Source organism: Saccharopolyspora sp. NFXS83 (assembly GCF_026241095.1).
In the GTDB taxonomy this organism is placed as follows: domain Bacteria; phylum Actinomycetota; class Actinomycetes; order Mycobacteriales; family Pseudonocardiaceae; genus Saccharopolyspora_C.
This window is the reverse complement of sequence record NZ_JAPFGB010000016.1, coordinates 1-177,515: the sequence shown is the minus strand read 5'-3', so window position 1 is coordinate 177,515 and position 177,515 is coordinate 1. Positions and strand designations below refer to the sequence as shown.

Sequence of the window (177,515 nt, the reverse complement as noted above, 5' to 3'; positions counted from 1 at the left end):
AACCCGCGGGTGGTCGGCTTGTGGACGTGGGCTAAAGCGCTTCGCGCTTTACAGGCACGGCCTTCGGCCGCAAGGCAAGCATCGCTTCGCTCGCCCACCGCACGGCTTCGCCGCAAAGGCACGGCCTACGGCCGCAAGGCAAGCATCGCTTCGCTCGCCTACCGCACGGCTTCGCCGCAAAGGCACGGCCTTCGGCCGCAAGGCAAGCATCGCTTCGCTCGCCTACCGCACGGCTACGCCGCTAGGCACGGCCTTCGGCCGCTTGGCGGGTTTTGCTTCGCTTGCTTGGGGCGGGGTTCGGCGCCTGGCTTGGCCGCTCGGCACCGCCTCGTCACGCCAGGACGATCCGGCCCAGTTCCGCCGCGCCGGACAGCAGCGGGTGCTTGGGCAGCACCCGGACCGTGTAGCCGGTCGGGCCCGCGTGCGGCAGCGTGACCGTCGCCTCGTAGTGGCCGTCGTCGGCCGGGCGCATGGACTCCGTCGTGAACTCGTGCAGCTTGTCGGCGTCGTCGACGCGGCCCACCACGACCTCCACGTCCACATCGGACTGTTCCAGGCCCGCCAGGTCCACCTCGGCCCGCACCGTGATGCGCCCGCCCAGCAGCGGGGTCGCCCCGTCGTCCACGGACATCCGGGTGGAGCCGATCCGCACCCACGACCACGCCGCGCTCAGCCGCGCCCCGTACTCCGCGATCTCCTTCGCGCCGTGGAAGTCCTGGTCGGTCATGGCCTGCACCGACCGCGACGCCGGACCGTAGTAGCGGTCCACGTATTCGCGGACCATGCGGGAGGACTGCACCCGCGGGCCCAACGTGGCCAGCGTGTGCCGCACCATCGACATCCACTTGCCGGGCACCCCGTCGGTGCTGCGCTCGTAGAAGGTGGGCGCGACGCTGGTGGAGATGAGCTCGTAGAGCGCGGCGGCCTCCAGGTCGTCGCGGCGGTTCTGGTCGGTGACTCCGTCGGCGTTCGGGATCGCCCAGCCGTTCTCGCCGTCGAACAGCTCGTCCCACCAGCCGTCGCGCACCGACAGGTTCAGCGCGCCGTTGAGCGCGGCCTTCATCCCCGAGGTGCCGCACGCCTCCAGCGGGCGGACCGGGGTGTTGAGCCACACGTCGCAGCCGGACACGAGGTACCGCGCCAGCGACATGTCGTAGTCCGGCAGGAAGACGATGCGGTGGCGCACCTCGGGATCGTCGGCGAACCGCGCGATCTGCTGGATCATCGCCTTGCCGCCCTCGTCGGCCGGATGCGACTTGCCCGCCACCACCAGCTGCACCGGGCGCTGCGGGTCCAGCAGCAGCCGCCGCAGCCGCTCGGTGTCGCGCAGCATCAGCGTGAGGCGCTTGTAGGTCGGCACCCGGCGGGCGAAGCCGATGGTGAGCACGTCCGGGTCGAAGACCGAGTCGCACCAGCCCAGTTCCAGGTCGGAGGCACCGCGTTGCAACCACGCCTGCCGGAGCCGGCGGCGCACCTCGTCGACCAGCCGCTGGCGCAGCGAACTGCGCAGCTCCCACAGCAACGGGTCGCTCACCGGTTCCATGCCGCGCAAACCCGCGCCGCTGTCCATTTCGGACTCGCCGAGCAGCTTGCCGAGCTCCCGCGCCGACCACGTCGGCCCGTGCACCCCGTTGGTGACCGAGCCGATCGGCACCTCCTCCACGCCGAAACCGGGCCACAGCCCGCGGAACATGGTGCGCAGCACGCCGCCGTGCAGCGCGGACACCCCGTTCGCCCGCTGCGCCAGCCGCAACCCCATGTGCGCCATGTTGAACATGCCCGCGTTGTTCTCCGCGCCCAGCGCCAGCACCCGCTCCGTCGGCACCCCCGGCAGCAGCGCTTGCGAGGAACCGTCGCCGAAGTAGTGGCGCACCAGGTCCACCGGGAACCGGTCGATGCCCGCCGGAACGGGGGTGTGCGTGGTGAACACGGTGCCCGCGCGGACCGCGGCGACGGCCTCGTCGAAGTTCAAGCCGGGCGCGCCGTGCAGCTCCCGGACGCGTTCCAGCCCGAGGAAACCGGCGTGGCCCTCGTTGGTGTGGAAGACCTCCGGCTCGGGGTGGCCGGTGAGCTCGCAGTAGGCGCGCACCGCCCGCACCCCGCCCACGCCGGCGAGGATCTCCTGCCGGATCCGGTGGTCCGAGTCCCCGCCGTAGAGCCGGTCGGTGGTGCCGCGCAAGTCGTCGTCGTTGTCCGGCAAGTCCGTGTCCAGCAGCAGCAGCGGAACCCGGCCCACCTGGGCCTTCCAGATCCGCGCGCGCAGCACGCGCCCACCGGGCATCGCCACCCGCACCAGGATCGGCTCGCCCGAAGGTTCGGTCAGCGTCTCCAACGGCAGGCCCTTCGGGTCCTGCACCGGGTAGTGCTCCTGCTGCCAGCCCTGCTCGGACAACGCCTGCCGGAAGTAGCCGGAGCGGTAGAACAGGCCCACCCCGATCAGCGGCACCCCCAGGTCCGACGCCGACTTCAGGTGATCGCCCGCCAGCACGCCCAGCCCGCCGGAGTAGTTCGGCAGCGCCTCGCTGACCCCGAACTCCATCGAGAAGTACGCCACCGAGGACGGCAGCACGGCGCCTTCGGCCTGCCGCTGCTGGTACCAGCGGGGCACCGACAGGTAGTGCCGCAGGTCGTCGTCGACGGCGCGGGTGCGGGCCAGGAATTCGTCGTCCTGGGCGAGCCCGCGCAGCCGCTCCGCCGGGACCTCCTCCAACAGCCGCAGCGGGTCGCCGCCCACCCGCGACCACACCGCCGGGTCCACCGCCGCGAACAGGTCTTGCGTCGGCGGGTGCCACGTCCAGCGCAGGTTCGTGGCCAGGGTTCCCAGCGCCGCCAACGGCTCCGGCAGATGTGCTCGAACGGTGAATCGGTGGACGGCTCTCACGGCGGCTGACCCTATCTCGCGGTCGATGTCGATGTCTGATTCTGAACGTCCGGCCGCGCACGCGTACCCGTGCGGCGCCGCCCGTTCCGGCGATCGGCCGACGAGGCGCGCGACCGGTTCCGCGACTCGTGGTCGACGCACCCGGCTCCAGGCGTGTCCGACAGTCTCGCAGCCCGATGACGACGCCGTGGCCGGGTGATCAACTCGATGATGCGAAGCTGACGGGGTGCGCACTCGGCGGATCCGGATCCTCTCCGCTGCCCTGCTGACCCTCGTCCTCGGGGTCGCGGGGTGCTCGCAACCTGCGCCGACACCACCCGGCCGGGCCGGATCGGCGACGGTCGACCCCGGGTTCGTGCACGGCACCGACGGCGGCGACGTCGACCGGCTCGCCGCCACCGTCATCAGCGACGTGCAGGCGTACTGGGCGGCGACGCTGCCCGCCGTGGCCGGGCGGCCGTGGCACGACCTCGACGGCGGCTACTTCTCCGTCGACACCACCGCGAGCACCGGGCGGCCCCCGCCGTGCTCGGGCACGGTCTCGAACCTGGAGGGCAACGCCTACTACTGCGCGTCCGTGGACGCCATCGCCTGGGACCGCGCGGCGCTGCTGCCGGTGCTGCGCGAGCACTACGGCGACGCGGCGGTCGCCGTGGTCCTCGCCCACGAGATCGGCCACGCCGTGCAGCAGCGGTCCGGAGTGGACGTCGGAGCCGGCACCGACGCGGCCCGCGTCGAAGCGGGCGCCGACTGCTACGCGGGCGCGTTCCTGCGCGCCGCCGCCGACGGGCGCACCGAACACCTGCGCGTCTCCCCGCAGCAGCTCGACCAGGCGCTGCACGCGCTGATCGTGTTCCGCGACCCCATCGGCACCGACGCGTCCTCCGGCGACGCGCACGGCACCTCCTTCGACCGGATCACCGCGTTCCAGGACGGCCACCGGGACGGGCCGGGCCGCTGCGCCGACGTCCCCGTCGATCGAGCCCCCACCAGCGGCGTTCCCGACGACGGCAACGAACCGCTGGAGGCGGTGATCGACCGGACCGGCGCCGCCGCGGCGGAGTTCTTCGGCGAGCAGGTCGCCGCCGCGGGCCGACCCTGGACGCCGCCCGCGGTGCGCGCCGCCCGCGACTGCCCGGCCGACCCGGTCGGGTACTGCGCCGAGCGCGGCCTGATCGGCTACGACCCGGCCGGGCTCGACGAGCTGCACCGCGACATCGGCGATCAGGCGACGGCCACCCTGCTCGCGGCCCGGCAGGCGCTCGCCGCGCTCACCGCGCTCGGGCGGCCGACGACCGGCGCCGCCGCGGGCACGGCGATCAGCTGCCTCACCGGGGCCTACACGGCCACCGAACCCGAGCTCTCCGCGGGCGACCTGGACGAAGCGATCGAATCCCTGCTGGTCAGCGACAGCGCGTCCCGCGATGCTGTCGGCGGCCAGGCCCTCACCGGCGGCGAGCGGGTCGCCGCGTTCCGCACCGGACTGCTGCACGGTCCCGTCCACTGCGGATGATCACGGTCCGTGGCGGGATCCGCTAGCGAATAGCGGAACATCGCTCACCGTTCGGAGCCTGGGATCGACCCGATGTCACCGCGCACCATGATCGAGGAACGCTCCACGGGGGTTGCGGTCCGATCTTGCACAGTGGTCCGGCGAAGGGGAACCTCCCCGCCGCCGGGTCCGGCCTGACGCCGCGAACACCTCCCACCACCGATCCGCACTGGTCGACAGCCACGAGACGCCTTCGGCGACGAAGGCGCGAACAAGGGAACCTTCCTGTCACACGAGCCCCACCGACGCCCACATCGCGGGACGCGACCGGCCCACGCTGGCCGCGACCCGCTCGGACATGCCAGGATCCGGTCCGTGCCGGATTCGTTGCTTACTCGTGATCGCGTGATCGACCTGTTCCTGGTCGTCACTTCGGCTTGTCACTGACCGCAACTTCCCGTGACCCCACCGGGTCGACGACGCGGCATCGCGATTCCTCACCTCCCCGCCTGCCCTGCGGCACGCCGCGCGCTCCAGCGCTGGGGCGCCGTCGATCGGCCCGGTTCCGATTCAGCTCACGAACCAAGGAACGGAAACGCCCATGTCCGCACCCACGCACGTCTCCCAGTACACGCCGACCGAAGAGATCCCGGAGCTCGGCGCGGTCGAGCTGCACCCCGCCCTGGACCTGCCGCTGCTGCGCGACTCGATCCGCCCGGACCACGAGCTGTGGACGCCGAAGGAACTGCGCGACCTCACCACGCTGGCCATCACCGAACTCACCGGATCCCTGCTGGACCTCGTCGAGGTCCACGACGAGGAGCGCTGGTGGGCGCGGCTCGGCCTCACCTCGGGCGTCGAGCTGTGGCTGCTGTCCTGGGCGCCCGGCCAGGGGACGAAACCGCACGACCACGGCGGGGCCTCCGGATCGTTCGCGGTGCTGTTCGGCGAGGTCCGGGAGGACTACCGCTACCCGGCGGGCCCCATCCGCGAGGCGCACCACGGCACCGGCTCGTCGATCGGATTCGGCGCCGGGCGCGCGCACCAGGTCCGCAACACCAGCGCGGTGAACGCGGCCACCGTGCACGCCTACTCGCCGCCGCTGCTGCCGGTGCGCCACTACGCGGACCTCTCCGACGTGCCGCCCGTGGCGCCGCAGCCGGCAGGCCCGATCCGGAAGAACATCTGATGAGCGAGGTCACCGTGCCGACGCAACGACCCCACGCCGACGAGGCCCCTGGTTTCGGCCCGTACGGCATCGACCACCTGCTCACCGACGCCCGCGGCGACCTGGACCGGGTCGATCCGCGCGGCGCCGCGGAGCTGCAGCGCAACGGGGCCCTCCTGATCGACATCCGGCCGGAGTCGAACCGGCTCGCCGAAGGCGAGATCCCGGGCGCGCTGAACGTGGAGCGCATCGTCCTGGAGTGGCGGCTGGACCCGTCCAGCCCGCACCGGCTCGACGGCCTGCGCGTCGACCAGCCCGTGGTGCTGGTCTGCAACGAGGGCTACGCGTCGAGCCTCGCCGCCGCGCAGGCCCGCGAACTCGGCCTGGGCCGGGCCACGGACCTGATCGGCGGGTTCCGGGCGTGGCGCGCGGCCGGGCTCCCCGTCGTCGACGGCGGCCACGCCCCCGTCGGCTGAGACGTCCGCCGCGGCGAGGGCGTCGTCCACCGGACGGCGCCCTCGTTCGCGCGCGGGACCGGCCTCCGCGCTCCGCCCGCCGGGCACCGGGACGGCGGTGCCCGGCGCCCCCGGTCGAGCCCGGCCGCAAGCACCTGGTGCGGGACCGGAAGAATGAGTCCCGGAGGGGACCGGCGGGTGATCGCCAGGCGGTCCGAACGGCGCCGGAACCGTGCGCAGAGCGGCCGGAAACGGCTGGGAGGTGGACGTGGACGACCTGGTCATCCGGATGGACGGAGTCGGAGTCCGGCGAGGTGGAAACGCGCTGGTGTCCGACGTGAACTGGTCGGTGGAACTCGACGAGCGCTGGGTGGTGCTGGGACCGAACGGCGCGGGCAAGACCACGCTGCTCAAACTCGCCGGCGCCGAACTGCACCCGTCGGACGGCACCGTCGACGTGCTCGGGGAACGCATGGGCCGCACCAACGTGTTCGAGCTGCGCCCGCGGATCGGCCTGTCCTCGGCCGCGCTGGGCTCCCGCGTGCCCGGCGACGAACTGGTGCGGGACGTGGTGGTCAGCGCCGGGTACTCGGTCCTCGGCCGGTGGCGCGAGGAATACGACGAGATGGACACCGACCGGGCGTCCGAACTGCTGGACCTGCTCGGGGTGGCGCACCTCGCCGACCGTTCCTTCGGAACGTTGTCCGAAGGCGAGCGCAAGCGCACCCTGATCTCCCGCGCGCTGATGACGGACCCGGAGCTGCTGCTGCTCGACGAACCCGCCGCCGGGCTGGACCTGGGCGGGCGCGAGGACCTGGTGGCCCGGCTGTCCGCGCTGGCCATGGATCCGGAAGCACCCGCTTCGGTGCTGGTCACCCACCACGTGGAGGAGATCCCGCCGGGGTTCACCCACGCCCTGCTGCTGCGCGAGGGCACCACCGTGGCGCAGGGGCTGCTGGCGGACGTCCTCACCGAGGACAACCTCTCGAAGACCTTCGACCAGGACCTGGAACTGCAGCAGAGCGGCGACCGCTACTTCGCCCGCAGGCGCGCCTGACCGACCGCACCCGCGCGACGGGCCCCCGCTCCCAGCCGAGCGGGGGCCCGTGCCGTTTCCGGCCGCGCAAGGGGCCGTGCGACACCACTACTGAGATCGTCGACACTGACGGTCGGCGGGAACGCGGGATAGCCTCCGGGCAAGCGGCAGTTCGACGAGGAGGTTGCGGCGTGGGTGAGTTCGTCAGGCTCGACGTGGAAGGCGCCATCGGCACGATCAGGTTGGAACGGCCGCCGATGAACGCGCTGAACCGGCAGATCGAGCAGGAGCTGAAAGCCGTGGCGGCGGAGGCGGCCGAACGCCCCGACGTGCGCGCGGTGATCGTCTACGGCGGCGAGAAGGTGTTCGCGGCCGGCGCCGACATCAAGGAGATGGCGGAGATGTCCTACTCGGACATGGCCGTCAAGGAGGAGAACGGCCTCACCGCCGCGATGAGCGCCGTCGCCGCGATCCCGAAGCCGACCGTCGCCGCCATCACCGGCTACGCGCTCGGCGGCGGGTTCGAACTGGCGTTGAGCTGCGACCGCCGCATCATCGGCGACACCACGAAGGTCGGTCAGCCGGAAGTCCTGCTCGGAGTGATCCCCGGTGCCGGCGGCACCCAGCGGCTCGCCCGGCTCGTCGGGCCCAGCAAGGCGAAGGACATCATCTTCTCCGGCCGGTTCGTCAAGGCCCCCGAAGCCCTGGAACTGGGCCTCGTCGACGAGGTCGTGGCGGCCGACGAGGTGTACGCGGCGGCCCGCAAGTGGGCCGAGCAGTTCGCCAACGGCCCGGCGCGCGCGCTCGCGGCGGCGAAGGCCGCGATCGACGGCGGCCTCGACATGGACCTCGACAACGGCCTGCGCCTGGAGACGCAGATCTTCGCCGGGCTGTTCGCCACCGAGGACCAGAAGATCGGCATGCGCTCGTTCATCGAGAACGGTCCTGGCAAGGCTGAGTTCACCGGGCGGTGAGTTCTGGCTCGACGCGCTCGGCCGCGGGAGCGATGAACGCGGCGGGATGGTGTGGCAACGCCGTTTCCACACCGTCCCGCTACGCCCCGCGGTCCCAGGTGTGATCTGGTCCCGTGCCGCAGGCCGGCCACCCGCGATGACGGCTGCGGCGAAATGCACCTCATCGGCGGCGCGCACCACGATCGGCACCCGGCCCCGGTCTGAGCGAGCGCGGGCGTGCAACGAGCGGGTCATGCTCGTGCAGGACGCCGACGACTCACCGGATGGTGTGGAAGTGGCCGACGGCTCGCCCAAGATCATCGATCTGGTGCAGCACGACGGCCGGTTCCGCGTCCCGGTCCAGCTCGTTGGCGCCGGGCTCGTAGGGATAAGGCGCAGCGTTGACGCGATGCCGGGGGCGATCCGGGCCGGGACACCGGCCACCTCGCTCGCCACCGCGATGTGGGCGTGCCCGCACAAGATCACGCTCGGCCCCCGTCGGGCGGTGAGCGGCCCGATCAGCCGTTCCGGCTCGATCAAGCGAATCGGGTCGAGCAGGTCGCTGCCGATCTCGAGGGGAGGGTGGTGCACCGCGACGACCAGCAAGCCCGGTTCCGCCGCAGCCTCGTTCAGCAGTTCCAGGCTCTCCTCGGCCAGGAAGCCGTGATCCTGACCCGGCACCACGGAATCGGCCAGCAGCAGGCGTGCCGAGCCGTGGCTCGGCACGCTGGTGATCGGCTCGTCCGACTCGGCGAGGCCGAGCAAGGCCCGCATCGGGCGACGGCGGTCGTGATTGCCCGGGACCATCAGGGCGTCTACCCCGGCGAACAGCTCGTACTCCTCGACCGCCCCGTGCTCGGCGATGTCGCCGGTGACCAGGACCAGGTCGGGCTGCGGGTTCAGCGCCCGGATGTGCTCCAGAGCCCGCTGGACCCGGGCACGGGCCCGCGACGAACAGTCGAGGTGCAGGTCTGACAGGTGGGCGATCAGCATGTCCACGCTCCCCAAGCACAGGCCGATGGCCCCATGTCCACGCCGACGGTGTCACCGCTCGCCGCCAGTGCAGATCCGTCCGGTGGTCCCGCCGAAGACCAGACTTCTGCTCCCCGCCTTCGAGCGGGTGGCAGCCGGTCCGCGGACGGGGCGTCGCGCGGCGGAGGACCTGCCACCGGCCAAAACTGAGGGCTGCCGTGCGGTCGACGCGACCAACGCCCTCGTCGACGACGACACCCCGGCTCGGACCGGACCTGCTGGGGCACGTGTCCGGAACGGGATCCGGGCTTCGTTTCCGGGCAACGTGTTTCACCGGCTCTCGGCGGTGGCGGCTAAAGTGCGGCGGTCCAGGCAGAACACGTGTGCGGTGGTGAAGATCAGGTGGCGTACGCCTTCGACCTCGATGATGTGGCCTTCCTGCGCTCCGCCGCCGGGTCCGAGGCCGTCGCGGTGGTGGCGCAACGGCCGCTGACCGCGGAATCGCGGCTCGCCGACGTCGCCGCCGCTCGAGCCGCCGCCGGACCGCGCTTCGCCGCGGCCGTGCTGGAAACCGCCGTGCTGCGCGGCAAAGCCGAGTCCAAATTGGACAGTGCTGGGCAGTGGCTGTTCACCGCGGACTCGTTGCAGCAGGCGACCACCGCCGCCGTCGCCCGGCACCGCGCCCGGCGCCTCACCGGCCGCGCCGTGCACGACGTGACCTGTTCGATCGGCGCGGACCTCCGGGAAGTGGCGCTGGTCGCCGAGCGCTGCGTCGGCTCCGATCTCGACGAGGTGCGGCTCGCCATGGCCCGGCACAACCTCACCGCGGACGGCCGCCCCGTCGGGCTCGCGCGCGCGGACGCGCTGCGCCCCGCCACCACCGGGACCACGATCGTCGCCGACCCCGCGCGCCGCGACGGCACCGGCCGCCGCCGTTGGAACCCGGCCGACCTGGTGCCACCGCTGGACGCGCTGCTCGACGTCTACGCCGGCCGCGACATGGTCGTGAAATGCGCGCCCGGCCTCGACTTCGACGCCATCCCCGGCCACGCCGAAGTGGAGATCGTTTCGCTCGCCGGGCAGGTCCGGGAAGCCGCCGTGTGGCTCGGCGACCTCGCCGAGGACGGGGTGCGGCGGCGCGCCACCGTGCTGCGCGCCGACGGGCCTCCCGACGAACTCACCGATCGAGCCCCCGACGAGTGCCCCGTGCTCGACGTCGGGCAGTGGATCGTCGACCCCGACGGCGCGGTGGTGCGCGCGGGACTGGTGCGCCACTACGCCGCGCGGCACGGGCTCGGCCAGCTCGACCCGCGCATCGCCTACCTCACCGGCGACGCGCCACCACCCGGGATCCGGGCGTTCCGGGTGATCGACCACGGGAAGTACGCGGAGAAAGCGCTGCGGGCACTGCTGCGCGAACACGACGTGGGACGGCTGGAGATCATGACCCGCGGCGTCGACGTCGACCCCGACGCGCTGCGCCGCAGGCTCAAACCGCGCGGCGGCACCGAGGCGACGGTCATCCTCACCCGCATCGGCAGCACTCCCCGCGCCTACCTCTGCCGGGCGGAACGCACCTGACCCCGCCGCGCCTCTCCCCTGGATCCGCTTCTGCCGCCGATCCGCGAGAACCTGCGGCACACCAGGGGAAACGAGTTCACGGTCGTGGAGCCGACGCGGAGCGCAGGCAGGGCTCACCACATCGGGGGCCACTCGCCCCAGGTGCGCGAGCTCTCGAAGTCCGCAGTGCCGCACTCGCCGGGAACGCCGAGGTCCGCGCTCACTGGCCGACGATGGTGACCTGACGCGTCTCGGACGGGCCGTCCCACGTGCGCGGCAACGGCGTGGCGACGTCGGGAGCGACGATGTCCACGATGGCGTCCAGCGCCGCCTCCGCCTTCCCGACCCACAGGTGCTTGGTGTCGTCGAACCCGGTGACCCGCGCCTGCGGGATCGTCGCGAACCGGCGGAGCGCCTCGTCCGGGCGGAGGTAGTCGTCGAACTCCGGCACCAGCGCGTGCACCGGTTTGCCCGACTCGCCCCACGCCCGCAGGTGCTCCTCCGTGCTCCAGCGCAGCGGCGGCGAGATCAGGATCGCGCCCCGCACCAGCGGATCCAGCCCGTGCACGAGCGTCAGGTCCGTGCCGAACGACCAGCCCACCAGCCACACGTTCGGCAGGTCGTGGAACTCGGCGTACTCCAGCGCCGCGGCCACGTCGAACCGCTCGGAGTCGCCGTTGTCGAACGAGCCCTCGCTGCGCCCCGCCTCGCTGGCGGTGCCGCGGGTGTTGAACCGCAGCACGGCGAGGTCGGCGAGCGCGGGCAACCGGAACGCGGCCTTGCGGTAGAGGTGCGAGTCCATCATCCCGCCGTGCGTGGGCAGCGGGTGCAGGCACACCAGCGTGGCTCGCGGAGCACCGTTCGCGGGCAACGACAACTCACCGATCAACTGCAGCTCATCCGCGGTGTGCAGGGTGATCTGCTCCCGCTCGGCAGGCAGCACGGTGTTGGCGCGGATCTCGGTGCTCATCGGCTCGATCCTCCCACGCCCACCTGATCGCACCGGTGTGAGATGCCCGTCAGGACCAGCGCCGAGTGGGGCCGCGGCGACCGCGGGCCCGCCAGCACCCGCTGTGCCAGTGCCGCCGGTCGGCGACGTCGCCCTGCTCATCGGCGGGCCACGCCACGACGTGGCCGACCCCGGGCCGCACCTCGTGATCGCAGCCGGGACAGCGGTAGGTCTTCGTGGCCTGCGCGGCCGGAACGGTCCGCACCACCCACTCGCCGTCCGGTCCTTCCTCCACCCTGGACCAGCCGAAACCGGAACCCATCGGCCGAGGACCCGGCCCCGGCGAGTCACCGGGTGGGCGCTGAGGACGGTTGCGGCGCGGCACGCCCCCACCGTAACGGCACCGGCTCGTGCCCGTATCCAGCCCTCGCGGGCGGCCTACGGCCGAGGAAGTCCCGGCCACGCGCGTTCCGCGAGGCCCCTGGCGAACTCGCAGGCGTCCAACCCGGTGCCGTCGGGGTACGCCACGACGATCATCGCCACCTCGACCTGGCCGCCACCCGGTTCGCCGAACGGGATGTGCCCGGTCTCCGCCGAGCACAACGGGGTGCTCGGGTCGCCGCCGACGACGCTGGTCACCGTGCGGCGGCCCGCGATCGACTCCTCCACCGCCGACCCGTGCAGCACGGCCGGCGGATCACCTGCGGTGTGCACCAACCGCACCCGCGGTGACGCGGCGTCCTCCTGCCCCCACTGGCACTGGTGGCCCGCCGGGGACGCCACCGGTTCGGCCTCCTCCAGGCCCGGCACCTCGCGCACCACCTCGGTGCCGAGCGCCCGGCACGGGTCGCTCAACGCCAGCGAATTCGGCGGGTACGGGCGGTGGCGCACCTGGTGCCGCCCGATCGCGGCGACGACGTCACCCGCCCCCGCCTCGGCCAGCCCGCACAGCGCGGCACCCGTCCCGCCGTCGAGCTGATCGGCGCTGACCAGCAACGAAGTGCCGTCGCCGAACAAGACCCGCCGCGTGCAGTGCCCCGGCAACGGCGCCTCCCGCGCGATCCGGAACGCACCCGCGCCGACCACCGGATCGGCCTGCTCCAGAGCTTCCCGCGCGAGTTCGCCGACCTTCAACTGCGCCAGCGCGCCCTCGGCCAGCCGCACCCGGAACAGGCAGTAGTCCAACGAGACGGTGCCCGCGTCGCGCGCCTCGCCGAACTTCGCCAGCGACGCGGGATCGATCAGCGAACAAGGGTCGACCGTGCGCGGATCACCGAGAGCCCCGGCCACCGTCGCGGACTCGCGGTCCGACGCGGGTTCCGGACGCTGCTGCGCGACACCGCTGCAGCCGACGGCCCACAGCAGCAACGACACCAGCACCACCGGCAGGCCGAGAGAACGGGGGCGCAGCGGCATCGCTCCAGCCTAACGTTGTTCGGGGTGAGGCTCGTTTTGCCGGGGTGTCCGGGTGGCGGGTGACCGGCTTTTCGACGTGGGCTATGCGCTGACGCGCATACAGGCACGGCCTTCGGCCGCGAGGCAGGCTTCGCTTCGCTCGCCCACTGCACGGCTTCGCCGCAAGGCACGGCTTCGCCGCCCAGTGCGCCGAGCGCCCGGTCCACTTCGGACCGCGCTGGTGGGGCGGGCGCTGTCGCGGCCCGCCCCGCCGGGCTCATTCGCCGAAGTTCTGGTCCACCAGGTCGAGGATGCGCTGCACCGCAGCGCTCGCGTCAGCGCCCGTCGCCACCAGGGTGATCCGGTCGCCCTTGCGAGCACCGAGGCCCATCAGGCCGAGCACGCTCGCAGCGTCCGCCTCCGAGTCGCCCGCCCGCACCCGGACGTCCGCCTGCAGGCCGGTGAGGCTGCGAGCCAGCAACGCCGCCGGACGAGCGTGCAAGCCGACCTCGTTGCGCAGCTCGATCTCCTCGGTGATCGACTCCCCGGCCTCGGAGACCGGCGCCTGCTCCGCCTCCGAACCGACCCCGGCGCCGGTCGCCGCCCGCGCCACCGCATCCCGGTCCTTGCCGCCCTGCGCCTCCACTGCGGCGGCCACCGCGCCCTCGACCAGCGGCGCGTCCGCCACGATCGCCGTCGTCGGATCGCCCAGCGACTCCACGGCGAGCTCCGCCGTCATCTGCGCGCTGCCCAAGTCGTAGAGCAGCACGACACCGGAACCGGAGTCGGCATCCGACAGCGCGGCCGAGACCTTCTCGAAGTCGGTGCCGACGGCACCGCCCGCCAGACCACCCGCGGGCACGACACGCACGTCCGGGGCCATCTGCGCGGCGAGCTCCGCCACACCGGCGGCGAGCTGTTCGCTGTGCGAGACGATGACCAGGCCGACACTCATCACACGGACCTCGATTCGACGAACGCGGACAGCAGCAACGCGGTCGACCGGGCGCCCGGATCGACATGCCCCGCGCTGCGTTCTCCCAAGTAAGAAGCACGCCCCTTGCGGGCGACGAGCGGTTCGGTGGCCTCCGCCCCGGACTTCGCCGCCTCCGCGGCCACCGCCAGCACCCGGGCCGGACCGGCACCGTCGGCGGCAGCCGCCTTCGCCGCGTCCACCGCCGGGATCAGGGCGTCCACCATCGTCTTGTCCCCCGCCACGGCCTTGCCGCGGGCGACGACCCCGTCCAACCCGGCCTGCAGCGCCGCGGCCACCGCCGGACCGTCCAGCTCCAGCGCATCGCCCACCGCCGCGGCGGCGCGCAGGAAGGCCGTGCCGTAGAGCGGGCCGGACGCGCCACCGACCGTCGAGATCAACGTGGTCGCGACCTGCTTGAGCACCGCACCCGGCGTCTCCGGCACCGCCGTGTCCAACTTCGACACGACCGCGCGGAAACCGCGGTCCATGTTCTCGCCGTGGTCGGCGTCGCCGATCACCCTGTCCAGCTGGATCAGCTCATCCCGATGCGCGGAGACCGCCGCCGCGCCCGCGCGCAGCGCGCCGATCACGTCCGTTGCCGTGCAACCCATCTAGTCCACCCGTCCTAGTCACCAGTGCAGTGCGGCGGTGCGCACCGGGTCGTCCCACAGTTCGGTGAGCTCCTCGTCGAGCTTCAGCAGCGTCAGGCTCATGCCCTGCATGTCCAAGCTCGTCGTGTACGGGCCGACCAGCCGCCTGCGCACCCGGACGCCGCGCTCGGCCAGCAGCCGCTCGGCGATGCCGTGCGCCCCGTACAGCTCGATCATCGGCGTCGCGCCCATCGAGTTCGTGAACAGCAGGACGTCGTCGCCCTCCGCGAAGGGCAGGTCCTCCAGGATCGGCTCCAGCAGCTTCGCGACGATGCCGTCGGCGCTCTCCATCGGCAGGCGCCTCCTACCCGGCTCGCCGTGGATGCCGATGCCGATCTCCATCTCGTCCTCGCTGAGCGTGAAGCTCGGCTCCCCCGCGTGCGGGACCGTCGGCCCGGTCAGCGCCACGCCCATCGACCGCACCTGGCCCACCACTCGCCGGGCGATCGCCTCGCACCGCTCCAAGCTCTCGCCGCGCTCGGCGGCGGCGCCGACGATCTTCTCCACGAGCACGGTCCCACCGACCCCGCGCCGCCCAGCGGTGTGCGTCGAGTCCTTCACCGCCACGTCGTCGTCGACGATGACCGCGCGCACATCGGCGCCTTCCAGCCCGGCCAGCTCCGCGGCCGTCTCGAAGTTCAGCACGTCACCGGTGTAGTTCTTCACCACCAGCAGCGCGCCGGCGCCCGACTCGGTCTCGCTGATCGCCGCCTGCACCGCGTCCGGTGTCGGCGAGGTGAACACGGCGCCCGGCACGGCCGCGGTGAGCATGCCCGCGCCGACGAACCCGCCGTGCAACGGCTCGTGCCCCGACCCGCCACCGGAGATCAACGCGACCTTCCCGGCCACCGGCGCGTCCGCGCGCACGATCAACGCGGGGTCGGTGCGGACCCGCAGCAGCTCCGGGTGCGCGGCGGCCATACCTCGCAACGCGTCGCCGACCACCGTCGCCGGATCGTTGATGATCTTCTTCACCGTTGGCCTCCTTGCCGCCGGTTCGCGACCGCGGCGCCACCTGTTCGACGACCGGGTTCGCGGGAACGTACGGACTCCCGGACCGAATGTGCCCGGGAGAACCGCCTCATCGCATCCTCACGCCGATCCGAACCGGGCGGAAGCTCCCGCTCCGGAGCGCACATTCGATCACTCCGAGCGGGCAGGTTACGCGGGGTCGGCCACATTCCGGTCACGCCCCGCGCGGCGCGTGACCTACTCGTGGCAGCCCTCCACCCATCGGTCACGACGCCGGCCGTCGCCCCACCGGTGAGGAAGGGAACCTTCCTGTCACCGAGCCGAGGAAGGGAACCTTCCTGTCATCCGCAAGCAGGCCGAAGCCCCGGCGCGGGGAGGACATCGCCCAGCACCGGCGCGGCTCCAGCGGACACGGCCATCGCGGCGAGGAAGGGAACCTTTCTGTCACGGAACAGCGCGACCGGGCGGTTCCGCGGGGCGGCCTGGTTCGGAAAGCTCCCCTCCTCGGGGACGGTTCAGCGGCTTCGGGTGAGGCGGATCAGCCGCACGACGGCGCCGACCGTGCCCTTCGAACGGGCGAAGGTCATCGGGTTCAGCGGGTTGCGGAACTTGGTGCGGGTCATCGACTGCGGGCGCGCGAACTCGCGCAGCCCGTCCTCACCGTGGATGCGGCCGAACCCGGAGTCGCCGACACCGCCGAACGGCAGCGCCGGAACGGCAGCGAACGAGATCACCGAGTTGACGGCGACCATCCCGGAGCGCAGCTTCCGCGCGAGCTCGACGCCTCGGGAGCGCGAGAACACGGTGCCGCCGAGGCCGTAGCGGCCCTGGTTGGCGCGCGCCACGCCCTCCTCCGCGTCGTGGACGCGTTCGACGACGATCGTCGGGCCGAACGTCTCCTCCACGGCGGCCTCCGAGTCGGCGGGGACGTCGACCAGCACCACCGGTTCCACGAACGGCGGGCGCACCGAGTCCTTGCCGCCGATCACCGCGCGGGCTCCCGCGTCCAAGGCCGAGTCGACGTGCCTCCGGATCACCTCGACCTGCGAGGGCATCGTGATCGGCCCCAGGTCGGCGCCGGGCTCGCCGCCGGGGCGGAGCTTCTTGGCGCGTTCGGCGACTAGTTCGAGGAACCTGTCCGCGACGGCTTCGACGACGAACACCCGCTCCACGCCGATGCAGGTCTGACCGGCGTTGGACATGCCGCCCCACACCGCCGCCTCCGCCGCGGCCCGCAGGTCCGCGTCGGCATCGACGATCAACGCGTCCTTGCCGCCGCACTCCACGAGGACCGGGGTCAGCGTTAGCGCGCACGCCGTCATCACGCGCTTGCCGGTCTCGGTGGACCCGGTGAACGCCACCTTGTCCACGCCCGAAGCGCACAGCGCGGCACCTGTCTCACCGAAACCGGTGGTCAGCGCCAGCACCGGGTGCTCGGGCACGATCTCGGCGAAGCTGTCCACCAGCCAGCGGCCGACACCGGGTGTGAGCTCGCTCGGCTTGAACACCACGGAGTTCCCCGCGGCGAGCGCGTAGGCGATCGAGCCCATCGGTGTGAACGCCGGGTAGTTCCACGGGCCGATCACACCGACCACGCCGAACGGCAGGTACTCGACGGTGGCGGCCTGGTTCGACATCAACACCCCGGAACCGACCTTGCGGCGGCGCAGCACCTTCTCCGCCTTGTTCGCGGCCCAGTGCAGGTGGTCGATGACCAGGACCAGCTCCAGCCGGGCGTCGTCGAGCGGTTTGCCGGTCTCCGAACAGATCACCCCGGCGAGTTCGTCGATCCCGCGCACCAGCCGGGCGCGCCACTGGTCGAGGCGCTTCTTCCGTTCCGCGAAACCGAGTTCCGCCCACCACCGACCGGCCACGCGGGCCGATTCCACGATCTCGTTGACCTCGGTGGCGTCGTGCAGCGGATACCGTCCCACGACCTCACCGGTCCGCGGATCGAGCGAGTCGAACGACTGCGCTGAGGCCGCTCCGGCAATCGTGTCGGCGTCGCCGTTGGCGGTCCGGGTCATGAGCTGCCTCCCACCGTTTCAATGGTCGTTGTAATTCGGCAGCCTACGGAATTACCGCGCGCGGCGGCAGGGACTCGGGGCGAAAGCGGGCAATCACATGTGAACGGCGCGAAGTTCGTCATCCGCGTCGCAGGTTTCCGACGGCCGACGCTCACGACCCGTCGCGGACCGTGCCGGTCCGGGTGCGCCGGGTCGCGCGCCCGGACGGCGAACGCCACCCGCGGCGATCGATCGCACGGCGCCGGGCGCCCTAACCCCGGGGGAGTTTCGCCCGCGCCGCGCGGGCGGCCCCGATCGCGTTCGCGCACGGGTCCAGCGGGATCGGCCCGGCGTTGCTCACCGACACCTCGACGAACTCGTCGTCCCCGGAGGCGTTGGTGCCCTGGTTCTCCCACTGCACCCGGCACGTTCCCGGCGTGGTTCCCGGCAGCACCGAGGCGAGCTTGCCGCCCAGGTCGACGGGCGGAACCGTCCCCGTCTCCACCCGGCCCGCCTCGAAGCGCACGTTCGCGGACACCCCGTTCTCCGGCGTCCAACCGCACCGGAACAGACCGCGGGCCACGGCAGGCGCGGTGGCGCCGGCCAGCGCGTCGCGGGCCTCGACGGGGTTGAGCATCGCGCACGGGTCGTAGGAGGCGAGCGATCCCGCGGCGTCGCCGATCGGCGGATCGGTGCGGATGGTGTCGACGATCCTGGTCATGATCTGCACCGCGGCCGAGCACGGGTCGGCCGCACCGTCGCTGAGCAGTTGGACCTGCATGCCGTGGCGGGCGCCCAGGACGTCAGCACCGGATCCCTGGTAGGCGGTGCGGACGAAGCACGTCTCGTCCTCGGGCAGCACCTCGCCCGGCAAACCGCCGATGCGGTGGGTGTCGACGTTGTAGACGTCGTTGTCCAGGTACAGCGTGGCGTTGAACTGCTCGCCGTCGTGGTCCTTCATGAAGTTCGAGCAGGACCCCAGCTCGCCCCGGGTGTCGGAGGCGGGTGCGCCGTACTGCTCCAGCCCGGCGGAACGCAGTGCCGCGCACGGATCGACCGAGCGGAGCCGGTTCGGCGCGAACGCGTCGTCGAAGACCGCGTCCGCGTCCACGTCGAACTCGACGACCGGCACGGTCTCCCGCTGCGACGTCGCCCTCCCCATTCCGGTGGCGCAGCCGGCGGCGGTGAGCAGGACGAGCAAGGTCGCGGTCAAGGTCACGAGTCTGGACACGCGATCACAGTAGCCAGCGAACTCGCCCGGCCGACCCGAAACCGGTCATTCTCGACCTGCGAACGGCGAATTCGTCCCGGGCACCCGAACGCGGCGCCGCCGATCGGGCCGAAGCCACGATCAACGACGCCGCGCGCGGTGCCGGTCGGTTCCGGACCGCTGGGGCCGGAACGGGAGAGGTCAGTGCTCGGCGGCACTCTCCTCGGTCGAGCCGTCGGGAACGATCAGGGGCCGCAACCTGACCCACAGGGCGAACCCGACGGCGAACACGAGCATGCCGAGCCCGCTCCACAGGTTGATGTTCATCCCGGCGGCCTTCGCCACGTCCTCGGCGCTCGCGGTGGCGCCGAGCACGGTGAGCACCAGGCCGTACAGGAAGAACAGCACAGCGATGATCAACCGGATGTCGAAGGCGCCCGCAGTGCGCTTGGGTGTCTCAGTAGCCATGAGGTTCCTCCGGTCAGCCGAAGACGATGTTGAGCACGATGGTGATCACCAGGACGATGCCCGCCATCAAGCCGGGCTTGCGGTACCAGCCCGCGTCCTCGCCGGAGGCCGATGCCTTCAGCTTCGTCCGCGGCGTCAGCGAGTACACCAGACCGACCAGTTCCTCGTCCGGCTTCGGCCGGGTCACGATGCTGACCAGCACGCTGACCACGATGTCCACCACGAACGCCGCACCGGCACCGACGAAGCTCGCGCCCTGACCCGGCAGGTCCAGCACCCCGGTCTCGGCGAGGGCGAACACGGCGACCGCGGACGCGGTACCGAGCACCAGGCCGAGCCAGCCCGCGGTCGGGGTCATCCGCTTCCAGAACATGCCGAGGATGAACGTGGCGAACAGCGGCGCGTTGAAGAACGAGAACAGCTGCTGCAGGTAGTCCATCAGGTTCTCGTAGCCGGACGCGATGAACGCCGTGCCGATCGCGATCACGGTGGCGCCGACGGTCACCCAGCGACCCATGCTCAGGTAGTACTGGTCCGACCCGTCCTTCTTGATGTAGGACTGCCAGATGTCGTAGGTGAACACCGTGTTGAACGAGCTCAGGTTCGCCGCCATGCCGGCCATGAACGAGGCGAGCAGACCGGCCAGCGCCACGCCGAGGATGCCGTTGGGCAGCAAGTCCCGCATCAGCAGCAGGATCGCGTCGTTGTAGTCGACGTTGCCCGTCGAGGTCGCCTTGAACACGACCAGTTCCTGCACCGCCACACCGGCGATCATGCCGGGGACGATGACGATGAACGGGATCAGCAGCTTCGGGAACGCGCCGATGATCGGGGTGCGCTGGGCCGCGGACATGCTCTTGGAGGCCATGGCTCGCTGGACCTCGACGAAGTTCGTCGTCCAGTAGCCGAAGGCCAGCACGAAGCCGAGGCCGAACACGATGCCCAGCACGCTCAGGAAGCTGTTGGTGAACCCGGTGAGCTCGGTGCCCGGCCACGCCGAGAGCTGCTCGGCTCCGCCCGGGCTGGCGCTCACCTTGTCGACCAGGCCTTCCCAGCCGCCGACCTTGTGCAGCCCGACCAGGGTCAGCGGCAGCAGCGCGGCGACGATCACGAAGAACTGCAGCACCTCGTTGTAGATCGCCGCGGACAACCCGCCGAGCGCGGTGTAGGTGAGCACGATCGCGGCGGCGACCAGCACCGACACCCACAACGGCCAACCGAGCAGCACGTTCACGATGCTGGCCAGCAGGTACAGGTTGACACCGGCGATGAGCACCTGCGCGAGCGCGAAGCTGATGCCGTTGACCAGGTGCGCCGGTTTGCCGAAGCGCCGCAGCATGAACTCGGGAACGCTGCGGACCTTCGAGCCGTAGTAGAACGGCATCATCACGATGCCGAGGAACAGCATCGCCGGGACCGCGCCGACCCAAAAGTAATGCATGGTCGGCATGCCGTACTCGGCACCGTTGGCCGACATGCCGATGATCTCGATCGCGCCCAGGTTGGCCGCGATGAAGGCCAACCCCGTCACCCACGCCGGCAGCGCGCGCCCGGACAAGAAGAAGTCCAGGCTCGTGGAGACCGAGCGCCGTGCGAGATAGCCGATGCCGAGCACGAACACGAAGTACAGCGCGAGCAGCACGTAGTCGACCGCGCCGGCATCGAGCCGCAACTCTTCTTGGGCTAGCACGTCCACGGCTACCCCACCTCCAGACCCAACAAAGTCCAACGATAATCACCACCCGATCGGCGGCAGACGGACACTACCGCACAGTGGGACCGCTCACACTGGACCGATACCAATTCGTTGGGTGTCAACTTTCGGCGCAATCGACACTCCTCCGAGCAGCGGAAACGTCACGGACAGTCAGACGCCGTCCCTGCCGAACAGCAAACGACGCGGCGCCTCGCGGACCGAATCAGGACACGGAATCCACCACGCGACCACGGCGCAGTCCACAGGAGAAAACGAAAATCAACCCGAGTCGAGGCAAGAGCGCTCGCGATCGACGGGCGCCCGCGCGAGACCACCGGACGCCCTGGCGATCCACCGAGATGAGCGGCGAAGTCGACCGGCCGGACCGGCGGCACCAGGATGAACGCGAGCGGCGACTGCGCACGGGGGACGCCTCCGACCTGCAAGAAGCACGGGCGCGGACACGTCGAGGAACACCGATGAACTGATCATGTCTCCAGTGTTCCTCGCGCTGCCGCGGAAATCATCACTCAGCAGGGTGAACACGTGTTCGACACGCGCGCGGGCGCGGCGGGCCGCCCCGGAATCGACGACGTCACGGCCGCAAGGCGACAGCAGCGGGCCGGGACTCTCCACCGACCCGCGTGCCGCGGGGACTCAGAACAGCCGGAACTCGTCGGGCTCGATCCCGCGCAGCTGGTCGTAGTCCAACGTCACGCACCGGATGCCGCGGTCCTCCGCCAGCGTCCGGGCCTGCGGCTTGATCTGCTGAGCCGCGAACACCCCGCTCACCGGCGACAGCAGCGGGTCCCGGTTCAACAGCTCCAGGTAGCGGGTCAACTGCTCCACGCCGTCGATCTCGCCGCGGCGCTTGATCTCGACCGCGACGCTGGCACCGCCCGAATCCCGGCACATCAGGTCCACCGGGCCGATCGCCGTCGGGAACTCGCGGCGCACCAGCGACCACCCGTCGCCCAGCGTCGTGACGTGCTCGGCGAGCAGCTGCTGCAGGTGCGACTCGACGCCGTCCTTGACCAGGCCCGGCTCCGGGCCCAGCTCGTGCTTGGAGTCGTGCAGCACCTCTTCGATGCTGATCACCAGCTTCTCGCCGGCCTTGTTCTGCACCGTCCACACGCCGGGGTCCTCGATCAGCCAGCACGGCGGGCTCATCCAGTTCAACGGCTTGTAGGCGCGGTCGTCGGAGTGCACCGAGACCGACCCGTCGGACTTCACCAGCAGCAGGCGCTGGGCGACGGGCAGGTGCGCGGTGAGGCGGCCGACGTAGTCGACCTTGCAGCGAGCGATGACAAGACGCACCCGGCACAGGGTACGGGCGCCGATCACGATGTCGAGCACCCATGCCGGTATCGCCCCGGCAAACCTCACGAAGATCACTAGGACCGGCAGGTCTACCGTGCGTTCTCGTGTCGTACGCCCAGCTGTTCTCCCGCGTCAAACCGGTCGAGCGCCTCACCGACGAAAGCTCGCACACCGCGCTGAGCCGCACTCTGGGGCTACTACCGCTGGTCGCGCTGTCGGTCGGCGCGACCCTGGGTACCGGGATCTTCGTCGTGCTGGCCGAAGCCGCGCCCGCCGCCGGACCCGCGGTGATCGTGTCGTTCGTGCTCGCCGGCCTGGCCGCGTTGTGCTCGGCGCTGTCCTACGCCGAACTCGCGGGCAGCGTCCCGGTGTCCGGCTCGGCGTACTCCTACGCCTACGCGACCCTCGGCGAACTGGTCGCCTGGGTCTGCGGCTGGTGCCTGCTGCTGGAGTACGGCGTGTCGGTCGCCGCGGTCGCCGTCGGCTGGGGCGGGTACCTCAACGAGTTCCTGCGCGGCACCCTCGGCATGACCATTCCCGACGCGCTGTCGGCGCCACCGGGCGAAGGCGGCATCGTGAACGTGCCCGCCGTCGTCGTGGTGCTGCTGGCCACGGCCGTGTTGATGATGGGCGTGCGGGAGAGCGCCGCCGTCACCACCTTCACCACCCTGCTCAAGCTCGCCGTGCTGGTGTTCTTCGTCTGCGTGGCGCTCACCGCGTTCCGCTCGGAGAACCTGACGCCGTTCGCGCCGCTCGGCATCGCGGGCGTCTCGGCGGGCGCGTCCGCGGTGTTCTTCTCGTTCATCGGGTTCGACGCCGCCTCCACCGCCGGTGAAGAGGCGCGGAACCCGAAGCGGGACCTGCCGAGGGCGATCATGCTCTCGCTGGCCATCGTCACGCTCGTCTACGTGGTCGTCGCCTTCGCCGCCGTGGGCGCCGTCGGCACGGAGGTGCTCGGCGGTTCCGAGGCCTCGCTCGCGACCGCACTGGAGATCGTCACCGGCCAGGGCTGGCCCGCGGTGCTGCTCGCGTTCGGCGCCGTCGTCGCGATCGCCTCCGTGGTGCTGACCGTCCTGTACGGGCAGACCCGGATCCTGGTGTCGATGTCCCGGGACGGGCTGATGCCCGCGAAGCTGTCCGCGGTCAACCGCCGCGCCGTGCCCGCGCACAACACCATGATCGTCGGCGTGCTGGTGGCGATCCTCGCGTCCGTGGTCCCGCTGAGCAGCCTCGCCGACGCGACGAGCATCGGGACCCTGGTGGCGTTCGGGATCGTCAACGTCGGCGTGATCGTGCTGCGGCGGCGCAAACCCGACCTGGACCGGTCCTTCCGCACGCCGCTGATGCCGTGGGTCCCGCTGCTGGGCGTGGCGCTGTGCGCGTACCTCATCCTCGGTCTCGACTGGATCACCTGGCTGGTCTTCGGGATCTGGACGGCCGTCGGTCTCGCCGTGTACCTCGGCTACGGCCTGCGCCGTTCGAAGCTCAACCGGGCGGAGAGCGCCTGACGGGTGCGCGACTGCAACGGCAGGAAGGTTCCTCCCTCGCATCGATGGCAGGAAGGTTCCCTTCCTCGGCTGCCGCGTGATCGGTCCGGGACGCGGCGTAGGACCATGGGCCGATGCGCACGACGAGCAGCCGCGAGATCTACGCCAATCCGTGGATGACGGTCCGGGAGGACGGCATCCGGCGCGCGGACGGATCCGACGGGATCTACGGCGTGGTGGACAAACCGGACTACGCGCTGATCATCCCGATGGACGGGGATCGGCTGCACCTGGTCGAGCAGTTCCGCTACCCGCTGGGAATGCGCCGCTGGGAGTTCCCGCAGGGCACCGCGCCGGATCGGGCGGAGGTGGAGACCGCCGAGCTCGCCGCTCGCGAACTCCGCGAGGAGACCGGGTTGCGCGCGGCGCGGCTGACCGACCTGGGGCGGCTCGACGTGGCGCCGGGCATGTCCAGCCAGCGCGGCAGGGTGTTCCTGGCGACCGGCCTCACCGCCGGGGAGCATGAGCGGGAGCTCGAGGAGCAGGACATGCGGGCGGCGTGGTTCGACCGCGCGGAGTTCGAACGCATGATCCGGGACGGCGAGGTGACCGATGCCCAGTCCATCGCCGGCTACCTGCTGTTGTGCTTGCACGAACGAACAACGTGAAGTTCGCGGGTTTCCACTTGGCAAAAGTTGATCATTGGTCCACGATCGGACCAATGCCGACTCGGCCATGATCAGCGAGGTGCCACCGGGTGAGCAACAAACCTAGCTGGAAACCGGTCCGGGCAGACCTGACCAGGCCCAGCGCCGCCCGCATCTACAACTACTTCCTGGGCGGCTCCGCCAACTTCGCGGTGGACCGCGAGTTCGCGCACCGCGCCCTGGAGATCTTCCCCGGAGCCCGGGAGTACGCCCGGCTCAACCGGCTGTTCCTGCAGCGCGTCGTGCGCTTCTACCTGGATCAGGGCGTGCGGCAGTTCCTCGACATCGGCTCCGGCATCCCGACCGCGGGCTCCGTGCACGAGATCGCGCAGCGGCTCAATCCCGAGTCCACCGTGGTCTACGTGGACAACGAAGCCGTCGCCATCGCGCACAGCCAGCTCGTGCTGGAGCGCACCCCCCGCGCCGAGATCGTGCAGGGCGACGTGCGCGACCCGGAGCAGCTGCTGGGCGTCCCGGAACTGACCCGGCTGCTCGACCTGGACCGGCCGGTCGGGGTGACGATGCTCGCGATGCTGCACTTCATCCCGGACAGCGAGGATCCTGTGGCGCTGCTGGGCCGCTACCGCGAACTGCTGGCACCGGGGAGCTACTTGGCGCTGTCGCACTGCACCGCCGACCAGCTGCCGGAGCTCGACGCCGCGGGCGAGCTGTACCGGTGCACGTCCACGCCGGCGACGCTGCGGACCGCGGAGCAGATCACCGGGATGCTGAGCGGCTTCGACGTCCTGGAGCCGGGAGTGGTCTTCACCCCGCAGTGGCGACCGGACTCCGAAGAGGACGTCGGGCCGGACCCCGAGCGCGCCGCGAGCTACGCGGCCGTGTGCCGCAAGCCCTGACCCACCTCGACGTTGCGCACCGCTCGGGCCGCGGACTGTGGCGGGCGTCGCTGTGCCCGGAAATCACGTGACGTCACCGGGGCCGCGTCCTTATTCTGCGCGAGTGCCCGCTCAACTCGTTCCCTTCGTGCTGTTCGTGATCGTGGTGACCCTCGCCCCCGGTCCCGATACCGCGCTGGGCCTGCGCAACAGCATCCGCGGGGGAACGGCCGGGATGTGGTGGACGGGCCTCGGCTGCTGCGCCGGGCTGCTGGTGCACGCGGCGATCTCGGTGGCCGGGCTGTCGGCGCTGCTGGCGGCCTCCGCCGTCGCCTACACGGCGCTCAAGATCGCGGGCGCGGCGTACCTGGTGTGGCTCGGCGTGACGACGCTGTGGAAGAGCATCCGGGACCGCGGCGAACCGGCCGCCACCCTGCCGGAGACCACCGGGGGCACCGGTGTCCTGACCCGGCGCGCAGCGTTCCGGCAGGGCCTGGTGAGCAACGTGCTCAACCCGAAGATCATCCTGCTGTTCCTGACGCTGCTGCCGCAGTTCATCTCACCGGGCGAACCGCGCACGGCGACCTCGATGATCCTCACCCTGGCGTTCCTGGGCGTCGCGCTCGTGTACTGGCGCGTGGCGTCGTGGCTGGTCGGCGGCCTGCGGGGGCTGCTCAGCCGCAGGCGCGTCCGGCTCGCCATGGAACGGATCACCGGCACCGTGATGGTCGGGCTCGGAATCCGGGTGGCGTTCGAGAGCGGCTGAGCTCCCGCGGACCACTTCAGTCCGTGACGCGCTCGATGTAGGCGCCCAGGCCCCGCAGGTTCTCCACGAAGTTCGGGTAGCCCCGGTCGATGTGGAACACGTCCCACACCTCGGTGATCCCGTCGGCGCACAACCCGGCCAGCACCAGGCCGACACCCGCGCGGATGTCGGAAGCCCACACCGGCGCGCTGGAGAGCCGCTCCAGCCCGCGCACCACGGCGTGGTGCCCATCGGTGCGCGCGTCCGCGCCCATCCGCACGAGCTCCTCGATGAACCTGAACCGGGACTCGAACAAGTTCTCCGTGATCATCGACGTGCCGTCGGCCACCGCGGACAGCGCCAGCGCCATCGGCTGCAAGTCCGTCGCGAAACCCGGGTAGGGCAACGTCACGTAGTCCACCGCCAGCGGGCGCCGGTCCGCGACCACGCGGAACTCCTCGTCGCCCACGACGACCTCGGCACCCGCGCTGCGCAGCTTCTCCAGCACCAGGTTCACGTGGTGCGGGTCCACGCCGCGCACCTTGATGTCGCCCTGCGTGGCCACCGCGGCGAACGCCCACGTCGCGCCCACGATGCGGTCACCGATGACCCGGTGCTCAACGGCCTTGAGCGAGGACACGCCGTGCACCGTGAGCGTGGAGGTGCCCGCGCCCTCGATCTTCGCGCCCATCTGCTGCAGCATCACGCACAGATCGACGATCTCCGGCTCCCGCGCGGCGTTGTCGATCATCGTGGTGCCCTCGGCGAGCACCGAGGCCATCAGGATGTTCTCCGTGGCCCCCACGCTCGGGAAGTCCAGCCAGATCTGCGCGCCGTGCAGGTTCTCCGCCTGGGCCACGACCGCGCCGTGCTCGATGTGGCTCGTCGCGCCGAGCTGCCGCAGCCCGCTCTGGTGCATGTCCAGCGGACGCGAACCGATCGCGTCGCCACCCGGCAGCGTCACCACCGCCTTGCGGCACCGCGCCACCAGCGGACCGAGCACGCACACCGAGGCCCGGAGCTTGCCCATCGACGGCGAGACCGCCTCGTGGCTGATCTCCGCGGGCGTCGTGATGTACGCGGTGCGGCCCTCGATCACGACCTCGCAGCCCAGACTGCGCAGCACGTCCCCCATCAGCGGGACGTCCAGGATCTCCGGGCAGTTCGTGATCGTCGTCGTGCCTTCGGCCAGCAACGCGGCCGCCATCAGCTTCAGCACGCTGTTCTTCGCGCCGACCACGTCGACTTCGCCGACGAGCCGCGCTCCGCCGTGCACGCGGAAGTGCTCACTCACGAACAGCAGGTTACGGCCCTGGCACGGCCCCGTCCGTGGCGGGTGCGCTACGCCGAGCGGCGCGAGGAAGGGAACCATCCTGTCACCGGTGACCGAAAGGCGGCCTTCCTCGCACGGATCACGACGCGGCGCAGCACCTAGGCTGGGGGCATGGCCGTACACCTGACGAAGATCTACACGCGGACCGGCGACGGGGGCACGACGCGGCTCTCCGACAACTCGGAGGTCAGCAAGACCGACCCGCGCCTGGTCGCCTACGCCGAGGTGGACGAGACGAACTCGGTGCTCGGCGTGGCGCTGGCCACCGCGACCTTCGATCCGGCGATCGTCGAGGTGCTGCGCGCGGTGCAGAACGACCTGTTCGACGTGGGCGCCGACCTGTCCACCCCCGTCGTCGAGAACCCCGAGTTCCCGCCGCTGCGGGTCACCCAGGCGTACATCGATCGGCTGGAGACCTGGTGCGACGAGTACAACGCGCGGGTGCCGAAGCTGAACTCGTTCATCCTTCCCGGTGGCACTCCTGGTGGCGCGCTGCTGCACCAGGCGCGTTGCGTGGCGAGGCGGGCGGAACGCGCCGCGTGGGGCCTGATGGAAGCCGACGCCGACCGCAGCAACGCGCTCGCCGCCAAGTACCTCAACCGGCTGTCCGACCTGCTGTTCATCCTCGCCCGCGTCGCCAACCCCGACGGCGACGTGCTGTGGCGGCCGGGCGGCAACGCCTGACGGGTCACAAGGTCTTCGCGAAGCACACCGAGGCCGGGTCGTCGCGGTAGGGCCCGAACGCGGGGATGTCGGTGTAACCGGCAGCCCGGTAGAGGCCGATGGCCTCCGGCTGCCGGTCTCCGGTCTCCAGCAGCACCCGCTTGTGACCGGCCGCCACGGCACGCTCTTCCAGCTCGGTCAGCATCCGGCGGGCGAGGCCGCGTCCGCGTGCCCGCGGCGCCACGTACATCCGCTTCAGCTCGACGTCGCCGTCCTCGAACTCCGGTTCCGCCGGGTCGTACACCCGCCACCCGCCGATGGCCACGGGTTCCCCCGCGACGCGGCCGAGCAGGAACATCCCGTGCGGGGTTCTGAACTGCTCGGAACCGATCGGGGTCTCGTCCTGGCGTCCGTAGCGGGCCACGTACTCCTGCTGGACCTCCGCGATCAGCCGCTGCACGGCGGGATGGTCGAACTCGGCGATCTCGATGTGCATGGGCCCAGCTTACGAGTGGTCAGACCAGCGACTTCTCGAACCAGTGGCGGGCGTACTCGTTGTCGTTGTACGCCGGGATCTCCGCGTAACCGGCCGAGGCGTACAGGGATCGGGCGGCCCGGAGTTCGGCGGCGGTGTCCAACCGGACCACCTCGCAACCCAGCTTGCTCGCGTGCAGTTCGAGATCGGCCAGCAGCGCCCGCCCCGCGCCCTGCCCCCGCAGCGCCGGCGAGATCCACATGCGGCGGATCTCCGCGAACCCGCCTTCGGCGACCCGCACCGCACCGCAGCCGCGGACCTCGCCGCGCGCATCGCGCACCAGCAGGAAGTAGCCCCGAGGCGGCGTGAAGTCACCGGGCTCGGGCGGCGCCGCACGGCCGGGGTCGAAACCAGCGGGGAACAGCCGAGCCAGCTCGCCGACGTACTGCTCCAGCGCGGCGCGCGAGTCCGGACCGTCGATCGGTTCCGGGGTGATCGTGAACTGCACGTGTTCGGACGACGTCATGCGACCAGTCTTTCCGGACGAAAGTCCCCACCGCCAGTGGCCCGCCCCCGCACCGCCGCGCGGAGGCGAGGAAGGGAACCTTCCTGTCACCCGTGGCAGAAAGGTTCCCTTCCTCGCACGCGGGCACAAAAAACGCGCCCCCTCTGGAGGGGGCGCGTGCTGCTGGAGCGGTCAGGACGCCCAGGGGACGGAACGGCCCGGCGGGGCCGACTCCAACCAGGACAGGAATCCGGTCAACGCGTCCGCGCCCATGGCGACCTCGAGGTGCTCGTCGCGCCCCGTCAGGTGCAGCACGGTCGCTGCCTGCGGTAAGGCGTACACCTCGGACATCGAGGGTTCCCGCCGGGTCGCGATCTCCACGTCGCGGCGGTTCACCACCCAGTTCGGGCCGGAGCGCAGGCTCAGCACCCGGTACCAGGTGAACTCCTCGCCGCGGTAGTGCGCGACCCCGAGGTGCCAGCCGCGACCACGATCATCGGTCCGCAGGCGCAACGCCACATCGATACCGCCGGCGCGCAGCTGCCGCAACCGCCGGCGGGCGGCCAGCACCACGCTCAGGGCGATGCCGGCCAGGACCAGCACCAGCCCTGCACCGATGATCGACCACACGCCCGCGGAGCCCATGTGCGCGGCCCGTCAGACGGACTGCCCGGCCGCCCGAAGTCGACTCAGGGCCCTCGTGCGGGCTTCCTCGTCGTCGCTCTTGGCATCCGCACGGGCCTGCGCGACGTCGATCTCCTGGGCGAGTTCGGCCGACTCGGCGAGCACGCTGACGCCGTCGGCGGTGACGGACAGGAATCCGCCCTGCACGGCCGCGGTCACGGTGTCGCCGTCGACGGTCGTGATCTTCACGACGCCACCCTCGACGAGCTGGCCGAGCAGCGGCTCGTGCCCCGGCAGGATGCCGATCTCGCCTTCGGTCGTCTGGGCCACGACGGTGGTCGCCTCACCGGACCACAGGCGGCGCTCGACAGCGACCAGCTGGACGGACATGTTGGCCACGCGCGTCTCCTTTGTCGGGTGTACGGCCCGCAGTCTAGCCAACGCCAGGCGGGCTCTGATGACGGGCCGAACAGGGCCTCGTCACATCCGGAGGGGGGCGCGAGGACGGGAACCTTCAGGTCACGGGTGACAGGAAGGTTCCCTTCCTCGCGGAAAGGCGAAAAAAGAGGCCGGGGCCCGTGACGGACCCCGACCCGCTGCCGGTAGGTCTTCGCCGCGGCGGACAGCACCGCGGCGAAGACCGAGGCTCACTTCTCAGTGAGCTTCTTGTAGGCCTGCTCCAGGTCCTCCAGACCACCGATGGACAGGAAGGCCTGCTCCGGGTAGTGGTCGAAGTCGCCCTTGCAGAGCTTGTCGAACGCCTCGATGGTCTCCTTCACCGGCACGAAGGAGCCGTCCTGGCCGGTGAACTGCTTGGCCACGAAGAAGTTCTGCGACAGGTAGCGCTGGATGCGCCGCGCCCGCTGCACCGTCACCTTGTCCTCTTCGGACAGTTCGTCCATACCGAGAATGGCGATGATGTCCTGCAGTTCCTTGTACTTCTGGAGGATCCGCTTGACCTCCTGGGCGACGCGGTAGTGCTCGTCGCCCACGATGGCCGGGTCCAGAATGGTGGAGCTGGAGGTCAGCGGGTCGACCGCCGGGTAGATGCCCATCTGCGAGATCGGCCGGGACAGCTCCGTCGTCGCGTCCAGGTGGGCGAACGTGGTCGCCGGCGCCGGGTCGGTGTAGTCGTCCGCGGGCACGTAGATCGCCTGCATCGAGGTGATCGAGTTGCCTCGGGTCGAGGTGATCCGCTCCTGCAGCTCACCCATCTCGTCGGCCAGCGTCGGCTGGTAACCCACCGCGGAAGGCATCCGGCCCAGCAGGGTCGACACCTCCTGGCCCGCCTGGGTGAACCGGAAGATGTTGTCGATGAACAGCAGCACGTCCTGGTTCTGGACGTCGCGGAAGTACTCCGCCATGGTCAGCGCCGACAGGGCGACCCGCATACGGGTACCCGGCGGCTCGTCCATCTGCCCGAACACGAGGGCGGTGTCGGCGAGCACGCCGGACTCCGCCATCTCCACCCACAGGTCGTTGCCCTCACGGGTGCGCTCGCCGACACCGGCGAACACGGAGGTACCACCGAAGTTCTTGGCGACACGGCGGATCATCTCCTGGATGAGCACCGTCTTGCCGACACCGGCACCGCCGAACAGGCCGATCTTGCCACCCTGGACGTACGGGGTGAGCAGGTCGATCACCTTGATGCCGGTCTCCAGCACCTCGGTGCGGCCTTCGAGCTGGTCGAACGCCGGGGCCTTGCGGTGGATGGACCAGCGCTCGGCGTCCGAGGCGTAGCCCGGCTCGTCGAGGCAGTGCCCGAGGGCGTTGAACACGTGGCCCTTGACCACGTCGCCCACCGGCACCGAGATGCCCTCGCCGGAGTCGCGCACCGCGACACCCCGCACCAGGCCCTGGGTCGGCTGCATCGAGACGCAGCGCACGACGCTGTCACCGAGGTGCTGGGCGACCTCGAGCGTCAGCGTCTTGGCCATGGCCTCAGCGGTGATGTCCACGGTGAGGGAGTTGTTGAGGTCGGGCACCTGGTCGCGCGGGAACTCGACGTCCACGACCGGGCCGAGAACCCGGACGACGCGGCCGGTGCCAGTAGCCGTGCTAGTGGCAGTCGCAGTCATGTCACTCACTTCCTGCTGACGAGAGCGCCTCGACACCACCGACGATCTCGCTGATTTCCTGGGTGATCTGGGCCTGACGGGCCTGGTTGGCCTCACGGCTGAGGTTGCGGATCAGTTCATCCGCGTTGTCCGTCGCCGCCTTCATCGCGGTACGACGCGCCGCGAAGACGGACGCCGCCGAGTCCAGCAACCCGGCGAAGATCCGGGTGTTGATGTACTTCGGCAGCAACGCCTTGAACAACGTGTCCGCGTCCGGCTCGAAGTCGTACACCGACCGCGGCTTGCGCGGCTCGTCGGAGTACTCCACCTCCAGCGGAGCGATCCGCGTGACGGTGGGCCGCTGCGTCAGCATGGACACGAACTCGGTGTGCACCATGTGCAACTCGTCCACACCCAGCGTACCGTCCTCGCCGCCGTCGTCGAGGTAGTCGTCGGCGCCCGCGAGGAACGCCTTGACCAGGGTCTCCCCCACTTCGGCGGCATCCGAGTAGCCGGGCTTCTCGGCGAAACCGGTCCAGCTGGCCGCGACGGGCCGCTGCCGGAACCGGTAGTACGCGTCGCCCTTGCGGCCGATCACGTACAGCACCGGGGTCTTGCCTTGCTCGCGCAGCAGGCTCTGCAGTTCCTCCGCCGCGCGCAGCACGTTGGAGTTGTAGCCGCCGCACTGGCCGCCGTCACTGGTCACCACGAGCACCGCGGCCCGCTTCGGGTTGTCCCGTTCCACCAGCAGCGGGTGGTCCAGCGAGCTCGCACCGGCCAGCTCGGACAGGGACTTGGTGATCTCGGCCGCGTACGGCCGGGACGCCTCCACCCTGGTCCGAGCCCGCATGATGCGGGACGTGGCGATCAGTTCCTGCGCCTTGGTGATCTTCCGGATCGACTTGACCGACCGGATGCGGTCTCGCAGTTCTCGAAGATTGGCCATGGCTTACCCGGTCACTTCTTCGGGGCGGGCTTGTTGACCTGAACGGTTTCCTGGCCCACCGCGTCCGCGTTCATGGCCTCGGCGTCGGCTTCCTGCGTGAGCGAGGAGCCGTCGGAGGTCGTGAACTGCTTCTTGAACTCCTCGACCGAGTCCACGATCAGCTTCTGGCCGTCGTCGGAGAGCTTCTTGCTCTCGACGATGTCCTTGAGCAGCGACTCGTGGGTGCGGCGCAGGTAGGAGAGGAACTCCGACTCGAAGCGCCGGACGTCGCCGACCGGAACGGTGTCGACGTGGCCCTTCGTGCCGAGGAACAGCGACACGACCTCTTCCTCGACCGGAAGCGGGTCGCCGGAGCCCTGCTTGAGCAGCTCCATGAGGCGGGCACCGCGGTCCAGCTGCGCCTTCGACGCGGCGTCGAGGTCCGAGGCGAAGGCGGAGAACGCCTCCAGCTCGCGGAACTGCGCCAGGTCGATCTTCAGCGAACCGGTGACCGACTTCATCGCCTTGATCTGCGCGGAACCGCCGACGCGGGACACCGAGATGCCGACGTCGATGGCGGGGCGCTGACCGGCGTTGAACAGGTCCGACTGCAGGAAGCACTGGCCGTCGGTGATGGAGATGACGTTCGTCGGGATGTAGGCCGACACGTCGTTGGCCTTCGTCTCGATGATCGGCAGACCCGTCATCGAACCGGCGCCCATCTCGTCGGAGAGCTTCGCGCAACGCTCCAGCAGACGGGAGTGCAGGTAGAAGACGTCACCGGGGTAGGCCTCGCGGCCCGGCGGACGACGCAGCAGCAGCGAGATCGCGCGGTAGGCCTCGGCCTGCTTCGTGAGGTCGTCGAACACGATCAGGACGTGCTTGCCCTGGTACATCCAGTGCTGGCCCAGCGCGGAACCCGCGTAGGGGGCCAGCCACTTCAGACCCGGCGAGTCCGAAGCGGGGGCGGCGACGATGGTCGTGTACTCCATCGCGCCGGCGTCCTCGAGGGACTTCTTCACGCCGGCGATCGTGGAGCCCTTCTGGCCGATCGCGACGTAGATGCAGTGCACCTGCTTGGCAGGGTCACCGCTGTCCCAGTTGCCCTTCTGGTTGATGATCGTGTCGACCGCGACCGTGGTCTTGCCGGTCTTGCGGTCGCCGATCAGCAACTGGCGCTGGCCACGGCCGATGGGGGTCATCGAGTCGATGGCCTTGATGCCGGTCTGCATCGGCTCGGCGACGCCCTGGCGCTGCACGACCGTGGCGGCCTGCAGCTCGAGCGCGCGCTGCGCCTCGGCCTTGATCTCGCCGAGGCCGTCGATGGCCTCGCCCAGCGGGTCCACCACGCGACCGAGGAAGCCGTCGCCGACCGGCATGGACAGCACCTTGCCGGTCCGCTTGACCTCCTGGCCCTCTTCGATGCCCGCCGACTCGCCCAGGATGACCGCGCCGATCTCCTGAGCCTCCAGGTTCATCGCCACGCCGTAGACGCCGCCGGGGAACTCCAGCAGCTCTTCGGTCATCACCGAAGGCAGGCCCTCGACATGGGCGATGCCGTCACCGGTATCGGTGACGACGCCGACCTCCTCGCGGCTGACCTCCGGGGAGTAGCTGGAGACGTACTTCTCGATCGCACTGCGGATCTCGTCCGACGAGATCGTCAGCTCCGCCATGTCTCGTTCCTGCTCTCGGTTCGTTCTGGAAGGAAGTTCGTGTCCGGGCCGCGGCCCTCGCCGTCAGTCGGCGAGATCGCGCCGGAGGGACTGCAGGCGCCCCGTGGTCGTCCCGTCGATGATCTCGTCACCGACCTTGATCAGCAGGCCGCCGCCGACCGCAGGATCCACTTCCAGGTGGACCGCGATGGGCCGCGAGTAGATCCGCTGCAACGTGGCTGCGAGCCGCTGCTGCTGCTGCGCGGAGAGCTCGATGGCGGACCGCACGTGCGCGACCGAACGCTCCCGGCGCTTGGCCGAGAGCTCCGCGAGCTCCTCCAGACCCTCGCTGACGTGTCCGCCACGCGGGTGCGCCACCAACTGGCGCACCAGGGCCTGGGTGACGGGTTCGACCTTGCCGCCGAGCAGTTCGTCGACCAGCGCGGTCTTGCCGTCGGTGGCAGCGGCCGGGTCGGCCAGCAGCCGCTCCAGCTCCAGTTCGGCGCCGATGATGCGGCCGAGGCGGAACAGCTCGTCCTCGACCGCGTCCAGCCGGCCCGCCCGTTCCGCCTGCACCAGCAGGGCGATCCGTGCCAGCCGCTCCAGACCTCCGACCAGGTCCTTCGCGCTCGACCAGCGGGAGCGGACGGCTTCGACGACCACGGGCAGCGCCCGGGCGCCGAGCTTGCCGGCGAGCAGCTGCTTGGCCAGCTCCTCCCGCGAACGGGGTTCGGTGGAGGCGTCCGCCAGCGCCCGGCGCAGGGTCGACTCACGACCCAGCAGGGCGGCCACGCCGAACAGTTCGTCGGCGAGGCCGGTGATCTCCGCGGCCCCGGCCCCGTCGGTGGCCTGCAACAGCTGCAGCTCGGTGGCTGCCAGCGCATCGCGGCTCGCGGCGTTCACGAGGGTGCTCAACTCTCCAGGGCCTTTCGTTCTGGGGGAACCTTCGGGGACCACATCATGTGCGTGTCCATCGCACCGGCGCCGTCAGGACCTGCTGGACCCGGACGGTGCCGACGTGGAGTCCAGTTCCTCCAGGAACCGGTCCACGGTGCCGCGACGACGGGTCTCGTCCTCAAGGGACTCCCCGACGATGCGACCGGCCAGATCCACGGCCTGCCGGCCGAGGTCGGCGCGCAGCTCCGCAACGATCTGCGAACGCTGTGCGGCGAGCTGGTTCTGGCCTTGCGTGACGATCCGCTCCGACTCGGTCTGAGCCTGGGTGCGCATCTCCTCGACGATCTGCTGGCCCTCGGCCCGCGCGTCGTCCCGGATCCGCGCAGCCTCGGCGCGCGCCTCGGCCAGCTGCGACTTGTACTGCTCCAGCGTCCGCTGTGCCTCGGCCTGAGCCTGCTCGGCGCGGGCGATACCGCCCTCGATCCGCTCGCTGCGCTCCGCGTAGATCTTCTCGAAGCGCGGCACCGCGTACTTCCACAGCACGAACAGCAGGATCAGGAAGGCGATCAGGCCGACGACGATCTCGGCCGGCTCGGGGATGACGGGGTTGTGCCCGCCTTCCGCGGCCAACAGCATCTGTGTCTTCACCACGACGTCTCCCAACGCATTCCAGGCATGAAAAAGATCAGGCCCCGGAGGCGATGAAGTACACGACCAGGCCGATCAGGGCCAGCACCTCGACCAGCACGAAGGAGATCCAGGCGATGCCCTGCAGCTGGCCCTGGGCCTCCGGCTGGCGTGCGGTCCCGTTGATCACGGCGGCCCAGATCAGACCGACACCGATACCCGGGCCGATGGCGCCAAGGCCGTAGCCGATCGCGGCCAGACCGGGGTTGAGGGCGCCTGCGGACTCAGCGGCCTGCGCAAGAACGATGTTGCTCACTTTCACTACCTTTCAACTCGGTCCGCGCCGTCGGCGCGGATCGGAGGTCTTGGTCTTGCTCTCAGTGCTCCTGGGACAGCGCGCTGCCGATGAAGTTGGCGGTCAGCAACGCGAAGATGTAAGCCTGGAGCACCTGGATCAGGGCTTCGACGAACGTCAAGGCAATGGAGAAGGCGAAAGCGACGATGGAGACCGGCTTCAACCCCGCGCTCGCCTCCACGAGCAGGAACTCCCCGCCCAGGGTGAACACCAGCAGAATGAGGTGACCGGCGAACATCGCGGCGAACACCCGGATCGCCAGCGCGACCGGCTGGGCGATGAACTTCTGGAAGAACTCGATCGGCGCGAGCAGCACGTAGATCGGCTTCGGCACGCCCGGTGGGAACATGACGTGCTTGAAGTAGCCGAGGAATCCGTGCTTGGCGAAACCGACCGTGTGGATCACGACGTACACGACGATGAACAGCGCGATCGGGAAACCGATCCGCGACATCGTGGGGAACTGGATCAGCGGGATGATCCCGAAGATGTTGTTCACCAGCACGAACGTGAACAGCGCGAAGATCAGCGGGACGAACTTGCGAAAGTCCTTCGCCCCGATCTGGTCCCGCGCGATGTTGTTCCGGCTGAACTCGTAGAGGAACTCCGCGACGAACTGGGACTTGCCCGGTACCAGCTTCAGGTTGCGGGTCGCCATCACGAAGTACGCGCCGACGATCACCACCGAGAGTGCGATCAGCACCATCGGCTTGGTTACGCCGCCGAAGATCGGCGGGAGGTCAAAAGCATCGGCACCCGGCGGTACGAACTGTCCGCCTTGGGCCAGCACCAGCGCGCCCAACTGGGCTCCTTCCGGTTCTCCCGAGGTTCACACCGCCGGGGGAATCGTCATGATTTGCACGTAACGTACCCGATACGCGATCTGGCACGTTCGCCGACCCCACCCTAGTGAGCGCAGATACGTTCAGTAAGAGGTGGACGGCCGCCACACGGATGGGCGACCAGGCCGAAGCGGACAATACCAGCGGGTAACAAGTTTCGGGCAGCTACCCGGTCTCGGTCAACAACACCCTCATTGACCAGGGACGATGGTCGGGATCTTGGTCTTCCGGAACGCGACGACCTCCGCGCCGGCCCACACCATGATGGTGGCCAGCATGGTCAGCGCCAGCGCCATCGGATGGATCGCTTCCACGCCGCCCAGCAAGGTCATCACGATGAGTAACACCAGCATCTTGCCGACGTAACCACCGAGCGCGACCGCCATGACGAACATCGGGTGCAACCCACCCGTCCAGCGCATCAGGAAGATCGTGAGCAGTGACGATCCGAACGCCACCGCGCCACCAACGACCGCGCCGAACGCGCCGGTCGCCCCGGCGAAGACCGCGGACACCACGATGCCGAGCAGCACCGTCGCGACACCCGGCCACAGCGCGGTGCGCAGCATGGCATCGGCCAGCTTACGCACCGTCGCGGCGTGCGGGTTCTCCGCTGCCTGCTCGGCGGGCTGTTCGGTCGTCTCGCTCATTCAGTCAGGCCCCTCGATCGGATCGCCATCGTCCGGCCATTCTCGGAATGAGCGAAATGATAGCTGCCGCCACCACGCCGATCCCGGCCACCCAGCCGACCACGGCCGCGCTGAACAGCGTCAACGACACCGCGCCGAACGCCAGCACCCCGGCCCACAAGTAGATGAGCAGCACCGCGCGGCGTTGCGAGTGGCCGATTTCCAGCAGCCGGTGGTGCAGGTGCATCTTGTCCGCGTGGAACGGGCTCTTGCCCGCACGCGTCCGGCGCACCACCGCCATGATCAAGTCCAGCAGCGGTACGAACAGCACGGCCGCCAGCACCAGCAGCGGGGACAGCAGGGCCAGCAGGTCCTTGCCGCCGAAGCCCGCGTAGTCGGCCTTCCCGGACGCCGAGGTGCTCGCCGTCGCCAGCATCAGCCCGATCAGCATCGACCCCGAATCGCCCATGAAGATCCGCGCCGGCTGGAAGTTGTACGGCAGGAAACCCAGGCACGCGCCCGCGATCGACGCCGCGATCAACGCCGGCGGGTACGCGGTCACGTCACCGCCGTGCTGCTGCAGCAGGCTCAGGCAGAACGCGCAGGTCGCGCTCGCCGCGATCAGCCCGATCCCGGAGGCCAGCCCGTCCAGGCCGTCCACGAAGTTCATCGCGTTGATCATCGTGACGACCAGCAGCACCGTCAGCAGCTGACCCTGGTTGCTGTTGAGGACCATGAGCTGCCCCATGTGCCCCTCGTCGCCGCCCCACGGCACCCAGAACCCGAACCACTGCACACCGAGCAGCACCAGGATCCCGGCCGCGGTCACCTGACCGGCCAGCTTCGTCAGCGAATCCAGCTCGAAGCGGTCATCGAGCGCGCCGACCAGCACGATCAGCCCACCGGCCACCAGCGCGGCCACCGCATCGTTGGAGAACTCGAAACCCCGCGACAGCGCGGGCAGGTTGCTCGCCAGGAACATCGCCGCGAGCACCCCGCCGAACATCGCCACCCCGCCCATCCGGGGGATCGGCGTCAGGTGCACGTCGCGCTTGCGGGGATAGGCGACCGCGCCCACGCGGATCGCCAACAACCGGACCAAGCCGGTCAACAGGAATGTCACCGCCGCCGCGGTGAGCAGAACAAGCAGGTACTCGCGGGCGGGGAGACCCGCGGGAGCCCAGAGGGGTGCGTTGTCCATGGCGGCGGCTCTACCCTCGCGGGCCGACGGCCCGCGGAAGGTCGATGTTCAGCCCCCAGAACGGCGTCTTCAAGCTCGGCGCTCCTCATCGCTGTCCACGTTGCGCATCTGGGCCTAACGCTATCGGCCAACAGCCGCACCACGACCACCGGTCCGGAACAGCGAAGATCGTCCAGGGCTCGGCGAACGGTCTTGCGGGTGGTGAGGAGGGGAACCTCCCTGTCACGCCGGGAACACGAGCGGGCACGCGTCGCGTTCATGGCCTGCGCGAACCGGGGAATTCCAGCCCCGCGAGGAAGGGAACCTTCCGGTCACCGCTCGGCGTGCGCAGGCCGAGCAGTGGGCGCACGTCGTGCGGTGCGCCCACTGGTAGGAGGAAGGGTTCGCGCCGTCACCGGGAACCGGACGACGGCGCTCGGCTCACGCCGCGGGCTCGACCTCGACGCCGAGCACCTCGGACAGCTCCGCCAAGGTCACGGCCCCCTCGCGCAGCACCCGCGGCTGCGGCTGGGTGAGGTCCACGATCGTCGAGGCGACCGGCTCACCGGCGGGCCCGCCGTCCAGGTACACCCCGACCGATTCGCCGAGCTGCTCCCGCGCCTGCTCGACCGCGGACGCCGGCGGGTGCCCGGTCCGGTTCGCGCTCGACACGGCCATCGGTCCGACCTCGCGCAGCAGGTCGAGGGCGACCGGGTGCAGCGGCATCCGCAGGTTCACGGTCCCGCGGGTCTCGCCCAGGTCCCACGCCAGCGACGGCGCTTGCGGCAGCACGAGCGACAACCCGCCCGGCCAGAACGCCTCCACCAGCGATCGGGCCTGCCGCGACACGGACTGGACTAGGCCGTCGATGGTGGACCACGAGCCGACCAGCACCGGAACCGGCATGTCGCGTCCTCGGCCCTTGGCCGACAGCAGCGATCCCACGGCGTCGGAGTCGAAGGCGTCCGCGCCGATCCCGTACACGGTGTCGGTGGGCAGGACGACGAGCCCTCCGGCGCGGACGGTGTTCGCGGCTGCGGCGAGACCGGCTTCCCGGTCGTCCGGGCGGTTGCAGTCATACACGGTGCTCACGCTCCGATCCTGGCACGCCACGCACACGCCCCGGCGGGTGGTGCCCGTCCGCTGCGCTGCGGGCCTATCCTCCCCAGTAACACCAGCGCCCCGTCGCAAGATCGAAGAGGTGCGCTCGTCCTCGGCGGAGTCGTTGCCCTCGTCACCTCTCAGGTACGGCAACGTGACGGTCCCGCCGCACGTCTGATCGTACGAACGGCAGGTCCGCGATCCGGACCGCTTGTCTCAAGCCAGTTCCGAACAAGGAGTACAGATGACCGCCCCGCCCCAGGGTGTCGAGGTCGACCACGTCGAGTTCCCTGCCGGCAAGATCCGCTACTACCGCGCGGGGTCCTCGGGACCCGCGATCGTGCTGCTGCACGGCGGCGGTCTGGACAACGCGATGCTGAGCTGGCGGCACACCATTCCCGTGCTCGCCGAAGACCACCGCGTCTACGTGCCCGACCTGCCCGGTCAAGGCGGGAGCAGGCCGTGGCACGGCCGCGCCAACCAGCGCACCTTCGAAGAGGTGCTGCGGTGGCTGCTCGACGCCTGGCAGGTGCGGGACACCATGATCGTCGGGCTGTCGATGGGCGGCAGCATCGCCACCGGGTTCACGTTGCGCCACCCCCGGCGCGTTCGGGGGCTAGTGCTCGTCGGCTCCGGCGGGCTGGTCCCCCGGCTCGACCACCACCTGCTGAGCTACCTGGCGACCCGAGTCGACTTCGTGGGATCGGCGAGCGCGAAGCTGCTGGCGAAGCATCGCGGACTGGTCCGGCGGCAGCTGGCGAAGCGGCTGTTCACCGGCGACCGGCCCGTGCCCGACCTGGAGAGCATCGTCGACGAGGTCAGCGCCGAAGCCGGGCAGCGCGAGTCGGTGTTCTCCGACTGGCAGCGCGACTCGCTCGGACGGCGCGCCATGCGGGTCAACCACGGCCCCCACCTGGACCAGATCAACTGCCCCGTGATGTTCATCCACGGCGAGCAGGACACCGCGGTGCCGATCTCCTCTTCCCGGCAGGCCGCGACCGCCATCTCCGGTGCTCAGCTGCACGTGATCCCCGGCGCCGGACACTGGCCGAACCGGGAGAAGGCCAACGAGTTCAACGCCCTGCTGCGCGAGTTCGTCAACTCCCGAGCCTGACCGGACGAGGCGCGCACCGGCCGCCCCGCACACCTCTCGGCCGCGAGGACGACACCTTCCCGCGCCCGGCAACGCCGTCACCCGACAGCGGCCCGCCACCCCGGCCGAGCACCACCCCCACTCCGCACCGTGACGCCCCGGCGCGCGCCCGGGCGCGAGGAAGGGAACCTTCCTGTCACCGGTGACAGGAAGGTTCCCTTCCTCGCGGAGTCGCGCTCAGCAGGTGGCGCGGTAGAAGTACTGGGCTTGTGACTGCATGGAGTCGCGGGTGAGGGCGATCATGTCCGTTCTGGTCTCGCGTTCGACGGGTTCGCCCTTGATGGCGGCGATGGCTCGGGCGACACCTTCGCGGCCGATCTCCGCGGGGTTCTGCGCGATCAGGGCCTGCACGCGTCCGTTGCGCAGGTCGTCGACCTGCTTGGGGCTGGCGTCGAAGCCGACCAGCTGCACCTGGCCGGACTTCCCGGCGTTGGCCAGCGCGGTGCCCGCGCCCTCACCGGTGTTGAGGTTGGTGCCGAACACCCCGACGAGGTCGGGGTTGGCGGCCAGCGTCGCGGAGACGATCTGCGCGGCGGTGGCGGGCTCGTTCTCGGTGTACTGCGTCGGCAGCAACCGCAGGTTGGGGTGCTTGGCGATCTCCTCTTCGAAGCCGCGGGCCCGCTCGTCGGTGGTGGAGGTCCCGGCCTTCGTGTTCAGCGCGAGCACCGCGCCGGGCCGGTCCCCGACGAGGTCGGCGAGGGTCTGCGCGGCGAGCACCCCGCCCGCGTGGTTGTCGGAGGACAGCGAGGTCACCGCGACCGACTTGTCCTCCAGGGCGGTGTCGACCTCGACGACCTGGACGCCGTTGTCCTTGGCCTGCTGCAGCGGGGTGGCGAGCGCCTTGTCATCGGTCGGCGCGATGATCACGGCGCCGGGCCGGGAGCTGACGACGCCGGCCAGCAATTGCGCCTGCTCGGCTTGTTCGAACTTTTCCGGGGCTTGCGCGTTGAGCTCGTACCCGGCGGCGGCTGCCGCTTCTTTCGCCGCGCATTCGATGGAGACGTAGAACGGTTCCCCGCGCATTCCGGTGAGCAATGCCAGGTTCTTGTTGTTCGGGTCGGTGGCCGCTCCGCCGTTGTCCCCGATCTGCCCGGATCCGCAACCGGCGAGCAGAGTTCCCGCCGCCAGCACGACCATGAATTGATGCCTGATTCTCACTTTTTCCTCCACACACCGTTGTGCTGAAAAGCGGGTCAGCGGCTGTTGCGATTCCTCCGGCGCCGCTGGTCGAGCCAGACGGCGGCGACGAGCACGGCGCCGACCGCGATCGGTTGCCAGAACGGCCGGACTCCGGCCATGACGAAACCGGCGTCGAGCACGGCGGGGATGAACACGCCGATGACGCTGCCGAGGATGGTGCCCACCCCGCCGAACAGGCTGGTGCCGCCGAGCACGACCGCGGCGATCGCGTTGAGGTTGTCGTTGCTGTGCCCGCTGATCGTGGTGGTGCCGAAGTAGGCCAGCGACAGGAACCCGGCGAATCCCGCGAGCACCCCGGTCAGCGCGTACACAGCGACGAGGTGCCTGCTCACGTTGATGCCGGCGCGGCGCGCGGCTTCGGAGTTGGAGCCGATGGCGTAGGTGTGCCTGCCGAACGCCGTGGTGTGCAGCGCCCAGCCCGCGAGCAGGGTGACGATCGCGGCGAGGATCACCAGGTTCGGCACCACGCCGAACGAGGTCCCGGTGCCGAGCGTCTCCCGCAGCGCGGCGGGCACGGTGCGCACGTCGATGCCGTTGGTGAGCAGCTGGGCCGCGCCGAGCGCAGCACCGAACGAACCGAGCGTGACGATCAGCGCGGGCACCCGCGCCACCGCGACCAGCAGTCCGTTCAGCACACCCCAGGCGGCGCCACCGAGCAGCGCCACGACCAGCCCGACGAGGATCACCCCCCACCCGGCACCGGTGGCGTCACCACCGCTGAGGGCCTCCATCGTCTGCGCGGACACGACACCGGCGAACACCAGCACGGATCCGACGGACAGGTCGATCCCGGAGGTGATGATCACGAAGGTCATCCCGACCGCGAGCATCAGCAGCGGCGCCGCCTGCACCAGCAGGGTCTGGAAGTTGAACAGCGTGGGGAAGGCGTCCGGCCGCACCGCACTGAACAGCGCGCACAGCACGATCAGCACCAGGCCCGTCCACAGCGTCGGCGACGCGGCCAGCCTGGCGCGGAAGGTCTTGCCGGAGGCGGGTTCCGCGGTGGGGGCGGAGACGTCCTCGGGGGATCTTTGTGGTGCGGACATCAGTTCTCGTCCTCCTGGGTCAGCGCCCCGGTCATGGCTCCCACGAGCTCTTCGAGGCTCACGTCGGCAGCGCGGAAGCGGGCGACGCGGCGGCCGAGCCGCAGCACCTCGACGCGGTCGGCGACCGAGCGCACTTCGGGCATGTTGTGGCTGATCAGCACCACCGAGATGCCGGTGTCGCGGACCCGGCGCACCACGTCGAGAACCCGCTCCCGCTGCACCACGCCGAGCGCCGCGGTCGGTTCGTCGAGGAACACCAGGCGATCCGCCCAGGCGACCGACCGGGCCACCGCGACGCTCTGGCGCTGCCCGCCGGACAGCGCCCCGATCGACACGTCCAGGTCGGGCAGCGAGACGCCGAACGTCGCGAACTGCTCGGCGGCGCGGGCGCGCATGGCCGCCTTGTCGAGCATCCCGAGCTTGCCGAGCAGCCCGCCGCGGCGGATTTCCCGCCCCAGGTACAGGTTCGCCGCCGGGTCCAGGTCCGGGGCGACGGCCAAGTCCTGGTAGGCCGTCTCGATGCCGTGCGAGCGCGCCGCACCCGGCGAGTCTAGCGTCACGGGCGTTCCGGACACGCTGATCCGCCCGGAATCCGGTTGCTCCACACCGGAGAGGCATTTGACCAAAGTGGACTTCCCGGCTCCGTTGTCGCCGATGAGGGCGACCACTTCGCCGGGGTGCACGGTGAAGGAGGCACCCCGCAACGCCTCCACCCCGCCGTATCTCTTGGTGAGTTCGCGGGCTTCCAACAGCGGTTCGGACATCAGACCTTCCAGGTGGCTCGGGTGCTGCGGTCGAGGCGGTGCGTGGCACCGGGGCGGGGCAGGCGCACGGCGGTCCGGCACCGCGCGCGGGGGTTCACGCCGGCACCTCCCCGGACCCCCTCGGCAACAACCGGGTGGGCAGCACCAGTCGTCGCGGCGGGGTGGTGTCGCCTGCGAGCCGCGCGTACACCGTCCGCGCCGCGGAGGCGCCCAACTCCCGGACGTCGTAAGTGATCACCGTGATCGGCGGGTCCAGCAGGTCGGCCAGTTCGAAGTCGTCGAAGCCCACCAGCGCGGGCCGGCGGACGCACCCCGCCAACGCGCGGACGGCGTGGACGGTGATCCGGTTGTTGCCGGTGACCAGGGCCGTCGCGGTGCTCAACGGTCCCGCCAGCACCGCGGCCACCGAGTCCGCGGTGTGCGGGCCCATCCGCACCAGCGCGGCGTCGAACGGAACACCGGCCTGCGCGCAGCCCTCGCGGAAACCGCGCAGCCGCTCGGCGGCCGTGTTGATGCCCGGCGAGTCGCCGAGGAAGGCGATGCGCCGGTGACCGTGCTCGGCGAGGTGGCGGACCGCCAGGGCCGTGCCGTCCACGTTGTCCACCAGCACGGTGTCGGCTTCGACGCCGCCCGCCGGTCGGTCGACGAACACGACCGGGGTGCCGGTGATGATCTCCCGCGCGAGGTAGCCGTGCCGGTCCCCGGCGGGCACGACCAGGAGCCCGTCGACTCGCCGGGACAGGAATTCGGTGACCAGTTCCCGTTCCCTGGCGGGGTCTTCCCCCGACGATCCGGTCAGCACCTGGCCGCCCTGCGCGCGGGCGACTTCCTCCACCGCGCGCGTCAGCATCGAGTAGAACGGGTTCGCGACGTCCTCCAGGACGAGCCCGACGATCCCGGTTTCGGCGCCGCGGCGCAGGTTGCTCGCGTCGAGGTTGCGGCGGAATCCGAGTTGGTCGATCGCGGTGAGCACGCGGTCCGCGGTGCCCGGATGCACCCCGGTCTCACCGTTGACGACGCGGGAGACCGTTTTGATGCTCACCCCGGCGAGACGGGCCACATCGTTCATGGTGGCCCGTCGAACATTCCCGGAATCCGACAACGTTGTCATGATCTGGCGGATTTCACCGCTCTGGACCAGCGGTGTCAATGCTCGATCCGATTCCTGCGTACCGACGGCCGCAGAAATGCGGCCGAACGGCGGAATCGGCCATCTAGCATCGTTCGCGAGCGATCGTGTTCGCCGGTTTCCCGATCATGATCCAGAACTGCGCGCCGAACCGGGAAGACAAGGTTGTCACGAATTGATTTCGGACCGTTCGTTTCCGTTCCGACGGCAATTCTGGTCGCACCCGGAGCCTCCACCGCCACGGGCGCCCCCTCCCCCGCGGTGTCACCGGTCGCGGTGTGACCACGAGCACCCGGCACACTCGGAGGAGTCAGGTGCCGGTGAGCGGCACCGCGTCCGAAAGGCGGTTTGAGGGTGTTCCGTACCTACGCGGGATGGTTCCGTCTCGTCGCGGTCGCCGAAGCGTGCTCCTGGGCGGCGCTGCTGATCGCGATGGTCTTCAAGTACGGCTTCGGGATGCCCGAAGGCGTCACCGTCGCAGGCTGGATCCACGGTCTCGTGTTCACCGCCTACGTCGTGACCTGCCTCGTGGTGTTCAGCCCGCTGCGCTGGTCGTTCGGCGTGCTCGTGCTCGCGCTGGCGGCCTCAGTGCCGCCGCTGGCCTCCGTCGGCTTCGAACGCTGGGCGACCGGGCGCGGCCTGCTCACCTGGCAGGACTCCGCAAACCCCACGTTCTGGGGCCGGGTCCGCTACGTCCTGCGCACCCTGAACTGACCCCGGCGCTCCCCCGCGCGGAAGGGAACCTTCCTGTCACCGGTGGCAGGAAGGTTCCCTTCCTCGCACCAGGGCGCGCGCATGTGGCGGCGGAGCGGGTGGTCGAACGCGCCTCGACCCGAGCGGGGAGGCGTGCGGGGAGATCCCCCGTGTGCGGTGGAGCCGGCTTCAGCTCAGAAATCGCCCGCCGCGTGGCGGACCTTGCCGAGCAGTTCGGTGAGCTGCTGCGTCTGCCGCTCGGTCACCCCGCCCAGCCCGAACTCGATCTCGTTGACCGACTCGGTGGCGCGCTTCATCAGGTCCCGCCCTTCGTCGGTGATCTCGACGAGGGTGGTGCGCCGATCCGTGGGGTGCGGCACCCGGCGCACCAGCTCATCGTGTTCGAGCCGGTCGACGATGTTGGTGACGCTGGTCGGGTGCAGCTGGAGCCGATCACCCATGACGCGCATCGGCAGGCTTCCGCGGCTGGAGAAGGTCAGCAGGACGAGCGCCTCGTAGCGGGCGAACGTGAGGTTGTGCGGGCGCAGCGCCGTGTCGACCGCGGACTGCAGGATCTGCTGGACCCGCATGACGCTGGTCACCGCGGCCATCGTGGTCGATGGCCCGATCCGCTCCGACCACAGCTCGGCCGCACGTGCGATGGGGTCGAATGGCAGCGGGCTACGGGCGCTCATGATGCCGACGCTAGCAGCGGGCACCGAACGGACGAATGACCATTCGGCATCACGACCTGCCGACGAGCACGACGCCGATGAAATCCAGCATGATCGTAAGTCTTTCCCGAGCAGCTCGCAGGAGGAAGATCGAATGTTGGTTGCGTTCAGCGTGGCACCGTCCGGCTCCGGTGATGGCGACAGCGTCAGCGCGGCCGTCGCGGAAGCGGTGCGGATCGTGCGCGAATCAGGCCTGCCGCACGAGACGACGTCGATGTTCACGACCGTCGAAGGCGACTGGGACGAGGTCATGGACGTGGTGAAGCGCGCGACGGAAGCGGTGTCGTCGCATTCGCCCCGCACCAGCCTGGTGCTCAAAGCCGACATCCGCCCCGGCCACACCGGGCAGTTGCACGAGAAGGTCCGGCGGGTCGAAGAACACCTGTCGACCGACCAGTGAGCGACGCGGCCGGCCGGAGGTCCCGAGGGACGTCTCCGGCCGGCCGTCGTCGTACGCGATCGATCAGCCCTTGGAAGAGGGGTGGTCGATGACCGGCGCGTTGGTGCAGTCGTTCGTCTGCGGCGACAGGACCGGCACGACGACGCCGATGACGGCACCGACGTTGTTGCCGCACAGCTGGACCGGCACCGCGCTGATGTTGTTGTCGTCAACCAGGTTGACGCCTTCGTTGCCCGCCGTGTCGGCGAAAGCGGTCGAACCGAGGGACACCATGCCGAGGGCGGCGATACCGGCGGCGCCGGCAACGCGGGTAGCAATACGCACTTTCTGAACCTCTCCTAGAACTTCGGGCAGGGGGCTCGATCCCGGATCTTTCCCGGGGCTCCCCGTCTGGCCCGCCCGAGAACAGGCCCTCGAGCAGACACAGTGGCTCCTTCGGCGATCACCCCGGCAAAACATGAGGGGTACGCACGTAACGTCAAGCAATCGAGTGATCATCGACACTCGATCAGGTAGACGTCGGTGGCTCAGCCAGCGCACCGTGACCAGTACTGCGCCGGTTCCCGTCGCCCTCCGGAGAACCCCCGCCCACGCACGGTGCGCATCGCGCGCCGTGTCAGGATGGAGAGGTGACGAGGCCCGATCCACGCCAGAACGCAGCCATGTCCGCCGCGATGGCGGGCGCAGTCGACCTGTCCGCGCTGAAGAACAAGGCGGACAACGCTTCCCGGCCACCGGCCTCCAACGGCCCCGCCGACGACGCGGCGACCACCGGCACGCCGGCGGTCATCGACGTCACCGAAGCGACCTTCCAGGCCGAAGTGGTGGACCGCTCCATGCAGGTCCCCGTCGTCGTCGACCTGTGGGCCGAGTGGTGCGGCCCCTGCAAGCAGCTCTCCCCCGTGCTGGAGCGGCTCGCGCAGGAGAGCGGCGGCACCTGGGTGCTCGCGAAGGTCGACGTGGACGCCAACCCGCGGATCGCCCAGCTCTTCCAGGTGCAGTCCATCCCGACCGTGATCGCGATCGCCGGTGGGCAGCCCGTCGAGGCCTTCGCCGGGGCGCAGCCCGAGCCGCAGATCCGGCAGTGGATCACCGCGCTGCTCGACGCCCTGCGCGAACAGCTCCCCGGCATCCAGGCCGCCGAGCAGGCAGCGGCGGGCGCGGCTGAGGTCGAAGAGGAACCCGAAGATCCCCGCTTCACCGCCGCGGAAGAAGCCCTGGACAACGGTGACTTCGCCGCGGCCGAGGCCGCCTACCGGCAGATCCTCGAAGCCGAACCGAACAACGAGCAGGCGCAGGCCGCCCTCGCCCAGGTCCGGTTCAGCGCCCGTGCCGAGAACGCCGACCCGGCCGCGATCGAGCGCGCCGACGCCGCACCCGACGACCTCGACGCGCAGCTCGCCGCCGCCGACGCCGAACTCGCCGCCCAGCAGGTGGAGGCCGCGTTCGACCGGCTCGTGCGCACCGTCAAGCGCACCGCCGGCGACGATCGCAACCGCGTGCGGCAGCACCTGATCGACATGTTCGAGCTGTTCCCCGACGGGGATCCGCGGGTCACCAACGCCCGCAGGGCACTGGCCAGCGCCCTGTTCTGAGTTCGTACCGCCGCCCGGCCGTCACCGTTGTCCGGTGGCGGCCGGTTTCGTTTGCCGCCTGGCCTGGCGCTGATCCGGTCGGGTGCCGCGTGCCGGGCGCTCGCCGGTGATCGAACCGGCTCCGCCCCTCTCCCGTCCGGCCGTCCGCAGAAGCCGCACTGCTCGCGAACTCCCCTACTCCCGTGAGCACGACCCGAGCCGACGAAAACCGGCACCGCGTCCCCGCGCCGCGGGTCCGATGTCCCTCCGCGTCCGCACGACGCCGTCGATGACAGAAAGGTTCCCTTCTTCACACCGGTGACAGGAAGGTTCCCTTCCCCGCACCCGTGACAGGGGGAAGGTTCCCTTCCTCGCACGGTTGGTCCTCCTGGTCCGGGCGATGACGGTGACGGGCGGCCTACGCTGGGGACATGGCTTCCTACGGTGAACTGTTCCCGGGGCGCAAGCTCCGGCACGAGGGCGATCAGGGCACACCTGGGCGTGAGCACGATCCGGGTGGTCCGCTCGACCTCGACCGCGGTGTGGTGTTCCTCGCGCCTCCGGCGAAGCAGGAACCGGCCGACGCCCCGGCCGAGCACGAGACCGACGAGGACTAGCCGGATCTCCCGCGGGTCCGCGCTCGCCACGCGCCGCGCTGAACCTGCTCCGAGGCGCGACCTCCCCCGGGGCCTGTGGTGGTTGTCGGGGGTATCTCGTTGAATGTGCGCATGCGGAGATGGGTGCTGCACATGGACATGGACGCGTTCTTCGCGTCCGTCGAGCAGCTCACCCGCCCCACCGTCTCCGACCGGGCCGTCCTGGTGGGCGGCTTGGGTCCGCGCGGCACCGTCGCCGGCGCCAGCTACCAGGCCCGCGCTTACGGCGCCCGGTCGGCGATGCCGATGGCCGAGGCGCGCCGCCGATGCCCGGTGGCGGTGGTGCTGCCTCCCCGCGGTGGCGTCTACCAGGCTGTCAGCCGCAAGGTCTTCGACATCGTCCGCGAGATCTCCGACGTGGTCGGTCAGGTCTCGATCGACGAGGCGTTCCTGGAACCGGTCGAGCTGATCGGCGGCTCGACCGACGACGTGGAGCGGTTCGCGGCACGGCTGCGGGAACGGGTCCGCACCGAGGTCGGGGTGCCTGCGTCGGTGGGAGCGGGGTCCGGGAAGCAGATCGCGAAGATCGCCTCCGGGCTCGCGAAGCCGGACGGCGCCCTCGTGGTGCCGCCCGATCAGGAGCACGAACTGCTCACGGGCCTGCCGGTGCGCAAGTTGTGGGGCGTCGGGCCCGTCACCGAGTCGAAGCTGCACCGCATCGGGGTCTACAGCATCGGAGAGCTCGCGGCGTTGCACCCAGGCGACGTCACGTCGCTGCTAGGTCAGGCGCACGGCGCGGAGCTGCACCGGTTGGCGCACGGCATCGACGATCACCCAGTCGCGGAACGCGCGGAGGCCAAGCAGGTCAGCGCCGAGACCACGTTCGACGTGGACATCACCGAGCCGGTGCGGCTGTCCACCGAGGTGGGCGGCATGGCCGAGCACGCGCACCGCAGGCTCGTCTCGTCCGGCAGGGCCGCGCGCACCGTGACGGTGAAGGTCCGAGACGCGGACTTCACGACGATCAGCCGCGCGGAGACCTTCGCCACGGCCACCTCGGACCTGGGTTCGCTCAGCGCGGCGGCCCGGCGGTTGATCGCGGTGGCGGTGCCGCCAGGCACCCCGATCCGGCTGGTCGGGGTCTCCTATTCGGGGCTCGCGACCTCCGAGCAGGAGGCGTTGTTCGACAGTCCCGCGCACGAGTCCGAACCTGCGCCCGTTCCGGAGGGTGAGCCGGCACCGGAACCGACTCCGCTGCCCGGGCGTCGGCCGTGGCGCGCCGGGGACGACGTGTTCCACCCGGAGAACGGGCACGGCTGGGTGCAGGGCGCCGGACTCGGCCGGGTCACGGTGCGCTTCGAGACCGCGGCGACCGGCCGCGGTCGCGCACGCACCTTCCAGGACGACGATCCGGCGCTCAAGCCCGCCGAGCCGCTGAACAGCCTCGGCTGGTGACGCTTCGCCGCGGCCGATCCGGATCAGAGCTTGGTGGAATCCGGCATGCTCACCGGGGGAAGGTGCCTGCGGTAGTGACCGACCCACTTGCGCGGGGCGACGGTCTGCACCGCGCGTTCCACCGCTCGCGGCAGCCGCGTGAACGGCGGCAGGTGGAAGCGGTAGCGCACCGACGACGTTCCCGGCAGCGAGGGCTGCTCCTCGACCCGCCAGCGGTCCAGCTCCGGGTGGCGACCGCCGAAACCGGGGTCGGCCGGGTAGAACTCCAGCGCGACCCGCCGCTCCGGGTGCACCGGCCGCTTCTGCTCGATCCACGGCAGGCTGCCGATGCCGATGGCGGAGATCTCGTTCCAGGACACCCCGTACACCTCTCCGAGGGTGCGCGCGTAGAAACCGCTGCGGTCCAGCAGGAATCCGCGGCTGTTGAGCATCCCGCGCGAGGACAGCACGAATCCGAGGAAGATGATGCCGAGCACCAACTGCCAGATCCACACACCGACGCTGCTGCCGTTGTTGGCCAGCGTCGCGGCGCACAGCACGGTGCCGAAGCCGCTGAGCCCGCCGCCGATCAGCAGCAGCCGGAAGCTGCCGGCGGACACGTCCACGTCCTGCGCTTCCGGGCCGAGCCCGATCGGTGCCGCCGTCTCCGCGGGCCGGTCGTGCTTGTCGTAGACCCGGGTGCCGGGACCGCCGCGTTCCGCCCCGAACCGCGCGGTGGCGTCGCTCTTACCGGTGACGCGGCCGGGCACGGTGGCCCATTCCCGTTCCGACCGATCCGCACGTTGCCATCCACCTGGAAGCCACTTCATACCGACCAGGGTAGCGGCGAGCACTCACAGTGATCACGGTCGGTCGTGGAAAACCAGGGCGGCATCAGGGTGATTTCCGGGTACCCCGACACCGCCCCGGTTCACCGGGTTGCGCAGGTCAGCTCTGCGGAACGCGCAGGATCAGCGCGTCGCCCTGCCCGCCGCCGCCGCACAGCGCGGCCACGCCGGTTCCGCCGCCACGGCGCCGCAGCTCCAACGCCAGGTGCAGCGCCAGCCGCGCGCCGGACATGCCGAGCGGGTGGCCGAGCGCGATGGCTCCGCCGTTGACGTTGACGATCTCGTCGGAGACCCCCAGGGCCCTGCTGGAGACGATGCCGACCGCGGCGAACGCCTCGTTGATCTCCACGAGGTCGAGCTCGGCGGCGTCCACCTGCTCCTTCGCGCAAGCGGCTTTGATCGCGTTCGACGGCTGCTCGTGCAGGCTCGCGTCCGGCCCGGACACGACGCCGTGCGCGCCGATCTCGGCCAGCCAGGTCAGGCCGAGCTCCTCGGCCTTCGACTTGCTCATCACCACGACCGCGGCGGCACCATCAGAGATCTGCGACGCGGAGCCCGGCGTGATCGTGCCGTCGGGGGCGAACGCCGGGCGCAGCTTGCCGAGGCCTTCGGCCGTCGTGTCCGGCCGGACGCCCTCGTCGGTGTCGACGGTGATCGGGTCGCCCTTGCGCTGCGGCACCGTCACCGGGGCGATTTCCTCGGCGAACACGCCGCGCGCCGCCGCGGCACCGGCGCGCTGGTGCGACCGGGCGGCGAACTCGTCCTGCTCCTGCCTGGTCAGCCCGTGCCTGCCGTTGTGCTTCTCCGTCGAAGCACCCATCGCGATCTCGTCGAAAGCACAGGTCAAGCCGTCGAGAGCCATGTGGTCTACCAGCTGCGCGTCGCCGAACTTGACGCCCTCGCGGGAGCTCGTCAGCAGGTGCGGGGCTTGCGTCATCGACTCCTGGCCGCCCGCGACGACCACGTCGAACTCGCCGGCGCGGATGAGCTGGTCGGCGAGCGCGATCGCGTCGAGGCCGGACAGGCACACCTTGTTGATCGTCAGCGCCGGGACGTCCATCGGGATGCCCGCGTTGACCGCCGCCTGCCGGGCGGGGATCTGCCCCGCTCCGGCGGTCAGCACCTGGCCCATGATCGTGTACTGCACCTGTTCAGGGGCGACGCCGCCTCGCTCCAGCGCGGCCTTGATGGCCACGCCGCCGAGCTGCGCACCTGAAAAATCCTTCAACGAGCCCAGCAGGCGCCCCATCGGAGTGCGTGCCCCCGAAACGATCACAGAAGTGCTCACAGTCGCCTCCCGGCCATCCTCATCGACTACCGCTGCGCGCCGTCGGAACGGCGCCGTGCACCGCCCTCATGATGCGCCCACTCGGCTCGACCGGACCACACCCATCGTGGCACGCAGTGCCATCCGCGCACCTTCGCACAGGTCCGCCCTCGGCCGGAAGGGAACGTTCCCGACACCACCCCCGCGCCACCGGAACGCGAGGAAGGGAACCTTCCCGTCACCGGTCTGACAGGAAGGTTCCCTTCCTCGCAGCGGTTCAGCAGTCGCCGCGGGTGGCCGTGGTGTCGCAGAGGCCGGAGTCGGCTTCCCAGTGCAGCGCGGTGCGCGCGTCGACGCCCAGCTCCCGCGACGCGGACACGTCGCTTTCCGCGCCGGAGTCGGCATCGAGCCAGTAGCGGACCTCGTAATCGGCGCCGCCGCTGGTGTAGGTGAAGACGTAGAACGGATCGGGAACCGGTGCGGGCCCGAAGTCCGGCGATGTCCAGGCATCTTCGCCTTCGACGGCACCGGGGTCGACGTAGAGGCAGTCGTAGGACGCGCCCTCGTAGGTGCACTTGCGTGGTTCCGCGCCGCCGTACCGGGACACGGTGGAGTCCTTGGCGACCCCTTCTTTCGCGAGCCGCTGGTAGACGTCCTCGCAGGCGCCTTCGTCACAGGCGTGCCAGGCCTTCCAAGCCGTGGCGCGCGCGGCGGCGCTGGAAGCACCGGAGCCCACCGAGTCGCAGTACTTCCCCACCAGGTACGGCGCGACCTTCGACGCCGCGGCGGCCGAGTCGATGGCGGTGGCCGCCGTCTCGTCCGCCCCGAGACCGGCGGAGTCGAGCTGCCAGATCCCGACCCCCGGGTTGAAGAAGAGCCCGTCGCCGCGCTGCTCGGGGTCGGCAAGCGCGGTCTGGTCGTCGTAGCGGGACAGGGTCATGGGCGACGGCGCCTCCCCGGATCCCGCGACTTCAGGCCAGGTCGTCGACAGGGTCAGGTAGGTGGCGGCGTCCGTGCTCACCGAGCAGTCGGCGGTTCCCGCGGCGTCCGCCGCCGCGGATCGCACGGATTCGTAGGATTCGGCCCCGAACTTCAGCGGGGCCGCGGCGACTCGAGCGCGTTCGTGCTTGAGCCGGATCTCCTCGGGGTTGGGGCCACCGCCACCGGAGACGGTCCCGCCGCCCCCTGCCGCGACGGCGAACGAGGGCACGCCCATGGTGACGACCGCGGCGACCGCCGCGATCAGGAGCGGCCGAGGTCTCAGCCGGTTTGGTTTCTTCGCAACCATCACTTACCTTTCGACGTGAACTAGCAACATGTTCACGTCGGTCACTGCACCCCCGACTCCGCCGATCAGTGCAATCCCAGCAGCGCACAACACCTTTTCTTGCCACATTTCGCACACTCACGCCGGGTTCACGGCGCGTTAGGCTGCCCACCATGCACAGCGAACTGAGCGGACTGATCACCGCCGTCGATCACGTCGGCATCGCGGTGGCCGACCTCGACGCCGCGATCGAGTTCCAGCGCTCGACCTTCGGCCTCGAAGTCACCCACAGCGAGGTCAACGAGGAGCAAGGGGTCCACGAGGCGATGCTGCGGGCGCCGGGCGACACCGCGGGGGCCACCCAGATCCAGTTGCTCGCTCCCCTGCGACCGGATTCCGCGATCGCGAAGTTCCTCGAGCGCAACAACCCAGGGCTGCAGCAACTCGCGTTCCGGGTCACCGACGTCGAGGCCGCCAGCGCGGCACTGCGTGCCAAAGGACTGCGGTTGCTCTACGACGCCCCGCGTCGCGGCACCGCCGACAGCCGCATCAACTTCGTGCATCCGAAGGACGCCGGCGGCGTGCTGGTGGAGCTCGTCGAACCCGCGGCCTGACCGGCCCGTCAGCCGAGATCGGCTCCTCCGGCGGTGCGCACCCGAGCCCCGCGCCGAACGTGCGGTTGCAGCGCGCGGGCGATGAAGTCGATCTCAAGGTCGGCCGCGGCATCGCGTTCGACGCGTCCGGTCACCGCATGCCGGTGGTCGACCGCCCTGGCCAGCAGGACCGCGGCCGTGTCGAGCTCACCGTCGTCGGCGCGCTCCGGCAGGGCGCGCGCCACGACCTGGCGGATCTGCTCCACCGCACCCCGGAACCGCTCCCGCAGCGCCCGCCGCACCGCGCTGTGCGTGTCGGCCTCCCGCCACAGCAAGTGGCTGAGCGGCGACGCGGACGCGCACGCGCGGTCCAGTTCATCGACCAGCCTGCCGAGGCTGCCCACCAGGTCCCCGACGACCACGACCCGGTCGGCGTCGATCCGCTCGGCGGGCAACCTCTCCACGAGCGCGACGAGCAGGTCGGGTTTCCGGCGGAAGTAGTAGTGGATCAGCCCCTTGGGCACCTGGGCCCGCTCCGCGATCCGCGAGGTGGGGGTGGCCGCGAACCCCGACTCGGCGAACAACTCCCCCGCCGCCGAGAGGATCCGGTCCCGCGCCGAAGCCGGACCGCCGCCGAGCACTTCGCGCGGCCCCGTCCGACCGGCGGCGCCCGTCCGGCCCGGGGACCGGGCGCGACGGCCCGCCCCGGACTCCCCGGCGGACGGGGGCGTCCACCTACCCGATGATCCATCCATCGGCACGCCTCTCCACCTCGGGGGAGCAGCACCGCGCGGAGCGCACGCCGACGCCCGACGCCGAATGCGAGGAAGGGAACCTTCCTGTCACGGATCGGCAGGCTGAGCCGAACCGGAATCCCGGACGGTCCGGCCTAGTGCTGGCCGGCGGCCATGCCCCTGCCGTGCGCCACGTTCGCCTCGGGGAGCGCGGCGGCACCGACAACGACGGCCAGCACCCCCACCACCCAGGACGTCCACGCCGCGCCGGTGAGCGCCGCGTAGCCGAGCACCCACGGCGAGAGGAACAGCAGCACTCCCAGCAACATGTGGGCGTACTCACTGGTCATCGAGCCGGGCATGGCGAGCGACCACACCGCGGCGAGCACCAGCAACGCCCCGAGGACGATCATCGCCGAGATCGCGCCGCTGCTGGTCCGCGTCCACATCGTCGCGAGGATCACGTACACCCCGAGCACCAGCGCGGCCCAGTCCTGCCACCGGGTCCACGGCTTGATCTTCGACGGTTCGTTCGCCATGGTGGCCATGTCGATCACCTCCAGCGCTGCCGACTCCCTCACCGTTCGCCTTGACTGACCGGCCGGTCAAGGGACTTTCGACCCGGTACCGGACGCCGCACCACCGAGCAGGTGGTCCACGTCGGCGAATTCTCCCGTCATCCCGCCCACACCTCCCACAACGCTGTTGCCTTCCAGGTAGCGTGGCACCATGGGCCTCGCCGACGACCGTGATCTTCTCCCGCTGGGATCGGGCTTCGACCTCGTTCGCAAGAACGGATACGACCGCGCCCAGGTCGACGAGCATCTCGAACGGGTCGACGCAGATCTGCGCATCATCACCTCCGACCGCGACGCGGCCGTTTCGCAGGCACGAGACGTGTCGAAGCAGCTCGAGTCCTCCCGCTCGGAGATCGAGAACCTGCGCGGACAGGTGGAACGGCTGTCGAAGCCGCCGACGACGCTGGAAGGGCTCAGCGAGCGGTTGCAGCGGATGCTGCGGCTGGCGCAGGACGAGGCCAACGACATCCGCTCGCGCGCGGAGAAGGACGCCGCCGAGACGCGCTCCCGCTCCGAAGCGGAAGCCGGGGCGCTGCGCACCCGCTACGAGAAGCTCATCGCCGAGGTCGACACCCGCCGCTCCGAGATGGAGCAGGAGCACCGCTCGGTGCTCGACAAGGCCAAGGCCGAGGCGGAGCGGATCACCAGCGAGGCCGAGGAGAACCGCAAGCGCGCCGATGAGGAGTCCGAGGCCCGCCGCGTGCAGGTCGAAGAGGACTTCGAGATCGCGATGGCCGCGCGGCGGACCGAGTCGATGAAGACCCTCACCGAGCAGGAGACCACCAGCAAGGCCGACGCCCAGCGCCGCGTCCGCGAAGCCACCGAGGAAGCCAACCGCAGGCTGCGGGAAGGCACCAACGAGGCGCACCGGCGGGTCCGCGAAGCCACCGACGAGGCCACCAGGCTCACCACCGAGTCCACCCAAGCCGCCGAGAAGCTGGAGCGGGAGAGCACCGAAGCCGCCCAGCGCCTCGAACGGGAGAGCACCGAGGCCGCGCAGCGCCGCGAGCAGGAGAGCACCGCGGCGGCGCAGCAGCGGGAGAAGGACAGCGTCGAAGCCGCGCAGAAGCGCGAGCGGGAGAGCACCCAGGAAGCCGAGCGGCTGGTCAGCGAGGCCACCGAGCGTTCCGAGCGGATGATCCGGGAGACCACGGACGAAGCGACCCGGCTCGTCGAGGAAGGCACCCGCGAAAGCGAACGCCTCATCCGCGAGGCGCGCCTCGACGCGGAGAAGCGGCTGGGCGTCACCACCGAGGAGTGCCAGCGCAGGCTCACCAAGGCCGACCAGCAGGTGCATTCGCTGACCGAGCTGCGCGACACCGTCGCCGGGAAGTTGCGGGACGCCGCCGAACTGCTCGGGCAGACGACTCCGCTGCTGTCCCGCCTCGCGCAGGAGGACGAAGAGGAAGCCGCGCTGCGGGAAGCCGCCGCGGAGGCGCGCGAGCAGGCGCGCAAGTCCGCGGAGACCGCTGTCGCCGAGGAGCGACCGCCGCAGCCGCGGGAACAGCGCAAGTCGCAACCCGCCGCGGGTGACGGGCCGACGGAGAAGATCCAGCGCCAGAACCTGCCCGGCAACGCGCCGGCGCAGCAGCAGAACCCGCACGATCCGCCGACGCGGCGGATCCAGCTGCCCATCCCCGGCACCACCGCCGAGCAGCAGCAGCGTCCGGCCAACCAAGGTGGAGCTCCCAAGGCCGAACCGGCCGAGCAGGGTTCCCGCCCGCGTCGCTGACCCGGAGCGCGAACACACCTACGCGGACCGGTTCCACCGCCGGGCGCACCGGCACATCTGGACGGATCCAATCCGGCCAGGGGCACAGCCCCTGGCCGGATTTTTCGTGCGCCCGCCCCCGCCCCCTGCGCCCCGCGCCGTTCCGCGGGCTCATGCGAGGAGGGGAACCTTTCTGCCACATGTGGCAGAAAGGTTCCCCTCCTCGCGGCCATCACGACGTGCGGAGAGAGGAGTGCACCGACGGGGGCGACGGCCGCAATCGGGCAGCCGACGGCAGGAGTGCAGGTCCTCACGACCTGGACTCCGGCGGGTTTACGCGGGGGATCAGCCGGGGCTCGGCCGGCGGGTCAGAGCTCGGGGGCGGCCCGGTGGGCGGTGGCGAACCTGGGGCGCCCCGCCAGATCGGCGTGGTCCTCGACGTCGCTGAGCACGCGCCGCGCCTTGAGCAGCGCGGGCACGGAGCCGCCGTGGGTGTCGTCGTGCTCGATCGCCAGGCCACCGCCCTGCCGGAGCAGTCGAGCCGCGCACCCGACGACCTGCCGGACCACGTCGAGCCCGTCGCGCCCGCCGAAGACCGCACCGTGCGGATCGTGATCGCGCACCTCGGGCGGAACCGGCGTGCCCTCCGGCACGTACGGCGGGTTGCACAGCACCAGGTCGACCAGGCCCTCCAGTTCCATCAGCAGCGTCTGGTCGAACACGTCGCCCGCGTAGAGCCGCACCGGGGTGTCCCCGGCCACCGCCTGCTGATCGATGTTGTGCCGTGCCCAGGCCAGCGCGTGCGGGTCGACTTCCACGGCGTGCACCTGCGCGTCCGGGCGCGCGTTGGCCATGGCCAGTGCCAGCGCACCGGTTCCCGTGCACAGATCGACCACGATGGGGCGTTCGACGCCTTCGAGGGTCGCGAGCCCCCACGCCAGCAGCAGTTCGGTCTCCGGGCGGGGGACGAACACGCCGGGCCCGACGCTGAGCGTCACGTTGCCGAGGCTCGCGGTTCCCACCAGGTGCTGCAGCGGAATCCGGTCCGCGCGTTGCCGGACCAGCGCCTGCAGCGCCTCCACCACCGGCGGGTCGACCAGCGGCACCATCATCAGTTTCGTCCGCTCCACGCCGAGCAAGTGCGCGGCCAGCAGTTCGGCGTCGGTGCGGGGGCTCGCCACGCCTGCCGCGGACAACATGCGTTCCGCTTCGAGGATGGCCAGGCGCAGTGGCTGTCGAGTCACGGGGCAAGCTTAGAGCGCGTGATCCGCCGCCTCGTTCAGGCGACACCCCGGACGGAGGGGAACCTTCCTGTCACGACGGACACACCGGTCGGTTCGGAGGCCCCTCACGAGCTGGAAGCGAGCCGCTCTTCCCGGTCCGCAGCGACCAGCGCACCGAGCACCCCGTCGAGTTCGCCGTCGAGCACGTGGTCCAGGTTGTAGGCCTTGTAGTTCACCCGGTGATCGGAGATGCGGTTCTCCGCGAAGTTGTAGGTGCGGACGCGTTCGGACCGGTCCACTGTGCGCACTTGGCTGCGCCGCGTCTCGGCGGCCTCCTTCTGCGCCTCCTCCTCGGCGAGCGCCTGCAACCGGGCGCGCAGCACCTGGATGGCGCGCAGCTTGTTCTGCAGCTGCGATTTCTCGTTCTGGCAGGACACGACGGTGCCCGTGGGCAGGTGCGTGATGCGCACCGCGGAGTCGGTGGTGTTGACGCTCTGCCCGCCGGGACCTGAGGACCGGTACACGTCGATGCGGAGGTCCTTCTCGTCGACCTCGACTTCGACCTCTTCGGTCTCCGGGTACACCAGCACCCCGGCGGCGGAGGTGTGCACCCGGCCTTGGGACTCGGTCACCGGCACCCGCTGCACGCGGTGCACGCCGCCTTCGAACTTCAGCTTCGCCCAGACGCCGTCGGGTCCGGTGTCCCCGGCCTTGGTCTTCACCGCGACCGTGACGTCCTTGTAGCCGCCCAGGTCGGATTCGGTGGCGTCGAGCACGTCGGCCCGCCAGCCTTGCCGCTCGGCGTAGCGCAGGTACATCCGCAGCAGGTCGCCCGCGAACAACGCCGATTCCTCACCGCCTTCACCGGATTTGACCTCCAGCACGACGTCGGAGGAATCGTGCGGGTCCCGCGGCAGCAGCAGTTCGGTGAGCTTCGTCTCCAGCGCGGGAAGTTCTTCGGCGAGCGCATCGGCCTCCGCGGCGAACCCGTCGTCCTCGGCGGCCAGTTCCCGCGCCGTGGCCAGGTCGGACCGGGTCTGCTCCCATTCGGCGGCTGCTTTGGCCAGCGGGGTCAGTTCCGCGTAGCGGCGCCCGAGCTTGCGCGCGGTGGCCTGGTCGGCGTGCACGTCCGGCTCGGCCAGCCGCCGCTCCAGTTCCGCGTGCTCGGCGAGCAACTCTTCGAGCTTCGACGTTTCCACGGGAACCCTCTTCACTCCTGGACCGGCAACGGGACCGGCTGAACGGAACGGTGCGGGCCGAACCCGGCCGGGGTTCGACACGAAAACGGCGCCCGCCCCGCGCAGTGCGCGAGAGCGGGCGCCGTCGGCTCAGCTACTTCTGGGCGCCGTCCTTCTGACGACGGCCGTAGCGGGCCTCGAAACGAGCCACCCGGCCGCCGGTGTCCAGGATCTTCTGCTTGCCCGTGTAGAACGGGTGGCAGTTCGAGCAGACCTCGACCGTGATGCTGCCGGCCTTGGTGGTGCTCCGGGTGGTGAAGCTGTTCCCGCAGCCGCAGTTCACCTGGGTGGTGACGTACTCGGGGTGAATGTCCGCCTTCAAAGCGTGTCCTCCTGTTCGGGGCCGCCGGGTCCTCGTCGACCGTCATCGCGAGGTGAACCGGAGCCGACTCGGCCTGTCATTCTGCCAGACCGAATGCGTTGACCTGGAACGCAGGCGGGCCGAACGTTATTCCTCGTGGCGGCGCCGCACGACCGCCCAGCGCGACGGGACGACCGTCCGCCGAGTGGTCGCCGCTGAGCAGTGCGGGCGGAGCAGCGCACGATCATCCTTTACCCGTGCTGCCCTGCTCTGTCCTGTGCAACCTCACGGTCCGGTTGTGGATCTCGCTGCCGTTGCTGTTCCTCGGTGCCGCCACCGGGGTCGCAGCACTGCTGACCTGGTCGTTCGACCACGGCGAGCCGGGCTTCGAACTGTCGGTCCCGGTGCTGCTCGGGTTCGCCGCGGGCCTCGCGCTGCTCACCGGCGGCCGGGTGCGGTGGTCGAACGGGTGGCAGCGCTTCGGCCTCCGGTTCGCGTACCCGGTGATGATGTTCGGGGTTGCGCTCACGGTCGACCGGATCCAGGTGCCGCTGATGCCCATGCTCGCGCTCGGCGGTGCGGCCCTCGCGCTGCTGGCGGTCTTCCTCATCCGCAACGCCACGACCAGCGCGCACTGCGGCTGACGCCCCGCGAGGAGGGGAACCTTCCTGTCACGGGTGACAGGAAGGTTCCCCTCCTCGCACCGCTGCGCGCGGGGTCCACGCGTCGTGCCAGGGGTGGAACGGGCCGGTGTCAGCCCGCGGGCAGCGGCGGCACGCGGCGATCGGCCAGCATGCCGCGCATGAGTTCGCTCTCGCTGCCCTGCGAACCGAGCATGTTCGCGGCGAGCCCGCGCACCGGCGCGAGCCCGGCGTGCTCGGCGCCGTAGCGGGCCATCGGTGCCCCGCCTTCGTGGTGGCGCAGCATGAGCTGCAGGAAGTACGTGTCGAACGCGGGCCCGTTGAGCGAGCGCAGCCGATCCAGCTCGGCGGTGTCGGCCATGCCGGGCATGGTGGCTCCGCCTGCCATGGCGTGGTGATCCGTGCCGTGCTCGTGCCCGCCGCCCTGCATCCACTGCATCGGCGCCCCGGCGGCGCTCACCGGTTCGCCCCACAGGTTCAGCCAGCCCTGCATGCGCCCGATCTGGTCGCGCTGGTTCGTCTCGATGTCGAACGCCAGCTGGCGCACCGCCACGTCCGCCCCGTGCTCCCGGGCGAGCGTGGCCATGGTGACGGCCTGCTGGTGGTGCGTGGACATGTCCTGCGCGAACCCGATGTCGACGTTGCTGGCAGCGGGTTCGGAGTCCTTCGCCGGGGTGGCGAGCAGCAGGCCGAGCGCGCCGCCGAGCAGCAGCAGCGCCACGGCGGCGCCGACGGCGACGGCGATGCGCGCGGGCAGCGGCGGACCCGCTGCCCCGTCCGGACCGCTCACCGTCCGCCCATCTCGCCCTGCCCGGGCTGGGTGCCTTCCCCGCTCATGGGGATGGCGTCCGCGGGCGGCGGGGTCGGGTCGAACGGCGGCGGGTTCTGGGTGTCGAACGCGCCAGGGTAGGCCTGGCAGGAGCCGCCGACCTCGGGGTAGACGTTGTTCGGGTTCTGCTTGAGCGCCGCGATGAACTGGTCGATGCGCGGGTCGTCGGGGCTGTCGAGCTTGAGCTGGTGGCCCCAGGACTGCACCGAGATCGGGCTGTCGAGCTCCGGGTACGGCGACATCATCGTGTAGGGCTTGTTCTCCACCCGCTGGCTGAGCTTCGCCTTGCCCGCCTCGTCGACCTTCGCCGGGTCGTAGGCGATCCACACGGCGCCGTGCTCCAGGGAGTGCACCATGTTCTCGGTCCGCACCGCCTGCGGGTAGACGACGCCGGTGCAGTCGGCCCAGATGCCGTCGTGCGGACCGCCGAACGGCGGGGTCTTGTCGTAGGCGACGCGCTGGGTGCTGGTGACGTGCTGCTGGCCCGCGTAGTCGGCGGTCTCGACGTCCGGGATGTTCTTCGACGGGTCCGGGTTCTGCGGGGTGGGCTTGAACGGCGCCGCCGCGGCCTCGGCCTTCGCCTGCGCCTCCCGCGACTCGGCCTGGTCGGCGTAGCGCACGTAGGCGTACCCGAACACGACGACGGCGACGAGGAGGACGACCCCGACTCCGGACAACGTCATCCACGGGATCGAGCGCTGCTGCACCACGGAACCGCGTGCTTTGCGCATCGCTTTGTTCTTCTTACCGCTCGCCATGCTGTTCGGACCTCGTCTCGCCATCGGTCGCCAGGTGACCCGGCTCGCCAGTCTAGAGATCCCGCGGCCACCGGTGGGCGTACGTCGAACACGTCGTGCGTCACGCTCTCACATTCGGGTCACCGCGCGATTACCCGCAGTGCAGCGGACTCGGCTGCTGCTCGCACCCGTTCGCTGAACAGCGACGACTCATCCTTAGACTTTGTCGGGTGACTCCTGCCGCGCTCGCTGATCTCGTCCGCAACACCGCCGTCGACGTGCTGTCCGCACGCGAACTGGATGTGTCCGTGCTGCCTGAGACGGTCACCGTGGAGCGCCCCCGCAACCCGGAGCACGGCGACTACGCGACGAACGTGGCCATGCAGGTCGCGAAGAAGGTCGGCGTGTCGCCGCGCGACCTGGCGACGTGGCTGGCCGAGTCGTTGACCGGTCAGGACGGCATCACCGAGGTGACGGTCGCCGGTCCGGGTTTCCTCAACCTCCGGCTCGCCACCGACGCGCAGGCGGGCATCGTGCGCGACGTCGTGTCCGCGGGCGCCGAGTTCGGGCGTGGCGACCGCTACCAGGGCCTTCGGGTGAACCTGGAGTTCGTGTCGGCGAACCCCACCGGTCCGATCCACCTGGGCGGCACCCGCTGGGCCGCGGTCGGCGACGCGCTGGGCCGCGCGCTGTCCGCGCAGGGCGCCGAGGTGGTCCGCGAGTACTACTTCAACGACGCGGGCGCGCAGATCGACCGCTTCGTGCTGTCGCTGCTCGCCGCGGCGAAGGGCGAGCCCGCGCCGGAGGACGGCTACGGCGGCGACTACATCGCCGACATCGCGCGGCAGGTGCTGGAAGCCGAGCCGGGTGCGTTGGAGCAGCCGGAGGACCAGCGGCACGAGACGTTCCGCCGGGTCGGCGTGGGCCTGATGTTCGACGAGATCAAGCGCAGCCTGCACGAGTTCGGCACCGACTTCGACGTGTTCTTCCACGAGGACTCGCTGCACGCTTCCGGCGCCGTGAGCGAGTCGGTGGAGCAGCTCAAGGCCTCCGGGCACCTGTACTTCGCCGACGGCGCCTGGTGGCTGCGCTCCACCGAGTTCGGCGACGACAAGGACCGCGTCGTGATCAAGAGCGACGGCGCCACGGCCTACATCGCCGGTGACGTCGCCTACCTGCGGGACAAGCGGGGCCGCGGCTTCGACCTGTGCCTGTACATGCTGGGCGCCGACCACCACGGCTACGTGAGCAGGCTCAAGGCCGCCGCCGCCGCGTTCGACGACGACCCGGACGCCGTCGAGGTGCTCATCGGGCAGATGGTGAACCTGGTGCGCGAGGGCAAACCGGTCCGGATGAGCAAGCGCGCCGGCACCGTGGTCACCTTGGAGGACCTGGTCGAGGCGGTCGGCGTGGACGCCGCCCGCTACTCGCTGACCCGCTCCTCGGTGGACTCCGCGGTGGACATCGACCTGGACCTGATCAGCAAGCGCAGCAACGAGAACCCGGTCTTCTACGTGCAGTACGCGCACGCGCGGCTGGCGTCGTTGCAGCGCAACGCCGAGTCCCTGGGCATCGACCGGGGACCGGTCGAGGAAGCGGACCTGTCGCTGCTCGCCCACGAACGCGAGGGCGACCTGATCCGCACCCTGGGCGAGTACCCGCGAGTGGTGCTCTCGGCCGCCGAATTGCGGGAACCGCACCGCATCGCGCGGTACCTGGAGGAAGTGGCCAGCGCCTACCACAAGTTCTACGACGCGTGCCGCGTGTTGCAGCCGGGCGACGACCAGGCGAATCCGCTGACGGTCGCGCGGTTGCAGTTGTGCGAGGCGACCCGCCAGGTACTGGCCAACGGCCTGGGCCTGCTCGGGGTCACCGCGCCCGACCAGATGTGATCCACAACGTCCACGCCCGGCTTCGGGCGGCTGCGCCGGGGGGCCGGGTACGGCTCCCCCGGTTCGGCACGATTTCGCAGAGGAGCCGCGATCATGCGCGCCCACCCCGCCGGACCTCGGCACGCCGAGGTCCTGTTGCCGGGCAGCACCGCCGGGCCGGTCCCGGCAGACGAGGCCGAGCTCGATGAGTTGCACGCGGCGGTGTGGCCACGTGGCGCGCACCGCGACGCCGACGGCTCGGTCAGCTTCGCCGGAACCGACGTGCGCGAGCTCGCCCGCGAGTACGGCACCCCGCTGTTCGTCCTGGACGAAGCCGACTTCCGCGCCCGGTGCGCCGAGTACGCGACGGCGTTCGGCGACCCGACCTCGGTGCACTACGCGTCGAAGGCGTTCCTGTGCACCGAGGTGGCCCGCTGGGTCGCCGACGAGGGCCTGAGCCTGGACGTGTGCAGCGGCGGTGAGCTGCGCGTCGCGCTGCGCGCCGAGTTCCCGCCGGAGCGCATCACGTTCCACGGCAACAACAAGTCCGTCGACGAGCTGGCCACCGCGGTCGACGCCGGTGTCGGTTCCATCGTGCTGGACTCGTTCCACGAGATCGCCCGGCTGGACCACCTCGCCCGCGAACGCGGCGTGACTCAGCCGGTGATGATCCGGGTGACCGTCGGGGTCGAGGCCCACACGCACGAGTTCATCGCGACCGCGCACGAGGACCAGAAGTTCGGCTTCTCGCTGGCTTCCGGGCAGGCGGCCGAAGCCGCCCGCCGCGTGATCAAGGCCGAGGCGCTCGACCTGGTGGGCCTGCACAGCCACATCGGTTCGCAGATCTTCGACGACGACGGCTTCGGCCTGTCCGCGCACCGCGTGGTGGCGCTGCTGGCCGACCTGCGCGCCGAGCACGGCGCGGAGGCGCTGGAGAAGCTGACGACGGTCGACCTCGGTGGCGGTCTCGGCATCGCCTACACCGCGGACGACGATCCGCTGCCGGTCAACGAGCTGGCCACCCGGCTGCACGACGTGGTCCGCAAGGAATGCGACCTCGCCGGTTTCGAACCGCCGAAGGTCGCCGTCGAACCGGGTCGCGCCATCGCCGGGCCGGGCACGGTAACCGTCTACGAAGTGGGCACGATCAAGGACGTCGAGCTCGACGGCGGTGTGTCGCGGCGCTACGTCAGCGTCGACGGCGGCATGAGCGACAACATCCGCACCTCGCTCTACGACGCGGTGTACGACTGCAGGCTCGTCTCCCGATCCGCTGAAGCGGACCCGGTGCTGTCCCGCATCGTGGGCAAGCATTGTGAGTCCGGTGACGTTGTGGTGCGAGACTGCTGGTTGCCGGAGGACATTGCTCCGGGCGACCTGCTGGCCGTCGCCGCGACCGGTGCCTACTGCTACGTGATGGCGAGCAACTACAACCGTCTGCCCAAACCGCCGGTGGTCGCCGTGCGGGACGGGCGGACGCGACTGCTGCTGCGCAGGGAGACCGAGGACGACCTGCTCCGGCTGGAGGTGTGAGTGATCGAGGACCGTGAGCCGATCCGCGTCGCGCTGCTGGGCTGCGGCACGGTCGGCACCGAGGTACTGCGCCTGCTACAGGGCCGCCCCGAGGAGTTCGCGGCGCGGACCGGGGCTCCCGTGCAGGTCACCGGGGTCGCCGTGCGGCGCCCCCACAAGCATCCGAACGTTCCCGAGCACCTGCTGACCACGGACGCCGCGGCGCTGGTCGACGGCGACGTGGACGTGGTCGTGGAGCTCATCGGCGGCATCGAGCCCGCGCGGTCGCTGCTGCTGCGCGCGTTGCGCGGCGGCAAGTCCGTGGTGACCGGCAACAAGGCGCTGCTGGCCGAGCACGGCTCCGAGCTGTACTCGGCGGCCGACGAGGCCGGGGTGGACATCTACTTCGAGGCCGCCGTCGCCGGTGCCATCCCGCTGCTGCGCCCGCTGCGCGAGTCGCTCGCCGGGGACCGCATCAACCGGGTGATGGGCATCGTCAACGGCACGACGAACTACATCCTCTCCGCGATGGACTCGACCGGCGCCAGCTATTCGGAGACGCTCGACGAGGCCGGCCGGCTCGGCTACGCGGAAGCGGACCCGACCGCCGACGTGGACGGGTTCGACGCGGCGGCGAAGGCCACCATCCTGGCCGCGCTCGCGTTCCACACCCGGGTCGCGGCCACCGACGTCTACCGCGAGGGCATTTCGGCGGTGCGCCCCGGCGACATCGCGGCGGCGAAGTCGCTGGACCGCACGGTGAAGCTGCTCGCGATCTGCGAGCGCGTCGTCGCCGAGGACGGCACCGAGTCGGTCTCGGCGCGGGTGCACCCCGCGATGATCCCCCGCGACCACCCGCTGGCCAGCGTGGGCGGCGCGTTCAACGCGGTGTTCGTGGAGGCCGAGGCCGCGGGAAGCCTGATGTTCTACGGCCAGGGCGCGGGCGGTGCGCCGAGCGCGAGCGCCGTGCTGGGCGATCTGGTGGCGGTCGCGCGGAACCTGGTCGTGGCGGGCAAGGGCCCCCGCGAGTCCGCGCACGCGAAGCTGCCGGTGCAACCGATGGGGGCCACCCCGACCCGCTACCACATCAGCCTCGATGTGGACGACAAACCGGGCGTGCTCTCCCAAGTGGCGGCCACGTTCAACGACAACGATGTGAGCATTTCGGTGGTGCGCCAGGCGGGTCGCGGCGAAGAGGCCAGCCTGGTCGTGGTCACCCACACCGCGACAGACGCCGCGCTCAAGTCCACCGTGGACAAGATCGCGCAGCTGGCGTCGGTGCGGGAGGTCGTCAGCGTGATGCGCGTGGAAGGTGAATCGTCGTGACTTCGAACATCCAGAGCGCGCCCACCGGGGCGAGGGCGGGCTGGCCCGGCCTCATCGAGGCGTACCGGGACCGCGTGGAGATCCCCGAGGGCGCCCGCGTGGTGACCCTGCAGGAGGGCAACACGCCGCTGGTCGCCGCGCAGCACCTGTCCGAGCTCACCGGCTGCGAGGTGTACCTGAAGGTCGAGGGCGCGAACCCGACCGGCTCGTTCAAGGACCGCGGCATGACGGTCGCCATGACGCACGCGCTCGCCGCGGGCAGCAAGGCCGTCATCTGCGCCTCCACCGGCAACACCTCGGCCTCCGCGGCGGCCTACGCCTCGCGCGCCGGGCTCACCTCGGCCGTGCTGGTGCCGCAGGGCAAGATCGCCATGGGCAAGCTGGCGCAGGCCGTCGCGCACGGCGCGAAGATCCTGCAGGTGCAGGGCAACTTCGACGACTGCCTGGAGCTGGCCCGCAAGACCTCCGCCGAACACCCGGTTACCTTGGTCAACTCGGTGAACCCGGTTCGGCTGGAAGGCCAGAAGACCGCGGCCTTCGAGATCTGCGACGTGCTCGGCTCCGCGCCGGACGTGCACTGCCTGCCGGTGGGCAACGCGGGCAACATCACCGCCTACTGGAAGGGCTACGCGGAGTACTCCGCGGACGACGTCATCGCGGCCACCCCGCGCATGTTCGGCTTCCAGGCGGCCGGTGCCGCGCCGCTCGTGCACGGCGCGCCCGTCACGAACCCGGAGACGATCGCCACCGCGATCCGGGTCGGCAGCCCCGCCTCCTGGCAGCACGCGGAGGCCGCGAAGAGCGCCTCGAACGGGCTGTTCTCCGCGGTCACCGACGAGGAGATCCTGCACGCCTACCGGCTGCTGTCGTCCCGGGAGGGCGTGTTCGTCGAACCCGCCTCCGCTTCCAGCGTGGCCGGTCTGCTGGCGACCGCCGAGGACGGACGGCTGCCGCGCGGTTCGAAGGTCGTCTGCACGGTGACCGGGCACGGGCTCAAGGACCCCGACACGGCCCTGTCCGGCATGGTCGAGGTCGAGCCGCTGCCGGTGGACCCGCGTGCCGTGGCCACCGCGCTGGAACTGGTGTGAGCCTGCGAGCGGGCGGTGGAGTGCGGGTCACGGTGCCCGCCTCCACCGCCAACCTCGGTTCCGGTTTCGACGCGCTCGGCATGGCGCTCGCGCTGTACGACACGGTGCACGTCGCGGTGACCGACGGGCCGGCGCGCAGCGCGCAGGTGGCGGCCGAAGGTGAGGGCGCGGGCTCCGTGCCCACCGACCACGAGCACCTCATCGTGCGCATCCTGCACCGCACGTGGGCGGAGCTCGGCGTGCCCGCACCGGCCGTCCGGTTGCGCTGCCACAACACCATTCCGCATTCGCGCGGTCTGGGCTCCTCCGCGGCGGCCATCGTCGCGGGCATCGCCGCGGCCTACGAGCTCGCCGGTTTCCCGCTGCGGGAGAACAAGAACCTCGAGCAGGCGCTGCACCTGGCCGCCGAGTGCGAGGGTCACGGCGACAACGTCGCGGCGAGCCTGCTGGGCGGCGTGGTGATCGCCTGGCGCGACACCGACCGGTTCCGGGCCGCGGCCTTGCCCGCGCACCCCGACTTGCACCCGATCGCGCTCGTCACCGCCTCCGAGTCCACCACGCACACCACGCGCGGCCTGCTCCCCGAGCAGGTCCCGCACGCCGACGCGGCGTTCGCCGCGGGCCGCGCCGCGCTCGCCGTGCACGCCCTGACCAGCGACCCCTCGCTGCTGCTGGCCGCCACGGCGGACCGGCTGCACCAGGACTACCGGGAATCGGCCTGGCCGGGAACGATCGAGCTGGTGCGGCGGCTGCGCGCGGCCGGCGTACCCGCGGCGGTCTCCGGCGCCGGGCCGACGGTGCTCGCACTGCCCTCGGGCGGCGAGCTCCCCGACACCGTCGACATCACCGGATTCACCGCGCTGCGCCTTCCGGTGGATCGGCATGGCGTTCAGGTGATATCGGATCCCACATCGCCGGAATGACCGCCCGGCCCGACCATTCCCACCGGTGTGGTGGTACAAAGGACATGTCGGCAGAACGTCAGTGCTGTTCGACAGGTGTTTCGACTCGGTGAGTGCTGTGGCGCGACCGGCGTTTGAAGACACTGTGATCAAATGAGAGCATGCCGCGCCTCTGGAGGTTGTTGCACCTCGGTGGTGGGGCGTCTACCCTCAAGGTCAATCAGTCACCGCGCGCAGGGCGCCGGTGCCGTAACCGGGGCATCGTTCTCCGGGGCACATCTCTCGCTAGTGAATTGGGCTCCGCTCCACGTGGGTGAAGATCAGGATCGGCGAGTATCCGGTCGCGGTGACAGAGGCAGGAGTTGTCAACTCAATGGGGTTCGCGCGGGGCTGCCGACCTGTGAGTCCCGGCCGACGCAGCGTGGGGGCCTGACCGTGACGGTCACGTTCCTGAAGCGATCGACGCCGGTTCGGCGCACCCCGGTGCCTGTCGTCCCGATTCTGCGCAGCGGTATATCGGGCCGGACCGGAAATCACAGCGCTCCCCAAGAACGACAACACCTGAGTGAGGCGGCAGCAAGGCGTGCATCGGCGAGTGTGGATCGGAGTGGATGCTTCGCACGTGCACCGTGGTTCTGACGCGCAGAAGCGTGAAAACCGCACCGCGTAACGGCATTCGGACGAGCACATGACCCGGGTACCTCCCACCGCCCGGTGCTGCTGGTTCCGCCTGGTCGCCGACGTCGATCGAGCCGCGCGTGCGTGTTGAACTCGACCGGCATCAGGCTGGTAGCACAAAAAGGCCGTCCGTTGACAAGAGCGGGCGGGCAATCCGCTGGGTCGCGTAGGAGGCGCGGTCCGGTCAGGAAGGACATTCGTGAGCAACACCGAACTGTTGAGCAGCGAGACGACCAACGGCGTCTCCCAGGCTGGCCAGCAGGAGTCTGAGCAGCCGGCCGCGGGCGCCGAGACCAATGGCGCCCCGCGTCGCCGCGGAGGACTGTCCGGCATGGTTCTCGCCGAACTGCGACAACTTGCCGGGGAACTGGGGATCGACACCAGCGGTCTGCGCAAAGGCGACCTGATCGCGGCCATCAAGGAACGGCAAGGCGGCGCGCCGGCCCGTTCCCGCCCGGCCAAGCAGCCCGCGCAGGAAAGCGGTGCGGCGCAGGAAAGCGCGCCGAGCCGCGGCAAGGCCCACCAGCCCTCGCTCGACGAGTCCGATTCCGCGCCCCAGCAGCAGGAGGCGGCCGCGACCCCGGATTCCGGCGCCAACGGCTCCGCGCCGACCCGCGGACGTTCCCGCAGGCAGCAAGGCGCCGAGCAGGGCGGCGAGGACGAAGGACGTCGCGGCAACAACCGGCGCCGTCGCTCCAACAACCGTTCCGGCGGCGGCAACCAGGACCAGGACGGCGAGCGCGGCCAGGACCGGGGCGACCGACAGGACAACCGGGGCGACCGGCAGGACCGCAACGACCGCGGTGGCCAGGACAACCGGGACCGCCAGGACAACCGGGGCGGCGGCCAAGACCGCAACGACCGGCAGAACTCCCGGCAGCAGCAGGACAAGCAGGACAACCGCCCGCAGGACGACTCCGATGAGGACGGTGGCCGCAGGCGCGGACGCCGGTTCCGGGACCGTCGGCGCAACCGGGGCCGCGCCGAAGGCGGCGGCAACGAGCCGGAGGTGCGCGAGGACGACGTCCTGCTGCCCGTCGCCGGCATCCTCGACGTGCTGGAGAACTACGCGTTCGTCCGCACGTCCGGCTACCTCGCCGGGCCGAACGACGTGTACGTGTCGCTGTCGCTGGTCCGCAAGTACGGCCTGCGCCGAGGTGACGCGATCAAGGGCGTCATCCGCCAGCCCCGCGACAACGAGCAGCAGCGGCAGAAGTTCAACCCGCTGGTCCGCGTCGACGCCATCAACGGCCTCGAGCCGGACGCCGCGAAGGGGCGGTCGGAGTTCCACAAGATGACTCCGCTGTACCCGAACGAGCGGCTGCGGCTGGAGACCGAACCGCAGAACCTCACCGGGCGGATCATCGACCTCGTCATGCCCGTCGGCAAGGGTCAGCGCGCGCTGATCGTCTCGCCGCCGAAGGCCGGTAAGACGATGGTGCTGCAGGCGATCGCCAACGCGATCACCACGAACAACCCGGAATGCCACCTCATGGTGGTGCTCGCCGACGAGCGCCCCGAAGAGGTCACCGACATGCAGCGCTCGGTCAAGGGCGAGGTCATCGCCTCCACCTTCGACCGCCCGCCGTCGGACCACACCACGGTGGCCGAGCTGTCCATCGAGCGGGCCAAGCGCCTCGTCGAGATGGGTCACGACGTGGTCGTGCTGCTCGACTCGATCACCCGCCTCGGCCGCGCCTACAACCTGGCGGCCCCGGCGTCCGGCCGGATCCTCTCCGGTGGTGTCGACTCGACGGCGCTGTACCCGCCGAAGCGCTTCCTCGGCGCGGCCCGCAACATCGAGAACGGCGGCTCGCTGACCATCTTCGCCACGGCGCTGGTGGAAACCGGGTCCACGATGGACACGGTGATCTTCGAGGAGTTCAAGGGCACCGGCAACGCCGAGCTCAAGCTGGACCGCAAGCTCGCCGACAAGCGGTTGTTCCCCGCCGTCGACGTCGACGCTTCCAGCACCCGCAAGGACGAGATCCTGCTCTCGCCCGACGAGCTCGCCGTGACCCACAAGCTGCGCCGGGTGCTCGCCGCGCTCGACGCCCAGCAGTCGCTGGAACTCCTGCAGGACCGGTTGCGCAAGTCGCGCACCAACATCGAGTTCCTGATGCAGGTCGCCAAGAACGCCCCGGGCGGCAAGGACGACGACTGACCGTCGCCCCACCCCACGAAACCGGCCCGCACCCCACAGGTGCGGGCCGGTTTTTTCGCGCCCCGGCGCGAGCAAGGGAACCTTCCTGTCACCGGCGCGAGCAAGGGAACCTTTCTGTCACCAGGTCAGCCCCTGGCATCGGCGGGCGCACTCGGCGGGCTCGACCTGCAAGGTGGCGTGCTCGATGCGGTAGCGCTCGGCCAGCAAGCGCTGCGCGGACACGAGCACGTCGCCGTGATCGGCTTCGGCCGGCGTGGTGAGGTGCGCCGACGCGACTTCCATGCCGGAGGTCAACGTCCACACGTGCAGGTCGTGCACTTCGTTCACGGCGGGCAGTGCGGCGAGGTCGTCGCGCATGGCGTGCACGTCGACGCCTTCCGGCGCCTGCTGCACCAGGATCCGCAAGGCCTGCCGCGCCAACTTCCAGGTGCGCGGCAGCACGAACAGGCCCACGGCGACGGCGACGATCGGGTCGACCAGGTACCACCCGAAGGCCCAGGCCAGCGCTCCCCCGATCAGCACCCCGACCGATCCGATGGTGTCGGCCAGCACCTCCAGGTACGCACCACGCAGGTTGAGGCTCTCCTCCGCACCTTCCCGCAGCAGCAGGAACGCCACCACGTTCGCTGCGAGCCCGGCCGCTGCGGTGAGCATCATCGGCAGCCCGGCCACTTCGGGCGGCTGCTGGAAGCGGCCGATGGCTTCGATGAGGATGTAGCCGGCGACGCCGAACAACAGCACGGCGTTGGCGAGCGCGGCGAGCACTTCGATGCGGTACCAGCCGAAAGTCCGCTTGGCCGAAGCGGGACGCCGCGCCGCGGTGATCGCGGCGAGCGCCATCCCGACGCCCAGGACGTCGGTCAGCATGTGCCCCGCGTCCGACAGCAGCGCCAGCGATGAGGTGAGATATCCGACCGCCGCTTCCAGGACGAAGAACGCCAACAACACGCCGAACGCCATCGCCAGGCGCCGCGAGTAGCGCCCGGAGGCGCTAGCGGATCCCGCTGCCGCCCCGTGGCCGTGGCCATGCCCCATCACGAACCTCCCATCCGCACGGCTCCATGATATATAGCGAGATGCGCATGAATGCAACCAAGTGTCCAGCTGCTGGACGCACCGCCCACCGCGCGAACCGTCACCCCCTTTCGGCGCACACCGACGCGTGCGCTAGGCTTACGCACGTCAACAACAGCAAGCCCTCGTAGCTCAGCGGATAGAGCACTGCCCTCCGGAGGCAGGTGTCGCAGGTTCGAGTCCTGCCGAGGGCACCCGGAATAGCGAAAATGGACAAGGCGCTGATCAGCGTTCTTGTCCATTTTGTTTTTCGGGCAGGTCGATTCGTTCTCGTCCCGAAGACCACCCGAGGCGAGCTACGGTTCTTCCTCGGCCGAGCAGTGCGTTGACCCCCTCCGGTCACGGTCGCCCCGATGAAGGCCCTGCGCACCTGGCGCATCAGCGCTCCGCGGGAGTCACTCCCCTTCCGAAGCGGCACGGAGGACGTTGCGCGCCATTCCACCGAAAATCAATCCGTGGAACGGAACGAGAACCCACCAGTAGACGTGCCCGGCCAATCCGCGCGGCACGAACACCGCGCGCTGGCGGTAGTGCGATCCGCCCTCCTCGCCGGGCGCGATGACGAACTCGAGCCACGCTCGCCCCGGCAGACGCATTTCTGCTCGCAGCCGAAGAATCCTCCCCTCGGCGAGCTCCTCCACGCGCCACCAGTCGAGCGCCTCCCCCACGCGCAGGCGCTGCGCATGGCGACGCCCCCGTCGCAGTCCCACCCCGCCGGAGATCTTGTCGACAGCTCCCCGCACCGCCCACAGCAGCCACGGGGAATACCACCCGTGCTCACCGCCGACACCCTCGACGACGCACCACAATCGTTCCGGGGCCACCGGACTCCACTTCTCGCGCACGTCCGAGAAGACGGTGCCGCCGGACCAGGTCGGGTCCGACGGCAGCGGCTCGGAGGGAGCGTCCGCCGGGGCCGCGTCCGACCAGCGCGTCTCGGTCTCCGCATTCCGGATCTTGTTCAAGGCAAGCTCAACGGACCTGTCGTAGCCGGTCAAACCTCCCGTCGGCCGAGGCACCACCTCGTCGATGTCGCTCTCCGAGCAGACCGCCTCGTGGATGAGGGACTCGATCAGCGGCGCCCCCACCTTCTTCGGCACGGGAGTCACGACGTTGATCCACTGTGCGCTCAACCAAGGCGTGAGCACGCCGACCGGCAGCATTCGCCTCGGCGGCAGACCGGCCACGACCGCGTAGCGGCGCATCATCTCGCCGTAGGTCAGGACGTCCGGGCCGCCCAAGTCGAAGGAGCGGTTGATCGATCGCGGTACGCGCGACGCCGAAACCAGGTAGTGCACCACGTCCCGCACCGCGATCGGCTGGACCCGGTTGTGCACCCAGCGCGGGGTCACCATCACGGGCAGCCGCTCGGTCAAATGCCGCAGCATCTCGAAGCTCGCCGACCCGGAACCGATGATCACTGCGGCCTGCAGCACCACCGTCGGAACCCCGCTGCGCAACAGGATCTCGCCGACTTCCGCCCGCGACGCCATGTGCTCCGAGAGATCCTCCACCGGCGGATGCACCCCTCCGAGGTACACGATGCGCTGAACCGAGGCCTCCCGGGCCGCCTGCCCCATGATCAGCGCGGCCTTCCGGTCCCGAACGGCGAAACCGGACTCGGCCATCGAGTGGACCAGGTAATAGACGGCCTCGACCCCCTCGCACGCCGCGGCCACGTCCTCATCCCGCAGCAGGTCCCCGCGAACCACGTCCACCGAATCCCGCCAAGGAACGTCCCGCAGCTTCTCCGGGTTCCGCACCAGGCACCTGACCTGCCGACCGTCCGCCAGCAACTGCGGCACCAACCGCCCACCGACGTAGCCGCTCGCTCCGGTAACCAGACACACCATTCCTGCAGCCTGCGCCCGCTCCCGAGCCCGCGCAGCCCAGCCGTGGACCGCGAGGAAGGGAACCTTCATGTCACTGGTGACATGAAGGTTCCCTTCCTCGCTCCAGCGCATCGCTGTCCTCGACCACCGACTTATTGAAAACGAGAGTCATTGTATTGTGGGATCGGCGCACCAGAAGTCGCGTTCCTCGGCGACTCAGGCGCGAGAACCCGATGGAGAGCACATGGATCACCAGGAAGAGCACCGGATCGGCGAGTACGTCGTGCGCCGAGCCCGCCGCGAAGACGTCGAGGGCGCCCGGCGGGTCATGCTCGACACCTTCTACAAGGAGTTCGGGCACGGCTACCACGCCCGCTGGCACTCGGATGTCGTGGACATCGAAGGCGCGTACCTGAACAACCCGCGCCACGCGCTGTTCGTGGCGGTGCGGGACGAACAAGTCGCGGCAACGACGGCGATCCGTTCGGGCGGCCCGCGATGCCCACCGCATCCGGAGTGGCTGGCGGCCCGGTACGGCGATGGCCGGACGGCCCAGTTGTTCCGCGTCTACGTGGACCGCGAGCACCGCCGCCACGGCCTGGCGAGCGCACTGGTGTCGATGGCCTGCGATTTCGTGTCGGCCACGCCGGAGTACTCAACGATCTACCTGCACACGAACCCCGCGATCGAGGGCGCCGCGCCGTTCTGGCAGAGCGCGGCGACGGAGATCTACGACGCCCGCCAGGACCCTCGGTACAGCCCCAGCGTCCACTTCGAGATCTCGATCCCGGGCCGGGCGGGAGCGCTGCACTCGAATGCAACCGCCCTGTCCGAGGTCGACTACGCCGGGTGACCTAGCGAGCAAGATCGGGCGACGCGAGCTCCACCCGCTTCAGCGATGACGAACGCACGTTCGACGGCGAACCATGGAGGCATGCTCCCCTCCTCGCACCGCACGCCGCCGCGTCGTCCCGAAATCTCCGTCGCACGCTCAGGCCCGAGCGATTCGGCTCGTCGCCGCCTCGATCAGCGCACACGTCATCGAATGCTGTGGAGCACGCAGCACTTCCGCGGCCGGCCCCTGTTCGACGATGTGACCTTCATCGACGATCACGACCTGCTCGGCCAGGTCGGCCACCACTCCCAGGTCGTGCGTGATCACCACCAACGCGCACTGCGCTGCGCTCTGGAGTTCCTTCAGCACGCCGAGAAGTTCGGCTTGGGTGACCGTGTCCAGCCCGGACGTGATCTCATCGCAGATCAGGACCCGCGGATCCGCGAGCAGCGCCCGAACGAGCGCGGCTCGTTGCAACTCGCCACCGGACAACGACTCGGGCAGCCGTGCCGTGATCTCCGGGCCGAGTCCGATTCGCTGGAACCACCCGCCGGCCTGGCGGCGAGCCTCTCGTCGATCAACGCCTCGAAGCCGTTCCGCGGTCCTGGCGACCTGGTCGACGACAGGTGCGAACTCGTTGAACGATGCGCGGGCGTCCTGGAAGACGTACTGGATGTCCGCCAGTTGTTCGCGGGTGCGCCCGCGCAATCGAGCGGCGAGCGGCGTTCCGTCGAGCAGCACCGCTCCGTGCCGGGGCGGGTGCAGACCGGCGAGGCATCGGGCCAGCGTCGTCTTCCCGCTGCCGGAACGACCCACGACCGCGATGCGCTCGCCCGCTCGGATCTCGAGCGACACCGCGTGCAAGGTCTCGGTGAACCTCCCCCGCGCACGGTGTCCGGCGACCAGTTCACGTGCGGAGACCACCGCGGCTGGGGAATCGGCATCGCCGGTACCGAGCGGCGCACGGCCGTCGGGCTGCGACTCGACCAGCAGCCTCGTGTAGGCGTGCGCAGGCGAACTCAGAACCTCGGCAGCGGGGCCGGATTCGACGACCGACCCGGCCCGCATCACCAACACGTGGTGCGCCAGCTGTCGCACCACGTCGAGGTCGTGGGTCAGCAGCAGCACGGCGATTCCCAGCTCGGAGAGGCCTCGCAGTTCCTCCACGATCTGTCCGCGCGTGAGCGCGTCCTGCCCGGTCGTGGGCTCGTCCGCGATCACCACGACCGGGTCGCACACCAGCGCTTGGGCAAGCAGGATGCGCTGCTGCTGCCCACCGGAGAGCTGGTGCGGGTAGCGGTTGAGCAGGGTGTCCCCTTCGGGAAGCTGAGCTCGGCGCAACGCGGTCGCGACCTTGGTGCGCACCAGTTCCTTGCGTTGCGCGCGCGGAACCGCGCCGATGTGGCGGCGCGCGATCTCGCGCAGCACCGAGCCGACACGGCGGACCGGGTTGAGCGCAGCCGAGGGGTGCTGCGGGATGTAGCCGATCTGGCCGGGGGCGGGTGGACGTTCGGCTTCCACGCGATGACCGGCCACTACTACTTCGCCGTCGACCTCCGCACCGGGCGGGTGCTCACCGAGCAGCGCGAGTCCGGTGGTGGTCTTGCCACTGCCGGACTCCCCCACCAGCGCGGTCACCTCGCCGGCCGCCATGGCGAACGACACTCCGGCGACGACGGGCCGGGCGCCCAGCGAAACCTTCAGCTCGCCGACATCGACGACGTTCACGTGCGCACCTCTCGCCGCTTCCTGCGCAACAGCTGGTCGAACGCCAGATTGACCCCCACCGACAATGCCACGATCAGCAGTGCGGGCAGCACAACCGCCCAGGGCTGCAGGAACAGGCCGGTGCGGTTGCGATCCACCATCGCCGCCCAATCGCTGGTCTGCGGGGACACCCCGACACCGAGGAAGCTCGCCGACGCGACGAGGTAGACGGCGCCGGTGAACCTGATTCCCAAATCCGCGGCCAATGTTCGCACCATGGCCCGCGCGACATAGCCGAGACCGATGCGGAGCCGGTTCTCCCCTTGGAGGCACATCGCCTCGACTGCCGGTCTCGCTGAGATCGCGAGCGCCGAGGCTCGCGAAATCCTGATGACATCCGGAAGGTTGATCACCGTGACGATCACGACCAGCGCCCACATGACGTTCGGTGCCGTGGAAGCCAGCAACAGCAACAAGAGCATCGACGGTACCGCCAGGACGATGTCCAGGGGCCGCATCACCACTTCGCCGAGGAACCTGGACCGGCTCATCCCCACCGCGACCCCGATCGGGACCGCTACGAGGTACGTGCACAGGGTCGCCGCCACAGCGATCAGCACGACCGAGCGACCGCCCAGAAGCACTTCGTTCCACACGTCTCGGCCGACGAAGTCGGTGCCGAACAGATGCCCGGCGCCGCTGCTGAACGCGATGTCCTTTGCCACGTCGGTGGACGCGAAGATCGGCCCGAACGCCGCCAGCACGATCGGCAGGGCGATCAGCGCGCCCGGGATCACGAAGCGCCTCATCCGTCTACCTCCGCAGCCGGTGCGAGAAGGCGAGCAACGATGTCGGCGGCGAGGTTCACCAGGACGGTCACGCTCGCCAACACCAGGGACAACCCCTGCATCACCGGGAGGTCACGTGCGGAGACCGCCTCGATCAGCGTCGTACCCAGCCCTGGGATCACGAAGATCGCCTCCACGACGATGACGCCGCCGATGAGCCAGTCGGTCGTCCGCGCGAGTTGCTGCACGGCGGGAACGGCGGCGTTGGGCAACGCATGAGCCAGCTGAACCCGCAGGGGTGACAGCCCGCAGCGCCGCGCCTGCTGCACAAATCCCGACTGCAGTGCTTCGATCATTCCTGCTCGGATCAGCCTGCTCAGCGAGCAGATCGGGCGGAGCAACAGCACCAGCACGGGCAGCACCAGCACGTCCGGACGGCTCAGCAGGTTGCTACCGCCGACGGCCGTCGGCGGTAGCCAGCCGAGCTGCACGGCGAACACCGTGACCAGCAGAATTCCCATCGCGAACTCGGGAACCGAGTACAGCCCGAGGGTCGTGGAGGTGATGACGCGATCGGCGAGGCGACCTTCCCTGTTCGCGGCGAGGATCCCGAGCCCCAACGACACCGGTACGACCAGGGCCAGCGTCAACATCGCCAGCAACAAGGTGGGGCCGACGGAAGAACCGATGATGTCCAGGACGGAGTGAGGTCCGACCAACGACCGGCCGAAGTTCCCTTGCACCGCCCCGAACATCCACTCGCCGAGACGTTGCCACCACGGTGCGTTCAGCCCCAGCTGCTCACGCATCAGCTCGATGATCGCCGGGTCCGGATTGTCCCCGGCGGCGGTGACCGCCGCGTCACCCGGCAACGCCTCGGTCAAGAGGAACACCAGCACCATGGCGAGGAGGACTTGAACGACGCCCAGCAGTACTCGCCGGACAACGTAGCGCCGAAGGTTCACCCCATCCACACCTTGTCGAACCGAGCCCAGTCCAAGGTGTTCGCCGGTGCGCGGTCATCGATCCCGCCGACCCGGTTCGCCGACGCCACGATCCAGTCCGACACGCCCCACCACAGGAAGCCGCCTTCTTCGAACAGTTCGCGCTGCATCTCCATGTAGAGCTCGGTGCGGGCGCGTTCGTCCGATGTGGCCTGTGCTTGGTGGTAGAGCTCGTCGAATTCGCGACGCTGCCACTTGGTGTTGTTCGTCGTCGAACCTGACAGCAGCCGCTGCGAGATGTGGGACTCGATCGGCATCGCTCCGGATCGGTAGCTCACCACGGACCCTTGCTCGGCGATGTCCGACCAGTAGGTGTCCTTGTTTCCCAGGGTCACCTTGACCGTCACCCCTGCCTGCTTCGCCTGGTCCGCGATGGCCAGCGCGGCTTCGCGCAAACCTGGCGACGCCTCGGAGGTGAGCAGTTCGACCGTCAGGTTCTCCGCGCCCGCCTGCCGCAACAGCGTTCTGGCCTGGTTCAGATCCTGCCGCCGCTGCGGCAGTGCCCCGTTGTAGTACTGGTAGTTCTTGCCGAAAAGGTCGTTGGCGACCTCACCGGACCCCTGCAGCACCGACCGGACGAGTTCCTCGCGGTCGATCAGGTGGAAGAACGCCTGTCGAACCTCGCGCCGGTCGAACGGCGGACGGTCCACCTTCATCGCCAACGCGTGGAAGTTGCTCAACGGAAGCCGGTGGATCTGGATCTGACCGGCTTCCTCATGGCTGCGGGCGGTGGTGGCGGTCAAGTCGTGCGCGTAGTCCGCCTGATCGCCGAGCAGTGCGTTGACCCGGGCGGATTCGTCATTGCTGACCAGGATTTCCAGCTCGTCCAGGTGCGCCGCGCCCTCCCAGTAGTCCGGGTTCCGCGTAGCGAGGAAACTGCGGCCCGGCTCGAACGAGGTGAACCGGAACGGGCCTGAACCGATGGGGTGGTCGAAGTTCTGCGCGCCCTCCGGGACGATGTAGGCGCCCAGGGTGGCGAGCGCGTTGGGGAACTCCGCATAGGGGCGTTTCAGCCGGAACTCGACGGTGCGGTCGTCGATCGCGCGACTGTTGGCGAGGTCGATCACCGAGAGGCTCGCCTTGGCGCGGCGCGTGCTGTCGGGGCGCAGGATGCGCGCGTAGCTCGATAACACGTCGTCGGCGCGCAGCGGCTTTCCATCGTGGAACACGGCCTGCCGGAGCGGAACTCGCCAGGTGAGCAGGTCCGCGCTCGACTCCCACCGCTCAGCCAGCCGCGGCTGCGGCGACATGTCGGATCCGTAATCCGCGAGCTTGTCGAACAGCGCCTTCGCCCGGGCGACCTCGGCGTACAGATCCGTGGTGTGCGGATCCAGCACCTCATCGGCACCTCCGCCCGGAAACACCGCGCGCAACCGGCCACCTGGCCGCGGCGCCCCGGCACCCTGACCGGAACCCCCCGCGGCACATCCCGACACGCCCGCCGCCAGTGCGACCGCCGCAGTCAGTCCCAAGAAACCCCGCCTCGTCACCGGGTTCCGATCAGACGAGTACACGACCGACCTCTCGGACTCCATGCGCGGCCCTCCATTCCGGTTCCGATGCCTTCACCGCCGGCCACCCGACCAGCCACACCAAAAGAAAACGATAATACTTTTCAACAACCCTCGAAAGGGGATCTACCTCACGCCACGCCCCCGCGAGGAAGGGAACCTTCCTGTCACCGGTGACAGGAAGGTTCCCTTCCTCGCACCACGAGCTCAGGCGGTGCGTTGGGCGATGAGGTGGAGGCGGTCGCCGGAGAGGGCGGCGCTGAGGTCCGCGCCGGGGTGCCAGGCCGGGTCGGTGCGCGGGCCGGGGTGGTCGAACATGGCGAGCACGTCAAAACCCGCTTGGCCGAGGATTCGGCGGAGCTCCTGCGGGAAGAGCAGGCGCCAGGCGGATCGCTGGATGAGTTCTCGCCCGCAATCCGGCCAGTCCCATATCCGTTCTCGCCGCAGCAACTGCTCGGCGTGATCGATCCACAGCCGGGTCCGAGATCGATACGCCACCCCTTTCCACTGCACGGACCGTTCCCGAATACCGTCGAGCAACTCGGAGTTGCCGAGGAAGAACGCCCCGTTGCGCATTTCGGCGATGAGCAGCCCACCGGGACGCAGGTGTGCGCGACACCGTTCGAGAAAATCGTCGAGATCGGAATTCGTGTGGCAGTACAGGAAAGCGCTGTCGAGGCACGTGATGGCATCGAATGCGGCCTCAAGCCGGAACGTGCGCATGTCGGCGAGAGCGAATATGCCGTCGGGACATTGCCGTTGCGCGTGTTCGATCATCCGCGGCGACGTGTCGATTCCGGTCACGCGGTACCCGTTCCGCGACCAGTGCGCGGCATCGCGACCGCTGCCGCAGCCGACGTCGAGCAAGTCCTCCCCGCCTCCGTACCGGCCGATCAGGTCGAGGACGAACCGCGCGGCGAGGTGTTCCGGGTCGGGGAACTGCTCCTCGTAGAGCTCGGGGTTGTCGGTCAGGAAGTTGGCATCGTTGTGCACGCGGAGGCTCCTGGTTTCGAAGTCGGTTCCGGACCTGCGAGTCCGTTGCGGTGCAGCACGAACACCGCGGCGGCCGAGGCGAGTCCGAGGCCGAGGCACAGCGCGGACGGTGCCCACGGGTGCGCGGCGACGTCGCTCACCCGGCCGATCACCGCGTTGCCCGCTGCCGCCGTGACCCCTGCGGCCAGGTAGAAGACCCCGAAGTAGGTGCCGGACAGGGCGTTCGGCCCGAATGAGGGGATGAGGTCGTTGACGAACGGCTGCGCCACCAGCAGTCCCAGGGTGAGCACGAGCGTCGCCACCAGCACCGGGCTGAGCCTGAGCAGCATTTCGGGCAAGTCGAGCGCGGCGGGCGCATCGGGGATGGCGAGCCCGCCGAGCACCGTGGCGAGGAACGCCAGCCCCATCATGCCCATGCCCGCCGCGATGGCGCTGCTCTGGGAGCACTTCCGCTGGCAGAACCTGGTGATGCGGACTTGCAGCAGCAGTCCGGTCACCGTGGACACGATGAACACGGCGGCGACGGTGCCGCTGGATCCGGTGAGCCGGGCCGCTTCCATCGGCAGGACCAGGTAGAGCTGGTTCTGCAGGGCGAACATCCCGGTCAGCGCGAGCGTGAACATGAGGAACCTCTTGTTGCCGAGCACGCCGCGCCAGTCCCGCAGGACCGTGTTGCGCGCCGGCGGCACTGGCCTGGACGGCAACACCGCGATCTGCGCGAGGGTGAGCAGCGCGAAGACCAGCGCGGCGACGAGCGCGGAAGTGGCGAAGCCGATGACGACGAGCGCGCTGCCGAGCAGCGGCCCGATCAGCGCCCCCGTGTTCGCGAACACGGTGAACAACGCGAACGCCTCGGCTCGCCGCTCCCCCGTCTCCTGCGCGAGGTAGGAGCGCACGGCGGGGTTGAACAACGCCCCGGCCAGCCCGCTGAGAATCGAGGCGACCAGCAGGATCGGCAGCGACGTGCCGAGCGCGAACAGGCCGAACCCGACGGTGCGCAGCGCGCATCCCGCGATGATGACCCCGCGCGCACCGAGCCGGTCGGCAGCGGTGCCGCCGAGGAGGAACAGGCCTTGCTGGCTCAGGTTGCGCACTCCGAGCACCACTCCGACCAGGGCGGCGGACATGCCCAGGTCGTGCCCGAGGTAACCGGCGAGGTACGGGATGAGCAGGTAGAACCCGATGTTGACGCCGAGCTGGTTGACCAGCAGTACCTGCACGGCGACCGGGAAGCTCCGGACGAGCCTCCACGTCGTCATGGCGTTGACCTCGGCCGCACGCCCAGCCCTGGGCGTCCGCTGAGCCGCAGGGTTCCGTCGATCCCTCCGATCCCGTCCCAGGGGTCGTCGGCGAGCAGCAGGTGTCCGTCGAGGTCCGTCCAGCGGGCGAATCCGGCGAGGTGCACCGCGGGAGCGATGCCCAGCGAGCTGGCGACCAGGCATCCGAGCATCACGTCGACACCGGCGGACCGAGCCGTTTCGATGATCTCGACGGCGGCCTGGATGCCGCCGCACTTGGCCAGTTTCACGTTCACCCCCTGCACGGAAGATCCGAGTTCGCGGACGTCGTCGATCGTGTGCGCGTCTTCGTCCGCGATCACGGGGATGGGGCTGCGCTGGGCGACCCACCCGAGATCCGCTGGCGTGCCGGGACGGATGGGTTGTTCGACGGCGGAAATCCCGTGCGGTTCCAGGGTTTCGAGGATGCGCACCGCCTGATCCGGGGCCCAGGCTCCGTTGGGGTCGAGCAGCAGCCGGGCGTCGGGAGCGGCCTCGCGGATCGCCGCCACCCTGGCCACGTCCTCGGCGCCGTCCCCGAGTTTGACTTTGAGGACGCCGAATCCTCTGGCGACGAGGTCGGTGGCGGTTCGCACCGCGTGAGCCGTGTCGACGATGCCGATGGTGCAGGCCGTCCGCGCGGTCTCGAATTCCGGTGCGCCGATCAGTTCTCGCACGGTGATGCCGCGGCATTTCGCCGCCAGGTCGTGTACCGCGGCTTCCATGCCACACCGCAGCCCAGGATCGAGCGCGGCCCACCGCCGTGCCTCGGCGATGAGTTCGCCGGGATCGTCGCTGCTGTCGATGACCGGTCGCAGCGCTTCGAGCTGGGTGACGATTCGCGGGACGTCGAGGTCGTAGTACACGCTGGTGACGGCTTCTCCGTGCCCGATGTGCCCGTCGTGCGACACGTCGATCCACACCGCGTCCCGTTCGTGCATGACGGAGCGGGAGATGCGAAACGGCTCCCGCAGCCGCAGCGTGCCGGTGTGCCAGGTGAGCTTCACGCGGGCACCTCCGCGGACCGCGCGGGGTCGTGAACGGCACCGCACCGCGCCCAGCCGTGCACTTCGACGGCCGCGGCGTCGGCGATCTCCACCGGGCGGGTCGCCGGTCGTCCGCCGAGCAGGCCGTGTTCGTGGCAGAAGTCGTCGTCGAAGATCGAGTCGAGGTAGCGGTGCGGCCCGTCGGGGAAGACGGTGACGACTTGGGAACCGGACTCGCGCCGGGCTTCCCAGCCCGCCACCAAGGCGACCGCGCCGGTGCTCCACCCCCCGCTGACGAAGGAGTGCGCGGCGAGCCGGCGGCAGGCGTCGACGGCTTCGGCCGGACCCACCCAGTGCACCTCGTCGAACTCGGCGTAGGCGACGTTGCGCGGGAAGATGCTGCTGCCGAGCCCTCGCATGAGGCGGCGTCGCGCGGGCTGCCCGAAGATCGTCGAGCCCACGGTGTCGACCCCGATCAGGCGCAGCCGGGGCCAGTGCCGCCGCAACGTGCGGATGATGCCCGCGCTGTGCCCGCCCGACCCGACGCTGCAGACCAGGGTGTCGGCCGAACCGAGCTGGGCGACGAGTTCTTCCGCCAGCTTCACGTATCCGGCCGGGTTGTCCGGGTTGTTGTACTGGTCCGGCCAGTAAGCGTCAGGCAGTTCCGCGCACAGCTGGTGCACCCGATCCAGCCGGGCCTGCTGCCAGCCTCCCGCGGGGTGCGGGCGGTCGACGACCTCGGTCCGGACGCCGTGCGCACGCAGCAGCGACCGCATGCTGCGCTCCAATTCCCGGTCGACGACGAGCACGACCGGATGTCCGAGCGCTTGACCGGCGAAGGCGAGCCCGATCCCGAGGGTGCCGCTGGTCGACTCCACGACGGGCGCTCCGGGCCGGAGTTCGCCGCGGGAACGGGCTCCGCGCAGCATCGCGATCGCGGCGCGCGCCTTCATGCCGCCGGCGCCGAGGCATTCGAGCTTCGCCCAGAATCCCGGCTGGTGATCCGGCAGCGGCGTGCTGATCCGGGTGACCGGTGTGTCCCGCATCAGCGACAGCAGGTCCGGGTTTGCCGCTCGGGCCGGGCTCGTGCTGAGGTCGATCAACGAATGTCCTTCCCTGGCTCCGGATTCCGCGGACCGGAGTAGCGGTAGATCGAGCTGGCGCCGCCGTCGAGCCAGAAGAACGGGTAGGGCTCGGCGGAGATCGCGGTGACACCGGAACCGAGGAACCACGGCAACACCGCGCTCGCGGTCTGCGCGAACATGACCAGCGGTGTTCCGGTGGCGCGCACGTGCGCCAGCAACGGTTCGAAGGTCTCGCCGCCCGCGACCATCCCGGAAGCCAGCACGGCATCGCAGCCACCGACCTCGGCCATGGCGTCGTGCACGATCGGTTCGCCCCACTCGGTCACACCGCCTTTGAAGTCGCAGGCGACGTAGTCGACACCGCGACGGCGGAGCTGGTGGAGCAGCGAGTTCACCACTCCGATCACCAAGACCCGGCGAGCGTGTTCCGGCACCATCCCGACCACGACGTCGGCCCGCTGCAACGACTTCTGCAGGGAACTTCCGCGGCGAAGCCGGACTTCCTCCGCGTGCTCGTGGTGCGGGCGCCGCCACATCAAGTACGCGTCCGCCGCCGCGATGCGCACCGCGGGCTCCGGATGCCGCAGCAACCGGCCGACCGGAGCACCGACGCACTCGACGACCAGTTCGTCGGTCAGCACTCCCGGCTCCACGGCGCACGATCCGACGGAGTCCTCGACCCGCAAGCTCAGCACATGGTTGCGGTAGGAGCTCCCGCGCCCGGAATGCCGCACACCCTGCTGGGTGAGGAAACCGACGCTCACCGTCGCTTCGTCGACCTCCTCACCCGCCATCCCCGCTCCGACGGCTGCGGTGAACCGGTCCAATGACAGGAAGGCGTCCTTCATGCGCCGACCAGATCCGCTGCGTAGACGACCTCCAGGGAGCCGATCGCCGCCTCGGCACGAGCTCGCGCCGCACCGGGCTCCGGATCGGTCGTCATGACGTGGCCGAGGTAGTTGTTGTTGCTGGTCGCCGGCCCCGCCACGTGCCCCGCCGCTTTGAAGGCGCTGTCGACGACGCCGCTGATCTCGTGAATTCCCTCTGCACCGTCGATCCGATCGATCGGCCCGGTCCGAGGCGGGAGCAGGAAGGAGATCGCCGCGCTGCCCGCACCTGTCGAGTCGGCCGCCAGCCGCGGTGGTTCTCCCAACGCGAGTTGCGCGTGCACCGCGGGCAGGTCGATCCCCGTCACCCGCCGGACGAGCTCGGTGATCTGGTTGCCCGCCGGGCGCGGGTTGACCTCGACGATGCGAGGTCCCATCGGGGTCAATTTGAGCTCGGTGTGGGTGACGGTGTTGTCCAAACCGAGCGCCTCGATGGCGGCGACGGCGACCGAGGTGACGGCCTGCTCCGTGCCGGCGTCGAGAGCGGCGGGGAACATGTGCCCCGTTTCGACGAAGCAGGACTCGCCCGCGATGCTCTTGTCCGTCACTCCGACGACGGTCGTTCGACCGTGCGCGGTCACCGCTTCCACGCTCACTTCGGGGCCGGTCAACAGCTCTTCGAGCAGCACGGTGCCACTGCGGCGCTGCCCGCGTGCGTTGACCGGGAAGCCCTCCAGCTCACGCACCGCTTCGCTCAGTTCCGCCTCGTTCGACACCTTGCGCACGAACATTCCCGCGCACAGGTCGACCGGCTTGATCACCAGCGGGAACCCGAGGGCCAGGGCCGCTTCGCGCAGCCCGGAGGCGCCGTCGGCGAGCGCGAAAGCCGGCCCGGCGACCCCAGCCTCGCGCAGGGCTAATCGGGTCTGGTCCTTGTTGCAGGCGCGAGCCACCGCTTCCGGTGGCGAGCCCGGCAAACCGAGGTGCTGAGCGAGGTGCGCGGTCGCGCCAAGGTAGTAGTCGCACGAGGTGAGCACACCGTCGAATCCCAGCGCGGGCTGGAGCTTCGCGACGTGTTCGACCAGCGAAGCCACCTCGTTGGTCTCGGCGTGGAGCACGTTCTCCGCGCCGAGCAAGGGATGAGCGCCGGGCCGGTTCCACGCGCGCAGGTAGTGCTGCACGTCCCGGGTGAGGAAGCTGAATCGGTGGCCCCCGTCCCGGATTCCTCGGGGCAGCAACGTGCTCATCGCCCCGACCCAGCTTTCCACCATCAGCAGGTGACCCACTCCGACTCCTCCGCACCGTTGCCCACTAGCGGACGGTAACGATAATCATGTTCAATACAGTTGGCAAACCCCATTCAGGTAACACTGGAGTAACCCAGCGTGTTCAACTTGCGTCGAAGCCGCACCGCCCTCCTGCTCGCACCTCTGCTCGCCACCCTTCTGCCGATTCCCACCGCCACCGCCGAGCCGCCCGGCGAGATCCACTTCGGGTCGTGCCCGATCGACGTGACCGACACCCCTGAAGTCCAATGTGGACACATACGGGTTCCGCTGGACTACGCGAAAGAAGACGGTCCGACGATCGACGTCGCCGTGTCCCGCATCCGCGCCTCCGGGACGTCCGAACAACAACGCGGAGCGCTCCTGGTCAATCCGGGCGGACCCGGCGGCACCGGGCTCGACTACGCCGAGAGCAAACGCGCCAAAATGCCCGCCGAAGTGCGGCAGAGCTACGACATCATCGGATTCGACCCGCGCGGCGTCGGCCGCAGCGCACCGGTCGACTGCGGCCCCGCAGGCGGGCTGTTCGACCACCCGCGACCCGATCCCGTGCCCGCCGGGGCAGGTCAGGAACGCGCCTACCTCGACGGACTGCACCGGCTCGCCGACGACTGCGCCCGTGCCATCGGACCGGCGCTACCGCACATCAACACCACGAACACCGCGCACGACATGGACCGGATCAGGCAGGCACTCGGCGAACCGCGGCTGAACTACGTGGGCGTGTCCTACGGCACCTACCTCGGTGCCGCCTACGCCGCCGAATTTCCCCTGCGCACCGGACGCATGGTGCTCGACAGCGTCGTCAGCCCCGACGCCTGGCACGACTTCGACGTCCGCCAAGGATTCGCCATGCTCGAACAGCGCGACGCCCTGTTCGACTGGATCGCCTCACGCCCCGATATCGGACTCGGCAACGACCGGACCACCGTCCGAGAGCACTACCTCCACGCGCGCAGCGCGCTCCCCACCGGTGAATTCGGACCGGACGAATTCGACCGGGTCGTCTACCGCACGCTGTCGCGCACCGAGCGGTGGGAACCGTTCGCCCGCGCCCTCAGCCGATACGTGCACACCGGCGACAACACCGCGCTGCGCCCCACCGAGCCCGACGATCACAACTACGAAGCGGCGCTGCGCACCGTCAAGTGCGCCGACAGCCCGCGCCCGACCGTCCACGACGTCCTAGGCGCGGTCCGCGCCCTGCGTGCCGCTGACCCGCAGCCCGTGCTCACCGGACTGGAAGCCGACACCTGCGCCTTCTGGCCTGAGCCACGCGAAACCACCCGGCTCGGACATCCCGACATGCCACCCGTCCTGCTCACCCAAGCCGAGCACGACCCCACCACCCCGCTCGACGGCGCCCGCCGGATGCAGGCTCGGCTCCCCGATTCCCGGCTGATCACCCTTGACGGCAGCCGCTCCCACGGGGCCTTCGCCAGCCAACACAGCACCTGCCTGGACACCGCAGCAGCCCGCTACCTCCTAACCGAAGCCCTCCCACCCCCCCACACCCCCTGCAACGACCTCCCGCGGTTTTGAGAGGAAGGGAACCTTCCTGTCATCAGTGACAGAAAGGTTCCCTTCCTCGCTTCTCCACGCGTACGTCAAGGCGCGGCCGACACACCGAGGCATGTTCTCCACTAGCGGAAACCCATCGTGACCGATAGTGACCACATGTCATCGACTGTAATCACTCAAAGCATCGTCCAGACCTCTCCTCGGCGCGTGTTCCACGTCCGCGAACTGGAGAAACTCGGCGTCTCGCAGTCCACCAGCTACCGTCGCGCTCGAGCAGACGGACCATGGACCCGACTCCTCCCAGGCATCGTTCTGGTCGCCCCAGGACCACCCACCACTCATGATCTGATCACGGCCGCACTGCTACGAGCCGGCCCCTCAGCCATGATCACCGGAATGCACGGTGCGCGAATCCACGGCTTGACGACGCCCGATGAGAATGCCCCGGTTCACGTCCTGATTCCACACGGCCAGAAGATTCAAGGTAGCGATCAGATTAAGTTCGAACGCACCACACGGCTACCGGACTCGGTCATCAAGAACGAGATTCCGCTGGCGCCAGCGGCACGGGCCGTGATGGACGCGGCACGCACATGGCAACCTCGAGAAGCGACGGAGTCGTTGCTGATCGAAGCAATCCAGCGAACTCCCGGATGTTCGCCTCGCGCGCTGAAGCAGGAATTGGACAGGGGAACCAGGCGCGGGACCGGACTTCCCAGGGACATCTTGCGCGCCATGACAGCCGACCTCCGCTCGCCCGCCGAGCTCCAGGCCTTCAAGATCATCAAACGGTCCGACCTCCCTCAGCCTTCGTGGAACGTCTCCTTGTTCAACGCACACGGCCACTACATCGGGATTCCGGACGCCTGGTTCGACGATGTAGCACTTGCCATCGAAATCGACTCTTTCGCTTACCACTTCTCCAAAGCCGACTATGCGGCGACCACAAAACGCAACACCCGCTATGCGGCTCACGGCATTGCAGTAGTCCAAATCCTCCCCACCGATCTGACGAACAACCCCGAAGAAGTCGTCGAGAGCATTCGCCGAGCACATCAAGCGGCGGCTCTCAGAACCCGTCCCGAGGTAGAGGTTCGAACCATCCCCACCGCGCGATGAGGTGAAGGCCCACCTGTTCAACTAGCAGGCCCGCCCGCACCGGAGGAACGGCCACCGCCGACCTCCGGGCATTCGCATGCCCAGATTTCACCGCCACACCAGCGCCGCTGGAGCCTCCGAGCAAGGGAACCTTCCTGTCACTGGTGACAGGAAGGTTCCCTTGCTTCGCTGCTTCAGCGGTGGGTGGCGAGGGGTGGGTTGCTGTGCTCGGGGTGGCCGTTGCTGTCGACTGGGCCGGCCTGGAGTGGGCGGGCTCGGGGGTACCAGGCTTCTGCGAGGCGCCAAGCTGCGTCGATCAGGGCAGCCGAGTGTGAGAACGAGTACTGGGACAACCCAGCCGTGGAGGGCGCCGGGAGCACGTAGAGGTCGCAGCGGGTCGAGTTCAGCTGCAAATCGAGCCGTGCCGACGCGAGCATCGCAGCTCCGAGTGCCGCACCGTTGACTCCGCTGACCGATCGAGGAGGCGTTCGGGGCGCCGGCAATGTCGCGACGGAGCCGACGCCGCGCTTGCGGTGCTGCCAGCTGAACGGCTCATCACCTTCACATGGCAGCACGAAAACCCGCTCCGCCCCGAGCTCCACGGCCTTGCTGATCGGCATGAAAGCTGCGGCTCCCCCGTCCACGAGCCAACGTTCGTTCACTTTGAGAGGCGGGAACAGGCCAGGTATGGAGCAGGACGCGACCAGTGCCGGAAGCAGCGGGCCCTGATCGAAGTACACCGCCGCACCCGTATCGACGTCGGTAGCGGTCACGGTGAGAGGGATCTCGGCTTGCTCGAACGTCCGGTATGGAAGCGTGCGGTGAACCCAGCGTGCGAGCCCGCTGCTCGCCATCAGGTGGTTCGTTATGCCGAGCTTCCCGGCGAGGATGCGGGTCGGCTGGATGGGGAAGATGTCGCAACGACGCATCGTGCACCACAGTTCCCGCAGCTCGCCCGCCCCTCGGGGGGACGGGTCGCGGGCGAGCCAAGCGGCGTTCAAGGAGCCCGCTGACGTACCGATCAGCAGATCAGGTTCGACTTCCGCTTCGAACAGTGCGGTGGCTAGTCCGGCTTGGACGGCACCGAACGTTGATCCACCAGGCATCACCCAAGCCGTCCGCATGAGTCCGGTCCTCTCTGGTCATTCTTGCGTTCGAGGCTAACCGGACAGGCGGTGGGGTCGCTTCAGCTGTCTCCCGGATCGCCGCGCCGTCGCCACTGTTTCACCTGGCCACGACGCTTCTTACCGTCCAGGCGACGCCGTCGCGAACCGGCGGTCGGTTTTGTCCGACGCCGAGGTGGCGGTTCAGGGGCGATCGCTTCGGCCAGCAACGCTGCCAACCGTTCCCGTGCCGCGGTCCGGTTGAGCAGCTGGCTGCGGTGTTCAGAAGCGACGACGGTGAGGACGCCGTTGAACAGGCGAGACTCCAAGCGGCTGAGCGCGCGGTCCCGCATCTGTTCGGGAATCTTCGAGTTCGCCAGGTCGAAGACGAGCTCCACCCGGGAGTCCGTTGTGTTGACGTGCTGCCCGCCAGGACCGGAGGAACGCGAGAACCGTTCGAATAATTCAGCTGCCGGGACGGTCAGCTTTGAGTTGATGCGCAGGTCTTCGGGCACGCCTCCCAGCATGAACGTCACGAGCGCGTGACGCTGCAGCTCATGCCAGCTGAAGCCAGTTCGCTGAATCACACGTGCGCCTGGACGCCCGCACCGATGCGGCCAGGTCCCGCAGCACTGTCGCGGTGTCCTCCCAGCCCAGGCAGGCGTCGGTGATGCTCTGCCCGCGAACGGGAATCGTCGTACCGATGTCCTGCCGTCCACCGACGATGAAACTTTCCACCATCACGCCGCGGATCACGTCGACCCCGCTCGCGAGCTGAGCTCCGACCGCGGAGACCACCTTCGGTTGCTTGGTGTGGTCTTTTCCGCTGTTCCCGTGGCTCGCATCGATGACCACGGCGGGCGGTAAACCAGCGGCTCGCGCAGGTGGTTCGCGTAGTGCCTCGTCGCCACCACGTCGTGCACCGAGCACGGCCCCACGACCACGAGGACGCGGTCATCACGGCCGGTGAGAACGCCTCCGATCGACCGGCGCCATGCCGCGACCTTGGTCGCGACCCCGTCGTCGGCGGGGATCTCCGCCAGCAGCCGGGCCGGCGAGGTGACCTCAACGACGGACTTCCCACTCACAGGCACGACTCCGATCGACGGCTGTTCGATCAACCCACCCACTCAATACCAAGGAAAGCCTAACCTAACCCGCACCGTCTGGGCACGAGGAAGGGAACCTTTCTGTCACCGGTGGCAGAAAGGTTCCCTTCCTCGCATCGAACAGCGGGGTCAGGGGGTGGAGCGCCAGGGGGCTGCGCCGCCGGGGATCGGCGCGTTCGGGTCGTACGGGGTTCGGGTGAAGATGAAGGTGTTCAGGTTCAGGTGGGTCACGCTTCCGTCGGAGGAACGGCCCACGTGGAGTCGCTCACCCGAGTAGTAGCCGTCCAAGCCGGTCCACGTTCCGTCTTCGTTCCGGCGGAAACGAGATGCTCGGCCACGTCCCTGCCACGGCACCAGATCCAGCAGGCCGTCGGGAAGAATCCGCAGAACGTAGGGAGACGGCCCCCAGTACCACTGACCGGTGAGCTCGAGCAGATCAGGCTCGACCCGCGTGCTCGGAGCCCACGGCTGCGGTATCCGCGGTTCATGTTCGTCGAGCAGGCCGAGCAAGTCCGTGATGAGCGCCGACGACACTCCTGCGGTCGTGTTGGCCATGAAGATGACACCGGTCCGATCCGCGGCATCGGCCATCACGGTCGCCAGGAATCCGGGCATCGAACCGGTGTGCCCGGCAAGCCGCCGCCCTTGGTGCCTGATCAGCTGGAAGCCGAGTCCGTACCCGGCACGCCAGAAGTCCCCGTCGTCCACCGCCCCCGCGGCCCGCATCTCCGCCACCGTGTCCGGATGCAGCACCTCCGCTGTCTCGCCGGCGACGAACCGCGCCCACCGCAGCATGTCGTCCAAGGTGGACCACAGCTGTCCCGCAGGGGCCATCGCCCCGCCGTCTTCCGCGGGCTCCGGCAACAGCACGTCGGCCCACGGATGGACCGCCCAGCCCTGCGCGTGCGGACTTTCCGGACCGAAGGTGGTCCGATTCATGCCCAGCGGCAGGAGGATCTCTTCTCGGACCGATTCGTACCAAGAGCGCCCCCGTAGCCGGGCAACGAGCTCCCCGAGAACTCCGAAACCGGTGTTCGAGTAGTGGAAGCCGTGCCTGGGGCGCGAACGGACGGCGTCCTCGTCGATGCCGGCGATCAAGTCCTCGACCGGGCCGCCCTCGGTGCGTTCCCACCACTGGCCCGCCGGCTCCGCGCTCATTCCGCTGGTGTGCGTCAGCAGGCGGGTGATGCTGCGATCGCCGATGGCGGTGCCTGGGACGTGCTGATCCAGCTTGTCTTCGAGGTTGAGGAGGCCTTCGTCGCGCAGCCGCATCACCAGGACGGCGATGAACGATTTGGTGATCGACCCGATTCGGTACTGCGTGTTCGAGGTCGGGGCTTCGCCCGACACGAGTCCTCTGCTGCCGGTCCAGAGCGTTTCCCCATCGCGGACCAGCCCGGCTATCAGAGAGGGAACGCGGTTCTGGCTCTGCTCAACGGCCAGCCGTCTGAGCAGCGCTCGATCAGTGGAAGGCAGCAAGGTCGTCATGGGTTCATGCTGTCACGCCGTTCCGGCGAGGAAGGGAACCTTTCTGCCACCGGTGACACGAAGGTTCCCTTCCTCGCCGGGCGGGCGGGAGGTTCGGGGGCGTTGGGAGGATGGGGGTGTGGGTGATCGAGTTGATGTTCGGGGTGTGGTGAGCTTCGTCGGGCTGACCTATCTGGGGACGTGGGTGTTGACCATTCCGTTGTGGCTGACGGGCGCGGGTTTGACGTGGGCGTGGGCACCGCTGCTGCTGGTGGTGATGATGTTCGTGCCCGCGGCGTCCGCGTTCGTGGTCACGAAGTGGATCAGCCCCCGGGACGCACCGCTGCGCGGCCTGGGCATCACCAATGCCGGTGGCGTCCGGGTGTGGTGGGGGCGGGCGCTGATCGCGTGGTTCGGCCCGCCGGTCCTGATGCTGATCGCGCTGGGGCTCGGCGCGCTGTTCGGGGTTTATCACGCGGACTGGACCGGTTTCTCCGGTCTGTCGGAGCAGTTCGGTCTCGCGGAGGGCGGTGCTGGCGCGCCGTCGGTGTCGTCGTTGGCGCTGATGCAGCTCGTGCAGGTGATGTTGCTCGGCTGGTTGAACGTCATCCCCGCTTTCGGGGAGGAAGTCGGCTGGCGCGGCTACCTGACCTCCGCCTTGCTGCCGCTGGGGCAGCCCGCCGCGTTCCTGGTGACGGGCGTCCTGTGGGGGCTGTGGCACGCTCCGCTGCTCATCCTCGGATACAACTATCCGAATGCCCCGATCGTCGTCGCGTTCATCATGATGGTCTGCTTCTGCGGTCTGCTGAGTGCGCTCCTCGGGTGGTTGAGGTTGGCGACCGGCAGCGTGTGGCCCGCCGCGATCGGGCACGGGTTCGTCAACGCCGCCGCCGGTTTCGGCATTCTGTTCAGCGCCGCGGGACATCCGGTGGACAACGTCACGTCGGGCCTGCTCGGCTGGTCCGGCTGGATCGTGCTGGCGTTGGCGATTCTGCTGCTGGTGCTGCTCGGCAAGCTCCCGGTGGCGCTGGTGGTTCAGGAGGTTTCGGGCTTGACGCGCGGAGTTCGCCGCCTCAGCCGCCGCTGAGCGCATGAGAAGAGGGGCCGTCCGCTGCTCAGCGGACGGCCCCTCTTCTCGATCGAGCGCGCTTACGGGGCGGGCGGGCCGCCCGGCAGCGGCGCGGCCGGAAGGCCTTCGTGGATCCTCGTCATGGCGTCGAACCAGGTCCGGGCCGGCACCTTTCCACCGAAGATGTTGCCGTCACCGCAGAGGAACGGCGGGGACTCCCCGCCGCCATCGCAGATGCCGCGGGGACGCGAGCCGTCGGCGTAGGTCAGCACCGCACCGGCCATCTGCGGGGTCGCGGCCAGGAAGGCGGCGGACTTGCTCTCCTGCGTGGTTCCGGTCTTGCCGATCATCGGCCGCGTCCAGCCCGCCGCACTCGCCGCGACCTTGGAGGTGCCTTCGGTGTCGTCCTTGCTCATGCCTTGCGCGAGCTGACCGGCGATCTCCGGCGAGATGACCTGCTCGCACGGTGCTTCCTTGATCGGGACCTCGTTGCCGTTGCGGTCGTGGATCTCCTCCAGCGGCGTCGGCGGGCAGTAGGTGCCGCCGCTCATGATGGTGGCGGCCACGTTCGACAGCTCCAGCACGCTGGTGGGCGTGTAGCCGAGGGTGAAGGCACCGCGCTTGTTCTTCTTGACCGCCTCGGCCTGGGACGGCCCGTTGGAGCCGTCGTCGTCGAGGGTGGAGCCGCTGCTGTTCACGCCGTTCATGCCTTGCCGCAGGCCGAGCTTGGAGGCCATGTCGACGGTGGCGTTGAGACCGACCTTCTCCTGCAGTGCGACGAAGCCGGTGTTGGGCGAGGTCGCGAGCGCCATCTGCAGGGTGCGGTCCCCTGGCTGAACGCCCTCGGCGTTGCCGACCGTGTACGGGTTCGTCCCGTTCTTGTACACCCTGGAGGTGTAGGTCGCGGGCACGGGGACGTTGTCGTGGATCGTCATGCCCTGCTCGAGGGCGGCGGCGGCGGTGAAGACCTTGTAGATCGACCCGGCACCGAAGGGCTGCACCCTGCTGACGATGTCGTAGGCCGTCTGCCCCGCGTTCGGGTCGTTGCCGAAGTCGCGGTTGGCGACCAGCGCGCGGACCTTGTGCTTGTCCGTCCCCGGTTCGACGACGGACATGGCGTTGGCGATGCCATCGGTCTGCGTCGGGACCTGCTTCTTCGCCGCTTCCTTCGCCGCGTCGCTGGACTTGCGGTCCAGCGTGGTGCGGATCGTGTAGCCGCCGGTTTCCAGCTTGTCGTCGTCGATGCCGGAACGTTCCAGGTAGTGGCGCACGTACTCGCAGAAGAACCCGTCGGTGGTGCCGTCGCCGATGCCGACGCAGCCGTTCGGCGGACGCCCCAGTTGCGGCGTCAACCCGAGCGGCTCGTTCTTCGCGATCTGGGCGTCTTCCTCGCTGATCCGGAGGCTGTTGTGCGGATCCGTCATCAGGTCGATCACCAGGTTGCGGCGTTCCAGCGCCTCATCCGGATTGGACCGCGGGTTCAGCGAACCGGGCTGGTTGACGACCGCCGCGAGCAGCGCCGACTGGGAGACCGTCAGCTTGTCCGGGGTGGTGCCGAAGTAGGTCTGCGCGCCTGCGCCCACGCCGAAGGTCTGGTTCCCGACCGGCACCACGTTCAGGTAGCCGGTGAGGATCTCCTCCTTGGTCATGGTGCGTTCGAGCTCAACGGCGATCTTCGCTTCGCGCAGCTTTCGCGCGATCGTCGTCTCCTTGGCCTTCTCCGCGTCGACCTCGTTCTGGGCGACGACGTGCACCAGGTAGTTCTTCACGTACTGCTGCGTGATCGTCGATGCGCCCTGCGCCGTGCCGCCGGTGCTGACGTTCTTCGCGAGCGCACGCATCGTGCCCTGCCAGTCGACGCCGTCGTGGTTCCAGAAGCGCTTGTCCTCCACCGCGGTGATCGCGGCCTTCATGTAGCCGGAGATCTGCTCGGGCTTCGTCTCGACCCGGTAGTCCTTGAAGAAGTGCGCGATCGGCTCGCCGTCCTTGTCGGTCACCACCGACACCTGAGGCATGTCCCGCTTGGCCAGCGAACTGGACATGCTCGACATCGCGTCGGTGGCCTGGTTCACCACCGCTCCGGCGCCTGTCGCCATCGGCATCATCAGGAACGCCACCAGCACGCCGGCCAGTACGCACAGCCCGAACATCTTCAACAGCACGCCGCTGCGCACGCCTGCCCCAATCACCGCATGTCTTTGACGACCTGGTCTCGACCGCTAGCCGCGGGCCCGGCGCGTGCGCCAGGGCGGCGGTTCCGAGCGTTCCGGGAAGGCGCGGCAACTCTGCCGTGAGGTCGCCGAACCTGCTCCGTCGGTCCCTCCGTTGATATCACACCGGTCTGTCAAGGCCGACCTCCGGCCGACCTTCTGAAAACGGCATTCGCCCTGGCACCGCGAGGAAAATCCACCGTGCGGCGCAACCACCGCATTCTTCCGCCCCGAGTCACGGCCGCCCGGCCGACGGTCGCGGCGGATAGACCGAAGTCACGACGAGCTCGGTGATCGAGCGCCTACACTTGGTCACAACGAACCGTGCGGAGGAACCAATGATCGACCCGTTCTTCGATTCCCTCGCCACCGCGCTCGGCGGGCAGATCGCCGTCGCACTGGGCAGCACCGCGCAGAGCGCGCTGGACAAGGTGCGCGGCCTGCTGCGCCGTCGCGACGACCCTGCGACGCTGGCCGCGTTGGAGGCCGCGGAGAGCGAGGCGGGCCGACCGCAGATCGAGGCGTTGGCCGAACGGCTGGACCAGGTCGCTCAGGACGATCCGGAGTTCGGCGCGGAGCTGCGCGACGCGGGCGCGGAGGTGCACCACGAGCTGTCCGCGACGCAGAACCGGGTGGTGAACCAGAATTCCGGCACCGTGCACAACTTGATCCAGAGCGAGCAGATCAACGGCGACATCACCTTCAACTGACGCCGGATCCGGCCCGGTCAGCCCGCCCGCTGGTCGGCGTCGTTGAGTTCCGCGAGGTAGCGGTTGTACTCGGCGAGCTCCGGATCCTCGCTCACCTCCACGGGAGGTGCGGGCGGCGGCACGAGCGGACGCCTGCGGCTCTTGGCGCCGTCGCCCTCGGTTTCCGCCGGATCCGCGGATTCCGAGTTGCCGGACACGGTCTCCGGCGGGCCTTGCTGCTGCAGCTCCATGCGGATCAACCAGACCCACATGCAGAGCGTGAACACCCCGAACAGCGGCCACTGCAGCGCGTAACCCAGGTTCTGGAAGCTGCCGCCGGCTTCATGCGCCCGATCCCACTGCCACCAGGCCAGGAAGGCCGTTGCGATCACCGCGGCCACGAACACCGCGTGCATCAGCAACCAGCGTGGAGTCAGCATCCGAGTCACGCCCTCGATTCTAGGCGTTCTTCCCGTCGACCTTGACCTGCGTGACCGCGCGGTACCGCGACCGACGGGCTGCTGCGGCACCCGGAACTCGACGTCCCGCCGCAGGACGGGCCGACGACTGCGAGGAAGGGAACCTTTCTGCCACCGTTGGGAGGAAGGGAACCTTTCTGCCACGTTCCGCGTGGGCTCGGTGTCAGGACGGGGTCACTCGGTGAGTTCGTGGAGCATGCGCTGGGCGTCGGCGAGCTGCTGCTCGAGCTGCTCGACGCGTTCGCGCTGCTGTTCCCGCGCCGCCTCCAGCAGCGGTTCGACGGCGGCGGCGACCTCTTCGTGCAACGACTTGGCCGCCTGGGCCACGGCCGAGGTCGACACGGGAGTGGGGCGCAGGACCCGCTTCTTCCCGGTGCTGACCTCGACGTTCCACTGGCCGGCCTGGTCGGCCGTCAAGATCACGGTGGCGCCCGCCGGCGGCTTCGGCTTGCGCCGGTTCGCCGCCGCGGCGGGTTTCGGAGCGGAGTCGGCACCGGCGCTCGGCGCGGAACGCGCGGGCTCCGGACGAGCGGGGGCGGCGGCCGGCTTCGGCTCCGGCGCCTTCGCCGCTGCCCGGGGGGCTTCGGCGACGGGGGCGGGGGCGGCCGGTTCTGGCTCCTTGCGCTTGCGCGGTGGCTTGACCGTCGTCACCTCCGCCGCCGAGAAGGACAGGACGTCCTTGGACCCGGCCGGACGGATCTGGATGAAGTCGCCCTCGGCCGGCTCGTCCAGCGCGATGACCTTGCCGGACCGCCCCTCCGGCACACCGACCGCTGCTGAGGTGAACCACAGCGTCGGTGTACCGCCGGAGGACAGTTCTTCGCGGAGTCCCCGGATCTCGTCGGACGACAACGTGCGGGCCTGTGGCATCGGAGCCCCTAGCTCAAGATGCGCCCCGCCCTCCGGCCCAACACCGGTGAACTCAGCCGGGGCTGTTCCAACAACGACACCCGGAACTATATCGAACGCCCGTGCGAAGCATCAATGGCGCCCGGTTGCCGCTTTGATCTCGAAGTCCGCCGGATCGGCCTTGCGGGTCCGCAGCCAGTAGTTCCAGGTGAAACCGGGCCAGATCGTCCGGTTGACGCCATTGACGTCCAGGTACCAGCTCTGGCATCCGCCCGCGGACCACACCGCGCCGGAGAGCTGGTGCTGGATCTTGTCGTTGAACTCGTCCTGCACGGATTGCCGCACGTCGATCTGATCGACCTCGCCGCGGTGAATCGGCCGGAGGCAGCTCAGCACGTAGTTGATCTGCGACTCGATCATGAACACGACGGAGTTGTGCCCGAGACCGGTGTTCGGGCCGAGCAGGAAGAACAGGTTGGGGAAACCGGAAACGGTCACGCCCAGGTGGGCCTGCATCCCGTCCTTCCAGGCGTCTCGCAACTTCCGCCCGCCCCGCCCGATGATGTCGAGGTGGTCGAAGGCGTCGGTCACGTGGAACCCGGTGCCGAAGATGATGGCGTCGACCGGGTGCTCCTCACCATCGCCGGCGACGACCGAGTTCTCCTTGACCTCCGCGACACCGCTCGTGCGGAGGTCGACGTTCGGCCTGTTGAGCGCCGGGTAGTAGTCGCTGGAGAGCAGGATCCGCTTGCACCCCATGGAGTACTGGGGCACGACGGCTTCGCGCGTTTCGGGATCTTTCACGACCCGTCGGATGTAGCGCTTGGCGAAGTGCTCGGAGATCTTGCCGAGCAGCTTGCTGCGCAGCACCGCGACCGAGCGGAACTCGAGGGTCCAGTAGACCGCGGTGCGCGCGGCGCGCTGCAGGAGCGGGACCCGGCGGAACCACTTCCGCACCTTTTCCGGGATCTCCCGGTCCGGCTTGGGCTGCACCCACGGGGGCGTCCGCTGGAACAGGTGCAGCCTGGACGCCTGCGCGGCCACCTTCGGAACGAACTGGATGGCACTGGCACCCGTGCCGACGACGGCGACCCGCTTGCCCTCCAGGTCGTAGTCGTGGTTCCACTGCGCCGAGTGGAAGACCTCTCCCTGGAAGCGCTCCAGCCCGTTCAGCTCCGGGTAGCTGGGGATGTGCAGCGCACCGACGCCGGAGACCAGTGCGCGACCGACGTAGTCGACACCGGACGCGGTGGACACGCGCCAGGTGTGGGTGTCCTCGTCGTAGTCCGCGCCGGTGAACTCGACGCCGTAGTGGATGTGCTCGCGAATGCCGTACTTGTCGGCGCAGCGCTGGAGGTAGTCGGAGATCTCCTGCTGTTCGGCGAACAACCGGGACCAGTCCGGGTTCTGCTCGAACGAGAAGGAGTACATCAGCGACGGCACGTCGCACGCGCATCCCGGATAGGTGTTGTCGCGCCATGTGCCACCGAGGTCGTCGCTCTTCTCCAGCACGATGAAATCGTGGATGCCCGCTTCCTTGAGCTTGATCGCCGTGCCGAGTCCGGCGAATCCGGTGCCCACGATGACGACGGACGTGTCGTGCCGCTGCGGTGGCGCCTGTGCCATTCGAGCCCTCCCTGGTCGACCACACCTTCCTACTTCAAAGTAGCCTACTAGGAGTAAGTTACCTCCGGTAGGGTTCATCGCGGCCATTCTCGGTAGGGTTGGATCGTGAATGTTGAGCAGGCCGCCGGAAACTCCGCGACGAACGGGCGACGCAAGCGTCTCCCCAGGGCAGAGCGGGAACAGCAGATACTGGCCGTCGCCGAGCAGGTGTTCGCAACCAACAGCTACCAGGCCACCTCGATGGACGACATCGCTCACCGCGTCGGTCTGTCCAAGCCGATGCTCTACGAGTACTTCGGGTCGAAGGAAGGACTCCTGGTCGCCTGCGTCGAACGCGCACGGCGGGAGCTGCTCGACGCCACCACCGAGGCGGCTGCCGGCGCGGCCGGGGACTCCGCCCAGCTCCTGCACGACTGCCTGCTCGCGTTCTTCCGCTTCAGCGATGACCACGCCCAGTCCTGGGCGCTGCTGCGCAACGAAGCCGCCATCCCCGTCGCGACCGTCAACACCGAGCTCGAAGCCACCCGGGAGCAGCAGACGGAGCTCACCGCCCGGCTGCTCGAAGCCAGCCGCCCCGAACTGGACCGGATTCGCCTGGAGGCGTTCGCCGAATCGATCATCGGGGCGTGCGAGCGGCTGGCGCTCTGGCGGGAGAAGCGGCCCGAGATCACAGCCGAGCACGCGACCCAGCACCTCATGGCCTTGATCAGCCCCAGCCTCATGCCGCAGGCCTGAACCGGCCCTGCCTCCCCCTCCGCCCGCAGGACGAGTGGCCGAAGACCACTCGATCGAGGGGCATCGCTCCGCAAGGGATCAAGAGCGGTCGCCGGAGTGCCGATGTGGAGCGCGTTGATCGTCTGGAGTGGCACGTGGCTCCGCGCGACCCCTTCGGGTCGTCGACACCCGCACCGGACGGCCTCACCAGGTTCCCGTCCCGGCACCGCACCCCGGCGCCGGGCCGGGAACCGAGCCCCACTCGCGACACCAAGGAGAACTGATCTTGCGCCCCTGGACCACGCGCACGTTGCAAGCAGCCGTCGTGGCCGCGGGATTCGCCGCAGTCGGGGCCGGCACCGCCTCGGCAGCGCCAGGACCCGAACTCGTCAAGCCTGACCTTTCCTCGGTGCCCGACGACATCGGCGTCACCGTGCCGGTGGACGCCTGCCGCATGCAGGACGCTCCTGGTTTCAACAGCACCAAAGCCCCCTGCCTGGACGCGCAACTGCGCGCGGGCGTTCCGAACGTGGTCAAGCAGGTCGGCGCGAACATCGTCACCACCACGCACGGCATCGCCGGCGAGCTGCGCGACGGCGAACCGCTGCTCAGCGAAGGCAAGCCCGCCCGCATCACCAGGCACATCGGTGAAGCACGGCTGGACGTCGAGGACCTCACCAAGACCCGGCCGACCATCGGCGTCGCGGCCAACCCGCGGCACACCGGCATCGTCGACATGCACTCCCCCGACGGGAAGTTCCTCGAGGCCGAGATCGGGCCACGCCAGTCCGACCACCAGGGCGTCTCCGCCGGAGACACCTCCCTCGCCCTCGACGCCGCGCACGGCTACACGGTGGGCCCCGTCGCCCGGCCCGACGAGCTGCTCAAGCACGACCTGAGCGGTGGGAACCTGCCGAGGGTCGGCGATGTCGTGCCCGCCGCCGGCAAGGTGGCCGACATGGCCAAGGCGGACGAGCTCACCGCCGTACCCGGTCAGATCGTGCACAACGTCGCCACCGGACTGCCGCAGATCCCCGGACAGCGGTAATCCGTCCAGCGGTGGCTCGATGAGCGCACCGCTGCGCAGTGCCCAGAAGGGGCGCCGGACCACGTGGTCCGGCGCCCCTTCTTCATGCCCGGGTCGGTGCGAGCAAGGGAACCTTTCTGCCACCGGTGCGAGAAAGGTTCCCTTCCTCGCACCGGGCCGCCGCTGGAACCCTCGGACGCGGCGGCTCGTGCGGATGCGAGGAAGGTCGCTTTCCTGTCACTGGTGACAGGAAAGCGACCTTCCTGTCACGCCGCGGTGGAGTTGACGATCTCGTCGTCGGGCTCGCCGAGTGCGAACGGCTCGCCCGCTTCGGCACGGCGCACCAGGGGTTCCGGCGGCGTGAAGCGCTGCCCGTAGTTGCCGGCGAGCTCCTTCGCCCGCTCGACGAAACCGGCGAGGCCACCTGCGTAGCCGTTCATGTACTGCACCACTCCCCCGCTCCACGCCGGGAAGCCGATGCCGAAGATCGACCCGATGTTGGCGTCCGGAACGGACCGCAGCACGCCCTCGTCCAAGCACCGCACGGTCTCGATGGCCTGGATGAACAGCAACCGCTCGGTGAGGTCGGCGAGTTCGACCTCCGTCGGGTCGACGCTGCCGGCGCCCAGCCGGTCGACCAGTCCGGACCACAGCCCGCCGCGCACACCGTCGGTGTACTCGTAGAACCCGGCACCGCCCGAACGTCCGGGCCGCTCGAACTCCTCGACCATGCGGTCGAGGATCTCGTCGGCGGGGTGCGGGGTCCAGGTGCCGCCGGCCTCCTCGATGGCCCGCTTCGTCTCCTCCCGGATCTTGCGCGGGAGGGTCAGGGTGAGCTCGTCGAACAGCTGCAGGACCGGGGCGGGGAACCCGGCCTGGTTCGACGCCTGCTCGATCGTCGCGGGGTGGATGCCCTCGCCTAGCATCGCCACGCCCTCGTGCAAGAAGGTCCCGATGACGCGGCTGGTGAAGAACCCGCGGCTGTCGTTGACGACGATCGGCGTCTTCTTGATCTGCTGCACCACGTCGAACGCCCTGGCCAGCGCGCGCTCGTTGGTCTGCTCACCGCAGATGATCTCCACGAGCGGCATCTTGTCGACCGGGGAGAAGAAGTGCAGCCCGATGAAGTCCTCGCGACGCCGCACGCCCTCGGCGAGCGAGGTGATCGGCAACGTCGAGGTGTTGGAGGCGATCAGCGCGTCGCCATCGATGACGTCCTCGATCTCGCTGTACACCTGGTGCTTGAGCCTGGTGTCCTCGAAGACGGCCTCGATGACCAGGTCGCAGCCGCTGAGCTGCTCGTTCTGGTCGGTCGCGGTGATGCGGGCGAGCACCTCATCGCGCTCGGCCGCGGTGCTGCGGCCCTTGTCCACGGCCTTGCCGAGGATCTTCTCCGAGTAGGCCTTGCCCTTCTCGGCGGCGGCGAGGGAGATGTCCTTGAGCACCACCTGCATGCCGGCCTTCGCGCAGACGTAGGCGATGCCCGCGCCCATCATGCCGCCACCGAGCACGGCGACCTTGCTCGCCTTCCACCGCTCGATGCCGTCGGGACGACTGCCGCCGGAGTTGATGTGCTGGAGGTCGAAGAAGAAGGCCTTGCTCATGTTCTTCGCCGTCTGACCACTGGCCAGGTCCACGAAGTAGCGGCCTTCGATGTCCAGCGCGGTGTCGAAGTCGACCTGGGCACCTTCGACGGCGGCGGCGAGGATGTTCTTCGGCGCGGGCATCGGCGCGCCCTTGAGCTGCTTGCGCAGGTTCGCCGGGAACGCGGGCAGGTTCGCGGCGAACTTCGGGTTCGACGGGGTGCCGCCGGGGATCTTGTAGCCCTTCTGGTCCCAGGGCTGCACGGCCTCCGGGTTGGCCTTGATCCACTCCTTCGCGCGGCTCAGCAGCGCGTCGGCGTCCTCCACGACCTCGTCGATCAGGCCGAGTTCGCGGGCCTTCTCCGGGCGCAGCCGCTGCCCCTGGGTGAGGACCTTGAGCAGTGCGTCGGCGATGCCGAGCATGCGGACGGTGCGGACGACGCCGCCGGCGCCGGGCAGCAGGCCCAGCGTCACCTCGGGCAGGCCGAAGCGGGTCTTCGGGCCGTTGAGCGCGATGCGGTGGTGGCAGGCCAGCGCGATCTCGAGCCCGCCGCCGAGCGCGGTGCCGTTGAGCGCGGCCACGACCGGCACGCCGAGCGTCTCCAGGGCGCGCAGTTGCCGCTTGGTCGTGGCGCTGACCTCGGCGAACTCTTCGACGTTCTCCGGGCGCACCCGCACCAGGTCACGCAGGTCGCCACCGGCGAAGAAGGTGCTCTTCGCCGAGGTGAGCACCACGCCGGTGATCTTGTCGCGTTCGTCCTGGAGGCGCTGCAGCGTCTCTTCCATCGACCGCACGTAGCGGTCGTTCATCGTGTTCGCCTGCTGCTGGGGGTCGTCGAGGGTCAGCACGACGATGCCGTCGGCGTCCTGGTCCCAGCGAATGGTGCTCTGGTCGCTCATCGCGGAAATGTCCTTCGTGGTTCACGAGCGCCCGGCACGAGCTGCGGCGGTGGTGCGAGCAAGGGAACTTTCCTGCCACCGGTGACAGGATGGTTCCCTTCCTCGCGGCGCAGCGGCCGGTGCGGCTTCGGTCCGGGGTGGGGTCAGCTGAGCCGTTCGATGACGGTGGCGATGCCCATGCCGCCGCCGACGCAGAGGGTGGCGACGCCGTAGCGCTGCTCACGGCGTTCGAGCTCATCGATGAGGGTGCCGAGGATCATGGCGCCCGTCGCGCCGAGCGGATGCCCCATCGCGATGGCGCCGCCGTTGACGTTGACCTTGTCGTGCGGCACGCCGAGTTCCTTCATGAACCGCAGCGGCACCGCGGCGAACGCCTCGTTGATCTCGACCAGGTCCATCTGATCGATGGTCAGCTCCGCCTTCGCCAGCGCCTTGCGCACGGCCGGGCCGGGGCCCGTCAGCATGATCGTCGGGTCGGCACCGCTCAGCGCCGTGGAGACGATGCGGGCGCGCGGGCGCAGGCCGGTGCGTTCACCGAGGCCCTCGCTGCCGATGAGGGTGAGCGCGGCGCCGTCGACGATCCCGGAGGAGTTGCCGGGTGTGTGCACGTGGTCGATCTGCTCGACCCAGTGGTACTTCTGCAGCGCCACGGAGTCGAATCCGCCCATGTCGCCGATGGCCGCGAAGGACGGGTTGAGCCCACCGAGGCTGTCCGCGGTGGTGTTGGCGCGGATGTGCTCGTCCCGGTCCAGGATGGTGCGGCCGTTGCGGTCGACGACGGGCACCACGCTGCGGGAGAAGCGCCCGTCGGCCCACGCCTTGGCGGCTCGGGTCTGGGACTCGGCGGCGTAGGTGTCGACGGTGGCGCGGTCGAAGCCTTCGAGGGTGGCGATCAGGTCGGCCCCGATGCCCTGCGGCACGAAGGACGTCTCGAAGTTCGTCTCCGGGTCCATCGCCCAGGCGCCGCCGTCGGATCCCATCGGCACGCGGGACATGGATTCGACACCGCCGGCGAGGACCGCGTCCTCCCAGCCGGAGCGGACCTTCTGCGCGGCGACGTTCACGGCTTCGAGGCCGGACGCGCAGAACCGGTTGAGCTGGACGCCGCTGACGGTGTCGGGCAGACCGGATGCCAGCGCGGCGGTCTTGGCGATGTCGCCGCCCTGGTCGCCCATCGGCGACACGACGCCGAGCACGAGGTCATCGATCAGGTCGGGGTCGAGTCCCGGATGGCGCCTGCGGAGTTCGTCGACCAGTCCGACGACCAGGCTGATCGGTTTGGTCCCGTGCAGCGATCCGGTTTTCTTGCCGCGACCGCGCGGGGTGCGGATCGCGTCGTAGACGAGCGCCTCGGACATGGGCGACGTGCCTCCTCGTTGCGGCCTAGTACTCCACCCAGAGTGTGACACCATCACTGTCACAGTCAATGCCCGTCGGTGCGAGGAAGGGAACTTTCCTGTCACCGGTGGCAGGAAGGTTCCCTTCCTCGCAGCCGGAAGGGCGTGCAACGTGCGCCTAGTTGACCGGAAGGTTCCCTTCCTCGCTTCGGCGGCAGAAAGGTTCCCTTGCTCACATCGCGGTCATCCAGGACAGGACCGGGGTCGCTTGCAGGGCGATGAGCGCGCACATCAGCAGGAGGAAACCGAGGCTGAACGGGAGGACTCGGCGGAAGAGGTCGCCTTCGCGCCCGGCCATGCCGACGGCTCCGGCGGCGATCGCCAGGTTCTGCGGCGAGATCATCTTGCCGAGCACACCGCCTGATCCGTTGGCGGCGGCGGCCAGCATCGGATCGATCCCCGCCTGTTCGGCCGCGGTGACCTGCAGCGCGCCGAACAGCGAGTTGGACGAGGTGTCCGAGCCGGTGACGGCGACGCCCAGCCAGCCGAGGATCGGTGAGAGGAAGGCGAACAAGCCACCGGTGGCAGCCATCCAGGTGCCGAGCGTCGCGGTCTGCCCCGAGGTGTTCATGACGTAGGCGATGGCGAGCACCGTCATCACCGTCACGATCGCCCAAGCGAGCTGCCGGTAGGTGGCGGCGTAGCGGCCGAGGGCGTCGCGGGCGCTGATGCCGATCACGGGGATGGTGATCAGGCCTGCGATCAGCAGCAGCGAGCCCGCTCCGGACAGCCAGTTGAACTTGAACTCGGTGAGCGAGAGCGCTTCGCCTCCCGCGTCGCGGATGTCGAGGCCGGGCCAGTTGAACTTGAGCGTGACGGCGTCGAGCAGATCGGCGATCGGGCCCAGTTGGGCGACGACGAACACCGCGATGATGATCAGGTAGGGCGCGTAGGCCCGCAGCACCTCCGCTCGACTGCCCGCGGGTTCGGAGGTGGGCGGTTCGGCGCCGCGCGGTGTCCACACCCGCATCAGCAGCACCGTCGCTCCCGCTGCCAGGAGCGCGGCGATGATGTCGGTCAGCGGGACGGAGACGTAGTTGGACGCCGCGAACTGGGCGACGGCGAAGGTGACTCCGCAGGTGAGGGTGGCTGGCAGGGTCTCCCGGACGCCGCGCACACCGTCGATGATGCCGACGAGGACCATCGGCACGAACAGCGCGAGCAGCGGGGTCTGCCTCCCCGTCATGGCGCCGAGGTCGGCCAGCGGCAGCTCGGTGACGCTCGCGAGCGTCACCAGCGGCGAAGCGAGAGCCCCGTAGGCGACGGGAGCGGTGTTGGCGACCAGCGCGACGACGGCCGAGGTCATCGGGCTGATGCCGAGCGCCAGCAGCATCACCGTGGTGATCGCGACCGGCGTGCCGAACCCGGCGAGCGCCTCGAGCAGCGCGCCGAAGCAGAACGCGATGATCATGGCTTGGATCCGGCGGTCGCCGCTGATCCGGGAGAAGCTGCGTTGCAGCACGTCGAAATGGCCGGTCGTGACGGTCATCTGGTAGATCCAGATGGCGTTGATGACGATCCACAGGATCGGGAAGAAGCCGAACGCCGCCCCGAGCGTCGCCGACAGCAGCGCCTGGTCCACGGGCATCGGGTAGACGAACATCGCGATCGCGAGGGCGACGGCCAGCGCGACGAGCGAGGCCTTCCACGCCGTCATGCGCACGACGCCCAGCAGTGCGAACAGCACGAGCAACGGCAGTGCTGCCGCTACCGCGCTCCAGCCGAGCGAACCGAACAACGGGGCCAGGATCTGTTGGTACACGACCACTCCTTTGTGGCGGAGACCCGACGTGTCGAGACGGCGACGATAACCGCGCGTGGGCATGTCCGGTAGCGCTGACCGGACGCGGCGGAGGGGTTCGCCCGGCGCCTTGACCGGATTCGTCCCCACTGGACTCTCGACCGCTACCGGCCCGTCCAGAGGCGACGTCGATCGGCGAGCAGGCCGGGACGCGTCCGGCCTTGGCTGCGAGGAAGGGAACCTTCCTGTCATCTATGCGAGCAAGGGAACCTTTCTGTCACCTCTGCGACGGAGGGGCCTCCGCTCGACCGGCGTCTCGTCGGGTGCGCGGCGAGCAAGGGAACCTTCCTGTCACCTTCGTGAGGAGGGGAACCTTTCTGCCATCCGGGCCGCCGGTCGGCGTGGTGGAAGGGAACCTTCCTGTCACGGACTCAGCTGTGCAGCAGGGTTGCCACTGATTCGCCGCGGATCGAGGCGTCGAGCACTTGCACGGTGTGGGCCATCGGCAGCGCCTCGCCGCGTCGTTCCAGCGCGGCGCGGATCTGCATGGAGCAGCCGGGGTTGGCGGTGACGAGCAGGTCGGCGCGGGTGTCCTGGACGTGGGCGGCTTTGCGGTCGCCGAGTTCTCGGGCGGCTTCGGGTTGCAGGAGGTTGTAGATCCCGGCCGAGCCGCAGCACAGTTCGCCGCGGTTGATCTCGCGGAGTTCGATGCCGGGGATGTCGCGGAGCAGGTCCCGCGGCTGGGAGCGGATGCCTTGGCCGTGGCTGAGGTGGCAGGCGTCGTGGTAGGCGATGGCCGCGGGCAGCGGGTGCCGGGTGGCGGCGGGGCCGAGTTCGGTGAGCAGTTCGGCGATGTCGCGCACCTTGGCGGCGAACCGTTCGGCTTTGGCGGCGTAGTGCGGGTCGTCGCGCAGCAGCTGCGGGTATTCCTTGAGGGTGGATCCGCACCCCGCCGAGTTGATCACGATGTGGTCCACGCGGGACTCGTCGAAGGTGTCGAGCAGTGCCCGCGCGAACGCCACGGCCTCTTCTTCGCGGCCGGAGTGTTCGCTGAGGGCGCCGCAGCATCCTTGCGCGGGCGGGATGACGACGTCGCAGCCTTCGGCGGCGAGCACGCGGGCGGTGGCGGCGTTGACGTCGGGGAAGAAGGCGCTCTGCACGCAGCCGGTGATCATGCCGACGGTGGCGCGGCGGGTTCCCCGGGCGGGCACCCGGTGGCCGAGCCGGGGTTCCCGGTTGATCGGCGGCGCGAGCGATTCCATGGCGCGCAGGTGCGGCGGCAGCGCGGCGGTGATGCCGGTGCGCCGCATCAGCTCGCCGAGGCGGAGGCGCTGGTAGAGGGCGAGCGGCCCGCGCATCGCGCGGAGCCTGCGCGGATAGGGGAACACCGTGAAGATCGCGGTGCGCAGCAGCTTCTCCCACCGGCTCCGGGTGTGGTTGCGCTCGATCTGGGCGCGGGTCTCGTTGATGAGGGTGCCGTAGCGCACGCCGGAGGGGCAGGCGCTGACGCAGGCCATGCAGCCGAGGCAGGCGTCCATGTGACCGACCATGGTGTCGGTCATGGGTTCGCCTTCGAGCCCTTCCTTCATGAGGTAGATCCGCCCGCGCGGCGAGTCCATCTCTTCACCCCACAGGTCGTAGGTGGGGCAGCTGGGCAGGCAGAATCCGCAGTGGACGCAGTCGTCGATGAGTTCGCGCTGCGGCGGGTGCACCGCGTCGAACGCGCCGGTGCGCAGCAGGTCGTGCGGTGGGGTGTCGGTCATCAGATTCCTCCCGCGAAACGGCCGGGGGCGAGTCGGTGTCCGGGGTCGAACCGGTCTTTGATCCGCCGCATCAGGCTGCTGATTCCGGCGGGTTGCGGTCCCCACGGGTCGAGGGCGTCGCGCACGGTGGCGGTTCCGCGTTGCAGCACGGCGTAGTCGAGCCGGCCGCGCAGCGCGGCGACGAGGTCGGCGACGGCGCGGGGGTCGTCGGCGGCGGGCAGTCCGGCGTGGAGCACGCCGAGACCGGCGGCCCCGCGCAGCGCGGGTGACAGCCCGGTGTCGGTGGCGGCGCGGTCGGTGGCGGTCAGCAGCGTGGTCAGCGCGGCGGGTTCGGCGCCGAGCCGCAGCGCGTTGTCCGAGGGCCCGAACGGGTGTTGCCCCCACCAGTCGGGTGCGCGGTCGTGGACGGTGCCGCCGACGTCGCGGGCGAGCGCTTCGGCGCGTTCGTGGGTGGCGGCGGGGCGGCCTTCGAGCTGCGCGCTCACGGTGATGGCGCCGCCGGGTTCGGGGCGGTCGAGTTCGATGGCGGTGGGCATCGCCTGGCAGTGCCGGTAGGTGTCGACGATGGTGGCCGCGTCGGCGGCGGTGTCGACGGTGCTGCTGATCCAGCGGTGTTCGGCGGCGATCGGGTGCAGCCGGAACACCACTTCGGTGATCACGCCGAGGGTGCCGAACGATCCGGTGTAGAGCTTGCCGAGGTCGTAGCCAGCGACGTTCTTGACGACTTTGCCGCCGGAGGTCGTCACGGTGCCGTCGGCGAGCACCACGGTGATGCCGATGAGCAGGTCGCGCACGCCGCCGAAGAAGTACCGGCCGGGGCCGGAGGTCGCGGTGGCCACGACGCCGCCCGCGGTGGCGGCGCGGTCCGGCGGGTCGATGGGCAGTTGCTGGTCCGCTTCGGCGGCGGTGTCGTGCAGGGTGGCCAGCGGGGTTCCGGCTCGGGCGCTGAGCACCAGGTCGCCCGCGGCGTGTTCGACGATCCCGCTGTTGGCGGAGAGGTCCAGCAGCAGGTCCGCGGAGCGCGGCGCGGCGCCCCAGTCGAGTTTGCTGCCGGATCCGCGTGGCACGACGGTGAGTTCGTGTTCGGCGGCGGCGCGCAGGATCGCCGACACCTCGTCGGTGCCGGAGGCCGCGGCGACCCACGTGGGCCGGACGCCCGCTACCTCGTCCGCCGCGGTCGCGTCGCGGATCTCGCCGGTGCCCGCCGCGGACTCCAGCGCGGCGCGCGCGGCGGGGTTGGTGGTGTTCGCGGGCATCAGAACTGGTCCGCCAATCCTGCTTCGGTGAGCGGGTGCACGCCGCGGCGCGGTCCGGGCACTTCGCCGCAGAGCCGCGGCGTCGGGAACACCTTGCCGGGGTTGCAGATCCCGGCCGGGTCGAACGCGCACCGCACGAGTTGCATGGTGTCGAGGTCGTCGTCGGTGAACATCCGGCCCATGTACTTGACCTTGTCGGCGCCGACGCCGTGTTCACCGGTGATGGAGCCGCCGTGTTCGATGCACAGGTCGAGGATCGCTCCGGAGACCGCTTCGGCGCGTTCCGCCGCGCCCTGCTCGGCGTCGTCGAACAGCACCAGGGGGTGCAGGTTGCCGTCTCCGGCGTGGAAGACGTTGGCGACGCGGACCCCGGAGTCGGCGGAGAGCCGCGCGATGCGGCCGAGCACTTCGGGCAGCGCGGTCCGCGGGATCACCCCGTCCTGCACGATGTAGTCGGGGCTGATGCGGCCGACGGCGGCGAACGCGGATTTGCGGCCCTTCCAGATCATGGCGCGTTCGTGGTCGTCGGCGGCGACGCGGATTTCGAAGGCGCCGTGCTCGTCGCAGTGCCGCCGCACTTCGGCGAAGGTGTGCTCGACTTCGGCTGCGGGGCCGTCGAGTTCGACGACGAGGACCGCGCCCGCGCCGTCCGGGTATCCGCAGTGGACGGCTTGCTCCGCGGCTTCGATGGCGAGCGCGTCCATCATCTCGATGGCGGCGGGCGTGACGCCGGCGCTGATGATGGCGGAGACGGCGGCTCCCGCGTCGTCGGTGGAGGCGAATCCGGCGAGCAGGGTCTGCACGACTTCGGGTTTGCGCAGCAACCGCACGGTGATCCGGGTGACGACGCCGAGCGTGCCTTCGCTGCCGATGAACGCGCCGAGCAGGTCGTAGCCGGGTGCTTCTCGCGCGGGGCCGCCGAGTTCGACGAGATCGCCGTCGGGGGTCACGACCTGCAACCCGAGGATGTGGTGGGTGGTGAATCCGTACTTGAGGCAGTGCGCGCCACCGGAGTTCTCGGCGACGTTGCCGCCGACGGAGCACACCTGCTGGCTCGACGGGTCGGGCGCGAAGTAGTAGCCGTGCGGCGCGGCGGCGCCGGTGACGTCGAGGTTGATCACGCCGGGTTCGACGACGGCGCGCTGGTTGGCGACGTCCACCTCCAGGATGCGGCGCATCTTCGAGGTCACGATGAGCACGCCTTCGGAGTGCGGCAGCGCCCCGCCGGACAGGCCGGTGCCGGAGCCGCGCGCGACGAAGGGCACCTGCTGTTCGGCGCAGGCCGCGACGACGTGCTGGACCTGCTCGGTGCTCTCCGGCAGGACGACCAGGGCGGGCACCACCCGGTAGCTGGCCAGCCCGTCGCATTCGTAGGTGCGGCGCCGTTGCGGGTCGGTGATCACCGAGTTCTCCGGGAGCACGTCGCGGATGCGGCGCACCAACCGGTCGAGGTCGGCGCCGGGGACCGCGGTGATGCCGGTCGGGGACATGGGCACGCCTCCTCAGTACCGAGGATTTCGCTATGCGGAATTGCCGTTCCGAACATCGGGAACCTTAGGCGGATCGACGCATAGATACAAGAGGTCGACAAGGCCTCCCGCTCCCCCTATTGTGCCTCGCGCCACTGTGATCGACACTGCGCACGACGGCCGAATCAGAGGAACTCGCCCAGTGATCGGACCGCACTGGCTACGCTCCCTGAAAACATTCGGATCTGGGGAGATTTTTCATGTCCAGTGCTCAGCAGCGCATCCAGGAGATGCTGGCCCGCTTCGAGGAGCAGGCGACCGCCGCGGCACAGCTCAAGGACAAGATGGGTGCGATCCGCGGCGAGGCGCGCAGCCAGGACGGCGCGGTCACGGTGGCCGTCGCCCCTTCCGGAGCCGTCCTCGACCTGCGCCTGAGCCAGCAGGCGATGCGCCAGTCCCACACCGCCCTGCAGCAGGCCATCATGCAGACGATCCGGCAAGCCACCCAGCAGGCCGCGGAGACGATGAACGCCACCGTGGAACCGGTGCTGGGCGACCGCGCCGAGCAGTTCCGCGAGGCCTACAACGCCCACGGCGCCCAGCCCCCGGCAGGCCTGGACGACCAGCCCGCGGCCCGCCCGGAACCGCCCGCCGCACCGCCGCGCGCGGAAACCCCGCCCGCCGCGGGGAATCGCCCCTCCTCGAACGCTCCGAGCACCCCGCCCACCCGCCGCGGCCAGGACTGGGACGACGAGGACTTCTCCCGCGACTCGTTCCTGCGCTGAACCCCGCTGCGCGCCTACGCCGCTCCCAGCGCCGCGACGGCAGTGGCCGACGGGTACACCGGTTCGCCGAGGCGTTCCACGGCGCGCAGCACGTGATCGGCGGGGAAGCGCCAGCGGATCGCGCCCGGCACCGCTAGACCCGTCGCGCGCGCGGCCCGCAGCCCCGCCGTCACCGCGGCGCGCGGGAACGCAGGCCGGCCGTAGATCCGCCGCGCCCAACCGGGCAGCAGCGAGTAGGCGAGGTGCCCCACCGGCCGGTAGGTCAGGTTCACCCCGGCCCGCCACCACTCGGGGAACGGCCGGTGCAGGAAGCGGTAGATCAGCTCGGCGTCCTCGGTCCGCGCGAGCACCGGGCGCATCCGGGCGAAGTAAGCCGCCATCTCCCGCCGGGAACCGGGCACGGTCGCCGGGTCGAGGCCGACGAGCCCAGCGGAGCGGCGCTGCTCGTCGAAGTACCGGTCGAGCAGCACATCGGTGAGCGGGAACCCGCCGCGCCGCACCACGGCGGCGAACGAGGCGACCTCGGCGCAGTGCACCCACCGCAGCAGTTCCGGCTCGTCGAGCCGGATCGGTGCTCCATCGCGGGGGTCGGTGGCGGTGAGGATCGAGTGCACGTGCCGCACCCGCGACGCGGCCCGGTCCACCTCGGCGCGGCCACCGTAGGTGGCGAGGCCGACGAACGCGCTGGTGCGCCGCAGCCTGCCGAGCGGGTCGCGCTGGAAGTCGGAGTTCTGCACGACTCCCGCGACCGCGCGCGGGTGCAGCGCCTGCAGGTACAGGCTGCAGATCCCGGCCGCCCACATGGCCGGATCGCCGTGCAGGTGCCAGCTCACCGCGTCCGGACCGAAATGGCCCCGATCCGGGGTGTCGAACGTGTTCTCGCCGGTCATCATCGACCTCCGTCGCCGTCACACCACCGCGATCATCCTTGCGCCACGAGCAAGGGGACGAACTGTTCGGCCGCGGTGAGCGAGCCGTGGTGCCCGCGCAGCGAGGACTCCCCCGGTTCCACCGCGGAGCGGATCACCGCCGTATCGCGCAGCACCGCCAGCACCTCACCGATGCGCGGGCGCACCGAGTCGGTCACGACCGGGCCGAACCAGCCTTCGTCGACGGCCTGCTCGCCGGTCACCACCGCGCCGCGCTCCCCCAGCACCGCGCGCCACGCCTGCAGCACGTCGTCGCGAGCACCGGGTTCGGGGTAGATGTGGCGGGCGCGAGCGTCGCCGCCGAGCAGCCGGACACCGGCGCTCAGCGCGGGGTCGGTGTCGGCGTCGAACGTGTCGGCCGGGTCGATGGTGACCATGCCGTGGTCGGCGACGACCAGCAGTGCGGAGTCGCCGGGCAGCCGCTGCGCTATCGAAGCCACCAGCCGGTCCACCTGGGCGAGCTGGATCCGCCACGGCAGCGAACCGGGTCCGTGTCCGTGTCCGACGAGGTCGAGGTGGCCGTGGTAGGCGTAGCACAGCGCGGGGCCGGGTTCGGCCAACGCGGTGAGCACTTCCGCGCCGAGGTCGCCGAGCGCGTGCACCCCGCGGAATTCGCCGCCGCGCAGGGCCGCCCTGGTCAGCCCGGTGCCGCCGAACTCCGCGGGCGCCACCGATCGCACCTGGACACCCGCGTCGGCGGCGCGTTGCAGCATCGTCGGTTCGGGCTGCGCGGTCTCCGGTGGCCACGCGTCGAGCAGGCTGCGCCGCTTCCCGCGCGCGTCGCGGGCGGTGCCGTGGGTGGCCCAGGCCAGCGGGTGCAGCAGGCCGCCGGACGGTTCGGCGAAGGTGTAGCCGACGATGCCGTGCGCCCCGGAGGCCAAGCCGGTGCCGAGCGAGGTGATGCTGGTGGCCGTCGTCGTCGGGAACCCGGCCAGCAGCGGCTCGCGGGTCGCCAACGAGGCCAGGAACGGCGCGTCGGCGGCGTGCTCGTGGAGCAGCGACCAGCCGAGCCCGTCGACGAGCAGCACCGCCGCCGCACGGCATCGCGGGATCCCGAGGGTGTCGGTGAATCCCGCGATGCCGAGGGCGGCGAGCGTCGAGGGCAGCACGTCGGACAGCGCACGGTCCGCGCCGGGAGTGACCATCCAGTCCATGCCGCACCTCTCGTGACGTCAGATCCCCAGCGAGCGCCCCACGATCTCCTTCATGATCTCGGTGGTGCCGCCGTAGATGGTCTGCACCCGCGAGTCCAGGAAGGCCTTCGCGACCGGGTACTCCATCATGTAGCCGTAGCCGCCGTGCAGCTGCAGGCAGCGGTCCACGACGCGCTTGTTCATCTCGGTGAGCCACCACTTGGCCATGGCGGCGTGCTCCACGCTCAGTTCACCGCGAACGTGGTCGGCGACGCAACGGTCGGTGAACACGCGGCCGATCTGCACCTCGGTGGCCATCTCCGCCAGCTCGAAGCGGGTGTTCTGGAACTTGCCGATGGGGCGGCCGAACGCGGTGCGGTCCCGGCAGTACTGCTTGGTGATCTCCAGGACCTTCTCGGCGCTGGCGATCGCGGCGACGGCGATGGACAGCCGTTCCTGCGGCAGGTTCTGCATCAGGTAGATGAAGCCCTGGCCCTCTTCACCGAGCAGGTTGGTCGCGGGGACCCGCACGTCGTTGAAGTACAGCTCCGCGGTGTCCTGCGACTTCTGGCCGATCTTGTCCAGGTTGCGACCGCGCTCGAAGCCCTCCATGCCGCGCTCCACCACCAGCAGGCTGATGCCCTGGGCGCCCGCGTCGGGATCGGTGCGGGCCGCGACGATCACCAGGTCGGCGTTGATGCCGTTGGAGATGAACGTCTTCTGCCCGTTGAGGACGTAGTGGTCGCCGTCGCGGACCGCCGTGGTGCGCATGCCCTGCAGGTCGCTGCCCGCACCCGGCTCGGTCATGGCGATCGCGGTGATGATCTCGCCGGAGCAGAAGCCGGGCAGCCAGCGCTTCTTCTGCTCCTCGGTGCCCAGCCGCGTCAGGTACGGGAGGTTGATGTCGGTGTGCACCGGCGAGCCGAACCCGCTGATCCCGGCGTTGACCAGCTCCTCGTCGATCACGACGTTGAACCGGAAGTCGTCGACGCCGCCACCGCCGTACTCCTCGTCGACGGCGATGCCCAGCAGGCCCTGCTTCCCGGCGGCCACCCACGCCTCGCGGCTGACCACGCCCGCCGCTTCCCATTCTTCCTGGTGGGGCAGCAGTTCCTTGGCGATGAACGCCTTCGCGGTCTCGCGGAACGCCTCGTGCTCCGCCTCGAACAGTTCCCTGCGCATCTCAGGTTCACGCTTCCTTTCAACAGCCCGTGCAGAACGTTTCGTCGTGGTCTTGTCAGCGGCGAAGCCCGAACTCGCTCACGCCTCGTGGATCGCTCCGGAGGCCAGCAGGTCGGCTGCGCCGGACACCTGCCAGTCCGCCAGCACCGCGGCGTCCGGCACGGCGACCGGGCGCGGCGGTGAACTCGGGGTGCGGGAGAAGCGCGGAGCGGGAGCGGGTTGCAGCACGCCGTCCGGGCTCGGCAACGTGCCGCGGGCACGGATGTGCGGGTGGTCCTGGGCTTCGGTCATCGACAGCACCGGTGCGACGCAGGCGTCCGATCCGTCGAACACCTCCGTCCACTCGGCGCGGGTGCGCCGGGCGAAGACCTCCGCGAGCCGTTCGCGCAGCGCTGGCCAGTTCGCCGGGTCGTCGCGGTCCGGGGCCTCCTCGGCCAGGTCGAGGCGGGCGAGCAGCTCCGCGTAGAACTGCGGTTCCAGCGCGCCGACCGCCATGTACTCGCCGTCGGAGGTCTCGTACACGTCGTAGTACGGGGCGCCGGTGTCGAGCATGTTCGTGCCGCGCTCGGTGTTCCACACGCCCGCAGCGTGGAAGCCGAACAGCATCGACCCCAGGTGCGCCGCACCGTCCACGATGGACGCGTCGACGACCTGGCCCTGCCCGCTGGTGCGCGCCTGCAGCACCGCGGCCAGCACGCCGACGGCCAGGTACATCGCACCGCCGCCGAAGTCGCCGAGCAGGTTCGCCGGGATCTGCGGGGGCCCGCCCTTGCGGCCGATGGCGTGCAGCATGCCGCTCAACGCGATGTAGCCGACGTCGTGTCCCGCGGTCAACGCCAGCGGCCCGTCCTGGCCCCAGCCGGTCATCCGGCCGAACACCAGCTTCGGGTTGACCTCCCAGCACTGCTCCGGGCCCACCCCGAGCCGTTCGGCGACGCCTGGGCGGAAACCTTCGATCAGCACGTCGGCCTGCTCCACCAGCGCCAGCACCGTCGCCGGGCCGCGCTCGTGCTTGAGGTTCACCGACACCGCGCGCTTGCCGCGATCCAGCAGGTCGTGCTCGTTCGGCCCGCCACCGGGCCGCCCCACGCGCACCACGTCCGCGCCCAGGTCGGCCAGCAGCATGCCGCAGAACGGAGCCGGCCCGATGCCCGCCAGCTCCACCACTCGCACGCCCGCCAACGGACCGCCGTTGCCTTCTGCCGTCACGCCTGCACCTCTCCGCCAGCGGCTGCACGCCACGCACGACACCGTGTCGCGACGCAATTAGTGTTACATCGTTGGTGTCACAGCGGTCAAGGAGTAAGCTCCCCGACCATGCTCCGAACCGCGGACGAAGAGCTCACCATCGACGAATTGGCCGCCCGCGCCGGCGTCACCGTGCGCACCGTTCGCTTCTACGCGTCCCGAGGCCTGCTCCCGCCGCCCAGGCTGCGCGGCCGGCTCGGCCTCTACGGCGGCGATCACCTCGCGCGGCTCGACCTCATCCGGGAACTGCAAGCGCTCGGGTTCACCCTCTCCGCCATCGAGCGCCACCTCGAACGGATTCCCGACGACGCCACCCCCGAAGACCTCGCCCTGCAGCGCGCCCTGCTCGCGCCGTGGACCAGCGACCAGAGCGAGGACCTCACCCGGCACGAGCTGAGCCAGCGCGCCGGCCGCCAGCTCGACGACGAACTGGTCCACCAGCTCGTCGCCCTCGGCGTCCTGCAGGGCCTCGACGAGGAACTCACCAGGGTGCGACTGCCCAACACCGCGATGCTCGGCGTCGGCCTGCAAATACTCGACCTGGGGCTGCCCCTCGAGATGCTGTTGCAGGCGAAAGGGATCGTCGAGCAGCACACCACGCAGATCGCCGTCGAGCTGCGGGAGCTGTTCGCCGCCAACGTGCTGCGCCCCTACGTCGAACGAGGCCGCCCCGACGACGAGCGGGAACGCGTCCGCGTCGCCACCGACCAGCTGCGGCCCCTGACCATCCAAGTGCTCGTCAACGGATTCCAGAACGCCGTCAACGACGTCATCCGCGACCACGTCTGACCCCTCCGCGAGCAAGGGAACCTTCCTGTCACCGGTGCGGAGAAGGGAACCTTCCTGCCACGGTCGTGAGATCCCTCCGGCCATGAGGGACTCACGGCGCGCGGCAACTCCGGACGTCGCGACGCCGTCGTCACCCGAAGCGAGGGCCGCACGACCCGAACGAGCGAAACGGCTCCCCTGACAGCCGAACGCGGCTCCCGATCGCGAACCCAGGGCGAACTGGCGGCGAGCGCACCGCACCCGTCCGCCTACTGGCCAAATCGGCCCTTCGTGCGGTTTCATCGGCGAGGTCACCGTGACTCATGTCACGAAGGTGGCCGCCTCGTGAGTGGAGGAGCCACATGAGCACACCCGCGGAGACTGCGGTGCAGGCGCCGACCGCGACCATTCCGCACCTGTTCAGCCGCAACGCCATCGAGCACCGCGACCATCCGGCGCTGACCGCCGACGGCCGCACCTGGACCTGGTACGAGGCCGCCGAAGCCGTGCACGACCTCGCGGCCGGGTTCGCCGACCTCGGCCTGCAAGCCGGCCAGACCGTGGTGCTGATGATGTCCAACAGCGCCGAGCAGTGGCTGGCCGACGTGGCCGTCACCCACCTCGGAGCGGTGCCGATCGCGGTGCACCCCGCGTTGAACTCCCGAGAAGTACGCGACGTCAGCAAGCACAGCCGCGCGCACATCGCCGTGCTGAGCAACGCCCACCACGTGCGGCGCTGGTCTGCGGCGCTGCGCGAACCGGACTCGCTCAGCCACGTCATCGCCGTCGACCACGATGCGATCCCCGAGGAGGACGACCGCTTCCTCACCTGGCGGACCTTGCGCGACCGCGGCGCACGGCACCTGCGCCGGGATCCGTCGATCGTGGACCGGCACGCCGCGAACGTCACCCCCGACTCCCCGGCCACCGTGCTCTACTCCCCCGACGCGATCGGCGTGCAGCGCGCGGTCGTGCTCACCCACCGCAACGTGCTCGCCGCCGCCTCCGCCCGGCAGCGGGTCACCGGCGTACCGCCGCACACCAGCACGCTCTGCTACCTGCCGATGGCGCACATCTCCGAACGCGCGGGCAACCTCTACAGCGCGATCCACGACGTCACCCACGTCCACTTCTGCAACGGCATCACGCAGGCCATCCGGCAACTGCCCGTGGTGCGCCCGCACACCTTCTTCGGGGTGCCGAGGATGTGGGAGAAGCTCGCCGCGATCGCCCGCGCGCTCCCTGCTCCGCACAACGCGGCCGAGAAGCAGGAAGTCCTCAGCGGACTAGGACTGGACGGCACCGTGTGGGGAGCCAGCGGGGCCGCCGCGATCGGCCGCGACGTCCTCGACCTGTTCGCAGGACTCGGCTTCCACATCTTCGAGACCTGGGGATCGACCGAAACGAGCGGCTGGGCCACCACCAACCGGCCCGGCGCCGTCCGCTTCGGCACCGTCGGCAAGTCGCTGCCCGACGTCGAGCTCCGCACCGACGAGGACGGCGAAGTGCTGGTCCGCGGCCCCCTCGTCTGCGCCGGGCACCTGCAAGAAGACGGGCTGATCCGAGTGGCCACCGACGCCGACGGCTGGCTGCGCACCGGAGACGTCGGCGGCGTCGAGGACGGCTACCTCACCGTCACCGACCGCAAGAGCGAGCTCATCGTCAGCTCCCACGGGGAGAGCGTCGCGCCCAGCGTCGTGGAGCACGCCTTGCGCTCGCACCCGCTGATCGGCCACGCGCTCGCCTTCGGCGAGGGGCGACCGCACGTCGTCGCGCTGCTCGTGCTCGACGAGGACGCCGCGCCCGAATGGGCCCGCGCGCGCGGGATCTCCGCGACCGGCCTGGCCGAGCTGGCCCGGCATCCCGACGTCGTGGCCGAAGTGGACCGCGCGGTGGAAGCGGCCAACGCCGCGCTGGGCCAGTCCGGCCAGGTGCTCGCCCACCGCCTGCTCGACCGCCAGTGGGGTGCCGAGGGCGGCGAGCTCAGCCCGGCGCTGAAGTTGCGCCGCCGCGTCATCCACGACAAGTACGCCGACACCCTCGAATCCCTCTACGACTGATCCACCGACTCCGCGAGGAAGGGAACCTTCCTGTCACCGGCGCCGGGCGCGTTCCCCTCCGAGCGAGCAAGGGAACCTTTCTGCCACCGGTGCGAGGAAGGGAACCTTCCTGTCATCCGTCGCCGCGCGCCCCGTGCGGCGTTCCTCGCCTGGGCGCTCATCACCCCAAACACAACACTCACTTTGGGGTGAATGAGCCAACCGAGAAGCCTGGGATAGATCACTCGAGAGTCACCTGACTCCACGATCGCGAACCACGATCTGGTGATCTTCGGTCGCGGATGCGGAAATCGGCGGGGTGCTGCCGATAAATCTGTGCGGAACCTTCCTCAACCCCTTGGAGCGCACAGACATGTCCCGCACCCGGTTCTTCCGCGGCCTTCTGCTCGCGGCGATGGCAGCCCTCCTGCTCACCCCGGCGATGGCGAACGCCACCGCGACGACGAGCCACCTGACGCTCACGATCGCGAGCAAGAACCGCGCCGAGGAGCCGCGCACCGTGCAGCTGCGGTGCGAGCCGACGGGCGGCACGCACCCGAGGGCCGCCGAGGCCTGCGAGAGCCTGCTCGCCGCGGGGGGCAACTTCGATCAGATCGGCCAGGCCCAGACCGGCGCGCAGTGCACGATGGTGCTCCGGCCGGTGGTGGCCAGCGCGCACGGCACCTGGCAGGGCAAGCCGGTGCACTTCGACAAGGAATTCGGCAACAGCTGCCAGGCGACCTCGCACTTGGGCACCGTCTTCGACTTCTGAGGCCCGCCACCGGACACCGGCTCTCGCACTGCGGGGGCCGGTGTCCGCGTGGAGCAGTGCGCGCGCGCACTCCGCCGCAGCTCGTTGCGCCGGTCGCACTACGGTGGCCGCATGGCTTCCGAGAACGACGACCCTGCCTGTAGGCGCTGGCCACATCGGATCTACGGGGTCGGCGACGAACCCGACCCCCGTTTCACGCTCGCCAACGAACGAACGTTCCTGGCGTGGATCCGGACCGCCCTGGCGCTGATGGCCGCGGGAGTCGGCGTCGAGGCCCTGAACGCCGCGGCGGGCACCGGCTCCGATCCGCTGCGCACCTCGTTGGCCGTGCTCCTGCTGCTGGCGGGCGTCGTGTGCAGCGTGGCGGCGTTCGGCCGGTGGATGACCATGGAGCGGGCGCTGCGCACGAACTCCCCCCTGCCACCGCCGAAGCTGGCGCCGATCCTCGGGTTCGGCCTGGGCGTCATCGGGCTCGGCGCGCTCGCGCTGCTGCTGATCAGCGGGTTCTGAGGATGCCGGACGAACGGCAGGGTCCGTGGGATCCCGGCTTGCAGATCGAACGCACGACGCTCGCCTGGTTGCGCACCGGGCTGACGTTCGTCGTGGGCTTGATGGTGCTGCTCCGGTTGCTGGTGCACCGCAGCGCCGTGGCCGCCGCGGTGTGCGCCGCGGTGGCGATCCCGCTCGCGGTCGCGATCACAATGCTGTCGTGGAGCAGGCATCGACAGGCGGAGCGCCGGTTGCGCGCCGAGGCCCCGTTGCCGGACGGCGCGCTGCACGCTTCGCTCACCGCGCTGGCGGTGCTGGCCGGGTTGATCGGAACGGTGTACGTGCTGCTGATGTGACCGTGCCGCGCCAGGCCTCGACGGCCCGGCGCGGCACGACCGGTTCACGTCGTCAGGCCACCGCGAGATCGATCTGCACGTTGCCGCGGATGGCGTTCGAGTACGGGCACACCGAGTCGGCCTGCTCGGTCAGCTGCTGCGCCTGCTCGCGGTCGATGCCAGGCAGGCTCACCGACAGGGTGACGCTCAGGCCGTAGCCGCCCGAACCGTTGCTGCCGATGCCGACCTGGGCGGTCACCGAGGAGTCGGCGATGTCGGCCTTCGCCTTGCGCGCCACCAGCTGCAGCGCGCTGTGGAAGCACGCGGCGTAGCCGGCGGCGAACAGCTGCTCGGGATTCGTGGAGTCCCCACCCGGGCCGCCCATCTCGCGCGGCACCGCGAGGTCCAGGTCGAGCACACCGTCGGAGGACCGGGTGCGTCCGCCCCTGCCCTCGCCGGTCGCGGTCGCCTCGGCCGTGTACAGCGCTGCCATCTCAGTCTCCTTCTGTCGTGGTCCCGCGCAGGAGCTCGTCGGTGATGGGAATGCCCGCCGCCACCGCGGACCGCGCCCGCTCCGCGGCCTCGTCCACGTTCGCCGTGAGCCGTTCGAGCGTCGAGCGCAGTTCGCGCACTTCGTCGAGTCCCATGCCGCTGGCGGCGAGGACTCGACGCGGAACGGCCGCCGCCCGCTGCTGTAGTTCGCGGCCGTCGTCGGTCAGCCCGACCTCGACGGACCGCTCATCCCGAGCGCTGCGCCGCCGCGCGACCAGGCCACCGGCTTCGAGCCGCTTCACCAACGGCGACAGGGTCCCGGAATCGAGCCGGAGCGTCGCCCCGAGGTCCTTGACCGCCAGTGAATCCCGTTCCCAGAGCACCAGCATCACGAGGTACTGCGGGTAGGTCAGCCCCAGCTCGTCGAGGAACGGCCGATACAGGTTGGTGAACGAGCGCGATGCGCTGTAGAGCGCGAAGCACACCTGCCGATCCAGCGACAGCACCGAGTCCGAACTCATCCCGCCTCCTGCACGAGATCGACACTAACCCTGATTTAGGTTGCCCGCAACTAAGTTGCACACAATCTAATGCGAGGAAGGGAACCTTCCTGTCATCCAGCGCCGACACGTGCTCCTCCGACCCGGGCACGAACGACGACCGAGTCGGCACCTCACCACACCGGCCACCACGGCGAGCGCGGGATGAAGCAGACCCTGACAGGAAGGTTCCCTTCCTCGCCCTGCCCGCGCGGAGTCGATCGGCGCTTCGGGCAGGGCGGCGGGATCAGCACTCGATGACGTTGACGGCGAGGCCGCCGCGAGCGGTCTCCTTGTACTTGGCCTTCATGTCGCGGCCGGTGTCGCGCATGGTCTTGATGACCTTGTCGAGCGAGACGACGTGGCTGCCGTTCCCGCGCAGCGCCATCCGCGCGGCGGTGACCGCCTTGACCGAGGCGACGGCGTTGCGCTCGATGCACGGAATCTGCACCAGGCCACCGATCGGATCGCAGGTGAGCCCGAGGTTGTGCTCCATCGCGATCTCAGCGGCGTTCTCCACCTGCCACGGCGTCGCACCGAGCGCCTCGGCGAGCCCGGCCGCCGCCATCGAGCACGCCGAGCCGACCTCGCCCTGACACCCGACCTCGGCACCGGAGATCGAGGCGTTCTCCTTGAACAGCACGCCGATCGCCCCTGCCGCCAGCAGGAACCGGATCACGCCGTCCTCGCCGGCACCGGGAACGAAGCGCACGTAGTAGTGCAGCACCGCGGGAACGATGCCCGCGGCCCCGTTCGTGGGCGCGGTGACGACACGACCGCCTGCCGCGTTCTCCTCGTTGACCGCGAGGGCGAACAGGGTGAGCCACTCCATCGGGTCGTCCTGCTCGGTGAGGCTCGCCTGCAGCGCCGCGGCGCGCCGGTTCACCTTCAACCCGCCCGGCAGCACGCCGTCATTGCCGCACCCGTTGTCGACGCATTCGCGCATCACGCCCCAGATGTGCAGCAGCTGAGCGCGGACGTCCGCCGCGGAACGCCACGACAGCTCGTTCTCGAACATGACGTCGCTGATCCGCGATCCCGAAGCGGCCACCCTGGCGAGCAGTTCCTCCCCGGTGCGGAACGGGTGCCGGACCGCGGTCTCGTCCGGTTTGATCCGGTCGGCCCCGGTGGCGCCGTCGTCGACCACGAAACCGCCGCCGACGGAGTAGAACACCGCGGCGCGCAGCTCACCCGAGGCACCGAACGCGGTGAACCGCATGCCGTTGGGATGCAGCGGCAGCGATTTCCGCCGGTGCATCACGAGGTCGCGATCGACGGAGAAGGCGATGTCGTGCTCGCCCGCCAGCGACAGCCGGCCACCGGTGCGGACCGCATCCACCCGGTGTTCGACCGCGGCGGGCTCCACCGTCTCCGGATCGTGCCCTTCGAGCCCGAGCAGCACCGCTTTCGGGCTGCCATGACCATGCCCGGTCGCTCCGAGCGAACCGAACAGCTCGGCTTTCACCCTGGTGACCTCACCGAGCAGACCCTCGGTGCGCAGACGTGCCGTGAACATCCCGGCCGCCCGCATCGGGCCGACGGTGTGCGAACTCGACGGCCCGATGCCCACTGAGAAGAGGTCGAAGACGCTGATCGTCACAGATCCGTCCCCCTCAGCCCGGCTTACTCACCACCGGTCAACTGGGCGTATTGCTGCGCTGTGAGCACAGCACCGGTCTGCTCGGCACGCACTTCGAGCAGCCAGCCCTCGCCGAACGGGTCCCCGTTGACCACCGCGGGGTCGTCGGCCGCCGCGTCGTTGACCGCCACGACTTCGCCGGTCACGGGCGCGTACAGGTCGCTGACCGATTTCGTCGATTCCAGCTCGCCGCAGGTCTGGCCCGATTCGATCCGCTCGCCCACCTCGGGGAGCTGCACGTACACGATGTCGCCGAGCGCTTCGGCCGCGAAGGGCGTGATGCCGATGCGGACCAGGTCACCGCGGTCCTCGATCCACTCGTGTTCCTCGGTGTAGCGCAGCTGCTCGGGCAGGGACATGGAGGCTCCTCACCATCGTGGGCACAGGTGTGCCCGGTTCGTGGGCCTCCCCCTCTGTTGCGGAACCTGAGAGCTTCACCGCGTCGTGCGCGATTTGCACCGTGGGTGCGGCGCCGGAGCGCGCGCTTTCCAGAGTCGCCTCGCCCGAGCGGTCATGGGTGCCTGAGAGTTTGCAGGGAGTGTTTGCTCCTTCGGCGCCCCGTCGGTGCGAGGTCTCTCCCGCCCGGGATCTGCGGCATATGCGGTTGTGGACGTGCCCAGCAACGATAAACGGGCACCCGTCGGTGTCAATGCCCCCTCGCTCCGGATCACACGGATCGAGCGAGGAAGGGAACCTTCCTGTCACCGGTGACAGGAAGGTTCCCTTCCTCGCCTCGCGGAGCGCGGGGTTGCGACCGAATGGAGCTACCCGGAGGAGATTGGTTGGACCACCCTGGGCGGATGTCGGATCACAGGACACGAGGCGGGGTCGAGGCGCCTCGCCGCGGGCGGGCCGCCGCCATGGTGCTCTCCGCGATCACGCTCAGCACCGGTCTGGTGCTCGCTCCGCCGGCGCACGCGGCCCCGGCGGTGGGAATCTGGCTGACCACGAAGGACGGCCAGAGCAAGCTCGCGCGCCAGCCCGACGCGGAGTTCGGCTCGGGTGGCGGGAACGAGACGATCACGGTCGATCCCGGGACGACGTACCAGGCCGTCGACGGGTTCGGGGCGGCGCTGACCGACTCGTCGGCTTGGCTGGTGAACAACTCCCCGCGGCGCGACGAGATCATGTCCCGGCTGTTCGACGCGGAATCCGGAATCGGCCTGACCGCGTTGCGGCAGGTCGTCGGCGCCTCGGACTTCGCGCGCTCGACCTACAGCTACGACGACGTGCCCGCCGGTGAGAGCGACTACGAGCTGGCGAAGTTCTCGATCGCTCACGACGAGGCCGACATCCTCCCGCTGCTCCGACGGGCCGGGGAACTGGCTCCGGAGCTGAACGTGGTGGCGACGCCGTGGAGCGCGCCCGCGTGGATGAAGTCCAACGGCTCCATGGTCGGCGGGGAACTTCCGGCGCACAACTACCAGGTCTTCGCCGACTACCTGGTCCGCTTCGTGCAGGCTTACGAGCAGGCCGGGGTCCCGATCGATTCGCTGACTCCGCAGAACGAACCGTTGAACGATCCGCCTTCGTACCCGGGCAGCCCGATGTCTCCGGACGCCCAGGCCGCGTTCATCGGCAACGACCTCGGGCCGAAGCTCGACGCCGCTGGCCTGGACACGAAGATCCTCGCCTACGACCACAACTGGGACGACACCGATTACCCGAACCACGTGCTCGGCGATGCCAACGCCGCGCGATACGTGGACGGAGCCGCTTTCCACTGCTACGGCGGCACGCCGGACGCGCAGAGCGCGGTGCACGACGCGCATCCGGACGCCGAGATCCACCTCACCGAATGCTCCGGCACCGAGTCCGAGGATCCGGCGGCGACCTTCGGCGACACGCTGACCTGGCAGGCGAGCAACCTGATCATCGGCGGCACCCGCAACTGGGCCCGCAGCGTCGTGCTGTGGAACCTGGCGCTGGACCCGGCGCACGGCCCGGTCATGGACGGCGCGTGCTCCGACTGCACCGGAGTGACCACCGTCAACAACGCCACCGGCGAGGTGGACTACAACGCCGAGTACTACGCGCTCGGGCACGCCAGCAAGTTCGTGCGCCCCGGAGCGGTCCGGATCGGCTCGAACGAGCTCGACGGGGTGCAGAACGTCGCGTTCCGCAACCCGGACGGTTCCACCGCGCTGATCGCGCTCAACCCCGGCGGCGCCGAACGCCCGATCACCGTGTCCTGGCAGGGCCAGGAGTTCGACCACACGCTCCCCGCAGGCGGCCTCGCCACCTTCACCTGGCCCCCGGCCTGACTCCGGATCGGGTGCGAGGAAGGGAACCTTCCTGTCACCGGTGGCAGAAAGGTTCCCTTCCTCGCACCCGCGGCAGGCGTGCAGGGGCGCGGGGAGCGGGTCGTGGGCGGATGATGCGGGAGGAGCTCCAGGCGACGGGGAGGTGGACCGGGTGAAGGTCGCAGTGCCGCGGGAGATCAAGAACCACGAGTACCGGGTGGCCTGCACCCCGGCAGGGGTGCACGAACTGCGGGCGCACGGGCACGAGGTGTTCGTGGAGGTGAGCGCCGGGGCCGGCTCGTCGATCCCCGACGAGGAGTACGTCGCGGCGGGCGCGACGATCGTCCCCACGGCCGACGAGGCATGGGCGGCGGGCGAACTCGTGCTGAAGGTGAAGGAACCGATCCCGGAGGAGTTCCCCCGCTTGCGGGCGGGCCAGGTCCTGTTCACCTACCTGCACTTGGCGGCGTCGGCGGATCTGACGAACGAGCTGCTGCGCGCCGAGGTCACGGGGCTCGCCTACGAGACGGTGCAAACCTCGATCGGCGGGCTGCCGCTGCTGGCACCGATGAGCGAGGTCGCCGGGCGGCTGGCTCCGCAGGTGGGCGCGTACGCGCTGCTGCGCCCGCACGGGGGTCGCGGGGTGCTTCCCGGTGGTGTTCCGGGAGTGCCGCCGGCGCGCGTGGTGGTCATCGGCGGTGGTGTGGCGGGGCTGAACGCGGCGAGCGTGGCGCTGGGCATGGGCGCCGACGTGGAACTGCTGGACACCAACGTGGACAAGCTGCGGGAGATCGACCGCGATTACCGCGGCACCATCCGCACGGTGGCCTCGAACCGGTACGCCGTGGAGACGGCGGTGCGCTCGGCGGACCTGGTGATCGGCGCGGTCCTGATCCCCGGCGCGAAAGCGCCGAAGCTGGTGTCGAACGAGTTGGTGGCGCAGCTGAAGCCGGGCAGCGTGCTGGTGGACATCGCGATCGATCAGGGCGGCTGCTTCGCCGATTCGCGCCCCACGACGCACGACGATCCGACGTACCGGGTGCACGAGTCGGTGTTCTACTGCGTGGCGAACATGCCCGGGGCGGTGCCGAACACCTCGACGCACGCGTTGACGAACGTGACCTTGCCGTACGTGCTGCGCATCGCCGATCACGGCTGGCGGAAGGCGTGCCGGTCGGATCCGGCGCTCGCGGCGGGGTTGAACACGCACGGCGGCCTGCTGGTGAGCGATGCGGTGGCGCGGGCGCACGGCCTGCCGAGCACGAGTCCCGGCACGGTGCTGGTGTAGGAACGACCCGATCGCGCGATCGCTGCGCCACACACGCGGGCGTGGCGGTCGCACCCGCGGAACTTCACTCGTCGAGGGGAACGGCGCCCCGAGCGACGTGAAGGGCAGCCTGCTCAACCGGCCTGGGGGTCACCGGGAGCAGGCTGCCGATACCCAGTGTAGGACACGAACGTCTGATTTCCGACGTGCGCAGCGTGACCGGTTCCTGCCGCTACTCCGGACTCGATGACCACTCGACCAGGTGAGTTCGGTGCAGCTCGTCCGGCGAGCTGCCGATGGGTATGCGCGAAGCCGCGAAGATCGGTGGCGGTCCCCGTCGCGGGCCTCGACCCGCCGCCCTTCCGCACCGGTCCTAGCGCGGTCCCCGAACGACGTTGGGAGACCCGTTGAACGACGCGAGGATGCGGGAAGCGGTACTGGACCGGCTGGCCCGCCTGGAACGAGTGGCGGCCGACGGCGGCACCGAAGCGCTGTTACCCGTGGCCAGGTCCGAACTGCACCGCCTCACCGACGGGCTGCGCGCGCTGCTCAACGCGCACCATCCGGACTCCGACGGCAAGTGCCCGGCCTGCTCCGGCGCGGTGCTCAGCCGGAGCTGGCCCTGCGAGTCGTGGCTGCTGGTGCACCGCAGGCTCATCGGCGACCGCGGCGCTCCCCCACCGGCCGATCGCGACGACGAACCGGCAGCTTGGCCACGAGCTCCGCATCCGGGCAACGCCGAGCCCGCCGCAGCTGCCCGCCACCACCACCGCTTCGACGAGCCGCCGGAACCCGATCACGCGCTTTCCCCGACACCGGTGCCGGAACGGCCGATCGCCTGGCCGCAGCACGGCCTCTTCTGATTTCCGCACTCCTCCCGAACGACGCGAGCCGGTCAGGCAGGATGGGACCGCCCCGCGCCGGAGCGTGATCGTCCGCGGTCGCCCTCGCGGCACCCCGGCGGGGCCGAGCGACGATGGAGGAGCGTGTGCACGACGGCAGTGGCCGGATCCTGGTGCAGAACCTGAGCAAGAACTTCGGGCCGGTCAGCGCGGTCCGCGATCTCAGCTTCGCCGTGCATCCCGGTGTGGTCACCGGGTTCCTCGGCCCGAACGGATCCGGCAAGACGACCACGTTGCGCATGGTGCTGGGGCTGGTGAACCCGACGTCGGGAGCGGCCACCGTCAACGGCGTCCCCTTCCACCGCCTGCGCAATCCCGCCACGGTGGTGGGCGCGGTGCTGGAGGCGCAGAGCTTCCACCCGTCCCGCACCGCCCGCAACCACCTGCGCTGCTACTCGGCGGCGATGAACGTGCCCGACCAGCAGGTCGACCACGCGTTGGACCTCGTCGGACTGACCAACGCCGCCGACCGTGGAGCCGGTGGGTTCTCGCTGGGCATGCGGCAGCGCCTGGCGCTGGCGACGGCGTTGCTCGGCGATCCGCAGGTGCTGATCCTGGACGAACCGGCCAACGGGCTCGACCCCGAAGGCATCGCGTGGCTGCGGGGCTTCCTCAAGTCCTTCGCGGCATCCGGGCGCACCGTGCTGGTCTCCAGCCACCTGCTGCGCGAGATGGAGCACACCGTCGACCACGTGGTGATCGTCAGCCGCGGGCAGTGCGTCTACAACGGCGACCTCGACCAGCTGCGCGCGCAGCAGCGCTCCCGGGTGCTCGTGCAGGCCGGTGACCCCACCGCCCTGGTGAACGCGTTGCAGGCCGCGGGGCTCGCGGTGGAGCTCGTGCCGGACGGCCGGATCGCCGTGACCGGTTCCGACTCGCGGTCGGTCGCCGAGCTGGCCTTGCAGGCCGGGGTCGCGGTCTACGGCATGCAGGAGGAGCAGGTCGACTTGGAACGGCTGTTCTTCCAGCTCACCAGCGGCCAGTACGTCGGCGGCCAGTTCCCGCCCTCGGGTGGACCGCAGCCGCCCGGTCCCGGCGGCTGGGGGCCTCCGGGCGGCGGGGCCAACCCGTACGAGCAGCACGGCGGATTCGGAGGTGGAGCCTGATGGACGGCCTGGTCAAATCCGAGTTCCGGAAGATCTTCACCACCAACCTGTGGTGGGCGCTGCTCATCCCGGTGGTCGTGCTCAGCTTCGGCGCGAGCTGGCTGGGCAGCGGTTTCGGCGCCATCTCGTCGATCGAGCAGGAACTCGGGCGGCCGTTGCCGCTGGGCCTGCTGACCATGTCGATGTCGACGAACTTCAGCACGATCTTCGCGGGTCTGACGGGTGCGCTGGCGTTCGCGGGCGAGTATCGGAACAAGAGCATCACCACGACGTACCTCACCGGCAATCCGCGCGGTGCGGTCCTCGGCGCGAAGCTGATCGCTTACACGAACCTCGGGCTGCTCTACGGGCTGGCCAACGTGCTGTTCGCGAGCCTCGGAGCCTTGGCGGGCGCCGGGCTCGACGGGTTCGGCGAAGGCGCCGACTGGCTCATCGTGTGCGCGGCCGGCTTGCTGGCGATGGTGCTGTGGACGCTGCTCGGCGTCGGTTTCGGCGCCGTCGTGGCCAATCCGGTCATCGTGATCATCGTGTTGCTGGTCTACAAGTTCGTGTTCGAGTTCGTCGTGGACCTGTTCCTGATCGGGTCCGACGTCTCGACCGTCAGCTCGTACCTGCCGGGTGCGGCGGGCAGCGGGATCGTCGGCAACCTCGCCGTGCCGATCTTCATCAGCGCGACCGCAGGCGCCAACGAGCAGTACGTGCCGCAGGAGTTGTTCGAGCTGCTGCACTTCGTGTTCGGCGGGTCCTACGGGCACCCGTGGTGGCTGAGTCTGCTGACCTTCGCCGGGTACGCGGCGGTGTTCATCCTCGGCGGCTGGTACTTCAGCAAGCGCCGCGACATCACCTGAGGCGCCTCGGGCGCTCGCAGAGGAAGGGAACCTTCCTGCCACGGGTGGCAGGAAGGTTCCCTTCTTCGCGTTCGGGGCCGTGGAACCGCGCCGATCGCGATCGATGGCAGGAAGGTTCCCTTCCTCGCACCCGTGGCAGGAAGGTTCCCTTCCTCGCTCGTCCTGGCGGGGTGGTCCACGTCGCTGATGGGCTCGGAGCGTCGGGGGTGGGACCTAATCTGGATCGGTGAGCGACTCCGACAGCGAATGTTCCCGGCCCGGTTGGATCCGCCGTTTGGCCGCCGCCTGCTGGCGGCATCCGATCGCCGTGCTGCTGGCGATGGGCGCGTCGGTGGCGGCGGTGGGGTTGGAGGCGCTGGTCCCGCTGATCACGAAGACGGCGGTGGACGACGCGCTGGGAGGCGACACGAGCCGCCTGTGGTGGCTGGCCGCGGCGTTGGCGGGGCTGGGGGTGTTCCGGTTCGGCGCGGCGTTCGTGCGCCGCTACTCGGCTGGCCGGTTGGCGCTGGACGTGCAGCACGACCTGCGGCGCGCGGTGTTCGGTTCGGTGCAGCGGCTCGACGGCGGCAAGCAGGACGCGCTGCGCACGGGCCAGGTGGCGTCGCGTGCGATCAGCGACCTGCAGCTGGTGAACGCGTTGCTGTCGATGGTGCCGCTGGCGGCGGGCACGGTGGTGCTGATGGTGTTCGCGCTGGCCGCGATGCTGTGGCTGTCACCGATGTTGACGCTGGTCATCCTGGTGGTGGTGCCGCTGATCGCGATGGTGTCGGCGCGCAGCAAGAAGCGGTTGTTCCCGGCGACGTGGTCGGCTCAGCAGCGGGCGGCGGACATCGCGCAGCAGGTCGAGGAGACGGTGGCCGGGGTCCGCGTGGTGAAGGGCTTCGGGCAGGAGGCCCGTGAGGTCTCCCGGCTGGAGTCGGGTGCTCGCCGGTTGTTCTCGGAGCGGCTGCGCACGGCTCGGATGACGTCGTTCCCGCAGGCGAGCTTGTCGGTGCTGCCCGCGGCGGGGCAGGTCGGGGTGCTGGGGCTCGGCGGCTGGATGGCGATGCAGGGCCAGGTCGGCTTGGGCACGTTCGTGGCGTTCGCCGCGTACGTGGCGATGCTGGGCGGTCCGGCTCGGATGATGGCGAGCGTGCTGGTGCAGGGCCAGTTGACCCGCGCGGGCATGGAGCGGATCACGGATCTGATCGATTCGCGTCCGGATGTGCGCGACCGGCCGGGGGCGGTGGATCTGCCGGAGGCTCCGCTGCGGGTGCGGCTGGACGGCGCCGGGTTCGGCTACACGCGCGATCAGCAGGTGCTGCGGGACGTGTCGTTACTGGTGGAGCCGGGCGAGACGGTGGCGCTGGTGGGCCCGGCGGGGTCGGGCAAGTCGACGGTGTCGTTGCTGCTGCCGCGCTTCTACGACGTGCAGCAGGGTTCGGTGCGGATCGGGCCCGCCGACGCCGAGCCGGATCACGACGTGCGCGATGTGCGGCTGGAGTCGCTGCGCTCGGCGGTGGGGGTGGTGTTCGAGGAGGCGTTCCTGTTCTCGGACACGATCCGCGGCAACATCGCCTACGGGCGGCCGGACGCGTCGGAGGCGGAGGTGGTCGCGGCGGCGCGGGCGGCGGAGGCGCACGGGTTCATCTCGGCGTTGCCCGACGGGTACGAGACGGCGGTCGGCGAGCGCGGGCTGACGTTGTCGGGCGGGCAGCGGCAGCGGGTGGCGTTGGCGCGGGCGTTGCTGTCGGATCCGCGGATCCTGGTTCTCGACGATGCGACGTCGGCGGTGGATCCGGCCACGGAGGCCGCCATCCACGACACGCTGCGGTCGGTGACGGCGCAGCGCACCACGTTGTTGATCGCGCATCGCCGTTCGACGCTGGCGTTGGCGGATCGGATCGCGGTGCTCGACGCGGGCCGGGTCGTCGACGTGGGCACGCAGGACGAGTTGGAGCGGCGGTGCGGATTGTTCCGCTCGCTGCTGGTGGGGCCGGGTGAGTCGATCGACACGGCGAGCGCGGGCGAGCCGGACGCGGCCGAGTCCGCGCCGACGCCGGCGTGGTGGCCCGAGGACGTGCCGGAACCGGAGCCGCAGGCGGTGGTGGCTCCGGGCGGGGTGCGCGGCACGCGCGGGGACGGCGGGGGCACCGCCACGCCGCTGACTCCGGAGTTGGCGGCGGGCCTGAGCGGGTTGCCCGCAGCCCGGGACGCGCCCCGGTTGCCGGAGGTGGACGCGACGGCGCCCGATCCGGGGTTCCGGCTGGCGCGGTTGCTGCGGCCGATCCGCTGGGGCCTGGCGCTGACGGTGCTGCTGGTGGCGGCGGACGCGCTGGGGTCGATCGCGTTGCCGTCGCTGGTGCGCCACGGCGTGGACGGCGGTGTCGACGTGGGCAACGCCGGGACGTTGTGGCTGGTCACCGCAATCGCCGGGGGGATCGTGCTGGTCAGCTGGCTGGTGATCAAGGTGCAGACGGTGGTGACGGCCCGCACCGGCGAGACGTTGCTGTACTTGCTGCGGGTGCGCAGCTACGCGCATCTGCAGCGGCTCGGGCTGGACTACTACGAGCGCGAGCTCGCGGGCCGGATCATGACGCGGATGACCACCGATGTGGACGCGTTGTCCTCGTTCTTGCAGACGGGACTGGCCACGGCGGTGGTGAGCCTGTTCACCATCGTGGGCATCGCGGTCGCGCTGCTGGTCACGGACTTGTCGCTGGCGCTGGTGGCGTTGTCGGTGCTGCCGCCGCTGATCGTGGCCACGGTCATCTTCCGCCGGGTGTCGTCGACCGCGTACGCGGAGGCGCGCGAACGGGTCAGCACGGTGAACGCGGACCTGCAGGAGAACGTGTCCGGGCTGCGGGTGGCGCAGGCGCACCGCCGCGAAAGCCATTCGGCGAAGTTGTTCGCGCAGCGCAGCGACGCGTACCGGCGTTCGCGGCTGCGCGCGCAGCGCTACATCGCCACGTACTTCCCGTTCACGGCGCTGCTCTCGGAGCTGGCGCAGGCGGTGGTGCTGGGCGTGGGCGCGACGCGGGTGGCGGCCGGTGGGATGACGGCCGGGGTGCTGGTGGCGTTCTTGCTGTACCTGGGCATGTTCTTCTCCCCGGTGCAGCAGTTGTCGGGCGTGTTCGACGCCTACCAGCAGGCGCGGGTCGGGTTGCGCCGCATCGGTGACCTGCTGCGCACCCCCACGTCGGTGCCGCAGGCGGCGGAGCCGGTCGCGGTGCCGGACCGGTTCGCCGGTGAGGTCGAGCTGCGTTCGGTGTCGTTCCGCTATCCGGGCACCGAGCGGCCCGCGTTGCGCGACGTGTCGCTGAAGGTGGATCCGGGCACCACGGTGGCGCTGGTGGGGCCGACGGGTGCGGGCAAGTCGACGCTGGTGAAGCTGCTGGCCCGGTTCTACGACGCCACCGACGGCGCGGTGCTGGTCGACGGGGTGGACGTGCGGGACTACGACCTCACCGGCTACCACCACCGCTTGGCGGTGGTGCCGCAGGAGGGCTACCTGTTCGCCGGTGATGTCGCGTCGAACATCTCCTACGGCAGGCCGACGGCGACGGACGCCGACGTGGAGCGGGCGGCGCGCGACGTGGGCGCGCTGCCGGGCATCACGATGTTGCACCGCGGTTTCCGCCAGCAGGTGGGTGAGCGCGGGCGGGAGCTCTCGGCGGGGCAGCGCCAGCTGGTCGCGCTGGCTCGCGCGGAGCTGGTCCGGCCGGATCTGCTGCTGCTGGACGAGGCGACGGCGGCGCTGGATCCGGCCACGGAGTCGCTGGTGGTCTCGGCAAGTGACCGGGCGGCTTCCCGGCGGACCACGTTCGTCGTCGCGCACCGGCTGGGCACGGCGGCTCGGGCGGACCGGATCGTCGTGATCGACGGCGGCCGGATCGTGGAGGACGGCACGCACTCGGAGTTGATCGGGCTCGACGGTCATTACGCGCGGCTGTGGCGGGCGGGTGATCACTACAACGAGGACGACGCGGTGCGCGGTGACGCAGCGCACGACCCGGTCCGCACTTCCCCCTGACCGGGGCCTCACCGAACAGGTCATCGCGGACACGCGGTGTCACCAGATCCCGACGTGCGGACTCGGCCATCCCGCAAGGCGGGAACACGGCTTGTCACCGAAACGTTGTACTGCTCGTGCGCGACAGACAGGCCGGAGAGACACCGGGCACACCGGTGGGGAGTCGGCGCATAGTACGGGGTACCGATGATCGTCAACGACACCCGAACGGGTCAGGTTTGCCTGGTGGGGAACCTTCCTGATCGATCCTGTGACCGAGCTCCTCACCACCAGGTCCGCACTGTGTGCCAATCGCACTAATCGGACCGCTAGCCTGGTACTTGAGTGTGTACATCACGAGCAGATGGATCGAGGCGAACGCCAGCCGTGTCCAGCAGCAGCCCTGCGTCACAGTTCGGCCCCAACGAGTGGTTGATCGAGGAGATGTACGAGCAGTACCTCCAAGATCCCACGTCGGTGGACTCCGCGTGGCACGAGTTCTTCGCCGACTACAAGCCGGGGCAGGCGACCTCGGTTTCGGTAGCCGCTGACAACTCCGCAGCCGCATCCGGAGCCGGGTCGACCGCGACGACGACGGTGTCGGGAACTACGACTGCGACGGCCACGCGCAGCGAGGGCAACGGGCAGGCTCGCCCGGCCGCCGCCGCGCAGGCCGCGCCGAAGCCGGCCAAGGCGGCCGAGCCGAAGCCCTCCCCGCAGCAGGCCGCGAAGGCCGCTCCGGTGAAGAGCTCGGGCACCGGCGAGGAGGCGAAGCCGCTGCGCGGCGCGTCCGCGGCGATCGCCAAGAACATGGAGCAGTCGCTGACGGTGCCGACCGCCACGAGCGTGCGCGCGGTGCCGGCGAAGCTGCTGTTCGACAACCGCATCGTGATCAACAATCACCTCAAGCGGAACAAGGGCGGCAAGGTCTCGTTCACCCACCTCATCGGCTACGCGCTGGTGCGGGCGATGCGGGACTTCCCGAACATGAACCGCCACTACGGGGAGGACGCCAAGGGCAAGCCCGCGGCGATCACCCCGGAGCACGTGAACCTCGGTCTCGCGATCGACCAGCCCGGCAAGGACGGGTCGCGCAACCTCGTCGTGGCCTCCATCAAGGGCTGCGAAGAGATGACCTTCCAGCAGTTCTGGCAGGCCTACGAGGAGATCATCCGCAAGGCCCGCTCCGGTGGGCTGACCGCGGACGACTTCTCCGGCACCACGTTCTCGCTGACCAACCCGGGCCCGTCGGGCACGAACCACTCGGTGCCGCGGCTGACCAAGGGCCAGTCCGCGATCATCGGCGTCGGGGCGATGGACTACCCGGCGGAGTTCCAGGGCGCCTCCGAGCGGGCCCTGGTCGAGATGGGCATCAGCAAGATCGTCACGCTGACCTCCACCTACGACCACCGGGTCATCCAGGGCGCGGAGTCCGGCGACTTCCTGCGCAAGGTGCACCAGCTGCTGCTGGGCGAGGACGGGTTCTTCGACGACATCTTCTCGTCGCTGCGCATCCCGTACGAGCCGATCCGCTGGACCCAGGACATCCCGGAAGGCGCCGTCGACAAGACCGCGCGGGTCCTGGAGCTGATCGACGCCTACCGCACCCGCGGTCACCTGATGGCCGACATCGACCCGCTGAACTACCGGCAGCGCAGGCACGAGGACCTCGACGTCCTCTCGCACAGCCTCACGCTGTGGGACCTGGACCGGGAGTTCGCCGTCGGCGGTTTCGCGGGCAAGGAGCGCATGACGCTGCGCGACGTGCTCGGCGTGCTGCGCGACTCGTACTGCCGCACCGTCGGCGTCGAGTACATGCACATCCTCGAACCCGACGAGCGCGACTGGCTGCAGAACCGGGTCGAGAAGCCGCACGAGAAGCCGGAGCAGTCCGAGCAGAAGTACATCCTCTCGAAGCTCAACGCCGCCGAGGCGTTCGAGACGTTCCTGCAGACCAAGTACGTCGGGCAGAAGCGCTTCTCGCTGGAAGGCGCCGAGACGGTCGTGCCGCTGCTGGACGCGGTGCTCGACTCCTCGGCCGCGTCCGACCTCGACGAGGTCGTCATCGGCATGCCGCACCGCGGTCGCCTCAACGTGCTGGCCAACATCGTCGGCAAGCCGATCTCGCAGATCTTCCGCGAGTTCGAGGGCAACCTGGACCCGGGCCAGGCGCACGGTTCCGGTGACGTCAAGTACCACTTGGGCGCGGAGGGCAAGTACTTCCGCATGTTCGGCGACGGCGAGACCAAGGTGTCGCTGACCTCGAACCCCTCGCACCTGGAGGCCGTGGACCCGGTGCTGGAAGGCATCGTCCGCGCCAAGCAGGACATCCTGGACAAGGGCCAGGAAGGCTTCACGGTGCTGCCGGTGCTGCTGCACGGCGACGCCGCGTTCGCCGGTCAGGGCGTGGTCGCCGAGACGCTGAACCTGTCGCTGCTGCGCGGTTACCGCACCGGCGGCACGGTGCACGTGATCGTGAACAACCAGGTCGGCTACACCACCGCCCCGGAGCACTCGCGGTCGAGCAAGTACTCCACCGACGTGGCGAAGATGATCGGTTCGCCGGTCTTCCACGTCAACGGCGACGACCCCGAGGCGTGCGTCTGGGTCGCGAAGCTGGCCGTGGAGTACCGCCAGGCGTTCGGCAAGGACGTCGTGATCGACATGGTCTGCTACCGCCGCCGCGGGCACAACGAGGGCGACGACCCGTCGATGACGCAGCCCGCCATGTACGACGCCATCGACAAGATGCGCAGCGTCCGCAAGACCTACACCGAGTCGCTCATCGGCCGCGGTGACATCACCGTCGAAGAGGCCGAGAAGGCGCTCAAGGACTACGCCAGCCAGCTGGAGCACGTCTTCAACGAGGTCCGCGAGCTGGAGAAGCACCCGCCGGAGCCGAGCCCGTCGGTGGAGTCCGAGCAGGTCGTGCCGACGAAGCTGGTCACCGCGATCTCCCCGGAGACGCTGGAGCACATCGCCGACGCGCACGTGAACCTGCCCGAGGGCTTCACCCCGCACTCGCGGGTCAAGCCGGTGCTGGAACGCCGCGCGAAGATGGCCCGCGAAGGCGAGATCGACTGGGGCTTCGGCGAACTGCTCGCGTTCGGCTCGCTCGCCATGGAAGGCCGCCCGGTGCGGCTGACCGGGCAGGACAGCCGGCGCGGCACGTTCGGCCAGCGGCACTCGGTGCTCATCGACCGCAAGACCGGGTCGGAGTACACGCCGCTGCTGAACCTCGCCGAGGACCAGGCGAAGTTCCTCGCCTACGACTCGGCGCTGTCCGAGTTCGCCGCGATGGGCTTCGAGTACGGCTACTCCGTCGCCAACCCCGACGCCCTCGTGGCGTGGGAGGCGCAGTTCGGCGACTTCTTCAACGGCGCCCAGTCGATCATCGACGAGTTCATCTCGTCCGGTGAGGCCAAGTGGGGCCAGCGATCCGACGTGGTGCTGCTGCTCCCGCACGGCCACGAGGGCCAGGGCCCGGACCACAGCTCGGCGCGCATCGAGCGCTGGCTGCAGCTGTGCGCGGAAGGCTCCATGACGGTGGCGCTGCCGTCGACCCCGGCGAACCACTTCCACCTGCTGCGCAGGCACTCGCTGGACGGCATCCACCGCCCGCTGATCGTCTTCACGCCGAAGTCGATGCTGCGGATGAAGGCCGCGACGAGCTCGGTCGCCGACTTCACCGAGGGCAAGTTCACCTCGGTCATCGACGACCCGTCGCAGCCGGACCCGTCGGCGGTGCGCCGGATCGTGTTCTGCTCCGGCAAGCTCTACTACGAGCTGGCCGCCGAGAAGGAGAAGAAGGGCCACACCGACACCGCCGTGGTGCGGCTGGAGCAGCTGTACCCGCTGCCGCACCGCAAGCTCGGCGCGGTGCTGGAGCGCTACCCCAACGCCACCGACGTCCGGTGGGCGCAGGAGGAGCCGGCGAACCAGGGTCCGTGGCCGTTCCTCGGCTTGGCGCTGCCGGAGCTGTTCCCCGAGCGGCTGCAGGGCCTCAAGCGCGTGTCGCGGCGCCCGATGGCCGCTCCGGCCACCGGCCTGAAGGCCGTCCACGACGTCGAGCAGGCCGAGGTCGTGCAGAACGCCTTCAACTGATCTCGTCGTAGATCGCGGGCCGTCGGTTCCTCCGGGAACCGGCGGCCCGCTTTCGCGTTCAGGGGCGGGGGAGGAAGGGAACCTTCCTGTCACCGGTGACAGTAAAGTTCCCTTGCTGTCAGGGTCCGGCGGCGTGTGCCGTCGGCGAACGCATGGAGGAGGAAGCGGTGTACTTCACCGACCGTGGCATCGAAGAGCTCGAGGAGCGTCGCGGTGATGACGAGGTGACCTTGGCTTGGATCGCCGACCGGATGCGGGTCTTCGTCGACCTCAACCCGGCCTTCGAGGACGCCACGGAACGCCTCGCGACCTTCTTGGCCCGCGACGACACCGACGAGGACTGACCCTCCCCCGCCGCACCACGTCGCACCTGTCCCGGCGATCTCCCCCGAGCTTCGATGCGAGGAGGGGAACCTTCCTGTCACCGGTGACAGGAAGGTTCCCTTCTACGCGCTCAGTGCGATGGCGAGGCCGTGCGGCCTTCCGGTGGCGGATGGCAGAAAGGCGACCTTCTTCGCCCCGGTGACAGGAAGGTTCCCTTCCTCGACCACTTGCGAGCGTTCACCGCACGCGGGTGCCTGCGCGCCACACGGCGTGGGTGAGGGGCACGCCCGGCCGGTACGCGAGCCAGGAGGTGCTCGGCGCGTCGAGCACGTGCACGTCGGCGCGCGCGCCGGGGCGCAGCACGCCGACGGCCCCGTCGCCGGTGTCGCGCCGCAGCGCCCGCGCGCCGCCGAGGGTGGCGGCGCGGATGGCTTCTGGCACGGTCATCCGCATCTGCAGCACGGCGGTCGTGACGCAGAACGCCATGGACGAGGTGTAGGACGAGCCGGGGTTGCAGTTGGAGGCCAGCGCCACGGTGGCGCCCGCGTCGAGCAGTTCCCGCGCGGGCGGCAGCGGTTGCCGGGTGGAGAGGTCGCACGCGGGCAGCAGGGTGGCGACGGTGCCGGAGCCGGCGAGGGCGGTGATGTCGTCGGGTTCGAGGTGCGTGCAGTGGTCGACGCTGGCCGCGCCGAGTTCCACGGCGAGCCGCACTCCGGGGCCGGGCCCGAGCTGGTTGCCGTGCACCCGCAGGCCGAGTCCGCGGTCGGCGGCGGCGCGCAGCACCTGCCGGGATTGCTCGGCGTCGAACGCCCCGCGTTCGCAGAACACGTCGCACCACCCCACGTGTTCGGCGACGGCGTCGAGCATGTCGCCGCGGACCAGGTCGACGTAGTCGTCGGCGTCCTGGCCGGGTGGCACGAGGTGCGCACCGAGGAAGGTGACCTCGTCGACTTCGTCGGCGGCGAGCCGGGCGGCGCGGAGTTCGTCGGCGACGGTGAGCCCGTAGCCGGTTTTCGTCTCCAGGCAGGTGGTTCCTTGCGCGGTGGCTTCGGCGACGTGGCGGCGCAGGGTCGCGGTCAGCGCGTCGTCGCTCGCGGCGCGGGTGGCTTCGACGGTGACGGCGATGCCGCCGGCGGCGTAGGGCTCGCCGTTCATGCGGGCGGTGAATTCGGCGGTGCGATCGCCCGCGAAGATCAGGTGGGTGTGGCTGTCGACCCAGCCGGGCAGCACGGCCCGTCCTGCGACGTCGATGGCGTGGTCGGCGGCGGGTGCCCGCGCGGCCGGTCCGGCCCAGGCGACCCGGTCGTCGTCGAGGACCAGTGCGGCGTCGGTGAGGTCGCCGAGTTCGTCGTCGTTCGTCGTCAGCTCACCGATCCCGGTAATAGCAGTGGATGTCATCGCTCACCCGTCCTCAACGCTTGATCTTTCCTGCTGAACGCGATCACCGGCGCCGTCACAGGAGTTCCTCGACGAGCCGCCGGAGCCGTCGTCCCGGGTCGGGGACGTGTTCGTGTTCGCCGTCGCGGACGATGCCGCGGCCGTGCGCGATGACGTGCCGGACGTCGTCGGCGCGGGCCACCGCGGGCACCGCCGCGAGGGGCACCGCCGCGAGCCGCGGGCCGTCGAGCGCGACGGCGACGAGGTCCGCGCGTTGTCCGGGTGCGATGCGTCCGGCGTCGAGCCAGCCGAGCGCGCGGTGCCCGGTGGTGGTCGCCATCTCCAGCAGCCGTCCGGCGCCGAAGTGCCCGCGCCGTTCGGTGCTCAGCCGCTGCCCGGCTTCGACGGCGTGGGCTTCGGCGAGCACGTCAATCGTGGAGTGCCCGTCGCTGCCGAGCGACAGGGGGCTGCCCGCCGCGTCCAGTTCGAGGGCGGGGCCGATGCCGTCACCGAGGTCAGCTTCGGTCGTCGGGCACAGGCAGGTCCCGGTGCCGCTGCCTCCGAGCAGCCGCAGGTCGTCGTCGGTGAGGTGGGTGGCGTGCACGGCGGTGGTGTTCGCGCCGAGCGCCTCCGAGTCCGCCAGCAGTTGCGCGGGGGTGCGGCCGTGCGCGGCGAGGCACGCCTCGTTCTCCTTGCGCTGTTCGGAGAGGTGGACGTGCAGCGGTGCGCCGTAGCGGTGCGCCCAGGCGGCGACTTCGGCGATCTGCTCGGCGGGCACGGCGCGCACCGAGTGCACCGCGGCGCCGAGCCGGACCCGCGCGCAGTCCACGGTGAACCGGTCGGCCCGTTCGGCCCACGACTGGGCGTCCCCGTCGGAGAACCGCTGCTGCACTCCTTCCACCGGAGCGTCGAATCCGCTGGTCAGGTAGCACGTGTCGAGCAGGGTGAGGCGGATTCCGGCGTCGTGGGCGGCTTGGGCGAGCGCCGCGCTCATCTCGTTCGGATCGTCGTAGCGACCGCCGCCCGGCGGGTGGTGCAGGTAGTGGAACTCGCCGACGCAGGTGACGCCGGCGAGCGCCATCTCGGTGTAGACGGCGGTGGCGAGCCGCCGGTAGGTGTCCGGGTCGAGCGCGCCCGCGACGGCGTACATCTGCTCGCGCCAGGTCCAGAAGGTGCCGCCGCCGGTGGCCCTGCCGCGCAGCGCGCGGTGGAAGGCGTGGGAGTGCGCGTTGGCGAGGCCGGGCAGCACCAGCCCGGGCAGCCGCGTGGCGCCGGGCGGTGGCGTGGCCGCGGTGGTCACGGCGGTGATGGCGGTGCCGTCGATCTCCACGAGCACGCCGGGGCGGGGCCCGTCGTCCAGCCAGGCCCATTCGCACCAGTACTTCATGCGGCCCACCTCCGGAGCACTTCGGCCAGCGCGGATCCACCCGCGTCGCAGTCGTCGGGTTCGGCGTGTTCGTCGGGCGCGTGGCTGATGCCGGTGGGGTTGCGGACGAACAGCATCGAGGCGGGCACCCGCGCGGAGAGCACGCCCGCGTCGTGCCCGGCGCCGGTGGCCAACGCGGGCGCGTCGCCGAGCGAGGCGCACAGCTCGTCGCGCAGGACCGGGTCGAAGTGCACGGTGCCGCTGTAGGACTCCTCGGTCACCTCGACCTCGCATCCTTCGTCGCGGGCGAATTCCGCGGCCCGTTCGGACAGTTCCGCTACCAGCGACCGGGTGGCGTCGGCCGCGGGCGCCCGCGCGTCCAACCACATGTCCACTGTGGACGCGATGACGTTGGTGCCGCCCGGGTTGGGCACGAGCCTGCCCACGGTGGCGCGGGCTTGATCGCGCGCGGCGGCGGTCTCCCTGGCGGTGAGCACCGCGCGGGCCGCGGGCAGCATCGGGTCGCGGCGGTCGGCGAGCAACGTCGCTCCGGCGTGATTTCCCTGGCCGCAGAAGCGGAATCGCCACCGGCCGTGGGCGAGGATCGATGAGGCGACGGCCACCGGGCGGTCCAGGTCCACCAGGCCCCGGCCTTGTTCCACGTGCAGTTCCACGAAGCGCCCGATGCGGCGCAGCGCCGCCTCGTCCGCGCCCGCGTGCTCCGGGTCGCCGCCCGCGTCGCGCAACGCTTCGGCGAAGGTGACGCCGTCCGGGTCGCGCAGCGCGTTCGCCGCGTCCCGCGTGATCGTCCCGCTGAGCAGCCGCGATCCGAGGCACGGCACTCCGAACCGGCCGCCTTCCTCCTCCGCGAACACCACGATCGCGATCGGTCGCCGCGGCCGGAAACCGGTGGCGCGCAACGACTCCACGGCGCTGAGCGCGGCGGCGACGCCGAGCGGGCCGTCGAACGCCCCGCCACCGGGCACCGAGTCGAGGTGGCTGCCGGTCACGACGGCCTGATCGCTCGGTTCGCCCCACCACGCCCACAGGTTCGCGTTGCGGTCGGTGTGCACGTCCAGTCCGCGCGCCCGCGCCTGCTCGGTGAACCACTCGCGCAGTTCCCGCTCACCGCTGTCGAACACGTGCCGCGAGTAGCCCCCGCGTCGCCGATCCCGCCCCACCTGGTCGATCTGCGCCAGCAGCGCACTGGTGCTCATCGGTTCTCCTCCCGCGCGATTACCGCCGACTGCCTGCTGTTGTCGTCCTGCTCCCCGGTGGCCGCGAGCATCGCCGCTGGGCAGGACGACCACCGGCGGCTTCTCAGCGCGAGGACGCGGCTGAGGTTCCGCCGCCCGACCCGTCGCGCGGGCCGTCAGGTCGGGATTCGCAGGCCGCGTTCCTCGGCGACGGTGCGGGCTCGGTCGTAGCCCGCGTCGGCGTGGCGCAGCACCCCGGTGCCGGGGTCGTTGGTGAGCACCCGCTCCAGCTTGCGCGCGGCCAGTTCGGTGCCGTCGGCGACCGTGACCTGCCCGGCGTGCAGCGACCGCCCCATGCCGACTCCACCGCCCTGGTGCACCGACACCCACGTGGCCCCGGAGGAGGTGTTGACCAGCGCGTTGAGCAGCGGCCAGTCCGCCACCGCGTCGGATCCGTCGGCCATTCCCTCGGTCTCCCGGTACGGCGAGGCGACCGAGCCGCTGTCGAGGTGGTCGCGCCCCAGCACCAGCGGCGCCGAGACTTCGCCGGAGGCGACGAGCTCGTTGAACCGCAGCCCCGCCCGGTGCCGCTCGCCGTAGCCGAGCCAGCAGATCCGCGACGGCAACCCCTGGAAGGACACCTTCTCCCCCGCCATCCGGATCCAGCGGGCCAGGTGCTCGTCCTCTCCGAACTCCTCGAGGATCGCCCGGTCGGTCACCGCGATGTCCTTCGGGTCGCCCGACAGCGCCGCCCACCGGAACGGTCCTTTGCCCTCGCAGAACAGCGGGCGCAGGTAGGCGGGCACGAATCCGGGGTAGTCGAAGGCCCGCGCGTAGCCGGCTTCGGCGGCTTCGCCGCGCAGCGAGTTGCCGTAGTCGAAGACCTCGGCGCCGGCGTCGAGGAACCCGACCATGGCTTCGACGTGCTCGGCGATGGAGTCGCGGGCGCGGGCGGTGAACTCGTCGGGCTTCTTGTCCGCGTAGTCCGCCCAGTCGTCGACGTCCACGCCGCGCGGCAGGTAGGAAAGCGGGTCGTGCGCGGAGGTCTGGTCGGTGACGATGTCGGCGGGCAGGCCGCGGCGCAGCAGCTCGGGCAGCACCTCGCAGGCGTTGCCGATGACGCCGATCGACACGGCCCGGCGCTGCTGCTTCGCCGCGACGGCCTGCTCGATCGCGTCGTCGAGGTTCTCGGCGAGCACGTCGAGGTAGCCGTGGCGCACGCGCCGCCGCGCCCGCTCCGGGTCGCACTCGACGACGAGCGCGGCGCCTTCGTTCATGGTCACCGCCAGCGGTTGCGCGCCGCCCATGCCGCCGAGCCCGGCGGTCAGTGTCAACGTGCCCGCGAGGGTGCCGCCGAAGCGCTTCGCGGCCACGGCCCCGAACGTCTCGTAGGTGCCCTGCAGGATGCCCTGGGTACCGATGTAGATCCACGAACCGGCGGTCATCTGCCCGTACATCATGAGTCCGAGCGCGTCGAGCTTGCGGTATTCCGGCCAGCTCGCCCAGTTGCCCACCAGGTTCGAGTTCGCCAGCAGCACCCGCGGCGCCCACTCGTGGGTGCGCAGCACGCCGACGGGTTTGCCGGACTGCACCAGCAAGGTCTCGTCCTCGGCGAGGGCGCTCAGTTCGGCGACGATGGCGTCGTAGCTGGCCCAGTTCCGGGCGGCGCGGCCGGTGCCGCCGTAGACGACGAGGTCTTCGGGCCGTTCGGCGACTTCCGGGTCGAGGTTGTTCTGCAGCATCCGCAGCGGGGCCTCGGTGCTCCAGGAACGTGCGGTCAACGTGGTGCCGCGCGCTGCGCGCACGGGACGGGCTCCGGCACTCATGACTGGCCTCCCAGGTGGTCTTGCACGGTGGAGTTCACGGCACCGGAGCGCAGCAGCGCCTCGGTCTCGGCGATCTGCGGCGCCAGGTGGGCGTCGGGGCCCGGTCCGGCGACGCGGGTGCGCAGCAGGTCCCGCACCGCGCCGGTGGCGGGCGCGGGCGTGAGCGGGGCGCGCAGGTCGAGGGCGCGGGCCGCGGTGAGCAGCTCCACCGCGAGCACGGTGCGCAGCCCGTCCACGGCGCGGCGCAGCTTGCGGGCCGCCGCCCAGCCCATCGAGACGTGGTCCTCCTGCATCGCGCTGGTGGGGATGGAGTCCACGGAGGCGGGAGCGGCGAGCCGCTTGAGCTCGGCGACGACCCCGGCCTGCGTGTAGTGCGCGATCATGTGCCCGGAGTCCACGCCGGGGTCGTCGGCGAGGAACGCGGGTAGCCCGTGCGAGCGCGCCACGTCGAGCATCCGGTCGGTGCGCCGCTCGGCCATGCTCGCCACGTCGGCCAGCGGGATCGCCAGGTAGTCCAGGGCGTGCGCCAGCGGTGCGCCGTGGAAGTTGCCGTTGGATTCGACGCGGCCGTCGTCGAGCACCACCGGGTTGTCGATGGCCGCGGCGAGTTCCCGCTCGGCCACCATCTCGGCGAACGCGATCGTGTCGCCCGCCGACCCGTGCACCTGCGGGGCGCAGCGCAGCGAGTACGCGTCCTGCACCCGGGTGCAGTCGGGGCCGCGGTGGCTGGCGACGATGCCGGAACCGGCCAGCAGCCGGTGGATCCGGGACGCGGAGCGCGCTTGGCCGGGGTGCGGGCGAAGCGCCTGCAGGTCGGCGGCGAAGACGCGGTCGGTCCCCAGCAGCGCTTCCACGCTCATCGCCGCGGTGAGGTCGGCGATCTCCAGCAGGCCGGTCAGGTCGTGCAGGGCCAGCACCAGCATGCCGAGCATGCCGTCGGTGCCGTTGGTCAGCGACAGCCCTTCCTTCTCGGCGAGCACGACCGGTTCGATGCCCGCCTCGGCGAGGGCCTGCGCCGCGGGACGCGTCGACCCCGCCGGGTCGAGGACGTCGCCTTCGCCGGTGAGGGCGAGCGCGACGGCGGCCAGCGGTGCCAGGTCTCCGGAGCAGCCCAGCGATCCGTATTCGTGCACGACGGGCACGATCCCCGCGTTGAGCATCGCGGCGAGCGCGCGAGCGGTGTCGAGGCGGGCGCCGGTGCGCGCGGTGGAGATCGTGCGCAGCCGCAGCAGCATCAGGGCGCGCACCACTTCGGGTTCGACGGCGGAGCCCGCGCCTGCCGCGTGCGACCGCACGAACGACTGCTGCAGCGCCGCGCGCCGCTCGGCGGGGATGTGGCGCACCGCGAGCGCGCCGAATCCGGTGGAGACGCCGTAGGTGGGTTGTTCGGCGGCGGCGAGCGCGTCGATGTGCTTGCGGGTGGCGTCGATGTCGCGTTCGGTGGCCGCGTCCAGTTCCACCGTCGCCCCGCCGCGGGCGATGTCGACGACCTGCCGCCCCGTCAGCGCCCCCGACTCGATCTTGTGCACCTGAGCCTGTTGCATTCCTCCATGTCACACGTGCGCGGCGCGGCGCAGAAGCCCGGTTAGAGTGGTTCCGTCTGAGATTCCAGATAGCGGGGTGCGGCATGGGCGACAGCAGCGAGGTGCCCGCGTTGCGGCGCGGGCTGGCGATCTTGACGGTGATGGGCGGCCGGGCCGGGCCGGTGTCGGCGGCGACCTTGGCGCGCGAGCTGGAGCTGCCGCGTTCGACGACCTACCACCTGCTCGCGGAGCTCACCGCCGCCGGTTTCGTGGTGCGGCTGCCCGAGGAGCGCCGGTACGCGCTGGGGGTGGCGGCGTTCGAGCTCGGTTCCGCCTACTTGCGGCACGATCCGCTGGAGCGGCTCGCGGGCCCGGTGCTGCGCAGGCTCGTCGACCAGGTGGATTGCACGGCGCACCTCGGCGTGCTGCACGGCGGCGAACTGCTGTACCTGATCAAGGAACGTCCCTCTCGTCCGCAGACGCTGGTCACCGACGTCGGGGTGCGGCTGCCCGCGCACCTGACCGCGTCGGGGCGGGCGATGCTGGCGCACCTGCCCGCCGCGCAGGTGCGCGCGTCGTTCCCCGCCGGGTTCGCGCGCCGCACGGGGCGCGGCCCGCGCACGTTGCCGGAGTTGCGGCGCACCTTGGCCGCGGAGCGCCGCCTCGGCTGGGCCGTGGAGGACGGGCACGTGACCGGTGAGTTCGCGTCGGTGGCGTGCCCCGTGTTCGGCCCGGACCAGTGGCCGTCCGCGGCGATCAGCCTCACGTTCCGCCACGTGTGCGAGCCGGGCAGCCGCGCGGACTGCGGCTCGACCTGGCCGCACCTGGCCGCGGAGGTGCGGCGTGCCGCCGAGGATCTGAGCGGTCGAATCGGCGGTCGCCGCTGAATTCGTCGATCGAATCGTGCGAACTCGCAATTTCACCGACGCCCACCGCCCGGGAAGGGCGTGCACAGCGATGTGCCCGGCCCCCTCCGGAAAGGGGACCGGGCACTTCTTTCCCGCGGCGGAAAGTTCGGGCTATCAGCCCTCGGTGTTGCCGACGCCGGTCTCGGAGCCGGAGTCGCCACCGTTGCCACCGTCGGCGGCGGAGCACGAGCCCTCACCCAGAATGCCGATGCCGCAGAGCAGGTTCAGGCCGGTGCCACCGGAGCCACCGTTGCCGCCATCACCGGACTCGCTGGTGACCGACGGCTTGTCGTCGTCCCCTCCGGCGAACGCCGCGGTGGAACCGGCGCCGAGCAGGGCCACGGCGACGGCGGTCGCACCAAGGAGGCGAGTAGAAGTACGCATGCGAGTTTCCCCTCGTTGTTGCTGAATCGGATTCAACCGATTCCCGGCGAAGTCCGAGGAACGAACCTCTCGGTGATCGGCGAGAGAACCATCGCACCGATACCGGACTCCAGCAGCTTCAGTAGCGCTAAAGTGGGTTTCGGATGCCCCGTTGGTGCCATTTTCACGCTGCGTCGGTCCGCTGCTCGACGACAGGTGGGCGACCGAACAGTTCGCGACGACGTCCCGGCATATTCCCGATTCACCCGGATGTGGGCGGCGGCGATTTCGGCTTCTCCGCCCGTCGATCTCCATCCCGCGAAATGGACGAGCACAGCGATGTGCCCGGCCCCCTCCGAAAAGGGGACCGGGCACTTCTTTCCCGCGGCGGAAAGTTAGGGCTATCAGCCCTCGTTGCCGACGCCGGTCTCGGACTCGGAGTCGCCACCGCCGCCGCCGTTGGCGGCGGAGCACTCACCCGAACCCAGAACACCGATGCCGCAGATCAGGTTGAGGCCGATGCCACCACTGCCACCGTTGCCGCCGTCGCCGGACTCGCTGGTGATCTCCGGGTCATCGTGCCCACCGGCGAACGCCGCGGTGGAACCGGCGCCGAGCAGGGCCACGGCGACGGCGGTCGCACCAAGGAGGCGAGTAGAAGTACGCATGCGAGTTTCCCCTCGTTGTTGCTGAATCGGATTCAACCGATTCCCGGCGAAGTCCAAGACACGAACCTCTCGGTGATCGGCCAGAAAACCATCGCACCGATCCGGAACTTCAGCAGCTCCAGTAGCGCCAAAGTGGGTCGTGAATGACCCCTTGGTTGCACGTGTCACGCTGCGTGGACTGGTTGCTCGCACGATGCGGCGACAACGAACGCTCCCGAAAGGGAATCAGATTTCGCGCGCCGAAGAATCCGATCATCGAAATGCACCGGTGGCCGCGCCCCGCGGGACACGGCCACCGGTACGGCTCGATCGAGCGGGGTCACAGGCCCGCTTCGGCGATGAACTCCCTCGCGACGTCGGTCGGGTTGGCCTTGTCGACCTCCAGGCGCCGGTTGAGCTCGGTGAGCTTCTCCGTGGTCAGCGCCCGCGACGCCCGGTTGATCACGTCGGTCTGGGCGGGGGTGAGCTTGCCCTGGCCCGCCAGCGGCACCACGTTCTGCGCCGGGAACATGTCCTCCGGGTCCTCCAGCTGCACCAAGTCGTTCGTGCTGATCTGCGAGGACGTGGTGAACAGGTTCGCGACCTGCACGGTGTCGCCGGTCAGCGCGTCCACCGTCACGGTGCCCGCTTCGAGGTTGCGGATCTCGCGGAACTCGCAGCCGTAGACCTCGGCGATGCGCTGTTCCCAGCGGGTCTTCCACTCGGCGGGGGCGCCGAGCACGAACTCACCGCAGCGCGGCCCGAGGTCGGCCAGCGAGCGGATCCCGGTGCCGGCGGTCGCCTTCGTCACCGTGAGCACGTCGGAGTCCTCCGCCGGGGCCTGTTCCAGCACGTCGAGCCCCTGCGGCAGCTTCTGCTCCAGCGCGGCGTAGACCTGCTGCGACTCCGTCGCCGGGTCCTGCTCGTCGACGTACTGCAGCAGGTTCCCCGTGTAGTCCGGGATGAGCGAGAGCTCGCCTTGGGCCACCGCGTTGACGTAGGTCTCCCGCGACCCGATGCGCGGTTTCGTCTCCACCTCGGCTCCGGTGCTGCGCAGCGCCTCGGCGTAGATGTTCATGACCAGTTCGCTCTCGGTGAAGTCGGCGGAGCCGACCACCAGCGATCCGTCCGTGCCGTCGCCCGCTTGGAACGGATCCCCGCCGCAGCCGGTCAGTCCGGCCAACGCCAAGCCGGCCAAGGCCAGCGCACCCCATCGCTTCACGGCCGTTCTCTTTTCCATCGCAGTGACAAGGTTCCGGGCTTCACGCGTCACCCGCGGCGGCCACCGGGCGCCCCACCCGGATGCCCCGCGGGGTGAGGATGCGCGACAGCCTGCTCAGCAGCGTGTCGAGCAGCACGGCGAGCAGCGCGATGAACAGCGCCGCCGCGAGGGTCTGGCCGTAGGAGTACGTCTTGATGCCTTCGAGCAGGATGCTGCCCAGCCCGCCGAGGCCCACGTAGGCGGCGACGGAGGCGGTGGCGACCACCTGCAGCATCGCGGTGCGCACCCCGCCGAACAGCAGCGGCGCCGCGTTCGGCAGTTCCACCTGCCACAGCTGCTGCAGCGGGGTCATGCCCATGCCCTTCGCCGCGTCCCGCACGTCCTTCGGCACGCTCTGCACGCCCGCGTAGGCGCCGGAGAGCACCGCGGGGATCGCCAGGATCACCAGCCCGGCGAGGGTGGGCACTTCGCCGATGCCCGCGAGCAGCACGAACAGCGTGACCAGGCCCAGCGTCGGCAGCGCGCGCATCGAGTTGCTCAGCACGACCACCGTGGCGCCGCCGCGCCCGGTGTGCCCGATCCACAGCCCGATCGGCATCGCGATGATCGAGGCGACCAGCACCGAGAGCACGCAGTAGTACAGGTGCCACAGGGTCTGCACGAGCAGGCCGGTGGAGGAGAACCAGTTGTCCGGGTCGGACAACCAGCCCAGCAACTCCGCGATGATCATGTCAGCGTCCCCCCGCAGTCGCCCGCTGCCACGGGGTGCACAGCCTGCGCAGCGCCACGATCAGCAGGTCGCCCGCCATCGCCAGCAGCAGTGTCAGCACCACCCCGATGAGGATCGGGGTCAGGTAGTCGCGCTGGAACCCGTCGGTGAACAACCGGCCCAGCCCGCCGATGCCGATGAGCGCACCGACGCTGACGAGGCTCACGTTGCTGACCGAGGCGACGCGCAGCGAGGTGCTCAGCACCGGCAGCGCCAGCGGCACTTCGACGGCGAAGAACCGGCGCCGCGACCGGTATCCGAGCGCGGTGGCGGCGGTGACGATGTGCTCGGGAACCGAGTCGAGCCCTTCCATCACCGGCCGGGCCAGCAGCGCCGCGTTGTAGATCGTCAGGGCGATGACCACGTTGATCGACGCCGTCGCACCGGTGCCGATCAGCGCCGGGATGATCACGAACAGGGCCAGCGACGGGATCGTGTAGAGGATGTTCGCCGAGCCCAGCAGCACTCCCCGCACCTTCGGCACCCGCTGCGCGAGCCGCCCCGCGGGAACGGCGAGCAGCGCGCCCAGCACCAGCGGGACCAGCGCCAGGTAGATGTGCTGGCCCAGCGACTCCAGCACCACTTCGCGGTTGCTGGGGCTGGAGAAGTAGTGCGTGAGCTCGTCGATCACGGCCGCTCCCCGCGGACGCCCTCGATGACGTCGAGCACGTGCCGCGCGCCGACGACGCCGACGTAGCCGCCGTGCTCGTCGACGACGACGCCGAGCCCGGACGGCGCCGACAGCGCCGCGTCGAGCGCCCCGCGCAGCGCCGTGCCCCGCGTGTACAGCGAACCTCCCGCGACCAGGCCGTCTTCGGTGACCGGTCCCTCGGGCGCGGCACCGGGCGGCAACCAGCCGCGCGGCCTGCGCTCGCCGTCGAGCACCAGCACCCAGCCGGTGGTGGTGCTGCGCTCGCCGAGCTCGACCGTGTCGACCTCGCCGGGCGCGATGCCGTCGCTGTCCACGAAGGACAGCCGTCGGTAGCCGCGGTCGCGGCCGATGAACGAGGTGACGAAGTCGTCGGCGGGGCGGGCGAGCAGCTCGTCCGGGGCGGCGTACTGCGCGACGTGCCCGCCGGTGCGCAGCACCGCGACCTTCTCGCCCAGCTTCACCGCTTCGTCGATGTCGTGGGTGACGAACAGGACGGTCTTGCCGAGTTCGCCTTGCAGCCGGAGCAGTTCGTCCTGCAGCCCTTCGCGCACCACCGGGTCGACGGCGCTGAACGGTTCGTCCATCAGCAGCACCGGCGGGTCCGCGGCCAGCGCCCGCGCCACGCCGACGCGCTGCTGCTGGCCGCCGGAGAGCTGCGCCGGGTAGCGGTCCGCGAGCGTCGCGGGCAACCCCACCAGGTCCAGCAGTTCCTGCGCGCGCCGCCGCGTGTCGCGGCGGGAGGCGCGGAACAACCGGGGCACGGTGGCGATGTTGTCGACCACGGTGCGGTGGGGGAACAGGCCGGCCTGCTGGATGACGTAGCCGATGCCGCGCCGCAGCCGCGCCGGGTCGGCTTCGCGCACGTCGCGGCCGTCCACGAGCACGGTGCCCGAGGTCGGGTCGATCATGCGGTTGACCATGCGCAGCAAGGTGGTCTTGCCGCAGCCGGAGGGCCCGACCAGCACGGTGATCGTGCCCGCCTCGACCTTCAGGTCCACGTCGTCGACGGCTACCGCGCCACCAGGGTATTCCTTGCGCACGGACCGGAACTCGATCAACCGAGCCCCCTCGGATCACCGACAGTCACTTGCCGACCGCCGCAAACCTGGCCGACCCTAACCCGAACGCCGGAATCTTGCGATGATCCGCAACGCCTGCGTGATCTTTTTACCCGCACTCAGCAGCAAGATCCCACGATCCGGGAGCAACGGCGCTTCTCCTCATCGGAAGCCGATCTCGACGCGAACACCCCGAGCCGGCGCGGTTGCGCAACACCCACCAGACCCGGCGCGGCGACCCCGGAAGGCGAGCAAAGCAAAGCCCACGTGCCCTTGAGCGGGCGAAGCCACGCCTGCCTCGCGGCCGAAGGCCGTGCCTGGATGCGCGAAGCGCTTTAGCCCACGTCGAAAAGCCGCTCACCCGCGGGTTTTCAGCGTCCTTCTCGCGAGGACAGCTCTTTCCCTCGTGGCGGAGCCACTCGGGAAAAAGATCCCGCAGTGAGAAGGACGCTGAGGTTCCGCCAAATGACCCCCCAAGCAGAACGACCCCAGCTTTCACCGATCGTTGAGAAGCGGCAAAGGCCCGGTTTCCAGCAGTGCGCGGAACTCGCGCGACGGCATCGGCCGGGAGAACAACCAGCCCTGGTAGGCGTCCACGCCCACCCCGGAGAGCACGTGGAACTGGGTCGCGGTCTCCACGCCCTCGGCCACGCACAACCGGCCCATCGCACGCGCCATGCCCACCACGGCCTGCGCCACCGCGAAGTCCGACGGGTCGCCGCCGACACCGGCCACGAACCGCCGGTCCACCTTGATGATCTGCGCGGGCAGGTCCTTCAACCGGGCCAGCGACGAGTACCCGGTGCCGAAGTCGTCGACGGCGAAGCGCACGCCGCGCGCCACCAGCTCCCCCATCGCCTGCCTGGTGCGCGACGGCAGATCGACCAGCGCGGTCTCCACGAGTTCCAGGATCACCCGGTTCCAGTCCAGACCGCATTCGGCGACGGTGTCGGCGACGACGTCCACGAAGTCGGCACCGCCGGGCACCAGACCGGCGAGGTTCACCGCGATGCCCACCTGGCGCCCGCTCGGAGTCGGCCACGTCGATGCTTCCCGCAGCGCGGTGCGCAGCACCCAGCGGTCCAGTTCGCGCAGCAGGTCGCCCTGCTCGGCGACCGGCAGGAACGCGTCCGGGCTCAGCAGCCCGCGATCCGGGTGCGGCCAGCGCACCAGGGCCTCGGCGGTGAGCACCGTGCCGTCGGAGGCCACCACCGGCTGGTAGTGCAAGGTCAGGCCGTCGTTGTTCAACGCCTCCCGCAGCTGCCCCTCCAGGTGCAGCTGCCGGTCGGCCGAAGCCATCAGCGCGGGGCTGGCCAGCGACACCTTGCCCGCGCCGCGCCGCTTCGCCTCGAACATCGCGGCGTCGGCGAACCGCAGCAGGTCCTCCCCGCCGGAGCCGCCGCCGCTGGGCACCGCGGCCCCGATCGACGCCGACACGCGGATCAGCTGGCCGTGCACCGGCACCGCCGTGCGCAACAGGCCCGCGACCCTCGTGGCCAGCGAGTCGAGCCCGCCGACGGCGGTGATGTCGGAGCAGATGATGAGGAACTCGTCGCCCGACAACCGCGCCGCCGTGCACCCCTCGGGCAGACCGCCTTCCAGTCTTCGGGCCAACGCGACCAGCAGCTCGTCACCCGCGTCGTGGCCCAGTGAATCGTTTACCCGCTTGAAGTTGTCGATGTCGCAGAACAGCACCGCCACGCCCGCCGAGTCGGCGCGGCCGAGCAGCTGCCCCAGCAGCTGCTTCACCGCCGCCCGGTTCGGCAACCCGGTGAGGTCGTCGTGAGTGGCCTGGTAGCGCAACGCCTCCGCGGCGCGGCGGCGTTCGGTGATGTCCTGGAAGACCACCAGCCAGAACCGGGTGCCGTCGTCCTGCACCGACAGCGCCACGTGCAGCTCGCAGTACACCGGTTCGCCGTCGGAGCGGATCAGCAGCCGCTGCGGCACCTTCCGGCGTCCGGAGCGCGACGAGGCGCTCTCGTCAGAAGCCGCGCGCAGTCCCGAATCCCGCTCGTCCGGGTGCGTCATCTGCCGGGCGCTCATGCCGCGCAGCTGCTCCAGCCGGTAGCCGAGCAGGTCGCAGAGCGCGTCGTTGGCGTCCACCAAGTGCTCGTCCTGATCGAACAGGCCGATGCCGACGGGCGTGACCGCGACCAGGTCGGTGAACCGCTGCGAGGACCGCTCCATCCGGGTCAGCACGGTGCGCTGCTCGGTGACGTCCTGCGCGGTGCCCACCAGCACCAGCCTGCCGTCGGGGTCGCGGATCGCCGCGCCGTGCGCGCGCAGGGTGCGCACGGCGCCGTCGCGGCGGATGAAGCGGTGCTCGATCTCGACCGGCTCGAACCGCCGCGCGAGCCCCCGCCACGCCTGATCGACCCGGGTGCGGTCCTCCGGGTGCACGCCCTCGAGGTAGTCGTCGTAGTTCGTGGGATCGCCGGGCAGGTGCCCGCAGATCTCGCGCATCATCTCGGAGAGCTGGGTGGCGCCGGTCGTGGCGTCCCACTCCCACGTGCCGAGCCGGGCGGCGCGCTGCGCGTCGTGCAGCTTGCGGCGCTCGTCGCGCAGCTGCCGTTCCAGCAGCCGCTGCTCGGTGACGTCCTGCACGGTGCCTTCGATGCGCTCGATGCGGTCGGCGGCGTCGCGCTCGACGCGCCCGGTGCACAGGAAGACCCGGTCGGTGTGGTCGTGCAGTTCGACCTCGACCAGCTTGCCCACCGGCGCGGAGCGCAGCCGAACCCCGAAGTCGTCGGCCTTCGGCTGGTCGTCCGGGCGCACCGCCACGACCATGTTCACGCCGTCGAAGACGTCCTCGGTGCCGCTGGCGTAGAAGAGCTCCTTGAGCACCGGGCTGTGGTACATCTGCCCGGTCTCCGGGTAGACGCTCCAGCTGCCGACCTTCGCGATGCGCTGCGCGTCGATCAGCCGGGCGCGTTCGTCGACGACCTCCACTCCGATCGGGCTCCCGTTGTCCGGCAACAGGTCGCGCACGTCGGTCAGCACGGTCACGCGCAGCGCGTCATCGGCCGGGTGCGGCCAGCTCAGCACCCGCACCGCCACGTCCTCGGCGCCGCGCAGCCGGGACACCGGCCCGTCGCGGACCACGAGTTCCGCGAGCCGCGAGCCGAGCAGGTCGGCCGCGTCGACGACTCCTGCCAACCGGATCGCCTGCTCGGTCACCTGCACGATCGTGCCGTCCGCTGAGCTCAGGATCGCGGGGGCGTCCGGTAATTCGGCGATCCCGTCGATCGTGCCCGCGTCGCCGGCTCCCGCCGCGTCCACCGCGTCTCGCGCCCTGGAAGCGGGCGTCCCGTCGTACCGATCGGTCACCAGCACCCCTCCTGCGTAGCGGCCACGTTTACCGGGCACACGACCGAAGACCGACCATCCCGCACGTGATCGGCACCACAGCGAGTTCCGGTCCTGACCTTACCGGCACCGGCTCGGATGCGGACCGCTGGTGGGCCTTCGGTCGAAGCCACCCGCACGTGTGACGGCGGGCACCGGTCCTCGTGACGCGATCGCCACGAGCGGACCCCGGCGAACAGACCACTGGGGCGCACCGCGAACGGTGCACCCCAGTGGTCCGAATGCTGCATCTGCCCGCGCGGCGAGCCGACCGCTCACGCGGTGGCGACCCCGTCCGCACGCGCGGCGGCGGCGACGGCGCTGATCACGGCGGGTGCGACCCGCGGGTCCAGCGGGCTCGGCACGATCTTGTCGGCGGCGAGCTCGTCGGCGACGACCTCGGCGATCGCCTCGGCCGCGGCGACCTTCATCCGGTCCGTGATCATCCTGGAGTGCTCTTGCAGCGCGCCCTTGAAGATGCCGGGGAACGCCAGCACGTTGTTGATCTGGTTCGGGAAGTCGCTGCGCCCGGTGGCCACGACCGCCGCGTGCCTGCCCGCGACCTCCGGGTGCACCTCGGGGTCGGGGTTCGACAGCGCGAACACGATCGCGTCGTCGGCCATGGTGGCGACGAGTTCCTCCGGGATCTGACCGGCGGAGACTCCGACGAGCACGTCCGCACCGTCGAGCGCGGACTCCAGCCCGCCGGTGATCCCCCGCGGGTTGGTGTAGCCGAGCAGCTCCTGCTTGATCGGCGTGAGGTTGTCGCGACCTTCGTGCACGACGCCGCGCGAGTCCAGCACGACGATCTCGCCGACCCCGGCGGTGTGCAGGATCTTCGCGCAGGCCACCCCGGCCGCACCGGCACCCGAGATGACGACGCGCATCGAGTCCATCGGCCGGCCCACGATCTTGGCGGCGTTGCGCAGCGCGGCGAGCACGACCACGGCCGTGCCGTGCTGGTCGTCGTGCATGACGGGGCAGTCCAGCGCCTCGATCAGGCGGCGTTCGAGTTCGAAGCAGCGCGGGGCCGCCACGTCCTCCAGGTTCACCGCGCCGAACGACGGGCGCAGCCGCACCATCGTCTCGACGATCTCGTCGACGTCGGTGGTGTCGAGCACCAGCGGGATCGAGTTCAGCCCGGCGAAGGTCTTGAACAGCGCGGACTTGCCCTCCATCACCGGCAGCGAGGCGCGCGGGCCGATGTCGCCGAGGCCGAGCACGGCGGTGCCGTCGCTGACCACGGCCACCAGGTTCTGGGTCCAGGTGTAGCGGTCGGCGAGCGTCTCGTCGGCGGCGATGGCCCGGCTGACCTTGGCCACACCGGGCGTGTAGGCGATCGACAGGTCGCGCGCGCTGTCGAGCGGCGCGGTCACGTCGACTCCGAGCTTGCCGCCCTCGTGCGCGCGGAAGATCTCGTCGTCGGTGAGTTCCGTTCCGTTCGCGGAAGCGGAAGTGTGATCGTTCACAGTGGTCACGGCGTCCCTCCTGTTGCCATGGCCTGCGAAAACCGGGCGATCCCGATCTCCGGAGCGAAAGGGTGGCGAGTTGCCACCCGGCGACGCGCTCGTCAGGCTCCCGGGCGGTACCGGAACTGCGACGGGCGTCGGGACGACCGGCACCGAATTCCCTGGTGCGGAAAAACGAACCGGTGGACGCTGCGGTCCGGACAGTCTGCCAGCGCGGGTCCCGCGCTGTCAGCGACCAGGGTCACAGACTTGATCGAGCAGGTCGGCGTAACACAAGCACTTTCCGGTAAGCAGTTTTCAACGACGCAAGATTTCCGGTTTTTCCGCCGGACCGTGACCCGCGCCGCGCCACCGGGGCCACCGTCACCGGGCCCGCACCCCGGCTCCTAGGCTGCTGATCGTGCAGGTTCGCTCCTTCGACATCCACGGCGTGCACGAGTTCACGCCGAAATCCTTCCCCGATCACCGCGGGCTGTTCGCCGCGCCGTTCCAGGAAGCGGCCTTCGTCGAGGCCGTCGGCCACCCGCTGCGGCTGGCGCAGACCAACCACAGCGTCTCGGCGCGCGACGTGATCCGCGGCGTGCACTTCGCGGACGTGCCGCCGGGGCAGGGCAAGTACGTGTACTGCCCCCGGGGTTCGATGATCGACGTGGTGGTCGACGTCCGGGTCGGCTCGCCGACGTTCGGGCGCTGGACGGCGCTGCGGCTGGACTCCACCGAGTACCGCGCGCTCTACCTCGCCGAAGGGCTCGGGCACGCGTTCGTCGCGCTGGAGGACGACACGGTGATGACCTACCTGTGCTCCACCCCGTTCACCCCGTCCGCCGAGCACGGCATCAGCCCGCTCGACCCGGAACTCGGCCTGCCGTGGGCGGAGCACCTCGGCGGCGAGGCGGTCCTGTCGGAGAAGGACCGCGTCGCGCCGACGCTGGCCGAGGCCGCCGAAGCCGGCCTGCTGCCCGACTACCAGGCCTGCCTGCGCCGCTACGCCGAACTGCGCGAAGCGACGAGCTGACCGGGCCGCCGAACGACGTGATCGTCCTGGGATCCGCCCGGCCGGACCGATCCCAGGACGCGACGATCAGAAGTCCTCGGCGAGCACCCGCTCGATGTTGCGCTCGGCCAGCGCCGTGATCGTGACGAACGGGTTCACCCCGGTCGAGCCGGGGATCAGCGATCCGTCGGTGACGTACAGGTTCGAATAACCCCGCACCCGGCCGAAGTCGTCGGTCACCCGGCCCAGGACGTTGCCGCCCAGCGGGTGGTAGGTGAACCGGTTCTCGAACGCGCGCGTGTCGCCGAACAGGTCGTGCCGGTAGGACGTGCCGTTGGCCTGGTTGATCCGGTCGAACACGGCCTTCGCCGCGTCGATTCCCGGCTGCCCCTGCGATTCCTTCCAGCGCAGCCGCGCCGAATCGGTGGCCGCGTCGTACTCGATGCGCCCGCGCTCCCGGGTGCGGGTGATCGCCAGGTACAGGCTCGCCCAGGTCTCGATGCCCGCGGGTACCGGCGCGATCTCGGCGAACACCGGGTTCACCGGGTCGGCGCGGTTGTCGATGCCCAGCGCGGGCATCCCGGACTGCACCAGCCCGGTGGTGTCCCACGGGTGGTTCGCCCGGCCCAGCATCACGTTGCCGTTGGGCCCCCACTGCTCGCCGAGCTCCCCGGAGAGCTCCGGCAGCGCCCCCGTATCGCGAGCGCGCAGCAGCAGTTCGGTGGAGCCGAGGCTGCCCGCGCCGAGGAACAGGTGCTTGCAGGCGACCTCACCGACCCCGCGCACCTCGCCCAGCTCGTCGATGCGTTCGGTGCTCAGCACGTAGGTCCCGTCCGCTTCCTGCCGGAACGAGCGCACCCGGGTGAGGGTCTGCAGCGTGACGTTGCCGGTGCCGATGGCGGCGGGGATGTAGCTCTTGTCGAGGCTGCGCTTGCCGTGGTTGTTGCCGTAGATCACCTCGGAGGCCAGCGCGGACTTCGTGACCTCACCGGCCTCCTCGCGCTTGAGGTAGTCGAAGTCGTAGACGTTGGGCACGAAGGTCGTGCCGAATCCGGCGCGGTCGGCGTGCGCGCGCGACAGCCGCGCGTAGCCGTAGGAGTCGCACTGCTCGAACCAGTCCTGGTCCACGGAGTTCACGCCGAGCATCCGGTTCGCCAGCGGGAAGTAGCGCCGGTACATCTGCTCGGCGTCGACGCGCGGCAGGATCTCCTCGAAGTAGTCCCGTTCCGGCGTGACGGCCATGCCGCCGTTGACCAGCGAGCCGCCGCCGACGCCGCGGCCGACGTAGACGTCCATCTCGTCGAAGTGCATCCGGTCCAGCACGCCCGCGTACGGCCTGATGTCCCGGTTCACCAGGTCCAGCCACAGGATGCTCGCCAGCGGCGCCTCGGTGCGGGTGCGGAACCACATGCTGCGGTGATCAGGCTGCAGCATGTCGGAGAAGATCGTGCCGTCGGCGCCCGCGGTGTCCCACAACCTGCCCATTTCGAGCATCAGCGTCGGCACGCCCGCCGAACCGAGCCGCAGCGCGGTGGTGGCGGCGCCGTACCCGGAGCCGATGACGACGGCGGGCACGTAGGGCCGTTCGGCGGCGGACGCGCCGCGGGTGGACACGGTGGTGAGCCCGAGGGCGGCGGCCGCCTGCAGCGCGGTGAGGCCGAGCACGCGTCGGCGCGAGAGAGTCATGACGCGGGATGATGCATCGTGCACACAGCGTTGTGAACCCTGTTTACGTAAACGCTGCAAAAAAAAGTGAACGGAGTTCACCCGCCGTGTTCGGCGCACCACCGGAAACGACGGTCCCACCCCTGCCGCGAACGCCGAAGCAGACCCCTGACCAAGGAAAACCGCAGAACCGAACGCGCCACCCAGACCCCGCACGCCGCCCGGCCGCCACAACGCACCGCGCACGCCCCGGCTTAGACTCGGCGCGTGGCGGAATCCGGAGAGCACAAGGTCTTCCTGCTGCGGCACGGCGAGACGGAGTGGTCCAGCAGCGGCAAGCACACCGGGCGCACCGACATCCCGCTCACCCCGCGCGGTGAACGGCTCGCCGTCGCCGCCGGCCGCACCCTCGCCGAATTGCGCGGCACCGCGCCGCTGATCGCGCTCGCCAGCCCGCGCGACCGCGCGCGGCGCACCGCCGAACTCGCCGGTTTCACCCCGGACGTCGAACCGCTGCTCGCCGAATGGGACTACGGCGACTACGAAGGACGCACCACACCGCAGATCCGCGAACAAGTGCCGGAGTGGACGGTGTGGACCCACCCCAGCCCCGGCGGCGAATCCGCGTCCGACGTCACGGCCCGCGCGGACGCGCTGCTGGCCCACGTCACCGCGGAACTCGGCCGCGGCGACGTGCTGCTGGCCGGGCACGGGCACTTCGGCCGGGCGCTCATCGCGCGCTGGCTCGGACTGCCCGTCACCGAAGGCGTGCGCTTCGCCCTCGACCCCGCCGGGATCACCGTGCTCGGCCACGAACGCGGCGTCCCGCAGCTCGAACGCTCCAACCTGCCCGCCCTCGCGGACTGATCACGAAGGAAGACCATGTCGCAGCAAGCCATCCGCCGGGTCGCCGAAGCCGATGTCCCCTCCGTCGTGCGGCTCGTGCACGCGCTCGCCGAGTACGAGAAGGCCCCCGACGAATGCCACCTCACCGAACCGGACCTGCACCGGGCGCTGTTCGGCGAGTCCCCCGCGCTGTTCGGGCACGTGGCCGAGGACGACGGCGAGATCGCCGGTTTCGCGTTGTGGTTCCTGAACTTCTCCACCTGGGAGGGCCGCCACGGCATCTACCTGGAGGACCTGTTCGTGCTGCCCGAGCGGCGCGGTTCCGGGCTCGGCAAGGCGCTGCTGCGGACGCTCGCTCAGGAGTGCGTGGCGCGCGGCTACGCGCGGCTGGAGTGGTCGGTGCTGGACTGGAACACGCCCGCGATCCGGTTCTACGAGTCCGTCGGCGCCGGGGGCATGGACGAGTGGACGGTGCACCGCCTCACCGGCGACGCGCTGCGCACCTTCGGGTCCGCCTGAGCCGCTCGCTGCCGCCTTGGAACCGCTTCCGCGGAAAGATCCTCGCGACGAAGCGGTTCCAGCGCGCTCAAGCCGAATCAGCGCCCGGACTCCGGGCTCCGGAAGCCGGCGTCAGTCCTTGCCGGAACCGTCGCCGCCGAGCCCGGGACGCCCGTACAGCGACCACGTCCGGCCTTGCCGGTTGAACATCAGCCACAGCACGGCCACCGGCGGAACCGCGATCGCGAACCCGATCAGCGGCTGCTTCGACGGCCCGATCGCGTACCAGGCGATCCCGATCAGGATCAGCTGCAGCAGCAGCGCGGGCGTGCGCGCCCAATGCCTGCCCTGCCACATGCCGATCCCCGCGGCGAGCACTGCCAGCGAGATGATCGCGAAGTACCCGGCCTCGGCGAACGTGTCGGTGCGGTCCAGCGTGTTCACCGCGCCGAGATCGGAGGCGGTGGTGCGCACCAGCAACGCCACGGCGAAGGCGAGACCCGCCACCGCCTCGGCGATCGTGAGGGCGGCGGCGATGCGCACGGTGCGCGGAGGAGCGGAGGGCGGCACGGCGGCATCGCCTTTCAAACTCGGACTGACTGCGGTGCAGGTCACATTCCGCGGCGAACACCGGACACCGGGCCCTACCACCGATCGTGACTCTGCGTGTGCACTTTTCAGGGTAATACCGCCCGAACGCCGCATGGCTCGGGCCGGGCACGAGCGCGAAGATCCTCACATGGCAGGTGCGGCGGTCGTGGGCAACGGGGTGTCCCACCGATCCGTTCCGCGCTCTGCCGGAGCCGGCGACTCGCGCGGGTGCGCTCCGGGGTTGCGCGCCCTCGCGAAGCCGGTGCCGCAGGTCGACGACCGTGACCGGCGAGGCGCACCACGACGCGGGACGGCAGCGCGACGCGCCGCCCGCACGGTGTCTCAGCCCGCCGCCGGTTCCGTCGACGGGGATCACGGCATCCCGCTCCGTCCCGTGCGTCCGACCGGGAGGAGAACCCAGATCCGACCCAGGTGAGACCACCGCCGCACGAACCGGCGGGACCACCTCGCCTAGGCTGCGAGTCGTGCGCGCCGTGCTTGTCGTCAATCCGCAGGCGACCTCGACCACCGCGGCCAGGCGGGACGTGTTGGCCCACGCCTTGGCCGACGTGGTGAAACTGGAGGTCGTGCAGACCCGGTACCGGGGACATGCCGCCGACGCCGCCAGAGCCGCGGTCGCCGACGACATCGACCTGGTCATCGCGCACGGCGGCGACGGCACGGTGAACGAAGTCGTCAACGGCATGCTCAGCGACCCGCGACCCGAGCACCGGATGCCCAGGCTCGGCGTGGTGCCCGGCGGATCGGCGAACGTGTTCGCCCGCGCCCTCGGCCTGCCCAAGGATCCGATCGAGGCCACCCACCGGTTGTTGCAGGCCATCGCCTCCGACAGCAGCAGGCTCGTCGGACTCGGCAAGGCCAACGACCGCTGGTTCACCTTCAACGCCGGCGTCGGCTGGGACGCCGACGTGGTCGCCGAAGTCGAGCAGCTCCGCGGCCGAGGCCGCAACGTCACCCCCGCGCTCTACGCCCGCACCGCCCTGAGCTGCTATTTCCGCATGTCCCGCCAGGCCCCGCAGATCACCGTTCGGGTCGGCGACGAGCCGCCCACCACCGGCCTGCACACCGCGTTCGTGGCCAACACCGACCCGTGGACCTACCTGGGTTCGCGGCCGATGCGGATGAACCCGGACACCACGTTCGACACCGGGCTGGGCGTGTTCTCGCTCAGCGACATGAACGCTTACGTTGTGTTGCGATACATAGCGCAGATGCTCCGCGGTAGAGCTAAACCACACGGAAGAAACGCGCTGCGACGTGCAGATGTCGACTACATCCACGTAGCCTGTCAGGAGCCGTTGCGTCTGCAGGTGGACGGCGACAACCTTGGCGAGCGCTCGGTGATCGAGTTCGTTTCGGTCCCGGACGCGCTGCGGGTCGCCGTATAACCTTCTCGTAACGGACCACGATCGCTGATCGACGACCCCGTCCGTGACCAGCGATCATTCGAAACCGCTGGTCAAGAGCCGTCGATCTTTCAGGTGAGTTGGCTCACGGCACGAGATCGAACTCTTGACATCACGGCAGTTCGTGAAAGCATTCACAAGCACACGGACTCCGTGAAAGCATTCACAAACACCCCGAACGAACTACCGGCGCGCCATGTGCGTGCCTAGCGAGGAGCAAGGAATCATGGACTGGCGCCACGATGCGGTTTGCCGTGACGAGGACCCGGAGCTGTTCTTCCCCGTTGGGAACAGCGGTCCTGCGCTGCTGCAGATCGCCGAGGCGAAAGCCGTGTGTCGGCGTTGCCCCGTTGCCTCCGAGTGCCTGGCGTGGGCACTGGAGAGCGGCCAGGACGCCGGTGTCTGGGGCGGCATGAGCGAGGACGAGCGGCGTGCCCTCAAGCGTCGCAGCTCGCGCACTCGGGTGGCTCGTACCAACGCCTGAGCAGCGGACCTGCTGACAGCGTAGTGGGTCGGCCCACAAGCTTTCCGGCCGACCCCGCGCTACCCCCCGGACGACCCACACGGCGGTCGTCGAACAACAGCACATCCCCGACGAGAACCGGGGTCGATCAGCGTCGATGCCGGCCAGCGGCCACCCCCAAGGCGCACTGACCGAGCGGACCGACCCCAGGCAGGCCACCCCGTAAAAGGCTTGCCGACCCGATCGACGCGCTTGCGGCGTCAGGGCTTCAGCGGCGGTACTTCAACGGAACGCGCAACACTGCTTCCGTACCGCGCTGCCGACCCCGACCGCGCAAGCTCAACGAACCCCGCAGCTCAGACTCGACGAGGGTTCGCACGATCTGCAGGCCGAGACGTTCGGCGCGCTCGAGGGAGAAACCCTTCGGCAGGCCTTGACCGTCGTCAGAGATGACCACGTCCAGCCAGCGCGCCGAACGCTCCGCCTGCACGACGACCTCTCCCCCGGTTCCCTCCGGGAAGGCGTGCTCGAACGCGTTCTGCACCAGCTCGGTCAGCACCATCACCAGCGGCGTCGCCAGCTCGGCGGACACCACCCCGAAGCGTCCCTCCCGGCTCACCTTCACGCCGGTCTCGGCCACCGCGACATCGCTCATCATCGGGATCACCCGGTCCACGACGTCGTCGAGGTCGACGCGTTCGTCCACCGACATCGACAGCGTCTCGTGCACGAGCGCGATCGACGTGACCCGCCGCACCGACTCGTCCAGCGCGAGCCGCGCCTCCGAGTTCCCGGTGCGCCGCGACTGCAACCGCAGCAACGCCGCCACCGTCTGCAGGTTGTTCTTCACCCGGTGGTGGATTTCGCGGATCGTGGCGTCCTTCGACATCAACGCCCGGTCCCGGCGCTTGACCTCGGTGACGTCCCGGACCAGCACCAGCGCGCCCGCGACCTGGCCGCGCGGCTGCAGCGGCAACGCCCGGAACAGCACGGTCGCACCGCGGGCCTCGGCCTCCATGCGCATGCTCGGCTCACCGGACACCGCGCGGCGCACCCGCTGCGCCACCTCGTCCGCGTCGAACGGATCGGACAGCAGCGACCTGGTCAGCGGCGCGAGCTGCACGCCGACCAGATCCGCGGCGTGGCCCATCCGGTGGTACGCCGACAACGCGTTGGGGCTCGCGAACACCACGGTCCCCGAGGCGTCCACCCGGACCAGGCCGTCGCCGACACGCGGGCTCGTGTGCACGTCTGGAGCGGGCTCCGGGGTGGGGAACGTGCCGTCGGCGACCATCTGGCACAGGTCAGCGGCGCTGCCCAGGTAGGAGATCTCCAGCGGGCTCGGGACCCGCGGCACCGCCAGGTTCGTGTCCCGGCTCAGCACCGCGACGATCTCCTGGTCCAGCTTCACCGGGATCGTCTCGCGGCGCACCGGCACTCCCAGGTGCCAGCGCGGATCCTCTTCCCGGCAGATCCGCCCTTCCAGCGCGGCGCGCCGCAGCTGCGGATGCTCCTCGGGGGTGACCTCGGTGGAGACCACGTCCTCCGGGTGCGCGGTGGGCGCCGTCGTCGGCCGCGCCTGCGCCACGCACAGGAAGCGCTCCTCGATGGCACCTTCCGGGCCGACCGGAACCCACAGCAGGAAGTCGGCGAACGACAGGTCCGACAACAACTGCCACTCCGCTACGACCAGCTGAAGGTGGTCGGCAGCGGCCCCGGACAAACCGGTGTGCTCGGCCAGCAGGTCACTCAGCGTCGACAAGGCGCTCCTTCGGTCAGGAATCGACGACCGCGATGAGGTCGCCCTCCTGCACGACGTCGCCGGCGCGCACCGCCACCGAACTCACCGTGCCCGCGGCCTCGGTCAGTACGGGGATCTCCATCTTCATCGACTCGAGCAAGACCAGCGCGTCACCGTCGTGGACGGTGTCGCCCTCGGCGATCGAGACGGTCATGACGTTGGCCACCATCTCGGCGCGGATCTCTTCAGCCACGATCTCCCCTTTGCGGCAGACCCGTTACGGGCCCCGCGTCAAGGAAACCACGTCCCGGGCCACCCAACGGCACCAGGTGGTGCACATGCGAGACTAAACAGCCAGAACTCTGCAAGAGACCACAATCCCCGCCCGCGGCCCCGCGCCGCAGCGGTGGGACGACGCGAGGGAGGGGTCCACATGGGAAAGCGTTCCCGCAAGAAGAAGGACCGGCGCAAGAACAAGGCCAACCACGGCAAGCGCCCCAACGGCAGCTGACGTGACGGCCGCGCTCCGCGCGCCGCACACAGGCAAGAGCCCCGGACCAGTCGGTCCGGGGCTCTTCGTCATCGCGCCTGATTACTCGACGGGTGTGGTCCGCTTCTTGGCCCGCACCTCGACCGAGGTGCCCTCCGGGCCGCGTTCGACGGTCACGTCCGCCTGCCGGAGCACGGTGTCGCGAATCGAGGTGCGCAACCGCTCCTTCAGGTCCGAGGGAGCGTGCTCCCCGCCGCACTTGCGGTGCAGCAACTCCTTGAGGTGCTCCTCGATGCCGTAGTGCTCCAGGCAGCTGCCGCACTCGTCGAGATGTTCCTGCAGCGCTTCGCGGCGGACCTGGTTGCACTCGTTGTCCAGGAACAGCCACACCTCGGCGAGCACGTCCTCGCAGGACGCCTCGTCATGCCCGTCACATGTCACGAGGTGCTCACCTCCTGCTTTTTCTCCCTGAGGAAACCACGGTCACGCGCCACATCGGTGAGCATGTCGCGCAGCTGCCGACGGCCGCGGTGCAGACGCGACATCACCGTACCGATGGGCGTGCCCATGATCTCGGCGATCTCCTTGTACGCGAAGCCTTCCACATCGGCCAAGTAGACGACCATGCGGAACTCTTCGGCGAGCTGTTGCAGCGCGTTCTTCACGTCCGAGTCCGGCAGCCGGTCCAAGGCCTCGACCTCGGCCGACCGCAACCCCGTCGACGTGTGGTTCTCGGCCTGCGCGAGCTGCCAGTCGGCGATCTCGTCGGTCGGCTGCTGCTGCGGCTGGCGCTGCCGCTTGCGGTAGCCGTTGATGTAGGTGTTGGTGAGGATGCGGTACAGCCACGCCTTCAGGTTCGTGCCCTGCTTGAAGGACTTGAACGCCGAGTAGGCCTTCAAGTACGTCTCCTGCACGAGGTCCTCGGCGTCGGGCGCGTTGCGGGTCATCCGCAGCGCGGCGCCGTAGAGCTGGTCCAGCAGCGGCATCGCGTCCCGCTCGAAACGGGCCATGCGCTGCTGATCGGTCTCCTCGACCTGATCCTGCTCGACGGCCGCGGCTGCGGTGTCCGTCGTGCCGGCTTGGTCCGGGGTGTTGGCCACCGGGTTCCTTTCCCGCCGCCAGGAAGAGGTGGCTGCTGGCGACGAACCCATGCCGTCCTGCGCATGGACCCACTTCGAGGATACCCGTCCGATGCCCCGCTCACCTGCATCGGAGCGCTCGGGCAGGTTCTGCTGCCGTTCGAGTACGCAAGTGTTCGTCAACTCCGTCACGGTCCGTGCAACGTGGCGGGTGCGGTCGATATTCCTGCTTCTAAGGTCAACGCCATGGCAGGCAAGGGAACACCGGCGACCGCGCTGCTGACCAGGCAGCGCATCACCCACCAGGTGCACGCGTACGAGCACGATCCGCGAGCCGAGTCCTACGGGCTGGAGGCCGCCGATGCGCTGGGACGACCGCCGGAGCGGGTGTTCAAGACGCTCGTCGCCGACGTCGACGGCGCGTTGGCGGTCGGCGTGGTTCCCGTCACCGGGCAGCTCGACCTCAAATCCCTCGCCGCCGCTTGCGGGGGCAAGAAGGCCAAGATGGCCGACATGGGCGCCGCCGAACGCGCCACCGGATACGTGGCGGGCGGCATCTCACCGCTCGGGCAGAAGAAGCGGCTGCCCGTGGTGCTGGACGCCTCGGCGGAGGCCTTCGACACGATCTTCTGCAGCGCCGGACGACGCGGGCTGGAGATCGAACTCGCCCCCGCGGACCTGGTCCGCCTGCTCGACGCGCACGTCGCGGACATCGCCTCCTGAGCGGCAGGAAGGTTCCCTTCCTCGCACCGATGCCGGGGAGGCTCCCCTGCTCGCACGTCAGCGGCGGGGACTGTGGCGGGTCAGTCCAGCAGGCGGAGGACTCGGGTGAGCCATTCCTGCGCCGCGCGGGACACGGCGTCCACGTCGGCCTTCAGCGAGTGGTCCCCGGCGACGAGCACCACCTCGCGGCGGTGCGCGGGCTCGGGCTTGCCGAAGGCGTCCCGCTCGCCCTGGACCACCAGCACCGGCGGTTCGACGGCGTCGAGCTCGCCGAGCCGCGACTTCTCCGGCTTGCCCGGCGGGTGCAGCGGGAACGCGAGGCAGAGCACCGCGGCGGCGGCACCGGCCTCAGCCGTGCGGCAGGCGACCCTGGCACCGGAGGACCGGCCGCCGAACAGCAACGGCAGGTCCGCGAACCAGCGTTCGCCGAGGTCTTCGGCGACGGCCAGCCACGCCGCGTCGAGCTGGCGCGCCGGCGCCGGGGCCTTGCGGCCGGCGACCCGGTAGGGCTGCTCGACCAACGCGACGTGCACGCCCGCGTCGGTGGCCGCGCGGGTCACCGCCACCAGGTCGGGCGCGGCGACACCACCACCGGCGCCGTGCCCGAGCAGCAGCGCGGCACGGCCCTCTTCGGCGCAGTGCAGTTCGGCCCGTGCAGGCCCGTGCGGAGTGTCGAGCTCAACGCGCGTCATGAGTCGAACAGCGCCCCTTGTTCGGCGGGTTCGGGCAGCGGCTCGGCCGGTTCCAGCAGGTCGGGACGGTTGTTGCGCATGTTGTTCACATCGCTGGACACGGTGCTGAGCGTGAGCTCGCCGAGCATCCCCGGGTCCGGTTCGAGCAGTTCGCGGACGTCGGTGCGCGCGGGATCGAGCCAGTCCCCCCACGCATCGCGCGGCAGCACCAGCGGCATCCGGTGGTGCACTCCGGCGAGTTCACCGACCGCGTCGGTGGTGACCACGGCGCAGGTCACCAAGGGTGCCGACGTGCTGTCGGGGGCCCACCAGGCGGAGAACACGGCGGCCATGGCGAGGCTGACGCCGTCGCGGTGCGCGCACAGGTAGGGCTGCCTGCGGCGGTCGCCGGGTTTCCACTCGTACCAGCCGGTGGCGGGCATGAGGCAGCGCCGCCGCGCGGCCGAGTCGGCGTAGGCGGGCTTCTGCGTGATCGTCTCGGCCCGCGCGTTGATCATCGGCGGCCCGCTGGTGGCGTCCTTGGCCCAGGTGGGCACGAGGCCCCAGCGCACCGGCCGCACGCTGCGCTCGACGCCGGTCCCGGTGGCGCGTTCGACGACGATCGGCACCGTCTTGGTGGGCGTGACGTTGTAGTCGGGCGCGAGGAGCCGTTCGGAGCGGTCGACGGCGTCGAACTCCGCGGCCAGCGCCGCCGGGTCACGCCGCACCGCGTAACGACCGCACATCAGCACTCACCCCGCGTCCTGAGCATGATCCAACGCTACCGGTTCGCCCTGGTCGTCCTGCCGCGCGATGAGTTCGGCCCCGTTGTTGCGCACGTCGTTCACCGTCGAGGAGACCGGCCGCAGCTCCAAGGCGTCGACGAGTTCCCGCGAGGGCCCGAGCAGTCCGGTGATCTCCGCGCGGTCCGGGTCGAGCCAGTCGTCCCACCTCGCGGCGGGCAGCACCAGCGGCATCCGGTCGTGCACCTCGGTGAGCGCCCCGATGGCCGCGGTGGTCAGCACCGAGCAGGTCACCAGCGGCGGCGTGCCCTCGGCCGCCGCCGGGTCGTGCCAGGTCTCCCAGATCCCGGCCATGGCCAGGCTGGCATCGTCGGGGAAGGTCATGAAGTAGGGCTGCTTGCGCTCGCCGGCGCGCTTCCACTCGTACCAGCCGTCGGCCGGCAGCAGGCAGCGGCGGTACTTCGCGGCGGTGCGGAACGCGGGCTTCGACGTCACCGTCTCCGCCTTCGCGTTGATCATGCGGCTGCCGACCTTCGGGTTTTTCGCCCACTTCGGCACCAGTCCCCACCGCATCAGGCGGATGCCGCGTTCGCTGCGCAGCGGGTCCGGTTCGCCGTCGGCTCCCCTGGGGTGGCGCCGAACTACGGCGGGCACCTGCTTGGTGGGCGCCACGTTGTAGTCGGCACCTCGGGATCCGCCGCCGGTGGCGTCGGCGGCGTCGAACTCCGCCGCCAGCGCCGCCGGATCCTTCGTGGAGGCGTACCTGCCGCACATGCCCTGGTCACCTCCGCTGTCACCGCTGCCGCGCCACCGTCCCGCGCCGGAGTACCCATCGTTGCAGCACCCACCGACGACGTCGAACTCCTCGGGCGGCGGCCCCGTCCAGTTGAGCAGGGGCGAATGCGGGATCATTGGGGCATGACGCAGCTCTGGCCCGCCCCGGTCGCCGCAGGCCCGGTCCGCGCGACGGTCCCGGTTCCCGGCTCGAAGTCGATCACGAACCGGGCACTGGTGCTCGCCGCGCTCGCCGACGGCCGTTCCACGCTGCGCGCGCCGCTGCGCAGCAGGGACACCGAGCTGATGGCCGCCGCGCTGCGCTCGCTGGGCACCGAGGTGCGCGACGGCGCGGACGGCGAGTGGCTGGTGGAGCCCGCCGCGCTGCGAGGTCCGGCCGCCGTGGACTGCGGCCTCGCGGGCACCGTGATGCGGTTCGTTCCGCCGGTGGCGGCGCTCGCCGACGGCCCCGTGTCCTTCGACGGCGACCCGCACGCGCGCAAGCGGCCGTTGGACACCGTGCTGGACGCGTTGCGCTCGCTGGGCGCCGAGATCACCGGTGACTCGCTACCGTTCGAACTGCGCGGCACCGGGGCGCTCAAGGGCGGCCGGGTCACCATCGACGCCTCCGCGTCGTCCCAGTTCGTCTCGGGCCTGCTGCTGTCGGCGGCGCGCTCCGAGCAGGGCGTGACCGTGGTGCACGAGGGCCCACCGGTCCCGTCGCTGCCGCACATCGACATGACGGTCGGGATGTTGCGCGCGGCCGGGGTCGACGTCGACGACGCGCAGCCGAACACCTGGCACGTCTCCCCCGGCCCGATCCGGGCGCTGGACACCGAAATCGAACCGGACCTGTCCAACGCCACCCCGTTCCTCGCGGCGGCGGCGGCCACCGCCGGTGCGGTGACGGTGCCCGGCTGGCCGTCGGCGACGACGCAGGCGGGCGACGCGATCCGCGACATCCTCACCACCATGGGCGCGGAGGTCGCGCTCTCCCCTGCCGGGCTCACCGCCACCGGGCCGTCGCGGCTGGAGCCCGTGGACATCGACCTGCACGACGTCGGTGAGCTCACCCCGACGGTGGCCGCGCTCGCCGCGCTGGCCACCGGGCCGTCGCGGCTGCGCGGCATCGCGCACCTGCGCGGGCACGAAACGGACCGGCTGGCGGCGCTGGAGCGGGAGATCACCGGCCTCGGCGGGGACGTCGAGCAGACCGCGGACGGCCTGCTGGTGCGCCCCCGGCCGCTGCACGGCGGAACCTGGCACACCTACGCCGACCACCGGATGGCCACGGCGGGCGCCATCCTCGGACTGCGGGTCCGGGGAGTCGAGGTGGAGGACGTCGCGACGACCGGCAAGACGATCCCCGACTTCCCGGGGATGTGGGCGGCGATGCTGGAGCCGGTGGCCTGATGGGCCGCCGCGGCTGGCGAGACCTGGACGAATCCGACGTGCGGGTGCGCCCCGGACGGGGCAGCCGACCGCGCAGCAAGCTCCGGCCGGAGCACGCCGACGCCGCCTCCGCGATGGTCGTCGCCGTGGACCGCGGCCGGTGGACCTGCGCGCTGGACGGCGACCCGGAGCGCCTGGTCACCGCGATGCGCGCCCGCGAGCTGGGACGCACCCCGGTGGTGGTGGGCGACGCCGTGGACCTGGTCGGGGACACCTCGGGCCGCGCGGACACGCTGGCCCGGATCGTGCGCGTCGTCGACCGCACCAGCGTGCTGCGCCGCACCGCCGACGACACCGACCCGTACGAGCGGATCGTGGTCGCCAACGCGGAACGGCTCGTCATCGTGGCGGCGCTGGCCGATCCGCCGCCGCGGACCGGGCTCATCGATCGGTGCCTGGTCGCCGCCTACGCGGGCGGGCTCACGCCCGTGCTGTGCTTGACGAAGTCCGACCTGGCCGCCCCGGACGAGGTGCTCGACACCTATTCGGCGCTGGGGCTGCCGATCGTCGTCACCAACATGCACTCACTGCACGAGAACTTGTTCGAGCAGCTCAGCGGCCGGGTCTGCGCGCTGGTCGGGCACTCCGGGGTGGGCAAGTCGACGCTGGTGAACACGCTGGTGCCGCACGCGGACCGCGCCACCGGCGTCGTCAGCGGCGTCGGCAAGGGGCGGCACACCTCGACCTCCGCGGTGGCGCTGGCGCTGCCCGGTGGCGGCTGGGTGGTGGACACGCCGGGCATCCGCTCGTTCGGGCTCGCCCACGTCACCGCCGACGACCTGATCAGCGCGTTCACCGGGTTCGCCGAGGCCGCTGAGGAATGCCCGCCGAACTGCGGGCACCTGGGCGGGGGCGACGACCCCGAGTGCAACCTCGACACCTACGTGGCCGAAGGCGGCAGCGTCGAGCAGCTGCACTCGCTGCGCAGGCTGCTGCGCTCCCGCGCGGGCCGCGACGACGCCTGACCCACTCGGCCGAGTGGGAAAACCTCCCCGCTTCCACGACACCCCCATGTCGGGAAGGCGTTGCCTCAGAACGGGAATCCCGAGGAATTTCGAAAGCCGCCGGAAACCTCGGCGACGCGAACGGTGCCTGTGCCCTGCGCGCAACGTTGCTAGCGTCGGGGGCCGGCGACGCCGTTCCCCCCGACGAGGAGCTCCACCATGCCCCGAGTCCGCGCCCGAATCCGCACCTCCCCGACCCGCGGCGCAATGGCGCGCTCGACCACGGCGGCCCTGGCCGTCGGACTGCTCTTCCTGTTCGGCTCGGCGGGCTGCGCCCCGCCACCCGCGCCGCAGCCCTCCGCGCCCGCCGCAGCCCGTCCGGATCTGCGGCCGTCGGCCGCGGCGCTACTCGGCGACGTGCTGCGGCGCATCGACGAGCACGGGAGCGTGCTCAGCACCGTGCGCGGCGACCTCGGTTTCGTCGGTGAACTCGCCGGCGAGGGCCGCGTCCGCTACGCCGACGACCATGCCGACGTGACGTTGCGGGGCACGACCAGGCCCGCCGGGCAACTCCCGCAACCCGTCGACCTCGCCGTGATCGACGGGGTCGGCTACCTCAAGTCGCCGCTGCTGCGACCCGAACCGGGCAAGCCGTGGCTGCGGCTGGGCACCGATGGCACCGACTTCGCCTCGAAGCTGCTCGCGCCCACGCTCGGCCAGGTGCAGGACTCCACGGACCCGCGAGCGACGTTCGCCGGGGTCGAATCCGCCACCAAGATCGAGAGCAGCGCACCGGACCAGGTCGACGGCACGCCCGCCACCCGCTACAGCCTGCGCGTGCTCACCTCCGCCGCCGCCGCGGCGGCACCGGCGCAGGACCAGCGCGAACGGTTGCAGCGGGCCGCGAACGCCGGGCGCGGCGAGATCGGCTACGAGCTGTGGGTCGACGAGCGCGGGCTGCCCGTGAAGTTCGCCGCCTCGCAGAAGGTCGCGCAAGCCGGTCAGGTCTCCCTGACCTCCACCTACCGCGACTGGGGCGCGCCCGTCGACGTCGACGCCCCGCCCGCCGAGGAAGTGGGCGCGTTCCCAGCAAACCCGATGCCGCAGGCACAACCGCCGCGCTGACGAACTTTTCCGAACCCCCCACAACGGGTGAATCGCACTGCTAGCTTCCTCCCGGTACTGATCCGCAGGGGGAAGGGAATACCGTGCGCCGCACGAGCATCGCAGTGTGCACCGTCGCGTTGACCGCGACTTTGGGGGGATGTGCCCTCGGTCAGGACCCGGCCGGTTCCGGCGAAGCGGGTTCCAGCGACTCCGGGGCCCAGCAGGGCGGTGTCTACGACGACCTGACCTCGCTGGTCTCCGGGGCCTCGCAGACCATGTCGGAGAACAACTCGTACAAGCTGAGCATCGACGCCACGCTCGGCGGGTCCGGCGAGATCCGCTCCGACTGCGACGTCGACGCCGCCAAGTCCGCCATGAGCTGCACGGGGACCACCGGGGAGATCGTCCTGACCCCCGAGTACACCTACATGAACAGCCCGCAGGTCAACGCCCTCGGCGGCGACCCAGCCAAGCCGTGGGCGCGGATCGGCAAGGACGGCCCGGCCGCCGCGGTCGGCGGAGCGCAGACGGCGGCGCTGTCGGAGGCGTCCGACTTCCGCAAGCTGCTGCCCGAAGGCTCGCAGTTCACCCAGGCCGGACCCGACACCGTCGACGGCCGGCAGGCCACCCGCTACGAGGTCGTCACCGACCTCAACCAGGTCATCGCCTCCGCGGAAGGGATCGCCAAGCAGAGCTACGAGGTGCTGCTCCAGGGCGGCGTCACCGAGATCAAGCAGACCGTGTGGGCCGACGAGCAGGGGCGGCCGATGAAGGTCGAGCAGATCACGCCGCCGATGAACGTCATGGGCACGCAGGTCGGTGAATCGACCACCACGCTGACCTACTCCGACTGGGGCAAGCCGGTGAACGTCACCGAACCCGACGCCTCCCAGGTTCGCGATTTCGAGATGCCGGGGCTGCAGCCTCCCGGCTGAGCGGTCCTCGCGGAACGGTCCTCGTTCTGCGCTTTGTCAGCGGCGAACCAGTGACCAGCCCCGGACGAGGACCAGGCGGGTTCTCAGCGGCTTCCTCACGAGCACAGCGATGATGCGTGTGGCACCACTCGCACCATCGAAGCGAGGAAGCCGCTGAGGTTCGCTACCCGACCCGCTGCGCAGGCCGTTCTGGAAAAACCACCGGCCGGGGCGCGCTCGTGCGCCCCGGCCGACGGGTCACATCAGTTCCAGCAGGAACGGAACTTCTTGCGGGGCGTACCAGGACAACTCGTGGTCCTCGGCCTCCCCCAGCACGAACTCCGCGTCCGGATCACCGAGATCCGCCGAGTCGATCACATCCGCCGCCGCCCGCACCGCGTCCTCCGCCTCGGGCGAGTCCACGTGCACCGCGGCGACCTTCTTCCACGGAACCGGGCCCGAGAGCCGGACCACGGCGTGGTCCAGGTCCGGGCGCAGCGTCGCGTCCTCCACGTCGACGGAGACCACCACGCGGCGCAGTTCCGCCTTCTCGTCCTCCGCTCGCTCCGAGGCGATCAGCCGCAACGAGGCCCGCGCGGCCTCCCGCATCGCGGCGTACTCCAGCTCCTCGGTATCCCCCGTGGCGTAGGACTCCCGCAGCGCGGGGGTCAACGCGAACCCGGTACCGCTGAGCGGCTGCAGCTGCTTGTCCTCCACCAGGCCGCGCGCCATGCGCACCGTGGCGGGCAGGTAAACCCTCATCCGTCGACCGTCCCGATCATCTCTTCCACTGACTCCCCGATCATCGCCGCGAGCACGTCCACGTCGGACATGGCGTCCCGGTCACCGTTCAGGCCGAAGTACACCCCTCCGTCGTAGGAGGTGACGCCGATGGCCAGCGACTGGTTCTTCGCCAGCGGCACCACCGGGAACATCTCCGTCATCTTCGCGCCCGCCGCGTACAGCGGTACCTGCGGGCCGGGCACGTTCGTCACCAGCACGTTGAACAACCGGTCCGAGAACCCGTTGGCCACCCGAGCCCCCAACGCGTGCAGCGTCGGTGGCGCGAAGCCCGACACCCCCACCAACGCCTCCGCCGCGACGGACTGCCCCGACTCGGCGTGCGCGCGCAAAGCATGGCTGATGTGGTGCAGCCGCAACACCGGGCTCGACTCCCCCACCGGCAGATCCACCAGGTACGCCGCCACCCGGTTCGTCGCCGAAGCGGACACCGGGTCCGCCCCGTCGCCGGCGACGTCGCCGCTGCGCACCGACACCGGAACCATCGCGCGCAGCGTCGTCGAACCCGACACCACCTCACCGCGGGACAGCAGCCAGCTCCGCAGCGCGCCCGCGACCACCGCCAGGACCACGTCGTTGACGGTGCCGCCGTGGGTCTGCCGGATCGCGCGGAAGTCGTCGAGCCGGGCGCTGGCCACCGCGAACCGGCGCTGCGTGGACGTGGGCCCGTTCAACGGCCCGCCCGGCGCGGGCAACGCCGCCGCGCGCACCGCGGAGGCCAGGCCCCCGAGCGCCCCGGTCACCTTCCGCACCGTCGCCGTGGCGTCCCCCAGCGCGGAGCGCGCGTTCTCCACGACCGCCCCAGGTCGCTGCACCGCTTCCGTGGCCGCCTCCAGCACCAGCTGGGCCGGGCTGGGTTCCGGACGCGGCATCCAGAGGTCCTCGACCTCCGGACCGTCCGGGTCCGCCGCCATGTCGAAGATCACCTGGCCGATGTCGATGGCGCCGATCCCGTCGACCATCGCCTGGTGCGTCTTGGTGATCACCGCGACCCGGCTGCGCGACAAGCCCTCCACCAGGTACAGCTCCCACAACGGCCGCGTCGGGTCGAGCTTGCGCGACATCAGCCGGGCCACCAGGTCGTGCAGCTGCTCGTCCGTGCCCGGTTTCGGCAGCGCGGACCGGCGCACGTGGTAGGTGATGTCGAAATCCTGATCGTCCACCCACACCGGGCGGGCCAGCTTGCCCGGGACCTGCCGGACCTTCTGCCGGTAGCGCGGCACCAGCGCCAGCCTGCGGTCGATCATCGCCAGCACGTTGTCGTACTCGAATCCGCTACGCGGACGGCGGAACACCGCCACTCCGCCCACGTGCATCGGCGTCGTGTGGTCCTCCAGGTACAGGAACGAGGCGTCGAGGGCGGAAAGGCGATCGGGCATGACCGCGATACTGGCACACGACCGGGCGGCTCAGAGCCCTCGCCGCAGCTCGTGTGACACTGAACCCCGTGACCAGCACTGCCTCTCCCAAAGATCGCTTCGTTACCGTCTACGGCCGCAAACCGGTCATGGAGGCGCTGTCCGACCTGGACCTGCGCGTGGACAAGGTGATCATCGCCGAGGGGATCGGCGGCCCGGCGATCAACGACATCAAGGAGGCCGCGGCCGACCGCGCCGTGAAGGTGCAGCGCGCCAGCGCCCACCGGGTGAAGGTGCTCGCGGGCAACGGCCGGCACGATCAGGGCGTGCTCGCCGACGTGGTGGCCCGCAAGATGCGTCCGCTGGCCGATGCCCTCGACGACCCTGCCACCGCGCCGCAGCAGGTGCTGCTGCTGGACGGGCTCACCACGCCCGCGAACGTCGGCATGATCCTGCGCACCGCGACCGCGGCGGGCATCGACGGGATCGTCGTCCCGCACAAGGGAGTCGCCGGACTCGATCCGCTGGTCATCAAGGCCTCGGCCGGTGTCGCGTTCCACGCTCCCGTGCTGCGCTGCTCCACGGCCGACGACGCCGCGGAAATGCTCACCGACGCCGGATATCCGCTGTACGCGTTGGAGGCCAACGGGGCGGAGAGCGTGTTCGAGGCCGACTTCGGGTCGCGCGCAGTGTTCGTGCTCGGCAGCGAGACCGCCGGCCTGTCCGAGGAGGTGAGCACCCGCATCGCGCAGCGGATCGCCATTCCGATGCGGGGTGGTGTGGAGTCGCTGAACGTCGCCAGTGCGGCGTCGGTGCTGTGCTTCGAACTGCTCCGTCGTCGCGGCGGGTGATCCGGGCGGTTCTTTGATCGGTGCGGACAGCACGATGCCCCGGCGCGTGAAGCGCCGGGGCATTTCTCCGTTCAGGGGATGTTGTTCTGCCCTGGAAATGCGGGAACGCCCCACAGCTGTCAGCTGTGGGGCGTTCCCGGATGAGTATTGTCGGCGGTGTCCTACTCTCCCACACCCTATCGAGTGCAGTACCATCGGCGCTGGAGGGCTTAGCTT

At 70.2% G+C, this 177,515-nt stretch carries 163 protein-coding genes, 1 tRNA gene, 1 pseudogene and 1 riboswitch; of the genes and pseudogenes, 62 read left to right on the top strand and 103 right to left on the bottom strand.

The window, feature by feature from the left end:
- Positions 1-331: 331 nt before the first annotated feature.
- Positions 332-2,881 carry an alpha-glucan family phosphorylase gene (glgP, locus tag OOZ19_RS18945; protein ID WP_266091451.1) on the bottom strand — a complete coding sequence of 850 codons (2,550 nt, stop codon included), beginning with the start codon at positions 2,879-2,881 and terminating at the stop codon, positions 332-334.
- A 226-nt stretch (positions 2,882-3,107) separates the two neighbouring features.
- On the opposite strand from glgP, the gene OOZ19_RS18940 reads away from it, so the two are divergent.
- The 5 genes from OOZ19_RS18940 to OOZ19_RS18920 all read left to right on the top strand — a co-directional run bounded on the left by OOZ19_RS18940 (position 3,108) and on the right by OOZ19_RS18920 (position 8,006).
- On the top strand, positions 3,108-4,394 hold the full coding sequence (locus OOZ19_RS18940) for a neutral zinc metallopeptidase (protein ID WP_266091450.1): 1,287 nt from the start codon (positions 3,108-3,110) through the stop codon (positions 4,392-4,394).
- 580 nt (positions 4,395-4,974) lie between these two features.
- Positions 4,975-5,562 carry a cysteine dioxygenase gene (locus OOZ19_RS18935; RefSeq protein ID WP_266091449.1) on the top strand — a complete coding sequence of 196 codons (588 nt, stop codon included), beginning with the start codon at positions 4,975-4,977 and terminating at the stop codon, positions 5,560-5,562.
- Entirely contained in the window at positions 5,562-6,017 is a 456-nt protein-coding gene (locus OOZ19_RS18930; protein WP_266091448.1) for a rhodanese-like domain-containing protein, read from the top strand. Before OOZ19_RS18935 ends, OOZ19_RS18930 begins: the two co-directional genes overlap by 1 nt.
- 268 nt (positions 6,018-6,285) lie before the next feature.
- Positions 6,286-7,053: an ABC transporter ATP-binding protein gene (locus tag OOZ19_RS18925; protein WP_266091461.1), complete on the top strand. Its 768-nt coding sequence runs from the start codon at positions 6,286-6,288 to the stop codon at positions 7,051-7,053.
- A gap of 170 nt (positions 7,054-7,223) precedes the next feature.
- Positions 7,224-8,006: an enoyl-CoA hydratase/isomerase family protein gene (locus tag OOZ19_RS18920; RefSeq protein ID WP_266091447.1), complete on the top strand. Its 783-nt coding sequence runs from the start codon at positions 7,224-7,226 to the stop codon at positions 8,004-8,006.
- Positions 8,007-8,450: 444 nt separating this feature from the next.
- On the opposite strand, the pseudogene OOZ19_RS30205 reads toward OOZ19_RS18920, so the two are convergent.
- Positions 8,451-8,978 (bottom strand): annotated as a pseudogene (locus tag OOZ19_RS30205) (metallophosphoesterase); the annotation flags it as partial.
- 381 nt (positions 8,979-9,359) lie between these two features.
- On the opposite strand from OOZ19_RS30205, the gene OOZ19_RS18910 reads away from it, so the two are divergent.
- Positions 9,360-10,538 (top strand): THUMP-like domain-containing protein, encoded by a 1,179-nt coding sequence (locus OOZ19_RS18910; RefSeq protein WP_266091445.1) that lies wholly within the window; start codon positions 9,360-9,362, stop codon positions 10,536-10,538.
- A gap of 199 nt (positions 10,539-10,737) precedes the next feature.
- Here the strand turns inward: OOZ19_RS18910 and OOZ19_RS18905 are convergent, their stop codons facing one another.
- From OOZ19_RS18905 to nucS, 11 genes are all read right to left on the bottom strand, one after another.
- Complete coding sequence (locus tag OOZ19_RS18905) at positions 10,738-11,487, bottom strand: alpha/beta hydrolase (RefSeq protein WP_266091444.1); 750 nt, start codon at positions 11,485-11,487, stop codon at positions 10,738-10,740.
- A gap of 49 nt (positions 11,488-11,536) precedes the next feature.
- On the bottom strand, positions 11,537-11,851 hold the full coding sequence (locus OOZ19_RS18900; protein ID WP_266091443.1) for an Rv1322 family protein: 315 nt from the start codon (positions 11,849-11,851) through the stop codon (positions 11,537-11,539).
- A 53-nt stretch (positions 11,852-11,904) separates the two neighbouring features.
- Positions 11,905-12,882 (bottom strand): DUF3558 family protein, encoded by a 978-nt coding sequence (locus tag OOZ19_RS18895; RefSeq protein ID WP_266091442.1) that lies wholly within the window; start codon positions 12,880-12,882, stop codon positions 11,905-11,907.
- Between the two features lie 256 nt (positions 12,883-13,138).
- On the bottom strand, positions 13,139-13,816 hold the full coding sequence (gene dhaM / locus OOZ19_RS18890) for a dihydroxyacetone kinase phosphoryl donor subunit DhaM (protein WP_266091441.1): 678 nt from the start codon (positions 13,814-13,816) through the stop codon (positions 13,139-13,141).
- Positions 13,816-14,448, bottom strand: coding sequence for a dihydroxyacetone kinase subunit DhaL (gene dhaL, locus OOZ19_RS18885; protein WP_266091440.1), 633 nt, complete (start codon positions 14,446-14,448; stop codon positions 13,816-13,818). The genes dhaM and dhaL overlap by 1 nt, the downstream gene beginning before the upstream one ends.
- An 18-nt stretch (positions 14,449-14,466) precedes the next feature.
- Positions 14,467-15,462: a dihydroxyacetone kinase subunit DhaK gene (gene dhaK / locus OOZ19_RS18880; RefSeq protein WP_266091439.1), complete on the bottom strand. Its 996-nt coding sequence runs from the start codon at positions 15,460-15,462 to the stop codon at positions 14,467-14,469.
- A 512-nt stretch (positions 15,463-15,974) separates the two neighbouring features.
- Complete coding sequence (locus tag OOZ19_RS18875) at positions 15,975-17,486, bottom strand: aldehyde dehydrogenase family protein (protein ID WP_266091438.1); 1,512 nt, start codon at positions 17,484-17,486, stop codon at positions 15,975-15,977.
- Between the two features lie 250 nt (positions 17,487-17,736).
- Positions 17,737-18,696 (bottom strand): hypothetical protein, encoded by a 960-nt coding sequence (locus OOZ19_RS18870; protein ID WP_266091437.1) that lies wholly within the window; start codon positions 18,694-18,696, stop codon positions 17,737-17,739.
- Between the two features lie 180 nt (positions 18,697-18,876).
- Entirely contained in the window at positions 18,877-19,143 is a 267-nt protein-coding gene (locus OOZ19_RS18865; protein WP_266091436.1) for a hypothetical protein, read from the bottom strand.
- Between the two features lie 13 nt (positions 19,144-19,156).
- Positions 19,157-20,839 (bottom strand): sodium:solute symporter family protein, encoded by a 1,683-nt coding sequence (locus OOZ19_RS18860; RefSeq protein ID WP_266091435.1) that lies wholly within the window; start codon positions 20,837-20,839, stop codon positions 19,157-19,159.
- 657 nt (positions 20,840-21,496) lie between these two features.
- Positions 21,497-22,156 carry an endonuclease NucS gene (nucS, locus tag OOZ19_RS18855; RefSeq protein ID WP_266091434.1) on the bottom strand — a complete coding sequence of 220 codons (660 nt, stop codon included), beginning with the start codon at positions 22,154-22,156 and terminating at the stop codon, positions 21,497-21,499.
- 107 nt (positions 22,157-22,263) lie between these two features.
- On the opposite strand from nucS, the gene OOZ19_RS18850 reads away from it, so the two are divergent.
- The 4 genes from OOZ19_RS18850 to OOZ19_RS18835 all read left to right on the top strand — a co-directional run bounded on the left by OOZ19_RS18850 (position 22,264) and on the right by OOZ19_RS18835 (position 25,955).
- Positions 22,264-23,667 carry an amino acid permease gene (locus tag OOZ19_RS18850; protein WP_266091433.1) on the top strand — a complete coding sequence of 468 codons (1,404 nt, stop codon included), beginning with the start codon at positions 22,264-22,266 and terminating at the stop codon, positions 23,665-23,667.
- A gap of 113 nt (positions 23,668-23,780) precedes the next feature.
- Positions 23,781-24,314 (top strand): NUDIX domain-containing protein, encoded by a 534-nt coding sequence (locus OOZ19_RS18845; protein ID WP_266091432.1) that lies wholly within the window; start codon positions 23,781-23,783, stop codon positions 24,312-24,314.
- 89 nt (positions 24,315-24,403) lie between these two features.
- Entirely contained in the window at positions 24,404-25,210 is an 807-nt protein-coding gene (locus tag OOZ19_RS18840; RefSeq protein ID WP_266091431.1) for an SAM-dependent methyltransferase, read from the top strand.
- Between the two features lie 103 nt (positions 25,211-25,313).
- Complete coding sequence (locus OOZ19_RS18835; RefSeq protein ID WP_266091430.1) at positions 25,314-25,955, top strand: LysE family translocator; 642 nt, start codon at positions 25,314-25,316, stop codon at positions 25,953-25,955.
- Positions 25,956-25,971: 16 nt separating this feature from the next.
- Here the strand turns inward: OOZ19_RS18835 and murA are convergent, their stop codons facing one another.
- A complete protein-coding gene (murA, locus tag OOZ19_RS18830) occupies positions 25,972-27,228 on the bottom strand; it encodes a UDP-N-acetylglucosamine 1-carboxyvinyltransferase (protein WP_266091429.1) in 1,257 nt (418 codons plus the stop codon).
- Between the two features lie 150 nt (positions 27,229-27,378).
- Between murA and OOZ19_RS18825 the strand changes: the two genes are divergently transcribed.
- Positions 27,379-27,951, top strand: coding sequence for a cob(I)yrinic acid a,c-diamide adenosyltransferase (locus OOZ19_RS18825; RefSeq protein ID WP_266091428.1), 573 nt, complete (start codon positions 27,379-27,381; stop codon positions 27,949-27,951).
- Between the two features lie 4 nt (positions 27,952-27,955).
- Here the strand turns inward: OOZ19_RS18825 and OOZ19_RS18820 are convergent, their stop codons facing one another.
- The 14 genes from OOZ19_RS18820 to OOZ19_RS18755 all read right to left on the bottom strand — a co-directional run bounded on the left by OOZ19_RS18820 (position 27,956) and on the right by OOZ19_RS18755 (position 39,796).
- On the bottom strand, positions 27,956-28,426 hold the full coding sequence (locus OOZ19_RS18820; RefSeq protein ID WP_266091427.1) for a GNAT family N-acetyltransferase: 471 nt from the start codon (positions 28,424-28,426) through the stop codon (positions 27,956-27,958).
- A gap of 19 nt (positions 28,427-28,445) precedes the next feature.
- On the bottom strand, positions 28,446-28,931 hold the full coding sequence (locus OOZ19_RS18815; RefSeq protein WP_266091426.1) for a GNAT family N-acetyltransferase: 486 nt from the start codon (positions 28,929-28,931) through the stop codon (positions 28,446-28,448).
- Positions 28,932-29,102: 171 nt separating this feature from the next.
- Positions 29,103-29,555, bottom strand: a complete 453-nt coding sequence (locus OOZ19_RS18810) for a DUF2550 domain-containing protein (protein WP_266091425.1) — start codon at positions 29,553-29,555, stop codon at positions 29,103-29,105.
- Positions 29,556-29,567: 12 nt separating this feature from the next.
- Positions 29,568-29,933, bottom strand: a complete 366-nt coding sequence (locus tag OOZ19_RS18805; protein ID WP_184482022.1) for a F0F1 ATP synthase subunit epsilon — start codon at positions 29,931-29,933, stop codon at positions 29,568-29,570.
- Between the two features lie 248 nt (positions 29,934-30,181).
- On the bottom strand, positions 30,182-31,615 hold the full coding sequence (atpD, locus tag OOZ19_RS18800; protein WP_184482024.1) for a F0F1 ATP synthase subunit beta: 1,434 nt from the start codon (positions 31,613-31,615) through the stop codon (positions 30,182-30,184).
- Position 31,616: 1 nt separating this feature from the next.
- A complete protein-coding gene (locus OOZ19_RS18795) occupies positions 31,617-32,540 on the bottom strand; it encodes a F0F1 ATP synthase subunit gamma (protein WP_266091424.1) in 924 nt (307 codons plus the stop codon).
- 11 nt (positions 32,541-32,551) lie between these two features.
- Positions 32,552-34,195, bottom strand: coding sequence for a F0F1 ATP synthase subunit alpha (gene atpA, locus OOZ19_RS18790; RefSeq protein WP_266091423.1), 1,644 nt, complete (start codon positions 34,193-34,195; stop codon positions 32,552-32,554).
- Positions 34,196-34,258: 63 nt separating this feature from the next.
- Complete coding sequence (locus OOZ19_RS18785) at positions 34,259-35,089, bottom strand: F0F1 ATP synthase subunit delta (RefSeq protein ID WP_266091422.1); 831 nt, start codon at positions 35,087-35,089, stop codon at positions 34,259-34,261.
- Between the two features lie 72 nt (positions 35,090-35,161).
- Positions 35,162-35,719, bottom strand: coding sequence for a F0F1 ATP synthase subunit B (locus tag OOZ19_RS18780; RefSeq protein ID WP_184485679.1), 558 nt, complete (start codon positions 35,717-35,719; stop codon positions 35,162-35,164).
- Between the two features lie 37 nt (positions 35,720-35,756).
- Positions 35,757-36,014: an ATP synthase subunit C-like protein gene (locus OOZ19_RS18775; RefSeq protein ID WP_266091420.1), complete on the bottom strand. Its 258-nt coding sequence runs from the start codon at positions 36,012-36,014 to the stop codon at positions 35,757-35,759.
- A gap of 61 nt (positions 36,015-36,075) precedes the next feature.
- Positions 36,076-36,855, bottom strand: coding sequence for a F0F1 ATP synthase subunit A (gene atpB / locus OOZ19_RS18770; RefSeq protein WP_266091419.1), 780 nt, complete (start codon positions 36,853-36,855; stop codon positions 36,076-36,078).
- A gap of 231 nt (positions 36,856-37,086) precedes the next feature.
- On the bottom strand, positions 37,087-37,545 hold the full coding sequence (locus OOZ19_RS18765; RefSeq protein ID WP_266091418.1) for a Cg1360 family ATP-synthase-associated protein: 459 nt from the start codon (positions 37,543-37,545) through the stop codon (positions 37,087-37,089).
- A 4-nt stretch (positions 37,546-37,549) separates the two neighbouring features.
- Positions 37,550-38,725 (bottom strand): glycosyltransferase family 4 protein, encoded by a 1,176-nt coding sequence (locus OOZ19_RS18760; protein WP_266091417.1) that lies wholly within the window; start codon positions 38,723-38,725, stop codon positions 37,550-37,552.
- 420 nt (positions 38,726-39,145) lie between these two features.
- The gene (locus OOZ19_RS18755; protein WP_266091416.1) at positions 39,146-39,796 is read right to left on the bottom strand and encodes an L-threonylcarbamoyladenylate synthase; all 651 of its coding nucleotides are present in this window, start codon (positions 39,794-39,796) and stop codon (positions 39,146-39,148) included.
- Positions 39,797-40,049: 253 nt separating this feature from the next.
- On the opposite strand from OOZ19_RS18755, the gene OOZ19_RS18750 reads away from it, so the two are divergent.
- The gene (locus tag OOZ19_RS18750) at positions 40,050-40,919 is read left to right on the top strand and encodes an alpha/beta fold hydrolase (RefSeq protein WP_266091415.1); all 870 of its coding nucleotides are present in this window, start codon (positions 40,050-40,052) and stop codon (positions 40,917-40,919) included.
- A 216-nt stretch (positions 40,920-41,135) separates the two neighbouring features.
- On the opposite strand, the gene OOZ19_RS18745 is transcribed toward OOZ19_RS18750, so the two are convergent.
- The 4 genes from OOZ19_RS18745 to OOZ19_RS18730 form a co-directional block, all read right to left on the bottom strand.
- Positions 41,136-42,095 (bottom strand): ABC transporter substrate-binding protein, encoded by a 960-nt coding sequence (locus tag OOZ19_RS18745; RefSeq protein WP_266091460.1) that lies wholly within the window; start codon positions 42,093-42,095, stop codon positions 41,136-41,138.
- Positions 42,096-42,151: 56 nt separating this feature from the next.
- Complete coding sequence (locus tag OOZ19_RS18740; RefSeq protein ID WP_266091414.1) at positions 42,152-43,204, bottom strand: ABC transporter permease; 1,053 nt, start codon at positions 43,202-43,204, stop codon at positions 42,152-42,154.
- On the bottom strand, positions 43,204-43,968 hold the full coding sequence (locus tag OOZ19_RS18735; protein WP_266091413.1) for an ATP-binding cassette domain-containing protein: 765 nt from the start codon (positions 43,966-43,968) through the stop codon (positions 43,204-43,206). Before OOZ19_RS18735 ends, OOZ19_RS18740 begins: the two co-directional genes overlap by 1 nt.
- 94 nt (positions 43,969-44,062) lie before the next feature.
- Positions 44,063-45,037 (bottom strand): LacI family DNA-binding transcriptional regulator, encoded by a 975-nt coding sequence (locus OOZ19_RS18730; RefSeq protein WP_266091412.1) that lies wholly within the window; start codon positions 45,035-45,037, stop codon positions 44,063-44,065.
- A 414-nt stretch (positions 45,038-45,451) separates the two neighbouring features.
- On the opposite strand from OOZ19_RS18730, the gene OOZ19_RS18725 reads away from it, so the two are divergent.
- The gene (locus tag OOZ19_RS18725; protein ID WP_266091411.1) at positions 45,452-45,811 is read left to right on the top strand and encodes a DUF3817 domain-containing protein; all 360 of its coding nucleotides are present in this window, start codon (positions 45,452-45,454) and stop codon (positions 45,809-45,811) included.
- Between the two features lie 173 nt (positions 45,812-45,984).
- On the opposite strand, the gene OOZ19_RS18720 is transcribed toward OOZ19_RS18725, so the two are convergent.
- Complete coding sequence (locus tag OOZ19_RS18720) at positions 45,985-46,485, bottom strand: MarR family winged helix-turn-helix transcriptional regulator (protein WP_184482052.1); 501 nt, start codon at positions 46,483-46,485, stop codon at positions 45,985-45,987.
- A gap of 133 nt (positions 46,486-46,618) precedes the next feature.
- Here OOZ19_RS18720 and OOZ19_RS18715 point away from each other — a divergent pair, with 133 nt between their 5' ends.
- Entirely contained in the window at positions 46,619-46,924 is a 306-nt protein-coding gene (locus tag OOZ19_RS18715; RefSeq protein ID WP_266091410.1) for an MTH1187 family thiamine-binding protein, read from the top strand.
- A 63-nt stretch (positions 46,925-46,987) separates the two neighbouring features.
- Here OOZ19_RS18715 and OOZ19_RS18710 read toward each other — a convergent pair whose 3' ends face one another.
- Positions 46,988-47,248 (bottom strand): hypothetical protein, encoded by a 261-nt coding sequence (locus OOZ19_RS18710; RefSeq protein WP_266091409.1) that lies wholly within the window; start codon positions 47,246-47,248, stop codon positions 46,988-46,990.
- Between the two features lie 338 nt (positions 47,249-47,586).
- On the opposite strand from OOZ19_RS18710, the gene trxA reads away from it, so the two are divergent.
- From trxA to OOZ19_RS18695, 3 genes are all read left to right on the top strand, one after another.
- Positions 47,587-48,519, top strand: a complete 933-nt coding sequence (gene trxA, locus OOZ19_RS18705) for a thioredoxin (RefSeq protein WP_266091408.1) — start codon at positions 47,587-47,589, stop codon at positions 48,517-48,519.
- A 410-nt stretch (positions 48,520-48,929) separates the two neighbouring features.
- A complete protein-coding gene (locus tag OOZ19_RS18700; RefSeq protein ID WP_266091407.1) occupies positions 48,930-49,115 on the top strand; it encodes a hypothetical protein in 186 nt (61 codons plus the stop codon).
- 111 nt (positions 49,116-49,226) lie between these two features.
- Entirely contained in the window at positions 49,227-50,549 is a 1,323-nt protein-coding gene (locus tag OOZ19_RS18695) for a DNA polymerase IV (RefSeq protein ID WP_266091406.1), read from the top strand.
- A gap of 23 nt (positions 50,550-50,572) precedes the next feature.
- On the opposite strand, the gene OOZ19_RS18690 is transcribed toward OOZ19_RS18695, so the two are convergent.
- From OOZ19_RS18690 to OOZ19_RS18680, 3 genes are all read right to left on the bottom strand, one after another.
- The gene (locus OOZ19_RS18690; RefSeq protein ID WP_266091405.1) at positions 50,573-51,358 is read right to left on the bottom strand and encodes a hypothetical protein; all 786 of its coding nucleotides are present in this window, start codon (positions 51,356-51,358) and stop codon (positions 50,573-50,575) included.
- A gap of 118 nt (positions 51,359-51,476) precedes the next feature.
- Positions 51,477-52,664 carry an acetyl-CoA C-acetyltransferase gene (locus tag OOZ19_RS18685; protein WP_266091404.1) on the bottom strand — a complete coding sequence of 396 codons (1,188 nt, stop codon included), beginning with the start codon at positions 52,662-52,664 and terminating at the stop codon, positions 51,477-51,479.
- 256 nt (positions 52,665-52,920) lie between these two features.
- Complete coding sequence (locus OOZ19_RS18680; RefSeq protein ID WP_266091403.1) at positions 52,921-53,931, bottom strand: hypothetical protein; 1,011 nt, start codon at positions 53,929-53,931, stop codon at positions 52,921-52,923.
- A gap of 152 nt (positions 53,932-54,083) precedes the next feature.
- On the opposite strand from OOZ19_RS18680, the gene mce reads away from it, so the two are divergent.
- On the top strand, positions 54,084-54,524 hold the full coding sequence (gene mce / locus OOZ19_RS18675) for a methylmalonyl-CoA epimerase (RefSeq protein ID WP_266091402.1): 441 nt from the start codon (positions 54,084-54,086) through the stop codon (positions 54,522-54,524).
- A gap of 8 nt (positions 54,525-54,532) precedes the next feature.
- Here mce and OOZ19_RS18670 read toward each other — a convergent pair whose 3' ends face one another.
- Positions 54,533-55,258 carry a TetR/AcrR family transcriptional regulator gene (locus tag OOZ19_RS18670; RefSeq protein ID WP_266091401.1) on the bottom strand — a complete coding sequence of 242 codons (726 nt, stop codon included), beginning with the start codon at positions 55,256-55,258 and terminating at the stop codon, positions 54,533-54,535.
- A 134-nt stretch (positions 55,259-55,392) separates the two neighbouring features.
- Positions 55,393-55,785, bottom strand: coding sequence for an SPW repeat domain-containing protein (locus OOZ19_RS18665; protein WP_266091400.1), 393 nt, complete (start codon positions 55,783-55,785; stop codon positions 55,393-55,395).
- A gap of 181 nt (positions 55,786-55,966) precedes the next feature.
- On the opposite strand from OOZ19_RS18665, the gene OOZ19_RS18660 reads away from it, so the two are divergent.
- Positions 55,967-57,547, top strand: coding sequence for a M protein (locus OOZ19_RS18660; protein WP_266091399.1), 1,581 nt, complete (start codon positions 55,967-55,969; stop codon positions 57,545-57,547).
- Between the two features lie 347 nt (positions 57,548-57,894).
- Here OOZ19_RS18660 and prmC read toward each other — a convergent pair whose 3' ends face one another.
- The 3 genes from prmC to rpmE form a co-directional block, all read right to left on the bottom strand.
- A complete protein-coding gene (prmC, locus tag OOZ19_RS18655) occupies positions 57,895-58,770 on the bottom strand; it encodes a peptide chain release factor N(5)-glutamine methyltransferase (RefSeq protein WP_266091398.1) in 876 nt (291 codons plus the stop codon).
- A gap of 104 nt (positions 58,771-58,874) precedes the next feature.
- Entirely contained in the window at positions 58,875-59,948 is a 1,074-nt protein-coding gene (prfA, locus tag OOZ19_RS18650; RefSeq protein ID WP_266091397.1) for a peptide chain release factor 1, read from the bottom strand.
- Between the two features lie 133 nt (positions 59,949-60,081).
- Positions 60,082-60,309: a 50S ribosomal protein L31 gene (rpmE, locus tag OOZ19_RS18645; RefSeq protein WP_266091396.1), complete on the bottom strand. Its 228-nt coding sequence runs from the start codon at positions 60,307-60,309 to the stop codon at positions 60,082-60,084.
- A 236-nt stretch (positions 60,310-60,545) separates the two neighbouring features.
- Here rpmE and OOZ19_RS18640 point away from each other — a divergent pair, with 236 nt between their 5' ends.
- A complete protein-coding gene (locus tag OOZ19_RS18640; protein WP_266091395.1) occupies positions 60,546-60,932 on the top strand; it encodes a hypothetical protein in 387 nt (128 codons plus the stop codon).
- Positions 60,933-61,041: 109 nt separating this feature from the next.
- Here the strand turns inward: OOZ19_RS18640 and OOZ19_RS18635 are convergent, their stop codons facing one another.
- Both OOZ19_RS18635 and OOZ19_RS18630 read right to left on the bottom strand, forming a co-directional pair.
- Positions 61,042-61,719 carry a DUF305 domain-containing protein gene (locus tag OOZ19_RS18635; protein ID WP_266091394.1) on the bottom strand — a complete coding sequence of 226 codons (678 nt, stop codon included), beginning with the start codon at positions 61,717-61,719 and terminating at the stop codon, positions 61,042-61,044.
- A complete protein-coding gene (locus OOZ19_RS18630; RefSeq protein ID WP_266091393.1) occupies positions 61,716-62,516 on the bottom strand; it encodes a thioredoxin-like domain-containing protein in 801 nt (266 codons plus the stop codon). The genes OOZ19_RS18635 and OOZ19_RS18630 overlap by 4 nt, the downstream gene beginning before the upstream one ends.
- 209 nt (positions 62,517-62,725) lie before the next feature.
- On the opposite strand from OOZ19_RS18630, the gene argS reads away from it, so the two are divergent.
- The 6 genes from argS to rho all read left to right on the top strand — a co-directional run bounded on the left by argS (position 62,726) and on the right by rho (position 72,036).
- Positions 62,726-64,387, top strand: a complete 1,662-nt coding sequence (argS, locus tag OOZ19_RS18625) for an arginine--tRNA ligase (protein WP_266091392.1) — start codon at positions 62,726-62,728, stop codon at positions 64,385-64,387.
- A 93-nt stretch (positions 64,388-64,480) separates the two neighbouring features.
- The gene (lysA, locus tag OOZ19_RS18620) at positions 64,481-65,899 is read left to right on the top strand and encodes a diaminopimelate decarboxylase (protein WP_266091391.1); all 1,419 of its coding nucleotides are present in this window, start codon (positions 64,481-64,483) and stop codon (positions 65,897-65,899) included.
- Positions 65,900-67,204, top strand: a complete 1,305-nt coding sequence (locus OOZ19_RS18615) for a homoserine dehydrogenase (RefSeq protein WP_266091390.1) — start codon at positions 65,900-65,902, stop codon at positions 67,202-67,204. It abuts the gene before it with no gap.
- Positions 67,201-68,292, top strand: a complete 1,092-nt coding sequence (gene thrC, locus OOZ19_RS18610) for a threonine synthase (protein WP_266091389.1) — start codon at positions 67,201-67,203, stop codon at positions 68,290-68,292. The genes OOZ19_RS18615 and thrC overlap by 4 nt, the downstream gene beginning before the upstream one ends.
- Before the next feature lie 2 nt (positions 68,293-68,294).
- Positions 68,295-69,215, top strand: a complete 921-nt coding sequence (thrB, locus tag OOZ19_RS18605; RefSeq protein WP_266091459.1) for a homoserine kinase — start codon at positions 68,295-68,297, stop codon at positions 69,213-69,215.
- Between the two features lie 856 nt (positions 69,216-70,071).
- On the top strand, positions 70,072-72,036 hold the full coding sequence (rho, locus tag OOZ19_RS18600) for a transcription termination factor Rho (RefSeq protein ID WP_266091388.1): 1,965 nt from the start codon (positions 70,072-70,074) through the stop codon (positions 72,034-72,036).
- A 117-nt stretch (positions 72,037-72,153) separates the two neighbouring features.
- Here the strand turns inward: rho and OOZ19_RS18595 are convergent, their stop codons facing one another.
- The gene (locus OOZ19_RS18595) at positions 72,154-73,071 is read right to left on the bottom strand and encodes a cation diffusion facilitator family transporter (RefSeq protein ID WP_266091387.1); all 918 of its coding nucleotides are present in this window, start codon (positions 73,069-73,071) and stop codon (positions 72,154-72,156) included.
- Between the two features lie 160 nt (positions 73,072-73,231).
- Here OOZ19_RS18595 and OOZ19_RS18590 point away from each other — a divergent pair.
- Positions 73,232-73,304, top strand: a tRNA-Arg gene (locus OOZ19_RS18590).
- 201 nt (positions 73,305-73,505) lie between these two features.
- On the opposite strand, the gene OOZ19_RS18585 is transcribed toward OOZ19_RS18590, so the two are convergent.
- Positions 73,506-74,963 (bottom strand): SDR family oxidoreductase, encoded by a 1,458-nt coding sequence (locus OOZ19_RS18585; protein ID WP_266091386.1) that lies wholly within the window; start codon positions 74,961-74,963, stop codon positions 73,506-73,508.
- Positions 74,964-75,186: 223 nt separating this feature from the next.
- Between OOZ19_RS18585 and OOZ19_RS18580 the strand changes: the two genes are divergently transcribed.
- On the top strand, positions 75,187-75,795 hold the full coding sequence (locus OOZ19_RS18580) for a GNAT family N-acetyltransferase (protein ID WP_266091385.1): 609 nt from the start codon (positions 75,187-75,189) through the stop codon (positions 75,793-75,795).
- 138 nt (positions 75,796-75,933) lie between these two features.
- Here OOZ19_RS18580 and OOZ19_RS18575 read toward each other — a convergent pair whose 3' ends face one another.
- From OOZ19_RS18575 to OOZ19_RS18530, 10 genes are all read right to left on the bottom strand, one after another.
- The gene (locus tag OOZ19_RS18575; RefSeq protein ID WP_266091384.1) at positions 75,934-77,505 is read right to left on the bottom strand and encodes an ABC transporter ATP-binding protein; all 1,572 of its coding nucleotides are present in this window, start codon (positions 77,503-77,505) and stop codon (positions 75,934-75,936) included.
- Positions 77,502-78,293, bottom strand: a complete 792-nt coding sequence (locus OOZ19_RS18570) for an ABC transporter permease (protein WP_266091383.1) — start codon at positions 78,291-78,293, stop codon at positions 77,502-77,504. The genes OOZ19_RS18575 and OOZ19_RS18570 overlap by 4 nt, the downstream gene beginning before the upstream one ends.
- Positions 78,290-79,237, bottom strand: coding sequence for an ABC transporter permease (locus OOZ19_RS18565; RefSeq protein WP_266091382.1), 948 nt, complete (start codon positions 79,235-79,237; stop codon positions 78,290-78,292). Before OOZ19_RS18565 ends, OOZ19_RS18570 begins: the two co-directional genes overlap by 4 nt.
- Positions 79,234-80,613: an ABC transporter substrate-binding protein gene (locus OOZ19_RS18560; RefSeq protein WP_266091381.1), complete on the bottom strand. Its 1,380-nt coding sequence runs from the start codon at positions 80,611-80,613 to the stop codon at positions 79,234-79,236. Before OOZ19_RS18560 ends, OOZ19_RS18565 begins: the two co-directional genes overlap by 4 nt.
- A 381-nt stretch (positions 80,614-80,994) precedes the next feature.
- Positions 80,995-81,780 carry a class I SAM-dependent methyltransferase gene (locus OOZ19_RS18555; protein ID WP_266091380.1) on the bottom strand — a complete coding sequence of 262 codons (786 nt, stop codon included), beginning with the start codon at positions 81,778-81,780 and terminating at the stop codon, positions 80,995-80,997.
- Positions 81,756-83,039 (bottom strand): MFS transporter, encoded by a 1,284-nt coding sequence (locus OOZ19_RS18550; protein WP_266091379.1) that lies wholly within the window; start codon positions 83,037-83,039, stop codon positions 81,756-81,758. The genes OOZ19_RS18555 and OOZ19_RS18550 overlap by 25 nt, the downstream gene beginning before the upstream one ends.
- Positions 83,036-84,064 (bottom strand): dipeptide epimerase, encoded by a 1,029-nt coding sequence (locus tag OOZ19_RS18545; RefSeq protein ID WP_266091378.1) that lies wholly within the window; start codon positions 84,062-84,064, stop codon positions 83,036-83,038. The genes OOZ19_RS18550 and OOZ19_RS18545 overlap by 4 nt, the downstream gene beginning before the upstream one ends.
- Entirely contained in the window at positions 84,061-85,089 is a 1,029-nt protein-coding gene (locus tag OOZ19_RS18540; protein ID WP_266091458.1) for a PLP-dependent cysteine synthase family protein, read from the bottom strand. Before OOZ19_RS18540 ends, OOZ19_RS18545 begins: the two co-directional genes overlap by 4 nt.
- A 53-nt stretch (positions 85,090-85,142) precedes the next feature.
- Entirely contained in the window at positions 85,143-85,976 is an 834-nt protein-coding gene (locus OOZ19_RS18535; protein ID WP_266091377.1) for a hypothetical protein, read from the bottom strand.
- A complete protein-coding gene (locus tag OOZ19_RS18530; RefSeq protein WP_266091376.1) occupies positions 85,973-87,241 on the bottom strand; it encodes an ATP-grasp domain-containing protein in 1,269 nt (422 codons plus the stop codon). Before OOZ19_RS18530 ends, OOZ19_RS18535 begins: the two co-directional genes overlap by 4 nt.
- Positions 87,242-87,340: 99 nt before the next feature.
- On the opposite strand from OOZ19_RS18530, the gene OOZ19_RS18525 reads away from it, so the two are divergent.
- Positions 87,341-88,783: an alpha/beta hydrolase gene (locus OOZ19_RS18525; RefSeq protein WP_266091375.1), complete on the top strand. Its 1,443-nt coding sequence runs from the start codon at positions 87,341-87,343 to the stop codon at positions 88,781-88,783.
- 117 nt (positions 88,784-88,900) lie between these two features.
- Entirely contained in the window at positions 88,901-89,881 is a 981-nt protein-coding gene (locus tag OOZ19_RS18520) for a hypothetical protein (protein WP_266091374.1), read from the top strand.
- A gap of 173 nt (positions 89,882-90,054) precedes the next feature.
- Here OOZ19_RS18520 and OOZ19_RS18515 read toward each other — a convergent pair whose 3' ends face one another.
- From OOZ19_RS18515 to OOZ19_RS18500, 5 genes are all read right to left on the bottom strand, one after another.
- Complete coding sequence (locus OOZ19_RS18515; RefSeq protein ID WP_266091373.1) at positions 90,055-90,984, bottom strand: patatin-like phospholipase family protein; 930 nt, start codon at positions 90,982-90,984, stop codon at positions 90,055-90,057.
- Positions 90,985-91,046: 62 nt separating this feature from the next.
- On the bottom strand, positions 91,047-91,490 hold the full coding sequence (arfB, locus tag OOZ19_RS18510) for an alternative ribosome rescue aminoacyl-tRNA hydrolase ArfB (RefSeq protein ID WP_266091457.1): 444 nt from the start codon (positions 91,488-91,490) through the stop codon (positions 91,047-91,049).
- Between the two features lie 28 nt (positions 91,491-91,518).
- Complete coding sequence (locus OOZ19_RS18505; RefSeq protein ID WP_266091372.1) at positions 91,519-91,818, bottom strand: DAHP synthetase I family protein; 300 nt, start codon at positions 91,816-91,818, stop codon at positions 91,519-91,521.
- A complete protein-coding gene (locus tag OOZ19_RS30200; protein WP_416309461.1) occupies positions 91,716-92,051 on the bottom strand; it encodes a hypothetical protein in 336 nt (111 codons plus the stop codon). The genes OOZ19_RS18505 and OOZ19_RS30200 overlap by 103 nt, the downstream gene beginning before the upstream one ends.
- Before the next feature lie 150 nt (positions 92,052-92,201).
- Positions 92,202-93,560 carry a serine hydrolase domain-containing protein gene (locus OOZ19_RS18500; RefSeq protein ID WP_266091371.1) on the bottom strand — a complete coding sequence of 453 codons (1,359 nt, stop codon included), beginning with the start codon at positions 93,558-93,560 and terminating at the stop codon, positions 92,202-92,204.
- A 118-nt stretch (positions 93,561-93,678) separates the two neighbouring features.
- Between OOZ19_RS18500 and OOZ19_RS18495 the strand changes: the two genes are divergently transcribed.
- The gene (locus OOZ19_RS18495; RefSeq protein WP_266091370.1) at positions 93,679-94,626 is read left to right on the top strand and encodes a CPBP family intramembrane glutamic endopeptidase; all 948 of its coding nucleotides are present in this window, start codon (positions 93,679-93,681) and stop codon (positions 94,624-94,626) included.
- 62 nt (positions 94,627-94,688) lie between these two features.
- Here the strand turns inward: OOZ19_RS18495 and OOZ19_RS18490 are convergent, their stop codons facing one another.
- A complete protein-coding gene (locus tag OOZ19_RS18490) occupies positions 94,689-96,758 on the bottom strand; it encodes a transglycosylase domain-containing protein (protein WP_266091456.1) in 2,070 nt (689 codons plus the stop codon).
- A gap of 398 nt (positions 96,759-97,156) precedes the next feature.
- Here OOZ19_RS18490 and OOZ19_RS18485 point away from each other — a divergent pair, with 398 nt between their 5' ends.
- Positions 97,157-97,528 (top strand): hypothetical protein, encoded by a 372-nt coding sequence (locus tag OOZ19_RS18485; protein WP_266091369.1) that lies wholly within the window; start codon positions 97,157-97,159, stop codon positions 97,526-97,528.
- A 17-nt stretch (positions 97,529-97,545) separates the two neighbouring features.
- On the opposite strand, the gene OOZ19_RS18480 is transcribed toward OOZ19_RS18485, so the two are convergent.
- From OOZ19_RS18480 to OOZ19_RS18470, 3 genes are all read right to left on the bottom strand, one after another.
- Positions 97,546-97,947 carry a hypothetical protein gene (locus tag OOZ19_RS18480; protein ID WP_266091455.1) on the bottom strand — a complete coding sequence of 134 codons (402 nt, stop codon included), beginning with the start codon at positions 97,945-97,947 and terminating at the stop codon, positions 97,546-97,548.
- 213 nt (positions 97,948-98,160) lie between these two features.
- A complete protein-coding gene (locus tag OOZ19_RS18475; RefSeq protein ID WP_266091368.1) occupies positions 98,161-98,856 on the bottom strand; it encodes a DUF6319 family protein in 696 nt (231 codons plus the stop codon).
- 111 nt (positions 98,857-98,967) lie between these two features.
- A complete protein-coding gene (locus OOZ19_RS18470) occupies positions 98,968-100,461 on the bottom strand; it encodes a flavin-containing monooxygenase (RefSeq protein ID WP_266091367.1) in 1,494 nt (497 codons plus the stop codon).
- A 105-nt stretch (positions 100,462-100,566) separates the two neighbouring features.
- Between OOZ19_RS18470 and OOZ19_RS18465 the strand changes: the two genes are divergently transcribed.
- The 3 genes from OOZ19_RS18465 (at position 100,567) to OOZ19_RS18455 (ending at position 102,223) form a co-directional block, all read left to right on the top strand.
- Complete coding sequence (locus OOZ19_RS18465; RefSeq protein WP_266091366.1) at positions 100,567-101,196, top strand: TetR/AcrR family transcriptional regulator; 630 nt, start codon at positions 100,567-100,569, stop codon at positions 101,194-101,196.
- A 134-nt stretch (positions 101,197-101,330) separates the two neighbouring features.
- Complete coding sequence (locus tag OOZ19_RS18460) at positions 101,331-101,459, top strand: hypothetical protein (protein ID WP_266091365.1); 129 nt, start codon at positions 101,331-101,333, stop codon at positions 101,457-101,459.
- A 125-nt stretch (positions 101,460-101,584) separates the two neighbouring features.
- Positions 101,585-102,223: a hypothetical protein gene (locus tag OOZ19_RS18455; RefSeq protein ID WP_266091364.1), complete on the top strand. Its 639-nt coding sequence runs from the start codon at positions 101,585-101,587 to the stop codon at positions 102,221-102,223.
- 245 nt (positions 102,224-102,468) lie between these two features.
- Here OOZ19_RS18455 and OOZ19_RS18450 read toward each other — a convergent pair whose 3' ends face one another.
- From OOZ19_RS18450 to OOZ19_RS18425, 6 genes are all read right to left on the bottom strand, one after another.
- The gene (locus OOZ19_RS18450; protein WP_266091363.1) at positions 102,469-104,685 is read right to left on the bottom strand and encodes a 3-hydroxyacyl-CoA dehydrogenase NAD-binding domain-containing protein; all 2,217 of its coding nucleotides are present in this window, start codon (positions 104,683-104,685) and stop codon (positions 102,469-102,471) included.
- Between the two features lie 143 nt (positions 104,686-104,828).
- Positions 104,829-106,043 (bottom strand): acetyl-CoA C-acetyltransferase, encoded by a 1,215-nt coding sequence (locus OOZ19_RS18445; protein ID WP_266091362.1) that lies wholly within the window; start codon positions 106,041-106,043, stop codon positions 104,829-104,831.
- 211 nt (positions 106,044-106,254) lie between these two features.
- Positions 106,255-107,844 carry an L-lactate permease gene (locus OOZ19_RS18440; RefSeq protein WP_266091361.1) on the bottom strand — a complete coding sequence of 530 codons (1,590 nt, stop codon included), beginning with the start codon at positions 107,842-107,844 and terminating at the stop codon, positions 106,255-106,257.
- 410 nt (positions 107,845-108,254) lie between these two features.
- Positions 108,255-109,586 carry a glycolate oxidase subunit GlcF gene (glcF, locus tag OOZ19_RS18435; RefSeq protein ID WP_266091360.1) on the bottom strand — a complete coding sequence of 444 codons (1,332 nt, stop codon included), beginning with the start codon at positions 109,584-109,586 and terminating at the stop codon, positions 108,255-108,257.
- Complete coding sequence (locus tag OOZ19_RS18430) at positions 109,586-110,842, bottom strand: FAD-binding oxidoreductase (RefSeq protein ID WP_266091359.1); 1,257 nt, start codon at positions 110,840-110,842, stop codon at positions 109,586-109,588. The genes glcF and OOZ19_RS18430 overlap by 1 nt, the downstream gene beginning before the upstream one ends.
- On the bottom strand, positions 110,842-112,332 hold the full coding sequence (locus OOZ19_RS18425) for an FAD-linked oxidase C-terminal domain-containing protein (protein ID WP_266091358.1): 1,491 nt from the start codon (positions 112,330-112,332) through the stop codon (positions 110,842-110,844). The genes OOZ19_RS18430 and OOZ19_RS18425 overlap by 1 nt, the downstream gene beginning before the upstream one ends.
- Before the next feature lie 239 nt (positions 112,333-112,571).
- Between OOZ19_RS18425 and OOZ19_RS18420 the strand changes: the two genes are divergently transcribed.
- Positions 112,572-113,096: a YbaB/EbfC family nucleoid-associated protein gene (locus tag OOZ19_RS18420; protein ID WP_266091357.1), complete on the top strand. Its 525-nt coding sequence runs from the start codon at positions 112,572-112,574 to the stop codon at positions 113,094-113,096.
- A gap of 14 nt (positions 113,097-113,110) precedes the next feature.
- Here the strand turns inward: OOZ19_RS18420 and OOZ19_RS18415 are convergent, their stop codons facing one another.
- The 4 genes from OOZ19_RS18415 to OOZ19_RS18400 form a co-directional block, all read right to left on the bottom strand.
- Positions 113,111-113,989, bottom strand: coding sequence for an oxygenase MpaB family protein (locus tag OOZ19_RS18415; RefSeq protein WP_266091356.1), 879 nt, complete (start codon positions 113,987-113,989; stop codon positions 113,111-113,113).
- A gap of 29 nt (positions 113,990-114,018) precedes the next feature.
- The gene (locus OOZ19_RS18410) at positions 114,019-115,179 is read right to left on the bottom strand and encodes an alkaline phosphatase family protein (protein WP_266091355.1); all 1,161 of its coding nucleotides are present in this window, start codon (positions 115,177-115,179) and stop codon (positions 114,019-114,021) included.
- A gap of 18 nt (positions 115,180-115,197) precedes the next feature.
- Entirely contained in the window at positions 115,198-116,340 is a 1,143-nt protein-coding gene (locus OOZ19_RS18405) for an acyl-CoA dehydrogenase family protein (RefSeq protein WP_266091354.1), read from the bottom strand.
- A 78-nt stretch (positions 116,341-116,418) separates the two neighbouring features.
- Entirely contained in the window at positions 116,419-117,549 is a 1,131-nt protein-coding gene (locus OOZ19_RS18400) for a CaiB/BaiF CoA transferase family protein (RefSeq protein WP_266091353.1), read from the bottom strand.
- 108 nt (positions 117,550-117,657) lie between these two features.
- Between OOZ19_RS18400 and OOZ19_RS18395 the strand changes: the two genes are divergently transcribed.
- The 5 genes from OOZ19_RS18395 to OOZ19_RS18375 all read left to right on the top strand — a co-directional run bounded on the left by OOZ19_RS18395 (position 117,658) and on the right by OOZ19_RS18375 (position 122,012).
- Positions 117,658-118,377 carry a MerR family transcriptional regulator gene (locus tag OOZ19_RS18395; protein WP_266091352.1) on the top strand — a complete coding sequence of 240 codons (720 nt, stop codon included), beginning with the start codon at positions 117,658-117,660 and terminating at the stop codon, positions 118,375-118,377.
- Between the two features lie 341 nt (positions 118,378-118,718).
- Entirely contained in the window at positions 118,719-120,416 is a 1,698-nt protein-coding gene (locus OOZ19_RS18390) for an AMP-dependent synthetase/ligase (RefSeq protein WP_266091351.1), read from the top strand.
- Between the two features lie 352 nt (positions 120,417-120,768).
- Positions 120,769-121,167 carry an SSI family serine proteinase inhibitor gene (locus tag OOZ19_RS18385; RefSeq protein ID WP_266091350.1) on the top strand — a complete coding sequence of 133 codons (399 nt, stop codon included), beginning with the start codon at positions 120,769-120,771 and terminating at the stop codon, positions 121,165-121,167.
- Between the two features lie 111 nt (positions 121,168-121,278).
- Positions 121,279-121,677 (top strand): YidH family protein, encoded by a 399-nt coding sequence (locus OOZ19_RS18380; protein WP_266091349.1) that lies wholly within the window; start codon positions 121,279-121,281, stop codon positions 121,675-121,677.
- Positions 121,678-121,715: 38 nt separating this feature from the next.
- A complete protein-coding gene (locus OOZ19_RS18375) occupies positions 121,716-122,012 on the top strand; it encodes a DUF202 domain-containing protein (protein WP_266091348.1) in 297 nt (98 codons plus the stop codon).
- Between the two features lie 52 nt (positions 122,013-122,064).
- On the opposite strand, the gene OOZ19_RS18370 is transcribed toward OOZ19_RS18375, so the two are convergent.
- The 4 genes from OOZ19_RS18370 to gcvH all read right to left on the bottom strand — a co-directional run bounded on the left by OOZ19_RS18370 (position 122,065) and on the right by gcvH (position 125,020).
- The gene (locus OOZ19_RS18370; RefSeq protein ID WP_266091347.1) at positions 122,065-122,484 is read right to left on the bottom strand and encodes an organic hydroperoxide resistance protein; all 420 of its coding nucleotides are present in this window, start codon (positions 122,482-122,484) and stop codon (positions 122,065-122,067) included.
- A gap of 1 nt (position 122,485) precedes the next feature.
- Entirely contained in the window at positions 122,486-123,004 is a 519-nt protein-coding gene (locus tag OOZ19_RS18365) for a MarR family winged helix-turn-helix transcriptional regulator (protein WP_266091346.1), read from the bottom strand.
- A gap of 265 nt (positions 123,005-123,269) precedes the next feature.
- Positions 123,270-124,622: an L-serine ammonia-lyase gene (locus OOZ19_RS18360; protein ID WP_266091345.1), complete on the bottom strand. Its 1,353-nt coding sequence runs from the start codon at positions 124,620-124,622 to the stop codon at positions 123,270-123,272.
- A 23-nt stretch (positions 124,623-124,645) separates the two neighbouring features.
- Positions 124,646-125,020 carry a glycine cleavage system protein GcvH gene (gene gcvH / locus OOZ19_RS18355; RefSeq protein WP_266091344.1) on the bottom strand — a complete coding sequence of 125 codons (375 nt, stop codon included), beginning with the start codon at positions 125,018-125,020 and terminating at the stop codon, positions 124,646-124,648.
- Positions 125,021-125,159: 139 nt separating this feature from the next.
- A riboswitch (glycine riboswitch) is annotated at positions 125,160-125,252 on the bottom strand.
- Between the two features lie 209 nt (positions 125,253-125,461).
- Between gcvH and OOZ19_RS18350 the strand changes: the two genes are divergently transcribed.
- The 8 genes from OOZ19_RS18350 (at position 125,462) to OOZ19_RS18315 (ending at position 139,466) form a co-directional block, all read left to right on the top strand.
- Complete coding sequence (locus OOZ19_RS18350) at positions 125,462-126,925, top strand: glycoside hydrolase family 30 protein (protein ID WP_266091343.1); 1,464 nt, start codon at positions 125,462-125,464, stop codon at positions 126,923-126,925.
- 151 nt (positions 126,926-127,076) lie between these two features.
- Complete coding sequence (gene ald / locus OOZ19_RS18345) at positions 127,077-128,192, top strand: alanine dehydrogenase (RefSeq protein WP_266091342.1); 1,116 nt, start codon at positions 127,077-127,079, stop codon at positions 128,190-128,192.
- A gap of 386 nt (positions 128,193-128,578) precedes the next feature.
- Positions 128,579-129,034 carry a hypothetical protein gene (locus tag OOZ19_RS18340; RefSeq protein WP_266091341.1) on the top strand — a complete coding sequence of 152 codons (456 nt, stop codon included), beginning with the start codon at positions 128,579-128,581 and terminating at the stop codon, positions 129,032-129,034.
- A 125-nt stretch (positions 129,035-129,159) separates the two neighbouring features.
- Positions 129,160-130,179 carry an ABC transporter ATP-binding protein gene (locus OOZ19_RS18335; protein ID WP_266091340.1) on the top strand — a complete coding sequence of 340 codons (1,020 nt, stop codon included), beginning with the start codon at positions 129,160-129,162 and terminating at the stop codon, positions 130,177-130,179.
- Positions 130,179-131,027 carry an ABC transporter permease gene (locus tag OOZ19_RS18330; protein WP_266091339.1) on the top strand — a complete coding sequence of 283 codons (849 nt, stop codon included), beginning with the start codon at positions 130,179-130,181 and terminating at the stop codon, positions 131,025-131,027. Before OOZ19_RS18335 ends, OOZ19_RS18330 begins: the two co-directional genes overlap by 1 nt.
- Before the next feature lie 226 nt (positions 131,028-131,253).
- Entirely contained in the window at positions 131,254-135,039 is a 3,786-nt protein-coding gene (locus tag OOZ19_RS18325; RefSeq protein WP_266091338.1) for an ABC transporter ATP-binding protein, read from the top strand.
- A 366-nt stretch (positions 135,040-135,405) separates the two neighbouring features.
- Positions 135,406-139,122 (top strand): multifunctional oxoglutarate decarboxylase/oxoglutarate dehydrogenase thiamine pyrophosphate-binding subunit/dihydrolipoyllysine-residue succinyltransferase subunit, encoded by a 3,717-nt coding sequence (locus tag OOZ19_RS18320; protein WP_266091337.1) that lies wholly within the window; start codon positions 135,406-135,408, stop codon positions 139,120-139,122.
- A 167-nt stretch (positions 139,123-139,289) separates the two neighbouring features.
- Positions 139,290-139,466 carry a DUF6104 family protein gene (locus tag OOZ19_RS18315; protein ID WP_266091336.1) on the top strand — a complete coding sequence of 59 codons (177 nt, stop codon included), beginning with the start codon at positions 139,290-139,292 and terminating at the stop codon, positions 139,464-139,466.
- Between the two features lie 217 nt (positions 139,467-139,683).
- Here OOZ19_RS18315 and hutI read toward each other — a convergent pair whose 3' ends face one another.
- From hutI to hutH, 5 genes are all read right to left on the bottom strand, one after another.
- Positions 139,684-140,844 (bottom strand): imidazolonepropionase, encoded by a 1,161-nt coding sequence (hutI, locus tag OOZ19_RS18310; protein WP_266091335.1) that lies wholly within the window; start codon positions 140,842-140,844, stop codon positions 139,684-139,686.
- 55 nt (positions 140,845-140,899) lie between these two features.
- Positions 140,900-142,210, bottom strand: a complete 1,311-nt coding sequence (locus OOZ19_RS18305; protein ID WP_266091334.1) for a formimidoylglutamate deiminase — start codon at positions 142,208-142,210, stop codon at positions 140,900-140,902.
- A complete protein-coding gene (locus tag OOZ19_RS18300; RefSeq protein WP_266091333.1) occupies positions 142,207-143,406 on the bottom strand; it encodes an allantoate amidohydrolase in 1,200 nt (399 codons plus the stop codon). The genes OOZ19_RS18305 and OOZ19_RS18300 overlap by 4 nt, the downstream gene beginning before the upstream one ends.
- Before the next feature lie 155 nt (positions 143,407-143,561).
- The gene (gene hutU / locus OOZ19_RS18295; protein ID WP_266091332.1) at positions 143,562-145,211 is read right to left on the bottom strand and encodes a urocanate hydratase; all 1,650 of its coding nucleotides are present in this window, start codon (positions 145,209-145,211) and stop codon (positions 143,562-143,564) included.
- Complete coding sequence (gene hutH, locus OOZ19_RS18290) at positions 145,208-146,755, bottom strand: histidine ammonia-lyase (RefSeq protein WP_266091331.1); 1,548 nt, start codon at positions 146,753-146,755, stop codon at positions 145,208-145,210. Before hutH ends, hutU begins: the two co-directional genes overlap by 4 nt.
- 83 nt (positions 146,756-146,838) lie before the next feature.
- On the opposite strand from hutH, the gene OOZ19_RS18285 reads away from it, so the two are divergent.
- Complete coding sequence (locus OOZ19_RS18285; protein WP_266091330.1) at positions 146,839-147,621, top strand: IclR family transcriptional regulator; 783 nt, start codon at positions 146,839-146,841, stop codon at positions 147,619-147,621.
- 135 nt (positions 147,622-147,756) lie between these two features.
- Here the strand turns inward: OOZ19_RS18285 and OOZ19_RS18280 are convergent, their stop codons facing one another.
- The 8 genes from OOZ19_RS18280 to OOZ19_RS18245 all read right to left on the bottom strand — a co-directional run bounded on the left by OOZ19_RS18280 (position 147,757) and on the right by OOZ19_RS18245 (position 157,176).
- Positions 147,757-148,026: a hypothetical protein gene (locus OOZ19_RS18280; protein ID WP_266091329.1), complete on the bottom strand. Its 270-nt coding sequence runs from the start codon at positions 148,024-148,026 to the stop codon at positions 147,757-147,759.
- Between the two features lie 383 nt (positions 148,027-148,409).
- Positions 148,410-148,673 (bottom strand): hypothetical protein, encoded by a 264-nt coding sequence (locus OOZ19_RS18275; protein WP_266091328.1) that lies wholly within the window; start codon positions 148,671-148,673, stop codon positions 148,410-148,412.
- Positions 148,674-148,992: 319 nt separating this feature from the next.
- On the bottom strand, positions 148,993-149,874 hold the full coding sequence (locus OOZ19_RS18270) for an ABC transporter substrate-binding protein (RefSeq protein WP_266091327.1): 882 nt from the start codon (positions 149,872-149,874) through the stop codon (positions 148,993-148,995).
- A gap of 40 nt (positions 149,875-149,914) precedes the next feature.
- Positions 149,915-150,604 (bottom strand): ABC transporter permease, encoded by a 690-nt coding sequence (locus OOZ19_RS18265; RefSeq protein WP_266091326.1) that lies wholly within the window; start codon positions 150,602-150,604, stop codon positions 149,915-149,917.
- A gap of 1 nt (position 150,605) precedes the next feature.
- Complete coding sequence (locus OOZ19_RS18260; RefSeq protein ID WP_266091325.1) at positions 150,606-151,274, bottom strand: ABC transporter permease; 669 nt, start codon at positions 151,272-151,274, stop codon at positions 150,606-150,608.
- Positions 151,271-152,353, bottom strand: a complete 1,083-nt coding sequence (locus OOZ19_RS18255) for an ABC transporter ATP-binding protein (protein ID WP_266091324.1) — start codon at positions 152,351-152,353, stop codon at positions 151,271-151,273. The genes OOZ19_RS18260 and OOZ19_RS18255 overlap by 4 nt, the downstream gene beginning before the upstream one ends.
- A gap of 495 nt (positions 152,354-152,848) precedes the next feature.
- The gene (locus OOZ19_RS18250; RefSeq protein ID WP_416309460.1) at positions 152,849-155,686 is read right to left on the bottom strand and encodes a sensor domain-containing protein; all 2,838 of its coding nucleotides are present in this window, start codon (positions 155,684-155,686) and stop codon (positions 152,849-152,851) included.
- A gap of 287 nt (positions 155,687-155,973) precedes the next feature.
- Positions 155,974-157,176: an NAD(P)-dependent malic enzyme gene (locus OOZ19_RS18245; RefSeq protein ID WP_266091323.1), complete on the bottom strand. Its 1,203-nt coding sequence runs from the start codon at positions 157,174-157,176 to the stop codon at positions 155,974-155,976.
- Between the two features lie 391 nt (positions 157,177-157,567).
- Between OOZ19_RS18245 and OOZ19_RS18240 the strand changes: the two genes are divergently transcribed.
- Complete coding sequence (locus OOZ19_RS18240) at positions 157,568-158,182, top strand: dTDP-4-dehydrorhamnose 3,5-epimerase family protein (RefSeq protein ID WP_266091322.1); 615 nt, start codon at positions 157,568-157,570, stop codon at positions 158,180-158,182.
- A gap of 66 nt (positions 158,183-158,248) precedes the next feature.
- Here OOZ19_RS18240 and OOZ19_RS18235 read toward each other — a convergent pair whose 3' ends face one another.
- Positions 158,249-159,847: a GMC oxidoreductase gene (locus OOZ19_RS18235; RefSeq protein WP_266091321.1), complete on the bottom strand. Its 1,599-nt coding sequence runs from the start codon at positions 159,845-159,847 to the stop codon at positions 158,249-158,251.
- Positions 159,848-160,093: 246 nt separating this feature from the next.
- Between OOZ19_RS18235 and OOZ19_RS18230 the strand changes: the two genes are divergently transcribed.
- Positions 160,094-160,693 carry an acid phosphatase gene (locus OOZ19_RS18230; protein WP_266091320.1) on the top strand — a complete coding sequence of 200 codons (600 nt, stop codon included), beginning with the start codon at positions 160,094-160,096 and terminating at the stop codon, positions 160,691-160,693.
- A gap of 15 nt (positions 160,694-160,708) precedes the next feature.
- Positions 160,709-161,191: a GNAT family N-acetyltransferase gene (locus OOZ19_RS18225; RefSeq protein ID WP_266091319.1), complete on the top strand. Its 483-nt coding sequence runs from the start codon at positions 160,709-160,711 to the stop codon at positions 161,189-161,191.
- Positions 161,192-161,302: 111 nt separating this feature from the next.
- Here OOZ19_RS18225 and OOZ19_RS18220 read toward each other — a convergent pair whose 3' ends face one another.
- Positions 161,303-161,740, bottom strand: coding sequence for a hypothetical protein (locus OOZ19_RS18220; protein WP_266091318.1), 438 nt, complete (start codon positions 161,738-161,740; stop codon positions 161,303-161,305).
- Positions 161,741-162,246: 506 nt separating this feature from the next.
- Here OOZ19_RS18220 and OOZ19_RS18215 point away from each other — a divergent pair.
- Positions 162,247-163,170, top strand: a complete 924-nt coding sequence (locus OOZ19_RS18215) for a diacylglycerol/lipid kinase family protein (protein WP_266091317.1) — start codon at positions 162,247-162,249, stop codon at positions 163,168-163,170.
- 244 nt (positions 163,171-163,414) lie between these two features.
- On the top strand, positions 163,415-163,672 hold the full coding sequence (locus OOZ19_RS18210) for a WhiB family transcriptional regulator (protein WP_184482254.1): 258 nt from the start codon (positions 163,415-163,417) through the stop codon (positions 163,670-163,672).
- A gap of 247 nt (positions 163,673-163,919) precedes the next feature.
- On the opposite strand, the gene OOZ19_RS18205 is transcribed toward OOZ19_RS18210, so the two are convergent.
- Both OOZ19_RS18205 and OOZ19_RS18200 read right to left on the bottom strand, forming a co-directional pair.
- Positions 163,920-165,413 (bottom strand): PAS domain-containing sensor histidine kinase, encoded by a 1,494-nt coding sequence (locus OOZ19_RS18205; RefSeq protein WP_266091316.1) that lies wholly within the window; start codon positions 165,411-165,413, stop codon positions 163,920-163,922.
- Positions 165,414-165,426: 13 nt separating this feature from the next.
- Positions 165,427-165,645: a biotin/lipoyl-binding carrier protein gene (locus OOZ19_RS18200; protein WP_266091315.1), complete on the bottom strand. Its 219-nt coding sequence runs from the start codon at positions 165,643-165,645 to the stop codon at positions 165,427-165,429.
- Positions 165,646-165,825: 180 nt separating this feature from the next.
- Between OOZ19_RS18200 and OOZ19_RS30195 the strand changes: the two genes are divergently transcribed.
- Positions 165,826-165,903 (top strand): 50S ribosomal protein bL37, encoded by a 78-nt coding sequence (locus tag OOZ19_RS30195; RefSeq protein ID WP_373690061.1) that lies wholly within the window; start codon positions 165,826-165,828, stop codon positions 165,901-165,903.
- A gap of 81 nt (positions 165,904-165,984) precedes the next feature.
- Here the strand turns inward: OOZ19_RS30195 and rsrA are convergent, their stop codons facing one another.
- Positions 165,985-166,323, bottom strand: coding sequence for a mycothiol system anti-sigma-R factor (gene rsrA, locus OOZ19_RS18195; RefSeq protein WP_266091314.1), 339 nt, complete (start codon positions 166,321-166,323; stop codon positions 165,985-165,987).
- A complete protein-coding gene (locus tag OOZ19_RS18190; protein ID WP_323055152.1) occupies positions 166,320-166,982 on the bottom strand; it encodes a sigma-70 family RNA polymerase sigma factor in 663 nt (220 codons plus the stop codon). The genes rsrA and OOZ19_RS18190 overlap by 4 nt, the downstream gene beginning before the upstream one ends.
- A 225-nt stretch (positions 166,983-167,207) precedes the next feature.
- Here OOZ19_RS18190 and ybaK point away from each other — a divergent pair, with 225 nt between their 5' ends.
- A complete protein-coding gene (gene ybaK / locus OOZ19_RS18185; protein ID WP_266091313.1) occupies positions 167,208-167,684 on the top strand; it encodes a Cys-tRNA(Pro) deacylase in 477 nt (158 codons plus the stop codon).
- Positions 167,685-167,764: 80 nt separating this feature from the next.
- Here the strand turns inward: ybaK and OOZ19_RS18180 are convergent, their stop codons facing one another.
- From OOZ19_RS18180 to OOZ19_RS18170, 3 genes are read right to left on the bottom strand one after another with little or no spacing between them, the layout of a single operon-like run.
- Positions 167,765-168,376 carry an alpha/beta hydrolase family protein gene (locus tag OOZ19_RS18180; RefSeq protein WP_266091312.1) on the bottom strand — a complete coding sequence of 204 codons (612 nt, stop codon included), beginning with the start codon at positions 168,374-168,376 and terminating at the stop codon, positions 167,765-167,767.
- The gene (locus OOZ19_RS18175; RefSeq protein WP_266091311.1) at positions 168,373-169,101 is read right to left on the bottom strand and encodes an SOS response-associated peptidase; all 729 of its coding nucleotides are present in this window, start codon (positions 169,099-169,101) and stop codon (positions 168,373-168,375) included. Before OOZ19_RS18175 ends, OOZ19_RS18180 begins: the two co-directional genes overlap by 4 nt.
- A 6-nt stretch (positions 169,102-169,107) precedes the next feature.
- The gene (locus tag OOZ19_RS18170) at positions 169,108-169,872 is read right to left on the bottom strand and encodes an SOS response-associated peptidase (RefSeq protein ID WP_266091452.1); all 765 of its coding nucleotides are present in this window, start codon (positions 169,870-169,872) and stop codon (positions 169,108-169,110) included.
- A 144-nt stretch (positions 169,873-170,016) separates the two neighbouring features.
- Between OOZ19_RS18170 and aroA the strand changes: the two genes are divergently transcribed.
- The 4 genes from aroA (at position 170,017) to OOZ19_RS18150 (ending at position 174,310) form a co-directional block, all read left to right on the top strand.
- Positions 170,017-171,285 (top strand): 3-phosphoshikimate 1-carboxyvinyltransferase, encoded by a 1,269-nt coding sequence (gene aroA, locus OOZ19_RS18165; RefSeq protein WP_266091310.1) that lies wholly within the window; start codon positions 170,017-170,019, stop codon positions 171,283-171,285.
- The gene (rsgA, locus tag OOZ19_RS18160) at positions 171,285-172,289 is read left to right on the top strand and encodes a ribosome small subunit-dependent GTPase A (RefSeq protein ID WP_266091309.1); all 1,005 of its coding nucleotides are present in this window, start codon (positions 171,285-171,287) and stop codon (positions 172,287-172,289) included. The genes aroA and rsgA overlap by 1 nt, the downstream gene beginning before the upstream one ends.
- A gap of 198 nt (positions 172,290-172,487) precedes the next feature.
- On the top strand, positions 172,488-173,393 hold the full coding sequence (locus tag OOZ19_RS18155; RefSeq protein WP_266091308.1) for an SCO4651 family lipoprotein: 906 nt from the start codon (positions 172,488-172,490) through the stop codon (positions 173,391-173,393).
- Between the two features lie 83 nt (positions 173,394-173,476).
- Positions 173,477-174,310 carry an SCO4651 family lipoprotein gene (locus tag OOZ19_RS18150; protein ID WP_266091307.1) on the top strand — a complete coding sequence of 278 codons (834 nt, stop codon included), beginning with the start codon at positions 173,477-173,479 and terminating at the stop codon, positions 174,308-174,310.
- Positions 174,311-174,547: 237 nt separating this feature from the next.
- On the opposite strand, the gene OOZ19_RS18145 is transcribed toward OOZ19_RS18150, so the two are convergent.
- Together OOZ19_RS18145 and OOZ19_RS18140 are read right to left on the bottom strand one after the other, a co-directional pair.
- Positions 174,548-175,051 (bottom strand): DUF6912 family protein, encoded by a 504-nt coding sequence (locus tag OOZ19_RS18145; protein WP_266091306.1) that lies wholly within the window; start codon positions 175,049-175,051, stop codon positions 174,548-174,550.
- Positions 175,048-176,469, bottom strand: coding sequence for a WS/DGAT/MGAT family O-acyltransferase (locus OOZ19_RS18140; protein WP_266091305.1), 1,422 nt, complete (start codon positions 176,467-176,469; stop codon positions 175,048-175,050). The genes OOZ19_RS18145 and OOZ19_RS18140 overlap by 4 nt, the downstream gene beginning before the upstream one ends.
- 68 nt (positions 176,470-176,537) lie before the next feature.
- On the opposite strand from OOZ19_RS18140, the gene OOZ19_RS18135 reads away from it, so the two are divergent.
- The gene (locus OOZ19_RS18135) at positions 176,538-177,299 is read left to right on the top strand and encodes a TrmH family RNA methyltransferase (protein ID WP_266091304.1); all 762 of its coding nucleotides are present in this window, start codon (positions 176,538-176,540) and stop codon (positions 177,297-177,299) included.
- The last annotated feature ends 216 nt before the right edge of the window (positions 177,300-177,515 follow it).

Bases quoted from the DNA above. Each gene is read 5' to 3' on its own strand.
- OOZ19_RS18570 (WP_266091383.1), bottom strand. From the start codon at position 78,293: ATGAGGCGCTTCGTGATCCCGGGCGCGCTGATCGCCCTGCCGATCGTG.
- OOZ19_RS18305 (WP_266091334.1), bottom strand. From the start codon at position 142,210: ATGAAGTACTGGTGCGAATGGGCCTGGCTGGACGACGGGCCCCGCCCC.
- OOZ19_RS18695 (WP_266091406.1), top strand. From the start codon at position 49,227: ATGCGGAGATGGGTGCTGCACATGGACATGGACGCGTTCTTCGCGTCC.
- rsgA (WP_266091309.1), top strand. From the start codon at position 171,285: ATGGGCCGCCGCGGCTGGCGAGACCTGGACGAATCCGACGTGCGGGTG.
- OOZ19_RS18420 (WP_266091357.1), top strand. From the start codon at position 112,572: ATGTCCAGTGCTCAGCAGCGCATCCAGGAGATGCTGGCCCGCTTCGAG.
- gcvH (WP_266091344.1), bottom strand. From the start codon at position 125,020: ATGTCCCTGCCCGAGCAGCTGCGCTACACCGAGGAACACGAGTGGATC.
- trxA (WP_266091408.1), top strand. From the start codon at position 47,587: ATGTCCGCCGCGATGGCGGGCGCAGTCGACCTGTCCGCGCTGAAGAAC.
- OOZ19_RS18765 (WP_266091418.1), bottom strand. From the start codon at position 37,545: ATGAGCGAGACGACCGAACAGCCCGCCGAGCAGGCAGCGGAGAACCCG.
- OOZ19_RS18265 (WP_266091326.1), bottom strand. From the start codon at position 150,604: ATGATCATCGCGGAGTTGCTGGGCTGGTTGTCCGACCCGGACAACTGG.
- OOZ19_RS18385 (WP_266091350.1), top strand. From the start codon at position 120,769: ATGTCCCGCACCCGGTTCTTCCGCGGCCTTCTGCTCGCGGCGATGGCA.
- dhaL (WP_266091440.1), bottom strand. From the start codon at position 14,448: ATGGGTTGCACGGCAACGGACGTGATCGGCGCGCTGCGCGCGGGCGCG.
- lysA (WP_266091391.1), top strand. From the start codon at position 64,481: ATGCGCGCCCACCCCGCCGGACCTCGGCACGCCGAGGTCCTGTTGCCG.
- OOZ19_RS18595 (WP_266091387.1), bottom strand. From the start codon at position 73,071: ATGGGGCATGGCCACGGCCACGGGGCGGCAGCGGGATCCGCTAGCGCC.
- OOZ19_RS18175 (WP_266091311.1), bottom strand. From the start codon at position 169,101: ATGTGCGGTCGTTACGCGGTGCGGCGTGACCCGGCGGCGCTGGCCGCG.
- OOZ19_RS18475 (WP_266091368.1), bottom strand. From the start codon at position 98,856: ATGCCACAGGCCCGCACGTTGTCGTCCGACGAGATCCGGGGACTCCGC.
- OOZ19_RS18410 (WP_266091355.1), bottom strand. From the start codon at position 115,179: ATGGACTGGATGGTCACTCCCGGCGCGGACCGTGCGCTGTCCGACGTG.
- OOZ19_RS18865 (WP_266091436.1), bottom strand. From the start codon at position 19,143: ATGGCTACTGAGACACCCAAGCGCACTGCGGGCGCCTTCGACATCCGG.
- OOZ19_RS18820 (WP_266091427.1), bottom strand. From the start codon at position 28,426: ATGCACATCGAGATCGCCGAGTTCGACCATCCCGCCGTGCAGCGGCTG.
- OOZ19_RS18935 (WP_266091449.1), top strand. From the start codon at position 4,975: ATGTCCGCACCCACGCACGTCTCCCAGTACACGCCGACCGAAGAGATC.
- OOZ19_RS18845 (WP_266091432.1), top strand. From the start codon at position 23,781: ATGCGCACGACGAGCAGCCGCGAGATCTACGCCAATCCGTGGATGACG.
- OOZ19_RS18180 (WP_266091312.1), bottom strand. From the start codon at position 168,376: ATGACGCGCGTTGAGCTCGACACTCCGCACGGGCCTGCACGGGCCGAA.
- OOZ19_RS18390 (WP_266091351.1), top strand. From the start codon at position 118,719: ATGAGCACACCCGCGGAGACTGCGGTGCAGGCGCCGACCGCGACCATT.
- OOZ19_RS18895 (WP_266091442.1), bottom strand. From the start codon at position 12,882: ATGCCGCTGCGCCCCCGTTCTCTCGGCCTGCCGGTGGTGCTGGTGTCG.
- OOZ19_RS18425 (WP_266091358.1), bottom strand. From the start codon at position 112,332: ATGTCCCCGACCGGCATCACCGCGGTCCCCGGCGCCGACCTCGACCGG.
- OOZ19_RS18550 (WP_266091379.1), bottom strand. From the start codon at position 83,039: ATGACGACGTGGAGGCTCGTCCGGAGCTTCCCGGTCGCCGTGCAGGTA.
- atpA (WP_266091423.1), bottom strand. From the start codon at position 34,195: ATGGCGGAGCTGACGATCTCGTCGGACGAGATCCGCAGTGCGATCGAG.
- OOZ19_RS18715 (WP_266091410.1), top strand. From the start codon at position 46,619: ATGTTGGTTGCGTTCAGCGTGGCACCGTCCGGCTCCGGTGATGGCGAC.
- arfB (WP_266091457.1), bottom strand. From the start codon at position 91,490: ATGCTGGGAGGCGTGCCCGAAGACCTGCGCATCAACTCAAAGCTGACC.
- OOZ19_RS18930 (WP_266091448.1), top strand. From the start codon at position 5,562: ATGAGCGAGGTCACCGTGCCGACGCAACGACCCCACGCCGACGAGGCC.
- OOZ19_RS18280 (WP_266091329.1), bottom strand. From the start codon at position 148,026: ATGCGTACTTCTACTCGCCTCCTTGGTGCGACCGCCGTCGCCGTGGCC.
- OOZ19_RS18285 (WP_266091330.1), top strand. From the start codon at position 146,839: ATGGGCGACAGCAGCGAGGTGCCCGCGTTGCGGCGCGGGCTGGCGATC.
- OOZ19_RS18585 (WP_266091386.1), bottom strand. From the start codon at position 74,963: ATGGTGTGTCTGGTTACCGGAGCGAGCGGCTACGTCGGTGGGCGGTTG.
- OOZ19_RS18140 (WP_266091305.1), bottom strand. From the start codon at position 176,469: ATGCCCGATCGCCTTTCCGCCCTCGACGCCTCGTTCCTGTACCTGGAG.
- OOZ19_RS18350 (WP_266091343.1), top strand. From the start codon at position 125,462: ATGTCGGATCACAGGACACGAGGCGGGGTCGAGGCGCCTCGCCGCGGG.
- OOZ19_RS18665 (WP_266091400.1), bottom strand. From the start codon at position 55,785: ATGGCCACCATGGCGAACGAACCGTCGAAGATCAAGCCGTGGACCCGG.
- OOZ19_RS18145 (WP_266091306.1), bottom strand. From the start codon at position 175,051: ATGAGGGTTTACCTGCCCGCCACGGTGCGCATGGCGCGCGGCCTGGTG.
- OOZ19_RS18720 (WP_184482052.1), bottom strand. From the start codon at position 46,485: ATGAGCGCCCGTAGCCCGCTGCCATTCGACCCCATCGCACGTGCGGCC.
- atpD (WP_184482024.1), bottom strand. From the start codon at position 31,615: ATGACTGCGACTGCCACTAGCACGGCTACTGGCACCGGCCGCGTCGTC.
- OOZ19_RS18750 (WP_266091415.1), top strand. From the start codon at position 40,050: ATGACCGCCCCGCCCCAGGGTGTCGAGGTCGACCACGTCGAGTTCCCT.
- OOZ19_RS18580 (WP_266091385.1), top strand. From the start codon at position 75,187: ATGGATCACCAGGAAGAGCACCGGATCGGCGAGTACGTCGTGCGCCGA.
- OOZ19_RS18730 (WP_266091412.1), bottom strand. From the start codon at position 45,037: ATGAACGATGTGGCCCGTCTCGCCGGGGTGAGCATCAAAACGGTCTCC.
- OOZ19_RS18170 (WP_266091452.1), bottom strand. From the start codon at position 169,872: ATGTGCGGCAGGTACGCCTCCACGAAGGATCCGGCGGCGCTGGCGGCG.
- OOZ19_RS18370 (WP_266091347.1), bottom strand. From the start codon at position 122,484: ATGGCAGCGCTGTACACGGCCGAGGCGACCGCGACCGGCGAGGGCAGG.
- OOZ19_RS18825 (WP_266091428.1), top strand. From the start codon at position 27,379: ATGGCCGTACACCTGACGAAGATCTACACGCGGACCGGCGACGGGGGC.
- OOZ19_RS18415 (WP_266091356.1), bottom strand. From the start codon at position 113,989: ATGATGACCGGCGAGAACACGTTCGACACCCCGGATCGGGGCCATTTC.
- OOZ19_RS18405 (WP_266091354.1), bottom strand. From the start codon at position 116,340: ATGCGCAGGGAACTGTTCGAGGCGGAGCACGAGGCGTTCCGCGAGACC.
- OOZ19_RS18380 (WP_266091349.1), top strand. From the start codon at position 121,279: ATGGCTTCCGAGAACGACGACCCTGCCTGTAGGCGCTGGCCACATCGG.
- hutU (WP_266091332.1), bottom strand. From the start codon at position 145,211: ATGAGTGCCGGAGCCCGTCCCGTGCGCGCAGCGCGCGGCACCACGTTG.
- OOZ19_RS18485 (WP_266091369.1), top strand. From the start codon at position 97,157: ATGATCGACCCGTTCTTCGATTCCCTCGCCACCGCGCTCGGCGGGCAG.
- OOZ19_RS18760 (WP_266091417.1), bottom strand. From the start codon at position 38,725: ATGGACAACGCACCCCTCTGGGCTCCCGCGGGTCTCCCCGCCCGCGAG.
- OOZ19_RS18445 (WP_266091362.1), bottom strand. From the start codon at position 106,043: ATGTCCGAGGCGCTCGTCTACGACGCGATCCGCACCCCGCGCGGTCGC.
- OOZ19_RS18660 (WP_266091399.1), top strand. From the start codon at position 55,967: ATGGGCCTCGCCGACGACCGTGATCTTCTCCCGCTGGGATCGGGCTTC.
- dhaM (WP_266091441.1), bottom strand. From the start codon at position 13,816: ATGAGTGTCGGCCTGGTCATCGTCTCGCACAGCGAACAGCTCGCCGCC.
- OOZ19_RS18810 (WP_266091425.1), bottom strand. From the start codon at position 29,555: ATGGGCTCCGCGGGCGTGTGGTCGATCATCGGTGCAGGGCTGGTGCTG.
- OOZ19_RS18700 (WP_266091407.1), top strand. From the start codon at position 48,930: ATGGCTTCCTACGGTGAACTGTTCCCGGGGCGCAAGCTCCGGCACGAG.
- OOZ19_RS18430 (WP_266091359.1), bottom strand. From the start codon at position 110,842: ATGCCCGCGAACACCACCAACCCCGCCGCGCGCGCCGCGCTGGAGTCC.
- OOZ19_RS18275 (WP_266091328.1), bottom strand. From the start codon at position 148,673: ATGCGTACTTCTACTCGCCTCCTTGGTGCGACCGCCGTCGCCGTGGCC.
- OOZ19_RS18680 (WP_266091403.1), bottom strand. From the start codon at position 53,931: ATGGTTGCGAAGAAACCAAACCGGCTGAGACCTCGGCCGCTCCTGATC.
- OOZ19_RS18330 (WP_266091339.1), top strand. From the start codon at position 130,179: ATGGACGGCCTGGTCAAATCCGAGTTCCGGAAGATCTTCACCACCAAC.
- hutI (WP_266091335.1), bottom strand. From the start codon at position 140,844: ATGACATCCACTGCTATTACCGGGATCGGTGAGCTGACGACGAACGAC.
- OOZ19_RS18235 (WP_266091321.1), bottom strand. From the start codon at position 159,847: ATGACTCTCTCGCGCCGACGCGTGCTCGGCCTCACCGCGCTGCAGGCG.
- OOZ19_RS18395 (WP_266091352.1), top strand. From the start codon at position 117,658: ATGCTCCGAACCGCGGACGAAGAGCTCACCATCGACGAATTGGCCGCC.
- OOZ19_RS18905 (WP_266091444.1), bottom strand. From the start codon at position 11,487: ATGAGCACCGAGATCCGCGCCAACACCGTGCTGCCTGCCGAGCGGGAG.
- OOZ19_RS18500 (WP_266091371.1), bottom strand. From the start codon at position 93,560: ATGACGACCTTGCTGCCTTCCACTGATCGAGCGCTGCTCAGACGGCTG.
- OOZ19_RS18925 (WP_266091461.1), top strand. From the start codon at position 6,286: ATGGACGGAGTCGGAGTCCGGCGAGGTGGAAACGCGCTGGTGTCCGAC.
- ybaK (WP_266091313.1), top strand. From the start codon at position 167,208: ATGGCAGGCAAGGGAACACCGGCGACCGCGCTGCTGACCAGGCAGCGC.
- OOZ19_RS18690 (WP_266091405.1), bottom strand. From the start codon at position 51,358: ATGAAGTGGCTTCCAGGTGGATGGCAACGTGCGGATCGGTCGGAACGG.
- OOZ19_RS18490 (WP_266091456.1), bottom strand. From the start codon at position 96,758: ATGTTCGGGCTGTGCGTACTGGCCGGCGTGCTGGTGGCGTTCCTGATG.
- OOZ19_RS18875 (WP_266091438.1), bottom strand. From the start codon at position 17,486: ATGACCCGGACCGCCAACGGCGACGCCGACACGATTGCCGGAGCGGCC.
- OOZ19_RS18740 (WP_266091414.1), bottom strand. From the start codon at position 43,204: ATGTCCGCACCACAAAGATCCCCCGAGGACGTCTCCGCCCCCACCGCG.
- mce (WP_266091402.1), top strand. From the start codon at position 54,084: ATGCACAGCGAACTGAGCGGACTGATCACCGCCGTCGATCACGTCGGC.
- OOZ19_RS18470 (WP_266091367.1), bottom strand. From the start codon at position 100,461: ATGGCACAGGCGCCACCGCAGCGGCACGACACGTCCGTCGTCATCGTG.
- OOZ19_RS18365 (WP_266091346.1), bottom strand. From the start codon at position 123,004: ATGAGTTCGGACTCGGTGCTGTCGCTGGATCGGCAGGTGTGCTTCGCG.
- hutH (WP_266091331.1), bottom strand. From the start codon at position 146,755: ATGCAACAGGCTCAGGTGCACAAGATCGAGTCGGGGGCGCTGACGGGG.
- OOZ19_RS18735 (WP_266091413.1), bottom strand. From the start codon at position 43,968: ATGTCCGAACCGCTGTTGGAAGCCCGCGAACTCACCAAGAGATACGGC.
- OOZ19_RS18450 (WP_266091363.1), bottom strand. From the start codon at position 104,685: ATGAGCGACCAGAGCACCATTCGCTGGGACCAGGACGCCGACGGCATC.
- OOZ19_RS18630 (WP_266091393.1), bottom strand. From the start codon at position 62,516: ATGGCGAGCGGTAAGAAGAACAAAGCGATGCGCAAAGCACGCGGTTCC.
- OOZ19_RS18225 (WP_266091319.1), top strand. From the start codon at position 160,709: ATGTCGCAGCAAGCCATCCGCCGGGTCGCCGAAGCCGATGTCCCCTCC.
- OOZ19_RS18210 (WP_184482254.1), top strand. From the start codon at position 163,415: ATGGACTGGCGCCACGATGCGGTTTGCCGTGACGAGGACCCGGAGCTG.
- OOZ19_RS30195 (WP_373690061.1), top strand. From the start codon at position 165,826: ATGGGAAAGCGTTCCCGCAAGAAGAAGGACCGGCGCAAGAACAAGGCC.
- OOZ19_RS18815 (WP_266091426.1), bottom strand. From the start codon at position 28,931: ATGACGTCGTCCGAACACGTGCAGTTCACGATCACCCCGGAACCGATC.
- OOZ19_RS18480 (WP_266091455.1), bottom strand. From the start codon at position 97,947: ATGCTGACTCCACGCTGGTTGCTGATGCACGCGGTGTTCGTGGCCGCG.
- OOZ19_RS18155 (WP_266091308.1), top strand. From the start codon at position 172,488: ATGCCCCGAGTCCGCGCCCGAATCCGCACCTCCCCGACCCGCGGCGCA.
- OOZ19_RS18540 (WP_266091458.1), bottom strand. From the start codon at position 85,089: ATGCGGGACACACCGGTCACCCGGATCAGCACGCCGCTGCCGGATCAC.
- OOZ19_RS18535 (WP_266091377.1), bottom strand. From the start codon at position 85,976: ATGAAGGACGCCTTCCTGTCATTGGACCGGTTCACCGCAGCCGTCGGA.
- OOZ19_RS18670 (WP_266091401.1), bottom strand. From the start codon at position 55,258: ATGGATGGATCATCGGGTAGGTGGACGCCCCCGTCCGCCGGGGAGTCC.
- OOZ19_RS18745 (WP_266091460.1), bottom strand. From the start codon at position 42,095: ATGGTCGTGCTGGCGGCGGGAACTCTGCTCGCCGGTTGCGGATCCGGG.
- aroA (WP_266091310.1), top strand. From the start codon at position 170,017: ATGACGCAGCTCTGGCCCGCCCCGGTCGCCGCAGGCCCGGTCCGCGCG.
- glcF (WP_266091360.1), bottom strand. From the start codon at position 109,586: ATGACCGACACCCCACCGCACGACCTGCTGCGCACCGGCGCGTTCGAC.
- OOZ19_RS18515 (WP_266091373.1), bottom strand. From the start codon at position 90,984: ATGCGGACGGCTTGGGTGATGCCTGGTGGATCAACGTTCGGTGCCGTC.
- OOZ19_RS18795 (WP_266091424.1), bottom strand. From the start codon at position 32,540: ATGGCCAATCTTCGAGAACTGCGAGACCGCATCCGGTCGGTCAAGTCG.
- OOZ19_RS18300 (WP_266091333.1), bottom strand. From the start codon at position 143,406: ATGAGCACCAGTGCGCTGCTGGCGCAGATCGACCAGGTGGGGCGGGAT.